We start from the raw sequence: 230,141 nt of genomic DNA on the forward strand, positions 1-230,141 counted from the left end.
TGCATGAGGGGCAGCGGCTCTCTGTCCTGCGCCGAAGTCGCGGGGAGGCGGAATGTGCATACTGGGAATCGTGACTTCGCAGCTGACGCCTCCCTCCGGTATCGACCTGTCCTTCCGTGACGCGGACGTGCGGGTGCAGGATGACCTGTTCGCGCACGTCAACGGCAAATGGCTGGAGAACTACGAGATACCGGCCGACCGGGCGGTGGACGGTGCCTTCCGCACGCTCTACGACCAGGCCGAGCTCGATGTGCAGAAGATCATCCAGGACGCCTCGGCCTCCGGGGCCGAACCCGGCAGCGAAGAGCGCAAGATCGGCGATCTCTACAACAGCTTCATGGCCGCCGACGCCATCGAGGCCGCCGGGCTGACCCCGATCGCCGAGGAACTGGCGGCCGTGGCCGCGGTGTCCGATCGCGCCGACTTCGCCGCGCTGCTGGGCCGCCTGCAGCGCACCGGTGTCGGGGGCGCGCTGGCCTTCTATGTCGACACCGACGACAAGAACTCCACCCGGTACCTGGTGCACGCCACCCAGTCCGGCATCGGCCTGCCCGACGAGTCCTACTACCACAAGGACGAGTACGCGGAGATCCGCGAGAAGTACGTCGCCCACATCCGCCGCATGTTCGAGTTGGCGGGCCTCGATTACGACGCCCGGCGCGTCTACGACCTGGAGGCCAAGCTGGCCGCGGGCCACTGGGACGTGGTGCGCCGCCGCGACGCCGAATTGAGCTACAACTTGCTGACTTTCGAGGAGCTGACCGCCGAGAACCCGGAATTCGACTGGACCGCCTGGACTTCCGCGCTGGCCGCGGGCCTGGACCGCTCGGGTCCGGAGCTGTTCGCGGAACTGGTGGTGCGCCAGCCCGATTACGTGCGCGCCTTCGCCCAGGCGTGGGCGTCCGAGTCGCTCGACGACTGGAAGGCGTGGACGGCCTGGCGGGTCGTGAAGGCCCGTGCGCCGTACCTGACCGCGGATCTGGTCGAGGCGAACTTCGACTTCTACGGCCGCACCCTGACCGGCGCGCAGGAGAACCGCGAGCGCTGGAAGCGCGGTGTGTCCCTGGTGCAGGATCTGCTGGGCGAGGCCGTCGGCAAGCTCTATGTGGCCGAGCATTTCCCGCCGGCCGCCAAGGCCCGCATGGTCGAGCTGGTGGAGAACCTACAGGAGGCCTACCGCCGCAATATCTCCGAGCTGGAGTGGATGGGTCCCGACACCCGGCAGGCCGCGCTGGCCAAGCTGGAGAAGTTCACCCCGAAGATCGGCTACCCGGACAAGTGGCGCGACTACTCCGCCGTCACCATCGACCCGGCCGACGTGGTGGGCAACTACCGCAACGGCTATGCCGCCGAACATGATCGCGACCTGAACAAGCTGGGCGGCCCGGTGGATCGCGGCGAGTGGTTCATGACCCCGCAGACCGTGAACGCCTACTACAACCCGGGCATGAACGAGATCGTCTTCCCCGCGGCCATCCTGCAGCCCCCGTTCTTCGACATGAACGCCGACGACGCCGCCAACTACGGCGGTATCGGCGCGGTCATCGGGCACGAGATCGGCCATGGCTTCGATGATCAGGGCTCCAAGTACGATGGCGACGGCAATATGGTCGACTGGTGGACCGAGTCGGACCGCACCGAATTCGGTAAGCGCACCAAGGCTTTGATCGCGCAGTACAACGCCTTCTCCCCCAAGGACCTCTCCGACGACCACAAGGTCAACGGCGAGTTCACCATCGGCGAGAATATCGGCGACCTGGGCGGTCTGTCGATCGCGCTGGAGGCGTACAAGATCGCCATGGCGGGCAAGGACTCCCCCGTCCTCGACGAGCTCACCGGCCTGCAGCGCGTGTTCTTCGGCTGGGCCCAGGTGTGGCGCACCAAGGCTCGCTCCGAGGAGGCCATCCGCCGCCTCGCCGTCGACCCGCACTCGCCGCCGGAGTTCCGCTGCAACGGCGTGGTCCGCAACCTGGACAGCTTCCACGAGGCGTTCCACGTGAAACCCGGCGACGAGCTCTACCTGGATCCCGCTGAGCGCGTGAAGATCTGGTAATTCGGCTAGTTGGGGTTACCGGCGTGGGTCAGGGTCTCCCAGAGGCTGAACATCAGAACGCCCTCGGGGCGGATCTGATCGGTCAGCTGCTGGGTTTCCGGTAGATCCTGACCCATCCGGTTGTGCAGGGCGTTGAGCGCGACCTCGGTGATCGGTCCGAGCTTCTTGTCGAACTTGCCGCCGCAGATGTCTGCCGGGAGTGGTTCGCCCAGTTGATATCTGGCATGGAATTCGAACGCCGCTCGAAGCCGGTCTCCGACCTGGGGATACAGATCCTCATGCTGGATGCGGCTGGTTTCGGCGATGTGCGCGATGGCCGAGAGCCCGTAGCCGGTGTGCTCGAAATCCCGGCAGGTCTCTTGTGCGAGGCCATCGACGAACACGGACTGGTTCTGCCAGTACTTGATGATCGCTTCGGGAGTCCGCAGATTGCTGCGCGCTGAGATCTTCGGCATCGGCCCGTCCGACGACAGGTAGACGTAGGCCGGAACCCGATCGAGGTACATGCCCACGGCCTTGTCGTAGGTGGGCCGGTCCTCGGTGTACACGGCGATGCCGAGGGTGGCCTCGAGCATGGTGAGTTCCCAGTTGCCATTGGACTGGGAGCCATTGATCACCTTGGGCAGGTACACGTTTCGCAGCATGTCGCCGAAGCGTCCGGCGCCCGGCCAGTTGTAGGTGTAGCGGACGATCTCGGCCGCGCGGGTCCAGATGGACGCCGCCCATCCGCTCTGCAGCGGTGCGTTGGAGTTGGTGTGGTCGGTGATCGTGCCCGACCAGGCGTCCATGATCTCGATCGCCTTGTCGGCGTACCGGCCGTCACCGGTGAGGTACCAGGCCAGCGCGTCGGTGTAGGCCGAGACGGCATCCTTGCGCTCGTCGGTACAGCCGTTGTCGGGCTTGGAGTACGAGCCGCAGTCCACCACGGCACGGGGCACGGGCACATGATCCAGTGCCGCATAGGGACTGGCGACCAGCTGGTCGAAAGCGCCCTTCCACGGCTGGTTTCCGGCCGCGACCTGCTGTTTGGCGAAGTCGAGCTGTTCCCGCGAGACCAGCACGCCGGGGTGCGCGAACAGCAGGGGTGCGGCATGGATCGGAGCCGCCGCCGGGGTGCATCCCGGCAGCAGGCTCACGACCGCGGCGGACGCCAGTGCCGCCAGGCCGTGTCTAGCGAAGGCGCTCTTCGGTTTCCGCATCGAAGAAAAACAGTTCATCCTGCTTGGGAGTCAAGTACAAACGGTCGCCGAGCGCGACTCGGAACCGCCGGTCCACGCGCGCGACGACCCGGCCGGAGCGGCTGGACCAGTCATCGGCGACACCGTGCGAATAGAGGAACGACTCCGATCCGAGCTCCTCGAGCAGCTCCACCTCGACCGCGAGCGCATTGCTCGAATCGGTGGTGACCTCCCAGGATTCGGGCCGGATGCCGATGATCACGGTCTTGCCCTGGACACCGTTGGGCAGCGGAATCCGCAGCTCGTTCAGCACGGCCGCGCCCTCGCGCACCGGCGCGGTCAGCAGGTTCATACCGGGCGAGCCGATGAACCCGGCCACGAAGGTATTGACCGGATTGTCGTAAAGCTCACGGGGAGCGGCGATCTGCTGCAGCTTGCCGTCCTTCATCACCGCCACCCGGTGCCCCATGGTCATGGCCTCGACCTGATCGTGGGTCACGTACACGGTGGTGGTGCCGAGCCGCTTCTGCAGCGCCGCGATCTGCGATCGCGTCGAAACCCGCAGCTTGGCATCGAGATTGGACAGCGGCTCGTCCATGCAGAACACCTGCGGACGGCGCACGATGGCGCGGCCCATGGCGACGCGCTGGCGCTGGCCGCCCGAGAGCCGCGCGGGCTTGCGGTCGAGCAGGTCCTCCAGCTCCAGCATGGCCGCCGCCTCCTTGACCCGGACCAGGGTGTCGGCCTTGCTCATTCCCGCATTGCGCAGCGCGAAGCCCATGTTCTCGGCCACGGTCATGTTCGGGTACAGCGCATAGCTCTGGAACACCATGGCGACGTCGCGCGAGCGCGGCGGCAGGCCGGTCACATCGAGCCCGCCGATGCGAATGTGCCCGCCGGTCACCGCCTCGAGACCCGCCAGCATGCGCAGACTGGTGGACTTGCCACAGCCCGAAGGCCCGACCAGCACCAGGAATTCGCCGTCGGCGATATCCACGTTCAGGTCGTCGACCGCGGGGCCGGGCGCACCCGGATAGGTGAGGGACACTCCCTCGAACTGCACAGTCGCCATGCCGGCGGGTCTCCTTGTCCAATTCTCACGCTGCCGGGGACCTACGTGGCTACGCAGGCTTCCGCCTCCGGCCCCTGACGGCAGCGTGAGGGGCTAGTTGCTTACTTGGGCAGCTTCGGCGTGATCTGCCGGTCGATGATGGTCTGCAGCTGGTTGGCGATATCGCCGAAAGCCCCTGCCACATCGCGGTTCTGCAGGCCGATCTGCTCGAGACCGGTGCCGATGATCTGGTCGCCGCCGGGCACGAAGACACGCGCGTAGTTCTGCGGCTTGGTCAGCGGCAGCTGGTCGATCGCGGTCTGGAAGTTCGGGTTCGCCTTCAGGAAGCCCATCATGCTCGGATCCTGCTGCGCCGACTTGCGCACCGGCACGTAGCCGGTCGCCTGCGAGAAGTACGAGGTGTTCTCCGTATTGGTGATGAACTCGATGAACTTGAGCGCGTTCGCCTTGCGGGCGTCGCTGATGCGCGACGGAATCGCCAGGCCCGCACCACCGGTGGTGGAGCCCGCCAGCCCGTTCGGGTGCGGCAGGAATCCGGTGCCGAACTGGGTCTTGCCCGCGGCATTGGTGTTGATGCTCTTCAGGTCACCGGTGGAGCCGATGGCCGAGCCGATGATGCCATTGCCGAAGTCGACGGCGTAGGTGGGCCGGATGCTGGCGTACTTCTTCACATTGATGGAGTCGCGCAGGTAGTTTCCGGCCTTGACGGTAGCCGGATCGTTGAACTTCAGCTTCCACTCGTCGGAGTACGCGCCGCCGAAGGTCCAGATCGGACCCTGGAAGGTCCAGGCCAGGTAGTTCTTGGCGTCACCCCAGCCGTGCGCCCACTTGCCGTCGCCCATCACGCTCTGGATCTTGGGACCCCACTCGTCGAACTCGTCCCAGCTGTTCGGGGTGCGGTCGGGCAGTCCGGCCTTGGCCCAGACGTCCTTGTTGTAGTAGAAGATCTGCGTCGAGCGTGAGTACGGCAGCGCCCAGGTCTTGCCGTTGAACTTGTAGTCGCCGATGAAGGTGTCCACATAGTCGGACACGTTCACATTGGCCGAGGAGAAGTGGCTGTCCAGCGGCTCGATGGTGCCGTTCAGCGCGTAGTTGAACCACCACACGTCGGACAGGATCACCACGTCGGGCAGGTCGCCGCCGGATAGCGCGGCATTGAACTTGGTCGCGACCTCTTCGTAGTTCTTGCCCGCGTCCACGAGATTGACCTTGAGGTCCGGGTACTTCGCCTGGAACCGGTTGATCAGCTCGATTTCATTGTCCTTGGAGGTACCGGGGTGGTTCGACCAGAAGGTGATGGTCTTCGAGTCACCGCCCTGGGTGCCTCCGCCACCGGAACCGGCGCACGCGGTCAGCGCCGCCGCACCGGCGGCCGCGCCCGCGAGACCGAGAAACCCGCGTCGCGACAAGGCGGGAAAACGTGAATCCGACACAGGAATCTCCTTCTGGGACTTAGCCCTTGACCGCACCGGAGGTGAGGCCCTTGATCATTTGACGCTGGAGTGCGAGGAAGACGATGAGGATGGGAAGCATGGTCAGGATGACCCCGGCCATGACCGGTCCCCAGTTGGTGACGCTGGGGTTCTCGGTGTTCTGCAGGAGGGTCAGGCCGACCGGCAGCGTGGCCACGCGCGCGTCGTCGGCCATCAGGAACGGCCAGAGGTATTCGTTCCACTCGTTCACCAGCGTCACCACCGCGAACGCCACCATGGTCGGCCCGGACATGGGCAGCACCACCCGCGTCAGCAGCCGCCACCAGCCCGCGCCGTCCATGCGCGCGGCCTCGATGACCTCACTCGGCAGCGACAGGAAGTGGTTGCGCATGAGGAAGGTTCCGAAGGCGACGCCGCAGAGCGGAATGATGATGCCCTGGAAGGTGTTCCGCCAGCCCAGCTGCGCGATCAGCGCGTAGTTGGAGATGATGGTGATCTGGTTGGGCACCATGAGCGCCGCGATGATCACCAGGAACAAGATGTTCTTGCCCGGAAAACGCAGGAACACCAGGCCGTAGGCGCTGAGCACGCCCAGCACGAACTTCACCGTCGAGACGACGCCCGTGATGATGATCGAGTTCCGCAGGAACTGCCAGAACGGCAGCGTGGTGGTGGCATCGTGATAATTCGACACCAGCCACTTCTCGGGCCAGTAGGTGACCGGCTGGGTGTAGACCTCCGAGTGCGCCATGAACGAGCGCGTGAGGATGTAGTACAGCGGGACGCCGACGATGATCAGCACGCACACCATGGCGGCGTAACCGAACACCTTCGCCCAGAGCTCCCGATTGGTGTTGAGCGCGTTCACTTCTCGTCTCCCCGATCCATCATGCGCACCTGCACCACGGTCACGATCAGCAGCACCAGGAACATGATGGTGGCCACGGCCGCCCCGTATCCGGCGCGCTGGTTGACCCAGGATTCGCGATAGACCTGATAGATCATGGTGGTGGTGCCGGTGCCGATCGGCCCGCCGCGGGTCATCACGTTGATGAGGTCGAAGACCTGCAGCGAATTGAGCAGCACCGTGATCGACAGGAAGTAGGTGGTCGGCCGCAGCTGCGGCAGCAGCACCCGGGTGAAGGTGGTCCAGCGGCTCGCGCCGTCGATTTCGGCCGCCTCCATGAGATCGGTCCGAATCCCTTGCAGCGCCGCCAGATAGATGACGAAGCTGTAGCCCAGGTTCTTCCAGATGTAGGTGACTGTGATCATGAACAGCGCCCAGTGCGGATCCTGCGCGAAGTCGGGCGAGTGAATTCCCAGTCGCTGCAGGATATCCGGGATCAACCCGAAGCCCGGGTCGAAGATGAACTGGAAGCCCACGCCGATGGCCGCACCGGAGATGACGTACGGCGCGAAGATCGCCGACCGGACCACATTGCGGCCGAACAGCTTCCGGTCCAGCAGCATGGCCAGCGCCAGTCCGAGGATCATGCTGCCCAGCACGGCGGCGACCGTGAAGATCACCGTGTTCTGGACGATCTGCCACGAGTCGTCGCGGCCGAACCACTCCGTGTAGTTGCTGAAGCCGACCCAGTTCAGGGTGGTCGCGGAGATATTCCAGTCGGTGAAGGACAACCGGATGTTGTCGATCAGCGGCCGATAGACGAAGACGCCCAGCAGAACCAGGTTGGGCGCGACCAGAATGACGAACAGCGCGTAGTCCTGCCAGGGTCTGCTTCGCCACCCGCGCCCGGGGGGCGTCGGGAGTACTCGTTCGGGCCATGATCGCACCCGCGCAGCCTTACGGCCTTTGGCTAATGACTGGTTAATTCCGGATGGTAACTCGCTTAACTGTCGACTGGCAGGCGCCACCGACTGTTCACCGGTCACACCCTCGGGCGGCGCGGACATGCGCGAATCGTACGGTCACTCAATCGATTGCGTGATCAAAATCAAATGAACGAGGGACCAACTCTCGTAGCTCTCGGGGCCGAGCCCCGGAAACTCCCTGCGCTTCGGGGCGTGCACCGACCCCTTTACGACGAATGCCCCGCCGGTCAGGGCGGGGCATTCGAGGTCGAGAAGACCGGTCAGTTCCAGTCGCCCCAGCCGTCGCTGGTGCTGAAGGTTCCGATCGAGTTCTTGACGATGACCGGGTCACCCTTCTTCACGTTCTCCTGGAACCACTTGGCGTCCTCGGTGGAGACGTTCAGGCAACCGTGCGAGGTGTCGGAAACACCCTGCTGCGCAACGCTCCACGGGGCGGCGTGCACGAAGATGCCGCTGTTGGACATGCGGGTGGCGTACTCGACCTCGAGCTTGTAGCCCTGCGGATCGGTCACGGGCACACCGTAGGTGGACGAGTCCATGATCATCTTGCGGTTCTTCTCGCTGACGATGTAGGTCCCGTTCGGGGTCTCGTGCCCCTTCTTGCCCATCGAGGTCGGCATGGTCTTGACGACCTCGCCGTTGCGGGTGACGGTGATCTGGTGGGTGGCGTCGTCGGCGGTGGCGATGAACTCGTCGCCGATCTCGTAGGCGACGCTGGTGTCGCCGGCCTTCACGGTGATCTTGGAACCGGCCGGCCAGAAGTCCTCCGGCCGCCAGCGGACCTGCTTGTCGCCCATCCAGTAGAAGTGGCCGTTCACCTTGTTGGTGGAGGTGATGCGGATGGACTTCTCGGCGGTGGCGTGATCGCTCACCGGGTCCTTGAAGTTGATGATGACCGGCATGGCCACGCCGACCACGTCCCCGTCACCGGGGCTGATGTTCGGGGCCGTGAAGTTGGCCGGCGGGATCGGCGCCTTGGCGTTCGGGTCGGTCGGCAGCGAGCCCGGCTCGGGCTGCGGCATGACGGCGGAGGGCACGCCCGGAATGTCCGGGCCACCCGGCCATAGCGGAGTCGCTGACGCAGGTGCCGCCACCACTGCTCCGGTCGCCGCGATGGCGGCGAGGGCGATCAGTCCCGTTCTCCGATAGCGGGTATGGCGCACAGCTCGGTCCTCTCAGATCTTCGTTCATCACGCAGATTGCGGGCGCACTTCACCCGCGTAGGTCCCAACCCCGCGTTCATTACTACAGTGATCCGCCGAGCAAGCCAATTGGCTTCTGCCAGTTATGCATACCGACTTTCAGGTGTGTGCCACGTCACAGGACCGCGGGATGGTTGCCCGAGTGGCGCGTATGCGCCGATGGCATCGGCGATTCCTCGAAAGTGACACCGCTGCGGCCGGTTTCGGAGCAAACACTTCCCAAAACCTGACTGTGATCGAAATCACCTACGTCACTTCAGGGTTGAACATCGAACGTGATGGCCGTGCGCGGACCGACCGTAATCGTGTGCGGCACCGACAGTGGCGCGCCCCCGCGGGCGAAACGCGGCGAGAGCCGCAGCCGCACGCTGGTCAATACAGTAGCCAACACAATCCGGAGTTCATAGTCCGCCAGCGCCGAGCCGACACAGCGCCGGTGTCCGCCGCCGAACGGCGCGTACTCGAACGGGCCGAAGCGCCGTTCGAGGAACCGCTCCGGCCGGAACCGCCGCGGTTCGGGCCACACCGCCGGGTCGGTGTGCAGCAGATGCATCGATATCCCCATGGTGTCCCCGGCAACCAGCGGCACTCCGCGCAGCGTGAAATCACCGGTGAGCCTGCGCAATACGATCGGCACCGGCGGATGCAGCCGCAGCGTCTCCTGGCAGACCGCGTCCAGGTACGGCAGCTTCACCAGCACGCTCGGATCGGGATCGGTTCCGGCCGCGGACAATTCGTCCAGCAGCCGGTTCAGTACGTCCGGTTCCCGGTGCAGCCGGAACAGCGCCCACACCAGCGCGGTCGCGGTGGTCTCGTGCCCCGCCACCAGCAGCGTCCGCAATTGCTCGCGCAGATCGGCGGCGGTGATGGCGCTGCCGTCCTCGTACCGGGTGTCCAGCATGAGCCCCAGCAGATCGTCCCCGCCGCCCCCGTCGGCCCGGCGTCGCCGCACCTCCGCGTCGATCAGCCGGTCGAGCCGATCGCGCGCGGCACTGAACCGCTCCCAGCCCGACAGGCCGAAGATATTGCGCCGCAGGGCCGGAACCATGAACAGCGTGGGACCGAACGATTCCAGGAAGTCGGTGGTGACCGCGGTGTACTCGGCCCGCCGCACCGGTTCGTCGATGCCGAACACCGCCGCCAGGATGACCCGCAGCGTCAGCGCCCGCGCCGCCGCCCGGGCATCGACGCGGGTCCCGGGCCGCCAGGGGTTCCCGGTGCGCTCCCCGTCCAGTTCCGCGCGCGCCGCCTCGCGAATGGCGTTGCCGTAGGCGCTGATTCGATTGCGATGCAGGGCGGGCGCGAGCAACGCCCGCTCCAGCTTGTGCCTGCCGTCGCGGGCCAGGATGAGCGAGGCCGCGCCCACCATGGGCTCGATGGGATTGGGCAGCGGCGGTTCGAGCAGCTCGATCGGGGCCCGGAACAGTTCCCTCGCGCCCTCCGGGGTGCCGGTGAACAGCACCGAGCCCAGGGCCGGGATCCGGACCCGGAAGGGGTCACCGTCCCGGCCTCGTCGCCACGAGACGTAGCGCTCCAGTAGGTCGCTGCTCATGAGTCCCTATACGAAATGGTTCGTCACCTCGTTCGATCTCTCCGGTGCGAGTCGTGGTATGCATGGCGCGAAGTCAGATCCGTTTGTTTCGAAATATAGGACTCATCCGTGTTGCGTCAGCAGCTTTCCGCCCGGATCGCCCTTCCCGCGATCTCCGCCGCAGCCCTGCTGCTGGCCGGGTGCGGATCCACCGTGACCGGCCATCCCCTGGCCGCGCCCGGCGACAATCTCCTCCCCACCTCGGCCCCGGCCAAACCGACCGGAAAGCCCGGCTCGGGTGCGCCGACCACCTCACCGCGCGCGGACCGTGGCGGCCACACCGACTTTCACGCCGACATCGGTGACTGTGTGAAGCTGGGCGGCACCACCACCGATGCCACCATCGACAAGGCGACCTGCGGCAGCCAGGACGCCAACTACAAGGTGACCGGCAAGGTTCCGAAGAATGCCCAGTGCGGCAAGGGCTCCGACCAGGTCTACTACGAGACCCTCAACGGTGTGGAGACCGGAGCGCTGTGCCTGACCGTCGACTGGGTGGTCGGCGACTGCATGGAGATGGGCACCGATGTCGCGCACCGCATCCCCTGCACCACGCGCGGCGCGAACGACGGCGTGCAGGTCCTGTCCATCTTGCAGAACGCCACCAGCGTGGACGACTGCCCGGGCGACAGCCAGGGTTATGTCTACGACGACCGCCAGGTCGTCGTCTGCGTCAATACTCTGCAATGAACAAAGGGGCGGTGATTCGCGAATCACCGCCCCTTTCCTCATCTTTCGTATTCTCAGATGGGGTAGTAGCCCGAGCCGATGCTGCCGCGACCGTTGAGGTCGTCCATGATCGAGCTCATATTGGTGCCGACCTCGGGTCCGAAGCAGGCCAGCGCCAGGTAGGCGTTCACCATGCCGACCAGTGTGGTGCCGACGACGACCGGCGCGCCGGAATCGCCCTCCACCACGCACATCTGGCTCCAGGTCTCGACGCTGGTGTCGAAGACGTCACCCCAGGAGATGCCGCAGGTGTTGCCGGTGGTGCGGCCCTCCTTGCACACGATCATCGGGAATCCGGGCGGGCCACCGAGCCCGGTGATGGTGACGTTGCCGATGTGGTTGACCGGGATGACACGGCCCGGATCGAACTGGATGACGGCGTAGTCGAGGTCGTGGTTGGAGTAGACGAACTGACCGATCTGTCCTGCGGCCCGGTCCTTTTCGGCCCAGACCTTGGCGCCGGCGTCGCCGCAGTGTCCCGCGGTGAGCCCGACCAGGCGTCCGGCGCCGTCGTGACCGATGGTGGTCACCGTGCACTCGAACTGATCATCGATGATGATCCCCGAGCCACCGCCGATGACGGCGGGCGCGGCATCGGCGTGGGCGGCTCCGGCGCCGAACAGAGCGGTGCTCAGGGCGACGGCGAAAGCGCCGGCCGCTCCGGCGAACTTGTTGATCATGTCCCTCCAGACGTCGGAAGCCGCACGAATCTCAACTTGCGGTTACTCATCCTGTCAGTATTCGGGCCAGGTTGCCTCTTGTACTGCCACATGTTGCCGAGCCGTGTCCTGCTGGGGTTCGGGACGGATACCTAGTTGGATGGAGATATCGGAACAATGCATATGAGCTATCGAATTCCGATAAATTTGATCCTACAAATTGTTACCCGGTAGATGTTCACAACTACTGGGGATAGTCAAAAACTAGAACAAGTTCTAGATCTCTGCCAGGTTCTTTGGGCCGTAAACCAACCCTGATGTGGCTGTTCACAGCGATACGACCATTGTGATTAGGGTCTATGACCGGAACCACAATCGGTGGTGTGTTTTTCCTAACTCCGTAGTAAGGTGCGTCAAGCAAACAGTCGCCGGAGGCGGGTAACCCGGCGTCGAGAGGGGTAGTCAGTGCAGGTGACCACGAGCCCGGGGGACCAGGGGAGTCCACCGTTGGCATCACGGATGAATACGGCCGTGGATTGGGCCAAGGGGTACTGGCAGGATCATCCGAAACGGTCGCTGGAAACCGGCGGCCGGATGATGTCGATGGGCGTGTCGGCGGTTGCCGAGCTTTTCATCGCGATCTTTCGCCGTCGCTTTCCTTACGGCGAGTTCATCAGGCAGTGCGCCTTCATGGCGAATGTCGCTGCCGCCCCGACACTGCTGGTCGCCATTCCGATCGGTGTGATCGTCTCCATCCAGGTCGGCTCGGTCGCCGGACAGGTGGGCGCGACCTCCTTCATCGGTGCGGCCAACGGGCTCGGCATCATTCAGCAGGGCGCGCCGCTGGTCACGGCGCTCATGATCTCCGGCGCGGTCGGTTCGGCCATCTGCGCCGACCTCGGTTCCCGCACCATTCGCGAAGAGATCGACGCCATGAAGGTGATGGGCGTCGACCCGATGCGCCGCCTGGTGGCCCCGCGCCTGGGCGCGGCCATGCTGGTGTCGGTCCTGCTGTGCGGCTTCGTGGTCTTCGTCGGCTTCCTGACCGGCTACGTCTTCAATATCTTCGTCCAGAACGGGACCCCCGGTTCCTACATCGGAACCTTCTCCTCCTTCGCCATCACCACCGATCTGGTTGTGGCGCTGCTGAAGTCCCTCATCTATGGACTCCTCGCCGCGATCATCGCCTGCGACTCGGGTCTCAGTGCCAAGGGCGGCCCGGGTGGTGTCGCCAACGCGGTGAACACCGCGGTCGTCATGTCCGCCGTCATGCTCTTCGGCGTCAACCTGATCATCACCCAGCTCTACAATTCCTTCTTCCCACCCCAGGTGGTCTGAGCGTGTCAGCAACCTATGTACCGCCGCTGCTGCGGCCGCTTCGACGGATCAAGGGCGCGGCGGGTGCGCCGCGCGACTGGCTGGCTCGCATCGGACACCAGGTCTTCTTCTTCCTGCGTTCGATCGGCTCCATGCCGCTGGCGTTCAAGCAGTACCCCAAGGAAGTCTGGCGCCTGCTGTCCGACGTCACCTGGGGCAACGGCAATCTCGTGGTCGGTGGCGGCACCATCGGCGTGGTGCTGATCCTGTCGGCGTTCGGCGGTATGACCGTCGCCATCCAGGGCTACACCTCGCTGAACCTGTTGGGCCTGAGCCCGATCACCGGCGCCATCTCGGCCTTCGCCACCACGCGTGAGCTCGGCCCGCTGCTGGCCACCGTCGCCTTCGCGGCGCAGGCCGGCTGCCGGTTCACCGCGCAGCTGGGCGCCATGCGCATCTCCGAGGAGATCGACGCGCTGGAATCGGTTGCCATCCGGCCGCTTCCGTATCTGGTCAGCACCCGCATGATCGCGGCCATGATCGCCATCGTGCCGCTGTACTGCCTGGCGCTGCCGCTGGCCTACATCTCCTGTGCGCTGACCGCGACCCTGGTGGGCAACATCCCCTCGGGCACCTTCTCGCACTATTTCTATACGTTCCTGATCCCCCACGATGTGCTGTACTCACTGCTGAAGGCGATCCTGTTCGTCGCGATCACCACATTCATCCAGTGCTACTACGGGTTTTTCGCCTCGGGCGGCCCGGAGGGCGTGGGTGTGGCGGCCGGCCGCGCGATCAAGCTCTGCATCATCGCGGTCGTCTTCGCCGACCTGTTCATGACCTTGGCGATCTGGGGCGTCAACCCCGGCATCCGGATCTCGGGATAGGGGGCGCACACGATGATCATCGATCCGAGCGGGCGCGGACCGACGATGCGGCAGTTGCTCATCGCCGGAATCTGCGGCCTCACCGTCATCGCCGTCGTACTGGGCTTCCTGTTCGCGCGCTACCGCGGCTACTTCGTCGAAAAGGTCAATGTCACCGCGAATCTCACCACCACCGGTGACGGCCTGCCGGCCAACGCGGACGTGAAGTTCCGCGGCGTGCTGGTCGGCGCGGTCAAGGATGTGTCCGTGGCGGCCAAGGGCGAGAAGCAGGAGGTGCACATCGAGATGAAGCCCGAGTACACCTCCGGCATCCCGGCCAATGTCACCGCGCGCGTCGTGCCCTCCAACCTGTTCGCCGTCACCTCCGTCGAACTCGTCTACAACGGTGCGGATTCCGCGCATCTGAAGGAGGGCTCGCAGATCGCCGAGGACACCTCCACGGGCACCATCGCCCTGCAGGACACCCTCACCAAGGTCCGCGACATTCTCGGCAAGATCGATCCGGTGCAGTTCGGCCGGGTGCTGGGCACGCTGTCCTACGCCCTCGACGGCAGCGGGCGCATGCCCGGCTCCACCATCGAGCGCGTCGACCGGTGGCTCGATCAGGTGCGCGGCTCGGTGCCGGACGTCGGCGGGTTCCTCGACGACCTGTCCTCCTCCATGCACGCGCTCAACCAGTCCGCGCCGGAACTCATGGGCGTGCTGAAGGATTCGGTCGAGACGGCCAAGACCATCTCCGACCGCCGCGCCGAGCTGACCGCGCTGCTCGCGGGCACCTCCGACACCATCGACAAGGTGAACGGGCTCTTCGCCCGCAATCCCAATGTGGGTAAGGACGTCACCACCGGAACCAGCGCCCTGTTCGGTGCGCTGTCGGACAACCCGGACGCCATCCCGCAGTCCATCGCGAACCTCGGCGACTCGGTGCGCAAGCTGAGCGGTGCGTTCGGCTGGGGTCCGCAGCAGCAGATGAAGTGGAACGTCGGCATCACCTTCACGCCGTACAAGCCGTACACCCGTGACGACTGCCCGCGCTACGGCGAGCTGGCCGCGCCCAGCTGCGGCACCGCGCCGCTCACCTCGGATCCGGGCACGCTGCCGGAATCCATGCGGCCCAAGGCCATCGACGCGGCCAAGGACCTGCCGGTCATGACGTCGCCGCCGCCGGGCTTCCCGCTCATCCCGGGCGTGACCGTCATCGGCACGCCTGCCGACGGGCAGCCCGACGCCGCCCAGAAGCCGAGCACCGATCCGCTCGCCGGCACGCCGCTGCAGGGCATGTTCCCGAACCTGCTCGCCCCGGCTCCGGCCGCCCCGGCGAGCCAGCCGGGTCCGGTGCCCACCGGCGGGGATATCGCCTTCACCGGTGATGACGCCATCACCGCCCTGCTGGGCCGGCGTCCGAGTGCGGCCGAATACCTGCTGTTGAGCCCGATTCTGAAGGGTGCCACCGTGCAACTGACTCCGAGCGGGGCCGGCCGATGAGCATTCGCAAACCGCTGATCGGCTTCACGATCTTCGCGGTCGTGTCGATCCTGGTGACCGTGGTCATCTGGAACACGCTCGCCCGCACCGTGAAGGGCGACACCAACACCTTCAGCGCGACCTTCAGCGACGTGCTCGGTCTGCGACCGGGCGATGACGTCCGGATGGCGGGCGTGCGCGTGGGCAAGGTCGAGAAGATCGACCTGGACAAGAAGAACCAGGCGGTGGTGACCTTCATCGTGCAGCGCGACCAGACGCTGTACGGCGACACCAAGGCGCTGGTCCGCTACCAGAACCTGATCGGGCAGCGCTACATCGCGCTGGCCCCGCCGCCGAAGGACAAGCCGCACACCGGCGATCACGTGGCGTTGAAGAACAACGGTTCGATCCCGCTCGAGCGCACCGAGCCCTCCTTCGACGTCTCGGCTCTGCTCAACGGTTTCCAGCCGCTGTTCCAGGTGCTGCAGCCCGAGCAGGTCAACAACCTGTCCAACACCTTCATCCAGGCGCTGCAGGGTGACAATGTCTCGTTGAGCGCGTTCATCACCCAGGCCGCCTCGGTGGCCTCGGACTTCGAACGCCGCGACGGGATCCTCTCGGACGTGATCACCAACCTGTCCGGCGTCATGCAGGGCCTGGCCAAGCGTGGCGACGATCTGGAGACGCTGGTCACCCAGACCCGGTCCCTGATCGGCGGCCTGTATGCCCAGGGTCAGTCGCTGCAGGCCTCGACGGTCCAGATCGCCGATGCCACCACATCTCTGGTGGGCATGTTCGGTTCCATCCAGCCCAAGCTGATCACGGCGCAGAATTCCACCCAGGCCGCGCTCGCCCTGCTGCTGGCCAATGGCTCCCGGCTGGATCAGGCGGCGGTGGACCTGCCCGACATTCTGGCCAATGTCGGCAAGTTCACCCAGAACGGCGCGTACGCCAACGCCTACATGTGCAGCTTGGATGTCTCGCTCTACGGTGTCCTCTTCCCGCGCGGTCTGTTCTCGCAGATCGGCGGCAACTCCCACTCGGCGGTGTGCCGGCCATGATCGCAAACCTCAAGTCCCGCTTCCGGACCAACCGTAATTTCTGGCTCGGCGTACTCGGCGTGGCGCTGATCGTCGGACTGCTGATGGGGTCGACCCTCTACAAGACGGTCGGCATCGGACAGCAGAGCATCAAGGCGGAGTTCGTGCAGACGGCCGGCGTCAAGGTCGGCGACAAGGTGGACGTCGCCGGTGTGCCCGTCGGCACGATCTCGGGCGCCGAGCTCGAGGGTGACCACGTGCTGCTCACCTTCAACGTCAACAAGGACGTGAAGCTCGGCCCCGACGCCAAGGCGTCGATCAAGATGGCGACCCTGCTGGGCGCGCGCTATGTCGATCTCACGCCCGGCGACGGCTCCGGACTGAAGGGGAACCGGATTCCCAAGTCCAACACCGTGGTTCCCTACAACCTGGCCGACGTGGTGCAGGAGGGCACGCCCAAGTTCGAGGAGCTCGACACCAAGAAGCTCGCGGACTCGCTCAACCTGATCAATCAGCAGATGGGCGACACACCGCAGATGACGGTGCAGGCGCTGGACTCCATCGGCGCGCTGGCCAAGACCATGAACAACCGCAAGGACCAGGTCGACCAGCTGCTCAAGGACCTGGACCGGGTCACCAAGATTCTCGGTGACAACCGGAACAGCCTGCTGCTGGTGATCACCCAGGGCGAGTCCATCGCCAACCGGGTGATGGAGCGCCAGGGTCTGCTCAAGAGCCTGCTGGACAATATCGCCACGCTCAGCGGACAGCTGCAGGCGATCGGCGCGGCCAACGACAACAAGTTCGGGCCGACGCTGCAGCAGCTCAACACCATGGCCGACGGTCTGCAGAAGAACAAGGAAAACCTGGACAAGTTGCTGTCGATCATGCCGCCGTCGATCCGGCAGTTCAACAACGCCTTCGGCAACGGCAACTACGGTGAGGTCGCGCTGCCCTGGCTGTTCCCGGACAACTGGTTGTGCTTCGCGCAGGTGAACGAGGGGTGCCACCAATGACATCGACATCGCAGAAGAAGCGGCTCGTGCGCCGCATCGCCAACGCGGCCATGATCGGCGCGGCGGCCTTCGCCGTGGGCTCCTGCTCCATCGTGCCGCTGGGGGTGAAGGACGCGGCCGGGCAGACCAAGCACTTCACCGCGGACTTCCTCAATATCGCGGGCATGTTCGAGGGCAACCCGATCACGGTGCTCGGGCTCGAGGTGGGCAAGGTCGACAAGATCATTCCGAAGGGCGAGTACGTCGAGGTCCATATGACCGTGGACAAGGGCGTGGACATCCCGAAGAACGTTCAGGCCGCGCTGGTTTCGCCGTCCATCGTCACCGATCGGCACATCGAGCTCACCCCGCGCTACACCGGTGGTGACAAGCTGCCCGACGGCGCACACCTGACCACCCAGCAGACCAAGACCCCGGTCGAGCTGGACACCATGATCAAGACCATCGACAGCTTCGCCGCCGCGCTGAAACCCCAGCCGGGGCAGGACGGCGTCGGCCCGCTCTCGGGCCGGGTGCTGTACCCGATGATGAACGGCAACGGCGAGAAGATGCGCGATGTGCTCAACGCGCTCTCGGGCGCGCTGAAGACCGGCGTCGACAACAAGGACGCCATCTCCACCATCATCATCAAGCTCAACGAGCTGACCACCATGCTCGCCGACAACGACGATTCGGTGCGCGGGTTCAGCAACAAGATCACCCAGATGACCGGGCTGCTCGCCGATCAGGCGCCGGGCCTGCAGGCCACCCTGGATCAGCTGAACGCGTTCCTGGCCAACACCAGTGGTGCGTTCTCGCAGTACTCCGATCAGCTCAACGGCACGCTCACCGGACTCACCAATGTCACCAAGCAGCTGCGCGACAACGCCGCGGGCGTGACCGAGATCGTCGACGTGGCACCGCTGCTCATGCAGAACCTCGACAAGTCGGTCAACCGGCAGGGCAACTTCATCCGCCTGCACGGCCTGATCGGCACCGCGCTCTCCGGCGAGATGATCAGCCTGTTCTGCGAGCGTATCCAGATGAAGTCGGACGGCTGCCGGACCGGGAAGATGGAAGATTTCGGACCTGATTTCGGGCTCATGGCGGCGGTGTTGGGGATGACGAAATGAGTAGCTTCCTGCGAGACCTGCGCTCGGCCAAGCGAGCTCGGCGCGCGGTCATCATGCTCGCGGTATCGGCGACGGCCCTGGTCGGATCCGGTTGCGGCGTGACGGTCGAGAGCCTGCCGCTGCCCAAGCCCGGCGCGGGCGGCGAGACCTACACGGTGCACGCGATTTTCGACAATGCGCTGAACCTGCCCGATCAGGCCAAGGTCAAGATCGGCGGCTCCGACGTCGGCGTGGTCACCAAGATCACCACCCGGGACTACAAGGCCTATGTGGATCTGGCCATCCGCAAGGACATCGAGCTGCCGACCGACAGCAGCGCGGAACTGCGCCAGGCCACTCCGCTCGGCGACGTCTTCGTGGCGGTGTCCAAGCCGAAGACCGAACCCGGCGCGACGATGATCAAAGACGGCGGCCAGATCGACCCCACCAAGACCTCGGCCGGCGCCACCGTCGAAGAGCTGCTGATGTCGATCTCCTTGCTCTTCAACGGCGGTGGCATCGCCAGCCTGTCCAAGCTCACCTCCGAGATGGACTCCATCGTCGGCGGTCGAGGTGACCAGCTGGCGCACGTGCTCACCCAGATGACCAGCGTGATGGCCAGTCTCAACAAGAACAGCTCGCGCATCGACGGCACCCTGGCCGGTTTCAGCGCGCTGGCCGACACCATCGAGGCCAATCACCAGCAGCTGGGCCAGGTCGCCGACAACCTGCCCGGCATGATCGGCGCCATCGCCGAGAACAACCAGGCGCTCGGCGATCTGCTCACCAAGGTCTCGACAACCAGTGCGGCACTGGGCGATTACGCCAACACCACCTCCGATTCGCTCTCGAGCCTGCTCGACAACGTGTCGCAGCTGATGGACGCGCTGGCCCGGACCGACCAGACCCTCGGGCCCGCGCTCGACGCGCTGCACGAGATCCGGCCCAAGGCCGACGCCTCCTTCAAGGGCGACACCCTGGCCGTCGCGGGCACCCTGACCATGCTCGACATCGGCCTGCTCACCGACCCGGCCAACAGCAAGTTCCCGGATCTCAAGGACCTCAACGACTTCGGGGGCAGCCTGATCCAGGTGCTGCAGATCATCTACGGCCGGATCAACGGGGGACACCGATGAACTGGGTCAAGAGCCACAAGAATCTGGTCTCCAATGTCGCGCTGGTGGCGATCCTGCTGCTGGGCGTGTCGTACCTGGCGATCAGCGTGATGCGGGTGAACCCGCTGCGCGAAACCTACAAGGTGACGGTCCATCTGGACCGTTCCGGCGGTCTGCAGTCGGGCAATGACGTCACCCTGCGCGGTTACCGGATCGGCAAGGTCACCGACATCAAGCTGATCGACAACGGCGCGGCCATCGCGGCCACCGCCGAGATCGACAAGAAGTACTCCATCCCCTCCGACACCTTGGTGGCGGTGGGCGCGCTGTCCGGCGCGGGCGAGCAGTACATCGACTTCCGCCCGAACTCCGAGCAGGCCCCGTTCCTGCACAACGGCTCGGTGATCGAGTACGACGCGAACAAGGTCAAGACGCCGACCCCGGTGTGGTCGGTGCTCGACAACGCCAGTGCCCTGATCTCCCAGGTCGATCCGGACAAGTTCAGCGTCATCCTCACCGAGCTGGACACCGCGCTCTCCGGCGGGCCGGACCAGCTGCGCTCCATGATCGACGCCATCAGCCTGGCCACCACCGGTCTGGACAATCTGCTGCCCCAGACCACCAACCTGCTCAAGAATCTGCAGACCATCTCCGGCACCACCTCGCTGGCGCAGCCGGATCTGGGTACGCTGACCCGTAATTCGAGCGTGTTGTTCAATCAGTTCAACGACGCGAATGCCGAGCTCCAGAAGATCCTGGAGCAGGCGCCCGGCCAGATGAAGGAGCTCGGCGCGGTTCTCGACAAGACCGCCGACCCGATGACCAGCCTGGCCACCAATTTCGCGGCCATCACCAAGGCCGCGCAGCTGCGCGCCCCGGCGCTGCGGGCACTGTTCCCGTCGCTGGTGGTCGGTAGCTCCGCGATCGGTGTGCCCGCGCACGACGGCGAGTTCTACACCATCGTCGACATCTGGCCGCGGTCGTTCTGTGACTACGTCACCAAGAAGGTCCGGCCCGACGTCGCCACCGAGAGCACCTTCCCGAGATGGGCGGGTTACTGCCAGAACCCGCCGGCGGATCAGCAGATCCGCGGTTCGGGCAATGCCCCGCGACCGGACGTGCCGAACAACGGCGCGCTCCCGCCCGCGGGCTCGGATCCGAACGAGCGGACCCTGCCGCCGGTCAAGTGAGTGCCGCGCACCTGCTACGCCCTCACCGGCGCAGCTCTTATGCGCAACAGGCATACTCGCTGACGAAACCTAGACGGTGCGTCCGCAGCGCACCGGGAAAGTGATCGATACATGACGGACGACGCTGCCCAGGACAAGAAAACCGAAGACGATTCCATCGCCGAGGCCGATGCCCAGGGCAGCGCCGCCAGCGCCGCCAGCGCCGAACAGGCCGCCGAGAAGCCGGAGTTGAAGAAGGACGCCGAGCCGGCCGAGGCTCCGAAGGAAGAGACCCCGACGGAGGCTTCGAAGGAAGAGACCCCGGCCGAGGCTCCGAAGGAGGAGACCCCGGCGGAGCCCGCGAAGCCGGAAGCCCCCGAGTCCGAGGCGGATTCGGCCGCCACCGCCGACGCGAAGCCGAAGTCCGCGCTGATGTCCGCCGTGGCCATGCCGATGGTCGCGCTCATCGCGCTCGGTGTCCTGCTCGTCGGCGCGCTCGCGGGCCTGGTCTTCTTCGCCTGGCAAACCCACACCGACGGCAACAAACTCGACGACCGTGCAGCCTCCACCGAGGCGGCCTGCGGGTTCATGCGCGTCTTCGCGGCCTACGACGACAAGACCATGCCCAACTTCGCCGACCAGGTGCGGCAGCGGATCACCGACGGCGACTTCAAGAAGCAGTTCGAGCCCGCGGCCAACGAGCTGCAGGATCTGCTGATCAAGCAGCACGCGAAGGCCACGCTGAACTTCCTGCACTGCGGCTACGAGACCGGTGACAAGGACAAGGCGACCGTCCTGGTGAACGCGCTCCAGACCGCCAGCAACGATCTGCATGCGCAGCCGCTCGTGCTGCCGATCCCGGCCTTCGTCGATCTGGAGAAGAAGGACGGGAAGTGGCTGGTGTCCGACTTCCGCGCGATCTACAGCAACAATGACAACAGCGTGTTCCCCGGCGGGGGCGGCGACAGCCAGCAGGGCGTCCAGCCCTCGGGCCAGGCCACGCCTTCGGCGCAGCCCACCCAGCCCGCGCCGTCGGGCCAGACCAGCGCACCGGCGGCGCCCAAGCCGACCAACTGAGTTCCGGTCGTAAACGACAAGGGCCCGCTCCCGGGAGAGATCCGGGAAGCGGGCCCTTGGTTTTCGTGCTTCAGAAGAGCGTGAGCGCTTCGGCCGCCGGGGCTTTCAGCGACTCCGACGCGGACGCTTTCGCGGCCGCGGCGCGACGGCGGGGGGTCTGCGGCGCGGAATGCCCACCGGCGCCGACCATCTCGCTGTGCTCGGCCGGTTTGGTGATGGGGAGGGGTTCGGTCTTGGGCTCGGTGATCGGCAGCGGCTCGGTCACCGGGTCTAATGGCTCCGGCTGCTCCGGTTCGATGGCGACGCCGGAGGCGGCGACCTGGCGGGCGGCCTGCCCGGCCAGTGAGTCGGCCTGCTCGTTGAAGTAGTTGCCGACATGGCCGCGCACCCAGCGGAAGCGGACCGGCCCGGGACGCCCGGCGATGGCGCGGTCGATCTGCTGGATCAGCTCGACGTTCTTGACCGCGGCGCCGGTGGAGGTCTTCCAGCCGTTGTTGCGCCAGCCGTTGATCCACTCGGAGGCGCACTTGATGGCGTAGAGCGAATCGCTCTCGATGAGCAGGGGTTCCGCACCGGGATGCGCTCGGATGGCCTCGAGGAGCGCGCGCAACTCCGCGATCTGGTTGGTGCCCACGGGGGCCCCGCCACTGGCCGAGCCGCCCGCGTGATTGACCCAGGCCCAGCCGATCGCGCCGCCCGGATTGCGCAGGCATGATCCGTCGGTGCTCACGATGATCATGCGGCCTACCCTACGCGATCCGGCCGACAAGATCGGTGCCGTGGAATTCCTCTATCTCCCTACGCAATTGCGACTCGGTCCGCCGGACCGTGGCCTGCACCAATGCGGCGGCCAGCTTCGAGAGCAACTTGCCGGTGAGTCCGCGCGGCACCCAGTACTCGGTCTCCGAGGTCAGCACGGCGCGACCGTAGCCGAGCGGGTCGAAGCGCAGGGTGATGACACAGAAGTTGGAGCACGTCGACGCCGGCTTCCCCGTCCGGCGTCGACGCAGTGTGTACTCGATGACCGCGTTGCGGCGGTAGTCGGTGATCTCACACTCGATGGTGGGATGCCACGGGCCGACCCGCAGGGTCGCGGCGAAGACGGCTCCGGCGCCATGATCGGAATCCCCGATCGGCTCGAAGGCGGCCACACCGAAGGCCCAGTCCGGCACGAACTGATGGTTGTCCGTGTATGTGAACGCGACTTCCACCGGTGCTCCGACGTCACTCGCGTACTTGAAATGGCCCATAGGCTGCTCCCTGTCCCACGGCTGCCTTAAAAGTACTACAGCAATCCTATTTATTGAACGGTTCTCGATCGGACGGAGCTTCCAATCGGTCCGCGATGTACTCGGCGATGGGCAGGGCTGAGGTGGCCGCCGGGGACGGGGCATTGAGCACGTGCACCGAGCGCGGGGTGTGTTCGAGCAGGAAATCGTGGACCAGGGTGCCGTCGCGCAGCACGGCCTGCGCGCGGATGCCCGCCTCGCGGGGCAGCAGATCGGCTGCGGTCAGCTCCGGGCAGTAGCGGCGGCACTCGGCCAGATATCCGCGCTTGAACAGGGAATTGCGCATTTCCCGCAAGCCGGTGCGGACATTGGCCGCGGCCACCTTGTGAAAACCGCGGTAGCCCAGGATCTCCCGGGCGTCGCGCAGGTTCACGCTGCCCTTGCGGTAGCCCTCGCGCGCCAGGCCCAGCACCGCGTTCGGGCCGACGGTCAGCTCGCCGTCGATGGTCGGGCTCAGATGCACGCCCAGGAACGGCAATTCGGGATCCGGAATCGGGTAGATGAGGGTGTTCACCAGATCTTTGCGCCCGGCGGGCAGCCGGTAGTACTCGCCGCGGAACGGCACGATGCGCAAATCGAGGTCCAGGCCCGCGAGCCGCGCCATCCGGTCGGCCTGCAGTCCCGCGCACACCACGAGCCGACGGGCCTGGCGGCTACCGGACGGACCGGAAATGGTTACCGCTGAGTCTGTTTCGGTGATGGCGGTGATCTCCGTGCCGAGTTCGATCTCGCCCCCGGCCGCGCGCACCTCGTCGGCCAGCGCGCGGGTGACCCTGCCGTAGTCGATGATGCCGGTGCTCGCCACGAACAGCGCCCCGACCCCGGTGATCCGCGGCTCCCGCCGCACCAGCTCGGCGGCATCGACCAACTCCACCTCGACGCCGTTGGCGACCGACCGCTCGTAGAGCGCCATCATGCGCGCGTGCTCGGCGGCATCGGTGGCCACCAGGAGTTTTCCGCACTCCCGGAACGGAATGTCGTGTGCCGCGGCGAATTCCTTGGTGAGCCGCGCACCGCGCACGCACAGCCGCGCCTTCAGGCTCCCGGGCTCGTAGTAGATGCCCGAATGGATGACCCCGCTGTTGTGCCCGGTCTGGTGCAGGCCCAACTGTCCGGCCTTCTCCACCAGCAGCAGGCTGGCTCCGGGATGGCGCTCGAGAATACGGTGCGCGGTGGCCACTCCGACGATGCCCCCGCCGATCACGCAGTAGTCGTACACACCGCGAAGTCTCACACGGCGACGGTCTCCGTGTCCGCGGCGGGAGCCGGGACCTGGTGGCGCGCGATCTGCACGCCGTAGCGGCCGAGGCCGGTATCCGACAGGGTCAGCGTCACGTCGCCGTGGCTGTCCACATCGGTCCGCAGCTGGGTGTTCGCCGCCGGATCGATGGTGATGCCCAGCTGCTCCCCCAGCGGGGTGCGCAGCAGTACGTCGGAGAGCATGGCGAAGGCATTGGTGTCGACGGTGAGCGTCACCGAATTGTGCTGTGCCGCCGCGACCTGTGCGCCCAGATAGGTGCTGCCGAGCCGGACCTGGCCGCCCACCGGGTGCGCGGTCTCGGTGGTGGCGGCGGCGGCCCCGGTGCCGGGGACGCGGGCGGGTACCACCTGCGTCATCGCCGGTTCCAGCGGACGGTTGGTGAAAAGCGAAGCGAGATCGGCCTTCTCGGCGATCGGCGCGGCGGCCGGAACATTCGGCCGGTCGGTGCCGCCGAGCTCGATCAGGGCCGGGCGGTTGGCCGGTGTGGACGTGGCGAGCCGACCGGGTTCGTGTGCCATCTCATTGGCGATGTAGGACCCGGCCGCGACCGTCAGTCCGATGCTGGCCATGCTCGCGGTGACGATGGCGCTGAAGCGGAACGCCTGGGCCGTGCGCCGGGTCGACCGGCCGGCCTGCGTCGCGAGTTCGTGCGACATGACGTGGTGCGTCCTTTCCCTCTCCCCTGGTCCCCCTGCGTCTGAACGACGCAGCGACCCGCACCATTGAAAGCCGTACGCCCGTCCAGGTTACGGGGGTGAACGTAACCTCCGGTAAACCACACCCCCGATGAGAGCAGGATCACAAGATGGAAAGGTTGGACATCAACAGGTTTTCCCCGTCGAACGGCTGGGTAAAAACCTGGTAGCGGCGAGCGCCAACTCGACTGCCATCGAAGAGACCTCCGGCCAACGGCGTCCGGTCGGCACCAGGCACGGCGCACCCAGGCTGGCGCTCGCTCGCTCCCAAAAGAAGAGCCCTGTGGGAATTGGGGATTCTGGTCGGAGGCCGGGATAGGCGGCGGGTCAGGCGAACTGACCCGCCGCTCGGCCGCTACCGGGGGGACCGGCGAAGGCCTGCGCCAGGCCGAGCCATTCGCGGGCATCGTCCCCGCGCACTTCGAGCGCGAGATCGTCGAAGTGGCGGCGCTGCGTCACCAGCAGACAGAAATCCAAGGCGGGACCGGTGATTCGCTGCGGCGCGTCGTCCGGACCCCAGGTCCACACCTCGCCGTCGGGCGCGGTCAACTCGACCCGGAACTCCTCGGCGGGCGCGGTCTTGCCGTGCGTCATGTACGCGAAGTTGCGGGTCCGCACGCCGATGTGGGCGATATGCCGCAGGCGTGCGGTGGGTTCGCGGGTGATGCCCAGGGCGTCGGCCACATCCTGTCCGTGCGCCCAGGTCTCCATGAGGCGGGCGGTCACCATGGACGCCGGGCTCATGGGCGGCCCGAACCACGGCAGCTTGGTGCCCGCCGGGACCGTGCGCAGCGCGTCGATCAGCGCCGCGCGGTCCCGGCGCCAGTCCGCGAGCAGTTGCGGCGCAGGGGTTTTCGCACCCGTCTCGGCGGCCTCGTCCACGAAGGTGAGGATCTTGGGCAGGGCGGCCTGCACCTGCTTGTCGAACTCGACGGGATCGGTCGCGGCCACGGCGGCGACCTGATCGGTCCAGTTCAGGTGGGCGATCTGATGGGCGATGGTCCAGCCGGCGGCGGGGGTGTCACGCTGCCATTCGGACGGATCCAGGTCCGCGATCAGCGCATCGAGAGCGGCGCATTCGGCGGTGAAGTCGGCGAGCAATGCCTCGAGATCGGCCACGGGGCCAGCATCGCAGCCACGCCGGAAAAATGCAAGCACGCGTGCTTGATTTTTCGTCGATGCGTGCAGGTCCGGCGAAAAGAGCTGCCTACCAGCCGAAAAGGATCAGATGCACGGCCCCGACCACCAGACCCAATGCCGCGCCGTGCAGATACAGCAGCCACGCGTCCTGCTCGACCGAGGCGTAGAACATCTCCATGAACTCGCCCGGCGTGAGCTGCTGCAGCTTGCGGGCGGCGAATTCGTCGATCTTCTTGGCCTGGGCCGCCGCGAATTCCGGATCGTCGGCCAGGCTCGGGGCCAGCCCGACCGCGGCACTGGTCGCGCCGATCTTGAGATTGTCGAACTGCCGCTTGCCGAACACGGTGCGCACCACCGAATGGGTGGGCCCCAGCTGGCGGTGGATCTCCTGGGAGATCAGCCGTTCCAGCAGCTGCCGGGTCTTGTCGCCGTTCGGGCCGTCCAGCAGTTCGCGGGCCAGGTTCGGCAGCGTCAACACCTGGTAGGCCAGGATGTTCGCCAGATCGGAGGCCGCCTCGGGCTGCCGCTTGGCCAGCAGCGCCTGCTTCCACAGGTACTTGTACCGCGGCTGCGGATCACCCGGTTCGAACACCACCTTGACGGCGATGACATTGACGATCACGCCGATCGCGGCCGCCGCGGACAGAATGACGAACCAGCCGGGCAGCCAGCCCAGCACCGGAATGCGGTGGTGCACCTGCATATACAGCGCCAGCAGCAGACCGAACGGCGCGCCCAGCAGGCCGATGCGCACCATGAACTTCAGTTCCGGCGCGGCGATGGTGGTGGTCAGGTCCTTGAGTATCTCCGGGTTGTCCCGCAGATACCGGATGACGAAGTCCTTGATGTCGATGAGCTGGTCGACATTGTCCCCGAGTTGCTCGAAGGCCCGCCGCGCCAGCGTCGGCAGCTCGCGCTCGATCCGCTGATAGAGCACATTGCGCACCGCCTTGGGCACCGCGCCCCACAGATCCGGGTTCTCCTGGTTCATGATCTCGTCGACCATGGCCGGCACCTGTTTGCGCCCCACCTCGGCGATGTAGTCGGCGATCCCCTCGAGATCGAGCTCGTGGATGAAGTCGCGCGGACTTCCGATCCGCATGAGCGCCTTGTCTACGCAGATACTGGCCATCTTCTCCGACCGAGCCGGAATGAATCCCTGGAATCCGAGCCGCTTCCCATCCCCGGAGAAGGTCGGCAGCACCTGCACCCGCCGCGGGAAGTAGGGATACAGGTACTCCAACCCCGGCACCCGGAACCCCTTGAAATACACCGGCCAGAACAACATCAGCACGCCGGTCCAGTTCGTCAGCCACCCGGCTATCGCGCTGAAGATCGGAAAGCTGATCAAATCGACGACGACCTTCGACTGGCCGGTCATCTGTTCCCAGTCGAGGAACAGCCCCGAGGCCAGTGTCGTCATAGCAGCGTCCCCCTGAGCTGATGGTGAGAAAACGGACTCCCAACACTCTCATCGGTCCGGGGTGCTGTCAAAAGGTCGTGGCCTGGAAGAACCTGTCGTGTCGTGGGCCAACCAATGAGCGAACCGACGGAACCCGGCTACCCGCGTACCAACGAAGAAGCCGATGCATTCCTTGGTGGTCTGACCTTCGACGACACCGCCGCTGTGCCGCCGTCGCCGCCGAACAACCCGGCCGCATGATCCCTCTCTCGGTGCACGGCGAGCCTGCCACCTCGGGTCGGCACACGCCGAACGGTGTGCTCTACCAGTACTGCACCGCCCCGGAATCACTTGTGATTCCGGGGCGCGGGTTCATGAGGTTCTCTTACGGCTTCAGGACGATACGGATGGGGTTGCCTTCCTTGGCTTCCAGGGCGTGGACGGCTTTGGCGGCGTCGGCCAGGGGGACGACGGCGCTGACCGAGCGGGAGAAGTCGACTCGTTGCAGTCCTTGGAGTTTGACCAGCTTGGCCACGTCTTCGGGGGCGGAGCCGTAGTGGCCGCGCACCTGCTGCTGGAAGAAGCTGAACATGGTGCCGCCGGTGATGGTGATCGGCTTGTCGGTGAGCCCGACCAGCACCAAGCGGCCCTGCGGGGCGAGGCAGAGCACGGCCTGCTCCCGCACCGGAGCCACGCCGGCGAAATCGAAGGCGGCGTTGAGCCCGCCCCCGGTGGCCTGGAAAACCTTGGCGCGCAGGTCGGGATCGGCCGGATCGAGAGCCAGGTCCGCGCCGAACTCCAGCGCCCGTTCCCGGGCGGCGGGCAGCGGGTCCACGGCGATGATCGGGGCCGCGCCGACCATCCGCAGCAACTGCACGCCGTGCGCGCCCAGCCCGCCGACGCCCCAAACGCCCACGGCCTCACCGGCTTTCACCTCGGCGGTGGCGGTGATGGCCGCCCATGGCGTGGACACCGCATCGGGAATGAAGCACGCCTGCTCGAACGGCAGCTCGTCCGGCAGCGGCACCAGCGTGTCCACGCGGGCGAGGGTGTACTCGGCCCATCCGCCGTCATAGTCGACACCCCGCGTGAAGACGGCCGCGCCGCGGCTCTCCCCCGCCTGCAACACGACTCGATCCCCCACCTTCGCGCCGGTGACACCCGGCCCGAGCGTGTGCACGGTCCCGGCGACCTCGTGCCCGAGCGTCACCACGTCCCCGGGCAGCAGCATCGGCGTGAGCGTTCCGTCGATGAGGTGCACATCCGACAGGCACACCCCCGCGGCCTCCACCTTGACCAGCACATGATCCGGGCCCGGTTCGGGAATCGGCACCTCGTTCAACTCCAGCCGCCGCGAGCGCGGCGACTCCGAACGCGGTCCCAGATGTAGTCGTGCGGCCAGCATCGTGCTCATATGCTCCTCGTTCCGGTTCGGGTCCTCCCCGGCCGCCATGGTAGGCGGCGACCCGTCAGCCCGGGCGTGGTCGAGGGTTCAGGGCCTGCTGTCGGCCGGGAGGTGGGCGGCCAGGAAATCGGTGACGATGGCGGTGACCTCGGGGGCCCGCTCGAGCATGGGAACATGGCCGCAGCCGTCGAGGTATTCGGCGCGGTCGGGGCGCAGCCGCGCATTGACGGTGCGCCCGGCCGCCGCGGACAGGACGCGATTCTGGTTGCCCCAGATCACGCACACCGGCGGCAGGTCGGCGCGGTCGGGCCAATCATCCAGGGCGGCAAAGGAAGACAGGTCTCGCACCAGGTAGATGAGCGCCCGCGCCGGAAACCCCGACGACGACAGCGGTGCGACGTACGGGCATTCGCGATAGGCGCGACGGGTGGTGAACCAGGATCGCGCGGTCCGGCGGGCCACCCAGCGCGGGGTGTGCCAGTCGCTGAGCACCCGGGCGGTGCCGTCCGGCAGCCGGCGGGCGAGCCGGGCCCCTTGCCGCCAATTCCCGTGCATGGCGGTGGATTCCGTCAGCGGGTTGATGGCGATGACGGCCCGGAACAGTTCGGGGTAGCGGCGAGCCAGCGTGAGGCTGACGGCCGAGCCGACGCAGTTGCCGATCAAACCGGCGTCGGTGAGCCCGTGCTGCAGGAGGAAGGCGCAGATCAGTTCGGTGTAGCGCTCGAGGGTATAGCCGTCGAGAGGCTTGTCGGATTCCCCGTATCCGGGCAGATCGACGGCGTAGCAACGGTAATCACGGGACAGCGCCGCCATCTGCGCGGTCCAGATGAGATGAGAGGACCCCGCGCTGTGCAGCATGACCACGGGCGGGCCGGTCTCCCCCTGCCGCGTGTAGGCGATGCGCGTCCCGTCGAAGATGAACTGCTCCATGACACTCCAACACCTTCGTTGCCAGTGTTGGATTCATGGTCCCGCAATCCGGTTCGGTACAAGCCGATTTCGCGATTCAGTGCTAGCCGATTTCGCGATTCGGTGCGAGTCGATTTCACGATTCAGTGCGAGCCGATTTCGGTGAGCCCGCGGTCGAGGAAGCGGATCATCCAGTCGAAGCTGTCCTCGAAGTCGCCGCTCCACTGGAAGCCGTCGGAGGCCTGCAGGGTGGCGAAGCCGTGGAAGGTGCAGCGCAGTGTGCGCAGGGCGTGCACCATCTCGCCCTCGTCGATGCCGTAGCCGCGCAGTACCGCGGCCATGGAGTCCAGGACGCGGGAACCCGATTGCAGCAGTGGATCATCGGGCCCGGTGAACTTCGCACCCACGGTGGCGCTGTAGCGGCCCGGATGCCGGACCACGTAGTCGCGGAAGGAATTCGCGAAGGCGGCGAGCGCGGCGCTGCCGGAGAGCCCGTGCATGGCGTCGCGCACCTGCTTGTCGAGTTCGGCCATGGCGAGCGCCGCGATCGCGTGCTGCAGGTCGGCCAGGCTCTCGATGTGCTTGTACAGCGAGGGTGTTCGCACTCCCAAGCGCTGTGCGAGCGTGCCCAGGGCCAGATTGCCGAATCCGACGTCGTCGGCGAGGGCGGCCCCCGCGGCGACGACGTCGGTTCGATTCAGGCCCACCCTAGGCATGGTTTTCCTTCAGGAATGGCAGCACCAGCGCGGCCACCTCCTCGGCCTTCTCGAACTGCGGGTAGTGGCCGGTGCCCTCGACCAGACCCAGGCTGCCCAGTCCGGCGGGCAGGGCGGCGACGATGCGCTGACCCTCGGCCTCGGGGCTCGGGAAGTCGGGGTCGGCGCCGCCCATGATGACGAGCGTCGGCTGAGTGACGTTGGGGACCTGGGCTTCCGCGTCCGCGGGGGTCGACTTGCCGGTCTTCATGAATTCGGCCATCCGGCCGGGCTCGCTCAGCTTGGCCTTGACCTCGGCGAGGTACTCGTCGCGGTCGGCGGGCTGCGAGGGCATGGCCACCGTCAGGTACTTCAGCCACTGGCCGAGGCTCTTGAACATCATCGTGGACATCAGCGGAATCATGCCGCCGCGGTGCCGGGCGTTGAACAGCAGGGCCCCGAGGTCGGCCTTCTGGGTGAGGGTGAACGGGTTGATCTCCACGACCGCCCGCACCAGATCCGGGCGCTGAGCCGCGGCGATGGTGACCGACCCGCCGGAGAGCGAGTGTCCGATCAGAATGGCCGGCTCCCCGCCCAGCTTCTCGATGACCGCGATCAGGTCGTTGGCCACGTCGGTGCGGCTGATGGCTTCCTTCCCGGTCACCGAGGCCCAGCCCATGCTCGACTCGCCGTGCCCGCGCATATCGGTGTTGACCACCCGGTATCCGGCGGCCACCAGCAGCGGCACCAGGTGCTTGTTGACGTTCCGGTCGATACCCATGCCGTGCGACAGCACGACCAGCGGGCCCTCGCCCGTCTCGTCGTAAGCGATCCGGCCACCGTCGATATCCACGTACTGCGTCATGGTCTTTCACTCTCTGAGAGGAGCTAACTGCGATAGCCATAAAGCTAATCGCTTTAGCCAATCGCGTCAACACTTTTCCGAAAACAGAATCTGACCTGGACTGATCCATGTTCGCCCCCGGCGAACACAGGCGCGGAACAATCGGTATACCCCTTGGGTTGAGTAGGTAACGCTCAACCTTGGAAGGGGTCGAAGACGTGACTACACCAACGAACCTGCCGGTCCTGTTCCTGACCGATCCGATCGTGCTCCCCGGCATGGTCGTGCCGATCGAGCTGGACGAGTCGTCGCAGGCCGCCATCGATGCCGCCCGCGCGGGCAAGGTCAACCAGGTGCTGGTCGCGCCTCGGCTGGACGAGGGATACGCCACCTACGGCGTCGTGGCCACCATCGAACAGGTCGGCCGGATGCGCGGCGGCGCGCCTGCGGCGGTGCTGAAGGCCGAGAGCAGGGCCAAGATCGGCCACGGCGTGACCGGGCCGGGCGCGGCGCTGTGGGTCGAGGCCGAGCCGGTCGAGATCCCGGCCGCCGACGGCCGCACCAAAGAGCTTGCGGCCGAATACAAGAAGCTGGTCGTGTCGGTTCTGCAGCGCCGCGAGGCGTGGCAGGTCATCGACGCGGTCAACCAGATGAACGATCCGTCCACCCTGGCCGACGCGGCCGGCTGGGCGTCGTACCTGACCAATGATCAGAAGCGCGAAATCCTGGACACCCCGGACACTTTCGCGCGGCTGACCAAGCTGATCGAGTGGACCACCCAGCACATCGCCGAGACCGAGGTCAGCGAGAAGATCAGCGAGGACGTGCGCGAGGGGCTGGAGAAGCAGCAGCGCGAGTTCCTGCTGCGCCAGCAGCTCAACGCGATTCGCAAGGAGCTGGGCGAGGACGAACCGGACGGCGCGGAGGACTACCGCACCCGCGTCGAGAACGCCGACCTGCCCGCGGACGTGAAGGAAGCGGCCCTGCGCGAGGTCGGTCGCCTGGAGCGTTCCAGCGATCAGAGCCCCGAGACGGGCTGGATCCGCACCTGGCTGGACACCGTCCTGGAACTGCCGTGGACGGTGAAAACCACCGACTCCACCGATGTCTCGGCCGCCCGCGCCCAGCTGGACGCAGATCACCACGGCCTGGACGAGGTCAAGGACCGCATGGTCGAGTACCTGGCCGTGCGCTCCCGCCGGGCCGCCCGCGGCCTGGAGGTGGTCGGCGGACGCGGCTCCGGCGCGGTGCTGGTGCTGGTCGGTCCGCCCGGCGTCGGCAAGACCTCGCTGGGTGAATCGGTCGCACGGGCATTGGGCCGCAAGTTCGTGCGCGTCGCCCTGGGCGGCGTGCGCGACGAGGCCGAGATCCGCGGTCACCGGCGCACCTACGTGGGCGCGCTGCCCGGCCGCATCGTGCGCGCCATGAAGGAGGCGGGCTCGATGAACCCCGTCGTCCTGCTGGACGAGATCGACAAGGTCGGCAGCGACTTCCGCGGCGATCCCGCGGCGGCCCTGCTGGAGGTGCTGGATCCGGCGCAGAACCACACGTTCCGCGACCACTACCTGGACCTGGATCTGGACCTGTCCGACGTGCTGTTCATCGCGACCGCGAACGTCCTCGAGACGATCCCCGGCCCGCTGCTGGACCGCATGGAGCTGATCAGCGTGGACGGCTACACCGAGGCCGACAAGGTGGCCATCGCCCGCGACTTCCTGATCCCGCGGCAGTTGGAGCGCAATGCCCTGACCGCCGAGGAGGTCTCGATCACGGACGAGGCGCTGCGCGAGGTCGCCGCCAACTACACCCGGGAAGCCGGTGTGCGGCAGATGGAGCGGCTGATCGCCAAGGCGCTGCGCAAGGCCGCGACCAAGCTGTCGGAGTCGGCGGACATCTCCGACACCGAAAGCGTCATCGTCAAGGGCGAATTCGTGCCGGAGGGACTGGGTTACGACAAGGACCTGGGCTACGACGGCGAATCCGCCTCGGCCACCGGGAAACTGGTGATCGGGCTGGGTGACCTGAAGGACTACCTGGGCCGTCCGCGCTTCACCCCCGACGGGGTGGAACGCACCGCGGTCCCCGGTGTGGCGACGGGTCTGGCCGTGACCGGCGCGGGCGGCGACGTCCTCTACATCGAGGCCAATGCCGCCGAGGGCGACCGCTCGCTGACCCTGACCGGCCAGCTGGGCGACGTCATGAAGGAGTCCGCGCAGATCGCCCTGACCTACGTCCGCTCCCACCTGGAGGAGATCGGCATCGAGCCGAAGGTGCTGGATCGCAATATCCACATCCACTTCCCGGCGGGCGCGGTCCCGAAGGACGGGCCGTCCGCGGGCGTCACCATGGTCACAGCCCTGGTGTCGCTGGCCCTGGGTCGCCAGGTCCGCGCGGACGTCGGCATGACCGGTGAGGTCACGCTGAACGGACGGGTGCTGCCGATCGGCGGCGTGAAGCAGAAGCTGCTCGCCGCCCAGCGCGCCGGCCTGAAGACCGTGTTCATCCCGGCCCGCAACGAGCCGGATCTGGACGAGGTCCCGGCCGAGGTGCTGGCCGCCCTGGATGTCCGTCCCGTCGCCGACGTGGCGGAGATCCTGGCCTACGCCATCGAGCCGGTGGCGGAACCGGCCTACGACGGGCGGCAGCTGAGCGCCACCGCGTAAACCCGCTCGAGCAGGAGCCGTGCGTGTTCTGTGAACACGCACGGCTCCTGTCGTTTCGGCAGGCCAGGAACCAGACCGGGTCGTACCCTCGTTAGGGATTCATCGGGGTTCCGACGGAGGGCGAAAACGATGCAACCGAATCAGCCGAGTCAGCAGCCGCAGCAGCTCGATCAGGTCGCGGGCGAGCGCCTCTCGCACGCGAATCGCATCTTCACCTCGGATCTCTCGGTCAACGAGTTCGCGCTCTTGCACGGTGCGGGCTTCGAACCCATCGATCTGGTGATGGGCGTCTCCGTTTATCACGTCGGTTTCCAGTTCACCGGAATCCGGCAGCAGCAAGAACTTCCGGTCCTCACCGAGGCCACCTATCGGGCGCGCTGGAATGCCATGTCCCGCATGCAGGCCGAGGCCGACGCGCTGAAGGCCGATGGTGTGGTGGGTGTCCGCCTGGAGTGGCGGCAGCACGGCGAATCCCTCGAGCACCTCGAGTTCATAGCGGTCGGCACCGCCGTCCGCTACGCGAAATCCCCTGGCAGCTACCGCCGTCCGAACGGTCAGGCGTTCACCAGCCACCTCTCGGGCCAGGACATGGTGACGCTCATGCGCACCGGTTACGCACCCGTCGCGTTCGTCATGGGCAACTGTGTGTTCCATGTCGCCGTGCAGGGCTTCCGCCAGATGCTCAGCCAGATGGGCCGCAATATGGAGATGCCCCAGTGGACCCAGGGCAACTATCAGGCCCGCGAGCTGGCCATGTCCCGGATGCAGGCCGAGGCCGAGCGGGACGGCGCGACCGGTGTGACCGGCGTGAGCTTCGATATCTCCAACTACGCCTGGGGCTATCACACGGTCGAGTTCTACGCTTCCGGCACCGCCATCCGCCGCATCAACGAGGGCGACCCGATCACCCCGCAGTTCACCCTCGGAATGAACTCGTGACCGATTTCGACACCGAGGCCGCCGCCCGCGCCATCAACGCTGCGCTCGGCGGTCCCGGCGGCCTGGGCCTGGTCTTCACTGTCTTCTCCGGCGTCCCCGGAGTTACCCGGACTCCGGCCCGCAAGTCGATGTTCCGTTCGGAGCCCGAGCGGGTCCAGATCGGCTCCTGGCGCTACGAGGTCACCCGGGACCAGCGCATCAAGGCCGGGCACATCGTGGGCGGAATCGTCCTGGCCGAGGAGCTGCTTCCGGCGGCGGGCATCGCTCCGCACCTGGCCCGCGCGCTGGCCGAGATCGCCTCCTCCTACGGTGCGCCCGCGCTGCCGCAGCTCTCGGCCGCGCTGGAGGTGCTGGCCGAAGCGGGCTGAATCGGCAACCGGCGAGCGAACATCGTTGTTTCACATGAAACGAAAGCGACACGGTCCGTGGGGATCTCATAGGGTGCTGTGGTGATCACCGTTGCCACCTGGAATGTTCTGCACCGAGTCCACGCCGACAACTGGGACAGCGATATCGCCGCCGGGTGGCCGGAGGAAGCCGAGCGCATCGCGGCCGTGACCGCCGCGGTCGCGGCCCGTTCCGAGACGGTCGTCGCGCTCATGGAGGTCAGCGGCGATCAGCTGGCGAGCCTGCGGAAGGCGCTGCCCGCCAGGGAGTTTCATGTGCTCGACTACCCCCGGGTGCCCACTCCTCGCCGACGGCCCAACGTGCTGGACCAGCGCAGCGAGCATCTGGTGATCCTGGTGGACGGCACCGCGCGGCAGGTGGCCGTCGAGCCTTTCGATTTCGCCCTCGATCCGGGTAAGGGCGCGCTGGCGATCGAGCTCGACGGGCTGCGGATCGTCGCCACCCATGTCAGCGGCGACCGGCGCCGCGGCGGCCAGCTGGCCCGATTGCGCGAACTCACCCCGACCGGACCGGCCGTGCTGCTCGGCGATTTCAATATCGGCCGGGATGAGCTGATCGCGGCGCTGGGGCCGGAGTACGCGGTCGCCGAGTTCGCGCCGGATGCCCTCCCGACCCGGCCCCGGGATTCCGGGTCGAAGTCACAGTTCATCGATCACATTGCCACGCGCGGGATCCCGGTGCGCGAGCTGACCGTCGAGGATGTGGCCGGAGCGTCCGACCACAACCTCGTCCGGGCGATCGTCGGTTAGAACTCCCCCGCCACGCCGAGAACGGTGCGGCCGGAATGGGTTCCGTCCAGGATGGAGTGCAGGACGGCCTCCGCCTCGGTGATCGGGGCGTAGTTCTCCAGCAGCGAGAGATGCCGGGGCTTCAGGTCCTTGGCCAGGCGGGCCCACAGATCGCGCCGCTGCGCGATCGGGAAGTGCGCGGAGTCGATGCCGAGCAGTGAGACTCCGCGCAGGATGAAGGGCATGACCGTGGTGGGCAGGTCGGAACCGCCGGTGAGACCCGAAACCGCGACCGCGCCACCGTATTTGACGGTGCTGAGCACGTGGGCCAGGGACGTGCCGCCGACGCTGTCCACCGCGGCGGCCCACTGGGCCTTGCCGAGCGCGCGCAGCTTCTCGCCCTCACCGGGCAGGCGGCCGATCACCGAGTTCGCGCCGAGGGTCGAAAGCAGCTCGCCCGCACCGAGTTTGCCGGTCGAGGCGATCACCTCGAAGCCGAGTCCGGCGAGAATGTCGACCGCCACGCTGCCCACGCCGCCCGTCGCGCCGGTCACCAGCACCGGGCCCGCCTCCGGGGTGAGACCCCGGTCGAGCAGCGCCTGCACGCTCATCGCGGCCGTGTAACCGGCGGTGCCGATGGCCGCGGCCTCGCGCGGGGTCAGACCCTCGAGCTTGACCACCCATCCGGCGGGGACGCGCGCGTATTCGGCGAAGCCGCCGTGATGGGAGACGCCGATCTCGTACCCGTGCGCGACGACCAGGTCGCCGGGCGCGAATTCCGGATCGGTGGAAGCGAATACCTCGCCGGTGAGGTCGATGCCGGGGATGAGCGGGTACTGGCGCACCACCCCGCCACCCGGTGTGATGGCCAGCCCGTCCTTGTAGTTCGCGCTCGTGTAGTGCACCTTGATCGTCACCTCGCCGGGCATGAGGAAATCGTCGCTGACTTCCTCCCGGATCAGGGCGATCCCGTCCTTGGTTTCGTGTGCCACCATCGCCTGGAACTCCATGCCCCGAGCATAGGACTCCACGCGCTGGTCAAGTCGGTGAAAGCGGCCGAGCTCAGGCGAATTTCGGGGCGCGCTTGCCGGTGAAGGCGGCAATGCCCTCCTGGCCGTCGGCGGATTCGGCGCAGTGGGTGATGAAGCCGGCCTCGGTGTTCAGCTGCTCCTCGAGCGTGTGCTGGCCCGAGACCAGCAGCAGCTTCTTCACATTCGCGTTGGAGCCCTTGGGTCCGGTCGCGAATTCCTGGGCGAAGGCCTCGACCGCCTCGGTCAGCTGGGCATCGGGCACCACCCGGTGCAGCAGGCCCCAGTCCAGCGCCTCGGGCGCGGTCAGGGTGCGGTTGGTGAGCATCAGGTCCTGGGCCTTGCGCAGGCCGATGAGCCGCGGCAGGTAGTAGGACGCGCCGCCATCCGGGCTGAGGCCGATCTTGGTGTAGGCCATGGTGAATTTGGCCGATTCGGCCGCCACCACCAGGTCGCCGGCCACCGCGAGGCTGAATCCGGCGCCCGCCGCGGTGCCGTTGACGCCCACGATCAGCAGTGCGTCCATCCGGGCCAGCGCCGACACCGCGTGATGCAGGGTCTCGGCCAGCTTCTCGATGAACCGGCCGGCATTGTCGGCCTCGGCCATGGCCCGGACGTCGCCGCCCGCCGAGAAGAACCGCCCGGCACCGGTCAGCACCACGACCTTGACGGCCGGATCCTCCGAGCAGTACTCGGCCGCGCGCACCAGCTCGTCCGCGAGCGCCTGATCGATGCCATTGGCGGCGTTGGGCCGGTTCAGGGTGATGCGGGCGATCGGGCCCTGGTGCTCGAACAGGATGTTCTCGTAGTCGCGCCCACCCGTCGCCCCGCCGCCGCCCCTGCGGGAATCGCTGCGCGATGCTGAATCCATCTGAAAGCCTTCCGTCGGTGAAACCTGATCACAGCATGGCGTACTCGACGCGGACCCCCAGCAACCGGATAGGTCGATCCAGCTCGAATTGATGGAGGACCTCCAGCGCGATCTGCACGATCTCGTCCACATCGGCCGTGGGCGCGGGCAGTTTCCGTTGCTTGCTCCGGGTGAAGAAGGTCTTGGTCCGCACCGTCACGCTGACCCGCCCGATGCCCCGGCCCTCGGCCACGGTCTCCTCCGCGACCTGCGCGGCCAGCCGGACCACCGCGGCATCGATCTCGTCGCGTTCGGTGAGGTCCCGCGGGAACGTCTCGGATCGGCTGTGGCCCACCGGCTCTCGGGGTTCGGAGATATCGGTGTCGCCCGCACCGTGGCCGAGTACCCAGAGATAGGGGCCGGTATTCGGCCCGAACTCCGCGGCCAGTGCCTTCCGGTCGGCGGCCGCCAGGTCGGCGACGGTCTCGATGCCCAAGCCGCTCAGGCGTTTCGCGATCCGCGCGCCGATTCCCCACAGTGCGCCGGTGGGCCGGTGCGCCATCAGCTCGACCCAGTTGTCGGCGGTGAGCCGGAAGATGCCGGTTCCGGTGTCCGGGTCCACCGCTTCGCCGGATTGCCCCGTCTTGCCGACCGCTTTGGCGAACCCGGTCGCCAGCTTGGCCCGAGTCTTGTTGTCTCCGATGCCGACCGCGCAGGTCAGGTCCAATTCGGCGATGGCGGCCCGGATCTCGCGCGCCAACTCCTCCGGCTCGTCGGTGTCGACCGCGAGGAACGCCTCGTCGAAGCCCAGCACCTCGACCCGTCCGGGGAAGGTGCGCAGCAGCGCCATGATCTCCTCGGACGCCTCGGCGTAGAACGCCAGATCCTGGGGCAGGAACACACCCTCGGGGCAGACCCGCGCGGCCGTGCGCAGCGGCATGCCCGCGCGCACCCCGAAGGCCCGGGCGGGATAGGACGCGCAGGACACCACCTTGCGGGGTTCGGCGGGGTCGCCGTTCCCGCCCACGATGACCGGCTGACCGCGCAGCTCCGGATGCCGCCGGAATTCGACCGCGGCCTGGAATTGGTCGAGGTCGACGTGCAGCAGCCAGCGTGTCACCCCTCCGTCATACCGCATGGTCTCCCGAAATGCCGGGATCCGCGGCAGCGCCCGAGGAAATGAACGGTCAGCGGGACCGGCGCAACCACATGAGCGGCGAGCGATAGGCGTAGCGGGCCTTCACCACTCCGGTCTCGACCCGGCCCACCACCCGGATCAGCGGCGCACCCGGGAAGCGCGGCAGCTTGACCCGATTCGCCACCGTGCCCTCACCCGGCGTCACGCCGTCCAGATCGACCCGCCAGCCGCGCGGCACGATGAGCACGATCGCCCCCGCACCGGCGGTCACCTGGATGTCGATCTCGCGACGGGAGCAGCGGGCCTGGGTGAAGTCGACCACCAGCTTTCCCGAAACACATTCGGCCATCAGCTTTTTCGGGACGACCCAGTCCTCGTCGGTGCGTTTGGTTCCGCCCGATGCCCGTAGTTCCAGCGGAGGCGTGTCGGTGCTGGGCTGAGATCGCCGCGCACCGAACATGCGCTCGACATCGTCGACACGAACGGCGGGCGTCTGCCGCTGCTCCTTGGTACGGGTCACCGAAACTCCTCCCCCTGGCATGTGAAACGATCATGTGAGTTATGCCATGGGAGCTCGAATTATGCCGCATAGCAGGGCATTTCGGGACGTCAGATCGGCCTCGGCGGGCACAACACGGTGTCGGTTCGGGCACGGCCGGGTCACGACCGTCCCGAACCATGTCAGCGTGCTATCGGCGACCCAGCGCGAGCGCTATCGACGACCCAGCGCGAGCGCTATCGACGACCCAGGAAGACCGTGGTCGCGCCGAGAATGTAAATGTCCTCGCGCGCACCGACATACGTGTCGGCGCCGGCGTCGAGCAGGGCCGTCAGGGTGGCCCGGTCCGCCTCGGAGACGCGGTCGCCGACCCGTTCGGTCAAACCGCTCAACCACGCGATGACGCTCTCGCGTACGGCCGGGGCCGGCGGCGCGGGGTGGTCGGTGAGCACGCTGAAGGAGGTCACCTGCTCGAGCCCGGCTCGGCTCAGCGCCACATTCCAGCCGTAGGGCATGGGTGTCGAACCGGTGATTTCGGCGCGCATCTGCGCGAATCCCGCGTCGCGCAGCGCCAGCAGGCGATCCTGCAGGCCGGGCGTGCCGACGCCGAGATCCCAAGGCAGACACCGCATCGCCAGCCCGCCCTCGGCCAGTGCCAGCCAGCCGCCCGGCCGCAGCAGCCCCGCCAGCCGCGCGGTGCCCGCCTGCTGGTCGGGCAGGTGATGCACCGAGCGCGAGGCCCACACCAGATCCGCCTCCGGCAGTCCCGCACCGAAATCGGCCGCCGCGGCATCGGCCAGCACGGTTTCCACCCGGACGCGGTCGTCGCCGTCGAGCGCGACCTTCACCGCCTGCCGCGCCACCTCGAGCAGCTCCGGCACCGCGTCGACGATGACCAGCCGCCCGCCGCCGTGCGCGAGCAGTTCCCGCGCGAACGCCACGCTCTGGCCGCCCGCGCCCGCCCCGATATCCAGCACGGTCGCCTCGGGCCCGACGTGGATCGCATCGATCAGCCGCGAGGCGATCTCCGCGTTGGCCGCGGCCGACATCGCGTCATCGCGCTGCAGGTCGGGGATCATGGTCGCCCAGTCGATGCCGTCGTGCGTGTGCCCGTGACCGTGCCCATGTCCGTGGGAATGCTGGTGCCCGTGCGTGTCTGCCTGTCCGTGCGAATGAGAACCCATGCTCCCGACGCTATCCGCCCGTGGGCCGGGAGCCCCACTCCTTTTGCCGGTTCGGCAAGCCGCAGGTCCGCGGCCTGCGCCACGACGGGCGCCTACGCCACGGCGGGCGCGCTCGCGTCGGCGAACTGGGTGCGGTAGAGCTCGGTGTAGCGGCCCTCGGCGGCGAGGAGTTCCGCGTGGGTGCCGCGCTCCACGATGCGGCCGTGCTCGAGCACCAGGATCTGGTCGGCATTGCGGATGGTGGACAGGCGATGGGCGATGACCAGGGCGGTGCGGCCGTCGAGCGCCTCGGCCAGGGCCTCCTGGACGGCGGCCTCGGAGGTGGAGTCCAGTGAGGCGGTGGCCTCGTCCAGGATCACCACGCGGGGCTGTTTGAGCAGCAGGCGGGCGATGGTGAGCCGCTGGCGTTCGCCGCCGGAGAGACGGTAGCCGCGCTCGCCGACCACGGTATCCAGGCCGTCGGGCAGGGATTCGAGCAGCTCGCGTAACCGGGCGCGCTCCAAGGCATCCCAGAGATCGGCTTCGGTGGCCTCCGGGCGCGCCAGCAGCAGGTTGGCGCGAATGCTGTCGTGGAACAGGTGGCCGTCCTGGGTCACCAGGCCGACGGTGTCCTGGATCGACTGACCGGTCAACTCGCGCACATCCTTGCCGCCCAGCAGCACCGCGCCGGAGTCCACGTCGTAGAGCCGCGAGACCAGTTGCGCGATGGTGGATTTCCCGGCGCCCGAGGAGCCGACCAGCGCCACCAGCTGTCCGGGTTCGGCGCGCAGCGAAACCTGGTGCAGCACTTCCTCGCCGCCGCGGGTGTCGAGCGTGGCCACATCCTCGAGCGAGGCCAGCGACACCTTGTCCGCCGATGGGTAGCCGAAGCTGACGTCGTCCAGCTCGACCGCCACCGGGCCCGCGGGGACCGGCACGGCCAGCGGCGAATCCTGGATGAGCGGCTTCAGATCCAGGATCTCGAAGACCCGCTCGAAGCTCACCAGCGCCGACATCACGTCCACCCGGGCGCTGGCCAGCGCGGTGAGCGGCGTGTACAGGCGGGTCAGCAGCAGCGAAAGCGCCACCACGGCACCGGGTTCCAGTTCACCCTTCAGGGCGAGATAGCCGCCGAGCCCGTAGACCAGGGCCAATGCCAGCGCGGACACCAGGGTGAGCGCGGTGACGAACACCGTCTGCAGCATGGCGGTGCGGACGCCGATATCGCGCACCCGCCCGGCGCGCAGGCCGAATTCCGTGGACTCCTGGCGCGGTCGGCCGAACAGCTTCACCAGCGTCGCGCCCGGCGCGGAGAACCGCTCGGTCATCTGGGTGCTCATGGCCGCGTTCAGCCCGGCGGCCTCGCGCTGGATGCCGGCGATGCGCTCACCCATGCGCCGCGCGGGCACCACGAACACCGGCAGCAGCACCAGCGCGAGCAGGGTGATCTGCCAGGACAGCCGCAGCATGACGGCGAGGGTGAGCGCGAGGGTCACCACATTGGTGACCACCCCGGACAGTGTGGTGCTGAAGGCCCGCTGCGCCCCGATGACGTCGTTGTTCAACCGGCTCACCAGTGCGCCGGTCCGGGTGCGCGTGAAGAAGGCGATGGGCATCTTCTGGACGTGATCGAACACCGCGGTGCGCAGATCGAAGATGAGCCCCTCCCCGATGCGCGCCGACAGCCAGCGGATCACGATGCCCAGCCCGGCGTCCAGCACCGCGACGGCCGCGATGATTCCCGCCAGCACGATCACCGTGCGTGGCGCGCCGTGCCCGACGATCGCGTCGACCACTCGCCCGGCCAGCACCGGGGTGGCCACGGCCAGCAGCGCCGAGGCGATGCTGAGCACCAGGAACGCCACCAGCGGCCGATGATGCGGGCGCGCGAAGGCCAGAATCCGCCGCGCTGTCGCCAACCGCAACGGCCGCTGCTCGGTGGGCGCGTTCATCTGCCGGTACAGCTGGCTCCAACCCACGGATTCGATACTCATCCCCGCTCCTCACGTCCGGGTTCCATCGAACCCCACACCACCGACACTAAGACCTCAACAAAGGTTCAGATCAACCCCATCCGCCCGGGTCGAGCGTTCGCGCTGGGCGAAAATCCGCGCGCCGGCGCGAACTGACGCGGATCGAGGGTCCGGACGAAGCGCGCCGCCGCGCCGACTCGAGTTCGGTGGACGACCCGGCGGTTGGCGTGAGCGCCCGTGGCGGCCACCGCGCATAGGGTTGAGCCGTGAGCGAGGCGTGGGAGCGAGCGTTGCGCGGGGCGATGACCGGCGAGGTCGACACTGATCCGCGCCGGCGGGCCGAGTACTCCTCGGACGCCTCGAACTATCGGGTGCTGCCGCGCGGGGTGGTGTTCCCGCGGGACGCGGCCGATGTGACGGCTGCCCTGGACGTGGCGCGGGCCGAGGGATTGGCCGTGACCGCGCGCGGGGCGGGAACCTCGGTGGCGGGCAATGCGATCGGACCGGGTCTGGTGCTCGATTTCAGTAGGCACATGAACGCCGTCCTGGAGCTCGATCCCGATCGGCGGATCGCGCGGGTGCAGCCGGGGGTGGTGCTGGCCACGCTGCAGCGGCGGGCCGGGACGCACGGGCTCCGGTTCGGACCCGATCCCTCCACGCAGAACCGCTGCACCCTGGGCGGGATGATCGGCAACAATGCCTGCGGCCCGCGTGCGGTGGCGTGGGGACGCACCTCGGATACGGTGCGGGAGTTGCGAATTCTGGATGGTCTCGGAATCGAGCGCACCCTGGGCGACGATCTGACCGTGGTCGCGGGACTCGCCGAGTTCGCTCGCGCGCACCTGGCGCTCATCCGCACCGAATTGGGGCGATTCGAACGGCAGGCATCCGGTTACGCACTGGAACATCTACTGCCGGAACGCGGTTCGTCCGTCGCCCGGGCCTTCGTCGGTACCGAGGGCACCTGCGGGCTGCTGCTGGAGGCGACCGTCGACCTGGTTCCGGTGCCCACGGCGACGGCCCTGGTGGTCCTCGGTTATCCGGATATGCCCACGGCCGCCGACGATATCGCCGCGGTCATGGCGGTACGCCCGTTGGCGGTCGAGGGTATGGATGCCCGCCTGGTCGATGTGGTGCGGACCCATCGCGGCGCGGTGCCCGCACTCCCGCGCGGGGGCGGCTGGCTGCTGGTCGAAATCGCCGGTGACACCGCCGAACAGGCCCGGGAACAGGCCGAACTATTGCGGTCGAGGGCACATGCGCTGGACTCCCGGGTGGTCCTGGACAAGGCGGAGGCGCAGTCGCTGTGGGGCATTCGAGCCGATGGTGCGGGTCTGGCCGGTCGGACCCCCGACGGCCACCCGGCCTGGCCGGGTTGGGAGGACGCGGCCGTGCCGCCGGATCGGCTGGGCGACTACCTGCGCGACTTCGAGGTGCTCACCCGCGAGCACGGCCTCGACGGACTGCTGTACGGGCATTTCGGCGACGGCTGCATCCACGTCCGCCTGGACCTGCCCATCGCCGATGCGCCACAACGCTTCCGGGCCTTCCTCGAGGACGCCGCGCGGCAGGTGGTGAAATTCGGCGGCTCCCTCTCGGGTGAGCACGGTGACGGCCGCGCCCGATCGGAACTGTTGCGGCACATGTACTCCCAGCAGGCGCTCGATGCCTTCTCCGGGTTCAAGGCCCTCTTCGATCCCGGCGACGTGCTGAATCCCGGTGTGCTCGTGCGCCCGCGTCCCCTCGACGCCGATCTGCGGCTGGCCGGGCTGCGGCCACTGCCCACGACCGGCGGTTTCGCATTCCCCGCCGACGGTGATCTGGCCACGGCCGTGCACCGCTGCGTCGGTGTGGGCAAGTGCCGAGCCGACAACCACGCCTCCGGCGGTTTCATGTGCCCGTCGTATCTGGCCACCGCCGACGAGAAGGACAGCACGCGGGGCCGGTCCCGCGTGCTGCAGGAGGTCGTGCGCGGGGCACTGGATTGGCGTTCCGACGCCGTGGCCGAGTCGCTGGATCTCTGCCTGTCCTGCAAGGCATGTCATTCGGACTGCCCCGCCGGGGTGGACATGGCGACTTATAAATCCGAGACGCTGTACCGCCGCTATCGGCGCAGGCTCCGCCCGATCGACCACTACTCCCTGGGCCGATTGCCGCAGTGGCTGGGCGCGGCCACCCGGCTGCCGGGGCCGGTGAACAAGGCGGGCGGTATCGGCCCGCTGCGCCGGTTCGGGTTGCGACTGGCCGGGATGGATCCGCGGCGCGAGGTACCGACCTTGGCGGACACCAGTTTTCGCCGCTCCTGGCGGCCGGGTTCGAGTGCCGGCGAGCCGGGGGTGATGCTGTGGATCGACACCTTCACCGATGCGTTCGATCCCGAGATCGCCCGTGCCGCGGTGAAACTGATCGAGTCGCTCGGTCATCGGGTGGATATCCCGGACCGCCGCGTCTGCTGCGGCCTCACCTGGATCAGCACCGGCCAGCTCGACGGCGCGCGAAAGCGGTTGCGCGCCACCGTCGATGCCCTCGACGCGCACGTCCGCTCGGGCGGCGTGGTGGTGGGCCTGGAGCCCTCGTGCACGGCCGCCCTGCGGGAGGATCTCCCGCGCCTGCTGACGGATGATCCCCGGGCCGCCACGGTGGCAGCTGCGATCCGCACCCTGTCCGAATTCCTCGAGACCCAACCCGGGTGGCGGCCTCCCGACCGCTCCGGATGCACCGTCCTGGTCCAGCCGCACTGCCACCAGCACGCGGCGCTCGGTTTCGAGGCGGATCGTCGAATTCTGCGCGCGACCGGTGCGACGGTGACCGAAATCACCGGATGCTGTGGACTTGCCGGAAATTTCGGAATGCAGCGGGGTCATCACGACATTTCGGTCGCAGTGGCCGAGAACGGCCTGCTCCCGGCGCTCCGGGCGAGCTCGGAGAATTCGATCTTGATTGCCGACGGATTCTCCTGTCGGACCCAGGCCGAGCAGCTGGCGGGTCGTACCTTCCGCCACCTCGCCCAGTTCCTTCTGGACTGAAGGGCACCCGCCGAAGCGGGTGCCCTTCCCTCATCCGAACATTGAATGCCGCCCGTTTGCTGAATAGGCGGGACAATCGGACTGAACATCGCGGCTTTCGATAGTCGCGTTACCAATAGAATGACGCGGTGACTTCAGCGCCGCTCGCATCGACCGCCCGCGAGCGCACCCGCACCCTCACCTCCGATCGGCCACTCGACCTGGCCGCCACCATCTCTCCGCTGCGTCGCGGCTTCGGGGATCCCTGCCACCGTGAAACCCCCGACGGCTCGCATTGGCACGCGTCGCGCATGGTCTCGGGCGAGGTCACCTACCGGCTGCGCCAATCCGACCGCACGAGCGTCGACGCCCGGGCGTGGGGTCCCGGCGCGGAGGAGTTCCTCGAGCGCCTGCCCGAGATGCTCTGCCTGGACGAGGACGTCAGCGACTTCGCGCCCGAGCACCCCATGGTCGCCGAGGCGCACCGCCGCAATCCGGGCTTGCGCATGCTGCGCACCGGTCTGGTGTGGGAGGCGCTGGTCCCGGCCGTGCTGGAACAGAAGGTGCACACCAAGACCGCCCACGACTCCTGGCGGAAACTGGTGTGGCGCTATGGCACTCCCGCGCCCGGCCCGGCTCCGCAGGGTCTGCGCGTCATGCCCGACGCCGAGACCTGGAGGCATATCCCGTCCTGGGTGTACCACCGGGCCAATGTCGGTCCGCAACGGTCGAAGACCATCGTGCTGGCATCCCGCATCGCGCCGAAGCTGGAGCAGGCGGCCGCGCTCGGCCACGCCGAGGCCGCGCATCGGTTGCGCACCGTGCCCGGCATCGGCGTGTGGACGGCCGCCGAGATCGCCCAGCGGGCCTTCGGTGACCCGGATGCGTTGTCGGTGGGCGACTTTCACCTGGCCGCGACCGTCGGCTGGACCCTGCTCGACCGCCCGATCGACGATGACGAGATGGTCGAGTATCTGGAACCGCTGCGCCCGCACCGCTATCGGGCCGTGCGGCTGCTCGGCCTGGCGGGTTTCGCACGCAAACCGAAGTTCGGTCCACGCACGCCCTACACCGACCACAGCCGCATCTGAGTCCGCCTCACCGCTGGGTGGCGGCCGTGTCCGCCTCGCGTTGCGCCCGGGCCAGGGCCTCGGCCACCGGAATCCGGCCCAGATACATCTCATCGAAGATCGGCGTGATCGCCTGCAGCGCGGCCGGAAATCCGCTGCCGCCGCCCGCCGCGATCGTGGCGCCGCGCAACACGTCGAAGAACGGCGACACATCCACTCCCTGTCGCGCCCAGTAGTCGCGATAGACCTGCTGTTCGGACACCACCGCCGGAATGGTCGCCCCGTCCAGGCCGAGATAGCGGTTGCCCGCCGCGCCGCCGAGCCAGGCCAGGACACGCCGGACCGCCTCCGGATGCGCGGTGGCGGCGTTGCCCGCGACGCCGATCGCGTTGTCGGTGCTGACCCGTCCGGCCGGTCCCGCCGGAATCATGGCTATCCCCCAAGGGAATTCGGCATTCTTCGCGATGGTGGACAGATCGAAGGTGCCCGACTGGAACAGTGCCATGCGCCCTTGCAGGAAGGCGTTCTTCGCGAAGTCGCCGCTGGTATTGGTGTCGGCGGCACCTGGCGAGAGCCCGTCCGCGACCAGACCCACGGTGTAGCCGAAGGCGTCGCGTCCCGGCGCGGAGTCGAAGGCGAACCGGCCGTCGCGCTGCAACTGCCCGCCCGCCGAGCCCAGATACGGCAGTGTGATCGACTGAAAGTCGTTGGCGGCGTTGTACGGCCACGCCGAGGCGGGAGCCAGCCGCCGCAGCAGCGGCCGGAAGGTGTCGCGCCCCGCGTCGGGACTCCAGCGGGCCGTGGCGAGCTCGCCCGGATCGACCCCGGCCTTCGCCAGCAGGTCCCGATTGAAGTACACCGCGGTGCCGCCGTCCACGAATTGCGGTACCGCCCACAGCCGTCCCGCGCGCGTGTACTGCGCGACCACCGCCGGATCCCAGGCCCGGGTCGCGTCGGACCCCAGCGCCGCCCCGATATCCAGCAGATGCCCGCTGTCGGCATAGTCCTCGTACAGGTTCGTCCAGAACAGGTCGTCGGCGATCCCGCCCGCCACATCCAGGCGCAGCTTCTGGGCATAGGAAGCCCACGGCACCACGGTGATCCGCACCTCGAGGTCCGGGTTCGCCCGCTGGAACTCGTCGAGCGAGGCCCGATACGCCGACACGAAACTCTGATCCCAGATCCGCAGCCGCACCACCGTGCGCCCACCGGCCTCGGTATCGCGCCCCAGCCACAGCGCCGCCGCCGCCAGCAGCACGGCGACCACGACGATGCCCAGCAAGGCCCGGGTTGAATCTCTCATCTGCGGCCCACTCATTTCAGCCCCGTCACCGCGATCGACCGCAGCACCTGCCGCTGGAACACCACGAACACCACCACCAGCGGCGCGATGGCCAGCGTCGTCGCCGCCATGATCAGCGTCCACTGAGAGTTGTACTGCGTCTGCATATTCGCGGTGGCCACGGTCAGCACCTGCCACTTCGGCCCCGACGCCGCCACCAGCGGCCACATGAAATTGTTCCACTGCGAGACAACCGTGATCACCGTGAGCGTGGCGAGAATCGGCCTGCTCATCGGCGCCACCACACTCACCAGAATGTCGAGAGTGTTCGCCCCGTCCACCCGAGCCGCGTCGATGATCTCGCCGGGGATGGCCCGGAAGTATTGGCGCAACAGGAATATCGCGTACGGCGACCCGAACAGGAACGGCAGCACCAACGCCCAGAAGGTATTGAGCCAGCCCAGTTTCGCGAACATCAGATACAACGGCACCAGCGTCACCGCGCTCGGCACCATCATGGTCCCCAAGTAGGTCCAGAACAGGACGTCCCGACCGGGAAATTCGATGCGCGCGAACGCATATCCGGCCATGACCGAGAACAGCAGCTGCCCGCAGGTGAGACACACCGTCATCAACGCGGTGACCGCCACCGCCCGCCCGAGCCCCTGGTCCAGCACGGTGCGGAAGTTGTCGAGAGTCGCGGGATGCGGCGTGGCCAAAGCTGATTCATTGGCGAACTGCCGGGGCTTCTTGACTGCGGTCAGCGCGCTCAACACCAGAGGCGCAACCGTCAGCAGCGCCCCCACCACCAGCACCGCGTACGCCACCCCGGCCCGGACCACTCCCCGCCGCTCAGTACTCATAGCTGGTCCGATCCCGGAAGTACCGATGCTGCACCACCGTGATCACGAACATCACCGCGAACACCACCACCGCCATAACCGCCGCCCGCCCCGGCCGCGCCGCCTCGAACGCCTCCGAATACAGCCGCATGGCAACCACATCCGTGTGATGGTCGGGCCCGCCCTTGGTCAGCGCGAACACCGCGTCGAAGGTCTGAAACACACTCAGCACCCCGGTAACCAGCACGAAGAACATGGTCGGCCGCAGCAACGGCAGGATCAGCCACCGAATCCGCCGCCACCCGACGGCCCCGTCCAGCGCCCCCGCATCCAGAATCTCCCCCGGTATGGCCCGAATTCCAGCAACGAAGAACAAAGCCACATACCCGACATTCATCCACACGATCACCGAAGCCACCGCCGGCAACGCCAACGTCGCCGAACTCAGCCACTCGACGCGCCGTCCCAACAGGGCGTTCAACGCCCCACCCGTCGGCGCGAAGATCCATTGCCACACCACCCCCACCGCCACCGGCGCGCACATCCACGGGAGCGCGTACACAACCCGCAAGACGGTTCCGCCCCGCCCGCGTCGGGCCAGCATCGCCGCGACCGCGAAGCCGAGCGCGGTCTGCACCGGCACGACAATGGCCGTGAGCACCAGCGTCACCAGAATCGAATGCCCGAATCGCCGGTCCGTCAGCACCGACCGCCAATTGCTCCATCCGACGAATTCGATCGGTCCCAGCAGATTCCAGCTGTGCACGCTCAGCCACAGCACCACCGCGATCGGCAGCAGCAGAAAGCAGCCCACCCCGACCAGGCTGGGCAACAATAATGCGTACCCGGCGGCGACCTGCCTGCGCGCCGCCGGCGTGCGGTGCCGGGCCCTCCGATCCATGATCAGCGACGCTACCGGCGCGGGTCGTGGCGCCCGCTTTCCCACGCCCGATCTGCCCGATATTGTGCTGTGCGCGACGCGATTTCGGGCCTGCCCTCCATCCGATGCGCGGGCCTGGCGCATGATAGTTTCAGCCGCGCTCGTTCATAGCCGTACCGGCGAGGCTGGCCACGACAGGGCAGGGGCAGGCGTCGATGAGAATCAAGCCGAGAGAACAGATCCTCGGAGTCTGGCGGTCGCTGCTGACCGCGTGCTATCGGAATGAAACCTGGGATTGGGAAGGCCGCAACGGCTCCAACTCCATCAGCGACGCCGAACAACTGCTGTGCCTGCTGTATCCGGCCACCGAGATCGACGGCTTCGGGCTGGAACGGCCGGACGAGATCGCCGACGACATCCGCGAGGTGCTCTCGCCGTTGGGCGACAACGGCCTGAAGATCGGCGAACGCGTGGTGTGGCTGCTCGAGCAGTACATCGAGCGCCACACCGAGGGTGAATGGGGCACCAGCACCGAACTGCCGATCTTCGCGGCGGGCAGCTACCTGACCTCCGCCAATGGGATCGAGCCGACGCTCGCGCAGCGCGCCCTGGATGTCGTCGACTCCTTTTCCATGTCGCTGACCCTGTGCCTGGCCGCGTTGAAGTTCCTGCGCGGCCTCAGCGGCCCGGTCGCCGAACTGGCCGTGCGCCGCCGTACCCGGCTGGCGCTGGACCTGGGACCGCGCATCGACGCGCTGGACGCGCGCATCAATGTCCGGCTGACCGCCGCCATGGTCGGCCTCATCCGGAGTTTCGTGGTGAACACGGTCTCGCCGAGTTCCGACGCCGGGAAAGCCATGCTGTCCATGCTCAATCAGACCGGCGGGTCGACCGAGGCGGTCGTGCACGCGGTGCAGGAGCGGCTGGATCGGGTCCGCATCCGACTACGCAACGACGCCACGCTGAGCCAGGTGGAGGGTGTCGACCTCGACAGCGAGGACATGCTGTTCGAATGCGGTTGGAGCTGGGCCGTCGTGCGCAAGGCCGCCGCCATCGACTTCGTGGACATGGCCATCGCCCATCAGCCCGGCTACGCGGTCGCCCGGCCCTATCTGCACTTCACGGTGGTGGCGCTGGACGGCATCAACGACCTCACCTCGGTACGCACCCGCGAACTGGATCTGCTCAACGCCGAGCAGCGCCGCCTGGCCGAGGCGCTGCAGCTGCGCTGGGATCTGGCCCAGCGCTACTGGGCGGCGGTGGCGCGCTTCGGTTCCGGGCGCTGGCCGCTCGAGGACATTCCGTGGCGCACCTCCGACGGCGAGGAGTCGGACTACTTCAGCCTCATCGTGTCCGCGGTGCTCATGCAGGACCTGCTCAACCGCGAGGCCAACGATGACGACCTCGACCGCGCCGCAACGATTTTCGACGAACTGGCCCGGCGCGGACGCATCATCCGCCGCTTCACCGAGGGCGATCCGGCCCGAACCATGCACACCCCGGGTGTGAGCCTGCGACTGCTGGGCAGCGAGGAACTCGACGGCCCGCTGCTGCTGTGGACGGTCTCCGATTACGCCACCGTGCTTTTGAAGCGGACGCTGCAGGCCGCGCGACTCTCGGGCACCATCGATACCCGCGATCAGCTCATGCGGCTGGCCGAAGCGACCATGGACCATCTGGATCTGCGCGCCTTCCGCGAGGGTCCCGCCACCGGCCTGTGGGACGACCCGTCGCGCATCTTCGGCGGGGCCGAATCCCATCTGCCCTCCTGGTATCTCACCGAGCGGGTGGTCGAGTGCATGGTGACCGCCGCGCGCATATATCGGGAGCCGCCGCTGCGTTCGCCCACCTCGGTGACCCGCGCCATGGAACTGCTGATGGAGGCCGAGCACCTGCTCAATCGGGAGATGCTGGAGCTCAGCGAGTCCGACTCCTCCGCGGGCCGCACCGCGCTGGCCCTGGCCGAGCAGCGGCTGGAACGGGCCCGCCGACTCATCGACGATCGTCCCGGCACCGCCGTCAGTCTCGCCTCGCAGGCCCTACTGGAACTGGACGAGCTCGCCTACGCCCGGTCCGACGCCACCAGGAGTGTGTGATCCGTGCTCGTGTTCTCGGCTTCCGACAAGGGCGGCACCGGCCGCTCGGTCACCAGCTGCAACGTGGCCTACTGGCTGAGCATGAAGGGCCAGAAGGTCGCCTACCTGGACTTCGATTTCGGATCTCCCACCGCCGGTGGCACTTTCGAGATCAGTCGCATCGACAACGGCGTGCGCGACAACACCGGCCTGCACGCGTACCTGCTCGACGAGAACGGAACGCCCGCCCGGCTCAGCGTGCGCTCGGAAACCGATCGCACGGAGCTGAGCCGTTCCCGGCATCCGTCGGGTCGCCTCGTGCTGTTTCCCGGTGACCTCGGCGGGTCCGAGTTCACCAAGCTCGATCCCCAGATGATCGAACGCTGCACGAACCTGTTCGTCACCTGCGAGCAGGAATTCGATGTCACCTTCGTGGATTTGAGCGCGGGTCGCTCCATCGCGCTGGCGCTGGCCCTGGCCGCCACCAAACAGGTGCAGTTGTCCCGGGCGGTATGCCGCTGGTTGATCTTCCACCGTTGGACCCGCCAGCACATCGCGGCGGCGCGCGGGCTCGTGCACGACGACCACGGGGTGCTGGACACCGGTGAGGCATGGGGACACGACCGCATCGAGCTGCTGAACACGCTGCGCTTCGTCCGCACGGCGGTACCCGAGGTGAACGTCACCGCCGGACTGCGCCCGGCCCAGGCCGCGTGGCTGCAGGAACAGCACAACACCCTGACCCGCGCGGCGAACCGGCACGGCATGGGCGAGAGCGGGATACTCGGAAAGATCCCGGTCGAACCGATGCTGCAATGCCGGGAACAGGTGATCCTGGATGTGGACGTGGCCGCACACGTGGCCAATGCCGAGACCGTGGCGGCGTTTCGTGAGCTCGCCGAGAAACTCACCAACAATGCCGTCTGGGAACAGGTGGAGGTGCGCCGATGAGCTCCGCGACCGACTACAGCGAGGCCGGCGAACGCAATCGCGTGGCCGGTCAACCGCTGTCGCATCTGTCCATCGAAGTCGGGCACTTCTACATGGACGAGCTGGTCAACGGCGTCGACCGCATCCACGCACAGCTGTCGAAGGTGGCGCCCATCGTCGAGGCCCAGATCGCCGCGGCGGAAAGGGAATTCGGCCCGGGTGCGCGGGTGAGCACCTGTTTCCTGGTCGATGACTACTTCTGGAGCAGAACCGGTTCCCGCTCCCGGGAGGCGCGGCGCACGGCCGACCCGGGCGAGGTGCTCCCGAAGCTGCTCGCGGCGGCCGAGACCTGCGGCGTCCCCATCGACTACCTCGCCCGCGAGGCCGGATGTGCCGAGGTCCCGTCCTTCCTGGACGGGCAGCCGATCGGTGAGCCGATCCGCCTGGCGGAGATGATGGCCGCCCGCATCGTTCCCGAACCCGAGCCCCAGGGCACCGGCCGTCGGCCGCCGAGCGTGGAGTCCGGCTGGCTCTGCAATGGCCGGCGATCCTCGGAATACGATGCGGGACAGGCCATGCGGATCGCCCGCTACCGTCCGCCCGAGGAGTTCGGCGCGCGCAATCACTCGATCTTCCTGGATGTGCAGCTGTGGAGCCGTCAGGTCGAGGAGGTCGCCGGCGAGCAGGTGGAGCGGATGCTCTGGTCCTGTCCGTTCCTCGCCGCGATCTGGCAGTTGTTGCGGCTGGGCCTGATTCGCAACGAGGGCGCGATGGTGGCGGCGCCGGAGCCGTGGACGGACCCGTGGCCCAGCGACTGGACGCGGCTGCCCGCGGTGGTGCGGCTGAATCCCGATGCCAAACCCTTCGCGGCCTATCGGGCACTGTCCGTACTGCCGTACAGCTACCTGGGCATCGAGCATGCCGTGCGCGTCATCCTCGACCACCTGCAGATCGACGAGAACGTTCAGGCCAAACTGGTGGAACGCGGTGCGAGCGAGCGGAATCCGGTGCTGGTTCCGCAACTGCCGACCCGTCGGTTGAACCACATCTTTCTCGGTGACGTCTGAGGTGGCGGCGAGCATGAGCGATCCGCTGGTGCTGTTGGGGGAGGTTCGCACGGCACTGTTGCCGAATTCGGGGGGATTGGCGGCGCGGGAGGCGTCCGCGCTGCTGTCGTTGCTACCCGGACAGGGTGTGCGGGTCCGGGAACGACCACTGGCGCTGGCTATTTCGCCGAGTTCCGCGGTCGGCGTGGACTGCCGCCTGGCGTCCACCAAGGAGACCCGGGCCATCGGGACGGTGGCCGTGCACGCCATTCTGGTGGGCGGCCGGGTGGCGCAGAGTTCCGCGTGCGCGACGGTGGTGCGGGCGGCGGACAAGAATCGGCGGCCGTGGTCGCACTATCTGACCCAGGTGGGCACGCTCGAGGTGTGGCACCGCATTACCGAGGACATACCGGCGGCCCTCGATCTGACCGAGAGCTTCCTCGGGAGCTCCAGCGCCACCACGCTGGACCTGGGCTCGATCAGCGATCGGCTGCTCACCCGGGTGCGCACCGATCGGCGCTTGGATCAGGATCCCCCGGTGCGCTCGAGCGCGACCCGGCTGCGCTGGGCCGCACGGGTCGCGCCACCGCTGGGCGGAAATGTGCGCCAACGCCCCAAGCTGTCGCTCCGGCTGGATGACGAGACCACTCGGTCGGTTCAGATCATCGTGCCGACCGCTCGCGACCTGGGCTCGGTGCAGCGCTTCTGCGAGGACCTGGCGGTGCACGACTGGCTGCTCACCGTCCTCGGCAGTGCGCTGTCGGAGACCGATCGCGGTCTGTCCGACCGCGATTCGACCGCACAGCTGGCCCCGCTGCTCGAACAGCTGGTGCACCTGTGGATGCCGGGCGCGCACACGTCGCCCAAGCTGGGTGAGCTGTGGGACGGGCTGGAGGAGAAACCGGGCTTCACCCGGCAGTGGACCGCGCAGGTGGGCCAGTTGCGCGACCGCCTGGCGGTGGCGACCCTGGAGGCGCTGCGCAGCTCCAAGATCAGCACCATCCAATGGTGAACCGCCCCGGCCCGATTCACAGCCGGAACCAGCGGCGCACCAGCAGCGCGAAGAACACCGACATGGTGACCGAGCCCAGATAGCTCTCGACCACGAAGATGGCGCGCCCGCCCACGCGCAGGTTCAGAGTGTCGCCGACGCCCAGCGGATTCAGGTAGTTCATCAGCACCTGGAAGACGGTGACCGCCGGTGGCTGCTCGGCTCGCAGCAGCACGGCCCCCGTGAACACCAGCAACTGGACCACCACGAACCACAGCATGCGGAAGGGCCGATATCCGTAGCCGCAGATCAGATCCGGGAACAGCCCGCCGATCCGCTTCCAGCTCACCGGCTGCGCCAGCCGGCGCGCGCGGGCCAGCGCCAGGCCGCAGCGGTCCTCGGCATCGGTGTCCTCGTCGATGCGGTAGAGACTGCCCGCGCGCCGGTACGCCAGTGCGGCGTGCGCGGGCAGCCCGGCCTGCACCAGGGGTGGGCCCAGGCGCTCATAAGCCTCGGCCAGCAGCCGATTCTGGGTGCGGCTCAGGCGCAACGGCCCCCGGAACTCCACCTCGGCCGCGATCAGCGCGGCCAGCAGCCGGTTGACGGGCATGGCCTGCGGCGCCGCGATGGCGGTGTGCTCGAGCACCGGCGCGTAGATGTGGGTGAAGACGAGACTGTCACCGGCCCTGCGGATTCCGGGTGGATCGTAGGTGGCCACCACCGCCTCGGTGTGGCGGGTGAACAGGTCCAGCAGGGGCTGCTCGGTGGCGCGCCGGCGCAGGCCGTGCGGCTGTTCGAGGAACTCGCTGACGCTCTCGGCGTAGGTGTCGGCGTGCCGTTCGATGCGCATGCTCATATCCGCCACGAACGGCGAAGAGGGCGCGCTTTTCTCGAGCATGATCAATGATAAATCTTGTGTACCAGGACATCTCGTGGCTCATCGGGCCCGAAGTAGGTCCCTTCGTGGTCCACCCAGACGAACCCGACCTCCTTGTAGAGGTGATAGGCACTGCGATTGCCGGGCTTCACGGTGACGAAGACCTGCTCGGCGCGGGCCCGGCGGCACTGGGCGAGTGCGGCTTCCAGCAGTGCCCGGCCGTAGCCGCGTCCGCGACAGCCGGCGGCCACAGCAAACCCCAGGAACCACGCCGTGCCGTCGCCGCCGATGGCGGTGAGCACGTAGCCGCAGACTTCACCACCGTCTTCAGCAACCGTCCAGTTTGCTCCGTGTAGCTCGAACAGTTGGCGCAGCACGAAATACGGATACGCGAGATGTTCGAACTCGGCCACCTCGAGGCATCGGATCGCGTCCAGGTCCGAGAGCGACGCGGTCCGACACGCTGGGACAGGCGACTTATCGAAGGCCAACAACGGTGTTCCCCTCCACCCCGTGCACGCTGCGCGCTCCAAATGCGTGCGGTGAATTCCAGGGTAGGCGTCACGCCGGATCTTGGGTGCGGTTCGACCCGCCCGCCGTCTGTGGAGCGGGCGGGCCGAACCGCGCTGCAGCACCGCGATGGGGGGACTGCGCCACGGGTACCCGGAGGTTTAGGTATGTGGCGATCGAAAGCGCTGTGCGGCAGCGTTTATCGCGAGCGGGGGCCTTCCCCGGTCCACTCCCGGTCGCGAAGTTGTTTTCTTGTGGAGGTCCAGTGCCAGCCAGAGCAACCGGTAGAGGAACCGGTCGTAACTGGTCGGTTTGGTTTGGCTGTTCATGGCAGGGCGCGCTCGTCGAGCACGCACCGCCCCTCTTCGACGAGGGTGGCCCGGGCTCGGCGGCGGACCTTGCAGGTGGCCACCGTGCAATCGAGGTGCAATTGCATTGCCGCGTGGGCTTGTTCGGCGGACATCACGCCCGGATCACGCCGGCAGCGCGACAGGCCGGCGATGTGCATATTGAGGGACGTCAGTTGCATGCTCAGACCACTCCAGTTCCCACTCGTTCCTGAAGTGCCCGGAGGTTCAGGAAAGGAAAGGGGCCTAGCTACACCACTCCGGGCACACATCTAGCACACCACGAGCAGACGCCAAGCGGGCGAATTTCGACAAGGAGAACGCAAAATTGCGCGAATTCCCAGCAGCGAATCCACTTGGGGGAGGACGATTCTCCATAGTGGACGAGGCGCTCGCCCGCCGGGCAGTCGAATCCACGCCGCCAACCCCGATCCAGGCCCGCGACCGCGAATGGAGCGTGTTGTGTCCGAAGGTCCCGCGTCATCCACCCTGCCCCGGCGCCAGCTCGGTCGCTACCTGCGCGACTGGCGCATCCAGGCGGGATTGACCATCGCCGAAGCCGCCAAGCTGATGGAGTGGGGCGCGAGTACCTTACAGCGACTCGAGAAGGGTAACGCGGATCGCATCCGCACCATCGACATCCAGGAGCTGTGCCGCATCTACGGGATCCCCGCCGAGATCGCCGAGGGGCTCAAGGGTCTGGCCCAGCAGGCCGCCGTCAAGAGCTGGTGGCACTCCTACGGCGACCTGATTCCGGAGAACTTCGACGTCTACGTCGGTCTGGAGGCATCCGCGCAGCAGTTGTCCTGCTACCAATCGGAATTGGTGCCGGGACTGCTCCAGACCGCCGAGTACGCAAGGGCCCTGAACCGGCTCGGCTATCCGGAAGAGACTGTGGCGGAGGTGGATCGGCGCGTTCAGCTGCGCCTGCAGCGCCAGGCCATGATCACCCGCCGCACCCGGCCGGCCGAAGTCGCCATGGTGTTGCACGAATCGGTATTGCGCCGCCTGGTGGGAGGTGCAAGGGTGATGGCGGCGCAGGTGCGGCACTTGGCGGAACTGAGTACGCGGCCCAATGTCGCCTTGCGTATCCTGCCCTTCGCAGCCGGTGTCCCACTGGGACTTTCGACCGGCCCGTTCGTGATCCTGGAGTTCGGATCCGACAGCAAGGGGCAGCCGGTGGAGCCCCCGGTGGTCTACGTGGAGGGGTTCACCGGCGATCTGTATCTCGAGAGACAGGGCGACGTGCAGCGCTATCGCCGGGCGCAAGACGTCCTGCAGCACTGCGCCTTGGATGTTCAGGACAGCAGAAACCTGCTTAGACAGGTGGCGAAGGAGTATTCGGCATGAGTGTGGATCTTTCCGGGGCCCGCTGGTTCAAGAGCAGCCGCAGCGGGGCCGGTAAGGAATGCGTCGAGGTGGCGTTCCTGCCCGCGGGCCGGGTCGGCGTGCGGGACAGCAAGAATCCGCAGGGTCCGGCGCTGGTGTTCGGCGCGGCGGAGTGGCGGTCGTTCACGGCCGACGTCGAAAGCGGTGTATTCGACCTGTGATTCGCTGATCGAGGGTTCACGGACCGATCCCGTGAACCCTCGCGTCATAGGATTGCGACGACGCCCAGCGCCACGGCGGCGACGAGTACGCCGATCGCCAACGCGGGCATCAGTGCGCCGGTAAGTACGTATACGCCCATCGCCGATACCGCGAAGAGCATCCCTACGATCAGCCGTTCGACCCAGTCATCGGGACCCATTTTCCGGTACCGGGGACGAGCATTTCTCAGTCCACGGTCCACGAATAGTTGGATACCCATGCTTTGCCGTGGCAAACGTCCTTTTGTTGTCGAACGGCCGCCGTTTCGTGATCAGATACCAACTCTGTACGTCCCGAGCCCCCGCGCTGGCAGCGCGGGGGCTCGGGGCAAGCTATTTTGCGGGTTGGTTACCGCCGGAAGAGCTTGTTCCCCAGCCAGACGATCGGGTCGTACTTCCTGTCCACGACCCGTTCCTTCAGCGGGATCAACGCGTTATCAGTGATCTTGATGTGTTCCGGGCAAACTTCCGTGCAACATTTGGTGATATTGCAGAACCCGAGGCCCGCCTCCTCTTGTGCCAGGTCACGCCGGTCGGCGACATCGAGCGGATGCATTTCGAGTTCGGCAATACGCATCAGGTATCGCGGACCCGAGAATGCGTGCTTGTTGTCCTCGTGATCGCGCACCACGTGGCAGGTGTTCTGGCACAGGAAGCATTCGATGCACTTGCGGAATTCCTGCGACCGTTCCACGTCGGCCTGCTGCATCCGGTAGTCACCCGGTTTCAGATCGACCGGCGGGGTGAACGACGGGACTTCCCTGGCCTTCTGATAGTTGAAGGACACATCGGTGACCAGGTCGCGAATCACGGGGAAGGTGCGCATGGGCGTCACCGTCACCACTTCGTCCTGCGTGAACGTCGACATGCGCGTCATGCACAGCAGCCGCGGCCGCCCGTTCACCTCCGCCGAGCACGAACCGCACTTGCCCGCCTTGCAGTTCCAGCGCACCGCCAGATCCGGCGCCTGGGTGGCCTGCAGGCGGTGGATGATGTCGAGCACCACCTCGCCCTCGTTCACCTCCACGGTGAAGTCGTGCAGGCCGCCGCCCTCGGTGTCGCCGCGCCACACCTTGAACTTCGCCTCGTAACCCATGGCCTATTCCGCCTTTCCTGCCTCGTTGGGCGGCTCTGTGCCCCGCAGCGCTGCGAGATCCGCGGAGGTGTAGTACTTTTCGAGCTCCGCCAGGTCGAAGAGCCGGAGCAGGTCTTCCCGCATGGGCACCTGGGCCTCGGGGGTGACGGTCACCGACGGCACCGAGAATCCGACGTCGTCCGGATCGACGGTGCAGACCAGCAGCTTGTTGCGCCACACCGGATCCATGCCCGGGTGGTCGTCGCGGGTGTGGCCGCCGCGGCTCTCGGTGCGCAAAAGCGCGCCCTGCGCGACACATTCGCTGATGAGCAGCATGTTGCGCATGTCCAGCGCCAGATGCCAGCCCGGGTTGAACTGCCGGTGGCCCTCCACGGTGACGTGGTCGTAGCGGTCACGCAGTTCGGCCAGCTTCTCGATGGCCTGCTTCAGTTCGTGTTCCTTGCGGATGATGCCGACCAGATCGTTCATCACCTGCTGCAGCTCCATGTGCAGGGTGTACGGGTTCTCCCCGATCCCCTCCTGCGGCGGATCGAACGGCGTGACAGCCGCTTTCGCGGCCGCGGCCAGATCGGTGTCGGAGACCTTGGGCCGTCCCGGCAGCTGCTCCACGTACGAGGCCGCGCCGAGCCCGGCGCGCCGCCCGAACACCAGCAGGTCCGACAGCGAGTTGCCGCCCAGGCGATTCGACCCGTGCAGGCCGCCCGCGCACTCACCGGCCGCGAACAGTCCCGGCACCGTGGCCGCCTGGGTATCGGGATCGACCTCGATGCCGCCCATCACGTAGTGGCAGGTCGGCCCGACCTCCATGGGCTCCTTCGTAATGTCCACGTCCGCCAGCTCTTTGAACTGGTGGTGCATGGACGGCAGCCGCTTGACGATCTGATCGGCGGGCAGCCGCGAGGCGATGTCGAGGTACACGCCGCCGTGCGGGGTGCCGCGCCCCGCCTTCACCTCTTCGTTGATGGCGCGCGCCACCTCGTCACGAGGCAGCAGATCCGGTGTGCGCCGCGCGGAGTCGTTGTCCTTCAACCACTGGTCCGCCTCTTCGATGCTCTCGGCATACTGCCCCTTGAACACCGGCGGGATGTAGTCGAACATGAACCGCTTGCCGTCGGAGTTCTTGAGCACCCCGCCGTCACCGCGCACGCCCTCGGTGACCAGGATGCCCTTCACCGAGGGCGGCCAGACCATGCCGGTCGGATGGAACTGCAGGAACTCCATATTGATCAGCGACGCCCCGGCGCGCAGCGCCAGCGCGTGCCCGTCACCGGTGTACTCCCAGGAGTTCGAGGTCACCTTGTAGGACTTGCCGACACCGCCGGTGGCGATGACGACCGCGGGGGTCTCGAAGAGGATGAAGCGCCCGGACTCGCGCCAGTACCCGAAGGCTCCGGCGATCTTGTCGCCGTCCTTGAGCAGTTCGGTGATGGTGCACTCGGCGAAGATCTTGATCCGCGCCTCGTAGTCGCCGGTCTGCGCGAAGTCCTCCTGCTGCAGCGACACGATCTTCTGCTGCATGGTGCGGATGATCTCGAGCCCGGTGCGGTCGCCGACGTGCGCCAGCCGCGGATAGGTGTGGCCGCCGAAGTTGCGCTGGCTGATCCGGCCGTCCTTGGTCCGATCGAACAGCGCCCCATAGGTTTCCAGCTCCCACACCCGGTCGGGGGCCTCCTGGGCGTGCAGTTCGGCCATGCGCCAGTTGTTGAGGAACTTGCCCCCGCGCATGGTGTCCTTGAAATGGGTCTGCCAGTTGTCCTTCTCGTTGGCATTGCCCATGGCGGCCGCGCAGCCGCCCTCGGCCATGACGGTGTGCGCCTTGCCGAACAGGGACTTGCAGACCACCGCCACCGACAGGCCGTGTTCACGGGCCTCGATGACCGCACGCAGACCGGCGCCACCGGCACCGATCACGACCACGTCGTACTTGTGCCGCTCGACTTCAGGCATGGAACCGAATACTCCTGGGAGACTTGGGAATTGGGATTAGCCGATGAACCGCAGGTCGGTGACCTTGCCGGCCGCGACCAGTGCGACATAGAGGTCGGTGAGCATCAGCGTGCCGAGCGTCGTCCAGGCCAGCTGCATGTGGCGGGTGTTCAGCTTCGACACCACCGTCCAGAAGCGGTAGCGCACCGGGTGCTGTGAGAAGTGCTTGAGCCGGCCGCCCGCGATATGGCGGCAGGAGTGGCAGGAGAGGGTATACGCCCACAGCAGCAACGCGTTCGCGGTGATGATCACGGTGCCCAGGCCGATGCCGAAGCCGCCGGACGAGTGGAAGGAGATGACCGCGTCATAGGTGTTGATCAGCGAGATGATGACCGCGATGTAGAAGAAGTACCGGTGCGCGTTCTGGATGATCAGCGGAAGCCTGGTCTCCCCAGAGTATTTCGCGTGCGGCTCGGCCACCGCGCAGGCCGGCGGCGACATCCACACCGACCGGTAGTACGCCTTGCGGTAGTAATAGCAGGTGAGCCGGAACAACAGCAGGAACGGCAGCACCAGGAAGCCCAGCGGAATCCAGTGCGGCAGATCGGGAATCGGCGTCCCGAAATGGGTGGATCCCTCGACGCAGCCCTTGCTCAGGCAGGGCGAGTAGAACGGCGTCAGATACTCGTACTTGGCGACCCAATAGTAGTTGTGCTGAAAGGATCTGACGGTCGCGTAGATGATGAAGGTCGCGAAGCCCAGCACCGTCACCAGCGGTGGCAGCCACCACTGATCGGTGCGGAGCGTGCGTGCCGCGATGGCGGCGCGACCTCTACTGAAAACTCCGGTTGTACCTGATTCAGGAGCCTTGACTGGTGCGGCGCTCACTGGTGGCTGCCTCGCTCATCTATCCCGTGGCACGTCATCGTTACCTCCGGCATCGAATGTGATGGTGAGCACCCTACGACAGCGGCGCTATCACTCGAGCTCGCAACCGCCATTTCGTGACCCAGTGATTTGCGCCACATTTCCTGGTTGGGCCGGTGATTCGTTTGCTTGGTGAATTAACGGCAATCTCTCGAACTCGGCGGCGTTTCAGAAAGATTCGGATTTCGCATATCCTCTCCGCCTGGCCGGTCACTTTTTCCGGTTACACACCGTCACACGTCAGCAACAACTCTGTGGTGGCCTGTCCCCTGGGCTGGACAAACTCCGCGGGGGAGCCGGTGATGAGGGTTCGAAGGGAGCCGCAGATGAGACGAGCGGCAATCGTCATGCCGATGCGCACGCCGCTGGGACTGCCGGGCGGCGCACTCGCCGCGGTGCCGCCGGATCGATTGATAGCCACGGTGTTATCGGCCGTGCTCGGGCGGGCGGGTCTGGATCCGCTGCGGGTCGAGCAGCTCGTCACCGCCGTCCCCGACGGCCGGGCCGTCCGGGACGCGCTGACCGCGGCGGGGATGTCCCCGGAGCTGGGCGATTTCGCGCTCGGCGACGGACCCGGCAGCGGACTGCGCACGCTGATCACCGCGTCGATGATGGTGCGCACCGGCGTGGCCGATGTGGTACTCGCCGTCGGAGCCGAATATTCGTGCACCTCGGTCGAATTCGCGGGGCAACCGGCCAGCGCACCGCCGCGCGGCACCCGGCCGGACCGGCGCGACGACGCCGATCCCACCACCGACGAGCAGATCGCCATCTGGGCCGCCGAACCCGCACGCGGACAAGCGGATTCGCTGCGGGCCGAACAACTCGCCGTCGAGTACGGCCTGACCCGCGCGCTGGCCGACGACTTCGCGGCCGCGAGCCACCGCCGCGCGGCCCGCGCCCGCCGTCAGGGTGTCTTCGGCGCGGAGATCGCGCCCGTGGTGGTGTGCGCCGACCCCGCCGATCCGAATTCCGCGGTCACCCAACTGGTCGACCGCGACGAGGGCCTGCGCGACGATGTCTCCGCCCGCGCCTTCGCCGCCCTCGCCCCGTTCCTGCCGGGCGGCATCACCACCGCGGCGAACAGCAGCGGCCGTGGCCTGGCCGCCTCCGCCTGCCTGGTGGTGGCCGAGGATCGGCTGGTCGATCTGGATCTGGAACCCCTGGGCTACCTGGTCGATTGGGCCTCCGCCGCCGCCCCGGCCGCCGTACCGGTCCCGCACGGCACACCCGCGGTGGCGAAGGCGCTGTGGCGCAGCGGCTTCCAGCTCACTGACCTGGACCTGCTGGAGATCGAGGAGACCTCCGCGGTCGACGTGCTCGCCCTGACCCGCGCCCTCGGCCTCGCCGACTACGACCCGGATCTGGTGAACGTCCACGGCGGCGCGATCGCCCTCGGCGATCCGGGCGGGGCCGCGGGCCTGCGCACGGTCACCGCCATGCTCCACGAATTGTCGCGTCGCGACGGCGGTCTCGGCCTGGCCGTGACGCCGGAAGGCCCCGGCGGCGCACTGGCCGCCGTGTTCGAATCCCCCAATCTGGAACCGATCGCGCGATCCCCGCTCGGCGCCCGCTTCCGCGGGGCCGGTCCGCGGCGGCCGATCCGCGGTCGGCACCGCCACTGAGCGCCGGAAAGGTCAGAACAACGGCCAGAGCTTGACCACGGCCGTGCCCTTCGCGAGTGCCGCCGCGAGTTCCTCGCGATTGATGCCGCCGTCCTCGTTCAGGCCGATGCCCGCGATCCTCCCGTGGGTCGGATTGTGCGTGACGATGATCCGATACGGCTCCGCCGCGTCGTCCAGATCCGTGATCACCTCCCAATCGGCCTGGATTTCCCTGCCCCGCAGGGTGATCCGCACCGGTTCACCGGGGCGGAGGTTGCGCCGCCACTTGGCCGCGCTGCCGATGAGCAGCGTGCCGTCGTGTTCGACATAGGCGACCGGGTTTTCGTACACCCGTCCGCTCTTGCGCCCGATCACCGTGATGACGAGCAGTTTCCCGCTGACCACCCGGTGCAGTGGCGAGCGCAGCACCCATCGCATGACGGCGTCCAACCGCTGCTGCTTGCGGGTGGCGGCCGGATTCGGAGTTGTCGTAGCTGGCTGGGACATCGGTGAGACCTCCGGTTCACCTATTTACTGAGTGACAACTCAGAAAATACGACGAGATGCGGCATACTGCAAGGACCCGAGTTCAGAGCACAGCTGGAGGCGAGAGTGGCGACCCGTTCCCGAGGCCGGCCCAGCACGGGCGTGCGCGAGGCCGTCATCGCCAGTGCCCAGCAGGTGCTCGCCGAATCCGGCATCGCCCGGCTGTCCACCAAGGAGATCGCGACCCGCGCGGGTGTCGCCGAATCGAGCATCTTCTACCACTTCGGCGACCGAATGAGCCTGCTGCAGGCCGTGATCCAACACCAGCTGCGCCCGTTCAAGGAGATGCTGGCCGATGAGCCCGCGCGGGATCTGCGCGGGGAACTCGCATCGCTGCTCGCGACGCTCGAGGACTTCTTCCTGTCCGCGCTGCCGATCATGGCGGCGGTGCAATCGGATGCCGAGTTGCGCGCGGTCTACCGGGAACGCAGCCGCGACCTCGACCTCGGTCCGCATCGCGCGGTCGACGGTGTGGTCGCCCATCTGTCGGCCCGGGGCGTCGAGGTCGCGGACCTCCGCACACCGGCCCTGCTGCTGGTCGGCGCGGCGCATCAGCGCGCGCTACAGCGGCAGCTGAGTCCACCCGACGCGCTCGTCGATTTGCCGAGCCCCGACGCCATTGTCGAGGTGGTTCTGCCGCTGTTCGAAACGAAGAATTAGCTACTTGGTGCGGGGGCGGGAGTGGAAGCCCAGGCCCTCGTCCTGCGCGCCCATCCAAGCCGCCTCATCGTGCTTGGCGTCGGGGACGTAGATGATCTCCTGCTTGGCGCCCGGCGATTCCGGGGGCGGGGCCTGCTCGAACTCATCGGCGTCGATGGCGAGCCTTTCCAGATCGTTCTCCAGGCGGCGGACCGTGCCCGCGTCCCCGTAGTGGGAGCGCAATGCGCTGACGCACTGCCGGAGCTGGCCGACCGCATAGCGGAGTTCAGCAATTTCGCTGTGTGTCATCGAAACCCTCCTCGAGCCGTGTGACAGACCACACATCGTGATCTACAACACAGTACGTGATCATGTGGGATCCGTCTCGTTCGCCGCGAATAATACCTGGTCAGGAGCCTGTCATCGGGTCACGAATCGGGGCGGATAGCGTTTCAAATCGACGAATCAACCGATCGCAGTTGATCTTCGAGCTATCCCGCGATGGCGTATTCGGGTCCGCAGTCCGGCCCTCGATCCGGGTCTGTCGCCACGGTCTCGACGGCCTCGGCGCGGGCCGCCGCGATGGCGCGGGCGACCAGGCCCACCACCGCCGCCGCGACCTCCTCGGCCCGCTCCAGGATCACGCTGTGCCCGGCCCCGTCCAGCCGCACCAGTTCGGCGTCGCCGACCTGCGAGGCCAGCACCACCGAATGCGCGAACGGGATCATGATGTCGGCGGACCCGGCCAGCACCAGCACCGGAATCGTGCCCAGGTGGTGCAGGGTCGCGGATTCGTCGAAGCGCATGAGCGATTCGAGGAAGCTGGCCATGGTCAGCAGCGAGGTGTCGTTGAGCATGGCCGTCGCGACCGCCAGCATGCGCGGGCTCACCTTGCGGGTGCCCAGGGTGGCGTCGCGCATGATGGGCTCGAAGATGCGGCGGCTCAGGTGCTTCGAGGCCTGCATGGCCCGCGGCGCCTTGCGCACCGCGACCCGCAGCGAGCTCACCGCGGGCGCGCTCAGCAGCCGCCCGAGCCCGACCCGGGTGACCCCGCTGCCGGCGCTGGAGAGCAGGCCCACGCCCACGATGCGGGTCCCGATGGTCTCCGGGTACAGCCGCGCGTAGGCCAGCACGGTCATGGCCCCCATCGAATGCCCCACCAGCACAACCGGTCCGGTTGGCACCACGGTGCGCAGCACCGCGTCCAGATCCCGCGCCAGCTGCTCGATGGTGTAGGTCGACGGATCGGCCGATCCCGAATCCCCGTGTCCGCGATGGTCGTAGAACACCATGTGGGTGTCGTCGCCCCAGGTCTGCAGCAGATGCCCGCGCATGAACGCCCACGATTCGGCGCGCAGGCAGTGTCCGTGCACGAACACGACGGTGACGGGAGCATCGGTCGCGCCGAACTCGCGCACCGCGAGTGGCACGCCGTCATCGGCGGAAACGGTGACGTGGTGGCCGTCGAAATCGGCGGCCCGGGGGTTCAGCGTGGACATGACGTCCTCCTGAAGAGAATCGCCTCTTGCCCGGTTGTCGATAGAGATAGCCCCCGCGTTAACCCCCTACACCAGGCGTTATGCACAAGTTGTCCAACTGTCGCCGCCGATCTATGCAGCGCTGTCGGGCGATCCGCGAGTCGCTCGGCAACTTGCTGGCCCTCGTCTGGAGATCCCCGCCGATTCTGCCGACGACAGGGCCGTCTACATGTATCTATGCAATTTGATAGATAGCTGTAGATAGTTCGATCGATAGGGTCGGACAGTGACCAGGGACCGAAAGTTCCATATCGCCCACGTGACGGGGCATGTGTTCTGGTGGGTCTTCGTCGTCGCCCTCCTGTTCCCGGAGATCTCGGGCGGCACCGTATCCGGCGCGACCGTCTACCAAGGGGCCTACCAGCCGCTGCGCGACTCGGGGCACACCCTGACGATGTGGACCGACTACCGCCCGTCGGACGGATTCTGTCCCGGCACGGCGCTGGCGGCTGTCGCCTTGGCGGTGGTGGTGATCGCTGCGATCATCGAGGCCGCGGTCGTGCATCGGCAGACGCAGGGGTGGATCACGGTGGCCGTGCCGCTTTTCGCCGGACTCGCGATCTGGAACGCGGTCCCGGGCTGCGGCAGCCCGCGAACGGCGGGCCTTTTCGCCCTGCCGATCGTTCTGCTGGCTGTCGCCGCACGGGAAATCTGGGCGCGTGGCTACGCGCCGCGGCCCTCGTGATGTAAATCTGCCGCTATCTAGTTGATTCGCAAGATAGCGGCAGATTTCTATTGCGGCCCTTCGGTCAGGTGGCGGCCCCGGTCTTGGTGGAAGGGAGGAACGGGCGCAGCAGGTTCTGTTCGGTGGAGGGGCCGAACTGCCATTCGGAGATCCAGGGGCCGGTGCCCTCGCTCGGGTCGAGGGCGCCCGCCTCGAGGAAGCGGTAGCGGCCGTCGAGGACGCCGCGGGCCAGGTCGGTGCCGGCGTCGTCGGTGTTGGACCAGAGGCCGTTGACGAGGCTCTCGACGCGCAGGCGGGCCTGGCGGCAGAAGACGTCGGCCAGTTCCTCGGCGGCGACGCCGTCGGGATCGCCCGCGACGCGCAGGGATTGAGCGCGCACGCAGGCGGCGGCCATGGCGAACAGTTCCGCGCCGATGTCGACGATGCGGCCCAGGAAGCCCTGCTTGTACTCCAGCTTGGCCTGCCAGCGGGCCATGCCGTACATGAGCGCGCGGGCCTGCTTGCGTGACATCCGCTCGACGAAGCGCATATGTCTGGCGAGCGGCCCGAATTCACCGTAGGTGACGGGCGCGGTACCCGCGCCGACGGTGAGCTGCGGGAACCACTTGGCGTAGAAGCCGCTCGCGCCGACGGCGGCCTTGGCCTTGTCCTTGAGTTCGGCGTTGCGGTCCACCAGCGCGCCCGCGGCGGCCATGTGGGCATCGGCCATCTCACGGGCGATGAGCAGGCGCATGATCTCGCTGGAACCCTCGAAGATGCGGTTGATGCGCAGATCGCGCACCAATTGCTCGGCACCTACGGCTCTTTCGCCGCGCGCCGCCAGGGAGGCGGCGGTCTCGTAGCCGCGGCCGCCGCGGATCTGCACCAGCTCGTCGGCGATATCGCAGGCCTGCTCGGACGCCCACAGCTTGGCGAGGGCGGCCTCGATGCGGATGTCGTTGCGGTTCTCGTCGCACATGGTGGCGGAGAGGTCGAGTACCGATTCGAGCGCGAAAGTGGTCGCGGCGATGTAGGAGATCTTCGCGCCGACGGCCGCGTGCTCGCCGACCGGGCGGCCCCACTGCACGCGGGTGGCCGACCACTCCCGCGCGATCTTCAGCGACCACTTGGCCGCCGCGGTGCACATGGCCGGAATCGCGAGGCGGCCCGCGTTGAGGGTGGTCAGCGCGATCTTGAGGCCATCGCCCTCGCGCCCCACCAGATTTCGCTTGGGGACGCGGACATTGTGCATGCGGGTGACGCCGTTCTCGATGCCGCGCAGGCCCATGAAGCCATTGCGCCGCTCCACGGTGATGCCCGGGCTGTCGGCCTCCACGATGAAGGCGGAGATGCCGCCGCGGTGACCCTCGCTCTTGGGCACCCGCGCCATGACTACGAGCAGTTCGGCGACCACGCCATTGGTGGTCCACAGCTTCACGCCGTTGATCTCGTAGGCCTCGCCGTCCTCGGTCGGGGTGGCCGTGGAAGCCATGCGGGCCGGGTCCGAACCCACATCGGGCTCGGTGAGCAGGAAGGCGCTCACCGCGCCTCTGGCGCAGCGCGGCAGGAACTCTCGCTTCTGCTCGGGGGTGCCGGCCAGCTTGAGCGGTTCGGGCACACCGATGGACTGGTGCGCCGAGAGCAGTACGCCGAGGCTGGCGTGCGCGGAGCCGACCAGCATGAGCGACTTGTTGTAGCCGACCTGCGACAGCCCGACCCCGCCGTACTCCTCGGGGATCTTGAGGCCGAAGCAGCCGAGTTCGGCCAGGCCCTTGACGTATTCGTCGGGGATGCGGCCTTCGGCCTCGATGCGCTGGCCGTCGATGGTCTCGCAGAACGCGCGCAGCTTCTTCAGATACGCCTCGGTCTTGGCGGTGTCGGCGGCGTCCGGGTGCGGGAACGGGTGGATGAGGTCGAGCCGGAACCTTCCGAGGAACATCTCCTTGGCGAAAGAAGGCTTTGCCCAGGTGGTTTCGCGGGATTCCTCGACCAGTGCCCGGGCTTGTTCTTCGGTGGCGTCGACTTTGGCGTGAGTCGCCATGATGTCCTCCTCGACCGTGATGAGAATCACATTCGAGTGTAGGAGCTCTTGTTACCCACCGGTAGGGGCTGGCTAAGATCGAAAACGCCTGTCAGAGAACGATCTTGATCGCCAGGCAAATCTCGGGCTATTGCACGCTCCGGAGATAACGGCCGAAATGCGGGACGGTGAAACCGATGCTGCCGCGCTCGGCCGAATAGATGAGCCCCTTCTTGATCAACCCATCTCGCGCGGGTGAGAGCGAGGCGGGCTTGCGGCCGAGTTCACTCGCGACCGCGGAGGTAGCCACCGGCCCGTCATCACCGGACAAATCGGCCATGGCACGCATATATTCTCGTTCTGCGGGAGTCGCTCGTTCGTAGCGGGAACCAAAGAAACCGACCGCCAGTTCCTCTTCGGCGGCGGGCGCGGCCACCGCCACATCCTCGGCCGTGATCGGACTCTGCGCCGCGGCGTCCCAGGTCGCCTTCCCGTACGCCTGCACGAAATACGGGTACCCGTCGGCCTTGCGGTACAGCGCGTCGAGGGCCTCCTCGGTGTACTTCACGGCCTCGCGATCGGCGGGCGCGATCAGCGCCTGATCCGCCGACTCCCGATCGAGCCGGTCGATGCGGTGATAGGAGAACAGGCGCTCGGAGTAGCTCTTGGACGCGGTCAGCACCGCGGGCAGGTGCGGCAGGCCCGCCCCGACCACGATCAAAGGCGCGGCGTCCTGGCTCAATTCGTGGCAGGCCCCGCAGATGGCCGAGATGTCGGCGGCCCCGAGATCCTGCATCTCGTCGATGAACACCGCGATCCCCACCCCGATGTCCCGCACCAGCGCCGCCGCGTCCATGAGCAGCTCCACCAGGTCGATCTCGATATCGCCCGAATCGGCCCGCCCGGTCACCGCGGGCACGTCGATGCCCGGATTCCAGCGGTCCCGCATGCCCTTGTCGGCGGTGGAGCGCAGCGCGAAGGCCTTGAGAATCCCCAGGAAGTCGTCCACCTGCTCCGGATTGCGGTGTGCCACAGCGATGGAGCGCACCGCCATGTGCAGCGCCGAGGCCAGCGGCCGGCGCAGCTCCTGATCCGGGCGCGCCTCCAGCTTGCCGGTGCCCCAGCCGCGGGTGCGGGCCGCCGAGCGAAGCTGGTTGAGCAGCACGGTCTTTCCGACTCCGCGCAGTCCGGTGAGCATGACGCTGCGTTCGGGCCGTCCCCGCGAGACTCGTTCGAGCACGATGTCGAAGGCGTCGAGCTGCCGGTCCCGGCCCGCGAGTTCGGGCGGCCGCTGCCCCGCGCCGGGCGCGTAGGGATTCCTGACGGGGTCCATGCCGCCCAACCGTAGCGCCGGAATCGCGGATTATCCGGGCATCTATCGAGAGCGCTAGACGCAGCTATCGATTGGCATACCGGACCGCCCGAGTTAGCGCCCACGTTGTCCGCCGGGGTCTCTACCCTTATGCCTGATTCGTTGGGATCCAGCGCAGGAGGGTCGATGTCGGAGGAAGCCATGCCGGTACCCACCGTGGCGGAGGTGGTCGAATCCTGGAACGTGCCCGCCGAGGCGATAGTCGCGGCGCGTATTCGCAACAACATTCTGGTGGCCATCGAGCGCGGATACGACGATCCGCAGTTGGTGGCGGACCTTGCGGTCGGTCCGCTGGTGATGGCGCTGGGGCAGTTGGAGGTGGATCTCGCGGACGCTCGCCGGCGGATTGCCGAGCTCGAGCGAGTGGTGGACGCGAAGAGTTGATAACGGCCGAGTCGATCACCTATATCATCTCGTGATCTGGAGCCCTATACACCGAATTGCCCCGCCAGCGGGGCGTTTTGGAAAAGGTGCGACACACCGCTCGTGCCGGGTGGACAACCGGACGGCCTAGTCGTAATCTTCTCGTGACTTAGCGGAGTCTGTTGCTTCATCGGAGAGGCAGCCCGCGACGTTAACAAAAGCTAGATCGGAGATGCGGCTCAGTGGGTAAGCACAGCTTGCAGCGGGAATCTCGGCTTCCGAATTCCGTGAAGGGTGCCATCGTCATGGGTGCGATGGCTGCGACGACTACCGGCGCGTTCCCGGCGATCACCGCCGCCGCTGCCACCGTCGACATTCCGGGTATCGGAAACTTCGATGTGCCGGACCAATTCGCGCCTCAGGCGCAGCAGTTCAACCAGACGGTCAAGGACGCCGAGACGGCGCTCCAGAACGGCCAGCTCGGCGCCGCCCCGCAGGCCGCCGCCCCGGCCCCGGGCCCGCAGTTCCAGCTGCCCAACATCTTCAACAAGTCCTCGAGCGTCGGCGACATCGCGCTGCACGCCGCCGAGACCAAGGTCGGCGCCCAGTACTCCTGGGGCGCGACCGGCCCCTACTCCTTCGACTGCTCCGGCCTGGTGCAGTGGGCCTACAAGCAGGCCGGAGTCGAGTTGCCCCGCACCAGCTTCGAGCAGTCCAACGTCGGCGCCCCGGTCGCCTTCGAGGACCTGCAGCCCGGTGACATCGTCATCACCAACGGCGGCGGCCACGTCGGCATCTACGCCGGTGACGGCAAGCTGCTGAACGCCGTGCAGACCGGCACCCCGGTGTCCTACACCTCGCTGCACCCCAGCCAGGTCGTCACCGCCCGCCGCATCGTGAACGCCTGACGCTCACCGCGCTTCCGGTAATTCCGACGCAGTATGGTCACTAGGTGACCTCCGCTCCACTGAGCACCACGGCCCAGGCCCGAGTTGATTCTTGGACCTGGGCCGTCCGCATTTTCAAAACCCGGTCGGCGGCCGCCGCGGCCTGTCGCGCGGGGCATGTAAAGGTCAATGGCGTACCTGTGAAACCCGCGCACGGCCTCAAGCCCGGCGACGAGATCCGCGTCCGCGTCAATGGTTCGGAACGCATCGTCATCGTCGAGCAGCTCATCACCAAGCGCGTCGGCGCGGCCGTGGCCGTGCAGTGCATGATCGACAAGAGCCCGCCTCCGCCGGACCCGCAACTGGCCGCCCTCATGCCGCACCGTGACCGCGGCGCGGGCCGCCCCACCAAGCGCGAGCGCCGCGAGACCGACCGGCTCCTGGGACGCGACGGCGACTGACCGGATCGGTCAGGGCTTCGAATCACCCTGCTGCGGGGCCGGATTCCCCGGTTGATCGGTCGATGCCGCGCGTGCTCCCCACGCCGCGGCGGCGATGGTCACCAGTGCCCCGAGCATGAGCGCGGCCGGTTCGCCGGGCTTCAGGACGTGCAGCTGCGTGCCGACCGTGACGGCGGCGACCGGAACACCGATCTGCGCGGCCGCGATGGTGCCGAGCGGAATCGGCTGTCCGAGAAAGTGCATGAGCGTGTGAGCCAGCACGGCCGCCGCGCCCAGGGCGATACCGAGCAGGATCAGGTACGGGTGGTCGCCGAACTCGCGCAGGTTCAGGCGCGCGCCCAGCCACACGAAGAACAGCGGCGCGAGGAAACCGTCGCTGATGGCGAAGAGCTGCCGGGCGACCCGCCGCGGCTCGCCGATGGCCGCCACCGCCAGACCCATGGCGAAGCCGTCGAGACGTGACTGCGGGTGGCCAGCGCCCCCAGGGCGAACAGCAGCGCCAGGCTGACCCGCAGCTCGAGCGCGAACTGCCGGTCCTCGGAGATCTTGTGCAGCCGGTGCCGGATGCCGGAATCCTCCAGCCAGCGCAGGAAGAAGTACACGATGATCGCGGCCGCGGTCACCAGTACCGCGCCGATGGCCGCCCGGCCCGCATTGCGCGGATCGATCACCAGCGGCAGCGCCACCACCGCGGCGGCGTCCGCGATGGCGACCTGAGCGGTCAACTCCAGCACGGGTTTTCCGGCCAGTCCCTGAGAGTCGATGATGGGTAGCGCGATGGCCGCCGAGGACGAGGCGATGAGCACCGCGTAGAGCAGTCCGTGCCCGGTGTCGAACCACACCGCGATGCCCTGCCCGGCGAGCACCGCCAGCACCCCGACCACCACCGCCCGCAGCACGCCCTTGTCCAGCGCCGAGCGAATGGACGCGTCCCGCACCGGCACATGGGTGCCCGCCACGAACATGACCACCGCGAAACCGACGTCGGCGAGAAAGGTGAAGGTCGGGTCCGTCGGGTGCAGCAGCCCGAAGCCGGTGGTGCCGAAGACGATTCCGGCCAGCAGCTCGCCCAGGATGACCGGCAGGTGCCAGGACCGCCGCCAGGCCAGCCAGGGCCCGGCCAGGCCGAGCACGGTGATGAGGGTGAGGGTCTGAAAGGTCATGGTGTGCTCAGGGTAGGGCGGCGATCTTCACGGGGATCGCGATGTTCTCGTCGGTGTAGTAGATCGCGCACACCCGGTGGTAGCCGTCCGCGATCACCATGGGCACGTTCCTGCGGAAGTCCCCGCGCACCACCAGGATCGGAGACAACGTCTTGCCCGCCACGATCTTCTGCAGGTCCCGTCGCACATACGGATTGGAGGTCGGCAGGGCCTCCAACTGCGAGGCGCGCAGCAGATCCTTGGCCTTCTTCTGGACCACGGGCGCGTCCCGCAATTCCTGGATCACGGTCTCGACGACCGCCGGCTCGGCCAGCATCTCGAGGTAGTCCGCGGCGGCCGGATAGTCGTGCTCGTCCGGCTCCTTCTTCCACTTGACCGTGATCACGGGGTCCGCCATGGAGTCATCCTGCCCTAGGCGGCGGGCCCGACCTCCCATTCCACGCAGATGACGCGCCGGTCCACCTGCGCCGCCGCCAGTTCCCGCACCGCCCCCGGCTCCTCCGCACCCGGCACCGAGGTCAGCAGCACGGTGAAGTCGGTCGGATCGGCTGCGGTCAACTCGAGCAGATTGGCCGCCGCGGCCAGCCGCGACTCACCCGCGGCGTGCACGATCCCTCGAATGGGCGACCCGCATTCCCGGATGTCCTGCAGCGCGATCGCCAGATCCGTGCGATCCGCGCAGTCGCACCGCATCAACACGATCCGATCCTCCATCCCCGCCAGCGTCTCGGGCAACGGCCGCGGCGTCCGGGTCAGCACCACCACATCCCGCGCCCCGGCCTCCAGCAGCCACCGCACCGCCGCCTCCCCCTGCGCTCCCAGCCCGCCGGCGACCACATACGCCCCCTCCGGCCGGATCTCGACCGCCGGAAACGCCGGTGCCCCCGCTCGCCCATCCGCCCACCACTGCCGTTCGCCGGAATCGGCTCTGCGCCACTGCCGTTGCGGCGGCGCGGCCCGATGCGGTCCCAGCGCGGTCCAGTCGATCTCCCGCCCCGCCAGATACAACCGCGCCACGGTCCGCAGAAAACTCCCGGCCTCGTCATCTCGCGCCAGCACCGCCTGCGCCCCCTCCCGCAGCCCGGCCTGCTCCCGAACCGCCGACATCGACACCGCATGCGGCCCGACCTCGAGCACGATGGAAATTCCCTCCGCGGCAGCACGTTCCAGTGCTGCGGCCAGTTCAACCGCCCCCGACACATTGGCAACCCAGTAGTTGCCATCCAACCTGGCGGCACCGCCGCACCGCGACACGGGGTGTTCCGCCTGCGACGCTGAGGCAGCGCGGGATATCTCACCGGGCACTCGCGTCCGCGCCATCGAATCGCCGAGGGCGAGCGGATCCGGCGGCCGCAGGACCAGGCCGCGCCGGGTGGTCGAGTAGAGCGCCCGATCGGGCGAGCGGGGCCGGATCCGATCCAGGTCGGTGCGTAACTGTGATGCGAGACTTCGGACTTGCGGCAGATGCGCTGGTTTGGGCGTCGCGTCGGCAGGGAGCCGCTGCGCGAAGATCGCTCGGCGGTGGGCGCGCCGCACCAGGGCGTCGATGTAGCGCGGTTCGCCCGACACCGTGATAGTGGTCGGCCCGTCGATCGCCGCCACCGCCACCTCGGCGCGCATGGGTTCCACCAGTCGTATGACCTCGGCGGGCGTAGCCTCCAGCACGGCCGCCGCCGCCTGCCCGCCGACCCGGTCGAGCAGCCGCGCCCGCGCCACGACCACCCGCGCCGAGTCCTCGATGGAGAGCGCGTTGCTCACCGCGGCCGCCGCAACCTCGCCCACACCGTGCCCGGCGACGGCATCGGCACGGATTCCCCAGGATTCGAGCAGTGCGGCCAACGCCGTCTGGAACGCGAACAGCGATGCATGCCTGTAAAGGGTGTCACCCGGGCCGTCATCGCCGCGGCGGAATCCGTTGCGGGGCGTCCATACTCGGGGACCGCCCGCCTCGACCACGGCGTCGGTCGCGGTGGTCAGGGCGGTGGCGAAGACCGGGTAGCGGGCGGCGAGGGCGCGACCCATGCGGGGGTGTTCGCCGGAGCCGGGGAACAGGAACAGGATCTTGCCGGTGGCTCCGGAGCGGGCCGGGGTGAACACTTCGGGCGAGTCCGCCGGTGCGGTGGCTGCCGTGATCACCTGGGGCATGGGCGGATTGGCGGTGGGCGAGAGTTCGATGTGGCGGGCCAGGGTGCGCAGGCGGGCCGCGGCCTCGGTGGCGTCGCGGGCCAGGATGGCGGCGCGGGTGTCCTCGGGGATGAGTCGTGCGGTGGCGGCGGCGAATTCGCGGAGGGAGCGGTAGGAGCCGGCGGCGACGGCCCAGCGGAGGGCGAGGTCGTGGATGGTGGCGGGGTCGCGGCCGGTGACGGGGATCAGGATAGGGGGTTCGTCGCCGCGGTCGCGGGAGCCGCCCGGGCTGCCGCGCGCCGGATCGTCGAGGGCGATGTGCGGGTCGACGTCGCTCGCGTCCTGGAAGCCGAGGCCGGGACCGGTGATGTCGGCGTAGCGGCGGGTGCGGGTGCGGTCGGCGTCGGCGGTGCGTTGCAGGACGAGGACGGTGCAGATGCCGGACCCGATGCGGGGGCCCGGAATGCGGAGGTCTGAAATGTCCGGTAGCAGAGCGAGATCCACGCCGCCCGCGATCACGAACGGGACGGTCTCGTCGGCGAGCAGCCGCACACCCATGTCCACCGCGACCAGCGGGGCGGCCCGCTGGCTGTCCACGGTCAGGCTGGGGCCGTGCAGATCCAGCGCACGCGAGAGATGGTTGGCGGTATTGGTGCCGCCGGCGGCGCCGAAGACCACGGCCGCGCCGGAGCCGCGGGCCAGGCAGCCCAGGCCGGAATCGTCGAGGGCCTCCACGGCCACTTCGAGATTCGCGCGCTGGCGCGGGGTCAGACCGGCCGCCTCGAGTCGGTCCATGCCGAACCACTCGTGGTCGAAGTCCACACCGGTCGCCCGGCAGCCGACACCCACGATCGACACCCGGTGAAACGGGGTGGGATCGGTCGCTGCTCTCGTACTCTGCCGCACAGGGAAGCCCTCCCGTGTCCGCGCGCTGTCGGCCGTCGAGGTACTGCTGGCGATTCTGCCAAGATTTCGCCGCGGTCAGAAGAGCTTTCGCGGGAGGGTTCCGGGATCAGCGCTTCCCGGGGTTACGAGGCCGTGGCCTGGCGCGCCGGAAAGGGACGATCGAGGTCCTCCGCGGTGGCGTGCGAACTGAAGAAACGTAACGCTAGGTTCACCGCGTCCTGCTCGGTGTGCACACCCGAGATGGCCATGGTCCGCCGCAGCGCGTCGTCGTCGAGATAGATTCGAGTGATTGCCATTTCAGGCACCTCCGCCGCATCCGTGGTGTAGCTAAAGCATGACGGATCTCGAGGTCGGTGATAGCCGAAACACGATGCTGGTTGAAATGACCAGAGCCCTCGGCGGAACACGCCGAGGGCTCTGGCCGTAATCGTCTGAGATGTACCGACTTTCGCCGGAGCTATCCGATCATGCCCGCGAGCCGCTGCCCGATCAGCGCCTCGGCCTCGGCCACCATCCGTGACACCAGTTCACCGCAGGTCGGGATGTCGTCGATGAGGCCCTGCACCTGACCGGCCGACCAGATGCCGGCGTCCAGGTCGCCCTCCTCGAACACGCGGCGGCCGCGCGCACCCGCGACCAGATCGCGCACGTCCTCGAACTTGCCGCCGGCCTTCTCGATTTCGACGACCTTGCGGCTGATCTCGTTGTCCGCCACCCGCGCGGTGTTGTGCATGGTACGGAAGATGAGCTGGGTGGCCCGTTCGGAATTCGCGACGATCTGCTCCTTGACCGTCTGGTGAATCGCCGATTCCCGGGTGCACATGAACCGGGTGCCCATGTTCACGCCGTCCGCGCCCAGCGCCAGCGCCGCGACCAGGCCGCGCGCGTCGGCGATGCCGCCGGAGGCGATGACCGGGATGTCGAGGGCCTTGGTGGCGGCCGGAATCAGGATCAGGCCCGGCACGTCGTCCTCGCCCGGGTGGCCCGCGCACTCGAAGCCGTCGATGGACACGCCGTCCACGCCGATCTTCTGCGCCTTGAGCGCGTGCCGGACGCTGGTGCACTTGTGCAGCACCTTGATTCCGGCTTCCTTGTAGTACGGCAGGAAGGGCTCCGGGTTGGACCCGGCGGTCTCCACGATCTTCACGCCGGACTCGATGATGGCCTGCGCGTACTCCTGGTACGGCGGCGGGTTGATCGACGGCAGGATGGTGACGTTCACGCCGAAGGGCTTGTCGGTCAGCTCGCGGGCGCGGTCGATCTCGCGGCGCAGATCGTCGGGGGTGGGCTGGGTGAGCGCGGTGATGATGCCCAGACCGCCCGCCTCGGAGACGGCCGCGGCGAGCTCGGCACGGCCGACCCACATCATGCCGCCCTGGACGATGGGGTGCTCGACCCCGAAGGTCTCGGTGAACCTGGTCTTCAGTGCCATTGGCGCTGTCCTCTCCCTGCCTCTCGCAACTGCCCCGATACTCGCATAGTTGCATATGGGCGGACAACCCTGATGTGAGTGGTTGTTTGCATCTTTATGGTGTTGCTGCCAGCGGGTCTTCGGAAGAAGTCCAGGTGAATGGGCTGGTAAACCTGCTCTGTAACCCTTGTCACGTCAGAAAGTTAAGCGCTATTCTCACAGTCGATCAGCGTGAAAGGACACTGCATGACCTTCCAGCCGCTTGCCGAGCCGATCCGGTCGGTGCGAAATCACTGGGTGAACCAGATCGCCACGCACTCCGCCATGCGGCCGGATCATGTCGCCTTCAAGTTCAAGGGCGTGGACACCACCTGGAAGCAGCTGCACGAGCGGTCGGAGCGCTTCGCCGACGCGCTGTCCCGTCGAGGGGTCGGGTTCGGCGATCGTGTGCTCATCCTGGCGCTGAACTACACCGAGTACATCGAGGCGGTCATGGGCATCAATGCCCTGGGCGCCATCGCGGTGCCGGTGAACTTCCGGCTCACCCCGCCCGAGGTCGCCTACATCGTGGCCGACTCCGGCGCGAAAGCCATTGTCACGGATTCGATCTTGCAGCCGCTGGCCGTGGGCGTGGCGGCGCGGGCCGCCGGTCTCGACTGCGTGGTCGTGATCAACGGGCAGAGCGGCGAGGGCGTCATCGGCTACGAGGACTTCCTGGCCGAGCCGGGCGAACCCCATGCGCCGCTGGATATTCCGGAGGAAACCCCCTGCCTGATCATGTACACCTCGGGCACCACCGGCAGCCCCAAGGGTGCGGTGCTGACCCACGCGAACATGAACGCGCAGGCGCTGACCTGTATCCGGGCCATGGAGATCACCCCCGACTCGATCGGCTTCTGCACCTCCCCGCTGTTCCACATCGCCGGATTGGGTTCGCTCACGCCGTATTTCATGCTCGGCGGCAAGACCGTGCTGCACCCGCTGGGCGCGTTCGACGCCACCGAGTTCCTCGACGAGGTCGAGAAGGAGCAGGCCACCGCTGCCTTCTGCGTGCCGGTGCAGTGGCAGCTCATCTGCGAGGAGCCGACGGTCAAGCAGCGCAAGCTCGCGCTGCAGGCGCTGTGCTGGGGCGCGGCCCCGGCCTCGGACACCGTGCTGCGGGCCATGGCCGACTGCTTCCCGAACGCCTTCAACGTGGCCGTGTTCGGGCAGACCGAGATGTCGCCCATCACCTGCGTGCTCGAGGGCAAGGACGCGCTGCGCAAGATCGGCTCGGTGGGTCATCCCATCCCCACCATCCAGGCCCGGGTGGTCGACGACGAGATGAACGATGTCGCCCCCGGCGAGGTCGGTGAGATCGTCTACCGCGGACCGACTCTCATGCAGGGCTACTGGAACAAGCCCGAGGCCACCGCGGAAGCCTTCCACGGCGGCTGGTTCCACTCCGGCGACCTGGTCCGCGTGGACGACGAGGGCTTCGTCTATGTGGTGGACCGCAAGAAGGACATGATCATCTCCGGCGGCGAGAACATCTACTGCGCCGAGGTCGAGAACGTGCTCTTCGCCCACCCCAAGATCCACGAGGCGTCGGTGGTCGGTCGCCCGCACGAGAAGTGGGGCGAGGTGCCGGTCGCGATCGTCGCCCTGGCCGAAGGCGTCGACGACCTGACCCTCGAGGAGCTCGGGCCCTTCCTGAACGACACCCTGGCCCGCTACAAGCACCCCAAGCACCTGGTGATCGTCCCCGAACTCCCCCGCAACGCCAGCGGCAAGGTCGTGAAGAACGAACTGCGCAAGCAGTATTCGGCTTAGATCATGTCCCGCTTGGTCAGCCACCGCATGATCGGCCAGCCGCAGAACACCGGCAGCCAGCAGGTCAGCACGCGATAGAGCAGGACCGAGGGGACGGCGATCTCCGGCGAGACGCCGAAGGCGGCCAGACCACCGATGAGAGCGGCCTCGACCGCGCCTACACCGCCGGGTGTCGGGGCGGCCGAGGCCAGCGTGCCACCGACCATGGTGACGATGGTGACCGTCACGAAAGTCGTACTGCCGCCGAAGGCTTCGATGCTCGCCCACAGCGCGAGCGCCATGCCCAGGGTGGTGGTGGCGCAGCCGGCGATGATCATGGCCAGCCGCCAGGGGCGACGGCCCAGATCCTTGAGTTGGCCCACCACCTCGGCCAGCTGCGGGCGCACCTCGTTGAGCAGCCACTTGCGGATCTTGGGAATGAACATGGTCGCGCCCAGCAGGCCCAGCAGCGCACCGGCGACGAAATACAGCACGGTCGCGCTGGGCACGAAGTGCGACAGGTTGGTCGAAACACCCGCCAGCGCACCGAAGATCAGCAGCAGCACCACGTGGGTGACCACCTGCACGGTCTGCTGCAGGGCGACGGCCGCGGTGGCGCGCACCGCGCCCAGCCCGCCCTTCTGCAGGAACCGCACGCTCAACGCCAGACCGCCCACCCCGGCCGGGGTCGTGGTGGCGGCAAAGGTGTTGGCGATCTGCATGAGCAGCAGATTGCCGAACTTCACGGCCTCGGAGGCGCACGCCCACAACGCCATTGCCGCACCCACATAGGTCAGCGCCGACACCGTCAACCCCAGTGCCGCCCAGCCCCAGTGCAGGTTGTGCAGTTCGGTGAAGAAGGTCGGCACCTGGCTGATGTACGGGTAAGCCACGTAGACCAGGCCGATGAGCAGCACCAGCTGGATGATCAGATTGCGCGAGAATCGGGTGACCTGCGCGGCCTCGATCTTGTCCAGCCCGGTCTGCTCGGTCACCTCGGCGCGGATGGCCTTCATCCGCTCGCCCGCGTCCGGTATGGCGTCGCGGACGTGTTTGGGCATGGCGGTCTTGGTGAGCCGGGCCGAGGCGTCCAGCACCGCCTGCTTGTCCAGCACGTCGAGCGCGGTCCGCACCGCGGATTCGGCGCCGAACAGCGCGGCGGACGACAGCAGCAACTGCGCCACATCGGAATCGAAACGCACCTTGTAGGCGCCGAATTCGGATTGCACGAACCCGCCGAACAGCACGGTGTCGTCGAGGATGCGGATCTCCTCGGTGCGCAGGTCACCGTGCGAGATCTGGGCCAGATGCATGCTGTGTAGCGCTTGCCACACCCGGGTGAGCGTCTCCTCCCCGTCGGCCGCGGTGAACGGGCGACCCTGGGGGACGGTGTGCGCGTACACCATCCAGCCGCGGTCCAGCGCCGCCACCGTGAGCGGCTTGTTGCTGGCCAGCCCCAGATCCGAGATGGCGAAGCCCATCAGCGCGCGATGCTCCACCGCGCGGCGCATGGAGGCGAAGGAGGCCGGATACTCGCCGCTGCGAATCGTGAGCCAGCGCCTGAACTGCTGCAGCATGCCGCGGCTGCGCTGGTTCACGCCGTACATCTCGATGATGAGTTCGTTGTCGGGCGAACGGGATTCGCCGGGGTCGGGATCCGCCGCCTCGGTGCCGACCTTCGGCATGCCGGAGGCGTTGAGCAGGGAGCTGAGTTCGGGCTGCGGCACCGTGCTCGCCGAAATCACCAGCGGCCCACGGGCGGCCGGGCGCAGCACCTTGAACGCGGTCACCCGGAAGCCGCGCCGGGCCAGCACCCGCACCGCGGCGTCCAGCGGCACCTCGAGTCCGGGGGTGCCGACCACCAGCACGATGATCGCGCCCACCAGCCAGCCCACCACCAGGCCCAGCGCGGCCCGGGCGGGCACCACCAGCGAGACGAACAGGTGGATGGGCACGAAGGCCAGCAGCAGCGTCCACCACCAGCGCCGCGCCCGCGCCGGCAGCCACGGGCTGGCCACGGTGAGCGTCGCGGCCAGCATGGCGATCCAGCGCGGGTCGTCGAGGAACTGCGACAGGAAGGTGTTGACCTGTCCCGGTTCCGACAGATGCCAGCGCGGCGCGGAGAAGCCGGTGCCGGTGATGGAGAACAGCGCCAGCGCGATCAGGCCGGCGGAGACGAAACCCGCGAGCAGCTTCCACTGGCCGCGCAGCACCAGCCGTACCAGGATGGCGAACGGCAGCGCCAGAATCGCGATGCCGTAGACGATGTAGACCAGGTTGGACTGTTCCGGGGTCAGGAAGCCGACGATATTGGAGACCGATCGCTCCAGCTGCTCCCATTGCGGCCGGGTGATCAGCGATCCGGCGACCACGATGGCGACCGACAACGCGGACAGCACAACGCGCAGAATGTCACTGGTCCGGCGGATCCGCGGCTGCAGCAGGCTGCCGGAGACGGGAATCTCCCGCCCGTCGACTCGCATGTCCTATTCGCGCTTTCGGATCGTGGGAACGGCTGCGGTCCCATGGTCGGCTCGGTGTGAGTATGCGGCAGGTGACCGGTCCACCGACCACCCAACACGCCGGTAACCGTAACCCGTTGCGATGGCGAAGACTGTTCCGCCCGTCGGCACGCGCGATTCCGATATCGGTTTTTCCTGCTTATTACGAGGCTTAGGCGTTGACCGAACCCGCGTGCAAGGATCGGAATGTGGTGCTCGATCTTCGTGTCTGCTTTATCGGGGAGTCATTCGTCGCGGGGGTCGGTGATCAGAAATGCCTGGGCTGGGCGGGGCGGCTCGCGGCCAGAGCCATCGCGGCGGGGCAGCCGCTGACCTACTACAACCTGGGGATCCGGCGTGAGAACAGCACCGAGCTGCGCTCGCGCTGGGAAGCCGAGTGCACGCCCCGGCTGCCGGTGGGCTGCGATGCCCGGGTGGTGATCTCGACCGGGGCCAACGACACCCAGGTCGAGAACGGCGGCCCCCGAGTCGATCCGGACGATTCGGTGGACAACATGGCCGCGATCCTGCGCGGCGTGCGGGAAAAGGGCTGGCAGGCAATGGTGGTCGCGCCGCCGCCGAATGCCGACGACGAGCACAACGTCCGTCTGGTCGCGCTGGACGCCCGCTACGCCGACCTGTGCGAAGAGGCCAAGGTGCCGTACCTACGGGCGTATCAGCCGCTGCGTGAGAACCAGATCTGGATGCGCGATATCGCGGCCGGCGACGGCTACCACCCGGGCGCGGCGGGCTACGACGAGTTCGCGGCCCTGCTCGCCCCTCACTGGCTGCTCTGGCTCTCCGATCCGGGCTCGGAACTGCCTGTCGTGCGCTGAGTTTCGGCGGCGTGCACCGGCGGGACGGCCGCCGCGTGCCTGCCGGTCTCGGGGCCCAGCCAGTCCTCGACGAGGTTCTCCAGCCGTGGCCGCCGGGTCGAGGCGACCACGCCGGACCCGACCAGCACGCCCATGGCGATGGCCAGCACGGTGAGAACGGCGTTCACGATCACGTGCAGGCCGTTCGCATCGTTCTTGGTCACCAGCTCCGAGACCCCCGTCAGGCCCATGCCGCCGGGCACCAGCATCCAGAAGGCGGGCAGGAACACCACCTGTGTCGGCGGGGCGTCCTTGCTGCGCTGCACCAGATACGCGGCCGGCACCGCGATCAGGCCGCCCAGGAACGATCCGAGCAGTCCGCCGCCGTGCAGCTGCTGGCCCAGCTGCTGCCCGCAGAAGGCGGCGTACAGCACGATGAGCAGCCAGCCCAGCGACCGTTTCGGTGCGCTGGCCCGCCAGCTGTGGCCCAGCCCGATCAGCAGCACGCCCAGTACCGGTGTCCACCAGCCCAATCCGCCGGAGGGCGGCGGCTGCACCGGCGGCAGCGTGCCCAGCAGCTGCAGACCGATGAGAATGCCGAAGGCCAGCAGCAGCAGCTTGTTGAAGCCGAAGATGGTGCGGCTCGCACCCGCCACCATGTTCCCGGTCGCCAGCTCGATGGACCCGTTCGTGAGCGCCGCGCCCGGCAGCAGGCTCGACACCGAGGGAATCAGCAGCTGCGACGGATTGCCGCCGCCGAGCGCGTAGGGAAAACCGAAGGACAGCAACGTGACCACCGCCCCGGCGACCACCGGCAGTCCGGTCGAGAGCAGCCGGAACCGGTCGGCGGCCATGATCAGCAGCTGCACCACCAGGCCCAGCACGATGTAGCCGAGCAGGCTGTTCGAGGTGGGGTTGAGCATCAGGCCCAGGCCGACCGTCAGCACCACATTGCCGAGCAGCAATCGCCACACCGGGGTGGGCTGCGGCGAGGCGAGGATCCGGGCGAGGTCGGCGGTGGCCCGGGCGGGTGGCGGCACGGCCTTCTTGATCTCGTCGATGAGCTGGTAGAGCGCCGCGATCTGATCCAGGCGCAGCGAGTCGGAGTCGGCCTCGAGCAGGTCCACCGCCGAACCGCGCGAATCCTGAACGCGCACGAACACTCCCGTGGGCAGCACGAAGAAGTGCACCTCGTCGACGTCGTAGCGGTGGGCCAGATCGTCGAGGATGTCCTGCACCCGGCCGGTGGTCTCACCCGAGCGGATGAGGGCGACGCCGAGATGGCGCAGCAGGTCCAGCAGGTCCTGGGAGATCGGTGGTTCCTCCGGCTGGGGCGCCTGGTCGGCCGGTCCCGCGGTTTCGGCGGCGACCCGTTTCAGCAGGCGGTCCATGGATCCGGCGGCCCTGCGGGTGGCCCCGTAGAGCGTGCGCGACATCAGACCCCGGTCACGTTGGACGCGCCGGTGCTGGGGGTAGTGCGCCCGACCCTCGCTCGTACCGATCCTCCTACTCGATTGCCCTCCGTCTCCGGTCTACCGAGATGGCAACTTTGTAGCAATCTGAATCTAGCGTGAGATCGAAGACAAAACCGGTCGGGCGATGAGTTTGGCGCGGCGGTTCCGTCCCTATGCTCGAACCCGCTCGGTCATGCTGAAACGGGACGATCCGAAAAGTGGAGGATGCCATGGGCAAAATCGTTGTCGCCGAATTCGTTTCGACCGACGGCTACATTCAGGACCCGGCCTGGACCGCCCCGTACTGGAACGACGCCATCGCCGCGTACAAGAGCGCCGAGCTGGACGAGGCCGACGCGCTGCTGCTGGGCCGCACCACCTACCAGGGCTTCGCCGCCGCCTGGCCCAACCATCCGGAGGAGGGCGCGTACAAGGACAAGATGAACTCCATGCCCAAGCACGTGATGACCTCGCGGGACGGCCTGGAGTGGAACGCGACGCGCATCGAGGGCGATCCGGCCGAGTCCATCGGCAAACTGCGCACCGAGCGGAACCTGCTGCTGTTCGGCAGCGCGAGCGTCGTCGAATTCCTGCGCGCCAACGGACTCGTGGACGAATACCACCTGGTCGTCTACCCGGTGCTGCTGGGCAGCGGCCTGAGCCTGTGGAAGCCCGTCGAGGCCGAGGCCACCATGGAACTGACACAGTCCCGGTCCCTGGACAACGGCGTGGTGCTGGCCACCTACAAGGTGACCTCACCGTCCGTCGTGCGCCCCAGCTTCGGCTGAGAACCGTCGATAGCATCCGGTCGGATCCGGTCTTCCAGGCCAGGGGGTATGCCTACCGGTTGCCCTGTTCCTAACCTGGTGGCATGGATATCGACACGCGACTGCTGCGTTACTTCCTGGCAGTCGCGGATGCGGAGAACCTGCCGCGGGCGGCGGCGCGACTGCACGTCGCGCAGCCCGCGCTGGCGACCCAGATCAAACAGCTCGAACAGCAGCTGGGTGTGGAGCTGTTCATCCGCTCCCGCGCGGGCTGGACCCTGACCGCCTCGGGAAAGGTTCTGGCCGAACAGATCCCGGCACTGCTCGCGTCCTGGGACCGGATTCTGCGCGACACCAAGAGCGATGCCAGCCGCGCCTCCCGGGTGCTGCGGCTGGGCTGTGTGAACAGTGCCGCCGACGAGCACATCCCGGAGATCATCCGGGTCTTCCATCGCCTGCACCCGGACTGGCAGGTCGATATCCATCAGGGCGGCTGGACCGATCCGACCGCCGGGCTGGACGAGGGCGATGTTGATGTGGCCTTGCTGCGCCTGCCCTTTCCCGGCCAGGAGGAATACCACCTGCGGGAGTTGTTCGCCGAGCCGCGCTGGATCGCGTTGCCGCAGGACCATCCGCTGGCCGACCGCGACGACATCGCGTTCCGGGAGCTGTGGGACGAGCCCTATGTCGCCTCGCCCGCGGAAACCGGCTGGTGGCGCGACTATTGGATGGGCCTGGACGCGCGGCCCGCGGACACCGCCATCATCGGGGCCATCGCCCGCAATACCGAGGAGTGGCTGCGCGCCATCGCCAATGACTTCGGGGTGAGCTTCACTCCCGCTTCCACCGCGCGCACCGAGTATCCGGGCGTGGTGTTCCGGCCGGTCCACGGCATCGGACCCACCCGGGTGGCGGTGGTGTGGCCCGACGCCTCCGAGGCGGATCCGGTGGTGCGGTACTTCATCCGCTGCTGCTCCGACATCATGGGCCAGCACGGCGCGGACGGCCGCCGCACCTCGTGAGACATGATGGGGGCATGAGCGGTCAGGCGCGGAGGAGGCAGCGGAGCGTAACCACGGAGCGCTCCGCTCATGCCCAAAAGGTTCCAGCATGAGCGACCAGCATGAGCACTGGCAGCGCACCTATCGGGCGAATCCGGGAATGTACGGCGAACAGCCGTCGGACCCGGCGGTGTACGCGGCGCGGCTCTTCCGGGACCGCGGGGCCCTGGATGTGCTCGAGCTGGGCGCGGGCCACGGCCGCGACGCGATCCATCTGGCCCGCCAGGGTTTCCGGGTCACGGCCTCGGACTTCAGCGCCGAGGCGCTGGCGCAGTTGCGGGAGCGGGCCGAGGCCGAAGGACTGGGTGATCAGGTCAGGACCCTGGAACACGATGTCCGCCAGCCGATTCCGCTGCCCTACCGCAGCGTGGACGCCGTCTACGCGCACATGCTGCTGTGCATGAACCTGAGCACCCAGGAGATCCGCGACCTGGTGGGCGAGATCCACCGGGTGCTCAAGCCGGGCGGCGTGCTCGTCTACACCGTGCGCAATACCGAGGACGCCCACTTCGGCACCGGCACCGCGCTCGGTGACGACATCTACGAGCACGGCGGCTTCGCGGTGCACTTCTTTTCCCCGGAACTGGTCGACATCCTGGCCACCGGATGGGAACTGCGCGAACGGCAATCGTTCGAGGAGGGTGAACTGCCCCGGCGGCTGTGGCGGGTCACTCAGGAACTGCCGCGCCACTGAGGGCCGCCGCGATCTCCTCGCGGATCGGGCGCGGCGCGGTGGGGAGCAGAGCCGGTAGATCGCCGCCGGCGGCATGCAGGAAGCCCGCCTTCAGATTGGCGAACAGCGACACGCTGTGGCCGATCCGGTACGGCTCCAGATCACTGCCGAGCAGCCCGATCCGCAGGTCGGTGAGCGAGACATCGCGGTATTCCACCGGCCTGCCGAGGTATTCGCTCAGCAGCTCGGCGATCTCCGCGCCGTCGACCGAGGCCACACCCTCGAGCTCGTAGGTGCGACCGGCGTGCGCGCTGACGGCTCCCGCACGCAGATCGCGTTCGATCTCGGCGGCAACCCGGACCGCGACATCGGCCAGATCTCGGCGCGACACCCCGGAGATACGGCCGGTGCCGAACGGGGCGGCGAAAATGCCTGTGGCGGCGGCGGATTCGACGGCGCCCGCGGCCAGACCCGTCGTCAGCTCGCTGTAGAACCCGTTGCGCAGCACCGTGACCGCGAAAGGCGATGCGGCCAGCTGCCTTTCGGTCCACAGATGCGGTACGGCGATGGAGGTGTGGTGGGCCGAGGCCGACAGGCTGGTGTAGATCACGTGTCGCACCCCGGCGGCCGTGGCGGCCGCGATCAGCGCGCCGTGGCGCGCGATCACCACATCGTCCTCGGCGTATCCGGCGGAGACGAACACCAGCAGGTCCACACCGCGCAGCCCGGACTCGAGGGTGGCGGGATCATCGAAGTCGAGGCGTCGCACCGTGTCGCCGTCTCCGGAACTGCTGCCCGCGACCACCTCCAGATCCGGCTGGGCGCGCAGTCCGGCCAGCACCGATCCACCCAGAGCACCCGAAACGCCGGTTACCAGAATCATTTGCGCTACTCCCTGTGTTGAGAACGTCGTGGATTTCGACACGACCGAGCATCCGGCCCTCGCGACGACCCGGGAAGAAGGCACTTTGTTGTCAGTCACGAACACCGCTGTTACCGAACAGGCAGCGGGCACTATTCCCGACGGGCCGTGTGGCGATGACAACTGCGGCATCCGCGACACGGTGGAGCGTCTCGGCGACCGATGGACCATCCTGGTCCTGGTCGAACTGACCAAAGGCGTGCGCCGATTCGGGGAACTGCAGCGTGCGCTACCCGGCATTTCCCAGCGCATGCTGACGCTCACGACCAAAAGGCTGTGGCGTGACGGGTTTCTGGAGCGCACCGCATACCCCACCATCCCGCCGCAGGTGGAGTACCGGCTCACTGAGGCCGGTGCGAGCCTCGCGCAGGTCGCCTTCTACCTGGCCGACTGGTCGCGCGCGCACATGGACGGCGTGGCCGCCGCCCGGGCCCGCTGGGACAGCGAGCACGGCGGCCTGGACTGACCCGCCGCGGACCTATCGGCCTTGTTCGAGCACTGCCATGGCGGCATTGTGCCCGCCGATGCCGCTGACCCCGCCGCCGCGCACCGCGCCCGCGCCGCACAGCAGCACATTGCGGTGCCCGGTCGCCACTCCCCAGCGTGCGGCCGGGCTGTCGTCGTCGGTGGTGCGGTAGGGAAAGGCCAAGTCCGCGTGGAAGATATGGCCGCCGGGCAGGCCGATCTCACGTTCCAGTTCGACCGGGGTCCGAGCTTCCACGCACGGATTGCCCTCACCGTCCAGTGCCAGGCAATCCTGAATGGGCTCGGCCAGCACCGAATCCAACTGCGCCAGTGTGGCATCCACCAGCAGGTCCTTCGCGCCCCGCGGATCGTCGGCGAAAAGCCGTGCGGGAGTGTGCACACCGAACAGGGTGAGGGTGTGGAAGCCGCGCTCGATCAGCTCGGGTGCGAGGATCGTCGGATCGGTCAGGGTGTGGCAGTAGATCTCCGAAGGGGGCGCGGAGGGCAATCGGCCCGCCTCCGCCTCCCGATAGGCCCGCTCCAGCTGCCCCGCCGATTCGGAGATGTGGAAGGTTCCGGCGAAGGCGGTGCGCGGATCCACCTGCGGGTCACGCAGTTTCGGCAATCGGCGCAGCAGCATATTGATCTTCAGCTGTGCGCCCTCGGGTTTGTCGGCCTGCTCGCCGAGCAGGCGCGCCAGCACGTACGGGGCGGCGTTGACCAGCACGTGGCCCGCCGCCACGGCGCCCTCGCGGTCACCGGTGACGAAATGGACCTCGGCGGTGTCGCCGTCGGTGTCGATGCCGGTGACCGCGCAGCCGGTGCGGATCTCGGCCCCGGCCGCCCGCGCCGCCGTCGCGAGCGCGTCGGTCAGTGCGCCCATGCCGCCGACCGGGACGTTCCAGTCGCCGGTGCCGCCGCCGATCACGTGATAGAGGAAGCATCGGTTCTGCCGCAGCGACGGATCGTGGGCGTGAGTGAAGGTGCCGATGATCGCGTCGGTGAGTACCACGCCGCGCACGGTGTCGTCGGCGAAGCGGGCATCCACCGATTCACCGAGGGGCCGTTCGAAAATCGCCTCCCAGGCCGCGGAATCGTCCACGGTGCGCTGCAATTCGGCGCGGGTGGGCAGCGGCTGGGTGAGCGTCGGGAAGACGCGCTCGGCCAGCCGTCCGGTCATGCCGTAGAAGTCCTGCCAGGCCGCGTAATCCCGCTCCGAGCCGGTGACCTGCGCGAAACTCGCGCGGGTGGCGGCCTCGGAACCGTTGTCCACCAACAGGCCCGTGTCGCCGATCGGCGTGTAGGAGGAGATGCGCCGCTTGCGGGTCTCGAAGCTCAGATCCAGATCCCGCACGATCCGCTCCGGCAACAGGCTCACCAGATACGAATAGCGTGACAGCCGCGCGTCGAACCCGGTGAACACCCGCTCCGACACCGCCGCCCCGCCGGTGTGGTCCAGCCGTTCCAACACCAGCACCGATCGCCCGGCCCGGGCGAGGTAGGCGGCGGCCACCAACCCGTTGTGTCCGCCACCCACCACGATCACGTCGTACCGGTCCCGCACTGTGTCCAATTTGCCTCCGCTTCGCTCCGGCGGGTTCGCGGCGCTGGAGGTCTCGATTCTTCCCTCCTTCGCTCCCCCGCTCCCCCGCTCCAAGGCGGAGGTCTATCAAGCCGCAGTCCAGAATCGAGACGCGCCGCGAACCCCTGGGCGATTGCATCCCAGCTGTAGGACCGGTGGCAAGAGGAGTCAGCGGATGCTCATGTCTAGCGCGGCCAAGTGGCTGAACAGAACCGACGCGCCGATCGGGTTGCCGCCACCGGGGTAGACGGTGCCGCTGACCGCGGCCATGGTGTTGCCCGCGGCGTAGAGGCCGGGGATGGGAGCACCCGAGGTGTCGAGCACGCGGGCGGCGGTGTCGGTGCGCAGGCCGCCCTTGGTGCCCAGGTCGGAGATGCCGAAGGCGGCGGCGTGGAAGGGGCCCTTCACGATCGGGGTGAGCGGCGGTTCGCCGTTGCTGAAGGCGCGGTCGTAGGCTTCGTCGCCGCGGCCGAAGTCCGGGTCCGCGCCGTCGGCGGCGAACTCGTTGAAGCGGGTGACGGTGGCGACCAGAGCCGCTGCGGGAACACCGATTTCGGCGGCCAAGTCCTCGAGGGTGTGGGCGGTCTTCCACAGGCCCGCCTCGACATAGCGCTGCGCCTCGACCATCGGCACGTTGCTGGCCTTGATGGGCGGCACCGGGCCCTCGGTGTCGTCGTAGATCATCCAGAACGGGAGGGTCGCCGAGCCGTCCTCGAGGTGCGCGATGATGTCGCGCCCGAGCCGGTCGTAGGGCGCGGACTCGTTGACGAAGCGCTCCCCGTTCTGGTTGACGAAGATGCCGCCGGTGAACCACAGCGCGAAGGCCGCGCGCCCGTCCGGATGCACCAGGCCCGGCGACCACCACGCCTGATCCATCAGATCGGTGTCCGCCCCGGCCGCGATGCCCGCCTCGTGCGCCTTGCCCTGATTTCCCCACGGCCCCATCGTGTCCCGGGCTACTCCCGGCACACCGTAACGCTGCCGCAGCTCGTCGTTGCCCTCGAAACCGCCCGCGGCCAGCAGCACGCCCTTGCGCGCCCGGATGGCCACCCGCTGCCCGTCGCGTTCCACGATCGCGCCGGTCACCGCGCCGCCCTCGGTGACGAGTTCCACCAGCGGGGTGTTCAGGTACAGGGAAGCGTTGGGGTACTTGGACAGTCCCAGCAGGAACCGGCCGACCAGGGCGCGCCCGCCGATCAGATAGTCCGGCTGCGGATCGCCGTGCCGATCGGTGCCCAGCGGGCCGCGCACCGAAGCGCTCAGTTCGCCGAGCTCGGCGGCCTTCAACGGGGCGGGGATGATGTGCCGCTTGCCGTCGGTGCGCGCCTTGGGAGCCTTCCCGAAATAGTCGGGCCACGGGAACATCTGGAACGCGAAAGCCTCGTCCGCTTCCAGGTATTCGATGACCTTCGCGCCATTGCGGACGTAGGTCTCCTGCAGCTCGGCCGGGGTGCGGTCGCCGACCACGGACCGGAAGTAGGCGAGCGCGTCCTCGATCGTGTCGTCCACGCCCTCGCGGCGCAGGACCGGATTGCACGGAAACCACACGCCGCCGCCACCCGAATAGGACGTGGTGCCGCCGAACTTGTCGGTGGCCTCCACCACCGCGACGGTCAGTCCCTCGCGGGCCGCCGTGTAGGCCCCGGCCAGGCCGCCGCCCGACCCTGCCACCAGGACATCGACTTCTTCGTTCCAGTCCGTCACCGTTACTCCCTGCTCAACGCGGTCTCCTCGCGACGGTAAGCCCCGGACGAGGTCCGCGCAGCAAATGTCCCGATGGCCGGATACCCGGATCAGTCGGTCCAGGGCGTGAGCACGATCTTGCCGCGCACCCGGCCGGATTCGCTGAGCTTGTGCGCCTCGGCGATATCGGCCAGCGACATCACGCGCGAGATCTCACCGCGCAGCCGCCCGGTGACGACCAACTCGGCGATCTCGCTCAGATCCGTCCCGGACGGTTGGAAATAGTGGCGGTGATAGCGGGGGTCGGACAGTGGTTCCTCGCCCTGGGCGTCGACCACCCGGCCCTGCGGCCCGAGCACCCGCAGCGAGCGTTCGGAGTAGTCGTCGCCGACCAGGTCGAACGCGAGATCGATATCGCCGGTCGCGGTGGTGAAATCCGTTGTCGTGTAATCGATCAGCTCGTCCGCGCCGAGGCCGCGCAGGAACTCGTGATTGGCGCCGCGGGCGGTGCCGATCACGTACGCGCCCCGTGCCTTCGCGATCTGCACGGCCAGATGTCCCACCCCGCCCGCGGCCGCGTGCACCAGAACCCTTTGGCCCGCATGGATATCGGTGAGAGCCTGCCATGCGGTGAGCGCCGCCGTGGGCAGGGCGGCGGCCTGCGCGTGGCCGAATTGCTCCGGTTTCCGGGTGAGGAATTCCACTGGCGCGACGACGTATTCGGCATACGCGCCGGAACGGCTCACCACATTGCCGAAAACCTCGTCGCCGGGCCGGAATTCGGTGACCTCCGCACCGGTCTCGACGACGGTGCCCGACAGGTCGAAGCCCAGCGTGAACGGCGGCGGTCCCAGCTTGGTGACCACCCCCGACCGCAGTTTCCAGTCGGCGGCATTGATCGACGTGGCGGCCACCCGGATCAGAACCTCGCCGGGCCCCGGCCGCGGAATGTCGGCCTCCACCGTCTCCAGAACATCGGGTCCGCCGAGGGTGCGCTGCGTGATCGTCTTCATGCCCTCGATCCTGCGCTCGGTAGTATCCGAGGGGAAGAAGGCACTATTCCGATCCCGAGGTACCTCATGGATACCGTCTCCGACTGGGAGCCATCCGGAAATCTGGTCGAAAGCTACCTGCGGCGCTGCCCCGCGCGCGACATCCTCGCGGTGCTCGCGGACAAGTGGGTGCTGCTGGTGCTGGGCACGCTGCGCCAGGAGGGCGGCCCGATCCGGTTCAACGAATTGCGCCGCCGCCTCGACGGAATCACGCAGAAGGTGCTCACCCGCACGCTGCGTGATCTGGAACGCGACGGGTTGGTCCGGCGGACGGTGTATCCGACCGTGCCGCCCCGGGTCGAGTACACGCTGACCGAGCTGGGGACGGACCTGGGCCAGATCACCCACGCCATGGGGCAGTGGGCGCTGCGGCACGCGGATGAGATCACCGCCTCGCGAACCGAATTCGACGAGCGGGCGGCACGCGAGCCCGAGCCGGTCAGACTCTGACGGCCAGCACGGTGGCCTGCGGGGTGCGCTCGTCCGGGCGGGCCTCGCGGGACAGCTTGGCGGTGGCGCGGAAACCGTTGGCGGCCAGCACTTCCGCGAAGGTGTCGGGTGCCCAGCGGAAGGACGGTGCGACCTTGTGCGCGTATTCGGTGACGCCCGTGGGCTCGTCGGCGGCCTGGAAGCCGAAGATGACGTGGCCGCCCGGACGCAGCACGCGCGCGAATTCGGTCAGCACCGCCGGAACCCTTTGCGGCGGAGTGTGAATGAGCGAATACCAGGAGACCAGACCGGTCAGGGCGGCGTCCTCGAGGGGTAGCTGTTCCATCGATCCGATCTCGAACGAGATCTCCGGGTAGGTCGCCCGGGCCAGCCGGATCATCTCGGGCGAGAGATCGATCCCGGACACCCGCAGTCCGGCCGCCGTCAGATAGGCCGCCACCCGGCCCTGACCGCAGCCCACCTCCAGCACGGGTCCGGTTCCGTTCTCCCGCACCGCTTCCGCGAAGGCGTCCAGCATCATCCGGTCGAACAGCATGTCGTCCATCAGTCCCTCGACCATCCGGGCGTACAGCTCGGCGTACTCGTCGTAACCGGCCCGGGTGATCCGAACGTCTTCGCTTTCGATCATGATTCGACTCTAGGCCGTGCCCGAGCCGCCGATGGATCCCGTGGACGGCGTGCGCACGGGCTGATCCAAACCGTTCAGCAGCACACCGAGCCGAGCCTCCGGCGGCATGAGTGTTCGCAGCGGCCACACCGCCAGCCGCGCCATCCGGCGCAGGTCGCGGGGCAGAGCCGGAAGCTGAAGGTCGAAGTGCCACAGCGGATATCGGTGATCGGGATGCTGCCAGCCATCGCGCAGCATGAGCTCGAGCACCCGCGGCTCCAATGCGCGGGCGGCGGCCCCGGCCAACTCCAGGCGCAGCAGCTCCTTGTCGCGGTCCACCCGGGCGCGATGCGGCTCCCCCGCGTCGAGGGTGAGTTGCCCGGCCTCACCGAGGTCGGCGATCAGCCCGGCCAAATCCTCGAAGAACTGCGCCCATTCGCGATCGCGGGCACGGTGCGCGGCCCGCTGCTGCTCGATGATGAGGCGGCGATCCCGATCGCCGGGCGGCACCAGATACAGCTCCACGGTGTCGGCCTCGGCGACCACGCCCAGAGTCAACCGGGCATCCGGCCAGACGGGTCCGTGCGCCTGCCACAGCACCCCGTGCCGGGGCATCCCGAACTCGGCGCGGAAGCCGTCCACCGCGCGGGCGTGCGCGGCGGTGCGCTGCTCGCGCACCTCGGCGGGCAGGCCCTCGTCGTAGAGGAACGATTCGATGCTGTCGCTGAGGGTGACGCAGACGGCTTCCAGCCGATCGCCGTCGAAACAGAAGCGGACCCGCGGATCGTCCACGCGTAGGTCGGTGTCGGCCCACACGGTGCGCTCCCCGGTATCGGTGTCGTGCACCGGTTTCCAGCCCGCGGCGGCGGCGAAGCCCGCGAGATCGGCGCGGGTCCAGGTCCAGTCGAAACTCCGGGCCGCGCGGGCGATCTCGATCCCGGCGGGCACATCCACCCGCAGTGGCCCGGCATCGAACTGATAGGTGGCGTGATTGCGCAGGAATTCGGCGCGCTGGGTGCGGGAGGTGGGGTGCGGCGGCACGCCCAGCGGCGTCACCTCCAGATCCGGACCGCCCTCCACCCAGGCGTCGGCGACCAGCTCGGTGATCGTGCCCGCGCCGACCGTGCGCAGGGCGTCGACGGTGCGCTGGGCCAGGTCGCTCATGGCCAGCGGGCCCGCGCGCCGGGACAGGGTGCGGGTCCAGTTCGCCTCGCGCGGCGGCGTCCAGCCCTGATCGATCAGCCGCTGCTCGATCTCCGGGGTGTATCGCCATGTCGGATCGATGAATTCGCTGCGGGCCAGTTCACCGGCGAGCTGTTCGGGACCGGCCTCGAACTGCACGAAGCGGCCGCCGGGCACCGTGAGCACCAGCCGTCCGTCCACCGGCAGGGTCTCCAGGAAACCGGCCAGATGCTCGGCGAAGCGCCCCCAGCCGCCCGCGGCGCTGCGGCGGCGGGCGATCTCGTGGCGGCGATCCATCCAGTAGCGCTGCGCGGTCGGGTCGACCAGCAGCAGATCCACGGTGTCGACGCCGATGGTCAAGCCCGCGAACACATTCGCGAAGCGCCACGCCACGCCCTCGGCCGGGCCGGCGTCGGCGCTCTCGGGCTCGCCCCATCGCTCGGTGAAGGCGGCGGTGGCCTGTGCCAGGGCCGCCTCGAGCAGTTCCCGGCTGCCGAAATCGGCGGGCGGCGGGCAGTCCGAGATGGTGACCCGCACATGGTCGAGGCCGCGTTCGCTGCCCCAGAACATGGCCGAATCCCACCAGACGTTCAGCCCGGTGCGGGAGAAGACGGGCCCGTCGCGCAGGGTTCCCACCGGTTGCGGACTACTCCATCCGACCAGTCGGGAGAATTCCGAGACATTGCCGGATCCCCAACGCCACCCGAACCTGGCTGCCGCTCTGACGATCTCGACCGCACCCGCGGTATCGATCCGCACTTCGAAACCCACCCCGCGACACTAACCCGGGGTGCGGCAATGCAGGAGTGCGTTCCGGTCTCGAGTACTCTGTAGGCGGCCGGTGCTTCCCGAACGGGGCGGACAATCCTCGGGAGGCCCGGCCATGATCATGATGCGACGCGAATATGTCAGTGTTGCAGCGGGAATCGTGAACTTCCCGCATCGCCCGCCGGAATGATCGGCAACACCAGCGCCGACGGATGATCCGCGTCGTGATAGATCGTCTGGGTCGCCACCTGCGTATTCGCATTCGAGCCGAACGGATCGCCGGTATTCGGGTTCGGGGCGAACTGCGGGAAATCGCTGCTCGAGACCTCCACGCGGATCTTGTATCCCGCCTTGACGAGATAGCTGGTCGGCCAGATATCGATCGAGTACTTGTACGGCTGACCCGGCACGATCGGCGACGGATGCTCGAGCGAGTCACGGAAGGCGGCGCGAATGATCCCGTTGTTCAGGTTCACCGTCGACCCGTCCGGGGCCACCGCCACCAGCTTCGCGGTGAAATCGGTGTCGGTCGCCGTCGAGGCCGCCCACAGCGTCATCCGAATCGGGCCCGTCAGTTCGGTATCCGAGGACATGGGCGTGGTCGTGTAGGTCAGCACATCCGAACGCTGCTCCACCACGAACTGATCCACCGGCCCCTGCGGACCCGTCGGCGCGCCGCAACAGGAGTGCCCGCCCGCGCTCGGCACGGGATTGAGCGGGTCGTAGTCGTAGCGGTCCGGCTGCTGCGGGTCCTTGGACGCCGCGGTGCTGAGCAGACCGACCCGGCCCTGGATTCCGTTGCCGCCATTGCCCGACAGGTAATAGGTGGTCCACTGTGTGTTCGGCAGCGGCCACGCCGATGCCGACTTCCACTTGTTCGCGCCCATCAGGAAGTAGTCCACCACCGGCTTGCCGGAAACCTTGTTGTCCTGGCCCTTCAGGAAATGGTCGTACCAGGCCAGCATGAGGTCGTTGATCGGACTGTCGCCCGCCTCGCCGGTGGCGGCCAGCATCGGGGTCTCGATATTGGCGCCGGGGCGACCCCAGCCGACGTGGTCCCACGGCCCCAGCACCAGGCGCTGGTTGGTCTTGGCCTCGGGCGTGCCGCCATTCGCGACCATGCCCGCGAAGTTCTCCGTCCCGCCCGCGAGGAAGGCGTCGTACCAGCCTTCGAAATCCAGTACGGGGACCTTGACGTTCGCGTACCGGTCGCGGATGCTCCACTGCTTCCAATAGTCGTCGCGAGTGGAATGGTTGATCCAGTCGTAGAACCACGGCGCGACCGTCTGATCGCCGGGATGCATCGGTGGAAACTGCTGGTAGGGGCGGAAACCCAGCCAGCGTGAGTAGTTCGCGCCGTCCGCGGCCAGCTGTTTGGCCGTGCCGGTGTCCCCGCGATTGAGGGCCGAGCTCGCGCCGATGGTCTCCATGGCCCACGGCTCCACGAACGCCAGCCGGTACGCGCCGCCCTCGTAGGTCCACCCGTCGTAATAGTCCGAGGCCGTATTCGCCGGAACGATGGTGGTCAGATGCGGGGGCGCGCCGACGGCGGCGAGCCATTGCGTGGCACCGACATACGACGAGCCGTACATGCCGACCTTGCCGTTCGAACCCGGCAGCCCCGCGGCCCACTCCACCGAGTCGTACCCGTCGTTCATGTCGTTGGTGAATTCGCTGAACGTGCCGCCCGACTGCCCCTGCCCTCGAATGTCCTGCACCACAACCAGATAGCAGTGTGAGGCGAACCAATCCGGTGTCTGATACCGGAAGGGCTGGATCTGCGCCGCGGACTTCCCGTACTGCGTGCGCATGAGGATCACCGGGACCTGGTCGGAGGTCTTCGGCTTGTACACATCGGCCTTCAGCACCGCGCCGTCCCGCATGGTCGCGGGCACGTTCTCCTGCTTGTCCACCGCGCACGACCCGCGCCCCTCGGCGGGCGGCCAGCTCGCCGCGACCTGCTGCGTCCCACTGTTTCCGCTGCTCCCACAGCCCGCCGCGACCAGCGCGGCCGTCGCGGCCACCACCCCGGCCCGAACGATGCGACCGCGTCCTCTCCCACTACGGCTCATCGATCGACCGTAACCCCGCCGCGCGGCCCGACGATCGCGAATCAGGCAAAGAGACCGACTCCGGCGTGCATGGCGTGGGTTTCTGGTGCCTGACCTGGGCTGTCACGTCAATTCGCACGATTGTCGCTAATTTTCAGCAACAAAATCGGCGAACTGGACGATAGGTACATCGAGCGAGCGTGACGACGGGAACTGCCCCCGTCGTCGCGCCCGCTTTTCGCCCGGTTCGGGGACCGGATCCGAATGACGACGCGGCCGATGGCCGCGGGAGCGAGAGGATCGGCATCGATGGGATTGATTCGTAGTGCGATGGCCCTGGTCGTGGCCTTGATAGCGCCGCTGGTCATCGCGGTATCCGGCGGTGGCGCAACGGCATCGGCGGCCTTCGATCCGGCCGCGTTCGACTTCTGGGTCGATTCCGCCATGGGGCCCATCAAGACCCGCGTCCTGCGCGCGGCCGACGGCAATACCGACCGGGTCGTCTACGCCCTCGACGGCATGCGCGCCCGTGAAGACCTCAACGGCTGGGAAATCGAAACCACTGTGGCCGAGGCCATGGCGGCGGCCAACATCAACGTGGTCATGCCCGTCGGCGGCCAGTCCAGCTTCTACGCCGACTGGAACGCGCCCAGCTCCTTCTTCGGCATCCCGCCCGGCACCGGATCCGCCAACACCGGCTCCGGCGTGACCGACGCCCTCTCCGGCGGCCCCGGCAAGAGCTACCGCTACACCTGGGAATCCTTCCTCACCAACGATCTTCGCTGGGCGCTGCGAGACCGCCTGGGCTTCAACCCGAATCGCAACGGCGTCTTCGGCCTCTCCATGGGCGGCTCCGCGGCCCTCACCCTCGCCGCCTACCACCCCGACCAATTCAGCTTCGCCGGAGCGTTTTCCGGCTACCTCAACATCTCGGCCCCCGGCATGCGTGAGGCCATCCGGCTGGCCATGGTCGACGCCGGCGGCTACAACGTCGACTCCATGGCTCCCCCGTGGGGCCCCCAATGGCTCCGCATGGACCCCTTTGTCTTCGCCCCCCGCCTGATCGCCAACAACACCCGCCTCTACATCTCGGCGGCCTCCGGCCTCCCCACCGCCCAGGACGGCCCCAACATGGGCACCGCCAACGGCATGGCCCTGGAAGCCCTCGCGCTGGCCAACACCCGAGCCTTCCAGGTCCGCATGGCCACCCTCGGCGCCACCAACGTCGACTACTCCTTCCCCGCCTACGGCATCCACGCCTGGAACAACTGGCAGGACGAGGCCTACCGCATGCTCCCCGCCCTCTCCGCCAACATCGGCTGACGAGACCCCGGACACCCACCGAAATCCTTTACTACGCCCTTCGGTGGGTGTTCGATTCTCCTATGGCGACCGAAAACGGCGGCTACCAAGACAAACGAATCACCGCCGACGCGACCGGCATCACCGTCCGCGCCTACTACTTCCCGACCGCCAGCGCGAAACGCATCCCCTACGAGTCCATCCGCTCGGTCCACCGCTACCCCATGGGCGGCTGGTCCGGCCGCGGCCGAGGCTGGGGCACCAGTGACCCGCGCTACTGGTTCTCCCTCGACGTCTCCCGCCCCCGCAAGTCCGTAGGCTTCGTCCTCGACCTGGGCCGCCGAGTCCACCCGGTCCTCACCCCCGACGACCCGGACGCCTTCGAATCCACCCTCCGCACCCACAACCTCGACATCCAACACCACGAATCCGCCCGCGACATCGCCCGCGGCCTCGGCTGACCAACGGCCCGGTCTACATCCCGGCCTTCACCGAAACGCTGTCTGCTATCAGGTTTTCAGTGCCGGGGACGTATACCGAGAACACCTCTTGCTCGCCGAGGCTGGTGACCTCTGTAATCCGATCCCAGAAGACGTCGTTGTTGCAGAGTATCGCGAGCTCGGGGGCATCGAGTATGTAGGCTGCGCGGGCCAAGCGCGCGCGACCAAGGGAGCGCTTCCACATCGCGGACCCGCAGTATTGGCTTCCCATCGCAGCTTGGAACTCACGATGGGTCATTTGCCGAGCCTCCAATATTGTTCTGACTGCGTTCCAGATCTCCTTGGGCACCGTATCGACGTTGGGATTCGGTTCGAGCTTGTCGAGCTGGGTAAGCATTGCTTCCCCAGCTACGCCCCGTGCCCCATGAGCGCCTACGTCGTACAAGAAGGTGATTTGGTTGTCGGTGCCATCGATGGTCAGGTGAAAGCAGTCGCGGTACCCAGGCTTTCGGACTCGCCTGATACGCCCGTGCACCTCCAACCTGAGCAAGAGATTCGCGACGTCGTTGATGAGCTGCCAGCTGGTAGACGCGTAGTAGATGCGGGCCTGGCGTCCTTTCCCGTCCCAGCGAATGGATCCATCCGTGGCCCACAAGTGTCTGAGGAAGATCGCCACCTGGCTGGTCGGGAATGCGAAAACAGGCTCAGGAACGAATTTCTCGTGGCTACGGAGCCCGAACAAGCCCAGCTCATCGAGCCATGCGGCGATCGGGTTTCGCCTTCCGTGCGTGAGTCGGTACGGCGCGGGCAAACGCAGTGTGGTGACTCGGGCAGCTGCGTACTCGTCGCGGATCGCTGTGATGCCGAAGTGGGTTGCGGCCGCTGTCACTGCGGAAAGGTTCTCTTCGTCGATGCTGGCGTAGCGAATCGGCTGTCGCTTCACGAAGGAACCATCACCGATCATGTGTGCCAGCATGACCGCCTCGGCGTCGGGCATCTCCTTGGGGTGCAGGGTATGTGGAACCCATCGCGGTATGGCAACGCGATCGTCGGGCGCGAGTGCTTCCAGGTCCTTCCAGCCATCGATGGTCAGCAGCCGGGCTGCAGTCGACAGTTCGACGGATCGGCCCGAAGCGAGGCGGACACGCATGACTTCGCCGGGGCCGGAGGTCACGCTGGAGACGGGCCGTGGGACGAACCTCATCCGCTCGTCGAGCGACCATACGAGCGGCCGTTCTCCGTTGCGGTGCAGCGACTTCACCGATATAGCCGCGCCGTTGTCGGCGCGGAAGACACGAGCCGATTGGGCTAGACCGCCCAGTTTGCTATTGAAGTTGTTGGTGCACTTACCGATTGACTCATCGCGAGCATGGTTGGTGGGCACCAAACAACAGTAGGTCGAATAGGTGTTCGATGCTAGCGAATTCGACTATCCCCGTGCCATATCGACAAATCGACTCAAATGCAGCTGGTGTGCAACGGTAATCGTCGCGGTCGGTCCGTTTCGATGCTTGCCCAGAATCAAATCCGCCTCACCGCCGCGGGGGTCATCTCGTTCGAAGGCATCGGGCCTATGTAACAAAATGACCATATCGGCATCTTGCTCCAAACTTCCGCTTTCACGCAAATCGGACACCATAGGACGCTTATCCGTTCGCTGCTCAGGACCACGGTTGAGCTGCGAAATCGCGATTACCGGAACCTCGAGTTCCTTCGCCATCAGCTTCAAACTTCGCGAGAATTCCGAGACTTCTTGCTGACGGGATTCGACCTTTTTTCCGGAACTCATCAGCTGGAGGTAGTCGACGACGATGAGGCGGAGGTCGTGGCGCTGCTTGAGGCGGCGGGCCTTGGCTCGGATCTCCATCATCGTGAGGTTGGGTGAATCGTCCACGAAGAGCGGGGCTTCGGAGATTTCGCTCATGCGGCGGGCGAGTTTGGTCCAGTCGTCGTCGCTCATGCGACCCGAACGCATATCGCCCAGTTTGATTTTCGCTTCCGCGGATAGGAGGCGCATGACGATTTCGGTGCGGCTCATTTCCAGGGAGAAGATGACGCTCGCCATGCCGTGCTTGATGGAGCAGCTGCGCATGAAATCCATTCCCAGGGTGGACTTGCCGACACCCGGGCGCGCCGCGACGATGACCATCTGGCCCGGGTGGAGGCCGTTGGTGATTTCGTCGAGTTCGGTGAAACCGGTTGGTACGCCTAGGGAGATGCCGCCTCGGCTGGCGATGGAGTCGAGTTCGTCCATCGTGGGCTGGAGGATGTCGGTCAGGGGGGCGAAGTCTTCGGAGGAGCGGCGTTCGGTGACGTCGTAGAGCTCCGCCTGGGCGCGGTCCACGACCTCGGCGACATCTTGGCCGTCCGCGCCCGCGTAGCCGTACTGGACGATTCGGGTGCCTGCTTCGACCAGGCGGCGCAGGATCGCCTTCTCCGCAACGATTTCGGCGTAGTAGCCGGCGTTGGCGGCGGTGGGGACCGTTTGGGTCAGGGTGACCAGGTAGGGCGCGCCGCCGATGCGCTTCAACTCGCCCCTGCGGTCGAGGGTGGCGGCGACGGTCACGGGGTCGGCGGGTTCGCCGCGGCCGTAGAGGTCGAGGATGGCCTCGTAGACGGCGTCGTGGGCGGGGCGGTAGAAGTCGCCGGGGCGGATGACCTCGACTACGTCGGCGATGGCGTCCTTGGACAGGAGCATGCCGCCGAGGACGGATTGTTCGGCGGCCATGTCGTGCGGGGGCTGGCGGCCGAAATCCTCGCCGGGGGCGTCGGGATAGTCGGAGGGTCCGTGATCGTCGTGGCCGCGATCGTCGACGACTGCCATCGGCTCGACCGTCCTCTCTCCTCGCGCCCGGAACGAGTTCATGACCGTTGTACGCCTGCGCACCGACATGTTCGGGCCGCCACGCGGAGTCGCCGCGCCGAGTTGTGCGGGCGCGGTGGCAAACCGGTGATGGGTGCGCTGGAATACCCCGAGTCGTGCCGTCCCGGGCTGTGGTCACGACACTGAATGCGAACCTAGGCGACCGGGCGGTGACCCGCCAAACCGAGCTGTGCACATACCTGTGGACAACGTGGGTATTGTTCACCAACCGTTGTGCACCCCCTGTGGAGAACTTGGGGACAACGGTCGGCGGGGCTCATCAATCCCCTGGTAGTGGCGGAATTCTCATTGTGCGTAACTGTGGATCAATTCGGTGCGGCGTGTCGCTGGACGGTAACGTCCGGGCGTGTTGGGTAAACGGACGGTCACGCGCTTATGACCTGACTCACAACGAGAACGGTTGGTTTGCTGAGCAATCCACAGCCCGGGCGAACATCGCGGGTCACGCAGGCCGACCCTTCGCGATGACACCCGCACACAACAAACAGCCACTACCTGGCAAACAAAAGAAATCGGAGGCCACCCCCACCGGGAGCGGCCTCCGACAAGCCGAATTACTCGGCGGCGTTGACCTGCAGGTCGACCTTGGCGACCACATCCGGGTGCAGGTGCACCACGACACCGTGCTTACCGGTGCTCTTGATGTGGGCCTTGGGCAGCTCGATGCTGCGCTTGTCCACAACCGGGCCACCGGCGGCCTTGATGGCCGAGGCGACATCGGCGGCGGTGACCGAACCGAAGAGCTTGCCGGTGCCCGCGGTCTTGACCGCGAGGGACACGCCGGACAGACCCTCGAGGGCCTGCTTCAGCTCGTTGGCGTGGTCCAGGTCGCGCACACGGCGGGCGTCCTGCGCCCGGCGAATGCCCTCGACCTGCTTCTGCGCGCCCCGGGTGGCCACGATGGCCAGGCCGCGCGGCAGCAGGAAGTTACGGCCGTAGCCGTCCTTGACCTCCACGGTGTCGCCGGGCGCACCGAGGTTGTCGACATCAGCGGTGAGGATGAGCTTCATCTCTGTGCCTTCCCTTCTCAGCGAGCGGTGGACACGTAAGGCAGCAGGGCCACCTCACGCGAGTTCTTCACGGCGACAGCGATATCGCGCTGGTGCTGGACGCAGTTGCCGGTCACCCGGCGAGCGCGGATCTTGCCACGGTCGGACACGTACTTGCGCAGCAGCGCGGTGTCCTTGTAGTCGATCTTGGAACCGGCGGTGTTGTTCTTCTTGCCGGCCTTGTCTTCCTTGCAGAAGGTGCAAGCCTTCTTCTTCAGCACCTTTTCGCGTGCCGGTGCTTTGGCCATGGTCTTTCAACTCCAAAATTCTGGGAACGCAACCCATCCGAGGCGGTTCCTGGGGAAAGCCGTTGTCTAGAACGGCGGTTCGTCGTCCATCGGCCCGCCCCCGAAGGAGCCGGCCGCGGGGGCACTGCCCCACGGGTCGTCGCCGGCGCTCTGGCCGCCACGACCCCCACCACTGTTGCCACCACCGGAGAAGCCGCCGCCGCCTTGCTGGCCGCCGCCGCCCTGTCCGCCACCGCCGAAGCCGCCGCCACCACCGCCACGGGTGGTCTTGTTGACCTTCGCGGTCGCGTACCGCAGCGAGGGACCCACCTCGTCGACCTCGAGTTCGACGACCGTGCGCTTCTCACCCTCACGGGTTTCGTAGGAGCGCTGCTTGAGTCGTCCGCTCACGATCACTCGCGAGCCACGGGTCAGGCTCTCGGCGACATTCTCCGCAGCTTCACGCCAGATGTTGCAGCGCAGGAAAAGCGCTTCGCCGTCTTTCCATTCATTGGTATTACGGTCGAACACGCGGGGAGTGGACGCGACGGTGAAGTTCGCGACCGCCGCTCCCGCGGGCGTGAATCGAAGCTCGGGGTCAGCCGTCAGATTGCCGATGACGGTGATGACCGTGTCGCCTTGGGCCATGGTTCCTCCTGCTGTTTCCGGTGCAGTCCGCAATGCGCTCGCCCGTGCGAGCCCGAGATCGGGCTCAGTGCACGGTTTGCCAGTCAGCCTAGAGACAGGGACCGACGATTTACGAGCGACGTTGCGGGAGGACTGGACTTACTTCTTGTCGGTACGCAGCACCTTGGTGCGCAGCACCGACTCGTTCAGGCCCAGCTGGCGATCGAGTTCGCTCACGGTCGCGGGCTCGGCGGTCAGGGTGACGACCGCGTAGATGCCCTCGGCCTGCTTGTTGATCTCGTAGGCGAGACGACGGCGGCCCCAGATGTCGACGTTGTCGACCTTGCCGCCCTCGGCACCGATGACACCGAGCATGGTGTTCAGATTCGGGCCGACGGTGCGCTCGTCCTGGCTCGGATCGAGAATGACCATCACTTCATAATGACGCACGGACCTCATCACCTCCTGTGGACTGTGAACGGCCCACGGACTGTCCGTGGGCAGGAGGGTTCGTTGCGTCAGCAACCCGACAAGGCTACATGAGCCATCGCGGCGGTCCCGCCACGGGGTATGAGCGCTCCGGCCCGCGTGTACACGCGGGCCGGAGCGCGGGGGATATAGCGGCATGGGCCTTGCGAAATCGGGCCAGTCTGGAGTTGAACGAGCGGACACGCGGGAGGCGCGCCTAGGGTGGGGCGCATGTCGAACCGACCCGTCGTCAGCGAAATGGATTCGCGCCGCCGCGGTTCGGGTCGTTCGATGATCGCGCTCTATTCGACGCTGGTGTGCGGCATCACCCTGCTGATCGCCTATATGAACAAGGCGCGGTGTGCGGGTGGAGCGGTCGACGAGTCCGGCCGCAGCCTGATCTTCGATTCGATCAAGGACTCGAATGTCTGTTATTCCGACATTCAGTACCTGTGGTTGGGTCGCGGCATCGACGAACACCTCTTTCCCTATATAACGGGCGGCATCACGCCGGACGGTCAGCTGACCGGCGGGGCCGTCGAGTACCCGGTGCTGAGCGGTCTGTTCATGTGGATCGGAGGTCTGGGTTCACACACCGACGCGGACTTCCTGCTGCACTCGGCGCTGCTCATGGCCCCATTCGCGCTGCTCACCGCCTACCTGCTGGCCCGGATGGCCGGACCGTCGGCGCTGCTGTGGGCGGCCGGGCCGCCGCTGGTGCTCTACGCCTTCCACAATTGGGAACTGCCGGTGGTCGCCACGGCGGTCGCCGCGTTCTATGTGGTGACGGTGCTGACCAAATATTCGCTGCGGGACCGGGCGATCGCGGCGGCGGTCTTCCTGGCGATCGGCTTCTGTTTCAAGCTGTATCCCGGACTCTTCGTGCTGCCCCTGCTGATCTATGTGCTGCTCGGTGAATCCCCCTTGCGGGAAAGGCGATTCGATGTGCGCGGCGCGCTCATGGTCGCCGCCACGGCGATCGGCACGGTGGTCGCGATCAATCTGCCGTTCGCGCTGGCCGGATATGACGGCTGGCGCGCGTCGATCACCTTCCAGCAGTTGCGCCAGGCCGATATCACCACGAATTCCATCTGGTACTGGGGTCTGCGCCCGCTGTACGCGAACACCCGCGGCGGTGAGGCGGCGTTCCAGGACATGGTGTCGGTGGCCTCGCCGGTGCTGGTGGTGGTGTCCTTCGCGCTGGCCTGCTGGCTGGGGTGGCGGCGCTATCAGCTGGCCGGTGTCTATCCGTGGATCGGCGTCAGCGGCGCGATGCTGTGTGGATTCCTGGAATTCCACAAGGTGCATTCGCCGCAGTACACCCTATGGCTGATCCCGTTCCTGGTGCTGCTGGAAGTGCCGTGGGGTCTGATCGTCACCTACCTGATGGCCGACGCCTGTATCGGCATCGGCGTCTTCCGCTACTTCTATGCCCTGGGCGCGGGCAACAACGCCGCGTTCGAGCAGAACATCGTGCAGATCGGTGTGTGGGGCCGGGCGGCGCTGCTGGTGGTGTTCTTCTTCCTGTTCGTCGCCGCCCGGCCGCGGTCACTGGGCCGGCTCGGTGTTGCGGGCGCGGAAGGCCTTGCTCTTGGCCCGGTTTCCGCAGACCGCCATGTCGCACCACCGGCGCGAACCGCCGCGTGAGGTGTCGAGGTAGAGGCGGGTGCAGGCGTCTCGCCCGCACTCCTTGAGCCGGTCCCGATCGGGGGAGCCGAGCAGTTCGATCGCCGAGCGGGCGATGGCGGCCAGCGCGGAATCGATTGTGCCGCCGCGCCGTACCGCACCGTCGGCGGTGAGGGTGAGTTCGGGCAGGGTGTCGCGGGCGTGACTCTCGAGCAGTGCCCGGTCGGCCGCGTCGAGGGGTTCTCCCCGCAGCACGGTCTGCATGGTCCGCCACGCCGCTTCTCGTAGCGCGGTCGCGCGGTCGAGCGCATCGGCGCAGTCCGGTGCGGTGTCGAGGATTTCGGCCGCGACCACCCATTCGCCGAGTTCGTCCGCGGTGGTGAGCCGTTCGATCCGGTTGGTCCGTCGTTCGCCCACCGTGCCGATGAAGTTCAGCGCCAGGTTGCCGCTGACGAACAGATGCGGGTCGGTGAAGGTCGACATGTTCTTCATAGTAACCACCTTGACAGGTTACCGATAGGAGTGTCACTGTAATAACCACTTAAACCGGTTAGCGGCTCGGAGGAAATCATGGACAACCGGCTTCTCGAGGTAGCGGGCCCGCCGGCCCTGATGTTCATGTGGAGCAGCGCCTTCATCGCCGGCATCATCGGCGTCGGAGCGGCCCCCACGATGCTGGTGCTGTTCGCCCGCTTCGCGATCGCGGGCGCCCTGCTGATCGTCTTCGCCCTGGCGACGCGAGCGGTGTGGCCGCGCGGCCGCGTACTGGCCCACACGGTGGTCGCGGGCCTGCTCATGCAGATGGTGCAGTTCGGTGCCTTCTACTCCGCGATGCATCAGCACGTCAGCGCCGCCATCATCTCGCTGGTGCAGGGCCTGAGCCCGGTCGTGATCGCCGTATTCGCCAGCGGCGTGGGCGAATCGGTGAGCCGGCGGCAGTGGCTGGGCTTCGGGGTGGGCGGGCTCGGCGTCGGCCTGGCCGTGGTCGACCAGTCCCACTTCACCCTGTCCGGGCTGCTGCTGTGCCTCGGCGGCCTGCTCGGCCTGAGCCTGGGCACCGTCTACCAGAAGCGCTTCACCCCCGCGGTCGATCCGCGCACCAGCACCGCCCTGCACGTGGCCGTCAGCGCCCCGTTCGCGGGTGTGATGGCCCTGGCCGCAGGCGATTTCCACATCGCCGATCCGGGTCGCTTCGCCGGTTCCCTGGTCTGGATGGTGCTGGTGAATTCGATGGGCGCGTTCCTGCTGCTCAACACCATGCTGCAGCGCTGGGGCACCACCCGGGTGAGCCGCTACTTCTTCGCCATTCCGGCGATCACCGCGGTGATGGCCTGGCTGGTCATCGATCAGCCGTTGCGCCCGTTGACGATCGCGGGCCTGGGCGTGGGCGTAATCGGCATGATCCTGGCCTCCCGCCGCGGCGCGGCACCGGAATCGGAGACGAGCGCGGCGCCGGAACCGAAGCCCGCACGGGAACCGATCGCGGAACCCATCGACGTCGCGGTCCGGCGGTACGCCCTGCGCGCGTGAGCGGATGAGCGAGTGCGCGGCCGGGGTGTGCTGGATGCGAATTCCAGGACACCCCGGCCGTTTCGGACCGCCGTCCCCGCTCCGCCACGGCAGACTGTGCGCATGCTGCACCTGCGGATTCTCTCCCCCACCGCGATGACCGACGCTGTGCTCGAGGTCCTCGAAACCGATGACGCGGTCACCGGACTGGTCGCCATTCGCGGTGCCGTTCTGCGCCCGCGCGGCGACCTCATCACCGCGCAGATAGCCCGCGAGGCCGCCAACGACCTGGTCTGCAAGCTGCGCGAGATGCGGGTGCACCAGGAGGGCAGCATCGAGATCGAGCAGGTGGGAACCTGGCTGTCGCGCAGCGGATTCGAGGCCGAGGTGCGCACCCCGGGCAGCAGCACCGACGCGGTGGTGTGGGCCGAGGTGGCCCAGCGGGCCTATGACGACACCGAGCTGAACTGGACCTTCCTCAGCTTCCTCACGCTGGCCACCGTCATCGCCAGCATCGCCATCATCACCGATTCGCAGATCCTGACCGTCGGCGCGATGGTGCTCGGTCCCGAATTCGGCCCCATCGCCGCGCTCGGGGTCGCGCTGGTGCGGCGACGTTTCATGCTGCTGCGACTGGCCGTGCGCACCTTGGTGATCGGGTTCGCGACGGCCATCGGGTTCGCCATCGTGCTGGCGTTGATCGCCCGCGCGCTGGGGTGGATCACCGTGGCGCAGGTGACCGGTCCCCGCCCGGCCACCCATTTCATCTATACGCCCGACAAGTGGTCGTTCGTCGTTGCCGTGATCGCGGGCGCGGCCGGGGTGCTGTCGATCACCTCGGCGAAATCGGTCGGCCTGGCAGGTGTTTTCATCTCGGTGACGACGGTGCCCGCGGCGGGCAATATCGCCCTGGGCGTGGCCATCGCCGACGGCGCGACGGTGTGGGGCAGTACGGCGCAGCTGCTGGTGAACCTGACCGGCATGGCGTTCGCGGGCTGGCTCACGCTGGCGGTCCAGCAGACGCTCTGGACCCGGGTGTCGGTGCGGCGGGCGAAGCACATCGTCATCCCCCGCCGCATGCTCTGATCAGCCGACGCTGGTGGACTTCTCCAGGTCCACGTCCTCGTCGCTCTCCTCGTCCGCCTCGCGGCGATTGCGAATCACGCTGGTAACGAACGCCGCTCCGATGAACGCCACGCCGACCAGTCCGCTGATCACCTCGTTCACGTGCACGCCGATGGTGATGAACAGGATGACCGCCAGCGCGCCGATGGCCCAGAACGCGCCGTGCTCGAGGTACACGTACTCCGCCAGCGTGCCCTTGCGTACCAGGTAGACCGTGATGGACCGGACGAACATGGCGCCGATCAGGCCCAGGCCCAAGGCGATCAGGATCGGGTCGGAGGTGATGGCGAACGCGCCGATCACGCCGTCGAAGGAGAACGAGGCGTCGAGCACCTCCAGATACAGGAACAGGAACAAGGCGGCCTTGCCGGTGGCCTTCACGATTCCCGACGGTCCGGCCGCGGCCTGTTCCTCCGCGTGCTCCTCGGCATGGAACATCGATCCGAGGCCGTCGACCAGGATGTAGGTCATCACGCCGAGGATGCCGGCCAGCAGCACGGTGCCGCGATCATCGTCGGCGGCGATGAATTCGGCCGCGATGACGATGCCGGCGAGGGTCAGCACCACCGCGAGCATGTCCAGCTTGCCGAGCTTGGCCAGCGGCCGCTCGATCCAGCCCAGCCAGGTGACCTCGTGCTCCTCGAGAATGAAGTTGAAGAACAGCAGCAGCAGGAACGCGCCACCGAAGGCGGCGATCTGCGGATGCGCGTCGGTGAGCAGCTTCTCGTAGGACGGGCTGCCGTCGGCGAAGGTGAGCGCGCCGTCGGCGGGCGGGTTCATGGCCAGGTCGAAGGCACGAACCGGGTTGAGCCCGGCCGTGATCCACACGATGGCCAGCGGAAACACCAGGCGCATGCCGAAAACGGCGATGACGACGCCGACGGTGAGGAAGATGCGCTGCCAGAACTCGCTCATCCGCTGCAGGATGCTGGCATTGATGACCGCGTTGTCGAAGGACAGCGACACCTCGAGGACGCCCAGGATGGCGCACAGCGCCAGCGCGGTCGGGCCGCCGTAGACCAGCGCCGCTAACAGCGCCAATACGGTGACGACAATGGAGAGGCCGAATATTCGCACCGCTTGGGGCCTTTCGTTGTGGCGGGTCGGGGGACGGAACAGGGTGGACATGCGAAGAGGGCTCGTGCGACCGAGCCCTCTTCGTGTCGCTAGGTGTTCGTATTAGACATTGACGCCGAAGTCACGGGCGATGCCCGCCAGGCCGGAGGCGTAACCCTGGCCGATTGCCCGGAACTTCCACTCCCCATTGTTGCGGTAGAGCTCGCCGAAAACCATGGCGGTTTCGGTGGAGGCGTCCTCGGACAGGTCGTAGCGGGCGAGCTCGGCGCCATTGGCGCGGTCCACGACCCGGATGTAGGCGTTGCGCACCTGGCCGAAGCTCTGGCCGCGGGCGTCGGCGTCGTAGATCGAGACCGGGAAGAAGATGGATTCGATGGTCGGCGGGGTGTTGGCGAGATCGATGTTGATGGTCTCGTCGTCGCCCTCGCCCTCACCGGTGAGGTTGTCGCCGGTGTGCACGATGGTGCCCTCCGGGGACTGCAGGTTGTTGAAGAACACGAAGTGCTTGTCGGACAGGGCCTTCTTCTCGGCGCTGGTCGCGATGGCGCTGGCATCGAGGTCGAAATCGGTGCCCGTGGTGGTCCGGACGTCCCAGCCCAGGCCGACGGCCACCTGGGTCAGGTTCGGAGCCTGCTTGGTCAGTGAAACGTTACCGCCCTTGGACAAACTGACACCCATGGTGGGGATCCTTCCGTTGTAAAGCGTTCGAAGCGTTTCTTGCTCAACGGCGTTGTCCGCTCTGCCGGTTCCCGCCGCCTAGAGAGTAATGGTTTTCTAAAGTCTTGTGTAGATAAGTCTCAACCCTACCGGCTGGAAGCAACTGTCATACGATAGGTTTCCATGAACGCTCGCCCTTGTCGCCCCTTTGTCACGGGTCTCCTACCATCGGGGGCGTGGCAGCAGGCCGTCGACGCGGATGGTTCCGGACACCCCGGAACAACGAATGGGTGCAACAGGTCCGGCAGGTCGTGACGACCGCCTTCCTGGACATGGATCAGCGCCAGAGCATCGCCGAGGCCGCCGTCGCCGCGTCCGCGGCGCTGTTCCCGGAGCGCGGCATGACCGCGCGCTGGGAACCCGTGCGGGCCCGCTGCTACGGCGCCTCCGGGGCCTACCTGGCCCTCACCGATCGCCTGGACCAGCTCGAACGCGACGAGCGCGGGAGCGTCGAGGTCACCCAGCCCGAAATCGACGGCGTCCTGCGGGGTCTGACCGATGCCGCGCGCGGGGTGGACGAGTTCTACCGCGGCAATCAGGCCCACCTCGAACACGCGGTCGCGGTGTACGGCTCGGTGCCGCAACTGGTCTCGCAGGTGCGCGCGCAGGCCGAGCAGTCGCGCCAGGCCGCGGCCGCCTCGCCCTATGCCGCCTACCCCTCGATCCGGCAATGCGCGGCCGCCGTGGATGAGGGACTGCTCACACTCGAGGCGGCGGTCGCCTCCGGGTCCGGCGGCGCCACCCGCGACGCCGCGACCCGGCTCGAGACCCTGGTGCGGGAACTGTCCACCGCCCTGGAAACCGCTCCCGGAAAACAACATTCGGCCGCTACCGCCGTCGCCTCGGCGGCCACCCGGCTCGATGCCGCCCGCAACCGCCTGGAACGCATCGCCCCGGCCATGTCCGCGCTGCTGCGCGAATTCGCGGCTGCGTCCTCGAACGATTTGGCCAACAATGAGCGACAGGCCCGGGCGGCCATCGACGCCGCAGCCGCGGATCTCGCGCACGCCCGGGAAGCCTTGACCAGCAACGACCCGGAGGCCGCGCTCGAGAAGACCACCACCGCCCGCGCCCACCTCGCCACCGCCGAGGAACGCGCCGAGGCCGTCACCGATCGGCTCGCCCTGCTGCGGCAGGTGCGCGAGCAGCCCGCCGAGCGCGCCAAGGCCGTGCGCTTCAAACTGCGCGACGCCCAGATGCTGGCCGTCAACAAGGGCGTGGTCCCGCAATGGGGTTCGGTGCTCGACGCCCAGGCCGAACGCCTGGACCGGGCCGGCGCGGGCCTGACCGGACGCCACCCGGACTACTGGGCCTACGTGTCCGAACTCGACGCCATCTCCGCGTTCGTCACCGGGGTGGTCGAGCGCATGCGAAATACCGAGAGATAGTTCGACAGTAGGAGGACGGCCGCACCGATGACCGTGATGATCACCGGCGATCCGGCGCTCGCCCCGGTCTCCCTGCGCAAACGCTTTCCGCTGCGGCACTTCCGGCAGGTGCCGGGTCCCGAGCTGCGGCGGCTGTTGCACCGGCTGCCCGAACCCTTCGGCGGTTCGCGCGATCGAGACCTGCTGGCCATGGCGCTGGGTGCGACCCTGTATGTGCCCGCCACCCGGCCCGACCTCACCAAGACCATCGTGCGGCGCGCCGAGCGCGGCGTGTGCTCGATGGTCATCGACCTCGAGGACGCGGTCGCCGACCACGCCGTCGAATTCGGAAAACGGCAGGCCGCACGGACTCTGGACGAACTGGCCGCCGGGGACGAGGCGTATCCGCTGCTGTTCGTGCGGGTACGCGACGCGCACAGCATCACCGAACTCCTCGACCGGCTCGGGCCGGGCGTGGTGGCGCTCACCGGGTTCGTGCTGCCGAAGTTCGACAGCGCCTGCGCGGCGGACTATCTGGAGGCGCTGGAACGGGCCTCGAAAGCCCTGGGCCGCCGGGTGTTCGGGATGCCGGTGCTGGAGTCCCCCGCGCTGGTCCACCGCGAGACCCGCGATCGCGAGCTGAGCCGCATCGGCGCGCTGCTGGCGCGACACCGCGACCGCATTCTCGCCGTGCGTATCGGCGCCACGGATATGTGCTCCACCTTCGGGATTCGCCGCGACCGCGACCTCACCATCTACGACGTGCGGGTGGTCGCCGACGTCATCGCCGACATCGTCAACTACCTGGGCCGCGCCGACGGCACCGGCTTCACCATCACCGGGCCGGTCTGGGAGTACTTCGCCGACCACGCCCGGATGTTCCGCCCGATGCTGCGCACCTCCCCCTTCGCCGAGCTGGACGCCGTACCGTTCCGGCAGTCGCTGGTCAGCCGCGACATGGACGGACTGCTGCGCGAGATCACCCTCGACCGGGCCAACGGCATCCAGGGCAAGACCGTCATCCACCCCTCGCACGTGGCCGTCGTGCACGCCCTCTCGATCGTCACCCACGAGGAATACGCCGACGCCCTCGACATCCTGCGCACCGCCGCGGGCGGCGTCGCCGCCTCCGAGTACCGCAACAAGATGAACGAGATGCGCCCGCACCGCCCCTGGGCCCGCCAGATCATGCTGCGCGCCAAGGTCTTCGGCGTGGCCAATCAAGGAGTCACCTTCGTGGACCTGCTCAAGGCCGTGGTCGAGTCATGACCGCCGACCCCGCCCTACCCGAGCCCGTTCTCGAACTACCCTGGGCCACCCGCGAACTCGGCCTCACCCTGTGCCACACCGTTTCCGCCGTCCTCGAGCGGGATTGGCGCGTCGAGAACCTGGTCGAGCCCGGCCTGCGCCGCAACCCCCGCCGAGCCCACCTGCTGGTCTCGACCGTCCTCGGCAAACACCTGCCGACCGACCCGCACCGCGTCCTCGACGCCGGAAACCGCCTCGGCGACCTGGTGCGCCGAGCCCTCGGCCCGGCCGACGCCGTGGTCCTCGGATTCGCCGAAACCGCAACCGGTCTGGGGCACACGGTCGCGGCTCGCATCGGTGCGCACTGCTACCTGCACTCCACCCGCCGCGACGTGCCGGGAGCGCGAACCCTCGCCGGATTCGAGGAGGGCCACTCGCACGCCACCTCGCACCTGCTGCAGCCCATGCCCGCCGAGGTGTTCCGCAACCGGCTGCCGATGGTCCTCGTCGACGACGAGATCTCCACGGGCGCGACCGCTTTGGACGCCATCCGGGCCCTGCACGCGCACACCCCGCGCGCCCACTACATCCTCGCGTCCCTGGTGGACATGCGCACCGATGCCGACCGTCGCGCCTTCGAATCCGCGGCCGCTGATCTCGGCGCGCGCATCGACACCGTCTGCCTGGCCACTGGCGCCACCCGGCTGCCGACGGACCTGATCGATGTCGTCGCCGCGCTGCCCGAGCCCGTGCTCAACCCCGTCGCCACCAGCCGCGGCAGCTGCGCCCGCGTCGAACTGCCCTGGCCGCACGATGTTCCCGAGGGCGGCCGGCACGGCTTCCTGAGTTCGGACGCGGCATCTTTCGACACGGCGCTCGAGGCGGCGGTGGCAGCCCTGATCGGTAACCTCGCCGCGCCGCGTCCGGTCATCGTCATCGCGCATGAGGAATTCATGTACCTGCCGCTGCGCATCGCGGCGGCGCTGGCCGACAACGGCATTCGCACCCGCTACCAGACCACGACACGCTCGCCCGCCTATGTCCTGGACGAGCCCGGCTACCCGCTACGGCGTGGCTTCTGCTTCACCGCACCCGAACTCGGTGAGGATGCGCCGCGATTCCTCTACAACGCGCGCTGGCTCGAGCTCGCGGCCGAGTTCGAGCCGCTCTTGCTCGTGGTGACCGATCGCCCCGCGGACACCGAGAGACTCACGGCTTCCGGAGGTCTCATCGATGTTCTCACCGCGTCGGGAGCGGACGTGTTGCTGGCCGTCCTGCCCGCGGTGGATCCGCGGGCGCTCGAGGCCGATCGCAGCGGACCGCCGGAACCGTTGCGCGGGCCGGAGTTCGGGTCCTATGCGCCCGATGAGGTGGCGTGGCTGTTGACCGACCTGTCGGGTGTGGCGCTGGAAGCCGAAGTGGCGGATCGGGAACGGCGGATCCAGGTCGGGGAAGCGCACTACGCGGAGTCGCTGCCGGTGGAATATCAGCCGGATGCCGCCTATCGCCGGTTGTTCGACGAGGTGCTGGCCGAGAGTGCCGAGCGGCTCGCCCTGGCGGTGGGGACCGTGGCGGAATTGGTTGCCACCGAGCGGGGGAGCGAGGTCGTGCTGGTTTCGCTGGCGCGGGCGGGGACGCCGGTCGGGGTGCTCATGCGGCGATGGCTGGGGGAGCGGGGCGTCGAGGTGCCGCATTATGCGGTGTCGATCGTGCGCGATCGCGGGATCGACACGGAGGCGCTGGATTATCTTGCGCAACAGCATGATCCGCGCCGGATCGTCTTCGTCGACGGATGGACCGGCAAGGGGGCGATCACCCGGGAGCTCGCTGCCGCGCTGGACGCCTATCGAGCGGCGGGCGGGGCGCGGTTCGATCCGGAGCTCGCCGTACTGGCGGATCCGGGGAGTTGCGTGCGCACCTTCGGTACCAGAGACGATTTCCTCATCGCGTCCGCGTGCCTGAATTCCACGGTGTCGGGGCTGGTTTCGCGGACCGTGCTCAATCGGGAGTTGATCGGGCCGGGACAGTTCCACGGAGCCAAGTTCTATGCGGAGCTGGCCGATCAGGATGTCAGCAACCGGCTGCTGGACACCGTGTCCGGCTGCTTCGGCCGGGTCCGGCCGCTCGTGGACGCGCGGGTGCGCGAGGTGCTGGCCTCGGACCGGACGCCGACCTGGGCGGGCTGGGAGTCGGTGGAACGGGTGCGGGCCGAGTACGGGATCTCGAGCGTGAACTTCGTCAAACCCGGTGTGGGGGAGACGACCCGGGTGCTGTTGCGGCGAATGCCGTGGCGGGTGCTGGTCCGCGATCCGGAGGCGCGGGAACACGCCCACATCCGGTTGCTGGCCGCGGCGCGCGGGGTGCCGGTCGAGGTGGTTCCGGATTTGGCGTATGCCTGTATGGGCTTGATCAAAGATGTGAAGGGGTAGCTGGGTGCGCGCGGTGATGGTGGCGACGGATCTGGATCGGACCGTGATCTATTCGCGGGCGGCGTTCGGGCAGACGGACCCGGCGACGGTGTGTGTGGAACACCATGAGGGCCAACCGCTCTCGTACATGACGGTGACCGCGGCCCAGCGGATGAGCGAGCTGGCCGCGGCGGCGGCGCTGGTGCCGGTCACCACCCGCACCATCGAACAATTCCAGCGGGTGCGGCTGCCCGGCGGGCCATGGCCTTACGCGGTCACCAGCAACGGCGGCACCATCCTGCGCAACGGCCTGCCCGACCGGCGCTGGCGTTCGGCGCTCGACGCCGAGGTGCGCGCCGAGTGCGCCACCCTGGTCGAGGTGCGCGCGGAATTGCGTGCGCGCGTGGACGAATCGTTCGCCGTGCGCCTGCGCGAGGCCGACGACCTGTTCTGCTACCTGGTCGTCGACCCCGATCGCGTACCCGAGGGCTTCCTGGCGGAATGGGAATCCTGGTGCCGTCCGAGAGGCTGGTCGGTTTCGCAGCAGGGCCGCAAGATCTACACCATGCCCACACCGGTGTGTAAGAGCCGCGCGGTCACGGAGGTGCGCCGCCGCCTGCTGGAGGCCGGTGAACTGCGCCCGGACTCGGTGCTGGCGGCCGCGGGCGACGGCGCGCTGGACGCCGAGCTGCTGCGCACCGCCGACGTCGCCATCCGGCCCCGGCACGGTGAACTGGAGCAGCGTAACTGGACCCATCCGGGCGTGGCCGTCACCGCGGCCACGGGCATCCACGCCGCGGACGAGATCCTCGACTACTTCCTGCGCGTGCGGTCCTAGCTCGCCGACGGCGACTCAGCGCCAGGCGGCCAGCAGCCGGTTGGCCTCCTTGGTCAGGGCGGCCTGCAGGAACGGGCCGAAACTGACCCGGGCCACGCCGAGTTCGGCGAAGTAGGCGGGCGTGCCCTGGTCGGGAAGGCCGATGGCATTGACCGGCAACGGCAGCTCGGAGGTCAGCGTGCGCTGCACCTCGGGTTCGTGGCGGCCCACCGGGTACAGCACGTCCGCGCCCGCCTCGGCGGCCAGCCGCATCCGGGTGAGCGCGCTGTCCAGGCGTTCGGCCGGGGTACCGGTGTCCTGACGCAGGAACACGTCGGTGCGCGCGTTCACCACGACGTGCACCCCGCTCGCGTCCGCGGCCGCCCGCAGCTCCGCCACCAGATCGGCGTGCTCCTGCGGGGTGCGCAGCCGCCCGCCCTCGCTGTGTACGGAATCCTCGATATTGAAGCCGACGGCTCCGGCCTCGAGCAGCCCCTCGATGATTCGCGACGGCTTCTCGGCATAACCGGATTCCAAGTCGACCGACACCGGAATGTCCACGGCCGCCGTGATTTCCCGGACCCGCCCGAGCACATCGGCGAAGGTCATGCCCTCTTTGTCCTGCTTGCCCAGGGAATCGGCCAGCGGATGGCTGCCGATCGTGAGGGCCCGGAAACCGGCCTCCCGCACCAGTTTCGCGGACCATGCGTCCCACACCGTCGGCAGGATCACCGGATTGCCGGGCTGGTGCAGTTCGAGGAAGGTGGTTGCTTTCTCAGCGAGACTGGTCATGATCTCGATTCTCGTTGAGCGCACGCACTTTGGCGACTGCCCGCTCCGCATCGGGCCCGCTGGCGGTCACCTCCAGTAATTGGCCCGCCCGCACGCCGAGGGTCAGCACCCTGGTCAGACTGTTGCCCGGTACCGGACCGACGCCGGTGGTGGCATTGCGCAACCGCACGGTGGCGTCGAAAGCGCGCAGCGCCGAGACCAATTCGGCGGCCGGGCGGGCGTGCAGTCCGTGCTCGCTGGTCACTTCGAAGGTGTCGGTGGCCAAGGAATCATCCACAGCTTGCACAGCTGTGGATGAATGTGGATCATTGCGCGCCGCGATCTCCGAGGATTCGCCGAGCTGGGTACGTTTGGCGGCCAGCGCCTGCTCCGCCTCCCGCGCGGTGGTCGCCAGATCGGCGCCGCCGCCCGCCGCGGCCAGCGCCGACAGCAGTCCCTCCACCAGCGGTGCGGCGGAAAGCTCGACCTCGACGGGAGATTCGAGCAGATCCAGGGCGGTCTCGGCGGAGAGCACCGCGCTGCCCAGATCCATCAGCACCAGCACCCCGTCCCCCGCGTCGGCCTCCGCGATGGCCTCGGCCACCGCGACGGCATCGGTGCCGAACCCGTCGTCGTGCGATCCCGCGGCGATCCGGATGGGCACACCCTGATCCGGTAGCAGTCCGGCGGCCAGGGCGACCGCCGCCTCCGCCAGCGCCCGGCTGTGCGACACCACGACCAGGCCGATCATCGCAGTGCCCGGGAGGCGGCCAGCACCAGCAGCGCCGCGCTGGTGGCACCCGGATCCTGGTGTCCCGCACTGCGTTCCCCGAGATAGGAGGCCCGGCCCTTGCGAGCCACCAGCGGAGTGGTGGCATCGCGCCCGGCGTCGGCGGCGGCCACCGCGGCCTCGAGGGCCTGCCGCGCCGACGCGCCCCCGGCGACCTGCTCGTCGAGCGTGTCGGCCGCGGGCACCAGCGTGTCCACCATGGTCTTGTCACCGGGTTCGGCCTTGCCCCGGGCGATCACGCCCTCGAGCCCGGACCGGAAGGCCCGCGCGAAATCGGCCAGGTCGGCACCGTCGCCGACGGCCCCGGCGAACCGGAGGAAGAACGTGCCGTACAACGGTCCGCTCGCGCCGCCGATCGTGCGGATCAAGACCATGGCCGTCTGCTTGGCGATCTCACCCGCCGTCGCGGGCTTCGAATCGTCCAGCGCCGCAACGGCCGCCGTCATGCCGCGCTGCATATTGGTGCCGTGGTCGGCGTCCCCGATCGCGGCGTCGAGCGCGGTCAGCTCGGTGGCGTGCGCGTCCACCAGCGCCGCGAACTCCCGCACCCACGCGGCCGTGTCCACCGCCGACATCAGATGCCCCACCGCAGCGCCGGGGTCCGCACGGGCGCGTCCCACAGCGCGGTCAGTTCCTCGTCGAGCCTGGTCAAAGTCACCGAGCAGCCCGCCATTTCGAGCGAGGTGATGTACGGCCCGACCAGCGAGCGCTCGATCCCGATCCGATGCCCGGCCAGGATGCGCGCCACCTCGTCGAACATCAGGTACAGCTCGATGAGCGGCGTGCCGCCCATGCCGTTGACGAAGCACAGCACCCGATCACCCGGTGCGAAGGGCAGATCCGCGAGAATCGGCTCCAACAGCATTTCCGCCACGTCGCGGGCCGGGGCCAGCGGCACCCGCTGCCGTCCGGGCTCGCCGTGGATGCCGACGCCGATCTCCATCTCGTGCTCGCCCAGCTCGAAGGTCGGATGCCCGACCGCCGGGACCGTGCACGAGGTGAGCGCCATGCCCATGCTGCGCGAATTCGCGTTCACCGCCTCGGCGACGCGCGCCACCTCCGCCAGCGGACGGCCCTGCTCCGCTGCCGCGCCCGCCATCTTCTCCAGGATCACCGTCGCGCCCACCCCGCGCCGACCGGCGGTGTAGAGGCTGTCCTGCACCGCCACATCGTCGTTCACCACCACCGCGCGCACTTCGGTGCCGGATTCGGCGGCGGCCAGCTCGGCGGCCATGTCGAAGTTCATGACATCGCCGGTGTAGTTCTTCACGATGTGCAGCACGCCCGCCCCGGCGTCCACGGCCGCGGTGGCGGCCTGGATCTGATCGGGCACCGGCGAGGTGAATATCTCGCCCGGACAGGCCGCGTCGAGCATGCCCAGCCCGACGAACCCGCCGTGCAGGGGTTCATGGCCGGAACCGCCGCCGGAGACCAGGCCGACCTTGCCGGAGACCGGCGCGTCGGCGCGGACCACGATGCGCTGCTTCACGTCGACCCGCAGTTCCGGATGCGCCGCGGCCATGCCCGCCAGGGCGGCGTCCACCACATCGGCCGGATCGTTGACGAGCTTCTTCATCGATAACTCCCTACTCGACCGGATCCGCGGGATCCTCCAGGGTGCGGGCCAACTCGATGTCGGTCACCAATTGCACCATCAGATCCCGTAATTCGCAGTCGGGTAGGTGTTCTGCGGCGAATTCGAAAGGCTCGGACACGTCCAGCCCGCCCCGGGTCGCGGCCAGGATCACCCACGGGATCCCCACCTCCGCCACCCCGAGCCGCTCCCGGATCAGATCGGTGGTGTCGTCCACCAGCCCGTTGCGCACCTCCACCGCCGCGGTCATCTGCTCGTCCAGCTCGGCCCGGCGCGCTTCCAGCAGACCGGGATCGGCGCTGAGCTCCTGCGCCGGGGTCGTGCGCACCGAACCGTCCTCGTAGACCTGGAAGCCCTCGTTCACGCAGATGGTGCCCAACCGCACCTCGGCTTCGGCCAGGTCGGGCAGGGTGCGCAGGCAATCCAGCACCGCGTCCAGCGCCGCCACCAGGCGGTCGCGAATATCGCGGCGGCGCACCAGTTCCCGGTCCGCGTCCTCCCGCTCGGAGAGCACCTGCTCGACCGCGCGGCCGATCTGGAAGGCCATGGCCGTGGAGGCCGGGGCCCAGCCGCCGTGCGGGACGTACTCGCCCTCCTTGGGAGTGATGGTGTCCAGGAACGCGTTCACGGCATCGAGCAGGTCCCGCAGCTGGTCCCGGGACACGGCCGGATGCCGGAAGGCGCGCAGATACTGTTCGTGCGCTTCCACGGGATCGACCGCACCGTCGCTCACTCCGCCGATCCTGCCACGCCCGCGCGGGTCGGCGGCTGACCACGGCCACGCCCCGTGTCGCCGGGTTCTCGTAGAGTGGCAGTGACAGTGCTCGAACAACCGAACGACAGTGCCGGCAACCCGAAGGGTCGATCTTGTCCGCAGTTTTGGTGAAGGGCCAGAACGGCCCCTTGAGTGTCCCCGATCCGGTGATCAGCGTGCGGGTTTCCGCACCCGCGGACCTGTCCGCGCTGCTGGTCGCCGCCGACGGCAAGGTGCGCTCCGACGCCGATTTCGTGTTCTTCAACCAGCCCTCCGGCCCCGGCGTGACGCTGCGGCCCGGCGCGCCCGGGCAGCCCGCGGTGCTGGCCGTGGCCCTGAACGCCATTCCCGCTGAGATCGAACAGCTTCGGGCCGTCATCACCCTCGACGACGCCGCCACCGACTTCGGCCGGCTACCCGCGCCGGTGGCCCAGGTCAGCGACACCGCCGGAAACGTGTTGTACGAGTACCGGATCGACGACCTCAGCACCGAATCCATCGTCATCGCACTGGAGTTGTACCGCCGCCAGGGCGACTGGAAGGTACGCGCCGTCGGGCAGGGCTACGCCGGTGGTTTCGCCGCCCTGGTCACCGACCACGGCGTGCAGGTCAACGAGACCCCGCAGCCCGCGCCCGCCCAATTCTCGCCCGCCCCCGCCGGATACCCGGAGCCCGCGCCCGGGTACACGCCCACCGAGCAGTATCCGCCGACCGGTGGCTACCCGCCGCCGCCCGCCTACCAGCAGCCCGCTCCGTATCCGCAGCCGGGATACGGGCCCCCGCCGGTCGAGCAGGCACGCGACCTGCCGAATCACGCCGTCAGCCTGGTCAAGGGACAGCGCATCAACCTGCGCAAGGAGGGCGGGGCCGCCCTGGGGCACGTGAAGATGGGCCTGGGCTGGGATCCGGTCAAGCGCGGCGGCATCTTCGGCAACAAGGCCGTGGACGTGGACCTCGACGCCTCGGTCGTCATGTTCTCCGGCCGCAATCCCGTCGATGTCGTCTACTACGGCAGCCTCAACTCCAAGGACGGGTCCATCCGGCACCAGGGCGACAACCTGACCGGTGAGGGCGACGGCGACGACGAGGAGATCATGGTCGACCTGTCCCGGATCTCCGACCAGGTCAGCACTCTGATCTTCATCGTGACCTCCTACAAGGGCCACACCTTCGAACAGATCGTCAACGCCTACTGCCGTCTGGTCGACAGCGCCACCAATGCCGAGCTGGCACGCCTCACCCTCGCGGGCGGCATCCCCTTCACCGGCATGGTCATGGCCAAGGTGTATCGCCCCGCGCCGGGCGCGGACTGGAAGCTGGAGGCCATCGGCGAGGGCCTCCAGGCCAAGCATCCGGGCGAGGCGATGCCGCAGCTGGCGCGGTACCTCTAGGGCATCGGGTAGGTCACGGCGGCCGGATAGCGCGGCCGCAGGACCGCCGGCAGCCAGGGCTGCTGCGGATCCGGGGCGTGGTCGAGGATGCCGCCCCCCGGATCGTCGATCCCGTCGCGGCGCACCGGATCCTCGGCGGGCCGATAGATCTGCCGGATCACCAAGGCGCACAGGCCGAGAACCGCCAGGTCGCGCAGCAGCACCGTGCCCGTGAACCACTGCTCGGGCAGGCCCTTGTGATCGGTGCCCAGGTAATAGAACATGCGCGGCACCCACACCAGGGCGTCGATCGTCATCCACGCCAACAGGATTCGACGCTGTGGCAGGGCCAGCACCGCCAGCGGCACCAGCCACAGCGAATACTGCGGGCTCCATACCTTGTTGGTGAGCAGGAACGCGGCCACCACCAGGAACACCAACTGCGCCAGCCGCGGCCGCCGCGCCGCGCTCAGCCCGATCCAGGCGATACCCGCGCACGCGCCGAGGAACAGCAGCAGCGACACCGTGTTCAGGATCGAGGGCGTCTGCTGCGGGGTCAGCAGCCCGTCGAAACCGGTCCAGCCGGTGAACGAGGTGATCACGTTGTAGATCGAATCCGGGTCCGCGTGCCGTTCGGTATTGAGCCGGAAGAACTCCCACCAGCCCTTCGGATACAGCGCCGCGATCGGGGCGTTCACCGCCAGCCAGGTGACGGCCGCCGCCGCGATGGCGCCGCCGGCCGCGCGCAGCGGCCGGATGCCGCCCCACACCGACTCGTCCTCGTCCAGCCGCTCGGCACGCAGGCACAGGATCAGGATCGGCCCGAGCAGCAGCAGCGGATACAGCTTCGCCGCCCCGCCCAGACCCAGCAGCACGCCCGCGAGCACCGGCTTGCGCCGCGCCCAGGCCAGCAGCCCGCCCGCCGCGAAAGCCGTTGCCAGCGCGTCGAAATTGGTGAACGCGTGCACCAGCACCAGCGGTGAGAGCGCCATCAGCGCGGCATCCCAGATCCGGCGTCCGGCCACCAGCGCGGTCGCCCAGATGGTCGCCAGCCAGGCCAGCGACAGACCCAGCGCCACCACATTGAAGTAGATGACCACCTCGAGCGCCGAATGCCCGGGCAGCGCGGACATCTTCCACGCCTTGGCGATTCCCATGGAGGCGTACTGGTACAGCCCCGACAGCACCGGGTATTCCATGTACCGGACCTGCGGCTTGCCGTCGCCGCCGAACTCGACCCACTCCTTCTTGTACGGGAAGGCGCCCTCGTTGAGATGCTCGGCCCCGTACAGCGGCACCGTGTCCGAATAACACATGGCGATGTACTGGCGGCCGTTGTTCCAGTCCAGCCCCAAGGTGCCGTCGGCGTCGGGCCGCTGCTGAATACAGCCCGCCTTGCCGAACCAGCTGAACGCCAGGAACAGCACCGCGAACGCCATCATGACGCGCATCGGGGTCCAGAAGCGCACGCGGCCGATCACCGCGTGGTCGCCCACCGGCCCGCCGATCAGATCGCACAGCTGCGCGGTCAGCGTGTCGGTGCGACTGGGCTCGTCCCGGTCGTCCACCGAGCGCAGATCCGCCGCCAGCGGTTGCGGCGATTCGTAGACCACCGTCGTCTCACGCTGTGCTTGAGCATTTTCCACCGCTGCCTCCCCCGGCTTCAGCGCGCCACCGGCCGGCACGCCAGAGGCGGCCGGCCGGTGCACCAGTTCCTGCTCGATCACGGCAGCAGGCTACCGATTCGCCCGCGGACTGTTCCCATTGCCGTTCCCATTACCGCCTCCACTGTTGGGCGTGGTCGTCGGTGTCGACCCGTCGGCCGGCGCCACCGGCTGCCCGGGCATCGGACCGCCGCCGTCGTCGCTGGGGGTCTGTTGTTGCTGTTGCGGCTGCGACTGCCGCTGGTTGTTCGGATTCGGCGCCAGGCCGGGGATATTGAAGCCCGGCAGACCCGGAATCGGCGTCCACGGGGTCATGGTGACCACCGGCAGCTGCGGCGCCTCCGTCGTCGACGGCGCCGTGTAGGGGGCACTCCACGACGGCACACCGGCCTGGCCGCCGATGGCGGCCGGCTTCGGGAAGTCCTCGTTGGGCGTGCCCTTGAGGGCGCCGTCCATGGTGGCCTTCCAGATATCGGCCGGCAGACCCGAGCCATAGATCATGCCGCCGCTGGCGCTTCGCAGCTTTTCGCCATTGTCGGTACCGACCCAGACCGCGGTGGACAGCGACGGGGTGTAGCCGACCATCCAGGCGTCACGATTCTCATCGCTGCCGTCGAGCTGGTTGGTGCCGGTCTTGGTGGCCGAGAGTCGGCCGCCGGCGAGCTGGTGGTTGCGCGACCAGGCCGCGATGGGCTTCATCGCGTCGGTCACGTTGTCCGCCACCGCCGCCGAGACGCGGCGCTCACCGGCGACGTCACCGCGGTCGAGCAGCACGGTGCCGTCGGAGGCGACGACCTTCTGCACGAAATGCGGTGCGTGGTAGATGCCCGACGCGGCCAGCGTCGCGTACGCGGACGCCATGTCCAGCGGGCGAACCTGGTACTGGCCCAGCACGATGCCGTTGTTCGGGCCGCCGCCGTCCGGGTCGATGAGTGTCTTGCCGACGCCCGGAATGGTGTCCGGAATACCGAGCTTGTGCGCCATATCGGCGATCCGCTTCGGACCGTTGTTCATGTCCAGCTCCATGCGGTAGAAGCTGGTGTTCAGCGATCGCTTGAGCGCCTCGGCGATGGTGCACATGCCGCACTGCTCGTTCGCGACGTTGGTGATCTTGATGCCGTTCACGGTGACCGGCGTGGAGTCGTACAAGGTCGACAGCGGCTTGCCCAGCTCGAGGTTCTCGGCCAGACCGAACACCTTGAACGAGGAGCCCGGCGGCAGACCCTGATTCGCGTAGTCGAGGCCCTGGCCGTCGGAGCCGCCGTAGTAGGCGCGCACCGCACCGGTCTTGGGATCCACCGACACCGCGGCCGTGCGCAGCTTGTCGGGCTCGCCGTCCATCACCTTGTTGACAGCGTCGACCACCGACTGCTGGGCCTTGGGATCGATGGTCGTGGTGATCTGCAGACCCTCGGTGTTCAGGTCGTGCTCGGTGATGCCCGCGGCCTCGAGCTCCTTGAGCACCGCGGTCTTGATCAGGCCCTCCGGGCCGGCGTCCAGCGTCTTGTCGTGTGAGGCTTGCGCGGCCGGAATCACGTCGGGGTACTGCATGGTCTTGCGGTCGGCCGCCGGCAGGTTGCCACCGTCGACCATGCCGTCCAGCACGTAGTTCCAACGGGTCTTGGCGCCTTCCGGGTTCTTCTCCGGATCCAGGTTCGAGGGCTGCTGAATGGTCGCGGCCAGCACCGCGCCCTCGGCCACCGTCAGCTCGCCGACCGGTTTGTTGAAGTACGCCTTGGACGCCGCGTCGATGCCGTAGGCGCCGCGACCGAAGTAGATGGTGTTCAGGTAGGCGGCCAGGATCTGGTCCTTGGACCACTGCTTGGCCATCTTGGCCGAGATCACCAGCTCGCGCAGCTTACGGGTCAGCGAGTGCTCGTTGCCGACCATCGCGTTCTTCACGTACTGCTGGGTGATCGTCGAACCACCACCGGCGCTCGAATTGCCGGTCAGCTGGCCGACGAACGCGCGGCCGAAGCCCTGGATGGAGAAGCCGGGGTTGGTGTAGAACGAGCGGTCTTCCGCGGCGATCACGGCGTTGCGCACGTGCGGCGGAATCTGATCGATCGTCACATCGCTCCGGTTGCCTTCCGGCGGAATGACTTTCGCCAGCACCGAGGAACCGTCGTTCATGAAGATGGTGGCCACCTGATTGTTCTTCAGGTCACCGGGCTGCGGCACGTTCACCGTCGAGTACGCGTACAGGAAGACCGAACTCATGCCGCCGAAGACCAGCGCGATGAGCAGGTAGGTGACGCGCCGGGCGATCCGCCAGGCCGAGCTCTTCTTCTTGGGCGCGCCCTTGCCGCCACCGCCGCCGGAGCCGTTGCCGCCGGGACGTCGCGGCGGCGGACCCGCCGGGGTGCCGCCCTGCGGCCGCCGGGCCGCGGGCTGCGCGCCCGACGGCGGCCGGGTGCGGTCGTCGGCGGGCCGGGGTCTGGTGCCGGTGCCGGCGCCCTCGCGCACCGCGCGATCGGAGATCCGCTGGGTGCGGTCGGAGGTGGCCGCCCGTGAGATGTGATTCGGAACCGCCTGTCGCGCGCCGGTATTCACCCGTGCGTCCTGATTGGCGGGATTGGGAAGCTTGCGCGTCGCGTCCGGATTTCCGGGGCGCTGCGGCGGCGGGCCCTGGCGTCTAGGGGGCTCACCACCCTGCGGTCCCGGGCCGCGCTGCGGCTGGCCGTTCGGCCCGCGCGGCGGAACGCCGCCGGAGCCTCCGGTACCGCGCTGCTGGGCCCCCGGTGCGGGACGACCCGCGGGCTGGCGTGCGCCGGGCGGCGGGCCTGCCGGTCGAGGCGGCGGGTAGCCGCCGGGGCCGGGTTGCGAACCGCCACGGGGGCGGCCGCCGTGCGGTCCGTCGTCATAGGGCGATGTCACAGCCTGGATCTCCAATAACTCTCGATACGGTCCTGTTGGGCTCGATGCGGTCACGCGTGCATCGTCGCGGGCATGTTCGTACCCGCTGAATCAGCAGTCGACGTGGCCTCTCACTCGGCGGCCGTGCGGCGGGCGCCGGTGCGGCGGCGACCCGACGGTGCGGGCGCCAGGCCCAGCACATAGGACTGCACCAGATGATTCCAACTGCAGGTCCGGCACACCTCGACCACATGCACCGAGAACTCCTCGCGAGACTCGGCCAACCGGACCAATTCCTCCGGCGTGCGGGCGGAACCCGACGCGGGCCCGAGCCCGTCGCCGTAGACCCACGATACGAGAGTCAACTGCTCTTTCCTGCAGATAGGGCATGTGACCTCGCTCCCCCGCCCGTGGAACTTCGCCGCACGCAACAGGTACGGATTCGCATCGCACACTTCCGCGACGTCCACCCGCCCCGCGTAGACGTCGGCCAGCAGCGACTTACGCCGAAGCGCATAGTCCACTACCTGCCGCTGTATTCGCACGCGACCCAGAGTACTTGCGGCCCCCGACTGCCCGCACTCCCCGAGGCGACTCTCACGGAATCTCCACAAGAGATTGGGGGTCCGGGGGGCCGGGCCCCGGACCCCCTTGTCCCGCCTGGCGCGCGGGCCGTGTGGTCACAACGCGCGGGAAACTATATCGGCGCGATATAGTTTGGAACTGCATCCATCGGTTAGGTTCTGAACACACAACAGTCAGGAGGTGAAGCCCGTGCTGGAACTGGCGATCCTCGGGCTGCTCCTCGAATCACCGATGCACGGCTACGAGTTGCGCAAGCGACTCACCGGGCTGCTCGGCCCCTTTCGGGCCTTCTCCTACGGGTCGCTCTATCCGACCCTGCGGCGCATGCAGTCCGACGGCCTCATCGCGGAGGAGAGTCCGCAGGGATTGGCCACCCGCCGTGCGCGGCGGGTCTACAACCTGACTGAAACCGGGCGGGAGCGGTTCGCCGAACTGCTCGCCGACACCGGGCCACAGAACTACACCGACGACGGCTTCGGCGTTCATCTGGCCTTCTTCAGCCGCACCCCCGCGGAAGCGCGGATGCGAATCCTGGAGGGGCGGCGGAGGCAGGTCGAGGAGCGCCGAGAAGGACTGCGGGAAGCGATAAAACGCGCCAGCGGGCAACTGGACCGCTATACCCGTCAGCTCCATCAACTCGGTCTCGAATCAAGCGAGCGCGAAGTGCGCTGGCTCAACGAGTTGATTGCCGCAGAGCAATCGACGAAGGCGGCACCACAGAAAGAGGGAAATATCGGCCATGAGTGACATCAATCAGGCTGGCGGAGCCACCGAAGTTCGCGTGGCCATCGTGGGTGTGGGCAACTGCGCATCCTCCCTGGTTCAGGGCGTGCACTTCTACCGGGACGCCCCGGCGGATTCCACCGTTCCGGGCCTCATGCACGTCAAGTTCGGCCCGTACCACGTGCGGGATGTGAAGTTCGTCGCCGCGTTCGACGTGGACGCCAAGAAGGTCGGCTTCGATCTGTCCGACGCGATCTTCGCGAGCGAGAACAACACCATCAAGATTTCCGATGTGCCGCCGAGCGGAATCTCCGTGCAGCGCGGCCCGACCCTCGACGGCATCGGCAAGTACTACGCCCAGACCATCGAGCTGTCGGACGCCGAGCCGGTCGACGTGGTGCAGGCGCTGAAGGACGCGAAGGTCGACGTCCTGGTGTCCTACCTTCCGGTCGGTTCTGAAGAGGCCGACAAGTTCTACGCGCAGTGCGCCATCGACGCGGGCGTGGCCTTCGTCAACGCGCTGCCGGTGTTCATCGCCTCCGACCCGGTCTGGGCCCAGAAGTTCGTCGACGCGGGCCTGCCCATCGTCGGCGACGACATCAAGTCCCAGGTCGGCGCGACCATCACCCACCGCGTGATGGCCAAGCTGTTCGAGGACCGCGGCGTCGTGCTGGACCGCACCTACCAGCTCAATGTCGGCGGCAACATGGACTTCAAGAACATGCTCGAGCGCGAGCGGCTGGAGTCGAAGAAGGTCTCCAAGACCCAGGCCGTGACCTCCAACCTCGAGGGTCCGCTGGCGGGCAAGGTGCACGACCGCAACGTGCACATCGGCCCGTCGGACTACGTCGAGTGGCTCGACGACCGCAAGTGGGCCTACGTCCGGCTCGAGGGTCGCGCCTTCGGCGACGTGCCGCTGAACCTGGAGTACAAGCTCGAGGTGTGGGACTCGCCGAACTCGGCCGGCATCATCATCGACGCGGTGCGCGCGGCGAAGATCGCCAAGGACCGCGGCATCGGCGGACCGGTCATCCCGGCCTCGGCCTACCTGATGAAGTCCCCGCCGAAGCAGCTGGCCGATGATGTGGCTCGCGCCCAGCTGGAAGCGTTCATTATCGGGGCCGAGTAACAACTCTCGTGACTCTCAGGGGCAAGCCCCTGAAACCCCGAGCAGGGGGCGGTGTGGGCGGCTCTCGCGGCCGCCGGTCCCGCCCCCGCAAAACGCACAGGGCGGCATCGCGATCCAATCGCGATGCCGCCCTTGTTCTTTCGACCTCAGTCGAGGGAGACGTACACCTCGACCGAGGTGGGGCCGGTGTAGCGCTCGATCTCCGCGGTGTGGGAGCGGGTGATGGTGCCCGCGTTCTCGGCCTTGGCGACCTTGGCCCACGCGGTGCGCAGCAGGTCGTAAGGCTTGTCCGACACAACGAATTTCGCGTAGCGGCCGGACGGGATGCGGGTGACCACATCGCCCGTGTCCAGGGTGCTCAGGCCCGAAAGTTCGTATCCCAGAACCGCTACCGCGTGATCGTTCTGGCCGATGTAGGCGGCGACGCGCTCGGCCTTCTTCTCGCGGGCCAGGTAGCGGTCCCAGGTGAAGTTGACCAGGTCCAGGTCGCGGGCGGTGACCTCGCGGCCCGCCAGGGGGATGGTCAGGCCGCCGACGAGGAACTCATCGAGGGTGACGATTTCGAAGTCCACAGCCCCTACCCCTCCGTGCTCGGATCGAGCGCGACGAAAACCTCCACCGTCCGGTTGTCCGGATAGTGCTCGAAATCCCCGGTGTAGGCGCGCACCAGGGTGCCCGCCGCCTCGAGGTCCCAGACCGTGCGCCAGATCGACACGATGATGTCGCCGAGATTGTCGCCACTGCGAATGAAGCGGGCGAATTTACCGGCCGGGATACGGGCGAGTACATCCCCTGGCAATAGGTCGTCCAGGTTCTTGCATTCGTAGCCGACGATATGCGTCAGATACGAACCGATCTCGGGTGCGTGATCCACATACGCGGTCGCGGGCGGACCGGGCAGATCGCGTGCCATATTGCGTTTCCAGGCCTCCTCGACCTTCGCGCGGCGCGGTCCTTCGACCGCGAGTGCCGGGCTGCGTAGCACCGTTCCGGCTACCAGCGTTTCGTGGCGTTCAACGACATTGAAATCCACCGGCGTCGCCCCTATGTCTCGTGCTGTCTCCGACCCCACCCTGCTCCCAACCCGCATCCTGCCACCGACCCCCGGAGTCATTGAAGCCGGTAGCGGTCTCCACCATATCCGTGGCCGTGCACCGATGGGCACAGTAGGCACGAAACATGATCAACAGCGCATCACAGTTCCGACTCGGCCCGCCTTTTTATCCGGGCACAGGGATGCTGAGGCCCGGGAAGATTTCTACCTCTTTGGGAGTGGGGGCCGGGGGGATGATGAGGACCGGCTCTTGTTGGGGGGCCTGCGTGCCGGGGTTGAGGATGTCGTAATTGCCGTTGCCCGGCGGCATTCCGGCGATTTGTTCGGGGTTGGGGAATTGCTCGACGGGGGTGCCGTCGAGGGCGGCGTCCATGGTTTGTTTCCAGAGGTCGGCGGGGAGACCGGAGCCGTAGACCAGGGCGCCGCGGGAGGTTCGGATGGGTTGGGACTGTTCGGTTCCCACCCAGACCGCGGTGGACAGGGACGGGGTGAAGCCCACCATCCAGGCGTCCTTGTTCTGGCCCGAGTCACCGAGCTGAGTGGTGCCGGTCTTGGCGGCCGACGGGCGGCCGCCGGCCAGGTTGTGGCCGTTGGAGTAGGCGGCGATGGGGAGCATGGCCTGGGCGACGGTGTCGGCGACCGCGGTCTGGACGCGCTGTTCGCTCTTGCGGGGGTCCTTGCCGCGGTCGAGCAGGACGCGGCCGTCGCCGGTGATCACCTTCTGCACGAAGTAGGGGGCGTGATAGGCGCCGGAGGCGGCCAGCGTGGCGTAGGCCGAGGCCATGTCGATGGGGCGCACCGAGTACGCGCCCAGCACGATGGCGGGCAGCGGCGGGCCGCCGTCCTCGGTCAGGGTCTTGCCGGGCACGCCGGGAATCTGATCGGGGATGCCGGCCTGATGTGCCGCGTCGGCAATGGCTTTCGGTCCCTCGAACAGGGTCTGGGAGAGCCGGTAGAAGCTGGTGTTGAGCGAGCGCTTGAACGCCTCGCTCAACGGACAGGTGCCGCAGGACTCGCCGCCGACGTTCTGGATCTTCTGCCCGTTGACGGTGAGCGGTTCGCTGTCGAGCTTGTAGGACAGCGGGATGCCCTGCTCCAGCGCGGCCAGCACGGCGAAAGTCTTGAAGGCGGAACCGGTTTGCAGCGGGGCCTGCGCGAAGTCGAAGCCGATGCCGTCGGGGCCGCCGTAGTAGGCGCGCACCGCGCCCGAGCGCGGGTCGATCGACACCACGGCGGTGCGCAACTCACCCGGCTGCCCGCCCAGCACGTTGCCGACCGCGTTCAGCGCGCCCTGCTGCGCCTTGGCGTCGATGGTCGTGATGATCTGCAGCGCACCGGTATTCAGCTCGTGCTCGCTGACCCCGGAGCTGCGCAGTTCGCGCAGCACCTGGGCGCGGATCAGCCCCTCGGGTCCGCGCGGGGTGGCGTCGGCCACCTCGGTGGCCGGGACGATGTCGGGGAACACGGTGGCGGCGCGCTCGTTTCGGTTCAGCACGCCCATCGACACCATGCCGTCGAGCACGTAGGTCCAGCGGGCCTTCAGCTGTTCGAGGTGGTTCTCCGGGTCCAGCAGCGACGGGGTGCGGATCACCGAGGCCAGCACCGCGCCCTCGGCCAGGGTCAATTCGGGTGCGGCCTTGCCGAAGTAGGCCTTGGCGGCCGCCGAGATCCCATAGGCGCCGCGCCCGTAGTAGATGGTGTTGAGGTAGGCGGCGAGGATGTCGTCCTTGGACCATTCGCGGGCCATCTTGGCGGAGATGATGAGCTCGCGCATCTTCCGGCTCAGCGTGCGCTCCGAACTCAGGAAGGCGTTCTTCACGTACTGCTGGGTAATGGTGGAGCCGCCGCCCGCGTCGTCGCGGCCGAGCAGGTTGTCGCGGGCCGCGCGCAGGAACGCCGAGGTGGAGTAGCCGGGGTTGGTGTAGAAGTTGCGGTCCTCGGCCGAGAGCACGGCCAGCCGCACCGGTTCGGGCACGTCGCTCAGCGGCACCGGCACCCGATTGCCTTCCGGCGGAACCACCTTCGCGATGACGGTATTGCCGTCGGAGGCGAGGATGGTGGCGATCTGGTTGGTCTGCACCGAATTCGGGTCGGGGATCTCGGCGCTCCAGTAGGCGATGCCCATGAGCGTGGTCGGCATGACCACCAGCACCAGGAACAACGCCAGGATCAGGCGCCGGAACCGCTGACCGCGAGTCCGGCGCGGACGTAAGGAGGGCTCGGGCTGTTGCGGGGCCTTCGGCGGCTTGACGCGCCGCCGCGGCCGGCTGTGCGAAGCGTGCCCCTGCCTGCGCGCCGCATGCGCGGCCAGCTCGTTCCACCCTGGCGCACTGCCGGACGGCACCTGTTCTCCACGGCGCCGCTTGCGGGACGAGCTCACGAGCATCTCCTTCCGGAGCGTCGAAAAAGCTTGTGTCAGGTGACGCCGTGGACCCCGTCCACGGCGCGACCAATGCTAATCGACGGTACGGGAGGTCCCTAGTGGACACAGTCGGCGTCGCCGTCCTCAGGCCCGCGCACGGCCGGAGCGAAGGCGGAGGTACGCCTAGCTCTTGACACCGCCCGCGGTGAGGCCGGAGATGATGCGGCGCTGGAACAACAGCACCATGATGACAAGCGGGATGGTGACGATGGTGCCCGCGGCCATGATCGCGCCGTAGGGCGGCACCTTCGAGCCGTTGTTGCCGCCGAAGTGGGCCACCGCCACCGTCACCGGCGCGGTCGCGTCGGAGGAGAGCAGGTTGGCCAGCAGGAACTCGTTGACCGCCGCGATGAACGCCAGGATGGCGGTGGTGAACACGGCCGGCGCGGCCAGCGGCAGCATGATCAGCCGGAACGCCTGGAAGCGCGACGCGCCGTCGATGCGGGCGGCTTCCTCCAGCTCCCAGGGCAGTTCACTGAAGAACGAGGACAGGATGTAGACCGTCATCGGCAGCACGAAGGAGATGTTCGGGATGATCATCGCCTGGTAGTGGCCGTACCAGCCGAGGTCGGTGAACAGCTGGAACAGGGGGGTCGCCAGCACCACGACGGGGAACATGGAGGCCGACAGGATCAAGCCCGCCACCAGGTACTTGCCGCGGAAGGTCAAGCGCGCCAGGGCATACGCGGCCATGACACCCAGCGCCAGGGCGATGGCGGTGGTGGCCGAGCCGATGAGGACGCTGTTGCCCAGCGCGCGACCGAAATTGGTGCCCCGGCTGGTGTCGAAGGCGGTGCGGAAGTTCTCCAGGGACAGATGCGTCGGCCACGGCGTGGTGTCGAAGACGTACGCCGGGTCGCGCAGCGCGGTGACGACCATCCAGTAGAACGGGGCCAGGCCCCAGATCAGCACGACCAGCGCGCCCAGGTAGACCCGGCCCGAGGTGAGCCGCTTGCCCCACGAGACCGGTTGCCGCACCGGCTTCTTGGCCGTTACATCGACGATGGTGCTCATCAGTGCGCCTCCCGCTGTTCTTCCTGGGTGCGAACGGCGTTGGCGCCCAACCCCTTCACCAGCACGAACGCGACCGCGAAGATGAGCAGGAAGGTGATGACCGACAAGGCCGACGCGCTGTTCGCGCCCGACCGCGACTGGTCCACCACCAGCATCGAAATGGTGCGGGTGGCCCCGAGGTTCTGGGTCATGATGGCGGGCAGATCGTAGAGGCGCAGCGCGTCCATGGTGCGGAACAGCACCGCCACCAGCAGCGCCGGCTTCAGCAGCGGCATGGTGATGTACCGGAATCGCTGCCAGGCCGACGCGCCGTCCACCCGTGCCGCCTCGTACACGTCCGCCGGAATCACCTGCAGCCCGGCCAGAATCAGCAGCGCCATGAACGGCGTGGTCTTCCAGACATCGGCGATGACGACCGCGAAGCGGGCGGGCCAGGTGTCGACGGTCCACACGATGTGCGTGCCGAAGACCCGGTTGACCACGCCGTCGACGTGGAACATGAACTCCCACAACCGCGCCGTGACGGCGGTCGGGATGGCCCACGGGATGAGCACGGCCGCGCGCAGCAGGGCGCGGCCCTTGAAGGTCTTGCCCATGATCATGGCCATGCCCAGGCCGATGGTGGCCTCGAGGGTGACCGTGACCACCGCGAAGAACACGGTGACGCCGACGGCGGCCCAGAATTCGGAGCCGCCGTTGCCGGCGGGGCAGGACACCGTCTCGCCCAGCGAGTTGGTGCACTGCTGCAGCAGCCAGTGCGTGTAGTTGCTGAATCCGGCGCTGCCGCCCTCCACGAACATGCCCGTGGACTTGTCGATCCCGGCGTCCTTCTGGAAGGACATGATCACGGCGCGGACCACCGGGTAGCCGACGACCACGGCCAGCGCGACCAGCACCGGCGTGACGAACAGCCACGCCCGGGTCGTCAGGCCCAGCACCGGCTGCTTGCGCTTGCGCGGTGCTTCCGCCGGGCGTTGGGGCGTGCTGTTCGGTTGTGACACTTCGGATTCCACGGTCGCTCCCGGAGGACGTGACACCTTTACTCTTCTCCTACGGGACTGCGCCCGCGATCGTGCGCGGGGTGCTCGGTGTTTACCGTCCGAGAGACTCGGATGGCCGAGTACACCTTACGATCCGGCGGTCTCGATGCCCTTCTGCATACCGGAAATGGCGTCGTCGACGGACTTGGTGCCCTGCAGCGCCGCGAAGGCGTTCTCCTGGATGGCCTTCGAGACCGCGGAGTAGAACGGGGTCACCGGCCGCGGCACGGCCGAGGCGATGGAGTCCTTGAGCGCGGGCAGGTACGGCATCTTGGCGATCAGGGCCGGATCGTCGTACACCGAGGCGCGCACCGACGGCAGTCCGCCCTGGGCCACGATGTGCTGGGCATCCTCGCTGATCAGGTAGCGCAGGAAGTCCAGCGCGGTGGCCTTGTTCTTGGAGAAGGCGCTGATGGCGGCGTTGTAGCCACCCAGGGTGGAGGCGCCGATGCCGTCCTTGCCGGGCAGCGGGGCGACCCCGAACTTGTCCTTCACCGCGGAGGAGTCCGCGCCGGCGTCACCGAAGGAGGACGGCCAGTTGCGCATGAACATGAGCTTGCCGCTGGTGAAGGCGTTCTGGGACTCCGGCTCCTTGAAGGAGAGGGCTTCCTTGGGCATGTCGTCGTTCTTGTAGGCGTCGACGAGGGTCTGCAGACCCTGCTTGGCCTGCGGGGTGTTGACGGTCGGGGTCTTGCCGTCGGGGCCGACGAAGCTGCCGCCGAAGGCGTTGATGACCTCGGCCGCGTTCACGGTCAGACCCTCGTAGGGCGCCAACTGGCCCGCGTAGCAGCCGATTCCGGCTTCCTTGGCCTTCGGGCACATGGACAGCATCTCGGCCCAGGTCTTGGGCGGCTCGGGCACCAGGTCCTTGCGGTAGTACAGCAGGCCGCCGTTGGTGTTGCGCGGGGCCGCGTACAGCGTGCCGTTGTAGGTGGCCGAGGCGACCGGCGGCGAGAGCAGGGTGGAGGTGTCGATCGCGAAGGAGTCCTTCAGCGGCTGGATCCAGCCCTTGGCGGCGAACTCCGCGGTCCACGGCACGTCCAGGGCGACCACGTCGTAGTCCGACGCCTTGGCCTGCAGGTGCTGCTTGAGGTCGTCGTACTGCTGGGAGGCGTCGCTGGACTGCTCCTTGAACGTCACCTTCTCGTCGGGGTGGGCGACGTTCCAGCGGTCGATGAGCTGCTTGACGGCACCGGTCTCGGTGGTGTCCTTGCCCTCGACGTAGGTGATCGGGCCACGCCCGGTGAGGTTCTCGGAGATCGCGTTGGATCCGCCGCTGCTGCTCGAGCAGCCGGTGGCGAGCGTCGCCGTCAGCAAGGCCGCCGATGTCACGGCCAAAACGGCACGCGGCACCAACGTCGATCGTAGGGACGACACCTTCTTCAAAGCCATCGCGAATACTCCAGGGTCGAGACGTGAGCGGCGGCACACCCAGCCGGTTGCACACAGGAAGATACATGGTGGATGTTCCTCGCGCGGGGACTACCTGCTCCCTCGCGCGTGACCACGGCATCGTCGGTGCAGGCCAGGCGTACCTCCGCCTTCGCTCCGGCCATGCGCAAAAGACTTCGGACGGCTGCGCCGACAGCGCCCACTATGCTGTGTCCCGATGTCTTCTCAGGACAAGATGCTCACACGGATCGGCGGACTGCTGCGGCAGGCCGAATCGACCGACAACGAGCACGAGGCGGAAGCGTTCCTGGCGGCCGCGCAGCGGCTCGCGACCGGCTCCTCGGTGGATCTGGCAGTGGCACGGGCACATATCGCGAATCGCGAACGACGGCCCACGCCCGCTCAACGCGTGATTCCCATCGGCGAGGCCGGAAAACGCGGTCTGCGAACCTATGTGCAGTTGTTCGTGGCCATCGCCGCGGCCAATGACGTGCGCTGTGACGTGGCCCGCTCGTCGACGACGGTGTACGCCTATGGATTCGACACCGATATCGACACCTGCGAGGCGCTCTACACGAGCCTGCTGATCCAGATGGTCCGTGCCTCCGACCAGTACATCAAGTCGGGGTCCTACAAGTCGGCCACCACCGAGAAGCTCGTGGTCGAGCGCCGCTACGGCCGCACGGTCCAGCGGCCCGTGCAGGTGCCGGTCGCCGCGGTGACCGCGCGCCTGAACTTCCAGATGGCCTTCGCCTCGCGCATCGGCCGCCGCCTCGCCGAGGTCAAATCGGATGTGGAGGCCGCGGCCGTCAAGGCCGATGCCGCCGAATCCGCGCCCACCGGAACGGCGCTCGCGCTGCGGAACAAGGAACTCGAGCTCACCGATTTCTACAGTCGCACCTCCGAGGCGCGCGGCACCTGGCGTGGCCCGCAGGCCTCGGCCGGATACTCGGCGGCCGCGCGGCGGGCCGGTGACCGGGCGGGCAAGGCCGCGCGGTTGGGTTCGTCGCCGGAGCTGGGCGGCGCGCGCGGCCAGTTGCCCCGCGGCGCGGGCGAATAGCGAACGCGCGCATGGCGGTACGGGATGCGCAGCGGTCCCGGGTGTACGACGCCGAGGGGCTGGTGCGCGGCATGTTCGACCGCGCCGACGAGTTCGGGACGCGAACGGTCGAACTGCACGGTTCGCGGATCACCCTGCCGATCGAGCGGCGGTTCGCGTCGGTGGACTCGGTGCAGACCTACGTGGAGCGGGTGCTGGCACTGAATTGGGTTCGGGCGCAATGGGATCGGTCCGCGGTCGCGGTCACGGTGCGGGCGCGGGCCGGAGCGAAGGCCGCGCACTACGAATCCGAGGGCGCGGTGCTGGCCGTCCCGCTGCACGCGGGTGGAACGGCCTGGGCGCTACGCGAATTGGTGATCCTGCACGAACTGGCCCATCACCTCGAGCCGAAACCGGATGACGCGGCCCCGCACGGACCCGAATTCTGTGGTCGCTATATCGAATTGGTGGACGGCGTCATCGGTCCGGAAGCGGCCCTGGTGTTGCGCACCACAATGTATTCCTGCGGAATCCGTATTGCCTGATCGTCGTTCCGGTGTCATGATCGGATACATGATCTCCCTCTCCAGAAAGGCGCTGCGCGCCTCGGCGCGGTGAACCGCGCATTCTCCCCGCGACACTCCTCGGATCGCGGGATTCCCCTGGTAGAACGTCTCGAAACCGCGCTTCGGCTGCGCGATGACCGGGTCCGAACGGGCCTCGGTACCGAACCGGCCGACCGGGATGCCGCGCAGGGCGCGGTCAGTGAGATATACCGATTACTCGGCGAAGCGCCACCCGAATTCGTCTGGGTGGATTCGCCTGTCGCGGCCGCGACACTGTTGCGGAACGATCCGGATGAATCGGTCCGCGGATTCGGCAAACTCCCCCCGTCGGTGATTCCATTCCGGCGCTGGCCATTTCCGCAACGGCTCACCGCGCTGAAATTCGAACTGCGACATCGATTGGGCAAGAGCATCGATCCGCGCCGGCACGCCTGGGAGCCCGCGGCCGGGTTCACCAAGCGGGAATGGCCCGCCTCGACGCTGCCGGAATTGGTGGCCAGGGGCGTCCCGCCCGTGTGGATCCTCGAGCTCATGGTGCGTGAGCCCCTGCGGGAGACGTTGCGGGACACCATGTATCAACCCCTGCGTGCGGCCCTGCTGGGACCGGAGGACCGGTCCGTGGAGCGCGCCGGATACGAGCAGTACGACACCTGGTCGGCCACGTTCTACGACATCTGCCGGAGCGTGGGGTTGGCCGAATACCGCGCCGACGACGCGCACCACCTCGATCAGTGGCTGATCCTGGCCCGCGGCACCGGATGGTGGTGGCCGGGTGCGCGGCGTTGCGTCATGGCCGAACGGCCGACCGCCCTGCACGTCGAAGCGCGCCCGCGCGTCCTGTACGGGCAGCTGCGATTGCATCGAGCCGAGGGACCGGCGGTCGAATTCGCCGACGGGGCCGAGGTTTTCGTCCGGCACGGCACCGTCGTGCGCGAAGGATCGAAGGTCAGGGCAGCAGCGTCCTGACCCTGGCGAGCCGCTGCCGCCACCACTGGACCCGCTCGGGGTCGGGGTGGCGGTAGCGCTCGAGCAGGTCGGGATCCGGGGTCGGCGCGATGCGGGGAACCTCGAGGTAGCCCTCGACCGGGCGCAGCGGTTCGGTCACCGCGTCACCGGTGAGCAGCGACAATGTGTCCAGGCCGCAGGCGAAATCGAGGTGGGGCAGCGCACCGGCCAGGGCGACCTGGGCGGCCAGGCCGACGCTGGTCTCCAGGGCCGAGGACACCAGGCAGGGCAGTCCCGCCGCCTCGGCCACCTCGAGCGCGCGCCGGACCCCGCCCAGCGGAGTGCATTTCAGCACCGCCACATCGGCCGCCCCGGCCACCGCCACCCGCAGCGGATCCTCCGCGCGCCGAATGGATTCGTCCGCGGCGATCCGGACCCGCACCCGCTTGCGCACGGCGGTCAATTCCTCGATCGTGCGGCAAGGCTGCTCGACATACTCCAAACCGCCTGCGGCCCGGTCGATCCGCTCGATCCGGTCCACGGCGGTGTCCACATCCCACAGTCCGTTGGCGTCGACACGGACCGCGCCCCCGGGTCCGAGCGCGTCGCGGACGGCTGCCACTCGGTCCAGGTCCTCGCGCAGCGAGTCCGGATGATCGGCCACCTTCACCTTGGCGGTGCGGCACCCGGACGCGGCCACGATCTCGCGCGCCCGCTCCGGTCCGACGGCGGGCACGATGCAGTTGACCGGCACCCGATCCCGCAGCGGCTCCGGCCATCCCGTGGTCACCTGCTCGACCGCGGTGGCCAGCCAGGCCGCCGCCTCGCGATCGTCGTACTCGGGAAACGCGCAGAACTCGCCCCAGCCGAGCGGACCGGGAATCAGCATTCCCTCGCGAACGGTGATGCCCCGGAACCGGGTCCGCATGGGAATCGCGTAGACCACCGCCGACTCGAAATCCACCGCATCTGCGCTGTCGCTCACGTCCGCACCCTAACGGGCGCCCGGTGTCTATCCGGTGGCGGCGGGGCCGTGCGCCCGTCACAATGCGCAATGAGGCCGATCCCCGGCTTCACCGACCTGCGCCTTGGGGGAGACCGCAATCATGAACCCGCCCAACGAGCCCCGTCGCCCCGCCGGCGACGGCGGACCCGCCTCCGACTCCGGCCTGCCCCCGATGCCACCGCGCCCGGCGGGCGGGCAGCGGAATCCGCCGGGTCCACCGCAGCGTCCGCAGCCGCCCCTGCCCGGGGGACCGGCCGGTCCGCCCTCGGCGGAGGACCTGGCCGGGTCCGCGGGCCCCACCCTCCCCGGCGGCGGTCGGTCGAACCCACCGCCGCCACCGCCGAGTGGCGGTAATCCCGGTGGACAGCGGAGCGGATTCGAAGCGGCGGGGCCGACCGTGCCCAAGGGCGGTCGGCAGGCACCGCCCCGTCCGGCGCCGCCGCAGCCGCCCAGCGGGCCACCCGGCGCACCGCACGCTCCCGGAAACCCCGGCGGCCCCACTCGTTCCGGCGGGCCGTCGCGGCCGCAGCCGCTCGCGGGCCCCCCGGGTTCCCGGCTGCCCGCGCCCTCGGGGCCGGGGCATCTCCCCTACGGCGGTGGGCTCGGACAGCTGGACGGCGGCCCGTCGGGTCAGGGCGGCCCGCCGCCCTCGGCGGGCGCGGCGCCTCAGCTCGGCAGGACGAATCACCCGGCGGGTGAGGAGGTTTCGCCCGAGGCGTGGCCGCCCGGCGGCACCCTGTTCGCAGCGGGCCCGGCCGGGCCGGGACAGGCGTTCGGTGAGAACGACCGGACCATGCCCGCCAAGCTGCCCCCGGCGGAGGCGGCCGCCGCGGCCCTGCCGAAGGCCGCCGCGGAGCGGAAACCGGTGCGCCGCAAGGATGTCCTGATCTCCGCCCTGCTGTACCTGGTCGGCGCGGCCGTGGCGTTCGGCTTCGCCTACGACCTGTTCGCCAAGCTGTTCGACCTGGTCCACAACCGCTGCGCCCTGCAGAAGAAGGACTTCACGGTCCAGTGCGCGGTGATCCGCCCGCCCGCTTCCGCATTGTGGGGCTTGCTGATCGGTGGCGGCGGCATGTTCCTGGTCCTGGTCGGCGCGATGGTGCTGGCCGCGGTGGCCGCGATGACCGGCCGCCGCGCCTGGATCTGGACCGCCGCCGCGCTCCCGATCATCGCCGTCGCGGGCGGGGCCGGACACATTCTGGTGGCCACCGCGATCAACTGATCACCGGTCGCGTCGATCCGTGACGCGGCATCCTGGAACGGTGGCCGATCGATGGCGGCCGCCCCTGGCGGTCGCGGATTTCATTGCCACCGTGGTGATCTACGTCGGAGCCTGCGCTACGGCCTGGACGGTGGCGGGTTTCGTGCCGGAATACCGCCGCCTCTTCCCGCCCGCCGCCGATCTCCGCTACCTCCCGCTGGCCTACGCCGTGGCGTGGCTGGGCATCGGCATGACCCTGGTGCTGGTTCCGGTGTGGACGATCCACGCCGTACGCCTCCGTCAGCGCGCGTGGCCCACCGCGATGGTGGCGTTCCCGCTGCTGGCGGAGGCGTGGATCCTCGGCCTGCTGACCGCGATCGTCGCGGTGCCCCGATAGGTCACCGCGACGGCGGCCTCAGAGGCGTTCGTAGAGGGTGGCGTTGGCGAGGCCGCCCGCCTCGCACATGAGGTGCAGGCCGAAGCGGGCCTCGCGGTCGTGCATGGCGTGCACCAGCGTGGTGGCGATCCGGGTGCCGGAGGCCCCGAGCGGGTGGCCGAGGGCGATCGCGCCGCCGTTCACGTTGACCTTGGACAGGTCCGCGCCGGTTTCCTGGGCCCAGGCCAGCACCACCGAGGCGAAGGCCTCGTTGACCTCGAACAGGTCGATGTCGGAGAGATCGAGTCCGGAGCGCTGCAGGATCTTTCGGGTCGCGGGGATGATGGCGGTGAGCATGAACAGCGGGTCGTCACCCGCGACCGCGAAGCTGTGCACGCGGGCCAGGGGGCGCAGTCCGAGCTGGGCGGCGCGTTCACCGGTCATGATCAGCGTCGCGGCGCTGCCGTCGTTGATCTGGCTCGAGTTCGCGGCCGTGACGCTCCAGTTGATCTGCGGGAAGCGGGCGGCCATCGCCTCGTCGTAGAAGGCGGGGCGCAGTGCGGCCAGGGTCTCCAGGGTGCCGCCCTCCCGGATGCCCTCGTCGTGGGCGAGCCCGGCGAAGGCGGCGAGCTGGGCCTCGAACGAGCCGTTCCGCGTTGCGGCGGCGGCCTTTTCGTGGCTGGACAGGGCGAACTCGTCGAGCTGGGTGCGGCTCAGGCCCCACTTGGCGGCGATGAGCTCGGCGCTGATGCCCTGCGGTACCAGGCCCTCGGGGTAGCGCTGTGCGAAGCCGACGCCCGCGATGTCCTCGGCTCCGATGAGGTTGGCTCCCATGGGAACCCGGCTCATGGACTCCACGCCGGCGGCCACCGCGATGTCGTAGGCCCCCGAGATGACGCCCTGCGCGGCGAAGTGGATGGCCTGCTGGCTGCTGCCGCACTGCCGGTCGACGGTGGTGGCCGGAACCGATTCGAGGTATCCGGCGGCCAGGGCCGCGCGGCGGGTCAGGTTGGAGCCCTGTTCCCCGACCTGGGTCACCACGCCGCCGATCACGTCGTCGATCAGGGCCGGATCGATCTCGCTGCGGCGCACCACCTCGCGCAGGCTGTGGGCAAGCAGGTCGGCGGGATGTGTGCCGTGCAAAGCGCCGTTGGCCTTGCCCTTGCCGATCGGGGTGCGGACCGCTTCGACGATGACTGCGTCTCTCATGACGTTCCTTCCAGCAGCTAGCTTCATTGCTCTGAAGTCAGAGTAGGAGCTGGCAATAGTTGGGGCAAGTCAGCATGGGTATGATGTACGCCATGTCGGCCATCATGGAAGGAAAACTGAGCGACCTGCTCTCGTGGAAACCCGAGAACTGCTCGATCGCCAAGGCGATGGAGATCGTCGGCACGCGCTCGGCGATTCTCATACTGCGCGAGGCCTATTACGGCATGACGCGCTTCGACGGGTTCGCGACCCGGGTCGGGATCACCGACGCGGCGGCGTCGAGCGCGCTGCGCAAGCTGGTCGACGCGGGGCTGCTGGAGAAGCGGCCCTACCGGGAAGAGGGCAAGCGCACGCGCAACGAATACGTGCTCACCCAAATGGGTTTGGACTTGCTCCCCGCGGTCGTCGCGTTGTGGCAGTGGGGAGACAAGTACCTGCAAGAAGTACCACCGCTGGAACGTCTCGAGGACACGACCGGCGAGCCGGTGCGCGTCGAACTCCGCAGCGCCTCGGGAAACCAAGTGCCACTGGAGAATCTGCGGGTCCGGGTGAACGACGAATGGCGGCGCAAGCGAACGCGTCGCGCGCATACGGCCGAATAAGGGGGTCCGGGGGCATTGCCCCCGAACCCCCTTGTCACCGACCGGAGGTCAGTGCAGGCGACGCCCGTCCTCCGGGTGGAAGAAGTAGGTGTGGTCCGCGTCCGCGACCAGCGCGAGGCGGGTGCCCTTGGCGGGCGGGTTGCGCCAATCCGCCCGCGCCACAATGGTTTCCCCGTCACCGAGGGTGCGGCCGTAGATGTAGGCGTCGGAGCCGAGCTCCTCGACCACGTCGACCTCCATGGCGATGCCCGCGCCGTCGCCGACCGGTTCCAGGTGCTCGGGCCGGATGCCGACCACCACGCGCTCACCGGTGGCCGCGGCCACCGAACGCGGCAACGGCAGCGGGCAGCCGCCCAGGATGACCGAGCCGTTGCCGACCGGCAGGGTGAACAGATTCATGGCGGGCGAGCCCATGAAGCCCGCGACGAACAGGTTGGCCGGGTCCCGGTACAGGTCGCGCGGTGAGGCGCACTGCTGCAGCAGCCCGTCCTTGAGCACGGCCACCCGGTCGCCCATGGTCATGGCCTCGACCTGGTCGTGGGTGACGTAGACGGTGGTGGTGCCGAGCCGGCGCTGCAGCTGGGCGATCTGGGTGCGGGTCTGCACGCGCAGCTTGGCGTCCAGGTTGGACAGCGGTTCGTCCATGAGGAAGACGTGCGGCTGGCGCACGATGGCCCGGCCCATGGCCACCCGCTGGCGCTGACCGCCGGACAGCGCCTTGGGCTTGCGGTCCAGATACGGTTCGAGGTCGAGCAGCTTGGCCGCCTCCAGCACGCGCTGCTGACGCTCCTCCTTGGAGACCTTGGCCATCTTCAGCGCGAAGCCCATGTTCTCCGCGACGCTCATGTGCGGGTACAGCGCGTAGTTCTGGAACACCATGGCGATATCGCGTTCCTTGGGCTCGGCGTGCGTGACGTCCTTGTCCCCGATCAGGATTCGGCCGTCGCTCACCTCCTCGAGTCCCGCGAGCATGCGCAGCGAGGTGGATTTGCCACAGCCCGAGGGCCCGACGAGAACCAGGAATTCGCCATCGGCGATCTCCAGGTTCAAGGCGTCGACGGCGGGGGTGGACGAGCCCGGGTAGAGCCGGGTGGCCTGGTCGAAAGTCACCGTTGCCACGGTTTAACACTTCCCTTCACCGGCAGGAACGTGCCGGACGATCCGTAGTACAGGGTCGGCCAAGAGCGTAGCCGAGGGCAGAATGGGCCACAGTGATCGCCGAGACCAGGAGCATCCAATGAGCCGAGCGGTTCGTATCGGAGTTCAGTTGCAGCCCCAGCACGCCCCCAATTACGGCCTGATCCGGGACGCGGTGCGGCGGTGCGAGGACGCCGGGGTGGACGTCGTCTTCAACTGGGACCATTTCTATCCGCTCTACGGGGACCCCGAGGGCGCGCACTTCGAGTGCTGGACCATGCTGGGCGCGATCGCCGAGCAGACCGAGCGGGTCGAGATCGGCGCGCTGGTCACCGGCGGCGGGTACCGGAATCCGGATCTGCTGGCCGATATGGCCCGGACCGTCGACCACATCAGCAACGGGCGGCTGATCCTCGGCATCGGGGCGGGCTGGTTCCAGAAGGACTACGACCAGTACGGGTACGAATTCGGTACGGCCGGAAGCCGTCTCGCGGGGCTGAAGGAGGCCATGGCCCGCATCACCGACCGGCTGGCCAAGCTGAATCCGCAGCCGGTGCGCGACATCCCGATCCTGATCGGCGGCGGTGGCGAGCGCAAGACGCTGCGGCTGGTGGCCCAGTACGCCGATATCTGGCACAGCTTCTCCGACATCGAGGTGCTGCAGCGCAAGATCGGGATTCTCGGGGAGCACTGCGCGGAGGTCGGCACCGACGCCTCGGCCATCGCGAAGTCGGTGGCCTGGCCGGGCATCGATCAGGTCGACGGCTATGCGGACGCGGGCGTGACGCTGTTCACCGTGAGTTCGGGCGGACCGGACTACGACATGGGCCGGATCCTCGAGGCGGTGGCCTGGCGGGATCGCCACAACGAATCGGCCTGAGGGTAACTCTGGGATAGCAAATCTGTCCTACTAGGGTGATTTGCCATGGTTTCCTTGCGCCCGGGCGCGCCCCGACGCCGTCGGCCGACCCGTCTCTCGGCAATCGCGGGGGTATTGCTGGTCGGCCTGCTCGGAACAGTGACGCTGGGCGCGGGCGGCGCGGCGGCCGACGGCGGCGACAAATGTTCGCCGCCCGGCATCGCCTCCGCCAGCGTCGCGCCGACCAATCTGGCGACCGGAAAGCCGGGCGAATCGGCGGACCGGTACACGACCGCCACCACCGAACCGCTGGACAAGGTCGACATCAGCAAGCTGGGTCTGCTCACCCCGGGCAAGCTGACGGTGGGCACGATCTCCGACGCGCCGCCGAGTATCTGCCTGAACAGCCGGGGCGCTTACACCGGTATGGACAACGAACTGCTGAAGGCCATCGGCGCGAAACTCGGCCTGCAGGTGGAGTTCATCGGCACCGAGTTCGCGCCGCTGCTGGCCCAGGTCGCCAATGGCCGGTTCGATGTCGGCTCCTCCAACATCACCACCACCGACGACCGCCGCAAGCAGGTCGACTTCACCAACGGCTACGACTTCGGTTACGTCTCGCTGGTGGTGTCGAACGGCAGTGCCATCAAAGGCTTTTCGGACCTGCACCGCGGCAATCGGATCGGCGTCGTGCAGGGCACGGTGCAGGACGACTACGTTGTCAACGAACTGCACCTGGACCCGGTGAAATTCCCGGACTACGCCACCGCCTACGCGAACCTGAAGTCCGGTCAGCTCGACGCCTGGGTCGCCCCGTCCGCACAGGCGGAGGGTGCGATTCAGCCCGGTGACGCGACCTCGATCGTGCAGAACACCTTCAGCCTCAACAACTTCGTCGGCTACGCGGTACGCAAGGGCAATCAGCCGCTCACCGATGCCCTCAATGCCGGACTGGACGCGGTGATCGCCGACGGCACCTACCTGAAGCTGTACGAAGACTGGGTGCCGCGCCAGCCGCCGCCGGGCTGGAAGCCGGGCTCGAAGGCGGTCGCCGCGCCGGACTGGCCGGACTTCGCGGCCATCGCCGCCGAGCACGCGAACGGCAAGCCCGACAACAGCGGGGTGGCGCCGAAATCCACGCTGCGGCAGTTGAAGGACACGTTCTTCGACTGGTCGTTGTACCGCAAGGCTTTCCCGGACCTGATCAAGACCGGCCTGCCCAATACCCTGATCCTGGCCTTCGTTTCGGGTCTGCTGGGCACCGTGCTGGGCATGCTGCTCGCGGTCGCGGGCATCTCCCGCACTCGCTGGTTGCGCTGGCCCGCACGGATTTACACCGATATCTTCCGCGGCCTGCCCGCCGTGGTGATCATCCTGATCATCGGTCTGGGCGTGGGTCCGGTGGTCAAGAACATCACCGGCAACAACCCGTATTGGCTGGGCGCGGTGGCGCTGGCGCTGCTGGCCTCGGCCTATATCGGTGAGATTTTCCGCTCCGGCATCCAGTCGGTGGAGGCCGGGCAGCTGGAGGCGGCCCGCGCCATCGGTTTCGGCTACCGCCAGGCCATGACGCTGGTGGTGATTCCGCAGGGTGTGCGCCGGGTGCTGCCCGCGCTGATGAACCAGTTCATCGCGCTCATCAAGGATTCCTCGCTCATCTACTTCCTGGGCCTGCTGGCCACCCAGCGCGAGTTGTTCGCGGTGGGCCGGGATCTCAATGCGCAGACCGGGAATCTGTCGCCGCTGGTCGCGGCGGGGCTGGTGTATCTGCTGCTGACGGTGCCGCTCACGCACCTGGTCAACTACATCGACAAGCGCATGCGCGAGGGCCGTCCGCAAACCGCCGCCGAACCGGTCGAAACGGCCGCCATCACCGAAGGGCGTGGAGCATGAGTGCCTCCCTGACCGGCACCGGTCTGCGATTGACGCTGGGCCACAACGAGATCCTGCGCGGCGTGGACGTGCACGTGGACGCGGGCAAGACCACCACGGTCATCGGCCCGTCCGGCTCGGGCAAGTCCACGCTGCTGCGGGTGCTCAACCGGCTGCACGAACCCGACTCCGGCGATATCCTGCTCGACGGCAAATCGGTGTTGACCGAGAACCCGGATCGGCTGCGCCAGCGGATCGGCATGGTGTTCCAGCACTTCAACCTGTTCCCGCACCGGACGGTCGCCGACAATATCGCGCTCGGTCCGCGCAAGCTGCACGGTCTGTCCAAAGAGCAAGCGCGCACGCTGGCGGTGCAGCAACTGGAGGCGGTCGGGCTGGCCGGGAAAGCCGATGTGCGCCCGGCGAATCTGTCCGGCGGGCAGCAGCAGCGCGTGGCGATCGCTCGCGCGCTGGCCATGAAGCCGGACATCATGTTCTTCGACGAGGCCACGTCCGCTCTGGACCCCGAGCTGGTCAAGGGTGTCCTGGCGCTCATGTCGGAGCTCGCGCAGGGCGGCATGTCGATGATCGTGGTCACCCACGAAATGAGCTTCGCCCGTTCGGTTTCCGACCGGGTGGTGTTCATGGACCACGGTCAGGTCGTCGAAACCGGCACGCCGGAACAGATTTTCGAGAACGCCGAAACCCCCCGCCTGCGGCAGTTCCTGTCACAGGTGCTTTGAACAACTCTCGTAACTCGGGCCTCCGCCTCCCCACGGCCGGGCGAGCTCCTGAAACCCCGAGGAGGCGGTGTCAGCTGCTGCCGCGTCCGGATCCGCTGGCGCTGCCGCTGAAGGGCATGTTGGCGTAGCCCGCGAAATCGCCCTGGGCTCCGCTGTAGACATTGAGGTCGACGGACCCGCCGATGCCGGGAATCGCGCCGGAGCTGGTGGTCTGCCAGAAGGTCCAGGCGGGCCAGCCGCCCGGCACCTCCGGCTGGTCGTTGCCCCGATAGTCGGCGATCCACAGCGGGTAGGAGGTGAACTGGTCGGTGTCGGCCATCGCCGTCTGCCAGAACCGGGGATAGGTGTAGATGATCGGCCGCCGGCCGGTCATGGCCTGCACGGTATTGAGGTACCGGTGGGTCCAGTCGATGAGCGCGTCGGGCGGCAGGCCGCCGGAATCCTCGATGTCCAGTACCGGCGGCAGGTCCAGCAGTCCGTTCTGGCCGAGCACCAGGGCCGAATAGAACGCGCCCTGTAGCTCGGGGGATTCGTTGGGGCGCGCGAAATGGTAAGTGCCGCGGGCGACCCCGGCCATCCGCATGGACAGGCTGTCCTGCACGAAGAAGGGGTTCACGTAGTTGAGCCCCTCGGTGGCCTTGAGCATGGCGAACTGGTACCCGGCCGCCCGCACGCCGAACCAGTTGATGCCCCCGCCGCCGGGATGCTGCCAGGAGGCCACATCCGGGCCCTCGATATCGGCGGCGGCTACCCCGGCTGGGGTAGCTATCAGGATGCCGGCAGCTGCGATTGTGACCATTTTCATCAGGCTTCGTCCGGTCATGCCAAAAAACGCTAGGCCGGACGGTCGCTATAGCCGTGAAGGCGCGACTGTGATATTCGCCAAACGTTAGCTATCCGAGCCAGTCGAGGACCGAAGCGGCGGTCCAGGACTGCTGCATGCTGCCCAGCGGCAAGCCGGTGAAGGGCTCGTAGTACTCGGCGAAGCTGCCGTCACTGGCCTGTCGCAGACCCTCCGCACGCAGCATGAACGAGCGTTCCGCCCAGCCGCGGCGGGCGAAGACCCACGAGAACAGCCAACTGATCACCGGCCACACCGGGCCACGCCAGTACTCGCGCGGGCGAAAGTCCTTGGACACCGGGGACGTCGAGGGCGGCAGCGCGTAGCGCAGATCGGGATGCCCGCACCAGCGTGGGCCCTCGAACAAGCGCAGCAACCGCCGTTCGGCATCGCGCGGCAAGCCTCCCGAGATCAGGGGCGCGAAGCAGGCGAGGGTCTCGGTCTCGATCCACTTGTCCGCGCGCACATCGAAATCACGGGCCACTCCGCTGCGGGCGTCGGTGGTGGCGACCACGCCCGCACGGAAGTAGTCGGCCCACTCGTAGAGCTCGCGCACATCCGCGTGCGGCTGCTTGTAGTCCTCGCCGATATTGGCCAGCACATCGCAGGCCAGGGCGAAGATGGCGGTGACGAATACGTCCTCGACGGCGAAGCTCATGGTCGAGGCCAGCTGGTAGTCGTCGTAGCCGCAGCGCCGCATCTGCTCGACCAACCACAGGTAGCGGTCGTATTCGCGGTCCGAGGGCCGCTGGGTGGGGTCGCCCACCACCTGCGTGTCGGCGCGCTCGTAGGGCGGCAGGTCCGGCCCCGGAATCACGTTCTCGTAGGCGCGATCCCAGCGTGGCGAATTGTCCATGCCCGATTCCCAGCCGTGGTACAGCGTGATCCGGCCGTGCTGCTTGGGGTCTCGGGCATAGGCCAGCCAGCGGTGCCAGCGCATCAGGTCGGGCCAGCGCCGATTCAGGAAGTCCTCGGCCACCGCGCGGGTGCTGCGGCCGTGCCGGCGCGAGTGGTCCAGAATCCGTTGCACGGCAATGGCATGCACGGGCGGCTGGGTGATGCCCGAGGTGTCGGGCCCGTCGGGCGCGTCGGCGGCGAGTCTGCGGCACTCCCAGCGCGCCGGGCCCGGGAAATAGCCGTCCACGCCATTGGCGAAGACGATGTGCGGAATCATCCCGTTGCGCCACTGCGCCGACAGCAGGGTGTCGAGTTCCAGGGCGGCGCGTTCGACGCTGAGCGGGGCCAGGCCCACGGCCACGAAGGCCGCGTCCCAACTCCACATGTGCGGATAGAGTCTCGGCGCGGCGCTGGTCATGGTGCCCAGGTCATTGCCGCGCAGCAGGTAGGCGGCCCGAGCCGCGAGCTGGGTGGGCGTGAAACCAGGGTGGGACATCGCCCTATTCTGCGCTGGAACCTGTAGGTATGCGCGGCGGGTCGGATCGTATGCGGAGTGACGGTCGGATCGAACTGGGTCGTCAGATTGCACCTGTTCGCCTTCTCGAATCAGCTGGATATCCGGAAATGCATGAAGTATTCGTGTCACAGACCGTCTCGTGCTCGGTGATCTGAGCAAGTTGACGGCTCGTTGCGCTCGAATCATCGCCGAGTCCAGCCGACTGGTTACCGACACGCCGTTCCGGTATCGATCTTCGCTTATCACACGGTTGCCGCTGTGATAACGTCGCCGAGTGCGGACGGCGTATCGGTGTCGGGCTTACCCGACCGATGAGCAGGCGGTGAACCTGGCTCGTACGTTCGGCTGTGTTCGGAAGGTCTGGAACGAGATACTCGAATGGCGCACCAAGCGTTACCGCGTCGACGCCGTGCGAACGAACTACGCTGAGGCGGATCGCCACTTGACCGAGCTCAAGAGACGCCCGGAACTGGCGTTCTTGAACGAGGTTTCGGCGGTTCCCCTGCAGCAGACACTTCGTCATCAGTACAAGGCATTGACGAGCTTTTTCGCTCGTCGTTCCCGCTATCCCCGGTTCAAATCACGCAACTCCCGCCAGGCCGCGACCTATACGCGGGCGGCGTTTCGCTGGCGCGGCGGAACCCTCTGGCTGGCAAAACAATCGGAACCCTTGCGGTTCGTTTGGTCCTGGCCCGACATCGACCCGGCGACCTTGTCGCCATCGCTGGTGACCGTGAGCCGTGACGCGGATGGCTGTTGGTACGTCACGCTGCAACTGGACACCGATGCTCCAGGCGAGTTGCCCGCCACCGGCGCGGCCGTTGGTCTCGACGTTGGCATCAACTCGTTCGCGACCACCAGCGATGGTGACAAGATCCCGAATCCGCGACTCATGGAACGTAAGCAACGCAACCTGGCTCGCTACCAGCGGCGTATGGCCCGCACGGAAAAGGGTTCCCGCAACCGAGAAAAGGCTCGGCGCCGGGTTGCCCGTGCGCATGCGCGAGTCCGCCGAGCGCGCGCAAACTTCCTGCACGTCACCAGCACTGAACTGATCCGTCGCTACGATGTCGTAGTTGTCGAGGACCTGAACGTGTCCGGCATGATGCGCAATCACAGGGTGGCGCGTGCGATCGGCGACTGCGGGTGGTCGACGTTTCGGGCAATGCTCGGCTACAAGGCCGAAAAATGGGGCAGGCGTTTTGTCGTCGTCGACAGATATTTTCCCAGTTCCAAGACATGCTCGAACTGCGGACATCTACTTGCGCAACTGTCGTTGAAGACCAGGTCCTGGACCTGCCCGTCCTGCCGCACCCGTCATGACCGGGATGTGAACGCGGCGAAGAACATTCTGGCCGAAGGACTTTCGGCGACGGCCTGTGGAGCTGATGTAAGACCGGGAGGACTGCCCTCCGGCGATCGGCCGCGAAGCAGGAAGCCTGACTCGCGAGGGTTGGAATCTGGGTCCGTACGGGCCGAGGGGAAGTCAAGGTGATCTCATGACGAACTACTCGTTGAGAACCGAGAGCGACCAGCCGACCGCGCTGATCACCGGGGCCAGCCGCGGGCTCGGCGCGGCCATCGCCCGGGAACTGGCGCCCGCGCACCGGCTGCTGCTGGGCGCGCGCACGGCGGAGGCCCTGGGGCCGATCCTGGGTGAGCTGCCGGGCAGTGCCGGATGGCCGGTCGATCTCACCGACTATGCCGCGGTGGCGAACGCGGTGGAAGGCATCGAACGACTGGATGTACTGGTTCACAATGCCGGAACAGCCGACCTGGGAACGATAGCCGAATCATCGGTGGCGCAGTGGCGGAATACGTTGGAAGCCAACCTGATCGCGGTCATGGAGTTGACCAGGCTGTTGTTGCCCGCGCTGCGCGCCGCCAATGGCCATGTGGTGCTGATCAATTCGGGCGCCGGACTGCGGGCCAATCCGGGCTGGGGTGCGTACGCGGCCAGCAAGTTCGGACTGCGCGCTTTCGCGGACGCGCTGCGCCTCGAGGAGCCGGCACTGCGGGTGACCTCTGTACATCCGGGGCGCATCGACACCGACATGCAGCGCGAGATCGTCGCCGGGGAGGGTCGCGAGTACGAGCCGCGCGAATTCCTCACGGCCGGAACGGTGGCGCGTGCCGTGCGCAATGCCGTGGAGACGCCGCGCGACGCGCACCCCACCGAAATCGTGTTGCGTCCGATCGCACGCTGAGACCCGCCGTACGCTGAGAGGAGCCTTAATTTATTCGCCGAATTTCGATCATTTCGCACAGATTTCGTGTTCAGTTCACGGCCCGTGGATATAACTGATGTGCCCGCGAGGGAGGCATGGCAAAAAGGACACATACCGTCGGAGTGAACAACACGTATGGATAGACGACAGTTGCTCGCACTGCTCGCCGCGGGCGCTGCGACAGCCCTGACGGGCTGCTCCTCGGGGACGGACGCCTCCCGGTACAAGGTCACCCCGCGGATCAGCGGGCCGATGAAGACGCCTACAACCTCCGTGGCCGCCGCGTCCGCGCAGACGCTGCCCAAACCGCCGGGCGGTCCCAAGTCCGCGATTCCCGCCGGGACCATTACCGCCCTGCCCGGCACCGGCAACAACTTGGCGCTCACCATCGACGACGGGGCCAGCACCGAAGTGGTCGGCGCGTACATCAAATTCGCGCAGGACACCGGTGCGCGGTTCACGTTCTTCGTGACCGCGAGTTACGACTCCTGGACCACCCATCGCGCCACCCTGCGGCCGCTGGTGGAGTCGGGCCAGATCCAGCTGGGCAATCACACCTGGGATCATCCGGACCTCACCAAGTTGTCCGCGACCGAGCTGTCCTCCCAGCTCACCAAGGCAAAGACATTCCTGCGCAACAACTTCGGCGTCGACGGGACGCCATATTTCCGTCCCCCTTACGGCCGGCACAATGCTACGGTCGACAAGGTGGCAGCGGATCTCGGATACACCGTCCCGGTCATGTGGTACGGCTCGCTGTCGGATTCGGGCGTCATCACCGAGGACTACCTGATCGAGTGCGCGCGAAAATATTTCAACGCGCAGGCCCTGGTCATCGGGCATGCCAACCATCCCGCCGTCACCCACTGCTACGGGCAGATGGTCGACATCATCCGTGAACGCAACCTGTCGATGGTGACGCTCAACGACGTGCTGACATCGCCGACGTAGCCGGGACTCGTTGGGGGAGTGGAAGTCCCGGCGTCATCGAGGCCGGGGATGAGGAACGAGGTTCGACATGGACAGGCGACGACTGCTGACAATGCTGGCCGCGGGCACGGCTGCCACCTTGCTGGGCACCGGTGAATCCCGCGCCGACTTCCCCTTCGACACCGGATCCTCCGGGATCGTCCCGCAGATTCCCGGTATACCGCAGGTGCTGCCACCGGACTACGGGCCGAAGACGCCGATCGGACCCGGCACGATATCCGCCCTGCCCGGCGACGGAAACCATATGGCGCTCACCATCGATGACGGCGCGAGCTCCGAAACCATCCGCGGCTTCATCGATTTCGCGCGCAACACCGGAGCTCGGCTCACCTTCTTCGTCACCGCCTACTACCCCGGATGGCTCGATCACCGGGATGTGCTGCGCCCCTTGGTCGATTCCGGTCAGATCCAGCTGGGCAACCACACCTGGGACCATCCGGACCTGACCCGGCTCTCCGGCGGCGCGATCGCCGATCAGCTGAACCGGTGCAAGGACTTCCTCTGGAACCAGTACGGGACCGACGGCACCCCGTACTACCGCCCGCCCTACGGTCACCACAATGACAGCGTGGACGCCGTCGCGGCCGACTGCGGCTACACCGTTCCGACCATGTGGTACGGCAGTTTGAACGACACCAACAAGGTGATCAGCGAGGACATGCTGCTCGATGCCGCCCGGCAGTGGTTCCGCGCCCAGGCCATCGTGATCGGCCACGCCAACCGCCCGACCGTCACCCATCTCTACGACCAGCTCACCGACATCATCCGCGAACGCAACCTGCAACTGGTCACCCTCAACGATGTGCTGATCCGTCCCTAGGACGCGTCGTCTGCGCGAATCATCCGGTGAAGACGGCGGATTCGCGCAGGCGATGCAGGCGCAGGGCCAGCTGGATCTCGAGCGCGCGATCGGGATGCTGCCAGCCCTCGCCGAGCAGTCCGGTGATGCGCTCGAGCCGCTGGGTCACCGTGTTCACGTGCACGTGCAGCTGTTTGGCGCTGGTGCTGAGGCTGCATCCGCTGGCGAAATAGGCGTCCAGGGTGTGGACCAGTTCGGTGCGGCGGCGCAGGTCGTAGTCGACGACGGGCCCGAGGGTCTGGTCCAGGAACGCGGGCGCGTCGGCGTCGCCGCTGATCAGCAGGCCGACGAAGCCCAGATCCGCGGCGCTGGCGCAGGATCCGGTCCGGCCCAGGGCGTGCAGCACGCGGACGCAGCGCAGGGCCTCGCGGTGGGCGGTCTCGGCCTCGGCCGGAAGCGTCACCGGTCCCGCACCCGCGATGGTCGCGCGGGATCCCAAGGCCGCCGCCAGTTCTCGTCCGATCTGGTCGGCGGCGGCGCCCGGATCCGCGCCGGGCAGCAGCAATGCGGTGTGCTCGCCCCGGGTTGCCGCCAGGCCGTGATGGGATATCCCGTAACCCGTTGTCCAGGCGGCCATTCTGCGATGCCCGCCGTGGTCGACGACCACCAGGACATGCGGCCGGCCGAGGTCGATGCCGAGCAGCGCCGCGCGATTCTCCAGTGTCTCCCGGTCGGTGACCCGCCCGGCGAGCAGATCGTCGAGGAGTTCGCCGCGGACGCGGCCCTCGGCCTCGGCGATGCTGCGGCGGAACAGTAACAGCAGCGCGGTGACCAGCGCCGCGCGCTCGAGAATGCGCTGATCGGAGTCCGACAGCGGTTCCGGATGCTGCAGCACCAGGGTGCACAGCGGTTCGCTGCCCGCGCCGCCGGGGGCGGCCCAGAGCTGTTTCAGCTGCGCGGTGCGCCCGAGTTGGGCCGCCGCGGTGGTGATCTCACTCAGCAGTCGGTCGTCGTCGAGCTGATCGTGCGGCTGACCGCCCGGCGCGTCCACCAGGCCGATGCGGCGGCCGTCGGCGTCGAGCACCAGCAGCGTGCCGCCCAGGATATCGGCGGCGACCGCGGCCACATCGTCGACCCCGCCGCCGCGCACCACCACGTCGGTCATGCGGTCGTGGGCGCGCGCCGCGCGGTCCACGGTGTTGTAGTGGGCGTGCATGGCCGCGTTGGCGGCGCTCAATTCGGCCAGCGCCGTGCGGGTTTCGGTGAGCAGCCGGGCCGAGTCCAGGGCGATGGTCGCGTGCGCGGCCAATGAGGACAGCAGCGCGATCTCCTCCGGCGCGTACGGGCGGGCGTCACGGTGCGAGGCGAACAGCACCCCGATCACCTTCTCGCCCAGCTTCATCGGCACCCCGAGGATGGCCACGATGCCCTCGTCGCGGACCGCGCTGTTGATCTCGCGGGTGTGGTGGAAACGCTGGTCGGCGAAGTAGTCCGGGGTGCAGTACGGCATACCGGTCTGCTGGACCAGCCCGCCCAGTCCCGCACCCATCGGCAGTCGGCAGGCCCGGAAGGCCGGTGCTCCGGAACCGTCGGTGACCCGCATGTAGGTATCGCCGCGCTCGGGATCGGGCAGGGTCATGTAGGCGATATCCGAGCGGAGCAGCCGGCGCGCGCGATGCACGATGGCCCGCAACACCGCGTCCACATCCCGCAGTCCCGCGAGGTCGCTGGCGGTGTCGAACAGCGCGGCCAGTTCGGCCTCGCGGCGGGCCCGGCGCTCGAGCAGCGCGCGGACCCGCAGGGCCGACAGTTTCGCGGCCTCCAGCCCGGCCAGCTCGGCCGCGGGGGCCCCGGCGGCGCGCGCCTCCAGCACGGGAGCTTCGAATTCGACGGCCGGAGCTTCCCGCTCGAGCAATTCCAGGAAGATCTCGCAGGTCATGGCGTGCCATTCTGGCCGAACTCCGGCCCGGGCGGGCGGGAATGCCATGGGGGATTCCCACATAGTGGCGACCGGTCATATCCCTGTGGGCCACATGAGGTGTCGGTCGACACATTCGCGCCCCGAAGTGTGGGTGGCACCCACCTGGTCGCGAGCGTGGCCGCTGAACAGACTTTCCGGCATTTCCGCTCGAGAGGGAGCCCGATGCCGAAAGCACACAGACGTGGAGCGTTCCGCCGCCTGGCCGCGCACACCGCCATCGCGACGGCCGCGATCGTGGTGGCGGGATCCATGGCCGCCGGGCAGCACGCGGTCCGAACCGCGGGCTGTGCGGCTCCGCTGGTGGCCGGGGCACAGCTGCAGGTCGCGGACTGCCTCGACGACCTGACCACCGCGGGCACGGTCGCCTCGGGGCACACCGTGCCCGCCGACTGGGCGGGACTGCACCCGGCCGGGGCTCGGAACCCCAGCGGCGTGCCCGGGATGCAGATCGACGGCTACTTCCCCGACAACTCCACGACCAACACCAACAATGGCTGGAATCACGACAGCCAGTTCGTGATTCGGCTGCCCGAGCACTGGAACGGCGGGCTGGTGGTGAGCGGGTCGCCGGGGAACCGGCGGCAATACGCCAACGACTTCACCATCTCGGATTGGGTGCTGGCGCAGGGCTACGCCTTCGCCGCCACCGACAAGGGCAATACCGGCGCGGAGTTCTACCGTGACGACGTCGCGCCCGGAGATGCCATGGCCGAGTGGAACAACCGGGTCACCCAGCTGACCGTCGCGGCGCAGGCCACCGTCGCGCAGCGCTACGGGCGACTCGCCGCGCACACCTACATGGCCGGGGTCTCCAATGGCGGCTACCTGGTGCGGTGGCAATTGGAGAACGCGCCCTGGCTCTACGACGGCGGCGTGGATTGGGAGGGCACGCTGTGGAGCGATGCCGCGAACCCGCTGACCTTCCTGCCGCCCGCCATCGCGAATTACGGTGACTCGGCGTCGAATCCGGTCGCCCGTGCCGCCGTGGTCGCCGCGGGCTTCCCGGCCGAGTCGCAGCCGCTGTGGGAATACCACGACAAGACCTATTGGGATCTCACGCAACGGGTCTACCGCCAGGAGTTCGATCCCTCGTATTCGTCCGTGGTGGCCGGAACTCCGTTCTGCGCGAGCGGAACTCCGCAGTGCGACGCCGACTACGATTACGCCTCGCGTCCGGCCGCGGTCCACGACGCGGTCGCTCGCATCGCGCTGACCGGCCGAATTCAGAAGCCGCTCATCACTGTTCACGGCACCCTCGACACCCTGCTGCCGATCGGGCGTGACTCCGACCTCTATGCCGCCATGATCCGGGACCAGGGTCGTGCCGACCTGCACCGGTACTACCGGGTCGAGGGCGGCAACCACGTGGACGGCCTGTACGACACCCACCCGGATCTGCTGCGGCCCATGCTGCCCTGCTTCCGCAGCGCCTTCTCCGCACTCGAATCCTGGACGGCCGCAGGGCAATTGCCGCCGCCGGACGCGACCCTGGCTCGGCCCGCCGCCGGCGACCCGGCCAATACCTGCCCACTGGGCAACTGAGAGAAAGAAGAATGATGAGGAAGTCCATCGCGGCGTCGCTGCTGTTCGCTGCCGCCGCCGGAATCGCCGCCGGTCCCGCCGGGGCGGCCCACGCCGAGGCCGAGACCGGCGTCGTCAATTACACCGCGACCAGCTCCGCGACCGACAGCGTGATCCGCACGGACGCGGGTTCCCTGGTCGTCGAGAACGGCACCTTCGAGATCGAGGCCGCCGACGGCACCGTCGTCGCGGGCATGCCGCTGTCGTTCCGGGTGGACGACTTCGAGTTCCCGATCGCCGCGGATATTTCCGGCGGAGCGCACACGGCCACCCTGACCCCGCAGTTCGACGAGGCGCACGCGGTGTACAAGCCGGTGTCGCTGCCGTACGAGGACCAGGCGCCCTGGAAGACCCAATACGATCGCGAGCAGGTCGCCTGGGCCCGCCTGCGTGACACCATCGGCATGGGCGCGACCATCGGCACGGTGGTCGGCGGCCTGGGCGGCGCGGCGCTCGGCTGCGTCATCGGCGGCGTCGTCTTCGCCGCGGCGACGGCCCCGCTGGCCACGATGTTCGGCGTCGGCCCGCTCGCCGGCTGCCTCATCGGCGCTTCCACCGTCGGGTTCCTGGGCACCATCGCGGGCCAGCTCTTCGTGACCGCTCCGGTCGCCATCGCCGCCGCGATCCAGTACTTCACCACCATCAACGCGCCGTTCACACCGGCGAAGTAACACCCTCCCCCGCCCGGCGGGCAGGCCGGGCGGGTTCGAGGTTCATTCCCCAATGTTGAGGAAACCCGCATGAAATTGCGAAACGCTGTATCCGCCTTGGCGATTGCCTCCGGACTCGCCGCGATCACCGCGTCCGTGGTGACCGCCGCCGTCCCCACCCCGACTCCGGGCTCGCTGCAGGGCTACAACATCAGCGCCACCTACGTCGCCGGTGTGTCGTCCGGCGGATACATGGCCAATCAACTCCATGTCGCGTACTCGGGCACGTTCAAGGGCGCGGGAATCTTCACCGCGGGCCCGTACGACTGTGCGCAGGACAATGTTTCGACCGCGCTGGAGTCCTGCATGAATACCCATATGGCGCGCAAGACACCCGCTCAGCTGGAACAGGAGACCAAGGATCGGGCCAATGCCGGTACGGTCGACCCCGTCTCCGGTCTGTCGGGTTCGAAGGTCTACCTGTATCACGGCACCAGCGACACCACCGTGGCCGCGGCCGTCAACGACGACTTGGCCACGTACTACCGGGATTTGGGCGCGAACGTGGTGTACAACAACTCCACTGCCGCCGGGCACTCGTGGGTGAGCCCGCTCGGGCCGGTCAGCTGCTCGACCACGGCATCGCCCTTCATCAACAACTGCGACAACGATCCCGAACACGACATGCTCGCCCAGCTCCTGGGGAATGTGAAGCCCGCCGGCGCTTCCGCCCTCACCGGCAAGCTGATCCAGTTCGACCAGGGCCAATACACCGGCGGCAGTGCGGGTTCCATCAGTATGGACGACAAGGGCTTCGCCTACGTCCCGTCCTCCTGCGCCTCCGGCACCTCGTGCACGCTGCTGGTCGCCCTGCACGGCTGCAAACAGGGCTACAGCTTCAGCGATTCGAACGGCACCATCGGCGACACCTTCATGAAGGACGCCAACCTCAACGAATACGCGGACACCAACGACATCATCGTCCTGTATCCCCAGGCGATCACCACCACCGGCAGTAATCCACAGGGCTGCTGGGACTGGTGGGGATACACCAACAACGCCTACGCCGAACACAACGGCCCGCAGATGAAGGCCATCATGTCGATGGTGACCGCGCTGACCACCAGCACGCCGCCGACCTCGACCACGACGTCGCCGACCACGACTACGACACCGCCCACGTCGACCACGGCACCGCCGACGTCGACGACCCCCGCACCGATCTGCATCACCGACAGCAATTACAACCAGACCGTGGCAGGCCGAGCACACCAGAATCTCGGCGAGACCTACGCCAACGGCTCCGACCAGGACCTGGGCCTGTGGAACACCTACAACATGAGCTCGCTGAAGCAGACCTCTCCCGGTTACTGGGAAAAGTGCTGAGCAGCAGATGAATTCGGCCCGGTGCGCGATGCGCACCGGGCCGATTCCGGTCGGTTGCCGCTAGGCGACGATGTTCACCAGGCGGCCGGGGACCACGATGATCTTGCGGGGGGCCTTGCCGCCCAGCAGTTCCGCGATCTTCTCGTCGGCGAGGGCGGCGGCCTCGACCGCGGGCTGGTCGGCGTCGGCGGGCACGCTGATGCGGGCGCGGACCTTGCCGTTGACCTGAATGGGGTACTCGACCGAATCCGCCACCAGCAGAGCCGGATCCGCGACCGGGAAGGGGCCGTGGGCCAGGGCGGTGGTGTGGCCCAGGCGTTCCCACAGTTCCTCGGCCACGTGCGGGGACATCGGGGCCAGCATGAGGACCAGCGGTTCGACCAGCGACCGCGGCGCGCCGTCGCCGAAGTTCTTGGTCAGGTAGTTGGTCAGCTCGATCAGCTTCGCGCCCGCGGTGTTGTCGCGCAGGTTGGCGTAGTCGTCGTCGACACCGGCGATGGTCTTGTGCAGCACGCGCAGGGCCTCGGGTGACGGCTCGACGTCGGTGACCTTCAGCGCGCCGGTTTCCTCGTCCACGACCAGTCGCCACACGCGCTGCAGGAAGCGGTGCGCGCCGACGACATCCTTGGTGGCCCAGGGGCGGGAGGTGTCCAGCGGGCCCATCGACATCTCGTAGAACCGGAAGGTGTCGGCGCCGTACAGGTCGCACATCTCGTCGGGGGAGATGGCGTTCTTCAGCGACTTGCCGATCTTGCCGTACTCCTGGAAGACCTCCTCTTCCACGCCGGAGGCATTGGTCCAGAAGAACTTTCCGTCCCGCTCCACGATCTCCGCGGCGGGCACGTACGCGCCCCGCGAGTCGGTGTAGGCGAAGGCCTGGATGTAGCCCTGGTTGAACAGGCGGCGGTAGGGCTCGGAGCCGGACACGTCACCCAGGTCGAAGAGCACCTTCTGCCAGAAGCGCGCGTACAGCAGGTGCAGCACCGCGTGCTCCACACCGCCGACGTACAGGTCCACGCCGCCCGGATCCTTCGGGCCGTGCTCGGCCGTGCGCGGGCCCAGCCAGTACTTCTCGTTCTCGGGCGCGCAGAAGACCTCGTCGTTGGTGGGGTCCGCGTAGCGCAGCTGGTACCAGGAGCTGCCCGCCCAGTTGGGCATGACATTGGTGTCGCGGCGGTACTTGCGTGGCCCGTCGCCCAGATCCAGTTCGACGTTGACCCAGTCGGTGGCCTTGGCCAGCGGCGGGGACGGCTCGGAGTCGGCGTCATCGGGGTCGAAGGTGACCGGGGCGAAGTCGTCGATCTCCGGGAGCCGCACCGGCAGCATGGATTCCGGCAGCGCGTGGGCCGCGCCGTCCTCGTCGTAGACGATGGGGAACGGCTCGCCCCAGTAGCGCTGGCGCGCGAACAGCCAGTCGCGCAGCTTGTACTGGACGGTGCCCTTGCCGTGGCCGTTGGCCTCCAGCTCGGAGATCACCTTGGCCTTGGCGGACTCGATGTCCATGCCGTCGATGTAGCCGGAGTTCACCATGACGCCGTCACCGGTGTACGCCGCCTCCGAGACATCGCCGCCCGCGACGACTTCCACGATGGGCAGGCCGAACGCGGTGGCGAAGTCCCAGTCGCGCGGGTCGTGTCCGGGGACGGCCATGATCGCGCCGGTGCCGTAGCCGCTCAGCACGTAGTCGGCGATGAAGATCGGCACGCGCGCGCCGTTGACCGGGTTGGTGGCGTAGGTGCCCAGGAAGACGCCGGTCTTCTCCTTGTTCTCCTGACGCTCCAGATCCGACTTGGCGGCAATCGACTTGCGGTACGCCGCAACGGCTTCCGCGGGAGTGTCCGCGCCGCCGAAGCTCCAGCGGGCGTCGGTGCCCGACGGCCAGGACGCACCGGTCAGGGTGTCGACCAGCTCGTGCTCGGGGGCCAGCACCACGTAGGTCGCGCCGAACAGGGTGTCGGGCCGGGTGGTGAACACCTCGATGATGTCGCTGCCCGCCTCGAACTTGACCTGCGCGCCCCGCGAGCGGCCGATCCAGTTGCGCTGCATGGCCTTCACGTTCTCCGGCCAATCCAGCTCGTCCAGGTCGTCGACCAGGCGATCGGAGTAGGCGGTGATGCGCATCATCCACTGCCACAGGCGCTTCCGGAACACCGGGAAGTTGCCGCGCTCGGAGCGGCCGTCCGCGGTGACCTCCTCGTTGGACAGCACGGTGCCCAGGCCCGGGCACCAGTTGACCATCGAATCCGTCTGGTAGACCAGGCGATAGGAGTCGACGACGGAATTCCGCTCGGACGGCGACAGCTCGTTCCAGGCGCGTCCCCGCACGGCTTCGCGCTTGCCGTCGGCGAATTCGGTGATCAGCTCGGCGATCGGGCGGGCCTTGCCCTGGCCCGCGTCGAACCAGGCGTTGTAGATGCGCAGGAAGATCCACTGCGTCCACTTGTAGTACTCGGGATCGGTGGTCGCGAAGGTGCGCCGCCGGTCATGGCCCAGGCCCAGCCGGTCCAGCTGCCGCTGCATATTCGCCATGTTCGCGACCGTGGTGTCGCGCGGGTGCGCGCCGGTCTGCACCGCGTACTGCTCGGCGGGCAGGCCGAAGGCGTCATAACCCAGCGCGTGCAGCACATTCCGGCCGTGCATGCGGTGATACCGCGCGAAGACGTCGGTGGCGATGTAGCCCAGCGGGTGCCCGACGTGCAGGCCCGCGCCCGACGGGTACGGGAACATGTCCTGGATGAACAGCTTGTCGGCCGGGGTGTCACCCTTCAGCGGGCCGACCGGGTTCGGCGCGTAGAAGCTGCCCCGCTCCTGCCAGTTGCCCTGCCACTTCTGTTCGATGCGCCCCGCGAGGTCGGCGTTGTAGCGGTGTGCGGGAACGTCGCCGCCCCCACCCGCGGTCGCGGTGGGTGTCTCGGATGTACGGGAGTCCTGCACGGTCCTGCCTTCTTTGTCCAGCCAATCCCCGATAAGGTCGCTCACCAGGGTAAAACGTCGCCACCCCGGTCCCCAAAAAGGGTGTGACCCGCGTTGCGGAGTAGCCTTCACCGGGTGTTCTTCGTGGCGCTGATCCTCTTTGTCTTCGCGGCTGTGGCCGTGGTCACGGGCGTGCTCGGGCTCACCGGCACCCTGCCCGGCAACCGGTACTTCGGGGTGCATTCGGAGGCGGCGGTGAAAACCGAGGAAGCCTTCAAGCTGGCCAACAAGGTGGCCGCGCCGACCTCCATCGTGGCGGGACTGCTGCTCGCGGCCAGTGGTGCGGTGGCGGTCGTGGCGGGCGGAATTCCCGCGCTGATCGTCGCCGTGGTGGCCGTGGTCATCGCGCTGTTCACCCTGGGCGCGGGTGCGGCGGCCGCCGAGAAGGCGCTCGCCACGGCCTTTCCCGAGGAGAAGGTCGGCGGTTGCGGGAGCGCCTGCGGCTCCTGCTCGCTGCGTGACGCCTGCGAGCCCGCGTAGTCAGTTCGTGACGGACCGGCGCATCCAGATGTGCGGGATGCCCGCGTCCATGCCGATCTCGCCGTACGCCTCATATCCGAGCTTCTCGTAGAAGCCGCGGGCCCGCGTTTGCGAATGCAGTTCGACCGCGCCCAATCCGCGCTCGCGCACCCGTTCCTCGATGGCCCGGACGAGAGCCACGCCCAGTCCGGTGCCCCGTGTCTCCTCCAGTACCGCGAGCCGCCCGAGCACACCCACTCCGCCCTGGACGATCAGCCGCCCGGCCCCGACGGGCTTGCCGTCCAGCCGGGCGAGGAAATGATCGGCTACCTCGTCGAGTTCATCGATCTCGATCTCCGCGGGCACGCCCTGCTCATCCACGAACACCTTCATGCGCACGGCATAGGCATCGGCTAGTTCCTGCTCGGTGCTGACGGTGACGACCTCGATCATGGGAACAGCATGCCCGAGCGTCCGAGCTCACTTGCCGAGAGTTCGCCACAACGGTCGACGCTTCGCATGTGGTTCGGGTAGACCCAGCTCCCGGGCGAAGGCGGCGGCATCGTCGGCGGTGGTCGTCTTCGGCCGCGTCCGAGCCCACTCGACATAGCGGGCGGTGAAATCGGCTCCGGCGGCATGCACGAGACGAGGAAAGCGCCGCCGCACCTCCTCGGCGCGTTTGTGCAGCAGCCCGTGAGCGGTGGCGGCGAGGTCGGCCGCGTCGAATCCGGGCGGCGGCTCGTCCCCGGCCACCAGCGCACGCACCACCTCCGCCTGCCGCTGCGCCAGCGTGCGGGCGGCCGGATCGGCGGGGCCGCGGATACCGGAATCCATGTCACGCATGCCGGGATCGATGCCGCTCATGCCGGAACCGAATCGGAGCGCACGGTGATCGGCGGCCGTCCGGCGGCCGTGGCAATCGCATTGAGCTCGGTGAGCAGTTCGGTTGCGGGCGGATAGTTTCCGTCTCGTTCGAGCATGAGCGGCACCGTGCGACCCGGCGCGAATTCGGCCACCAGGTCCAGCACCTCGGCCGGGACGGGGTGCGTATGGGTGTCGATGTAACGGCCGCCGGATTCGTGCCCGCCCGCGATATGGCAGTAGGCCAGGCGTTCGGCGGGCAGGCGCAGCAGTTCGGCCAGCGGATCCCGAGCGGCGTTGCGCGCGTTGGCATAGACGTTGGCGATATCGAGCAGCAGATACACCCCGGTACGCTCGACCAGCTCCTGGAGGAACTCGGCCTCGGTGTACTCGGCGTCCGGCCACTCGAACAGCGCGGCGATGTTCTCCACCGCGAGCGGCACGTCGAGCTGGCTCATGGTGCGGAAGATATTGCGCTCCAACACGTCCAGTGCCTCACCGGTGCAGGGGAGCGGCAGCAGATGCCCTGCCTCGAGGCCGCCCGCGCGCACGAACGCGATGTGCTCGCTCACCAGCGGTGAGCCCAATGCCCGCGCGCAGTCCGCGAGGTGGGCGACCCGCCGATCGTCCACCGGTTCCGCGCTCCCGAGAGACAGCGAGATGCCGTGTGGCACAGCGGGAATGTCTCGGTCGAGGAGGGCCACGAGCTCCTCGGGCACGGTGACACCCGGTCCGCGACGGACCGCATCGCCGCCGGAGGCGATACCGCCGAGCCCACGCGGGGCCCGGCCGCGCCGACCGCCGGATCGCCCGGAGTCGTTCGCCGCCAAGCTTTCCGCGATCACCTCGCAGAATCCGATGCCGTCCAGGTCCGCGATCATGCCGCAGATCTCGCGCCGCCAGCCGATGCCCAGCGCGCCCGATGACAGTGGGCTTCCGGTCATCCGCCGCACCCTCCTCCACAGCTACTGCCGCAGCTGCTCCCGCAACTGCTGGAGCTCCCGCAGCTGCTACCGCTGCCACTGTCGCTGGTGCCGCAGCTCGACCCGGAACCGCAACTGCTGCCACTGCTTCCAGCACCCGCGGCGGCTATGTCGGCCGCCCCGGCGAGCGCGGGATCGAGCGCCCACAGCACCATGGCTCCGTACAGCGCGACGGCGAGGGCGGCGCTGTCGGGACCGTACGCGGAATAGGCGGGTGCGTTGGCCGGGCGCAGGTGCCGGTTGCTCGCCGTGGCGCCGTCGAGGGCGTCGCGCCCGCGCTGGGTCAGGCGCGGTGCTCGCCCCACCAGCAAGGTGAGGACGGCCAGCATGATCATGGCGACGATCAGGAACCCGACGGGATGACGGTTCGAGGCGAACAACCGCGCGAAGCCCAGCACGAGCAGCCCGATCAAGGGAATCCGGGCCGACCACAGCGATTTTCGCTGCCGCTCGCCGAACAGGTAGCCGCGCGTGACGAGGCTCTCGCGCAGCCCGCGCACGGCGGTGCCGGTCGCCAGGACCATTTCGGGGACACGTCGCCGTTCGGTGCCGAGCAGATGCGTGTACAGCGTGCCGGAGATGGGATCCAGCTGGTTCTGCTCGGCGGTGCTGGGCGTCCGCACCGGCTTGCCGGTGGAGTCGATGAGCTGGTGCCCGCGCAATTGCGCGAGCCCCGCCAGCACCGGTCTGCGGTCGTCGACCAGCATGGCGGTCTCGCTGGGCCGCAACGGTCCCGCGGGCGGCCAGGCCGGATCGATCGCGCGAAAGATGCTCGCCCGCCGGGCGTATCCGAACGCCACCGCCAGCACACCGGCGATCACATAGAAGGTCAGGAAGGCCGGGCCCGAAATCCCCCAGGTGTCGGGCGCGGGCGCGGCCGCTGCGGTCCACTGGACCATGGCGATTCCCCTCGGGAGTCGTCGTTACTGTCGATCACCACCAGTATCGCGGCGCTTCGGGTTCGGCGTTATCCGATGCGGGGCGTTCAGCCGCCGCATCCGCCTCCCCCGCAGCCACCGCCTCCGCAGCCGCCACCCCCGCCACCTCCACCGCACCCGCCGGAGCCGCCCGAACTGCACGAGCTCCCGGCACTGCCGTGAATCCAGCTACCGGTCGTCGCGTCGACGGCCCCGGCGAGCTGCGGAGCGAAACTCCACAGCGCCCCGGCGCCGAAGAGCGCGACCGCGAGCGCGGCGGCGTCGGGTCCGTAGGCGGAATACGCGGGGGAGTTGGCCGGGCGCAGGTGCCGGTTCTGCGAGCGGGCGCGGGCCAGGGCCATCCGGCCGCGGTGGGTCAGGCGCGGCGGCCGGCCCACCAGCCAGACCAGCACGGCCAGCGCGACCAGCGAATCCTCCAGGAACGCGACCGAGTGATGGCCGATCATGCCCGCGATCACCCGGACCAGGCCCAGCAGTATCAGCGCCGCCAGCGGAATCAATCCCGCCCACAGGGCATTTCGCCGTCTCTCGCCGAACAGGTAGCCGCGTTCGGCGAGGTCGCGGCGCAAGTGCTCGGTCGCCGTGCCGGTCGCCGCCTCCAGCTCGGACATGCGTCGGGTCAGCGGGTATTTGCGCAGGTAGGCATGAAGGTTCTCGGAGAAGGGATCCAGGCTCGCCGGATCGGTCGGCTCGGGCCGGGTGACGGGCTTACCGGTGGCGCCGACCAGCCGGTGGCCGCGCAATTGCGCCAGCGCGGCCAGGATCGGTCGACGGTCGTCCGCCAGCATGGCGGCTTCACTGGGCCGCAGCTGCTCGGCGGGCTGCCGGCCAATGGGCCAGCGCTGCACGGCCGTCCGCCATGCGAATCCGAACAGCACCGCCAGCCCGGCGGCGATGAGATAGAACCGGAGGAAGTCCGGGCCCGATATCCCCCAGGTATCGGTCGCGGTCGAGGCCGCGGCGGTCCGCAGGACCATGACGATTCCCCCCTCGGAATGCGTCGTGATTATCGATCCCCACCAGTATCCCGCCCGTCCGGGTGCTGTGTTATCCCCAGGAATTCGGGTGTTTAGCCTGTTTCGGTGCGATTCCTCAGCAAGTTCTATATAGACGGGTTCATCCTGTCGATCCTTGCGATGGTCCTGCTGGCCAGTATCTTCCCGGCCAGGGATGAGGCCGCCGAGGTTGTGAGCTGGTTGACGAAGGTCGCCATCGCGTTTCTGTTCCTGCTCTACGGGGCGCGGCTGGCTCCGAAGGAGGCGATCGCGGGCCTGAAGCACTGGCGACTACACCTGACGGTGCTCGCCTGTACCTTCGTGCTCTTCCCCGTGATCGGCCTGGCCGCGCGCGTGCTGGTGCCGCACGTGCTCACCAGCGATCTCTACACCGGTGTGCTGTTCCTGTGCCTGGTGCCGTCGACGGTGCAGTCCTCGATCGCCTTCACCTCCATCGCCAAGGGCAATGTGGCGGGCGCGATCGTGAGCGCCACCGTGTCGAACCTGTTGGGCGTCTTCCTGACTCCCGCGCTGGTCATCCTGCTGATGAACACCACCGGTCAGGCGAGGGTCGATCCTTCGGCGGTGGTGGACATCGTGCTGCAGCTGCTGGTGCCGTTCTTCCTCGGCCAGCTCATCCGCCCCAAGGTGAAGGGCTTCCTGTCCCGCTACGCCGAGCCGACCAAGCTGGTGGATCGCGGGTCCATCCTGCTGGTGGTCTACAGCGCCTTCAGCGCGGGCATGGTCGAGGGCATCTGGCATGCCATGTCGCCGTGGCGGATTCTGCTGCTGGCGCTGGTGTGCTGCGCGATCCTGGGCATCGTGCTGGTGTCGACCGGATTCATCGGCGAGGCGGCGAAATTCGATCGCGCCGACCGGATCACGGTGGTGTTCTGCGGTTCCAAGAAGAGCCTGGCCACCGGACTGCCCATGGCGACGGTGCTCTTCGCCGGTCACCCGGTGGGCTTGATCGTGCTGCCGCTCATGATGTTCCACCAGATTCAGCTGATCACGTGCGCCGCCCTCGCACAGCGCTGGGCTCGTAGCGCGCCGTGAGCTCGAGCAAGCGGCTGTCCTCGTGACGCAGCGAGCGCCCGCCCGCCGAGGGCCGGGTGGCCAGCGCGTGCAGCACGGCCCGGTCGGCGGCCGGGTCGCCGACGGCGATGCGGGCGCTGCCGTCCGGATAGCGCTTGACCACGATTCCGGCGCGGGCCAGCGCGGGCGCGATGTCGCGGCCGGGCAGGTACAGGAAGTTGGCGCTGCTGCGCGGTACCCGGATGCCGCCGCGCCGCAGTTCGGCCCGCAGCAGTTCGCGTTCGGTGGTGATGCGCAGAATCCGTTCGCCCAGTTCGGCTTCCGCGGCGTAGGAGGCGCGCACCGCGGCCACCGCGGTGGCGGGCACCCCGAACGGCAGCTGCAGCCGGTGCACCCGGCGTACCAGCTCCGGCGCGCCGAACGCGTAGCCGATGCGCAGCCCGGCCAGCCCGTACGCCTTGGAGAAGGTGCGCAGCACCAGCACATTGGGATGGCGGCCGATGAGTTCGAGAGGGTCGAGAGTGTCGGTGGCGCCGAGGAATTCGACGTACGCCTCGTCGAGCACGACCGGAACCTTGACCGGAACCGAATACAGGAACGCCTTCAATTCGCTGGCGGGTACCACGGTTCCGGTCGGATTGTGCGGTCGGCAGAGGGCGATCAGCCCGGTGCGCTCGTCCACGGCACGCGCCATGCCCCACAGATCCTGGCGGCCGTGGGTATCCAGCGGCACCGCCACCGGCCGCAGCCCGATCATGTTCGCCATGATCGGATAGCCGTCGAAAGTCGGTGCGGCGTAAACGAATCCGGATCCGGCCCGGGGGAGGGTCTGCATGATCTGCATGGCCACCCCGGTCGCCCCGGCGCCCACCACCACCTGATCGGGGCGCACGCCCACGTGGTCGGCGATCACCTTGGGCAGCTGCCGGGGCAGGAACTCCGGATATCGGTTGGCCCGCTCGAGGCAGCCCTCGAGTGCTTCGACCACGGAAGGCAATGGTGGAAACGGGTTTTCGCTCAGGCTCAGATCGTGGCGGATCGTCGGCGCACCGGCGGCCACCTCACTGCCGCGAAACCCCGAAGGCCAGTGCACCGGTTGTGTCATCGCGCCGCCCCCCAGCGCACGGCCGCCGCCCCCGCGAAGTCTCCGGCGTGTGCGAACGCCGCCATCAGCACCACCGACCCATTGCGCAGCCGCCCCGCCCGGTTCTCGGTGTCGAGGGTGACCGGAATGCCCGCCGCGAACAGGTTCCCGCAGCTGTCGAAGGTGTCGGGATGCCGCTCCGGCGGCAGCTCCATGGCCTCGTTCCAGTTGCGCAGGAACAGCCGGTTGGGCTGGTTGGTGACGAAGGTGTCGATATCGCGGGACTTGATCCCGATGCGCTTGCACACCGCCTGCGCCACCTCCGGCACCAGCCGATTGCCGCGCGTCATCACCTTGGCCACCTTGGATTCGGTGAAGGTCACGCAGCCCTGGCCCTCGCCGGGTTCCCAGTACTTGCGTTCGCCGTTGGTGCTGAATTCCATGTCCCCGGCGAATTCCGGATAGGTCCGGCACTCGATGTCGAGGATCGGGGCGGAGTTGTTCTTCACCAGCAGGCCGACCCCGCACCCGTCGCCGGGGACCGGGGCCTGCGCGAGCCCGCGAATATCGGGCTGGGTGAACACCGGGCCCGCGCAGTTCTGGGCGCAGGCGATGAGCGCGGTGCGCGCGTCGGTCGTCTGCAGGATCATGCGGGCCATCCACATCATGTGGATGAATGCCGCACAGCCGCCATTGTGGATGTCGAAGACCCAGCGCGGCTTCATATCCAGCCGCCGCGCCACCTCCGGCCCCGCGCCCAGCACCGGATTGTCGGGCAGCTGGGTGTGGGTGAGCAGCACGTCGATATCGGAGATCTCCTGCGCGCCATGGCGATCGATGAGCGGTGCGGTGGCGCGCTCGATCATGTCCACGGCCGTCTCGTCGCGGGCCACGTGATGGCGACCCTTGGGGGCGCGGAACATCACGTTCTTGGCCATCCGGTCCGAGCGCGAGAACTGGGTGAAATATTCGGTGCCGACCGGCTCACCGGGTAGATACCCGGCGACGTCGACCAGGCTGACAGGCGGCGTCCTCAGGGACGGATCTGTGAAGTCCATGGTGCACAGCTCACTTCTGTTCCGATGGATTCAGCATCCAGTCGGGCTTGATGGGTAGGCCGTGCGAGGCGCGGTATTCCGCGATGGCCTTCAGATTGTCGAGCTCCAGCTGGTGCCCGGCGGAGAACATCTCCCAGAAATCCCCGACCCACACCTTGCGCTTGTCCGGCGCGGTGTCCTTGTAGGGGTTCTTGTCGTAGAACGGGTGGTGGCAATTCGTCCACAGCACCACCGATCCCGGCTTGTCGAACACCACCTGGGCGTCGACCACCCGCATCAGATAGATCATCCACAGGTGGTCGCTCTGATCCCAGGCGCAGTGGTAGTCCACGGTCATGGCGTCCGGATTCGCGACGGTACGGGTGTAGATCTTGGTGTTGTCGCCCAGCCGGTCGTAGGACACCCACAGCCCGGGCTCCTCGGTCTCGGTGAAGCCGCGCAGGCTGTAGGTCCATTCCTCCAGGCACCGGGTGTCGGCGAGGTACTCGTACAGATCCCGTGGCGGGGCATCGATATAGCCCTGGACCGGGCAGTAGTCGCCGAAGACCTGGTCGTGTGGATACACCGACCGGAGCATGTCCAGGATGATGGGCGTGGTGGCGTCGCGATCGGAGTTCTCGATGCGCAGGACGCCGGGCACGACCTCCGGAATATCGCTGAGTGCGGGCAGGGCGCTGGTGGTCACGGATTACCTCCCAGGGGACGTCAGGAACGGTGTGAACGGCGGAATCTCGTCGGGGTCGCAGTCGACGCTGACGAACGAGGGGCCCTCGCGACCGGCGCAGTGCCGCAGGGCCGCGGCGAGCTCGGTCAGGGACTCCGGTGCATGGGTGCACAGATCCGGGAACATCGCGGCCATGCCCGCGCCCGGATACGCGGGACGAAATCTATTGAAGCTGTATCGATCCCCGTAGTACAGCTGTTCGCGGGTTATGCACATGGCGTGTGCGTTGTTGTTGAACACCACGAAGGTGATCGGCAGCCGGTGCTCGATGGCGGTGTGAATTTCCATGCCGTGCATGAAGAAAGCGCCGTCGCCCGCGATCACGTAGGTGCGCCGCGGGGTGCCGTCGGGGCGGCGGTGGCGGGCGAAGGCGGAACCGATCCCGGCCCCGAACGCATAGCCCATCCCGCCCATGCCCAGCGCCACGGTGAAGCGCCCGTCGCGGGGCAGCCGCAGGTGATGCACCACGGCCGCACCGGTATTGCCCGCGTCGGCGAAGACGTCCGAGCCCTCGGGCAGCGCGTCGTTGATGGTCTCGACCACCTCCCCATAGCGCAGCCCCGGACCGTCGGAGGGCGGCACCGGCAGCGGGGTCAGCGTCGGCTCCGGCGCGGTTCGCGGCCGCATCGGAACGCTCGAGGCCACGGGATCGACCGCGCCGGAATCCAATTCGCCGATCATCTCGGCGAGGGTCTTGGCCAGGTCGTTGCTGTGCGCGTGCCGGGCGGGCAGGAACGGCGGCAGCGCGCCGACGGCGGCCAGCGGCACGTTCGCGAGCGCGTCCTCCAGCCCGGCCCGCGCCGTGACCGGCATGCGGGTGCCGATCAGCAGGCCGAGCGCCGCGCCTCGCAGCGCGTCGAGCAGTTCCGGATTGCCCATGCTGCCCGAGACGCCGCAGAAGCCCGGATCCGCGTGGTGGTAAACGTCTTTGGCGTCGGGCGCGACCCCGACGGCGGCGTCCAGCGCGGCGGCGAAGCTCGCCAGCTCGCCGCGCGCCTCGTCGCGGGCCACCTGGTCCCCGGCGATGATCACGATCTTCCCGGTGGCGCGGGCGCCGCGCACGATGTCCAGTACCCGCCACAGGTTCTCGATATCGCGGCGATAGGCGCGCGAGGGCGGCACGAAGTCGGGCGCCACCAGGTCGGCCTGCTGAATGTCCTTGGGCAGCAACAGCACCGCGGGCCCGCCGCGCCGGGCCGCGGCGACCGCGTGGGTGAGCTGCGCGGGCAGGTCGGCGGGGGCCTCGACGCGCGCACAATAGTGCGAGATCGGCGTGAACAGCGCGACCGCGTCGAAGGCGCCGGCCTGCCCACTCGAATCCTGAAAGGCGCCCTTGCCCTCCAGGACCGTCGGAGGCTGCCCGACCAGCGCCAGCACGGGGACCCGGGAGGCGAAGGACTCGGCCAGCCCGGCGACGAGATTGACCGCGCCGCCACCGGAGGTCGCGCACACGACCCCGAGCCCGGAGGTGGATCGCGCGTACCCGTCGGCCATGGTCGCGGCGGCGAACTCATGCTTGGCCACGACCGCCGTGACCAGTCGCCGATGATCGAAGGCCGCGTCGTACAGATCTTCGATATTCGCCCCGTCGACGCCGAAGATGTGCCCGACACCCAGCGCAGAAACCGCCCTGACCAGGTGGTCCGCGACCCGTGTACCGCTATGCATGGGCGCTTCCTTTCGGTGGCCACCACCGGTGCCCGAGTACCCTCATCCGGGAGTGGCCACCACCGGTGCCCGAGTACCCTCATCCGGGATACGAAATCCGAGTAGCTACCGGTTCAATCTTCGCCTTTCACGGCAAGCCTTGCCATGTATGTATACGTCTACGTATAGTTGGGGCATGCCGAACAAGACGATTTACGTATCCGATGACGACCTGAAGCTGTTTCAGCGCGCGCAGGAACTGGTTGGGGGCAATCTGTCGGGCGCGATCGTGACGGCACTGCGGCGCTTCATCGAGCTCGAAGAGGGGCGGCAACAGGGTTACGACGAGGTGACCCTCAAGGTGGGCAAGGACGGGGTCCGGCAGGTCCGGTTCTCCGGTCAGCTGCTGACCCACTGGCACCAGATGGCCAACGAGCGCATCGAGGACATCCGGGTGTACCGCACCCGCAAAGGCGCGTATGCGGTGCACAGCCACTTCTCCAACTGGTCGGAGTTCCCGACCGACACCAACGTCCTCAAGGACTGGCGGCAGTGGCGTCGTTTTCTCGGTCTGGGCGAACAGGATTGGGGTGACTTCACCCTGGAGGTCTTCGACACGATCGACGACCTGAAGGGGAAGATCCCCGATCAACTCTACGCCCGGGTCGTGGACGCCACCCAGCACCCGCAGGTCGAGGATCTCGATATCTAGTCGAAAAACCCTGTAGCACAAGTGAATAGCTGAACCTGAATACTTTGGCCGCATGCCTCGGCGGTCACGGCCTGGATGACTTATGCATTCATGCCTATCTATTGATGAACGAGAGGGGACTCATGAACCACAGTGCGGCACCGGCCATCGCGGTCACGGGCCTGTGCAAATCCTTCGGTGAGCACATCGTGCTCGACCGCATCGACTTCTCCGTCCCGGAGGGCAGCGTGTTCTCGCTGCTCGGCCCGAACGGCGCCGGCAAGACCACCACGGTCGAGATCCTGTCCACCCTGAAACGCGCCGACGGCGGCGAAATCTCGGTCGGCGGTTACGATCCCGGCGCTCAACCCGACGGCGTGCGCTCGGTCATCGGCGTCACCGGCCAGTTCTCGGCCGTCGACGAACTGCTGACCGGCCGCGAGAACCTGCTGCTCATGGGCGACCTGCACCATCTGCCGCGCGCCGAAAGCCGCAGGCTCGCAGCGGAACTGCTGGCCACCTTCGATCTCGAGGAGGCCGCCGACAAGGTCGCCTCCAGCTACTCCGGCGGCATGACGCGCCGCCTCGACCTGGCCATGACGCTGGTCGGCGATCCGCGCATCATCTTCCTCGACGAGCCCACCGTCGGCCTGGACCCGCGCAGCCGCCGGGGCATGTGGGACGTCATCCGGGGGCTCACCGCGCGCGGTGTCACCATCTTCCTCACCACCCAGTACCTCGAGGAGGCCGACCAGCTGGCCGACCGCATCGCGGTGCTGCACCAGGGCCGACTGGTCGCCGAGGGCACCGCCGATCAGCTCAAGCGGCTGGTGCCCGGCGGCTACATCCGCCTGGACTTCACCGATCGGGCCGAATTCGAATCCGCCACCCGCCTTTTCGGCGACGCCTCGCAGGTGAACGGGGATCTCACGCTGGCCATCCCGAGCGACGGCGCGGTGCGCTCGGTGCGCGAGGTGATCGACCGGCTCGACGCCGCACGGGTGGAACCCGCGGGCCTGTCGGTGCACACCCCGGACCTCGACGACGTCTTCCTGGCCCTGACCGGCGGCCACGTTTCGGAGAAGGAGACCTCCAAATGACGACCCTGACAACCTCGTTCGCCGACTCGAAGACCATGCTGCGCCGTAACCTGGTGCACGCCAAGCGCTATCCGAGCATGACCTTCGCGCTGATCATCATGCCGGTGTTCCTGCTGCTGCTGTTCAACTTCGTGTTCGGCGGCGCGCTGAAATCCTCCACCGGCGGTCGCTACATCGACTACCTGACGCCCGGGATGATGCTCATCATCCCGGCCTACATGGTCGCGGGCGTCGCCGTCGGCATGGCCACCGATATGACCAAGGGCATCATCAATCGCTTTCGCACCATGCACTTCTCGCATGCCTCGGTGCTGACCGGGCAGGTGGTGGGCACCCTCATCCAGGGCATGCTGGGCGTCATCGCCATGACGCTGATGGCACTGGCCATCGGCTTCCGGCCGCACGCCAACGCGGTGGAGTGGCTGGCGGCCTTCGGGCTCATCGCCCTGACCGTCTTCGCCCTGAACTGGCTCGGCGTCGCCTTCGGCCTGATCGCCCAGACCCCGGAGAGCGCGTCGAACATGCCCACCCCGATCCTGTTCCTGCCCTTCCTGGGCAGCGGCTTGGTGCCCACCGACACCATGCCCGCCGGGGTCAAGCAGTTCGCCGAATACCAGCCCTTCACGCCCATCACCGAGACCCTGCGCGGGCTGCTCATGGGCGGGCCGATCGGGCACAACGGCATCCTGGCCGTCGGCTGGTGCGTGGTGATCGGTGTGGCCGGATACTTCTGGTCCACAACGACTTTCCGCCGCAAGACCAAGTAGCTCAGATACCCGCCGCCAAGAGGACCTTGCCGGACATGTTGCGGATCTCCACCGTCTTCAACTGTTCCGGCGAGGCCGAGGTGGTTCCGTCCGGGGTCAGCGTCTGACCGGGCTTGACCGTCCACTCGGCGAGCTTGTCCTGTATCCCGTCAGCGCGGGTCACCCACATCGACAGCGTCCACATGTACGTCGCGTCGTCCTTGTCCTGGGCGGGCGGGTACTGGCACCACATGTCGACCCGGGTCTGGCCGTTGATGGTGATCACCTTGTAGGTCGCTTGGATCGGGGTGTCGCTCTGCGGTTTCAGCGGACCCTGCGCCACCACCTGCTGCACCACCGCCGCTCCGGGGTCGCGGGCCACGGTCGCGGTCACCGGGACCGCGATCATCACCGCCGCGGCCGCCGCCGCCACCGGTCCGCCGATCGTCCACCCTCGCCCCCGGCGCCTCCGCTTGGCGGCCTGCACCGCCAGCGTCGGCAGCAACCGCTCGGGCGGTGGCGGCACGGTCTCGGGCGGATCCTCCTGCGCCGCAATCGAGAGCGCGGTATCCGGATCCACCAGGGCCAGCAGGCCGGGCAGCCCGGCCAGTTTCGTCACCGCCGTGCGGCACGCGTCGCATCCGGTCAGATGCTCCTCGTACTCGCGCCGGTCGTCCCGGGCGAGAGCGCCGAGCACGTACGCGCCATCCCACGTGGTGTAGCCATCGCAGAGCTCATGGCCCTCGGTCATCTCGTCACCCCCATTTCCTGCAACACCAATCGCAATGCCCGCATGCCGTAGTGCATCCGGGACTTGACCGTGCCCTCCGGTATCTCCAGCTCCTCCGAGATCTGATGTGTGGACAGACCCCGGTAGTAGGCACGGACGATCACATCGCGGTGATCGATGCTCAGCCGCGCCAGCGCGTCCGCCACCAGCCACCCGTCCAGGGCCCTATCGGTTTTATCCGGTTCGGGTACCTCCGGCGGATGATCGGTGCGGAACTCGCGCCGGCTGCGCGCGCTGCGATGCTCGTCCACGGCCAGATTACGGGCCACCGTGAAGAGCCAGGCGCGGGCCGAGCTCGTCGACTGATCCAGCACATTGGGCCGCTGCCAGGCACGGAGCAGGGTTTCCTGCACGATGTCCTCGGCCCGGCCCGGATCCCCGACCAACCCGTAGGTGTAGCGCCACAGTGCCGCCGCGTGCTCTTCGTACAGCGCGCGGAGCAAAGCGGCCTGATCCTCCGGCATCGCGCTAACCCGCCTCTCCGCGTCTTTTGCCGACGGTTGAGAGCCACTCCATTCGATCACCGGACCGGCGGTCCGGAGCCGGTCGAGTTCTGGGCGTACCCGGTGAGTTACCCATAGGTCACCAGATCAGTTGTCGCGTACCGGACGGCGTGTATGCCATACCGAATCCACGATCCTAGTTGCGTTCCAGTTCGATCGGATGGGTCGCCAATAGGGACAGGGGGAGGGGCTGGCGGCGCAGGACCTGGGCCCAGAGGTCGCCGCGACCGGCCAGCGGATCGGAGGGCAGCGCCGACAGCACGATCCAATCGCCGCGGTCCAGTTCGCCTTCCAGCTGCCCGAAGGTCCATCCGGCATAGCCCGCGAAGACGCGGACGCCCTCCACGATGCCGTCGATCTGGTCGGGATCGGAGTCCAGGTCGATGAGGGCGACCCGGCCGTCGACCCGGCGCACCCCCGGCAGACCGGCGATGGACGCACCCACCTTGATGGTGGCCAGGCACAGCGCCGCATCGCGTTTCACCGGGCCGCCGATGTAGAGGGCGCGGGGGCCGGCGGCCAGTTCGGACCAGTTCGGCAGCACGTCGTGCAGGGCGGTGTCGCTGGGTTTGTTGAGGACCACGCCCCAGGTGCCGCCGTCATTGTGTTCGAGGATGTAGACCACGGACCGCCGGAAAGACGGCTCCACCAGATCGGTTGCGGACACCAGCAAGGTGCCCGGGCGAACTACCTGGTCCTCGTGCCGGAATTCGCGTCGAGAACGGTCACCGTGTTCCTCTGCGCGTGCCACCCCGCCATCATCGCACTGAGACAGGGTAATTGCGTTGCATAATTTGCTGGTTACCCATTTGTGCCGTAGCGGGTGTGCGCGGAGCCCGAAAAACTTGTCCCGCATACCTTGCGGTTGGTAGCTAGGGTGACCGTATGGAACGTCCCGAGGTGATCCTCGAGAACAGTGCTGCCGTCTACGACTTCTATCGCGATGACCAGCAGAACCTGCTGAAGGCGCGGGCGGCCTACTGGCTGTTGGGACGTCGCTACCGTCCCCGGGTGAGCTACGCGCCCGGCGCCCGGGAAAAGCTGCGCGAGTTCATCTCCCAGAAGCGGCCACTGCTCATCGCGGTGAACCACCTCTCGCAGCTGGATCCGTACACCGTCGCCGCCGCGGCCTGGCGCAGTGGGCTGCGCCCGGTCATCGGCCGCACCCGGGTGCTGGCCAAGGACGAACTGTTCATCGAACCGAAGCTGCGCTCCCGCATCGACATGATGGGCGGCATCCCGGTCTTCCGCGGCAAGGACCACGGGCTGCGGGCGGTGAACGCGGCCGGACAGCGCATGATCGACATCTGCGCCGAGCGCATGGCGCGCGGGGACGGGGTGGCGGTGTTCCCGGAGGGCACCTGCAACGATGTGGACCCGGCCCAGGTGCAGCAGGTCGGAACGGGCATCGGGCACATCGCCTTCCGAGCCAAGAAGCTCGGCGCGGATCCGGTGCTGGTGAGCCTGGGGCTGAGCTACGGCCCGCGACCCGATCCCCGGGTGGAACCCACCAAGGAGGAGGCGTACTCGGCCAGCTTCTACTTCGGGGTGCCGGTCCCGGAACTGCCCACCAAGCCCGCGGAGATCACGCGGGTGGTGCGCGACGAACTGCAGTCCGCACTCGACGGCGCGGTGAAGGCGTACTGACCGGGCTCTCAACCCTGAGGTAGGTTCAGGCGCTCTCTGGACCACTGCGGCACCAGGGCCAGGTACTCGGGCCGGGATTCGACGAAGTGGTGCACCATCGGACACATCGGCAGGATGCCGTACCCCTCGTCGCGGGTCTGGTCCAGCGCGCCCTGCACGAGCTTGCGGCCGTAGCCCAGGCCCTCGAATTGTGGATAGATCTCGGTGTGCACGAAGGCGCGCTCGTTGGCGGTGTCCTGGTAGGCCGCGACACCGGCGAGGTAATCGTCGATGTACAACTCGAACCGATCCAATGCGGCGTTCTTGCGGACCTCGATCGACTGACTCGACATGGATGCGACGTTAGTGCGCTCGCCACGGCATTTTGTCCGTTTGGGTGAAGGGTGGCTCCGGGCGTGTCGCTTCCCACATCAATGATCAGAATGTATGGATGACCAACCCACCGCCGCGCCGGGTATTGCTGGCTCCGGACAAATTCAAGGGCTCCCTCACCGCCGCGCAGGTCGCGGCCGCGCTGGCAGCGGGCATCACCGGGGCCGCACCCGGAACCACCTGCCGGACGACACCCATCGCCGACGGCGGGGACGGCACCGTCGACGCGTTCGTGGCGGCGGGCTGGGAGCGGGTGGAGGTCGAGAGCTACGGGCCGACGCTCGCGCCGGTGCGGACGTCCTACGCGGTGCGCGGGTCGACGGCCGTGGTGGAGTTGGCGGCGGTCAGCGGACTCGTGAATCTGCCCGGCGGACAACTGGATCCGCTGCACGCCAGCACCTACGGGGTGGGTGACGTGATCGGCGACGCGCTCGACCGGGGCGCCCGCGACATCGTGCTCGGGCTCGGCGGCAGCGCCTCCACCGATGGCGGCGCGGGCATGCTGCAGGCCCTGGGGCTGCGCATCCTCGACTCGGACGGCAACGAATTGCCTTGCGGTGGAGCGGCACTCGCGCGCGCTGTGCACGTCGATCGCAGCGATCTGCACCCGGGGCTGGTCGACGCCAAGCTGACGCTGGCCAGCGATGTGGACAATCCCCTGCTGGGTGCGAACGGGGCGGCCGCCGTCTATGGACCGCAGAAGGGCGCGGACCCCGGCCAGGTGGCCACTCTCGATGCGGCACTGAAGAACTGGGCCGCGGTCCTCGGACCCGAATGGGCCGACAAGCCGGGGGCGGGCGCCGCGGGCGGCACCGGATTCGGGGCGCTGGCGGCGTTGGGCGCGAGCATGCGTTCGGGTATCGATCTCGTGCTCGACCTGATCGATTTTCGCGCCCAGCTGGCCGAGGGCGATCTGGTGATCACCGGTGAGGGATCACTGGACGCGCAGAGCCTGTCCGGCAAGGCCCCGATCGGCGTGCTGGACGCCGCGCGCACGGCCGGGGTACCGGTGATCGCGGTGGCGGGCCGCCTGCTGCTCACCCCCGAGCAGATCCGCGCGGCCGGATTCGCCGGTGCCTACTCGCTTTCCGATCTGGAACCCGACCCGGCCCGCAGCATGGCTAACGCGGCCGAGCTGCTGGAGCAGGTCGGCGCTCGGATCGCGGGTTCCTAGCTCGCGGAAGTCAGTGGGCGGCCCAGCACGCGATCGCGATTGCGGTCGCCCCATTCCGAGAGGGGTTCGAGCGCCGCGCTGAGCGACCAGCCCAGCTCGGTGAGCGAATACTCCACGCGCGGTGGGATTTCCGCGTAGATCTCGCGGTGCACCACGCCGCTGGCCTCCAGCTGGCGCAGGTTCTCCGCGAGCACCTTCTCGCTGACCCCGGTCAGCAGGCGGCGGATCTGGCCGAAGCGCTGTGGGCCCTCGGCGAGCACCCACATCAGGTGCATCTTCCATTTGCCGCCGACCACGTCGATGGCCACGGACATGCCGCACACGGTGTTATCCGCGTCACCCTCGGTACTCATCACGCCCTCCTGACCAGATTTCGAACCTTCAGGTAAGCAACCCCACGCGAAGGTGCGGTCTTCCCGAGGCTACCGATCGCGACCAGCATCGATCTCAGCGCGCCGCATTCGAACCGTTGAAATCGAAGGGATACACCATGTCTGATCCGCGACGATCCGTCACCGTCATCGGGCTCGGCCCGATGGGGCGCGCGATGGTCAAGGCATTCCTGAAGGCCGGGGTCGAGGTGACGGTCTGGAACCGCAGCCCCGGCAAGGCCGACGATCTGGTCGAACTCGGCGCCGCGCGGGCGGCCACCGTCGCCGAGGCGCTCGACGCCAACGAGGTGGCGGTGCTCAGCCTCACCCATTACGCCGCCATGTACGACGTACTGGGCTCGGCCGCGAATCACCTGCGCGGCAAGGTGATCGCCAATCTCTCCTCGGATTCGCCGGAGAAGGCTCGGCAGGGCGCGGCCTGGGTGCGCGAACACGGCGCCGAATTCCTTTCCGGCGGAGTCATGTCGGCGGGCGACAATATCGAGCATCCGGCGTCGTACATCTTCTACAGCGGCCCGCGGGCGCTCTTCGACGCGCACGCCGAGCTGCTGCGCCCGCTGAGCCCGCAGGAGTATCTGGGCACGGATGACGGTCTGGCGCAGGTCTTCTACCAGGGCCTGCTCACCATCTTCCACCCCTGGCTGCTGGCCTTCGACCAGGCCACGGCCATGATCGCCCGCTCCGGCCACGACATCGCGCAGTTCGTGCCCTTTGCGGTGCGCTCCAACGCCGCCTTCCCGTACTTCATGGAGGAGATCTCGCGGCGGAACCAGGACGGCGGCCGGGCCGACGAGGCGAGCCTGAAGATGATGGACGCGGGCGCGCAGCACATCATCGACGCCAGCGAGGAGGTCGGCGTGAACGCCGTCCTCTCGCACACGGCACAGGCGTTCTGGCGCAAGGCCATTGCCGCCACCGCCGCTGCGGGCACAGCGGTCTCGACCTACGAACTCATGGGCGCGGTGCCCGAGAACGCCTGAGCCGCAGGGGATCAGGCGGTCTCGGAACCGATGCGGGGAAACGGCGCGGTGGAGAAGATGATCTCCACCGGCACCTCGAAATACTGTGCGAGCCGCAGGGCGAGATGCAGGCTCGGACTGTATTCGCCGCGCTCCAGATAGCCGACCGTCTGGTAATGCACGCCCAGCGCTTCGGCCAGCTCTCGGCGCGAGATGCCGCGCTCGGCGCGCAGCATCGCGATCCGGTTGTAGATGACATCGCCGTCACTAGGCACGTGACATGGCCCTCTCGCGGCGCGCCGCCACCGCCGCACCGGATTCGCGGCGGGCCATGCGGCGCAACACCATCGGGGCCAGCAGGAAGCCCAGTACCGCCCAAGCGCCCAGCACCGCCACGGTTTCCAGGTGCCGCCAGGAGTGGCTCAGTTCCACCGCCGCGGCGCTGTCGGGAAGGAGGGCCGAGCGCATGCCCAGGCCCAGCCAGTAGATGGGGAACACGTGCGCTATCGCCTGCAGCCAGCCGGGCAGGCCGCTGATCGGATAGAAGATTCCGGATATCGCCACGAGACCCATGATGGGTAACGTCACGAAGCCGACGCTGCGCGGGCTGTCGAACACCGAGCCCAATACCGCGCCCAGCGGCAGACAGGCCAGCAATCCGAGGATCAGCATGCCGATCAGGGTGGTCCAGGCGCCGACGCTGTCCAGGTGCAGGCCGCCGATGGCGGTCAGCCCGAAGACGAGGATCAGTGCCACCTGTATCAGCGTGATTCCCGAGACCGCGACGACCTTGCCGATCAGATACCCCAGCATGCCGTTGGGAGTGGCCTTGGCCCGCAGCAGGGTTCCGTCCTCGCGGTCCATGGCCAAGCCTTGGGCGACGCCTGCCATGCCGGTGATCGCCACGATCATGCCGAGCAGGCTGGGCAGAGCCAGTGAGCCGAGTCCCACTCCCGTGCCCTGGAAGGTGCCGTGCCGCATGAAGAACGCCGCGACCATGGTGGCCACCGGCCAGAAGAACTGTGCGAAGAGGTCCATTCCGTTGGTGAGGGTCTGGATCAGTTCGATGCGGCCCCGACGGAAACCGGCCTTCACCGCGACCGTCGTCGGATTCACGAGTGCCGTCGGTTTCATCGGACAACCTCCTCGAGACTGCGCAATTCGTCGTCGCCCTGGCCGGATTCGAACCGCTGCACCAGGGTCATATAGGTGTCCTCCAGTGACGCGCGGCGCACCTCGAGCTCCTCCACCGACTCGCCGAACTGTCTGAACAGCTCATGGACGAACTTCGTGGACTCGGTGGTGGTGTGCACGAAGCGCTGCCCCTCGCGGGTCCACTTCACCTCGGCCTCACCGGCGATGCGGCGCGAGAGCTGATCGGCGGAACCGTCGGCGATGATGCGCCCGCCGGCCAGGATGAGAATGCGGTCGGCCAGCTTCTCGGCCTCGTCCAGATCGTGGGTGGTGAGCAGGATGGTGGTGTGCTGGTCGTCGGCCAAACGGTGGACCAGGTCGTGGAATTCGCGGCGGGCATGCGGGTCGAAGCCTGCGGTCGGCTCGTCCAGGAACAGCAGCTCCGGGCGCCCGACAATGCCGATGGCCACGTCCAGGCGGCGGCGCTGCCCGCCCGAGAGCGTCATCGCCTTCGCGTCGGCATGCTCGGTGAGGCCGACGGCGGCGATGAGTTCGTCTGTGTTCCAAGGCCGTTGGATGGTCTCGGTGGCGTAGGGCGGGTAGAACATGCCCAGGTAGTCCAGTAGTTCGCGCACCCGCCACTTGCCGTGGTCGCGCCAGGATTGCAGCACCACGCCGAGCCGGGCCCGCCACGCCTCGTCCCCGTGCGCGGGATCCGCGCCGAGCACCTCGACCCGTCCGGCCGAGCGCATGCGGAAGCCCTCGAGGATTTCGATGGTGGTGGTCTTGCCCGCGCCGTTCGGACCGAGCAGCGCCAGCACCTCACCGCGATGGGCCTGGAAAGTGACGTCCCGCAGGACATCGCGGGTGCCGTAGCGCATGCGCAGGTTTTCGACGTCGAGTACGACGTCTTCGCCGACCGTCATGGTTCCCCTCCGTAGTAGAAGACGGATCGCATGTAGCATATCTACTACATTTTGACGGGCTCAAGCTATTTATCCGGGCATGAAAAAGGGCCCGGCTCACAGTGAGCCGGGCCCGTTGAACAGCGATTTCAGCGCGTGCAGAGGAATTCGACCGCCGCCGCGTAGCCCTGGATCCCCAGGCCCGCGATCACCGCGGTGGCGATCGGCGAGACATAGGAGTGGTGCCGGAACTCTTCGCGGGCATGCACATTGCTGATGTGCACCTCTACGATCGGCACCTCCGGGATGACCAGCGCGTCGCGCAGCGCCACCGAGGTGTGGGTGAGCCCGCCCGGGTTGATGACGATCCCCGATTCCATCCCGCGCGCGGAATGGATCCGGTCGATCAGCGCCCCTTCGTGATTGGACTGGAACGCCACGACTTCCCGGTCGAACCGCGCCGCGGTCTTGCGGCACAGCTCCACCACGTCGTCGAGGGTGTCCGCCCCGTACACCTCGGGCTGGCGGGTGCCGAGCATGTTCAGGTTCGGGCCGTTGAGCACCAGGATCGGGGCGGTTGCGGGCATGGGCCCACTCTACGGCTACAGACCCTGCGGTCCCCCTCGGCTACAGCCCTTGCGGTCCTTCCGAGCGCAGGTCGTCGACTTTGCGCATGGCCGAGCGCAATTCCTCGAGCCATTCCTCGGCGTGCTTGCCGGCCAGCTTGACCGTCCAGGCCAGGGCGTCGGAGCGGGAGCGGGCCACGCCGGAGTCGACGAGGGTGTCGAGCACCTTGCGCTCGGGCTGGCGCAGCCGGGTCATGACCGGAACGGCCAGGTGGGTGAACATGATTCGCTCGCCGTTGACCGTGACGCCCCAGGCGACATTGCGGCCGTAGCGGGCCTGGGCCTCCTGGGCGATCTGCATGCGGGCGGGGCGGGTGGTCTCCCGGAAGCGGGCGATGACGCCCTCGCGGGTGGCCTGCGGTACGCCGGCCGGGGTCTCGCCCTCCGAGGGTGCGTCGGCGGGTTCGGCTGCGGGGAGGGGGAGTTCGCCGACCACGACGATCTCGTCGCGATCGATCTCGAGGGTTGCGGGACCGGTGAACCAGTCAGCTGGCAATCGTCCAGCGAACCAGTCGGGGGCGTCCGAGACGTCGGGCAGGTCGGCCTGCTGCCAGCCTCCGGTCCGTCCGAATCCGTGTCCACGATGTCCGTGTCTCATATTGGTCACTCTCACTTACCTCATGGAGTTGTAATACTGATTACAACGTTACGTCGTTTCCGGCCGAGTGGATTCCGCTCTGGGAGAACGAGGTTCGCCGGGTTCGGTCCGAATGGCCCGGAAGGCTGTCACCAGTGAGAACCGAATGGTCTGGAGAGTCTCGAATACGCCAGGGGCCGTAACCGACCGGTGATCATGTAAGTGGTCACTGCTGACCGATTTCGGCACTATGGTGGTGCTCAGAACAAGCACGCCTGGTGGAAAGGTGGAACCGCGGGCAGTCGGAGCGCGGTACCGTGGACCTGTTGCTGATGTGGCCAGAGTGAAGAGTGGGCGATATGGATGTGTGGGGATCCCGCCGCTTCCGGGTACGGGGTGCAATCGCACTCGCGGGTGTGGCGGCCGTCGCGATCGCGATGGGGTCATGTGGTTTTCGGGAGCGATCGACGGGTGCGGAGGCGGTGGTCGAGAAGTTCGCCACGCTGATCGACAAGAAGGACTACGACGGGGCGTCGCGACTGACTTCCTATCCGGCGGGGGCTTCGGCAACGCTGAAGCAAGTTTTCGAGGGCCTCGATCCCGGCAAGCCTGACTACCGCATGACCCAGTACATCGGACTGGACGGTACGACCGGACTCTTCTCCATGACCGGCGAATGGAACTTCGGCGACAAGAAGGACTGGAAGTACGACCTGCAGGGCACCGTCCGCAAACTCAGTGTGGGCTGGCGCATCTCGTGGGACCCGGCCCTGGTCATGCCGCAGATGGACGCCAAGCGCAGCGCCAAGCTGGTGCGCACCTTCGCCCAGCCCTCACCCAAGGTGAACGACATCGTCGGCCAGCCGCTGATGACCGAGCAGACCATCAATGTGGTCAAGCTGGACCCGGCCAAGATCACCGACCCGGTCGCCTCCACCAACGCGCTGGCCGCCGCCATCGCACCGGTCGCGCCGCTCATCGACGGTCCGGCGCTGATGCAACAACTTTCGGCCTCGCAGGGCAAGCCCGTCATCGCGGTCAACCTGCGTGACGGCGACTTCAATATCCTCGAGCCGCGCATGGCCCCCATCCCGGGTGTGGTGCTGGAGAAGCAGCCCAAGCTCGTCACCGCCGACCGCCGCATCTGGTCGCCGTTGACGGACGCCTTCACCAAGGTCTGGCTGGACAATCGCGACGCCCACTCCGGCTGGGGCGTGCAATTGTTCGAGCCCGACGGCACCTTCGTCACCCAGCTGGCCGGTGAGCAGGGCCCGCCCGGACCGGACATCCCGGCCACCATGGATCAGCGCCTGCAGCGCGCCGCCGAGGACGCGGTGGTGAGCACCGGTTCGCCCACCTCAGTCGTGGCCATCCAGCCCTCCAGCGGCGCGGTCGTCGCGGCCGCGGAGAACAACCAGGCCAGCGAGCGCGGCAATGTCGCCTTCACCGGGCAGTATCCGGTCGGCGGCATGATCGAGCTGTTCAAGAATGTCGCCGCGGTCACCAAAAACAAGGCGCCGCAGGATGTCTCGGTCGGCGACGCCGCGGACGCGGCCAGCCTGCTCGGCATCGGCATCGACTTCAAGGTGCCCGGTCTGGACGAGACCACCGGCCGGTTGCCCACCGGCAAGAACGCCGCCGAGAACGTGGGTCGCGGCAATGCCGCCGACTCGCTGCTGGCCAGCCCCTGGGGCATGGCCATCGCGGCGGCCGCCATCGCCAACGGACAGGTGCCCAAGCCGATGATCACCATCGGGCAGCCGGCCACCACCGAGGCCGACCTGGCCGCGCTGCCCGGCGGCGCCACCGACCGGCTGCGCGCCATGCTGCACGACGGGGTCGGCGCGCCGGAAATGGCCGCCCTCAACCGGTATCGCGACGTCCAGGCTTTCGGCGCCACCACCGGTAACAACGGGTGGCTCATCGCCACCATGGGTGACCTGGCCTTCGCCATCCACATCGACGATCCGGACAGCGGCGACCTGACCGCGCGGGTGGCGGCCCGGCTGCTCCAGTCGCTGGCTTCCCCGGACTAGCGGGTCCGCACGGCCTGCGCGACCACGCGCCAGCCGACCAGGAACAGGCCGAGGAAGCTCGCGGCCACCAGGAAGAAGCTGAAGACGACACCCTGACCGGACACCGCGCGCAGCAGCATGCCGCCGATCAGGGTGCTCAGCCAGATGATGACGGCGGTCGGCCACAGGGTGCGGCCGTCGAAACGCTTCGCCGCGCTGGCCCCCTCCCGGCCCGAGGCCACCGCGACGGCGATCACCCAGCCCAGCACGAGTCCGGTGCCGAACGGCCAGAACGTCCGCAGCAGGCCCGCCCCCAGCACGGCCTCGTCATGACTGCGTCGCCCGAGGAGGCAGAAGACCACGACGAGCACGACATCCACGACGAACGGCACCAGTTTCCTCACGGGCCACAGAATATCGAGCTGTCTCGGCGCGTCTATGCAGGGACACTGCATCCCAACCGGTCGAGGACGCTCCGGCTCGTTCTTCGACTGCCACGGTGACAACTGATTTCGTGACGTTCGGGGTAACTCCCCGGGTACGTCCACAATGGTTTCGGCTCTCCACGCAGGCACGGGTGCGAAACCGGTGACGGCTCTCAGTCGTCCGCTGCAGGTCCGGGGAGGCGGGGGGGTCGACGGTCGGTGACCAGCGAATTGCCGCGCTGCTCGAACTCTTTCTCGTACTCCGCGTCATCGGCCTGCGGTTTGCGGAACAGGAAGAGGAAGACGATCCAGCCCACGATGGCCACCAGGATGAAGCTGATCAGGCGGTAGAGGAAGGCCGCGGCCACCGCCTGGGCGGCGGGCAGTCCGGCCGCCGCGGTCAGCGAGTAGATGAGGGTGGCGTCCACGTAGACGATGCCGCCCGGGGCCAAAGGGATGGTGCCGACGGCTTTTCCGGCCGCGAAGGTCAGCATGAGCGCGGACCAGCGCGGGTCGGCGCCCACCGCGTAGCAGGCGAAGCCGAGGCAGGCGACATCGGCGAGCCGGTGCACCACCGCCCACACCACGACCCACGCGCCATCGCGTTTGCCCAGGTCCACCGATTCCAGCTGGGACAGGATCTCGGCGACCTTGTCCATCCCGGTGTCGGCGGGCCGATGCCGGATACGGTTGATCCACTGCAGGATTCGGCGCAGCAGCGCCTCGACCCCGCCGGGGTGCCGGGACACGTAGTTGACCGCGCCGATCAGCGCGGCGATGGTGCCCAGCGTCAGGATCACCTTCATCGGGCCGACCCGATCCCCGGCCAGCACCGTGCCGAACAGGCCCAGCAGCGCCAGCCCGCCCGCCGCCACCACGCCCGACATCACCAGCTGCCAGGACGCCACGATCGGGCTCGCGCCCCAGCGCCGGGTCTGGCGGTAGGTGAAGGCGGCCGAGAACACCTGGCCCGCGGGCAGGGTCAGCGACATGCCGGTCGCGCCGTACACCACCGCCACCGATTTGCGCTGGCTCACCTCGACGCCGCCGGCGTGCAGCAGCTGTTTCTGGATGCGGCCGAATCCGCTCATGGAAACCGCCGCCATCACGATGCAGGCCGTGACCCAGCCCCAATGGATTTCGGTGAGGTTCTTCCAGGAGTCGTGCAGGCGCGGATAAAGATAAGTGCCCTCGGAAATCAGCAGTGCCACCAAGGCGGCGCCGAGAACCCATTTGGCCCACCAGAACCTGCCCCGGTTCGAGTTATTCGCGGGCGGCGAAGGATCGCCGGCCGGCTCCCCATGGGCCGTCACGTCGTCAGCCTAACGAACTCGCCGCCGCCTCGTCTGCATCAGTCGGGTCGGTGCTTTCCAAGGGCCAGGCCAGGCGGGTTTTCCGGCGGCGTCCCCGCAGTTGTACCTCTTCGCCGGTCTGCCAATGCCGCTGCTCGTTCTCGTCGGCGAAAAACAGTGCGCTCGACGAGGTCAGGACCCGTTCGGGGCGGTCCTTGGCGAGTTCGGTGAGACGGGAGGCCTCGTTCACCGGATCGCCGATCACGGTGTATTCGAAACGATTCGCGCCACCGATATTCCCGGCCACGGCCAGTCCGGCGGAGACGCCGATGCCGATATCCAGTCCGGCCACCTCGCGCAGGGCTTCGCGCAGCTCACGGGCGGCGGCCAGGGCCGCGGTCGGCGCGTCCGGACGGTCCAGCGGCGCACCGAAGATGGCCAGCGCGGCATCGCCCATGAATTTGTTGATGAGCCCGTGGTGCCGGTCGATGACATCCACCACGACGCGGAAGAACTCGTTGAGCAGGCTGACCACTTCGGTCGGCGGGCGTTCCGCGGCGGTCGCGGTGGAACCGACCATATCCACGAACAACACGGCCACGAATCGGGTTTCACCACCGAGTTCGGTGCCGTACTCCAACGCGCGCCGCGCGACATCCTCACCGACGTGCTGGCCGAATAATTCCTGCAGTTCCCGCCGTTTCGCGGCCTCGCCCATCATTCGGTTGAAGCCAACCTGCAGCAGCCCGATTTCCGAGCCGTCGAAAACCTCCACCTGCACATCCCGCGCGCCTTCCTGCACGCGGTCGATGGCCTGGCTGAGCTGGCGGATGGGATCGGAAATGGAGGAGCCGGTGAGCATGGAAAGCGCCAGCGCCTGCATGATCACCACGCCGCACAACAGGAGAATCGAGACGGCCAGCGACTGCGCGGAGAACTGGACGCGAGAAGAAATCTGGGTGACGCAGAGCAGCACGATGGCAATGGTCGGCGCGAAGGTGCCCATGCCCCAGGTCATGGCCATCCGGGTGCCGACGCCCGGCGTCAGCGTGTGATCGAAGGCCCCCGTGGTCAGCGCTTCGGCCGCGACCGGCCGCAGAATCCGCTCCCCGAGCATGTAGGTGAACCCGAAAACGATGGTGGCGGCCATACATTCGGTGACGATCACCGCCGCCGCGAGCTCCGGCGTCCGCACGATGATCAATGACGCCAGCACGCCACCGCCGACCAGCCACAACACCAGATGCACGATGGCCTGCCGCAGCGGCGCGTGCAGCGCGGACATCTGCTCCTGCCGCGACGGCGGCCCACCCCGCATCTGCCACCGCATGACCGGCCGCAGCATGAACGCCGACGCGGCCACACTCAACAACCCCGCCACCAACACCACGACCGTCGGAATCAAGAACCCGGTCTGCCGGGTCGCACTGGTCTCCCCTTCCGGAACCGGCAACCCGTACTGAATGAAAGCCCACACCAGGACAGCGCCGAACGCGTTGGCCGCGAGCATAGAAGCTAGATACAGCGGCCAGCGTGTTTTCATGGTCTGTTTGACCGCTTCCAAGGGCGCTGACACGATCACCAATCTAGCGGTCCCGTCCCGCCTCGGCTTCACCGTGCAAGCGATGGATCACCAGCGGCGCGGCACGGAGAAGCCTGGGCTCGGGCTCGAAATCGAAGGTCAGTGGGGGATCGGGAAGTTGGCGCGGAAGACGCCGTGGGGATCGCGGGTCCGCTTCAGGGTTCGCAGCCGGTCGAGGGTTCCGGTGTCGAAGACGTCGGCGAGGCTGTCGCCGGGGGACAGGACGGTGTAGGGCTTGCGGCCGGTGACCCGGGCGCCCAGGTCGGAGACGATGCGCTTCTGGGTGGCGTGCGCGGCGGCGACGGTGTCGGGGTCGGAGCCGACGGCCTGCAGAGCCAGGGAGTAGGACTCGGCGAAGGCCGGGACCGCGCCCCGGGTGGGCTCGGCGAGCGCGCCTCCCAGGTGGCGGAGCTGGATGCCGAACAGGGGATCGATCGATGTGTCCAGCAGGATCTCGGCGGCGGTGTCGTCCAGCGCGGTCAGCAGTTCGGTGCGGACCAGGCCCGGTGCGGGGTCGGTGGGTTCGGGGACGATGGCGCCGACCTCGGCCGGGGACAACTCCCGGCGGGTGTCCCCGAGCTTGCCGTCGATCGTGTCCAGGCGCCGCAGCAGTTCCCGCCCGCGCGCTGGATCGCCCAGGTAGGCGGCCGCGATCGTGATCATCGGGGGCAGCTGCGGGAGCCGCAGCCGATTGAGCCAGACGGTGAGCTCGGGCGGCGCCTGGCCGGTGATGTCGAGGAAGGCGTCGCGGACCGCCTCGGTGTGCGCGGCCGGCCAGGCGATCGTGCCTCCGAAAAGGGCCGCGGCCGGGTGCAGGTCGAACTCCATCGCGGTCACCAGCGCGAAATCGCCACCGCCGCCGCACAGTCCCCAGAACAGTTCCGGGTCGGATTCCGCGGTGACCCGGGCGCCGCGGCCGTCGGCGTCGACGATGTCGAAGGCGCGGACGCTGTCGGCCGCCCAGCCGTACGCGCGGCCGAACCACGACAATCCGCCGCCGAGGGTATAGCCGACGACGCTGACCACCGGGGAGCTGCCGGCCAGCCCGGTCAGACCGTGCGGCGCGGCCGCCGCCTGCACCTCGCCCCAGGTGGCGCCCGCGCCGACGCGGGCGCGTCGCCGCACCGGATCCACCTCGACCCGATCGAGGAGGCGCGTGCGCACCAGGATGGCCCCGGCGGTATCGCCGGAAGCGCCGTGCCCGTTGGGCTGAGCCGTCACCGACAGACCCGCGTCGCGCGCGTAGCGGACCACGGCGGCCATGTCATCGGCGTTCTCGACGTGGACGACCGCCGCGACCGGCTGGTCGACGCTCAGATTCCACGGCGTCCGCGCGGCCTCGAACTCCGCGTCGCCGGGCAGCAGTACTCGTCCGCGCACGGCGGAGCGCAAAGTGTTGTGTGACATGAGGATTCCCTTCTCTACAGCGTGGTCGGGCAGGTTGCGGGGGAGATCGGCGTCGGCATCGGGAAGGCCGCCTCGAGATGGGCGGCGGCCCGCAGCGCGCGCAGCTCGGCGAACGGTGCGGTGATCAGCTGGACCCCGATGGGCAGGCCCTCTGCCGAGAGGCCCGCGGGAACGGTGACCGCGGGCAGGGCCAGGTAGTTGGCGGCGATCGTGAGCCGGTGCGCCGCGTACATGGTCGCGACCTGGGCGGTGCCGCCCAGGTCGTAGCCGACCGGCCAGGGCAGTTCGGTCGAGACCGGGCCGAGCACGATCGGGTGCTCCGCGAGGAAGCGGGACCAGGCCGTGCGGCGGGTGAGGCGCTCGCCCAGCGCGGTCAGGTAGCCCGCCAGATCCAGCGGCGGGAACAGGTCGATCACCGCGTCCACGAAGACGTTCAGGCCGGTGCTGCCGAATCGCCGCATGGCTTCGCGGCGATGGACCACCACCTCGGTGGAGACCAGCCGGCCGTAGTCGGCCGCCACCTCGCCCACTTGCGGCGGATCCAGTTCGGCCACCGGATGTCCCGCGTGGGCGAGGGCGTCGGCGCAGCCGACCAGCGCGGCCCGCACCTGCGGATCGATCTCGTCGCCGAGCATGACGGCGACGGCCGGGAGATCGGTATCGGACGTGTCGCGCACCGGAATCCAGCCGGGGTCGCGCGGGTCGGCACTGTCGCTGAGGACCTCGAAGGCGGTCGTCAGATCGCGCACGGTGCGCGCCAATGGCCCCGGCGCCGCGAACAATTGGTTGGTCGGCCCGGGTGCGGCCCCGGGCAGGCTCGAGGCCACCGCCACCCGGCCGGGCGTGGTGCGCAGGGAGGCGATTCCGCAGAACGCGGCGGGGACGCGCAGCGAACCGCCGAAGTCGGTGCCCAGGCCCAGCGGTGTCATGCCCGCCGCGACCGCGGCGGCGTCGCCCCCGCTGGAACCGCCGGGGCTGCGCGTCGGATACCACGGATTCACCGTCGGGCCCGCCGCGTCGTTGTCGGTGTGCCAGCGAGTGGCGAAGTCCGGCATGTTCGTTCGCCCGATGACGATCGCCCCGGCCCGCCGCAGTGCGGCCACCGCGGGCGCGTCCGCCGTCGCGACGGCCTGGCCGAAGGCCGCCACGCCCCAGGTGGTCGGGCTGCCCGCGACATCGAGGTTGTTCTTGACGGTGACCGGAACCCCGTGCAGCGGCCCGGTCGGCGTCCGGCGGTCGGCCGAGGCCGCCTCGGCCCGGGCGGTCTCGGTGAATACCGTGGTGAGCGCGCCGATTCCGGAATCGACCTGCTCGATCCGCTCGAGATGCGCCTCGACGACCTGGGTCGCGCTGACCTCGCCCGCCGCGATCATCGCCGCCAGCGAGACCGCGTCCCGCGTCCACAGCGCACCGTCCACGCCGGTGGTCACGCTGCCCCCTGCTCGGCGAATTCCGCTGCGGTGCGCGCTGTTCGGCTGTCACCGACGCATTTGCCGAGCGTGATGAAGAAGACGACCAGCCCCGCGGTCAGCAGGATGTGGCCCAGGCCCGCCACCAGCGCGATGGCCTCGTTGCTGTCCTTGCCCAGCACGGTGAGGGTGCCGTGCAGCGTCATGACCGCGACGGTGAGGGCCAGGCCGCCGTTGTACAGCCAGAAGAACCAGCCGTACAGCCTGTTCTGGGCGCTGAGCGTGAACAGCTTCTCCAGAGCCAGCACGATGAGCAGGAACAGCATGCCCAGCGCCAGCACGTGGGTGTGCACGACACCGAGTTCCGACTGCCCGGTGAAATGGTGGATCTTGGTGATCTCGCGGTAGTAGAACCCGGAGATCAGTCCGATGATCATGTAGATGTGAGCGGCGGTGACCAGCGTCTTCATCGCGCGCTCACCCGGGGGAAGGGACATGACACTCCTGGATCGGTGGGATGCGTGTCCCGAGGATCCAGCGCGGTGCGTACCGTTCGCTGACGGTCGTTGTCAGCGCGCGGTACGCAGCAGGTCGAGCACCTCTTCGTCGGTGAGCCGCGCGCCCGCAAGGAATTCCGAGCTCGACCGCACCGGTCCGAGCGCGGCTTCCGCTCGGTCGAGCGCCCGTCGCCGGAACGGTCCGATCCGGCTCACCCCGGCCCTGCGGTTGATCCGGTCGGTCGCGCCGAGAACACGGGCCGCCCGACCCGGCGCGCCTAGCGCGAGATCGACCAGGGCGTAACCGATGCCGACCTCGGCCAGCAGCGCCGCCGAGGTCTGGGCGGCCAGCTCGCGGGCCACGGCCAGTTCGGGCAGCGCGTCGTCCGGCCGGTCCGCCGCGACCAGGGTGGCCGCGTACACGGTGCTCACGAAGACCAGGTTCACGAAGCGGACGGTGTCGTGGCATCGGGCGGGTGGGGGTCCGGCGGGCAGCGGCTGTTCCGACATCCGCCGGAACAGCTCCAGCGCGCGGTCGTTGTCGCCGCGCAGGTGGGCCAGGTGCGCCTGCGTCGCCGCCAGGAAGCGGCCGGGCGAGGGGATCAGGTGCGGGGTGAACAGGGCCTCGGCCCGCTCGAGATGGGTTGCCGCGCTGTCGGTATCGCCGCCGACCAGGTACATCTCCGCCGCGAAGAGGTGCACCCCCATGCGCTCACCGGCGCCCAGGTCGGGGTTGAGCAGGCCCAGCGCGCTCGTGATCAGCGGGCGGGCGCTGTCGAGGCCGAGCATTCGGGTCCGATAGCTGGCCAGGGAGATCAGGGCGCGGCTGTGCGAGCGGGCGTCACCATACCTGCCCAGGCAGGTCACGGCCGCCTCGAGAGTGGGCAGGGCGCGGGCCGGATGGTCACCGCCCAGTTCATCGAAACCCTTGGCGATCAGTGCGTTTCCGCGTAGCCACGGATCGTCGGAGGTGATGCACTCGGTCAGCAGGCCGTCGTCGTCGCCGAGCAGGTCACGCAGCGCCAGGATGAGCACGAACATCGGGTGCGGAGGCCGTTTCTCGGTGAGGGCCGAGCGCGTCAGCCGCTCGAATTCCCCGGTGCTGTCCTGGATCTGACCCCACCAGATATTGGTGAAGTACGCGGGCAGCTCTTCGGCGTACCGGCAGGCCAGATAGGCTCCGGTGCACTCCGGCGGCGGCGCGTCGCCGACCAGGGCGAGGACCTCGCGGCGGCGTGCGGAGATGTCGCCGCGCAAGCCGCGCAGCAGCCAATACCAGACCAGATTCCCGTACAGGCGAACCGCGCGTTCGCCGTCGCCCGTGTCCAGCGCCCACCGCAGCGCGGCGTCGCAATTGCCGTGTTCGGTGATCAGCCGCGCGAGCCAATCGGGTTGTGCCGCTGTGCGCAATCCCTGGGCCGCGGCGTCGATGAAGTCGAGGAAGCAGTCGGCATGGAGGCGAGCGACCTCGTCCGCCTCGCCGGCCGCGGTCAATTCCGCGGCGGCATAGGCGCGGATGGTTTCGGCCATGCGATAGCGCTGCCCATCGAAGTCCACCAACGACTTCGCCACCAGGGAGTCGACCATGTCGATGGCGTCCGGACCGCACACCCGGGTCGCGGCGTCCAGGCTCGCGCCTCCCGCGAAGATCGAAAACCGCCGGGCCGCAGCCGCTTCCGCTTCGGTGAGCAGCTCCCAACTCCATGCGACGGCCGCCTGCAACGTCCGATGACGCGGTTCCGCGTGCCGAGTGTTGTTGGTGAGCAGCCGAAAACGATCGGCGAGCCGTGCGCTGAGCTCCGGTAGCGGCAGGCTCCGCAGGCGCGCGGCGGCCAGCTCGATGGCCAGCGGCATGCCGTCGAGGCTGCGCACGATGGTGCGGACCTCCGCCGAATTGCTCTCGGACAGCGTGAAATCCGGCAGCGCCGCGGTCGCGCGGTCGATGAACAGCCGCACCGCCGGCGAGGCAGTGGCCGCCGGGAAATCGGCTTCGGCCCGGGGCAGGTCCAGAGTCCGGACCGGATACAGTCGCTCGCCGTCCACGCCGATGGGCTCCCGGCTGGTGGTGAGCACCCGCAGCAGGGGCAGGCGCTGCAGCAGATCGTCGATCAGGCGCGCGACCGCCTCCACGACATGCTCGCAATTGTCGAGTACCAACAGCATTCGGCGGCCGGACAGCGTCCGCTCCAGCACTCCGGCCCACCCCGAGCACAGCTCGTCGGGTCCCTCGAACCGCGTGAGCACGTTCGCTATCGCGACTCCGACCGCGGTCACAGCCGGCCGGTCGGCCCGTTCCCGTTCCAGCGCGGCCAGTTCGACGAAGGCGTAACCATCGGCCCAGTCCGCGGCGTGCGCCCCGACCGTCTCGACGGCCAGCCGGGTCTTCCCGACGCCCCCGGTACCCGACAGCGTCACCAATCGGGCCTCGCGCAAGGCCCGCCGCACGCCTTCCACATCCGGTCCGCGTCCGACGAAGCTGGTGTGCCGCCGGGGCAGCGGTGGCGCGGACGCCCGGGGGACGGCCGGTTCCTCGATCGCGGATACAGCGGATACAGCGGGTGCGTCCGCGTGCAATTCGGCCAGCGCCGAACGCAACACCTCGGCCGGTGCGGTGCCGAGCTCCTCCCGCAACAGGGCCTCGACGCGCTGGTACTCCCGCATCGCCTCGGACGGTCGTCCCGCCGCCGCCAGCGCCCGCACCAGTCGCGCGGCCAGCGTCTCGCGGAACGGGTGGGCCGCGACTTCCGCGTGGAGCTCACGCAGCACCTCGCCACCCCGGCCCAGCGCCAGCAGGGCGTCGGCCCGCAATTCGATCCCTTCGAGCCGTTGCTCGGTCAATCGCAGTGCCGCCGCGCGCAATACCTCCGAGTCCCCCGCATCGACCAACGGCTCCCCGCGCCACAGGGCGAGCGCGGCATCGAAACACCTGGCGGCGCGCTCGGTCTCCCCCTCCGCGAGCAAGGCCCGCCCCGCCTCGATCTCACCCGCGAACCGATGCGCGTCGACGTCCTCGGGAGGCACGTCGAGCACGTACCCGCCCCCGTCGTTGCGCACCATCGGCACCGCGGTGCGCAATCGACTCGCCAAGGTCTGCAAGGCATTCCCGGTCCCCGCCGGAGGGTCCTCGCCCCACACCCCGTCCACCAGCCGCGCCGCCGGCACCACCCGCCCGGCTTCGAGCGCCAGCAATCCGAGCAGTGCCCGCACCCGCGGACCCCCGACCGCCGCCCGCGTCCCGTCCGCGGCCTCCACCATCACCGGACCCAACAGACCTACCAGCACGAATCATCCATCCCGTGATCGATCCTGCGTGGACCCGAACCGCTCGTCAAGCCGGGCGAACCCGCGATCGATGTCGTGGGTGCATGCCTGCGGACGTTCGGGCCGTTAGGCTCGCCTGCGTGAGCGAGGTGCAGGCAGCGTCCAGCAGATCCGGCAAGTCTGGCGGCGTGCGCCGTCAGGACGGCGAGGCCGTGCACCCGATCGTGCGGCAGGCCGCCGAGTGGTGCTGGCGGATGCTGATCATCTTCGCGGCGGTGCTCGCGCTCGCCTACCTGGCCCGGAAGCTGTCGGCGGTCACGATTCCGATCTCGATCGCGCTGCTGGGCGCCGCGCTGATGGCGCCGCTGGTGAATTGGATGCAGCGGTTCGGAGTGCCCCGCGCGATCGGCGTGTTCGTGGCGCTGGTCGGGTCGCTCGGGCTGCTCGCGGGGATCATGACCTTCGTCATCGAGAAGCTGGTCTCCGGTGTGCCGGAGTTGTCGGGCGAGTTCACGACCTCCGTGCATCAGGTACAGGACTGGCTGATCAACGGACCGCTGCACCTGAGCAACGATCAGATCCGCAATGCGGGCGACACCATCGTCAAGAGCATCGAATCGAACAAGGAAGCGTTGACGAACGGGGCGCTCACCACCGCCACGGTCATCACCGAATTCTTCACCGGCGCGTTCCTGACCCTGTTCATCCTCATCTTCTTCCTCTACGGCGGCGACCAGATCTGGGAGTTCGTCACCCGGCTCGTCCCGACCGCACACCGTGACCGGGTGCGGGTCGCGGGGCGGCTGGGCTTCGGCACGCTGACCGGATTCGTGCGGGCCACGGTCATGGTGGCGGCCGTGGACGCCATCGGCATCGGCGCGGGCCTGGCCATTCTCAGTGTGCCGCTGGCGCTTCCGCTGGCCTCGCTGGTCTTCATCGGCGCGTTCATCCCGATCGTGGGTTCGTTCATCGCCGGATCGGTGGCGGTGTTCATCGCGCTCATGACCAAGGGGCTCGTGACCGCGCTCATCGTGCTGGGCATCACCATCGCGGTCATGCAGCTGGAAGGCCATGTGCTGCAACCGTTGCTGATGGGCCGGGCGGTGCGCATCCACCCGCTCGCCGTGGTGCTGGCCATCGCCTCGGGCGTGGTGCTGGCCGGTCTGGCCGGTGGTCTGCTCGCGGTGCCGTTCGTGGCGGTGCTCAATACCGCCATGCGTTCGCTGCTGGCCGACTCGCCCGAAGAGGCCTACCAGGATCTGCATTCCGGCGATCCGCGCGATGCCATGTTCCACGCCGAACCCGACAACCCCGATGACGACGCGGACTGAACCCGATCCCGACTGGGCCGCCTCCGCCCCGCTGTGGCGAGCGGTCCAGGCGTTCCGGCTGGTCACGCTGCTGTACGCGGTGGGGCAGCAGGTCGCCTCGGTGTCCTACTACACCGATCAGCGGCTGAGCTGGGCGCTGATCGCCATCATGGCGGTGTGGTCGGGGATCTCGGCGGTGCTGTTGTCGCAGTGGCGGATTCGCTACGAACCGCGGGTGCGCACCGCCGTCGTGATCGGTGACCACCTGGTGGTGATCGCCCTCATCTTCGCCACCCGCCTGGTCTCCTCCTACGATTGGTACCACCACCATCAGACGCTGCCCACCACGCTGTGGGCGGCCAATGCCGTTGTCTCCGCGGCGATTCTGTGGGGACCGCTGGGCGGCGTCTGCTCGGGCCTGCTGGTTTCCGCCGCCGTCATCACCGCCCGCGCCCAATGGGACTTCGACGTCTGGCGCGACGCCACCCTGCCGGTCCTGATCTCGACCGGCCTGGCCCTGGGCCTGGCCTCCAACACCGCCCGCCGGGCGCACGCGCAACTGCAACGCGCGGTGCGGCTCACCGCGGCCGCCCAGGAGCGCGAACGGCTGGCGCGGGAAGTGCACGACGGGGTCCTGCAGGTGCTCAGCTACATCAAGCGGCGCGGCACCGAGATCGGCGGGCCGACAACGGAATTGGCGCAGCGCGCGGGCGAACAGGAGGTGGCGCTGCGGGTGCTCATCTCCGAACAGGGCGCCCGCGCCGACGCCGGCGGCCCCGAGGAGGACCTGCGCCCGCTGCTCACCGCCCAGGCCACGCCGTCCGTGTTCGTCTCGACGCCCGGCGATCCGGTGCCACTGGGCCACTGGGAGGCCCGGGAGATCGCCGCCGCCGTGGCCGCCGCCCTCGCCAATGTGGTCCAGCACGCCGGGCCTGGAGCGAAAGCCTATGTGCTGCTGGAGGACACCGGCGACGAACTCATCGTGAGCGTCCGCGACGACGGCCCCGGCATCGCGCCCGGCCGCCTCGCCCAGGCCGAAGACCAAGGGCGCATGGGTGTTTCACGCTCTATCGTGGGCCGCATCGCGGCCCTCGGCGGCACCGCGCACCTGCTGTTCGAGGCCGTGCCGGAGGACGGCGAGGAGGGGGCGGGCGCGGAATGGGAGTTCCGGGTGCCGCTGGCGGGGCGACAATGAGAGGCCGCTGGCGGACGACGAGGAGATCGGGAGGCGGATATGTCTGAATCGGAGCGGCGGATCACGGTGATGGTGGTCGACGACCACCCGATCTGGCGCGAAGGCGTGGCCCGCGACCTCGCCGAGGCCGGCTTCGACGTGGTCGCCACCGCCGACGGGGTGCGCTCGGCCGGGGCCCGCGCGAGCGCGGTCCAGCCCCGGGTCGTGCTGATGGACATGCAGCTGCCCGACGGCAACGGCGCGGACGCCACCGCCGAGGTCCTGCGCGTCTCACCCCGCACCCGGGTGCTGGTGCTCTCGGCCTCCGCCGAACGCGACGACGTCCTCGACGCCATCAAGGCCGGGGCCACCGGCTACCTGGTCAAGAGCGCCTCGGCCACCGAACTCCTGGATGCGGTGCACGCCACCGCGGCCGGTCAGGCGGTTTTCACCCCCGGCCTGGCCGGGTTGGTTCTGGGGGAGTTCCGCCGCATCGCCAACACCCCCGAGGACCGCGACGAACCCCACCGTCCCGCCCTCACCGACCGCGAGACCGAGGTGCTGCGCATGGTGGCGAAGGGCTTGTCCGCCAAGCAGATCGCCACGCGGCTGAGCCTGAGCCACCGCACGGTGGAGAACCACGTCCAGTCCACCCTGCGCAAACTCCAGCTCGGCAATCGCGTCGAACTGACCCGCTACGCCATCGAGCAGGGGCTGGAATAGCCGTCGACCGGGCCGCGAGTGGGGGAGCGGATCAGGGATTGCCCTGATGCGGTGGCGGCCCCGCGCTGGCTAGCCTCGAAGCATGGGAGGTCCTGAAGCGGTTTCCGCGATCGCTACCGGCAACGCCGTGATCGGCGACCGGGATCTGCGAGTATCCGATGTCGAACGCGAACATGTCGGACGGCTGCTGCAGCGCGCGGTCGGGCTGGGCATGCTGTCGCTGGGGGAATTCACCGAGCGCATGGACACCGCGCTCGCGGCCAAGACCCGTGGCGAACTCAATACCGTGCTGGTCGATCTGCCGGGCGTCCGCCTGGTGGGCCAGCCCGTCCAGGCCGCGCCGCCGCCGTACGCGCAGCCGCAGCCCCGATACGTGACCGCGCACCGCATGCCGATGGCACCGGCCATGCCGGGCAATGTGATTCGCGCCCGCTTGTCCAGCGTGGAACGCAAGGGCGCCTGGCAGGTGCCGCCGTCGATGATGATCAACAGCCTGTGCGGCAGTGTGCGCCTGGACTTCACCCAGGCCGTCATGTCCACCCAGGTGGTGGAGATCCACGTCGACGACATCTGCGGCTCGCTGGAGCTGATCGTGCCGCCCGAGGCCACCGTCGATATGAACAGCCTCGACCTGGTGGCGTCCAGCGCCGAGACCAAGGTCCGCAACGGCCCGCCCATCGGACCGCTGCACATCATCGTGCACGGCCGGCTGCGGTTCAGCTCGGTGAAGGCGAAGCATCCCTTCGGGACCAACTGGAAGCGCTTCCTCAACGGCGCGTAACCGACCCGGCGGCAATCGGATCCGGAATGTAAGGTCGCCACCATGGTGGAAGGCGTCCAGATTCCGGAGGCAGTGCATCGATCCGGCGAGGGCGAACCGCTGCTGCTCCTGCACGGTGTTCTGCTCACCTGGCAGTCCTGGGGTTCGGTCCTGGACGAGCTGGCCGGCCACAGCATCCTGGCCCCCACCCTGCCCGGTCACTGGGGCGGACCCGAGGCCGCCCGGCCGGCCACCGTCGCCGCCCTGGTCGACCACTGCGAACGCCTGCTCGACGAATCCGGTTGGGATACCGCGCATATCGCGGGCAATTCGCTCGGCGGCTGGATCGCCCTGGAACTCGCCGCCCGCGGCCGTGCCCGCTCCTGCACCGCCATCGCCCCCGCGGGCCTGTGGCGGGCCCCGGCCGCCGCGGACTCCCTGCTGCGCAAGTTCCGCGCCTTCGGCCCGCTCATCGGCCTGGGCCCCGGCCAGCAGCCGAGCCTGCCGACGCTGCGCAGCCTGCTCCTGCCCCTGCTCGCGAACCGGCCCGCCGACGTCCCGAATTACCTGGCCAAGGCCATGACCGGCGCCATCACCGAGTGCGCCATCGTCGACGACCTGGCCGAAGATCCGGATCTCTCAACGGGTTTCACCCGCCTGGCCGAGCTGGCCGTGCCCACCACCATCCTGTTGCCGCTGAACGACCGCGTCCTCCCGCCCCACGTCTACATGCCGCTGACCCCGACCGCGACCGTCGACGTGCGCCCGCTCGCGGCCCTCGGCCATGTCCCCATGCTCGAGGCCCCCGACCTGATCACCGCTGAGATCCGCGCCACCGTCGCCCGCGCGGCCGCCCCGGTTCACCCCGCCTGACCGGCGAGTTCCGGCCCGGCCCGCCCCCTCGCGTAGTAATCGTGCGCAGCGCGGGTGTTTCTACTCATGTGACCAAACGTCCAGGTCGAAAGTATGGCGGACATGAATCTCGCCATCGATCCTCGCCTGATCGCGCGGCTGTCGACTGAATTCACCTCGCTCAGCGAGCACCTGAACGTCCTCGGCCGCGACCTCGAAACCTTCCGCCGCCAGCTCGCCGCGGAAAACCCGCAGTCCACGTCGCAGCCGATCCCCGCGCCTGCGCCCACCGCCGCATACCCGATGTCGGGCGCTCCCTCGCTCACTCCCGCCCCGGCCGCTTCGACCCCTACCGGTGCGAACACAGCCACTACCGGCCCGGCCGATGAATCAGCGCGTCCTTTCGCTGCACTACTGGCGCGAAACCAGTCTCCGGCTGCGGATCCCGGCCATCGCCGTCCGGGGGTGACGGGCAGTGCCGCCGGCGGAACAGGCGGTGAAGCCGGGGGCGGCGCGGTTGCGTGGAGTCCGTTCCCGCTCGCGAATAGTGGTGGAAGCAGCCAGAATTCGCCGAGTGCACCGGGTGTCGGCCAGGGTAGGGCGTCCGCACCGGGCGTCGGAGCCTCCGCCGGACAGCCCGTTCCGGATTCCGCCCCGATCTGGGCGGCAGCGCCGACCTCCGTGACAGGCGCGGGACCGGCTGCGGGACAGGGCGTTCCGGCAGCCGTGGGCAGCACGCCGCGCGTCGGGGGGATGGCGTGGCCACCGCCCGCCTATCAGCCGATGCCGCCGCTGGCACAGCAGCGTCGCACTGCGTACGCGCGGCCGATTCGGGCGCCGTGGTGGCAGCGCGAAGGGGTGATCAGCCGGGCGCTCGCGGTGGCGGGTGTCGCGGTCACGCTCATCGGCGTGGTCATGCTGCTGGTGCTGGCGGCACAGGCCGGGTTCTTCGGTCCTGTGCCGAGAGTCGCTGTCGGCGCGCTGTTCTCGGGTGCGCTCGTCGCGGCGGGGACCCGGGTGTACGGCAAGGCGGGCGGTCGGGTCGGGGGAATCGCGTTGGCGGCCACCGGTATCGCAGGGGGATACCTGGATGTCATCGCGATGACCACGCTCTACGGCTGGCTGAATCCGATAGCCGGATATGGTGTCGCACTGGGGATCGCGGCGGGTGGGGTGGCGCTGGCGGTGCGGTGGCGGGCGCAGGTGCTGGCCGTGCTGGTCGTCGCGGGCGCGGCGGTGCTGGCCCCGTTCGTGACCAGCGGGATCACGGTGGAGCTGCTGGGGTTCCTCATCGTTCTCGAGATCGCCGCTCTCGCGGTGCATCTGGTGCGGGACTGGCCTTGGTTGCATGTGGTGCGCACGATTCCGGCGGTGCTCGCCACCCTGATCGCGGTGATCGGTACGGCACTGGATTCGGGCCCGGTCTCGGACCGGCACGAGACGCTGGCCGCCGCGATCATGGTCGCGGTCGCGGGCCTGGCGGGCGCGATTCTCAGCGGGCGGCGACGTGCCGGGGACGTGACGGCGAGCCTGAGCTTCGCGGCCTCGGCCCTGCCCTTGCTGGCCGCACCGATCATGTTCGACCGCGCCGGTTCGGTGGTCGTCTCCGGCGTCTTCGGGGTGGTCCTGCTGGTGCTCGCCGCGATGCCGATGCTGCCGAAACTCGGTGCCGCCGCACGGATTCCGGGACACCTGGTGGTGACGTCCGCGCTGGTCGGCGCGTTCGCGCTGCTCGAAGCCTGCCTCGGGGTAACGGATGTGCAGACCCTGCCGCTGGCGCTGTTCGTGGTCGCCATGGGATTCCTGGCGGTGGCGGGCCAGCGGTCGTCGCGGGTGGCGGCGGGAATCGGTGCGGCCTACGGCGGCCTGGGTGCGCTGACCTTCGTCGTCCGAACCAATCCCGGCGTGCTGACCTACCAACCGGAAGCCGAGGATCACCTGGGCATGTCGACCGCGCTGGTCGCCGTCACCGCGCTGGGCGTGCTGGGCGTCGCCGCGTGGTGCGCGCGCCGAATCGGATTGCTGGAGAGCGAATCCGACGCCACCACGCTGTCGGTGTTCGCCGGGATCGCCGGGTTGTACGCGGTGACGGCGCTGACGGTCTCGCTGGGTGTCGCCACCGGTGATCACAATGGATTCCGCGCCGGGCACGCCATCGCGACCGTCATCTGGATGGTCACGGCCACGGCCGCCCTCCTCTTCGGTCTGCGCCGGCTCGCCCGGACTCCGCAGCGGGCGAAGGTCGCACTGGCCGCGGGACTGCTGGTGACGGCCGCCGCTCTCGCCAAACTCTTCCTGTTCGACCTGGCGACCCTGGACGGCCTGCTCCGCGCCGGTGCGTTCCTGGTGGTCGGGGTGCTGTTGCTGGTGGTGGGCACCCGCTACGCGCGGGCCTTCGCCGACATGGGCGCGCGCACGCCGACCGCGTAGCGGACCGAAAGACGAACGCCCGGCCGAGGATTCGGCCGGGCGTTCGTGGTGTCCGGATCAGTCGCGGTTCTGGCGGCGGAGCAGTTCGTTCACGCTGACCTGCCGTCCCTCGCCGCCTCGATGCTTGGCGTCCTCTTCGGGGTTGGGCTTGCGACGGTTCGAGCGCAGGTCCGACATCCACTGCTCGATATTGCTGCGGCCACCGCCGGAAGCCTCGTCCTCCGTCGCGTGATGCGTCGGATGTGCCTCCGTGGCTGCGGAATCCGCGGACTCCCCCGCCTGCGGCGAGAACGGTTCCACAGGCTGCGGCGGCACCGGCTCGGCGGGTTGCGGCGGGAACGAGTCGGCCTCCGGCCGGAACGGCTCGGGTTCGGGCTGCGGCTGGTAGAGCTGGGCCCGAGTGGCCGGATGCGGCGGGAGCTTCGGCGTCGCCGCGGGCGGCAGCACCCGGCCGGAACCGACCACGGGCGGCTGCGGATCCGCCGGTGCGGCAGGCGGTTCGGGCTGCGAGACCGACGGCACCGCGCCGGGCTGCGCCGTCGGGCGCGGGGCCGGAGGCGTGAGGTTCCCGTCGTCGCCGCGCGCCGCTTCCTTACTGGGCGAGGCGAAGTCGCCGATCGGGTGCGGGGCCACCGGACCCCGGGCCGATGGACCGGAACCGAGTTCGGTGGTCGGCGCATCCGGCGAGGCCGCGCTGACCACCCGGCGGGGCGGAAGCGCGCTGCCGGATTCCGCCGGAGTCGTCTGACTCGCCGGGCCGGGAACCCCGGCGGGAGAATCCGATTCGGGATTCGCGACGAGTCCGGACAGCGGGCCGGGCGTGCCGAAGCCGCCGGGATTGGCGACGAAGGCCGGTGCCGTGCTGGTCGACGGCGTCACGCCGTGGCCGGGACGCGCGGTGGCGGAAGGGAATCCGGGCGCGGGCCGATCCGCCTCCGGCGCCGGAGCGGCGGTCGGCGGGGTCGGCTCGGGCGTGTCGATGCGCTGGGTCGGCGCCTCGCTGTCGATGTCGACGGTGCGGCGCGGACGCGGCTTGCGCGGCCGCGACGGCACCGAACCATCGGCCAGCAGCGGGATCTGCATGGTGACCGGGTCGGTGACCGGGGTCGTCTTGACCAGGTCGATCACCTCGCCACCGCCGGGCCGCTCATCGTCGAGGATGGGCTCGCCCAGGCCGATCTTCTGCTGGATCTTCTTCATCCACTTGGGCGCCCACCAGCAGTCGTCGCCGAGCAGCTTCATGGTCGCCGGGACCAGCAGCATGCGCAGCACGGTCGCGTCGATGAACAGCGCCGCCACCATGCCGTAGGCGATGTACTGCATCATCACCAGATCGGAGAACGCGAACGCACCCGTGACCACCAGCAGGATGAGCGCGGCGGCCGTGATGAGGCGACCGGTCTGCGCCGTACCCGCACGCACCGCCTCGGTCGTGCTCGCGCCCTGGGCGCGCGCTTCGACCATGCGGGACAACAGGAATACCTCGTAGTCCACGGACAGGCCGTAGATGACGGACACGATCAGCACCAGGACCGGTGACATGATCGGTTGTGGCGTGAAGTTCAGGATGCCCGCGCCGTGGCCGTCGATGAAGATCCAGGTCAGGATGCCGAGCGTGGAGCCGAGGCCGAGCGCGCTCATGAGCGCGGCCTTGATCGGGAGCACCAGCGAGCCGAAGGTGAGGAACATCAGCAGGCCGGTCACGAAGACCACCAAGACGATCATCAACGGCATCTTCGAGACCAGCTCGTCGATGCTGTCCTGCATCATGACCGGGGTGCCGGTCACCATCACCTCGGCACCGTCCGGGACATCGATCGACCGCAGGTAGGAGATGGTGTCCTTGATGTCCGCGCCCTTTTGCACGGGCCGGTCGGTGGACCACACATTGGAGCCGTTGGGCGGCGTCTGCGGCAGCGAGAAGGTGGTCTTCGGCTGGAGTCCGGGGGCCTGGTTGGCCTCGTTGAGGATCGAGCCGATGTCCTTCGGATTGTCGGTGATGATCACCAACTGCACCGGGTCGGCCTTGCGCAGCGGGAAGATCTCGTCGAAGTGCTGCTGCGCGAGGCGGGTCGGATTGTCCGGCGGCAGATAGGTTTCGCTGATGCCACCGAAGGCCAGGTTCTTCACCGGGATGATGAGCAACAGCAGGCCGATGACGATCGGAATGGCCACCTTGAGCGGGTGCTTCATCACCCAGGCGGTGAGCCGTCCCCAGAAGCCGTGCTCGATCTCGTCGGCGGTCTTGTTCTTGCGGAACCACTTGAGCCCCAGCGCATCCACACGCGGGCCCAGGATGCTGAGCATGGCGGGCAGGATGGTGAGCGCGGAGAGCGCGGCCAGCCCGACCGCCGCGATGGTGCCGTAGGCAACCGATTTCAGGAAGCCCTGCGGGAACAGCAGCATGCCGGCCGCCGCGCCGATGATCATGGTGGCGGAGAAGGTGACCGTGCGGCCGGCGGTCATGATGCTGCGCCGCACCGCGGACTTGGTGTCGTAACCCTCGGCCATCTCCTCGCGGAAGCGGCTGACTATGAACAGGCCGTAGTCGATGGCCAGGCCGAGGCCGATCATCGTAACGACGCCGCCCACAAAGGAATTCACCTCGGTGAACTTGGTGAGGCCCATGATCACGCCGTTGGCGGCGATGATGGTCAGGCCGCCGATGATGAGCGGCAGCGCGGCGGCCACCACGCCGCCGAAGATGAAGAACAGCAGGACCGCGACCACCGGCAGCGCGATGATCTCCATGCGCCGCTGGTCGCTGGCCATGGTGTCGTTCAGCGTGCCCGCGACCGGCTGCAGGCCGGCGACCTCGACCTTGACGCCCGGAATGCTGAACGCGTCGGCGTTCTTGACTGTCCGGTAGTTGCGCACCATGTCGGTGTCGTTGTCGCCCTTGATGGCGATGCTGGCGAAGGCGTGCTTGCGATCCGAGCTGGCCGCCTGCGCGAGTTGCGAACTCGGCACCTGGAGTTTCCAGGGCGAGGCATTGATCGCGCTGATCTCCGGATACTTCGAGGGCAGGCTGTTGAGGTTGTCGATGATCTTCTGATTCCACGCCGGATCATCGACGGTGTCGCCTTCGGGAGCGGTGTACAGCACCACCACATCGGCGCCGTGATCGCGCCCGTAGACCTGGTCCTTGAGCATCGCGGCCTGGGACGACTGCGAATTCGGGTCGAACCATCCGCTGGAGCTGAGATGGTCCTCCAAGCCGAGTCCGAAGCCTCCGAGCGAGAGCATTGCGGCCACAACCACACCCAGAACGGCATAGCGCAGCTTGTAGACCAGGTCGCCCCAGCGGGTGAACACTAAGCGACTCCTTGAGCGGGGCGGGAGGTGAGCAGGGCCGACAGCGGCCGGAACGGCTGCAGCCACGCTCCCTCGTCGGGCAGCGAGTCGAGGCTGACCCGGGGCAGCGGTTCACGGAACACGCCCGGGATGTCCTCGAGGTCGATGAACTCGAGAATATCCGACGTGACGGCCCAACTCGCGTGCTCGCGGAAACCCAGCACCTGAACAGGCACACCGGAGGCGGCGATCTCCTCGAGGGGCGCGCGGAACGCCTGCCCGTCGGCGGAGGCCACCATGATTCCGGCCAAACCGGCACCGCGCCGGCGTAGTTCGATGTGGGCGAGCATGTCGCTGTCGACATCGGAGTCTTCGTCGATCTTGGGTTTCGCGAAGACGGCGTAGCCGACATTGCGCAGCGCCTCGACCCAGGGTCGCACGACATCCGCGGTGCCCGGGGCGATATTGGTGAACACGGTGGCCTCGGGTTCGACCCGGGTCGTGCTGCCCACTGACAGTTCGGCGGTGCGGGCCAGCAGCCAACGGCCCAGCGCGTCGAAGCGCGGGCGGTAGGCGGCGGTCGGTCGACCACCGAGAATGGCGCCGAGACCCATATCGAGGTTCGGCGCATCCCAGACCAATAGGACGCGACGCACGTCGGTGGTATTGCCGCCCAAGGCCACCGTGGGATTGCCGCCGAGCCCTGCGGTGCCCGATAGTTCGGTCGAGCCGGTGCCGTGCATTACTCCGGCAACTTCGGCGACCTCCGGGGCCATCTCACTGACGCTCATGATTCGATCTTCCCCCAGATGAACTCGGTGATGGCGCTACCCGCGCGGAGTCCTTTGTTTTCGAACTTGGTAATCGGACGTTCGAAACCGATCGGTGCCTTGTTTTTATACGCTTCAGGGTCCCCGCCGGTCGGCTCGTTCATGCCGATGAGCTGGGGTTCCTTATTTCCGTACGTGCCAATCCACTCCGCGTAATCCGCATGATCGGTCGCGACATGCAACACGCCGCCCGGAATCAGCCGAGTCGCGATGAGTGCGAAGGTTTCCGGCTGCAGCAGCCGTCGCTTGTGATGTCGCGCCTTGGGCCAGGGATCCGGAAAGAACACGCGAACTCCCGTCAGCGATTCGGGAGCAATCATATTTTCCAGGACATCCACGGCATCGCCGCGCAGCAGTCGGATGTTCTGGATGCCCTCGCGCTCCACCCGCTGCACCAGCTGCGCCAGACCGGGCTTGTAGACCTCGATGCCGATGAGATTGAACTCCGGCTCGGCCTGCGCCATGGCCGCGGTGGCCGTGCCGGTGCCGCAGCCGATCTCGATGATCAGCGGCGCCTTGCGCCCGAACCAGGCGTCGGCGTCCAGCTTTTCGTCGGAGACGTCCTTGCCGATGACCGGCCACATCTCGTCCCACGAGCCCTGGCGCGCGGGCGAGATCGCGCCGCGGCGCGCGCGGAAGCTCGTGACCCGGGGATACAGGCGGTGGCCGCCCTGTCGATCCGGCTGGCCGCCGGTGGTTTCCGAGTGATCGGCGTCACCGGCGGGGTCGGCGGACCGCGGCCCGGGTACCGTCTCGGCAGGGTGGTTCGCGGCGTCGTTCACGGCGTCCATTGTCCAGTATTGGATGATTAGCGCAGCAATCGACCGGGGGGTGCCGCGGCGCTGGTCTCTCAGGCTGCCAGGCCCGACACCTCGCCGGACGCGGGCGCGGCGGGTGGGCGTAAGTGCAGGCCGAGCGTGACTCGCATTGCGGTAGTTGCCATTTCCACCATGCCGCGCCAGTGCGCGGGGGACAACGCGACCGACCAGACGGTCTTGGTTGTGGGTTCGGTAAGAGTTTTCCCGGCCAGCCGATCGGCCAGCCAATCCAGACTCATCGGGGTCGCCAGGGGCAGCAGCGAGAAATGCTCACTCAGGCGATCTCGGACATACCAGACGGCCGCGCCGCCCTCCCGATACCGCGCCACCTGACCGTCGATGCCCGCCGCGTCGATGACCTGGTCATGCACGGGCTGCACCACCAGCACCGGGCAGGCCGGCGTTCGATTGCCCAGGCGCAGATCGTCGAACATGTCCTCGAGGTCGGGCAGGATCTCCGCCAGCGGACGGTTCAGGTAGTCGTCCATGTGCCGGCCCACCAGCAGCGGCAGCACCGCGATCGGTCCCAGGCTGCGCGCGCGATCCAGCAGTCGGCGGCCCCGCGGGGTGAAATCGCGGCGCACCACCTCGTCCATCGCCGGGTACACCTGCCGCAGCGCGGCCATCACGATGGCCGGGAAGCCCGCGAACAGACTGCCGTTCAGATTCAGGAACACGTGCCGGGGATCGCCCACCGGCGCGCCCAGCACGGCGCCGACGATATTCAGCTCCGGCGCGTACTCGGGGGCCATCTCCACCAGCCACGAACTGGCCATGCCGCCACCGGAATAGCCCCAGACGGCGACCCGGGTGTCCGCGCGCAGGCCCAGCGGCGCGAAACGCAGTGCGGCCCGGACGCCGTCGAGGGCGCGATAGCCGGGCTCGCGCGCGACACCGAAATTGCCCTGCGGGCCTTCGTGATCGGCGATGCTGACGGCCCAGCCGCGCCGCAGCGCGTTCGCCACGAGCATCCACTCCAGCTGGGTGATCGAGCCCGGCGACAAGGCCCCGCGGCGCAGCGCGTAGGAGGGGGCGCAGCGGTCGGTGACGGCGTCCATGGCCGTCTGGAACGCCAGCAGCGGGCGCTCCGGATCCGGCGTCGCGCCCTCGGGGAGCAGCACCGTGGTCACCGCGACCTCGGGAGCGCCGTGCAGATCCTGACTGCGGTAGAGCACTTGCCAGGCCGTGACGTGCTGCGGCACCAGGCCGAACAGCGCGATCTCGACCGTGCGGATGCGCAGAATGGTGCCCGCCGCATGCCGGGCGAAGCCGCGCGGCGGGCGGAAGAACGGGTCGTGGCTCGGCGGCAGTGGCCGCCCGCTCGGCTGCGGGGGCTCTCCGGGAACGGGTCGCGGTGTCGGGCCCGTCCATGGTCCCTCGGCTGCTCCGATGACGTCGGCGTTGACGGTCATCGCGTCCTCCCCTCGTTCGATCGGCCGTGGACCGTGAGGGGCCGCGCAGCCGAGCATCGGCGCTGATGCCGACCGAATCGCCAGAGTAGGGCAATCGCAGGTGTCTGTGAAGAGCCGTAGCAGCGAATTGTGCTGGCGCACAGGAAGACCCGGATCGGTATGTTTCTCACCGCCTGACCTGCGCGTTTGTGATGCGAAACCGCCACGCGCCCAGCGCCTTCCGGCTAGGCTGCCCGCGTGCCGGTCGGGCGATCTCCGCGCATCCAGGTGACGGGCCGGGCCCGCGCGGGCAAAACCACCCTGCGACATGCGCTGTCGCTTCTCACCGCCGAAGAAACCCGACCGGTCGACCAGCCCGGGCAACCCTCACCCGCCCTCGACGCCGACCTTCTCCTCTATATCCTCCCCGGCACCGCCAACCGTGCCGACCGCCGCCTCCTCACGACCCTCCCGCCCGACCGCACCCTTGTGGTCCTCAACAAGGCCGATTCCATAGGGACCCGTTGGTCCGATGCGGCGTCCCGCGCCGCCCAACTCGAATCCGACCTCGGATTCACCACCTTCCCGGTGGTCGCCTCCCTGGCCGCCCACACCCGCTCCGCCACCCTCACCGAGTCCGACCTCCACACCCTTCATCGCCACCGCACCCGCCCCGACCCACCCCTGACCCTCTCCCCGGACCTGTTCACCACCCCCGACCTCGCTCCCGACCCCGAGGCCCGCCAAGCCCTCCTGGACCGCTGGGATCTCCACGGCGTCTCCTGCGCCCTCGCCGCCCTGCGTGCCGACCCCGGCCTCACTCCCCGCGTCCTCCGCCAAATCCTCCACTGCGCCAGCGGAATAGACCCTCTCCACTACGAACTCCACCGCCGCTACGAAACCGTCGCCGCCGCTCTCACCGATTGATCGACTTCCGGCCAAGCCGAACACACCGCTGAATACGAATCAGCGATGTTGATCCCCGAACCCCGCCCCGACCCGCCGCCGCGAGCACCGCGCGCGGCGGACGAGCTCGCGCTGGATCTGCCGCCGGTGACGAGGGTCGGCGACTCGACCGGCAATCGGCCGGGACCGGAATCTGTCGAGGCCACAGGCGATTCGAATGACTCGGCGCCGGAATCGCCGCCGCGGCTGTCGCCCGATTCCGGTGACGATCCGCCCGCGCAACGGCCGGAGAAACTGCCGGAGGCCGTGGAAGCCGTTGTCATGCGCTGGAATCCGCACGGGTTGGCACTGCTGCGGGCGGTGGCACATCCGGGGACCGACGGCGCGGCGGCGATCGGGATCCTCGGCGAGGACGAAACGCATGCGGCGGCGCTGCGGGTCGAGGTGGCCAAGTTCCATCCACGGATCGATTTCATCGTCCCGGTCGATGAACGGGAGCATGCGCGGCCTGTCGCGGTGGCGCTGGTCGTGCTCGACGCCGGGGCGTTGATCGGGGAGGAGATGGTGGCGCGGGTGCGGGGGTTGTGGACGGATGGGGCGCGGGTGGTGTTCGCGCTGGATGGGGTTCATGCGCATCGGGATTGGCGGGACGTCCTGAAATTGGACGCGGAAATGCTCGAGCAGGCGGGTGGTGGGGGTGTCGAGATCGTGCCGGTGTCGGCGCGGATGGCGGCGGTGGCGCGGGCGCAAGGGGATCCGGCGTTGCTGGATCGGGCGGGGGTGGGGTTGTTGCATGCGCGGTTGGTGGATGCGGTCGGAGCGGGGGCCGTGCGGGATCAGGTGGGGATCGTGCGGGAGCGGGTGGTGGGGGAGACGCGGCGGCGGATCGAGGCGCAGCTGGGGAAGCTGCGGGCCGGGCGGGATGTGGCGGTGCTGCGGGAGGAGCGGGCGCGGCTGCTGGCGGTGAACGACGGCGGGCGGGGCAGTGCCATGGCGGTGGTGCGCAATCGGGTCCAGCTGGCGCGAGTTGATCTATTACACGAGGTAGGAGGCAGGATTCGGGCGTCGCACACCGAGTTGCGGGGCGAAATCGAAGGGCTGGCGCGGGGTGCGCACGCCGAATTCGTGCGCCATGTGAGCGATTGTGTGGAAAAGCTCACACAGGAGATGGACCGCACGATTCGCTCCCGGGTCGGTGAATTGTGCCGTCAAGTCGAAGAATCCGTTGCGGAGGAATGGCATATATCTTTTCCGGCGGCCCCGGAACAGGTCTCGCGGGCGGTCGCGGCGCCCGGGCCGCGGTTGCGAGGTGTGGAGGACCACCTGGTGGTCGCGCTGGGGGCCTCGGCGGGCTTCGGCCTGGGCCGGCTGGCGATGACTCCGCTGGCCCTGTTGCGGACCTTCGACTACGCGATCATGCCGGTCGGCCTGCTGCTCGGCGCCGCCGTCGCGAGCTGGTTCGTGCGCGCCCGCCGGCACCTCGCCGACGCGGCTCACCTGCGGCAATGGGTCGCCGACACGCTGGTCGACGCCCGCGCGGAGCTGGAACAGCGGGTGGCCACGGCCCTGGTCGACGTCGAGGAACGGCTCACCGACGAGGTGCTCGGCAGTGCCACCGCGCACATGGTGGAAACCGATCTGCGGGTCGGCGAATTGGAGGCGCAATTGCGTCAGGCCGCCCAGCGGCGCCCCGCTCTACTGCTGGCATGCGAACGTGACCTGGCCGCACTCGAATTCGCATAACGGCTGGTCGGAGGTTTCGACCCGATACCGACTGGACAACCCGATTCCGTACACCCCGATATATGGCGTTAACCTCTATGGCAGGAACTAGGGCATCCGTTCCGTTCTTGTACGTTCGTCTACTTGACGCGGACCAGCGGCAAGACGGCGTGGGGGCCCTGCCGCAATTGGTGGCACTCGGTGTCGCGAGCCGTGGTCCTCGGCTCGAGGTCATCGGGGCCCGCCTATCTCAGGAGAGTTTTCATGACCTCAGCGACCATTCCTGGTCTTCACGATGGCACCGCGCCCACCGAGCACAAGGAACTGCTTGCCTGGGTACAGGAGGTCGCGGAACTCACCCAGCCCGACCGCGTGGTCTGGTCCGATGGTTCCGACGAGGAAGCGGTCCGTCTCTCCGAGCAGCTGGTCGCCGCGGGCACCTTCAAGAAGCTGAACGAGAAGAAGAAGCCCAACTCCTACCTGGCGCTCTCCGACCCTTCCGACGTCGCCCGCGTCGAATCGCGCACCTACATCTGCTCCAAGAACGAGGCCGACGCCGGCCCGACCAACAACTGGGTCGACCCGGCCGAGATGCGCGCCACCATGACCGAGCTGTACCGCGGCTGCATGAAGGGCCGCACCATGTACGTGGTGCCCTTCTGCATGGGCCCGCTCGGCGCCGAGGACCCCAAGCTGGGCGTCGAGATCACCGACTCCGAGTACGTCGTGGTCTCCATGCGCGTGATGACCCGCGCCGGCAGCGCCGCCCTGGAGAAGCTGGGCACCGACAAGCCGTTCGTGAAGGCCCTGCACTCCGTGGGCGCCCCGCTCGTCGAGGGCCAGGCCGACGTGCCGTGGCCGTGCAACGACACCAAGTACATCACCCACTTCCCCGAGGACCGCGAAATCTGGTCCTACGGTTCGGGTTACGGCGGCAACGCGCTGCTGGGCAAGAAGTGCTACTCGCTGCGCATCGCCTCCGCGATGGCGCACGACGAGGGCTGGCTGGCCGAGCACATGCTGATCCTCAAGCTGATCTCGCCGGAGAACAAGAACTACTACATCGCCGCCGCGTTCCCGTCGGCCTGTGGCAAGACCAACCTCGCCATGATCCAGCCGACCATCCCGGGCTGGCGCGCCGAGACGCTCGGTGACGACATCGCGTGGATGCGCTTCGGCGAGGACGGCCGACTATATGCGGTCAACCCGGAGTTCGGCTTCTTCGGTGTCGCCCCCGGCACCAACCACAGCTCGAACCCGAACGCCATGGCCACCATGGAGGCCGGCAACACCGTCTACACCAACGTCGCCCTGACCGACGACAACGATGTGTGGTGGGAGGGCCTGGAGGGCACTCCGGACCACCTCATCGACTGGAAGGGCAACGACTGGTTCGAGCGTGAGTCGGAAACCCTGGCCGCGCACCCGAACTCGCGCTACTGCACCCCGATGTCGCAGTGCCCGACCCTGGCCCCCGAGTGGGACGACCCGCAGGGCGTGCCGATCTCGGCCATCCTGTTCGGCGGTCGCCGCAAGACCACCATCCCGCTGGTGACCGAGTCCTTCGACTGGCAGCACGGCGTGTTCATGGGCGCCACCGTCGGCTCCGAGCAGACCGCCGCCGCCGAGGGCAAGGTCGGCACCGTGCGCCGCGACCCGATGGCCATGCTGCCGTTCATGGGCTACCACGTGGGTGACTACCTCAACCACTGGATCACCCTGGGCAAGAACGCCGACGCGCAGGCGCTGCCGAAGATCTTCTACGTCAACTGGTTCCGCCGCGGCGCCGACGGCCGCTTCCTGTGGCCGGGCTTCGGCGAGAACTCCCGCGTGCTGGAGTGGGTCGTGGGCCGCATCGAGGGCACGAAGTCGGCCGAGGCCACCCCGATCGGCAATGTCCCGCACGCCGCCGACCTCGATCTCGAGGGCCTGGACGTGGTGACCGCCGACGTCGACGAGGCGCTCGCGGTCAATGTCGAGGAGTGGAGGAAGGAGATCCCCTCCATCGAGGAGTGGTTCGAGTTCATCGGCGACAAGCTGCCCTCCGGCCTGCGCGACGAATTCGAGGCCCTGAAGGAGCGGCTGGCCTGAAAGACCTGACCTTCCAATAGGACAAGAACGGCTCGCCCGCACATTCCGTGCGGGCGAGCCGTTTTCGTTCGGAGGGTTACGAACCCATCGGCATCAGAAGGGATTTGGTCTCGCAGTAGGCGTCCAGGCCCTCGGGGCCGTTTTCGCGGCCGATGCCGGAGGTCTTGTAGCCGCCGAAGGGGGCACAGGCGTCGAAGGCGTACCAGTTGATGGCATACGTCCCCGTGCGGACCTTGGCGGCCACGGACGCGCCGTGTTCGATATCCGTGGTCCACACCGACCCCGCGAGGCCGTAATCGCTGTCGTTCGCGATCGCGATGGCCTCCTCCTCGGTGTCATAGGGCAGGACCGAGAGGACGGGACCGAAGATCTCCTCGCGGGCGATGGTCATCGAGTTGTTCACGTCGGCGAAAACCGTTGGGCGGACATACCATCCGGGCAGATCGTCCGGGCGATCGCCGCCGCGGATCAGCCGCGCGCCCTCGTCCTTGCCCTTGGCGATGTAGCCCTCGACACGTTCGCGCTGCTTCTCCGAGATGAGCGGGCCGAGCTGGGCGGCCGGGTCGTCGGGCAGGCCGACGGGGAACAGGTCCACGGAAGCGTTGAGGGCTTCGAGGATCTCGTCGTAGCGGCCGCGCGGGGCGAGGATGCGGGTCTGGGCCACGCACGCCTGGCCGCTGTTCATCAGACCGGAGAACGCGAGCTTGGGCATGTCCTCGATGTTCATGTCCGGCAACAGGATTGCCGCCGACTTACCGCCGAGCTCCAGGGAGCAGCGCTTGAGCTGGCTGCCCGCGATGGCGGCGATCTTGCGGCCCACGGCGGTGCTGCCGGTGAAGGTGACCTTGTCCACGCCCGGGTGCGAGATCAGGTATTCCGACGCGTCGGCCTCGGCGGGCAGCACCGACAGCACGCCCTCGGGCAGACCGGCCTCGGCGAAGATGTCGGCGAGGACATTGGCGGCCAGCGGGGTCAGCGGCGCGGGCTTGAGGACCACGCTGCATCCGGCCAGCAGGGCGGGCGCGAGCTTGTTCACCGCCAGGAAGACCGGAACGTTCCAGGCGATCACGGCGGCGACCACGCCGACCGGTTCGCGGGAGACGCGCGTGGTGCCGAACAGACCGGTACGAGTCTCGGTCCAGGGGAAGGACTTTCCCAGGCCGGCGTAGAAGTCGAGGGTGGCGCGCGCCGGAACGTAGTTGAGGGTGCTCGCGGCCATGGTCGGCGCGCCCATCTCGGCGGACAGCGCGGCCGTCAGATCACCCGCCTTCTGGTCGAGCAGCGCGACGACGCGGCTCAGCAGCGCGGCGCGTTCCTCCGGCGGGGTGGCGGGCCAGGGTCCGCTGTCGAAGGCCCGGCGGGCGGCCGCGACCGCCGCGTCGACGTCGGCGCGGGTGACGACCGGCACGCTGCCGACGGTTTCCAGGGTTGCGGGCGAGACGACGGGCAGGGTGTCGGGGCCGGCCGGTGCGGTCCAGTGGCCACCGATGAACAGACTCTGGTACTCCATGAGAACACGTTACAGTTTTGCCCCTTCCGCTGTCCGGGGCATGGTGGGCAAACGTCCCGCTGACCGGGATCTTCTTTGGAATTCGACCTCTCGGTTTCTAAGTCGCTTTGTTACCCGTGGGGTAAAACGTGGTTTGAAAACCAGAGTTGCCAGGCGGTGGCCTATGCTCAGCCGAGCACGCCTTTCTCCACCAATCCGGTCGGTTGCTATCTAGTAGCTTTGCGAAAGGTAGATCCCTCGCATGACTGATGTGCGCATCGATGATTTCCTGCTCGGCGAGGTGGATGTCGACTCGCCCGTGATCAGCACTCCCATGCAGCGGGCCGCCAGTCAGTTGCAGCGGGCACTGCCGTCGGGGTGGAAGGTGGAGGTGGCCGAGGCCACCTATCCGACCGTGCGCAAGGGGCAGCCGGTACTGCGGCTGATCTTGCCCGAGGGCTGATCCGCGGTGGATCCGCAGGGCCGCAGGCGATTCCGCATACCTGTGGCAAATCGTCAGCGCCTCGGAAAAACGAATTCCAACCTGTCGGTTCGCTTTTCACCGAACGCACTATTGCATTCGACGGCCGTAGCGAGCATGCTTTATAGCTATCGTGGATAGCTCGCTCGAAATGTGAACCGTTACCGCACAGGGGAGTCCGAGTCATGGCGGTGCAAGTGGTCGGTAGATCGATGATGACCAGTGATCTCACGCCCCACCAGGCGAAAAGCGTCGGCGCAGGCGGCTGGGTGGTGTCGTTCCTGCCGGGCCGGACCCTCACCATCGAGCAGGCCACCGCCGCATTGCAGGCGGCCGAGGCGGTTGCCGCGGTGAATGCTCTTGCCGGACAGGTCGGTCTGACCGCGATGGAGACCGTCGGGTTGGCTACCCAGGAGTCACCGTGGGGCGAACCCGAGCCGTGCACCGCGCTACAACGCGTCTTCCGCCGCGGGTTCGCCGAGCGCTGACCGCGTCCGCTTGGTGGCCACCACCACCAGATTGCTGACCAGCAACTCGCGCAATACCGGCACGTGCACCATCCACCAGGCCCAGCGCGGGTGATAGCGCGGGAACACCGCGAGGATCTCGATATCGTCGGGAGTCTCACGCGCCCAACGCATCCCCTCCGACGCCCGCACCGCGAACAGTGACCGGCCGAAGCGATTCTTCGGCTCCCGGCCGTGCTTGCGCCGATACCGCCGGGCCGCGTACTCGCCGCCCAGGTAGTGCCACGGCCCGGTCTCGTGGCCGCCGAACGGCCCCAGCCACACGGTGTAGGAGAAGACCATCAGCCCACCGGGCTTGGTGACGCGCAGCATCTCCTCGGCCATGACCCACGGATGCGGGACGTGCTCGGCCACATTCGAGGAGATGCAGACCTCCACGGCGTCATCGCGGAACGGCAGCGCCATGCCCGACCCGCGCACCGCGCCCGCGACCCGCAAGCCGGCCGCGTGCATCTCCGAGGGATCCGGCTCGACCGGGAGATAGCGCGCCCCGGCCCGTCCGAACTCGTCCGCGAAGTAGCCGGGCCCGCCGCCCACGTCCAGCACGACGGCGCCGCGCAGCGACTCCCCGGTCAGATCTCGATAGAAATCGCCGACCAGGTCCGCGGTATCGGAGGCCACGCCGCCGTAGAAGACAGCCGGGTCGGTCTGCTCGAATCGGAAACTGCCCAGCAGCCGTAGCGACCGACGCAGCGTCGCCCGACGAGTGAATCTGGGGCGCCGCGTCCTGGTCTGCTGAGCTCGAAGCACGGCGGCAAGTCTCGCATAGTGCGGGAGGGTCGCCACCAGGCCCTGTGGGACGGGGCGACTGGTCTCGTGAGGCGAGGGTAACTCGTGGGGCGCTCCCAGAATCGGGTTGGATCCTGACCGCCGGCACGGACGCGAATCTGTGAACGGCTCTCAGCCGTCCGCTGAAGTTCCGGGGAGGCGGTACGGTGGAGCCCATTGTCTGTCCGAAGCCCGTGACCCCTGGAGATCCGCCCGTGCGTGAAGTGCTGCTGCTGTGCTGGCGCGACACCGGGCATCCACAGGGTGGGGGCAGCGAGCGCTATCTCGAACAGGTCGGCGCGCAGCTGGCCGCGCGGGGCGTGAAGGTCACGTTGCGGACCGCCGGATATCCGGGGGCGGCCCGGCGGGAGTCGGTGGACGGCATCGAGATCAGTCGCGGCGGGGGCCGGTTCACGGTGTACCCGCGGGCGTTGGCGGCCATCGCGCTCGGGCGGTTCGGGATCGGCCCGCTCAAGGGGCTGCGGCCAGACGCGGTCATCGACACCCAGAACGGCATCCCCTTCTTCGCGCGCGCGGCGACGGCCGCGCCGACCGTGGTGCTGGTGCATCACGGTCATCGCGAGCAGTGGCCGGTGGCCGGAAAACTCGTCGGGCGGATCGGCTGGTGGATCGAGTCGCGGCTGTCGCCGCGGGTGCACCGGCGCGAGCAGTACCTCACGGTCTCGCTGCCCTCGGCCGAGGAGCTGACCGCGCTCGGGGTGGGTGCGTCCCGGATCGCGGTGGTGCGCAATGGCGCCGAGCCGATTCCGGCGCGGGTGCCCGCCGGCGACGACACCACCCGCACCGCGCATCCGAGCATCGTGGTGCTGTCGCGGCTGGTGCCGCACAAGCAGATCGAGGACGCCATGGCCGTGGTGGCCGGGCTGCGCGGCCGCGTGCCGGGCCTGCGCCTGGATGTGATCGGCGGCGGCTGGTGGGCCGACAACCTGCGGACTCACGCGCGGGAGCTGGGCATCGCCGACGCGGTCACCTTCCACGGCCATGTCGACGAGGACGAGAAACACCGGCTGCTGTCGCGCGCCTGGGTGCATGTGCTGCCCTCGCGCAAGGAGGGCTGGGGCCTGGCGGTCATCGAGGCGGCCCAGCACGGGGTGCCGACGGTCGGCTACCGCAGTTCGCGCGGTCTCACCGACTCCATTGTGGACGGCGTCACCGGGCTGCTGGTCGATGACGCCGCACAGCTCACCGAGGCCGTCGGCGATCTGCTCGATAATCGCGAGGCGCGCACGGTGCTCGGGGAGAAGGCGCGTGCCCGGGCGCGCGAATTCTCCTGGGAGCAAACCGGAAACGGCGTCTACGAGGTGCTGTCGGCGGTGACGCGCGGCGAGCGGGTCAGCGGACTGATCGCTCCCGCGCGAGTCTGATTCTTCCGCGAAAGCGGACGCGAGGGTCTACTACCGCTCATAGCATCGACGCATGTGGATCATCGTCGTCATTGCGCTCGTCAGCATTGTCGTGATCGGGGTGGGCTTCGCGCTCGGGTTCCCGAAGGACTGACCGCCGTCTCGAAGTCAGTGCCGCGGTGAGGAATCCACCGATCAACAGGGCCGCCCACGTCAGGTGCGCGGCCTCGGACACGTGGCGGCTGTCGGGCGAGGCGTCGTTCGGGGCGATATCGCCCGGCACCCGGTACAGCCGCAGATTCGCGTCGCTGTAGACGGGAATCAACTGGGACAGCGTATTTTTCGACTCCCCGAGCGGACCGGGCGTTCCGCCCTCGACCAGGACCCAGCCCACGCCGAGATCGGCCAGCTTGCGCGCGGACTCGCCGCGCGACAGCATCTTCTCCACCCGCCGCGCCCGCGCGCTCTCGCCCGCGACCACGCCGCCGCGCACCGGAAGCTCCCCTGTCTGCAACACATCTCGGCGCAGCATGCGCGGGGCCGGGTCGAGTACCGGCGCGCTGCCCGTATATCCGAACTTCCGGAACATCCCGCCCGGCAGCACCGCGACATCACCGGGTGCGTCGACCAGGGCGGCCACCCGCTGCCACCCCGCCGGATAGTGCACCGGCCGCATCGCCCCGCCGACGCCCCACGCCAGATCGGGCAGGGCGATGAGGGCCAGCACGATGAAAACCGCCGCGGCTACGCCCGTTCGCGGACGGGCGGGCCGTATCGCCCCGGATCCGTCCAGCACGTTCGCGGAAATCCAGCGCCCGGCCGCCCGGCACCCCGCCGCCGCGCACAGTGCGTACGCGGGCACGGCCAGCGCCACATACTTCTGGGTGTCGCGCAGCAGCCCGGCCCCCGGAACCCGCGTCACCAGGAACTCGCCGACCGACAATCCCCATCCGGTCGCACCGAGCGCGGGCAACACGACCGCCGCGACCGCGAGCCAGATCAGCCGCCGCTCGACGGTCCCGGCACGGAAGACCGCGCGCAGCCCCGTCGCCACCATCGCGAGCAGCAGCAGCGTTCCCACCAGCGCGAAGAACGCGGTGCGCGAATCCGGTACCGCGGTGCTGTTCCATATGCCGCCCAGCCCGGCGAGGCTGCCCAGGGTGCCGAGCCAAGGCTCGGCACGGGCCGCGAAGGCGGCGATACCGGCCGGATCCGATGGTGCGGCACCGGAACTGGACAGCGCGGTCGCCGTCAGCCACGGCGCGGCGGACAGGATCCAGAGCGCCAGCGTCGCGGGCAGATTCCGCTTGCCCACCAGCAGCACGGCCATACCGCCCGCCAGCAGCGATCCGGTCGGGGTCAGGCCCGCGGCGGCCATCGCTCCGGTCAGGGCGGCCCAGGTGCCGAGGGTGCCGGTCGGCGGCGCGACGCGTAATCGGGCGGCCAGCACCGCGATCCACGGCAGCGCGGCATAGCCGGTGAGCAGGCTCCAGTGCCCTTGCAGCAGCCGTTCGGCCACATACGGATTCCAGACGGCCACCGTCGCGGCCACCAATTGCGGACCCGGCGAAACCCGCAACAGCTCCCGCGCCAGCACGGCCGCGCCCCACCCCGCCAGCCAAACTGCCAGCAGCAGAATCGTTTTGACGATGATCCCGCCGTCCACCACCGGCGACAGCGTCGCGATCAGCCCGTCCTGCGGCACCGCGCGCGGCGCGGCATCCCCGAGCCCGAGCGCGGAATCGGTGAGATACGAGCGCGGCGTACTGACCGCATCCCGCAACAGCAGATAGCCCGACCCCAGCAGGGGTCCCAGCACGACGAGCGCCAGCACCAGGCTGTACCCCGCCGGTATCAGCCCGCGCCACCGCCGCACTCGGTTCTCCGCGTTCACATCCGGCACCCTACGTTCCGTCCGCCCCGAGTTCCGGGACCGGCGAGGGGGCGTCGGTGCCCTCGCGAGTGGCCCGCCACGCCACACCGGTGATCACCAACGTTGTCGCCGCCGCGGTCACGGTGGCGACCGTGATCAAGGACAACACCGTATGCGCGCGAGTCAGCATGACCGTCACTCCGATGCCCAGGCCGATCCAGGTGATCGCCGCGGGTGCGGTTCGATCGGTCGCGATCGCCGACAGCAACACCGCCTGCAACACCGCCAGGAGCGCGCCCTCGAGCGCGAACAGCCAGAGCAGTCCCTCGATCGGCGTGTAGTCCGGCCCGGCGAACATGGGCGCGAGCGGCGCCGCCACCGCCGCCCCGGCGACCGTGACCGCTCCGATGCCGGCGAGGACCGCCAGCGCGGACCGCATCGCTCGCGCGGAATGCTGTGGCTGCGCCATTCTCGGATACAGCACCACCCCGACCGCCTGCGGCAGCCAGAACGCGATCTTGGCCGCGATCGCGCCGAGGGCATAGCGCCCGGCATCGTTCTCGTCCAGCACAATCCGCGAAACCAGCAGATCCGCCGTCGACAGCGCGGTCAGCGCCGCCTGCACCTGCACCGCCCGGAACACCGCCGCCACCCCGAGTGCGGTGGCCTCCGTGCGAAATGCGGTGCCCGCTGCTTCGAAGACCGGGCCGACAGACGCCGGACGAGGCGAAATGCCCTCGGCAGCAGCAGCTCCGGTGCGATCCGACGCGAAGTCCGATCGACCCGATGTGGAGTCGCCGCGGCCGATGACCCCGAATCCGGTTCGGGGGGCGACCGCGGCGTCGGCGGTCCGGCGGGCGATAAGGGCCGCCACCGCCGCTCCCGCGGCTCCCGCCCAGAGCGCGGGCGCTGAGCCGAAGCCGCCCGCGAGCAGCGTCACCGCGGGCGTCACGCGGATGACGGCCGCGCCGCCCAGCACCGTCGCGAGTTCGCGGAACCGGCTGCGTCCCTGCAGAATTCCCTGCTCGCCGGCCAGGAGCACGAGGGTCGGGGCCGTGCAGAGCGCACCGGCCGAGGCCGCGATACTCACGTGCAGCACGAGGCTGACCAGCGGCGTCAACATCAGGGCCGCCGCGGCGACGAGTCCGGCGCAGCGCAGTGTCAGCGCCCGAGCGGCGGCAATCGGCGCATCCCGCACCACTTCCCGCGCCACCACGTTCTGCAACGCCAGCGCGGGCACCGCACACAGCATCTGCACTGCCAGCAGACTCGCGAACGTGCTGTACCCGCCCGTGCCGAGCCACCGGCTCGCCAGCAATTGCAGCAGGTACCCGGCCACATTCGCGGTCATCGCCCCCGCCGTCACCAAGGTCAGGTCCTTGACCACGGGCAGACGGCGTACAGCAGACACGCCCGCAATGCTGCCATCCGCCCACCCCCGCCCACCCGCGCACCCCTCGTCGCCAGCGGATCGCGGCGAAACTACGCCGCGCCCCATGGCAGGAGTTGAAGCGCCCCGTCATCGCACGCCTCCGTGCCGTTCGCCGGTACCGGGAACGGCATGCTGGTCAGTCGCATCGATTCGACTCGTCGGGACGCCGCTCTGTGCCGCAGGATCCCATGGCGTCGTGGTGCCGTGTCGCGTGGCCGGTTCCGATGCCGCCGGGAGTGCGCGTGTGGCGCTCCGGTCCGTGACCGAAGGCGTCCGGAAACGGGAGCGGCCCAGCATCTTCGAAAGATGCTGGGCCGCAGGGTGACCGTGAGCCGTGGTGGCTACTTGCTCATATCGATCTGCTGGGTCGGCGGGTCGAAGTTGCCGGGGCCGCCGGCCGGGGCAGGGGCGGGGCGGCGGACCGGGGTGGGGCCGTTGCCGTTCTTGCCGAGGACACCGAGCAGGATGCCGACGATCAGGAAGATCGCGGCCAGCACGCCGAGGATGATCGGCAGGATGCGGCCGTACAGGGACAGCTTGTCCATATTGTCCTTGGCCACGGAGATCTGGGACTCGATGGTGTTCTCGTCGAAGACCAGGGTCGACTTCAGGGCGGTCACCTCGGGCTTGTCGCCGCTGCGGGCGTAGTAGAGGTGAATCTGCTCCTGGCCCTTGATGACCGTGCCGGTCTCCGGCTCGACCCACAGGTCGCGGGTGTTGGTGTAGAAGCGCGCCATGGTGACATCGCCGTCGCCCTCCACGCCCCACTTGGAGGCGGCCAGGGTCAGCTTGTTGGTCGGCGAGTTGGCGACGGTGGAGAGATCGGTGGCCGGAATGCTCTGCTGGAAGTGGTAGACCTTCAGGTTGTTGATCTCGGTCTCGTCGACGTAGTTGATGTCGAAGGTCTTGCGCGCGTTCAGGTCGAAGTACGGGTACGTCTTCTTGTCGGTCCCGATCGGGAAGCGGTACTGGAGACCGGTGTGCTGCACCGGGTCCATCACGGCCTCACCCTTCTTGTCGACCGTCACGGCGATGGAGCCGTTGGGGCCGCCGTCCACCGAATCCACCGGCTGGCCGGTCTTGCGGTCGATGGTGACGCGGTCGATGGTCGCGGTGAGCAGGCCGGTGTCGCCCTGCTTGTCGGTTCGGCGCAGGGTCTGACCGGCCTGGATGGTCATTTCCGAAGCGTTGGACGGGTTTTCGACGGTGAGGAAGCGCTGCGAGACGAGCGGAACGTTCTGATCCACCTTCGCCGAGCCGGTCGGCGAGGTCAGCGACTTCGCGTCCAGGACCTCACTGGGGGCACCGGTCTGCGGGTTGGTCGCGACGGTGGTGATCTCCAGGTCGAGCGGGGTCTTGGCGAGACGGCTGATCGTGTAGGTGGGAATCATGATGGCGGCGACGAGCAGCATCGCACCGAGCCCCACGAGTACGCAGGCCACCGTCCTTCTGGTACCGGCACTGAGTGCCATGCAGGTTCTCCTCGTCGTCGAACACGTGTTTCTTCCAGTACTGCGGTCGCCGCACAGCACTCGTGAGCCCAGACACTAACAGTCCGAGCGGTCGCAGAGTGCGGCCGAGTCAGGAAAACGCCCCGAAAATCCCCCAAGTCAAAAGGCGAATGCTCACATAAATGGTGACAAGGCAGACTGGGGCGCGATGACCACCACCGCCCTGAATTCTGAGGTGACCCCAGCTCCGGACGACAGACCGGTCCGTCTGGGTCGATTCGTGCCGGCGCTCGAGGGCATGCGCGCCCTCGCCGCGCTGGGCGTGGTGCTCACCCATGTGGCCTTTCAAACTGGCGCGACCGGTCAACCGTTATTGGGCCGGGTGTGGGAACGATTCGACATGGCGGTCGCGGTGTTCTTCGCGCTGTCCGGATTCCTGCTGTGGCGGCCGCACGCCGCCGCGGCCCGCGGACAGGGCACCGCGCCGAGCGCCGGACGCTATCTGCTGCATCGCGCGGCGCGCATTCTGCCCGCCTATTGGGTGGTGGTGGCCGCCGTGCTGATCCTGCTGCCCGGCGCCGCGCACACCGCCGGGCTGCGGGTGTGGCTGTCCAATCTCGGTCTGCTGCAGGTGTTCGTGCCCTTCACCCTGACCGACGGGCTCACCCAGATGTGGAGCCTCTCGGTGGAAGTGGCCTTCTACCTTGTGCTTCCACTGCTGGCGTTCACCCTGGTCCGGTTGCGCGGGCGGCGGGCGCGATACCGGGTTCCGGTGGTGCTCGGCCTCGGGCTGCTCTGCCTGGGCTGGAACTTCCTGCCCGTGCCCACGCCGGACGGCATCCACGCCGACAACTGGCTGCCCGGCTACCTGCCGTGGTTCGCGGCGGGCATGCTGCTGGCCGAACTCGCCGACCTGCCCGCCCCGCGCTGGCGGCGCATCGCCGGAAACCTCTGGCTCATGTGGCCGATGGCGCTGGTGGCCATGCTGCTCGCCGCCACGAATCTGGCCGGCCCGCCGGGGTTGAAGCACGGTGAGCCGTGGCAGTACGTCATGAAGATGACGCTCGGCGCGATCCTCGGCTTCGGGCTGCTGGCCCCGCTCGTGCTGCGCCCGGAGCGGCCGCACCGCCTGCTGGCGGGACCGGTGGCCGCGACGCTCGGGCGCTGGTCCTACGGCATCTTCATCTGGCACCTGGCCGTGCTGTCGATCATCTTCCCGGTGTTCGGCATCGTGCCGTTCCGGGGCCATTTCGTCATCGTCTACCTGCTGACGGTCGCCTTCACGCTGCCCTTGGCGGCCGCCAGCTACGCGCTGGTCGAGGAGCCCGTACGGCAGTGGACCCGCCGCCGCTTCGGGTGAGCGGCAACGTGATTCAGCGTCGGGGCGGGAGCGCCGCGATGCCGACCGCGATCACGCCGACCAGCGCGGGGAACTGCACCCACAGCGATCCGCCGACGTAACCCTCGAACGAACGCCACGGGCCGGTGGACAGCGCCGCCGCGCAGATCGCGGTACCGCCGCCGGCGAGGGCGACCAGCACGCGCGGCCACCGGCGCGGACTGAGGTGGTCGACCACCAACCCGATCGCCGTCACGACGAGCGCGATCGGTCCCGCGATGAGCCCCGCGCCCGCGGCCAGCCCGATCCCGGCGACCGTGCGGCTTCGCCAGCTCCGCGGGGCCGGGCCGTCATCCCGGACCGGCGACCGTGCGCCCCGGAAGGCCAGCGCCGCAAGGGGAATCAGCAGCAACAGGCCGCCGAAGATGGCCAGGCGATACCAGCGGTCGGTCGGGAACGCGACGGTGACCGGTCCCTTGGCGCCGGCTGGCAGCAGCCACGCCTGCTGCCAGCCGTTGATGACGACGGGCTTCAGTGCGGTGCCGTCGGCCGTCTGCGCCTGCCAGCCGACATTGGTGCTCAACGGCAGGACCAGCACCTGGGTGCCGGTCCTGCCGTTCGGATCGGCGACCGGCGGCAGGGCGGGGGTGCGGTCGAGCCGGAGCTCGTCGACGGTGAACAGCTCGGTCGGCGCCACTGCGACATCCACACGCCCGGAAGGGAATTCGAATCCCGAGTCCGGGCTCGCGGAGGCGTCGGAATCGGGTCCGGCGGCGTCCGGCGCGCACACCGTGGCGGGCAGCGGTGCGCCGGAGAGCAATTCGGCGGCGGTTCCGGTCACCGTGGTGTGCAGGGTGCGTCCCGCGGCCACGATGGTCGGACTGTGCGCGCAGTCGATGGTGAGGGGCCGGTTCGGGTCGGCGGGCGCGGGATAGTCGGGTCCCAGCACGTTCACCTCGGCCAGGCCCGGCGGTTGTTCCTGTGCGAAACCCAGTGCGGTGCGGTCGAGTACGCCGTCCCAGGTCTGGATGCTGACCTCGATGCGGTCGGTGACGCGGGGATGCAGGTCGATCCGGCTGGTCGTGCCGGAATCGGGGTTCACCTCGCGCACCTGCGGGCCGTCACCGAGATTCACCGAGATCGAGGTGGGGTGGGCGGGCAGATCACCCGCCGAGGGCGTCACCTGCAGCCCGGTCACCAGGGTCGGGGCGGGCAGTTCGATGGTGAGCGTGGGTTTCGCGCCCGCCGGATTGCGCACGCTGGTCTCCGGTGCGGTCCAGCTGGTGCGCGGGTCCCCGTCGGTGGCGGCCAGGGCCGAGCCGCGTGGATCGGCCACATCGGCCTGGCCGCGCGCGATCGGGCGGTCCGGATCGGTGAGCAGGGCCTCGAGCGCGGGGCCGGGACGGGTGCGCACGATCAGGTCCGGGGTCACCGTGAGCGGCTGCGGGACCTGCAGGGTGCGTTCGAACAGGCCGGGTTCCTCGGCGGCCAGGGCGAGTCCCTTGCTGCAGCGGACCCGGTCGGGCGAGTCGAAACAGGCACTGCGCCCGGGGAATTCCTGGCCCAGGTCCCAGCCCCGCACCTGCGCGCCGGCGGGTGCGGGCGGGAGCACGGTGCGGTGGCGGATGTCGAGGGTGACCGGGTTGTCGCGGTCGGCGTAGTCGTCGACGCTCAGTTCGCTGATGCCGAACTGCCCGCCGGCGCTGCCGTCCTCGGTGTGAATGGCGGTGATCTTGATCCAGTCGGTGCGGCCCGGCGGCAGCGAGATCGACACCGGCGTACCGGGTTCGGTGATGCGCGCGGCCACCGTGCCCTTGGCGGTCTCCACCTCCACCCACTTCACCGGGCTGCCGATGGCGGCCGCGCTGGTGGTCAGGCGCAGCACGGCGGAGCTGATCGGCTTGTCGAGATCGAGCCGAAGCCATTGGCCGACAGCGTGTTCGGCCCCGTTGGAGATCCAGGCGGTGGCCGGGTCGCCGTCCACCACGGCCGCGGTGGAGCTGCCGGGCGCGGCCCCGCCGAGCTGGGTGGCGTCACCGGCGGCGCTGGAGGCGGTGATGGTCGCGCCGGACCATTCGCCCTCCACCAGCTGCGCTCCGTGGACCGGATAGTCGGGGACCAGATTGTGGGTGCGCCGCGCGTCGCCGGGCGCGCGCAGGGCGGAGTTGTGGTTGTCGACGCGGCCGAAGTCGGATTCGCGGTCCATGGGCGTGTCGGTGATGGTGACGTCGTTCGAGGGCAATCCCGCCGCGGCGGCGTCCGATGCCAGCAGGGTCGGCCCGGCCGGGGTTGCGGGATCGCGGCGCAACCGTTCCACGACCTCGGGTCCGCCCTGCACGACCGGGAGGCTGTCGAGCGGCACCGTGAAAGCGCCCGGGAAGGAGTTCGGCGCACCGACTCCGCTGCGCACCTCGGTCGGCGTGCCGACCGGGTTCGACGCGACGCGATAGATCTCGATGGCCGGGTAGTCGGGTCGCAGGTCGCCGTCCGCCACCAGGCCCTCCACCCGGCCCGTCTCGACGGGATCACCGAATTCGGCGACCTTCGTCAGACCCGGTGAGCCCTCGATCGCGCGGTGCGCGAGCATCGGCCGCGTGGAGCGCGAGGTCTCCGGGTCGAGATCGTTGCGCAGCACCAGGACTCCGATGCCCTGCCCGGCCAGGGTGGCCGCCAGGCCCGCCGAGGGCCGCCCGTCCGCGATGAGCCGCTGCACCGAATCCATGGCCCGGATCGCGCCGGGCGGGTTGAGCGGCACCGAATCTCGCACCGCCCACGGGGTGGTGGCCAGCGCCTGCAACGGCTCGTCGCGGGTCAGGCCCCACACCTGGGAGCCGAACGGCGCGCCCGGCACCACCAGTGCGCGGGTGTCGGAGGCGTTGTGCGCCAGCCACTCCGCGGTCTGCTCCCAGTAGTGCGGCACCCGGTCGTAGCTGCCGCGCGGCGCGAGCTTCCCGGTCCAGGCCAGTGAGGTGGACAGCGCCAGCGCGGTCAGGATGAGCGCGCCCACCGCCACCATTTTGTCACGCTCGGGATGCGCGAAGGCCCTGCGCCACACCGGCATCGGCACCGAGGCGGGCAGCGGCACCCGGCTCAGCAGATGCGCCAGACCCAGGACCAGCGGGAGCCGGATGAGCGGCTCCAGCTTGTGCACATTGCGCAGCGGCGCGCCGCCGGAGTCCAGGAACAGCCGTACCTGCTCGGCGAACGGGCCGCCGAGCTCACCCGCGTAACCCGCGCAGATGCCCACCAATCCGACGATCAGGATCAAGGCGAGGCGTCCCCGGTGCGGCATCGACCGCATGGCCAGCCCGGCCATCCCGGCCGCCGCCAGCAGTCCGGTGGCCAGCACCGCGGCGGGCTGGGTCACCAGCACCGCGCCCGCGATGCGTTCCGGGGACACGAACGGCGTCCAGCTGTCGGTGCCGCGCAGCACCTCGCCGAGCGAGGCCCACTGCGTGGTCACGCCCGAGGATTCGATGTAGTCCAGGAACGGCGGACTCACCTTGCCCAGCAACAGCAGTGGCACGACCCACCAGAAAGTGCCCAGCACCAGCAGCGGAATCCAGGCGCGGGTGAACCGCCACCACGCGCGATTCGGCTGGTACGAGATCCACCAGAGCGCCGCGGGCAGGAACGCCGCGGCCGTGGCCACCGCGTTCACCGAACCCATGAGCGCGAGCGCCAGCGCGCTGCCCGCGGGTGTCGCCATGCCGCGCCGGGCGGGCCGGTCGGGATCGTCCGGGGATCGCCGCTGCACGGCCACGCCGAGCGCGGCGGGGGCGAGCAGCACCCAGGGCGCGAGCATCATCGGCAGCGTCTCGGAGGAGATCGAGCCGAGCGTCGTGAGCACCCGCGGCGAGAGGGCGAACGCCACCGCGGCGATCACACGCGAGCCGCGACTGCCCAGGCCCAGCGTCTCGCAGAGCCGGATGATGCCCCAGAACCCCGCGAGCAACAGCAGGGCCCACCAGATGCGCTGGGTCACCCAGCCCGGCAACCCGAGAATGTGCCCGAGCGAGAAGAACGCGCCGTGCGGGAAGAAATAGCCGTAGGCCTGGTTCTGCACCTGCCCCATCGGGGCCTGGCTGCTCCACAGATGTGAAGCGCGGGAAAGGAAGCCGAGCGGATTCTGCGCCAGATCGTATTTCGTATCGGCGACGGTCTGCCCGGGCGCCTGCAGAAAGGTCAGCAGGAAGGCGATGAGGACGCTGCCGAGCAGCCAGCGGCGGCCCAGCGGCGCAGTATTCGGCGACCGGTCCTCGCCCGGACCGGTCACATCGGACTGTGAGTCTTCGGGTTGGCCTGGTTCGGAGGTCGTCCGGTCAGCGCGAGCCGTACTCAACGTTGTTCAATAGCGACGAACCGGCGTCGCCGCTGCGGTCGATATCGGGCCGCTTGTCCTGCGAGGCCGCCATCGTGATGACCAGGACCGCCGCCAGCCCGACCAGGGCTCCGCCGACAGCACTCGCTGCACCAGGAACGGCAAACTTCATCGCGGTACTCCCAACATCGGACGCATGCGTAACGGGAGCCAACGGCCCCGCCTCCCCGGCACTCTAGCGGACGGCCGGGTGCCGTCGTCCATCTCGTACCCGTTCTTGCGTTGGAAGCCGAAACTATTTCGGGCGTCCCCGGCGAGTTACCCCGGACGTCGCGAAATCAGTTGGCGCCTCGGCATACGGAAAACGCGGCGCTATTCCGGAATCGGGCAGTGCAGTCCGCCCAAGAAGGTGCGGAGTTTGGCGGTGGTTTCGTGGAGTTCGGACTCGGGGTCGGAGGCGGCGACTATGCCGCCGCCGGCGAAGGCGCGCAGGGTGCGGCCGTCGGCGGAGAGTTCGGCGCAGCGGATGGCCACGTACCAGTTGCCGTCGCCGGTGGCGTCGCACCAGCCGACCGCGCCGGCGTAGAACCCGCGGTCGCCTTCGAGGTCGGCGATGGCGTCGAGGGCCAGGTCGGTGGGGGTGCCGCAGACGGCCGGGGTGGGGTGGAGGAGGACCGCCAGGTCGAGGGCGGTGGTGGCGGGGTCGCGGAGTTCGGCGCGGATGGGGGTGGCGAGGTGCCAGACCTGGGGGGTGGAGAGGAGCTCGGGGCCCTCGGGGATGACGAGTTCGGTGCAGATCGGGGCGAGTCGCTCCCGGATCCAGTCGATGACGTAGGCGTGCTCTTCACGGTTCTTGGTGCTGGCCAGCAAATCTCGGGCTTGGGCCGCGTCGGCGTCCGGATCGGCGAGCCGGGGCAGGGTGCCCGCGAGCGGGTGCAGGGTGACGGTGCGGCCGCGCCGGGCGACCAGGACCTCGGGGGTCGCGCCGAGCAGGGTCTCGCCGGGACGCCCGGCGGGGGTCAGGTCGACGGCGTAGACGGCGGCGCGCGGATGCCGGGTCACCAGGTGCGCCGCGATGACCTCGGCCTCCAAGGGCGTCTCGGCCTCGGCGAGCAGCGAACGGGCCGCGACCACTTTGCGCAGCGGTTGCGCCGGATCGCCGAGCTGCCCGACGAGTTTCGCGACGCGCG

General features: G+C 68.2%; 206 protein-coding genes and 2 pseudogenes (1 of these 208 running past the window's edge). 87 read left to right on the plus strand and 121 right to left on the minus strand.

The features are described from left to right. Window positions 1-52 precede the first annotated feature (52 nt). Window positions 53-2,053, plus strand: coding sequence for a M13 family metallopeptidase (locus GPX89_RS21975; protein WP_157389486.1), 2,001 nt, complete (start codon window positions 53-55; stop codon window positions 2,051-2,053). A gap of 5 nt (window positions 2,054-2,058) precedes the next feature. On the opposite strand, the gene GPX89_RS21980 is transcribed toward GPX89_RS21975, so the two are convergent. The 7 genes from GPX89_RS21980 to GPX89_RS22010 all read right to left on the minus strand — a co-directional run bounded on the left by GPX89_RS21980 (window position 2,059) and on the right by GPX89_RS22010 (window position 10,323). Continuing rightward, window positions 2,059-3,252, minus strand: coding sequence for an alginate lyase family protein (locus GPX89_RS21980; RefSeq protein ID WP_157389487.1), 1,194 nt, complete (start codon window positions 3,250-3,252; stop codon window positions 2,059-2,061). Then, window positions 3,224-4,303, minus strand: coding sequence for an ABC transporter ATP-binding protein (locus GPX89_RS21985; protein WP_157389488.1), 1,080 nt, complete (start codon window positions 4,301-4,303; stop codon window positions 3,224-3,226). Before GPX89_RS21985 ends, GPX89_RS21980 begins: the two co-directional genes overlap by 29 nt. 101 nt (window positions 4,304-4,404) lie before the next feature. After that, window positions 4,405-5,736, minus strand: coding sequence for an ABC transporter substrate-binding protein (locus GPX89_RS21990; RefSeq protein WP_328602158.1), 1,332 nt, complete (start codon window positions 5,734-5,736; stop codon window positions 4,405-4,407). Window positions 5,737-5,755: 19 nt separating this feature from the next. Then, window positions 5,756-6,547, minus strand: coding sequence for a carbohydrate ABC transporter permease (locus GPX89_RS21995; protein ID WP_157389880.1), 792 nt, complete (start codon window positions 6,545-6,547; stop codon window positions 5,756-5,758). Window positions 6,548-6,600: 53 nt separating this feature from the next. Next, window positions 6,601-7,530, minus strand: a complete 930-nt coding sequence (locus GPX89_RS22000; protein ID WP_328602159.1) for a carbohydrate ABC transporter permease — start codon at window positions 7,528-7,530, stop codon at window positions 6,601-6,603. Window positions 7,531-7,829: 299 nt separating this feature from the next. Then, window positions 7,830-8,732: a L,D-transpeptidase gene (locus tag GPX89_RS22005; RefSeq protein WP_328602160.1), complete on the minus strand. Its 903-nt coding sequence runs from the start codon at window positions 8,730-8,732 to the stop codon at window positions 7,830-7,832. Between the two features lie 295 nt (window positions 8,733-9,027). Beyond that, complete coding sequence (locus GPX89_RS22010) at window positions 9,028-10,323, minus strand: cytochrome P450 (protein WP_157389490.1); 1,296 nt, start codon at window positions 10,321-10,323, stop codon at window positions 9,028-9,030. Between the two features lie 108 nt (window positions 10,324-10,431). Between GPX89_RS22010 and lppU the strand changes: the two genes are divergently transcribed. Next, window positions 10,432-11,052, plus strand: coding sequence for an LppU family putative lipoprotein (gene lppU / locus GPX89_RS22015; protein WP_328602161.1), 621 nt, complete (start codon window positions 10,432-10,434; stop codon window positions 11,050-11,052). Between the two features lie 53 nt (window positions 11,053-11,105). Here lppU and GPX89_RS22020 read toward each other — a convergent pair whose 3' ends face one another. Further along, complete coding sequence (locus GPX89_RS22020; RefSeq protein WP_157389491.1) at window positions 11,106-11,771, minus strand: chymotrypsin family serine protease; 666 nt, start codon at window positions 11,769-11,771, stop codon at window positions 11,106-11,108. A 498-nt stretch (window positions 11,772-12,269) separates the two neighbouring features. Here GPX89_RS22020 and GPX89_RS22025 point away from each other — a divergent pair, with 498 nt between their 5' ends. From GPX89_RS22025 to GPX89_RS22065, 9 genes are all read left to right on the plus strand, one after another. Beyond that, on the plus strand, window positions 12,270-13,088 hold the full coding sequence (locus tag GPX89_RS22025) for an MlaE family ABC transporter permease (protein ID WP_157389883.1): 819 nt from the start codon (window positions 12,270-12,272) through the stop codon (window positions 13,086-13,088). 2 nt (window positions 13,089-13,090) lie between these two features. Continuing rightward, the gene (locus GPX89_RS22030) at window positions 13,091-13,954 is read left to right on the plus strand and encodes an ABC transporter permease (protein ID WP_328602162.1); all 864 of its coding nucleotides are present in this window, start codon (window positions 13,091-13,093) and stop codon (window positions 13,952-13,954) included. Window positions 13,955-13,966: 12 nt separating this feature from the next. Then, window positions 13,967-15,439, plus strand: coding sequence for an MlaD family protein (locus tag GPX89_RS22035; RefSeq protein ID WP_157389492.1), 1,473 nt, complete (start codon window positions 13,967-13,969; stop codon window positions 15,437-15,439). Further along, window positions 15,436-16,479, plus strand: coding sequence for an MCE family protein (locus GPX89_RS22040; RefSeq protein ID WP_157389493.1), 1,044 nt, complete (start codon window positions 15,436-15,438; stop codon window positions 16,477-16,479). Before GPX89_RS22035 ends, GPX89_RS22040 begins: the two co-directional genes overlap by 4 nt. Beyond that, window positions 16,476-17,474 (plus strand): MCE family protein, encoded by a 999-nt coding sequence (locus tag GPX89_RS22045; RefSeq protein ID WP_157389494.1) that lies wholly within the window; start codon window positions 16,476-16,478, stop codon window positions 17,472-17,474. Before GPX89_RS22040 ends, GPX89_RS22045 begins: the two co-directional genes overlap by 4 nt. Further along, complete coding sequence (locus GPX89_RS22050; protein WP_157389495.1) at window positions 17,471-18,586, plus strand: MCE family protein; 1,116 nt, start codon at window positions 17,471-17,473, stop codon at window positions 18,584-18,586. The genes GPX89_RS22045 and GPX89_RS22050 overlap by 4 nt, the downstream gene beginning before the upstream one ends. Further along, a complete protein-coding gene (locus GPX89_RS22055) occupies window positions 18,583-19,701 on the plus strand; it encodes an MCE family protein (RefSeq protein WP_235947743.1) in 1,119 nt (372 codons plus the stop codon). The genes GPX89_RS22050 and GPX89_RS22055 overlap by 4 nt, the downstream gene beginning before the upstream one ends. Then, window positions 19,698-20,870, plus strand: a complete 1,173-nt coding sequence (locus GPX89_RS22060; RefSeq protein ID WP_157389496.1) for an MlaD family protein — start codon at window positions 19,698-19,700, stop codon at window positions 20,868-20,870. The genes GPX89_RS22055 and GPX89_RS22060 overlap by 4 nt, the downstream gene beginning before the upstream one ends. 111 nt (window positions 20,871-20,981) lie before the next feature. Continuing rightward, complete coding sequence (locus tag GPX89_RS22065; RefSeq protein ID WP_157389497.1) at window positions 20,982-21,926, plus strand: hypothetical protein; 945 nt, start codon at window positions 20,982-20,984, stop codon at window positions 21,924-21,926. Window positions 21,927-21,996: 70 nt separating this feature from the next. Here the strand turns inward: GPX89_RS22065 and GPX89_RS22070 are convergent, their stop codons facing one another. From GPX89_RS22070 to GPX89_RS22095, 6 genes are all read right to left on the minus strand, one after another. Continuing rightward, window positions 21,997-22,665, minus strand: coding sequence for a ribonuclease H family protein (locus GPX89_RS22070; protein ID WP_157389498.1), 669 nt, complete (start codon window positions 22,663-22,665; stop codon window positions 21,997-21,999). 10 nt (window positions 22,666-22,675) lie between these two features. Next, window positions 22,676-23,176, minus strand: a complete 501-nt coding sequence (locus GPX89_RS22075) for an SRPBCC family protein (RefSeq protein ID WP_157389499.1) — start codon at window positions 23,174-23,176, stop codon at window positions 22,676-22,678. A 46-nt stretch (window positions 23,177-23,222) separates the two neighbouring features. Further along, a complete protein-coding gene (gene lhgO, locus GPX89_RS22080; RefSeq protein WP_328602163.1) occupies window positions 23,223-24,449 on the minus strand; it encodes an L-2-hydroxyglutarate oxidase in 1,227 nt (408 codons plus the stop codon). Then, a complete protein-coding gene (locus tag GPX89_RS22085) occupies window positions 24,446-25,132 on the minus strand; it encodes a hypothetical protein (protein WP_157389500.1) in 687 nt (228 codons plus the stop codon). Before GPX89_RS22085 ends, lhgO begins: the two co-directional genes overlap by 4 nt. A gap of 366 nt (window positions 25,133-25,498) precedes the next feature. Then, window positions 25,499-26,290 carry a TIGR03084 family metal-binding protein gene (locus tag GPX89_RS22090; protein ID WP_328602164.1) on the minus strand — a complete coding sequence of 264 codons (792 nt, stop codon included), beginning with the start codon at window positions 26,288-26,290 and terminating at the stop codon, window positions 25,499-25,501. 88 nt (window positions 26,291-26,378) lie between these two features. Beyond that, window positions 26,379-27,734 (minus strand): hypothetical protein, encoded by a 1,356-nt coding sequence (locus tag GPX89_RS22095; RefSeq protein WP_157389501.1) that lies wholly within the window; start codon window positions 27,732-27,734, stop codon window positions 26,379-26,381. A 114-nt stretch (window positions 27,735-27,848) separates the two neighbouring features. Between GPX89_RS22095 and GPX89_RS45515 the strand changes: the two genes are divergently transcribed. Next, the gene (locus tag GPX89_RS45515; protein ID WP_268893340.1) at window positions 27,849-27,974 is read left to right on the plus strand and encodes a hypothetical protein; all 126 of its coding nucleotides are present in this window, start codon (window positions 27,849-27,851) and stop codon (window positions 27,972-27,974) included. A gap of 124 nt (window positions 27,975-28,098) precedes the next feature. Here GPX89_RS45515 and GPX89_RS22100 read toward each other — a convergent pair whose 3' ends face one another. From GPX89_RS22100 to GPX89_RS22115, 4 genes are all read right to left on the minus strand, one after another. Continuing rightward, a complete protein-coding gene (locus GPX89_RS22100; RefSeq protein WP_157389502.1) occupies window positions 28,099-29,127 on the minus strand; it encodes a zinc-binding dehydrogenase in 1,029 nt (342 codons plus the stop codon). A 78-nt stretch (window positions 29,128-29,205) separates the two neighbouring features. Further along, window positions 29,206-30,048 carry an alpha/beta fold hydrolase gene (locus tag GPX89_RS22105; protein WP_157389503.1) on the minus strand — a complete coding sequence of 281 codons (843 nt, stop codon included), beginning with the start codon at window positions 30,046-30,048 and terminating at the stop codon, window positions 29,206-29,208. Between the two features lie 122 nt (window positions 30,049-30,170). Further along, on the minus strand, window positions 30,171-30,734 hold the full coding sequence (locus GPX89_RS22110; RefSeq protein ID WP_198347536.1) for a TetR/AcrR family transcriptional regulator: 564 nt from the start codon (window positions 30,732-30,734) through the stop codon (window positions 30,171-30,173). Between the two features lies 1 nt (window position 30,735). Then, window positions 30,736-31,587 (minus strand): alpha/beta fold hydrolase, encoded by an 852-nt coding sequence (locus GPX89_RS22115; protein ID WP_157389505.1) that lies wholly within the window; start codon window positions 31,585-31,587, stop codon window positions 30,736-30,738. A gap of 257 nt (window positions 31,588-31,844) precedes the next feature. On the opposite strand from GPX89_RS22115, the gene lon reads away from it, so the two are divergent. From lon to GPX89_RS22135, 4 genes are all read left to right on the plus strand, one after another. Further along, the gene (gene lon / locus GPX89_RS22120; RefSeq protein WP_157389887.1) at window positions 31,845-34,229 is read left to right on the plus strand and encodes an endopeptidase La; all 2,385 of its coding nucleotides are present in this window, start codon (window positions 31,845-31,847) and stop codon (window positions 34,227-34,229) included. A 129-nt stretch (window positions 34,230-34,358) separates the two neighbouring features. After that, a complete protein-coding gene (locus GPX89_RS22125; RefSeq protein ID WP_157389506.1) occupies window positions 34,359-35,168 on the plus strand; it encodes a heavy metal-binding domain-containing protein in 810 nt (269 codons plus the stop codon). Next, window positions 35,165-35,536, plus strand: a complete 372-nt coding sequence (locus GPX89_RS22130; RefSeq protein WP_328602166.1) for a DUF5073 family protein — start codon at window positions 35,165-35,167, stop codon at window positions 35,534-35,536. Before GPX89_RS22125 ends, GPX89_RS22130 begins: the two co-directional genes overlap by 4 nt. A gap of 81 nt (window positions 35,537-35,617) precedes the next feature. Beyond that, window positions 35,618-36,325, plus strand: a complete 708-nt coding sequence (locus GPX89_RS22135) for an endonuclease/exonuclease/phosphatase family protein (protein WP_328602167.1) — start codon at window positions 35,618-35,620, stop codon at window positions 36,323-36,325. On the opposite strand, the gene GPX89_RS22140 is transcribed toward GPX89_RS22135, so the two are convergent. The 6 genes from GPX89_RS22140 to GPX89_RS22165 form a co-directional block, all read right to left on the minus strand. Beyond that, on the minus strand, window positions 36,322-37,314 hold the full coding sequence (locus GPX89_RS22140) for an oxidoreductase (RefSeq protein WP_157389507.1): 993 nt from the start codon (window positions 37,312-37,314) through the stop codon (window positions 36,322-36,324). The genes GPX89_RS22135 and GPX89_RS22140 overlap by 4 nt on opposite strands. Before the next feature lie 52 nt (window positions 37,315-37,366). Further along, a complete protein-coding gene (locus GPX89_RS22145) occupies window positions 37,367-38,203 on the minus strand; it encodes an enoyl-CoA hydratase/isomerase family protein (protein ID WP_157389508.1) in 837 nt (278 codons plus the stop codon). A gap of 28 nt (window positions 38,204-38,231) precedes the next feature. Continuing rightward, the gene (locus tag GPX89_RS22150) at window positions 38,232-39,302 is read right to left on the minus strand and encodes a DNA polymerase IV (RefSeq protein WP_328602168.1); all 1,071 of its coding nucleotides are present in this window, start codon (window positions 39,300-39,302) and stop codon (window positions 38,232-38,234) included. Between the two features lie 67 nt (window positions 39,303-39,369). After that, window positions 39,370-39,840 carry a hypothetical protein gene (locus tag GPX89_RS22155; protein ID WP_157389510.1) on the minus strand — a complete coding sequence of 157 codons (471 nt, stop codon included), beginning with the start codon at window positions 39,838-39,840 and terminating at the stop codon, window positions 39,370-39,372. A gap of 215 nt (window positions 39,841-40,055) precedes the next feature. Continuing rightward, window positions 40,056-41,003, minus strand: coding sequence for a class I SAM-dependent methyltransferase (locus GPX89_RS45520; protein WP_157389511.1), 948 nt, complete (start codon window positions 41,001-41,003; stop codon window positions 40,056-40,058). A gap of 92 nt (window positions 41,004-41,095) precedes the next feature. Next, complete coding sequence (locus GPX89_RS22165; RefSeq protein ID WP_157389512.1) at window positions 41,096-42,976, minus strand: ABC transporter ATP-binding protein; 1,881 nt, start codon at window positions 42,974-42,976, stop codon at window positions 41,096-41,098. Between the two features lie 281 nt (window positions 42,977-43,257). Between GPX89_RS22165 and GPX89_RS22170 the strand changes: the two genes are divergently transcribed. Then, window positions 43,258-45,981, plus strand: a complete 2,724-nt coding sequence (locus GPX89_RS22170; protein WP_157389890.1) for an FAD-binding and (Fe-S)-binding domain-containing protein — start codon at window positions 43,258-43,260, stop codon at window positions 45,979-45,981. A 128-nt stretch (window positions 45,982-46,109) separates the two neighbouring features. After that, entirely contained in the window at window positions 46,110-47,051 is a 942-nt protein-coding gene (locus GPX89_RS22175; RefSeq protein ID WP_328602169.1) for a DNA-3-methyladenine glycosylase family protein, read from the plus strand. Window positions 47,052-47,058: 7 nt separating this feature from the next. Here GPX89_RS22175 and GPX89_RS22180 read toward each other — a convergent pair whose 3' ends face one another. From GPX89_RS22180 to GPX89_RS22190, 3 genes are read right to left on the minus strand one after another with little or no spacing between them, the layout of a single operon-like run. Beyond that, the gene (locus GPX89_RS22180; protein WP_157389513.1) at window positions 47,059-48,333 is read right to left on the minus strand and encodes an ABC transporter substrate-binding protein; all 1,275 of its coding nucleotides are present in this window, start codon (window positions 48,331-48,333) and stop codon (window positions 47,059-47,061) included. An 11-nt stretch (window positions 48,334-48,344) separates the two neighbouring features. Beyond that, window positions 48,345-49,175: a carbohydrate ABC transporter permease gene (locus GPX89_RS22185; protein WP_157389514.1), complete on the minus strand. Its 831-nt coding sequence runs from the start codon at window positions 49,173-49,175 to the stop codon at window positions 48,345-48,347. Continuing rightward, the gene (locus GPX89_RS22190; protein ID WP_157389515.1) at window positions 49,165-50,055 is read right to left on the minus strand and encodes a carbohydrate ABC transporter permease; all 891 of its coding nucleotides are present in this window, start codon (window positions 50,053-50,055) and stop codon (window positions 49,165-49,167) included. Before GPX89_RS22190 ends, GPX89_RS22185 begins: the two co-directional genes overlap by 11 nt. A gap of 194 nt (window positions 50,056-50,249) precedes the next feature. Here GPX89_RS22190 and GPX89_RS22195 point away from each other — a divergent pair, with 194 nt between their 5' ends. Genes GPX89_RS22195 through GPX89_RS22210 form a run of 4 tightly spaced genes read left to right on the plus strand, consistent with a single transcriptional unit; the run spans window position 50,250 to window position 55,097 of the window. Beyond that, complete coding sequence (locus GPX89_RS22195; RefSeq protein ID WP_157389516.1) at window positions 50,250-52,130, plus strand: SCO2524 family protein; 1,881 nt, start codon at window positions 50,250-50,252, stop codon at window positions 52,128-52,130. Between the two features lie 3 nt (window positions 52,131-52,133). Further along, the gene (locus tag GPX89_RS22200) at window positions 52,134-53,060 is read left to right on the plus strand and encodes an SCO2523 family variant P-loop protein (protein WP_328602170.1); all 927 of its coding nucleotides are present in this window, start codon (window positions 52,134-52,136) and stop codon (window positions 53,058-53,060) included. After that, entirely contained in the window at window positions 53,057-54,106 is a 1,050-nt protein-coding gene (locus tag GPX89_RS22205; protein ID WP_157389517.1) for an SCO2522 family protein, read from the plus strand. The genes GPX89_RS22200 and GPX89_RS22205 overlap by 4 nt, the downstream gene beginning before the upstream one ends. Before the next feature lie 13 nt (window positions 54,107-54,119). Beyond that, window positions 54,120-55,097, plus strand: a complete 978-nt coding sequence (locus GPX89_RS22210) for an SCO2521 family protein (protein WP_157389518.1) — start codon at window positions 54,120-54,122, stop codon at window positions 55,095-55,097. Window positions 55,098-55,113: 16 nt separating this feature from the next. On the opposite strand, the gene GPX89_RS22215 is transcribed toward GPX89_RS22210, so the two are convergent. From GPX89_RS22215 to GPX89_RS22225, 3 genes are all read right to left on the minus strand, one after another. Beyond that, entirely contained in the window at window positions 55,114-55,974 is an 861-nt protein-coding gene (locus GPX89_RS22215; protein ID WP_157389519.1) for a hypothetical protein, read from the minus strand. 2 nt (window positions 55,975-55,976) lie between these two features. Then, a complete protein-coding gene (locus GPX89_RS22220) occupies window positions 55,977-56,366 on the minus strand; it encodes a GNAT family N-acetyltransferase (protein ID WP_157389520.1) in 390 nt (129 codons plus the stop codon). 422 nt (window positions 56,367-56,788) lie between these two features. Beyond that, the gene (locus tag GPX89_RS22225; RefSeq protein ID WP_120736507.1) at window positions 56,789-56,992 is read right to left on the minus strand and encodes a hypothetical protein; all 204 of its coding nucleotides are present in this window, start codon (window positions 56,990-56,992) and stop codon (window positions 56,789-56,791) included. A 280-nt stretch (window positions 56,993-57,272) separates the two neighbouring features. Here GPX89_RS22225 and GPX89_RS22230 point away from each other — a divergent pair, with 280 nt between their 5' ends. Together GPX89_RS22230 and GPX89_RS22235 are read left to right on the plus strand one after the other, a co-directional pair. Continuing rightward, window positions 57,273-58,160: a helix-turn-helix domain-containing protein gene (locus GPX89_RS22230; protein ID WP_407939456.1), complete on the plus strand. Its 888-nt coding sequence runs from the start codon at window positions 57,273-57,275 to the stop codon at window positions 58,158-58,160. Continuing rightward, window positions 58,157-58,360: a DUF397 domain-containing protein gene (locus tag GPX89_RS22235; RefSeq protein WP_157389522.1), complete on the plus strand. Its 204-nt coding sequence runs from the start codon at window positions 58,157-58,159 to the stop codon at window positions 58,358-58,360. The genes GPX89_RS22230 and GPX89_RS22235 overlap by 4 nt, the downstream gene beginning before the upstream one ends. Before the next feature lie 44 nt (window positions 58,361-58,404). Here the strand turns inward: GPX89_RS22235 and GPX89_RS43895 are convergent, their stop codons facing one another. The 4 genes from GPX89_RS43895 to GPX89_RS22250 form a co-directional block, all read right to left on the minus strand. After that, on the minus strand, window positions 58,405-58,560 hold the full coding sequence (locus tag GPX89_RS43895) for a hypothetical protein (RefSeq protein WP_198347537.1): 156 nt from the start codon (window positions 58,558-58,560) through the stop codon (window positions 58,405-58,407). Between the two features lie 188 nt (window positions 58,561-58,748). After that, window positions 58,749-59,495, minus strand: coding sequence for a succinate dehydrogenase/fumarate reductase iron-sulfur subunit (locus GPX89_RS22240; protein WP_157389523.1), 747 nt, complete (start codon window positions 59,493-59,495; stop codon window positions 58,749-58,751). A gap of 3 nt (window positions 59,496-59,498) precedes the next feature. Beyond that, complete coding sequence (locus GPX89_RS22245; RefSeq protein ID WP_157389524.1) at window positions 59,499-61,442, minus strand: fumarate reductase/succinate dehydrogenase flavoprotein subunit; 1,944 nt, start codon at window positions 61,440-61,442, stop codon at window positions 59,499-59,501. 36 nt (window positions 61,443-61,478) lie between these two features. Further along, window positions 61,479-62,309, minus strand: a complete 831-nt coding sequence (locus GPX89_RS22250) for a hypothetical protein (protein ID WP_328602171.1) — start codon at window positions 62,307-62,309, stop codon at window positions 61,479-61,481. A gap of 365 nt (window positions 62,310-62,674) precedes the next feature. Between GPX89_RS22250 and GPX89_RS22255 the strand changes: the two genes are divergently transcribed. Then, window positions 62,675-63,973, plus strand: coding sequence for a thiolase family protein (locus GPX89_RS22255; RefSeq protein ID WP_198347538.1), 1,299 nt, complete (start codon window positions 62,675-62,677; stop codon window positions 63,971-63,973). Between the two features lie 12 nt (window positions 63,974-63,985). Here GPX89_RS22255 and GPX89_RS22260 read toward each other — a convergent pair whose 3' ends face one another. After that, window positions 63,986-64,459, minus strand: a complete 474-nt coding sequence (locus GPX89_RS22260) for a nitroreductase/quinone reductase family protein (protein WP_157389526.1) — start codon at window positions 64,457-64,459, stop codon at window positions 63,986-63,988. Between the two features lie 105 nt (window positions 64,460-64,564). On the opposite strand from GPX89_RS22260, the gene GPX89_RS43900 reads away from it, so the two are divergent. Further along, window positions 64,565-65,158 carry a TetR/AcrR family transcriptional regulator gene (locus GPX89_RS43900; RefSeq protein ID WP_198347539.1) on the plus strand — a complete coding sequence of 198 codons (594 nt, stop codon included), beginning with the start codon at window positions 64,565-64,567 and terminating at the stop codon, window positions 65,156-65,158. On the opposite strand, the gene GPX89_RS22270 is transcribed toward GPX89_RS43900, so the two are convergent. Further along, window positions 65,159-65,446 carry a hypothetical protein gene (locus tag GPX89_RS22270; protein WP_157389527.1) on the minus strand — a complete coding sequence of 96 codons (288 nt, stop codon included), beginning with the start codon at window positions 65,444-65,446 and terminating at the stop codon, window positions 65,159-65,161. A gap of 182 nt (window positions 65,447-65,628) precedes the next feature. Further along, window positions 65,629-66,636, minus strand: a complete 1,008-nt coding sequence (locus GPX89_RS22275) for an alpha/beta fold hydrolase (RefSeq protein ID WP_157389528.1) — start codon at window positions 66,634-66,636, stop codon at window positions 65,629-65,631. A gap of 265 nt (window positions 66,637-66,901) precedes the next feature. On the opposite strand from GPX89_RS22275, the gene GPX89_RS22280 reads away from it, so the two are divergent. Beyond that, complete coding sequence (locus GPX89_RS22280) at window positions 66,902-67,360, plus strand: hypothetical protein (RefSeq protein WP_157389529.1); 459 nt, start codon at window positions 66,902-66,904, stop codon at window positions 67,358-67,360. Between the two features lie 64 nt (window positions 67,361-67,424). Here GPX89_RS22280 and GPX89_RS22285 read toward each other — a convergent pair whose 3' ends face one another. After that, entirely contained in the window at window positions 67,425-69,380 is a 1,956-nt protein-coding gene (locus GPX89_RS22285; protein ID WP_157389530.1) for an acyl-CoA dehydrogenase family protein, read from the minus strand. Window positions 69,381-69,507: 127 nt separating this feature from the next. Next, window positions 69,508-70,692, minus strand: coding sequence for an AAA family ATPase (locus GPX89_RS22290; RefSeq protein WP_157389531.1), 1,185 nt, complete (start codon window positions 70,690-70,692; stop codon window positions 69,508-69,510). Window positions 70,693-70,857: 165 nt separating this feature from the next. On the opposite strand from GPX89_RS22290, the gene GPX89_RS22295 reads away from it, so the two are divergent. The 3 genes from GPX89_RS22295 to GPX89_RS22305 all read left to right on the plus strand — a co-directional run bounded on the left by GPX89_RS22295 (window position 70,858) and on the right by GPX89_RS22305 (window position 72,442). Further along, window positions 70,858-71,115, plus strand: coding sequence for a hypothetical protein (locus tag GPX89_RS22295; protein ID WP_157389532.1), 258 nt, complete (start codon window positions 70,858-70,860; stop codon window positions 71,113-71,115). A 284-nt stretch (window positions 71,116-71,399) separates the two neighbouring features. After that, window positions 71,400-72,002 (plus strand): C40 family peptidase, encoded by a 603-nt coding sequence (locus tag GPX89_RS22300; RefSeq protein ID WP_157389533.1) that lies wholly within the window; start codon window positions 71,400-71,402, stop codon window positions 72,000-72,002. Between the two features lie 59 nt (window positions 72,003-72,061). After that, entirely contained in the window at window positions 72,062-72,442 is a 381-nt protein-coding gene (locus tag GPX89_RS22305; protein WP_157389892.1) for an RNA-binding S4 domain-containing protein, read from the plus strand. Window positions 72,443-72,451: 9 nt separating this feature from the next. Here GPX89_RS22305 and GPX89_RS22310 read toward each other — a convergent pair. The 5 genes and pseudogenes from GPX89_RS22310 to GPX89_RS22330 all read right to left on the minus strand — a co-directional run bounded on the left by GPX89_RS22310 (window position 72,452) and on the right by GPX89_RS22330 (window position 78,067). Beyond that, window positions 72,452-73,605 (minus strand): annotated as a pseudogene (locus tag GPX89_RS22310) (cation:proton antiporter). A gap of 7 nt (window positions 73,606-73,612) precedes the next feature. Continuing rightward, window positions 73,613-73,990, minus strand: coding sequence for a hypothetical protein (locus GPX89_RS22315; protein WP_328602238.1), 378 nt, complete (start codon window positions 73,988-73,990; stop codon window positions 73,613-73,615). Window positions 73,991-74,016: 26 nt separating this feature from the next. Beyond that, on the minus strand, window positions 74,017-76,587 hold the full coding sequence (locus GPX89_RS22320) for an acyltransferase domain-containing protein (protein ID WP_157389535.1): 2,571 nt from the start codon (window positions 76,585-76,587) through the stop codon (window positions 74,017-74,019). 170 nt (window positions 76,588-76,757) lie between these two features. Beyond that, the gene (locus GPX89_RS22325) at window positions 76,758-76,931 is read right to left on the minus strand and encodes a type II toxin-antitoxin system VapB family antitoxin (RefSeq protein ID WP_157389536.1); all 174 of its coding nucleotides are present in this window, start codon (window positions 76,929-76,931) and stop codon (window positions 76,758-76,760) included. Between the two features lie 161 nt (window positions 76,932-77,092). After that, entirely contained in the window at window positions 77,093-78,067 is a 975-nt protein-coding gene (locus GPX89_RS22330; protein WP_198347540.1) for an NAD(P)H-dependent flavin oxidoreductase, read from the minus strand. A gap of 225 nt (window positions 78,068-78,292) precedes the next feature. On the opposite strand from GPX89_RS22330, the gene fadD5 reads away from it, so the two are divergent. After that, entirely contained in the window at window positions 78,293-79,858 is a 1,566-nt protein-coding gene (fadD5, locus tag GPX89_RS22335) for a fatty-acid--CoA ligase FadD5 (protein ID WP_157389537.1), read from the plus strand. Here fadD5 and GPX89_RS22340 read toward each other — a convergent pair. Then, window positions 79,855-82,320 carry a lysylphosphatidylglycerol synthase transmembrane domain-containing protein gene (locus GPX89_RS22340; protein WP_157389538.1) on the minus strand — a complete coding sequence of 822 codons (2,466 nt, stop codon included), beginning with the start codon at window positions 82,318-82,320 and terminating at the stop codon, window positions 79,855-79,857. The genes fadD5 and GPX89_RS22340 overlap by 4 nt on opposite strands. Before the next feature lie 230 nt (window positions 82,321-82,550). On the opposite strand from GPX89_RS22340, the gene GPX89_RS22345 reads away from it, so the two are divergent. Beyond that, on the plus strand, window positions 82,551-83,174 hold the full coding sequence (locus tag GPX89_RS22345) for a GDSL-type esterase/lipase family protein (protein WP_328602172.1): 624 nt from the start codon (window positions 82,551-82,553) through the stop codon (window positions 83,172-83,174). Here the strand turns inward: GPX89_RS22345 and GPX89_RS22350 are convergent. Beyond that, the gene (locus GPX89_RS22350) at window positions 83,120-84,589 is read right to left on the minus strand and encodes a threonine/serine exporter family protein (protein WP_157389540.1); all 1,470 of its coding nucleotides are present in this window, start codon (window positions 84,587-84,589) and stop codon (window positions 83,120-83,122) included. The two genes, GPX89_RS22345 and GPX89_RS22350, sit on opposite strands and share 55 nt — an antisense overlap. Before the next feature lie 248 nt (window positions 84,590-84,837). Here GPX89_RS22350 and GPX89_RS22355 point away from each other — a divergent pair, with 248 nt between their 5' ends. The 3 genes from GPX89_RS22355 (at window position 84,838) to GPX89_RS22365 (ending at window position 87,129) form a co-directional block, all read left to right on the plus strand. Next, on the plus strand, window positions 84,838-85,395 hold the full coding sequence (locus tag GPX89_RS22355) for a dihydrofolate reductase family protein (RefSeq protein WP_157389541.1): 558 nt from the start codon (window positions 84,838-84,840) through the stop codon (window positions 85,393-85,395). 83 nt (window positions 85,396-85,478) lie between these two features. Beyond that, window positions 85,479-86,396 (plus strand): LysR family transcriptional regulator, encoded by a 918-nt coding sequence (locus GPX89_RS22360; protein WP_157389542.1) that lies wholly within the window; start codon window positions 85,479-85,481, stop codon window positions 86,394-86,396. 88 nt (window positions 86,397-86,484) lie between these two features. After that, window positions 86,485-87,129, plus strand: a complete 645-nt coding sequence (locus GPX89_RS22365) for a class I SAM-dependent methyltransferase (protein WP_157389543.1) — start codon at window positions 86,485-86,487, stop codon at window positions 87,127-87,129. On the opposite strand, the gene GPX89_RS22370 is transcribed toward GPX89_RS22365, so the two are convergent. After that, window positions 87,104-87,991 (minus strand): NmrA family NAD(P)-binding protein, encoded by an 888-nt coding sequence (locus GPX89_RS22370; protein WP_157389544.1) that lies wholly within the window; start codon window positions 87,989-87,991, stop codon window positions 87,104-87,106. The genes GPX89_RS22365 and GPX89_RS22370 overlap by 26 nt on opposite strands. Before the next feature lie 28 nt (window positions 87,992-88,019). Between GPX89_RS22370 and GPX89_RS22375 the strand changes: the two genes are divergently transcribed. Continuing rightward, window positions 88,020-88,496, plus strand: coding sequence for a winged helix-turn-helix transcriptional regulator (locus tag GPX89_RS22375; protein WP_198347541.1), 477 nt, complete (start codon window positions 88,020-88,022; stop codon window positions 88,494-88,496). A gap of 12 nt (window positions 88,497-88,508) precedes the next feature. Here GPX89_RS22375 and GPX89_RS22380 read toward each other — a convergent pair whose 3' ends face one another. The 3 genes from GPX89_RS22380 to GPX89_RS22390 form a co-directional block, all read right to left on the minus strand. Continuing rightward, window positions 88,509-90,059: a phytoene desaturase family protein gene (locus GPX89_RS22380; protein WP_328602239.1), complete on the minus strand. Its 1,551-nt coding sequence runs from the start codon at window positions 90,057-90,059 to the stop codon at window positions 88,509-88,511. Between the two features lie 186 nt (window positions 90,060-90,245). Further along, window positions 90,246-91,781 carry an FAD-binding protein gene (locus tag GPX89_RS22385; RefSeq protein ID WP_328602173.1) on the minus strand — a complete coding sequence of 512 codons (1,536 nt, stop codon included), beginning with the start codon at window positions 91,779-91,781 and terminating at the stop codon, window positions 90,246-90,248. A gap of 89 nt (window positions 91,782-91,870) precedes the next feature. After that, on the minus strand, window positions 91,871-92,773 hold the full coding sequence (locus GPX89_RS22390; RefSeq protein ID WP_157389546.1) for an NADP-dependent oxidoreductase: 903 nt from the start codon (window positions 92,771-92,773) through the stop codon (window positions 91,871-91,873). 66 nt (window positions 92,774-92,839) lie between these two features. Here GPX89_RS22390 and GPX89_RS22395 point away from each other — a divergent pair, with 66 nt between their 5' ends. Then, window positions 92,840-93,262, plus strand: a complete 423-nt coding sequence (locus GPX89_RS22395; RefSeq protein ID WP_157389547.1) for a winged helix-turn-helix transcriptional regulator — start codon at window positions 92,840-92,842, stop codon at window positions 93,260-93,262. On the opposite strand, the gene GPX89_RS22400 is transcribed toward GPX89_RS22395, so the two are convergent. The 3 genes from GPX89_RS22400 to GPX89_RS22410 form a co-directional block, all read right to left on the minus strand. Further along, complete coding sequence (locus tag GPX89_RS22400; RefSeq protein ID WP_157389548.1) at window positions 93,252-93,890, minus strand: class I SAM-dependent methyltransferase; 639 nt, start codon at window positions 93,888-93,890, stop codon at window positions 93,252-93,254. The genes GPX89_RS22395 and GPX89_RS22400 overlap by 11 nt on opposite strands. 9 nt (window positions 93,891-93,899) lie before the next feature. Beyond that, window positions 93,900-95,822 carry a DUF6301 family protein gene (locus tag GPX89_RS45945; RefSeq protein ID WP_157389549.1) on the minus strand — a complete coding sequence of 641 codons (1,923 nt, stop codon included), beginning with the start codon at window positions 95,820-95,822 and terminating at the stop codon, window positions 93,900-93,902. Between the two features lie 137 nt (window positions 95,823-95,959). Next, entirely contained in the window at window positions 95,960-97,846 is a 1,887-nt protein-coding gene (locus tag GPX89_RS22410) for a CocE/NonD family hydrolase (RefSeq protein ID WP_407939480.1), read from the minus strand. 333 nt (window positions 97,847-98,179) lie between these two features. Here GPX89_RS22410 and GPX89_RS22415 point away from each other — a divergent pair, with 333 nt between their 5' ends. Next, window positions 98,180-99,193 carry an alpha/beta hydrolase gene (locus tag GPX89_RS22415; RefSeq protein ID WP_235947748.1) on the plus strand — a complete coding sequence of 338 codons (1,014 nt, stop codon included), beginning with the start codon at window positions 98,180-98,182 and terminating at the stop codon, window positions 99,191-99,193. Between the two features lie 62 nt (window positions 99,194-99,255). Further along, window positions 99,256-99,633: a hypothetical protein gene (locus GPX89_RS22420; RefSeq protein WP_157389551.1), complete on the plus strand. Its 378-nt coding sequence runs from the start codon at window positions 99,256-99,258 to the stop codon at window positions 99,631-99,633. Window positions 99,634-99,646: 13 nt separating this feature from the next. Here the strand turns inward: GPX89_RS22420 and GPX89_RS22425 are convergent, their stop codons facing one another. From GPX89_RS22425 to rpsF, 6 genes are all read right to left on the minus strand, one after another. Beyond that, entirely contained in the window at window positions 99,647-100,996 is a 1,350-nt protein-coding gene (locus GPX89_RS22425) for an LAGLIDADG family homing endonuclease (RefSeq protein WP_328602174.1), read from the minus strand. A 45-nt stretch (window positions 100,997-101,041) separates the two neighbouring features. After that, the gene (gene dnaB, locus GPX89_RS22430; RefSeq protein ID WP_157389553.1) at window positions 101,042-102,436 is read right to left on the minus strand and encodes a replicative DNA helicase; all 1,395 of its coding nucleotides are present in this window, start codon (window positions 102,434-102,436) and stop codon (window positions 101,042-101,044) included. Between the two features lie 614 nt (window positions 102,437-103,050). Then, window positions 103,051-103,506 carry a 50S ribosomal protein L9 gene (gene rplI / locus GPX89_RS22435; protein ID WP_033088208.1) on the minus strand — a complete coding sequence of 152 codons (456 nt, stop codon included), beginning with the start codon at window positions 103,504-103,506 and terminating at the stop codon, window positions 103,051-103,053. 17 nt (window positions 103,507-103,523) lie between these two features. Beyond that, a complete protein-coding gene (gene rpsR / locus GPX89_RS22440; RefSeq protein WP_033088209.1) occupies window positions 103,524-103,793 on the minus strand; it encodes a 30S ribosomal protein S18 in 270 nt (89 codons plus the stop codon). Between the two features lie 66 nt (window positions 103,794-103,859). Beyond that, the gene (locus GPX89_RS22445) at window positions 103,860-104,420 is read right to left on the minus strand and encodes a single-stranded DNA-binding protein (protein ID WP_033088210.1); all 561 of its coding nucleotides are present in this window, start codon (window positions 104,418-104,420) and stop codon (window positions 103,860-103,862) included. Window positions 104,421-104,558: 138 nt separating this feature from the next. Beyond that, window positions 104,559-104,849, minus strand: a complete 291-nt coding sequence (rpsF, locus tag GPX89_RS22450) for a 30S ribosomal protein S6 (protein ID WP_120739209.1) — start codon at window positions 104,847-104,849, stop codon at window positions 104,559-104,561. A gap of 249 nt (window positions 104,850-105,098) precedes the next feature. On the opposite strand from rpsF, the gene GPX89_RS22455 reads away from it, so the two are divergent. Continuing rightward, the gene (locus GPX89_RS22455; RefSeq protein WP_407939460.1) at window positions 105,099-106,514 is read left to right on the plus strand and encodes a glycosyltransferase family 87 protein; all 1,416 of its coding nucleotides are present in this window, start codon (window positions 105,099-105,101) and stop codon (window positions 106,512-106,514) included. On the opposite strand, the gene GPX89_RS22460 is transcribed toward GPX89_RS22455, so the two are convergent. Beyond that, entirely contained in the window at window positions 106,416-106,985 is a 570-nt protein-coding gene (locus GPX89_RS22460; protein WP_198347542.1) for a CGNR zinc finger domain-containing protein, read from the minus strand. The genes GPX89_RS22455 and GPX89_RS22460 overlap by 99 nt on opposite strands. A 78-nt stretch (window positions 106,986-107,063) precedes the next feature. Between GPX89_RS22460 and GPX89_RS22465 the strand changes: the two genes are divergently transcribed. Together GPX89_RS22465 and GPX89_RS22470 are read left to right on the plus strand one after the other, a co-directional pair. Further along, the gene (locus GPX89_RS22465) at window positions 107,064-108,023 is read left to right on the plus strand and encodes a DMT family transporter (protein WP_157389555.1); all 960 of its coding nucleotides are present in this window, start codon (window positions 107,064-107,066) and stop codon (window positions 108,021-108,023) included. Between the two features lie 102 nt (window positions 108,024-108,125). Then, window positions 108,126-109,088 carry a DUF389 domain-containing protein gene (locus GPX89_RS22470; protein ID WP_157389556.1) on the plus strand — a complete coding sequence of 321 codons (963 nt, stop codon included), beginning with the start codon at window positions 108,126-108,128 and terminating at the stop codon, window positions 109,086-109,088. Here the strand turns inward: GPX89_RS22470 and GPX89_RS22475 are convergent, their stop codons facing one another. After that, a complete protein-coding gene (locus GPX89_RS22475) occupies window positions 109,089-110,255 on the minus strand; it encodes a DUF475 domain-containing protein (RefSeq protein ID WP_157389557.1) in 1,167 nt (388 codons plus the stop codon). Window positions 110,256-110,306: 51 nt separating this feature from the next. Then, window positions 110,307-110,882 carry a TerD family protein gene (locus GPX89_RS22480; protein ID WP_157389558.1) on the minus strand — a complete coding sequence of 192 codons (576 nt, stop codon included), beginning with the start codon at window positions 110,880-110,882 and terminating at the stop codon, window positions 110,307-110,309. 215 nt (window positions 110,883-111,097) lie between these two features. Here GPX89_RS22480 and GPX89_RS22485 point away from each other — a divergent pair, with 215 nt between their 5' ends. The 4 genes from GPX89_RS22485 to GPX89_RS22500 are packed head-to-tail and all read left to right on the plus strand — an operon-like array spanning window position 111,098 to window position 116,782. After that, on the plus strand, window positions 111,098-112,309 hold the full coding sequence (locus GPX89_RS22485) for a hypothetical protein (protein WP_328602176.1): 1,212 nt from the start codon (window positions 111,098-111,100) through the stop codon (window positions 112,307-112,309). Between the two features lie 36 nt (window positions 112,310-112,345). Further along, entirely contained in the window at window positions 112,346-113,557 is a 1,212-nt protein-coding gene (locus tag GPX89_RS22490; protein ID WP_157389900.1) for an HpcH/HpaI aldolase/citrate lyase family protein, read from the plus strand. Further along, the gene (locus tag GPX89_RS22495) at window positions 113,554-115,965 is read left to right on the plus strand and encodes a phosphoribosyltransferase (RefSeq protein ID WP_157389559.1); all 2,412 of its coding nucleotides are present in this window, start codon (window positions 113,554-113,556) and stop codon (window positions 115,963-115,965) included. Before GPX89_RS22490 ends, GPX89_RS22495 begins: the two co-directional genes overlap by 4 nt. Before the next feature lie 4 nt (window positions 115,966-115,969). Next, on the plus strand, window positions 115,970-116,782 hold the full coding sequence (locus GPX89_RS22500; protein ID WP_328602177.1) for an HAD family hydrolase: 813 nt from the start codon (window positions 115,970-115,972) through the stop codon (window positions 116,780-116,782). 15 nt (window positions 116,783-116,797) lie between these two features. On the opposite strand, the gene GPX89_RS22505 is transcribed toward GPX89_RS22500, so the two are convergent. Genes GPX89_RS22505 through GPX89_RS44740 form a run of 5 tightly spaced genes read right to left on the minus strand, consistent with a single transcriptional unit; the run spans window position 116,798 to window position 120,649 of the window. Then, window positions 116,798-117,556 carry an isocitrate lyase/PEP mutase family protein gene (locus tag GPX89_RS22505; RefSeq protein WP_328602240.1) on the minus strand — a complete coding sequence of 253 codons (759 nt, stop codon included), beginning with the start codon at window positions 117,554-117,556 and terminating at the stop codon, window positions 116,798-116,800. Beyond that, on the minus strand, window positions 117,537-118,283 hold the full coding sequence (gene dhaM / locus GPX89_RS22510) for a dihydroxyacetone kinase phosphoryl donor subunit DhaM (RefSeq protein ID WP_157389561.1): 747 nt from the start codon (window positions 118,281-118,283) through the stop codon (window positions 117,537-117,539). The genes GPX89_RS22505 and dhaM overlap by 20 nt, the downstream gene beginning before the upstream one ends. Continuing rightward, complete coding sequence (dhaL, locus tag GPX89_RS22515) at window positions 118,280-118,897, minus strand: dihydroxyacetone kinase subunit DhaL (protein ID WP_157389902.1); 618 nt, start codon at window positions 118,895-118,897, stop codon at window positions 118,280-118,282. The genes dhaM and dhaL overlap by 4 nt, the downstream gene beginning before the upstream one ends. Continuing rightward, complete coding sequence (gene dhaK, locus GPX89_RS22520; RefSeq protein WP_157389562.1) at window positions 118,897-119,898, minus strand: dihydroxyacetone kinase subunit DhaK; 1,002 nt, start codon at window positions 119,896-119,898, stop codon at window positions 118,897-118,899. Before dhaK ends, dhaL begins: the two co-directional genes overlap by 1 nt. A gap of 10 nt (window positions 119,899-119,908) precedes the next feature. Then, window positions 119,909-120,649 carry a hypothetical protein gene (locus tag GPX89_RS44740; protein ID WP_235947750.1) on the minus strand — a complete coding sequence of 247 codons (741 nt, stop codon included), beginning with the start codon at window positions 120,647-120,649 and terminating at the stop codon, window positions 119,909-119,911. Window positions 120,650-120,783: 134 nt separating this feature from the next. Here GPX89_RS44740 and GPX89_RS22530 point away from each other — a divergent pair, with 134 nt between their 5' ends. Next, window positions 120,784-122,061: a TerD family protein gene (locus tag GPX89_RS22530; RefSeq protein WP_157389563.1), complete on the plus strand. Its 1,278-nt coding sequence runs from the start codon at window positions 120,784-120,786 to the stop codon at window positions 122,059-122,061. Here the strand turns inward: GPX89_RS22530 and GPX89_RS22535 are convergent. The 3 genes from GPX89_RS22535 to GPX89_RS22545 all read right to left on the minus strand — a co-directional run bounded on the left by GPX89_RS22535 (window position 122,058) and on the right by GPX89_RS22545 (window position 127,105). Further along, complete coding sequence (locus GPX89_RS22535; protein ID WP_407939481.1) at window positions 122,058-123,686, minus strand: glycosyltransferase family 87 protein; 1,629 nt, start codon at window positions 123,684-123,686, stop codon at window positions 122,058-122,060. The two genes, GPX89_RS22530 and GPX89_RS22535, sit on opposite strands and share 4 nt — an antisense overlap. A gap of 90 nt (window positions 123,687-123,776) precedes the next feature. After that, window positions 123,777-126,185 carry a transglycosylase domain-containing protein gene (locus GPX89_RS22540; RefSeq protein WP_407939482.1) on the minus strand — a complete coding sequence of 803 codons (2,409 nt, stop codon included), beginning with the start codon at window positions 126,183-126,185 and terminating at the stop codon, window positions 123,777-123,779. Window positions 126,186-126,691: 506 nt separating this feature from the next. Beyond that, a complete protein-coding gene (locus GPX89_RS22545) occupies window positions 126,692-127,105 on the minus strand; it encodes a DUF5318 domain-containing protein (RefSeq protein ID WP_328602179.1) in 414 nt (137 codons plus the stop codon). A 229-nt stretch (window positions 127,106-127,334) separates the two neighbouring features. Here GPX89_RS22545 and GPX89_RS22550 point away from each other — a divergent pair, with 229 nt between their 5' ends. Both GPX89_RS22550 and GPX89_RS22555 read left to right on the plus strand, forming a co-directional pair. Continuing rightward, window positions 127,335-127,892, plus strand: a complete 558-nt coding sequence (locus GPX89_RS22550; RefSeq protein WP_328602180.1) for a PadR family transcriptional regulator — start codon at window positions 127,335-127,337, stop codon at window positions 127,890-127,892. Continuing rightward, the gene (locus tag GPX89_RS22555) at window positions 127,885-128,997 is read left to right on the plus strand and encodes an inositol-3-phosphate synthase (RefSeq protein WP_157389564.1); all 1,113 of its coding nucleotides are present in this window, start codon (window positions 127,885-127,887) and stop codon (window positions 128,995-128,997) included. Before GPX89_RS22550 ends, GPX89_RS22555 begins: the two co-directional genes overlap by 8 nt. Window positions 128,998-129,143: 146 nt before the next feature. On the opposite strand, the gene GPX89_RS22560 is transcribed toward GPX89_RS22555, so the two are convergent. The 6 genes from GPX89_RS22560 to GPX89_RS22585 form a co-directional block, all read right to left on the minus strand. Continuing rightward, window positions 129,144-129,569 (minus strand): GyrI-like domain-containing protein, encoded by a 426-nt coding sequence (locus tag GPX89_RS22560; protein WP_328602181.1) that lies wholly within the window; start codon window positions 129,567-129,569, stop codon window positions 129,144-129,146. A 5-nt stretch (window positions 129,570-129,574) separates the two neighbouring features. Further along, complete coding sequence (locus GPX89_RS22565) at window positions 129,575-130,030, minus strand: GyrI-like domain-containing protein (RefSeq protein WP_328602182.1); 456 nt, start codon at window positions 130,028-130,030, stop codon at window positions 129,575-129,577. Window positions 130,031-130,217: 187 nt separating this feature from the next. After that, a complete protein-coding gene (locus GPX89_RS22570) occupies window positions 130,218-132,437 on the minus strand; it encodes a transglycosylase domain-containing protein (RefSeq protein ID WP_157389566.1) in 2,220 nt (739 codons plus the stop codon). Window positions 132,438-132,596: 159 nt separating this feature from the next. Next, the gene (locus GPX89_RS22575) at window positions 132,597-133,487 is read right to left on the minus strand and encodes a carbohydrate ABC transporter permease (protein WP_157389567.1); all 891 of its coding nucleotides are present in this window, start codon (window positions 133,485-133,487) and stop codon (window positions 132,597-132,599) included. Beyond that, window positions 133,487-134,425 carry a carbohydrate ABC transporter permease gene (locus tag GPX89_RS22580; RefSeq protein ID WP_328602242.1) on the minus strand — a complete coding sequence of 313 codons (939 nt, stop codon included), beginning with the start codon at window positions 134,423-134,425 and terminating at the stop codon, window positions 133,487-133,489. Before GPX89_RS22580 ends, GPX89_RS22575 begins: the two co-directional genes overlap by 1 nt. A gap of 189 nt (window positions 134,426-134,614) precedes the next feature. After that, a complete protein-coding gene (locus GPX89_RS22585) occupies window positions 134,615-135,919 on the minus strand; it encodes an ABC transporter substrate-binding protein (RefSeq protein WP_157389568.1) in 1,305 nt (434 codons plus the stop codon). Window positions 135,920-136,136: 217 nt separating this feature from the next. Between GPX89_RS22585 and GPX89_RS22590 the strand changes: the two genes are divergently transcribed. From GPX89_RS22590 to GPX89_RS22600, 3 genes are all read left to right on the plus strand, one after another. Beyond that, window positions 136,137-136,979 carry a DUF2786 domain-containing protein gene (locus tag GPX89_RS22590; protein ID WP_235947752.1) on the plus strand — a complete coding sequence of 281 codons (843 nt, stop codon included), beginning with the start codon at window positions 136,137-136,139 and terminating at the stop codon, window positions 136,977-136,979. Between the two features lie 11 nt (window positions 136,980-136,990). Continuing rightward, window positions 136,991-137,503 (plus strand): TIGR04338 family metallohydrolase, encoded by a 513-nt coding sequence (locus GPX89_RS22595; RefSeq protein WP_157389569.1) that lies wholly within the window; start codon window positions 136,991-136,993, stop codon window positions 137,501-137,503. Window positions 137,504-137,572: 69 nt separating this feature from the next. Then, the gene (locus GPX89_RS22600; protein ID WP_157389570.1) at window positions 137,573-138,490 is read left to right on the plus strand and encodes a DUF6745 domain-containing protein; all 918 of its coding nucleotides are present in this window, start codon (window positions 137,573-137,575) and stop codon (window positions 138,488-138,490) included. Here the strand turns inward: GPX89_RS22600 and GPX89_RS22605 are convergent. Then, entirely contained in the window at window positions 138,471-139,454 is a 984-nt protein-coding gene (locus GPX89_RS22605; RefSeq protein ID WP_328602183.1) for an o-succinylbenzoate synthase, read from the minus strand. The two genes, GPX89_RS22600 and GPX89_RS22605, sit on opposite strands and share 20 nt — an antisense overlap. Window positions 139,455-139,575: 121 nt before the next feature. Here GPX89_RS22605 and GPX89_RS22610 point away from each other — a divergent pair, with 121 nt between their 5' ends. After that, window positions 139,576-140,697 carry a hypothetical protein gene (locus GPX89_RS22610; RefSeq protein ID WP_157389571.1) on the plus strand — a complete coding sequence of 374 codons (1,122 nt, stop codon included), beginning with the start codon at window positions 139,576-139,578 and terminating at the stop codon, window positions 140,695-140,697. Window positions 140,698-140,737: 40 nt separating this feature from the next. Further along, entirely contained in the window at window positions 140,738-141,073 is a 336-nt protein-coding gene (locus GPX89_RS22615; RefSeq protein ID WP_157389572.1) for a hypothetical protein, read from the plus strand. 18 nt (window positions 141,074-141,091) lie between these two features. On the opposite strand, the gene GPX89_RS22620 is transcribed toward GPX89_RS22615, so the two are convergent. After that, a complete protein-coding gene (locus GPX89_RS22620) occupies window positions 141,092-142,261 on the minus strand; it encodes a thiolase family protein (protein WP_157389573.1) in 1,170 nt (389 codons plus the stop codon). A gap of 92 nt (window positions 142,262-142,353) precedes the next feature. On the opposite strand from GPX89_RS22620, the gene GPX89_RS22625 reads away from it, so the two are divergent. Further along, complete coding sequence (locus GPX89_RS22625; protein ID WP_157389574.1) at window positions 142,354-142,863, plus strand: winged helix-turn-helix transcriptional regulator; 510 nt, start codon at window positions 142,354-142,356, stop codon at window positions 142,861-142,863. A 48-nt stretch (window positions 142,864-142,911) separates the two neighbouring features. Here the strand turns inward: GPX89_RS22625 and GPX89_RS22630 are convergent, their stop codons facing one another. Beyond that, window positions 142,912-143,982 carry an ABC transporter ATP-binding protein gene (locus GPX89_RS22630; RefSeq protein ID WP_328602184.1) on the minus strand — a complete coding sequence of 357 codons (1,071 nt, stop codon included), beginning with the start codon at window positions 143,980-143,982 and terminating at the stop codon, window positions 142,912-142,914. Window positions 143,983-144,100: 118 nt separating this feature from the next. Here GPX89_RS22630 and GPX89_RS22635 point away from each other — a divergent pair, with 118 nt between their 5' ends. From GPX89_RS22635 to GPX89_RS22645, 3 genes are read left to right on the plus strand one after another with little or no spacing between them, the layout of a single operon-like run. Further along, window positions 144,101-144,880: an LLM class F420-dependent oxidoreductase gene (locus tag GPX89_RS22635; protein ID WP_157389575.1), complete on the plus strand. Its 780-nt coding sequence runs from the start codon at window positions 144,101-144,103 to the stop codon at window positions 144,878-144,880. Window positions 144,881-144,925: 45 nt separating this feature from the next. Beyond that, window positions 144,926-146,752 (plus strand): ABC transporter substrate-binding protein/permease, encoded by a 1,827-nt coding sequence (locus GPX89_RS22640; protein WP_157389576.1) that lies wholly within the window; start codon window positions 144,926-144,928, stop codon window positions 146,750-146,752. After that, window positions 146,749-147,474 carry an amino acid ABC transporter ATP-binding protein gene (locus GPX89_RS22645; RefSeq protein WP_157389577.1) on the plus strand — a complete coding sequence of 242 codons (726 nt, stop codon included), beginning with the start codon at window positions 146,749-146,751 and terminating at the stop codon, window positions 147,472-147,474. The genes GPX89_RS22640 and GPX89_RS22645 overlap by 4 nt, the downstream gene beginning before the upstream one ends. Before the next feature lie 70 nt (window positions 147,475-147,544). Here the strand turns inward: GPX89_RS22645 and GPX89_RS22650 are convergent, their stop codons facing one another. Further along, window positions 147,545-148,273 carry a glycoside hydrolase family 25 protein gene (locus GPX89_RS22650; protein ID WP_235947755.1) on the minus strand — a complete coding sequence of 243 codons (729 nt, stop codon included), beginning with the start codon at window positions 148,271-148,273 and terminating at the stop codon, window positions 147,545-147,547. A gap of 94 nt (window positions 148,274-148,367) precedes the next feature. Then, entirely contained in the window at window positions 148,368-149,708 is a 1,341-nt protein-coding gene (gene ggh, locus GPX89_RS22655) for a glucosylglycerate hydrolase (protein ID WP_157389579.1), read from the minus strand. A 295-nt stretch (window positions 149,709-150,003) separates the two neighbouring features. On the opposite strand from ggh, the gene GPX89_RS22660 reads away from it, so the two are divergent. From GPX89_RS22660 to GPX89_RS22675, 4 genes are all read left to right on the plus strand, one after another. Next, window positions 150,004-151,224, plus strand: coding sequence for an RNA-guided endonuclease InsQ/TnpB family protein (locus GPX89_RS22660; protein ID WP_198347543.1), 1,221 nt, complete (start codon window positions 150,004-150,006; stop codon window positions 151,222-151,224). Window positions 151,225-151,228: 4 nt separating this feature from the next. Continuing rightward, window positions 151,229-151,936 (plus strand): SDR family oxidoreductase, encoded by a 708-nt coding sequence (locus GPX89_RS22665; protein ID WP_157389580.1) that lies wholly within the window; start codon window positions 151,229-151,231, stop codon window positions 151,934-151,936. A gap of 156 nt (window positions 151,937-152,092) precedes the next feature. Continuing rightward, window positions 152,093-152,908 carry a polysaccharide deacetylase family protein gene (locus GPX89_RS22670; protein WP_157389581.1) on the plus strand — a complete coding sequence of 272 codons (816 nt, stop codon included), beginning with the start codon at window positions 152,093-152,095 and terminating at the stop codon, window positions 152,906-152,908. A gap of 67 nt (window positions 152,909-152,975) precedes the next feature. Further along, entirely contained in the window at window positions 152,976-153,767 is a 792-nt protein-coding gene (locus GPX89_RS22675) for a polysaccharide deacetylase family protein (RefSeq protein ID WP_157389582.1), read from the plus strand. A gap of 19 nt (window positions 153,768-153,786) precedes the next feature. Here the strand turns inward: GPX89_RS22675 and GPX89_RS22680 are convergent, their stop codons facing one another. After that, entirely contained in the window at window positions 153,787-155,733 is a 1,947-nt protein-coding gene (locus tag GPX89_RS22680) for a helix-turn-helix domain-containing protein (protein WP_198347544.1), read from the minus strand. Window positions 155,734-155,889: 156 nt separating this feature from the next. On the opposite strand from GPX89_RS22680, the gene GPX89_RS22685 reads away from it, so the two are divergent. The 3 genes from GPX89_RS22685 to GPX89_RS22695 all read left to right on the plus strand — a co-directional run bounded on the left by GPX89_RS22685 (window position 155,890) and on the right by GPX89_RS22695 (window position 159,344). Further along, complete coding sequence (locus GPX89_RS22685) at window positions 155,890-157,269, plus strand: tannase/feruloyl esterase family alpha/beta hydrolase (RefSeq protein WP_157389583.1); 1,380 nt, start codon at window positions 155,890-155,892, stop codon at window positions 157,267-157,269. A 14-nt stretch (window positions 157,270-157,283) separates the two neighbouring features. Beyond that, complete coding sequence (locus GPX89_RS22690) at window positions 157,284-157,979, plus strand: hypothetical protein (RefSeq protein WP_157389584.1); 696 nt, start codon at window positions 157,284-157,286, stop codon at window positions 157,977-157,979. Window positions 157,980-158,048: 69 nt separating this feature from the next. Next, window positions 158,049-159,344: an extracellular catalytic domain type 2 short-chain-length polyhydroxyalkanoate depolymerase gene (locus GPX89_RS22695; RefSeq protein ID WP_157389585.1), complete on the plus strand. Its 1,296-nt coding sequence runs from the start codon at window positions 158,049-158,051 to the stop codon at window positions 159,342-159,344. Between the two features lie 60 nt (window positions 159,345-159,404). On the opposite strand, the gene leuS is transcribed toward GPX89_RS22695, so the two are convergent. Then, window positions 159,405-162,278, minus strand: coding sequence for a leucine--tRNA ligase (leuS, locus tag GPX89_RS22700; RefSeq protein WP_328602243.1), 2,874 nt, complete (start codon window positions 162,276-162,278; stop codon window positions 159,405-159,407). Between the two features lie 114 nt (window positions 162,279-162,392). Here leuS and GPX89_RS22705 point away from each other — a divergent pair, with 114 nt between their 5' ends. Continuing rightward, a complete protein-coding gene (locus GPX89_RS22705) occupies window positions 162,393-162,797 on the plus strand; it encodes an SdpI family protein (RefSeq protein WP_328602185.1) in 405 nt (134 codons plus the stop codon). Here the strand turns inward: GPX89_RS22705 and GPX89_RS22710 are convergent, their stop codons facing one another. From GPX89_RS22710 to GPX89_RS22730, 5 genes are all read right to left on the minus strand, one after another. Then, window positions 162,798-163,229, minus strand: coding sequence for a GNAT family N-acetyltransferase (locus GPX89_RS22710; RefSeq protein ID WP_157389587.1), 432 nt, complete (start codon window positions 163,227-163,229; stop codon window positions 162,798-162,800). A gap of 27 nt (window positions 163,230-163,256) precedes the next feature. Further along, complete coding sequence (locus GPX89_RS22715) at window positions 163,257-163,640, minus strand: hypothetical protein (RefSeq protein ID WP_157389588.1); 384 nt, start codon at window positions 163,638-163,640, stop codon at window positions 163,257-163,259. Further along, a complete protein-coding gene (locus GPX89_RS22720) occupies window positions 163,637-164,581 on the minus strand; it encodes a DUF692 domain-containing protein (RefSeq protein WP_157389589.1) in 945 nt (314 codons plus the stop codon). The genes GPX89_RS22715 and GPX89_RS22720 overlap by 4 nt, the downstream gene beginning before the upstream one ends. After that, complete coding sequence (locus GPX89_RS22725) at window positions 164,578-165,519, minus strand: TIGR04222 domain-containing membrane protein (RefSeq protein ID WP_157389590.1); 942 nt, start codon at window positions 165,517-165,519, stop codon at window positions 164,578-164,580. Before GPX89_RS22725 ends, GPX89_RS22720 begins: the two co-directional genes overlap by 4 nt. A gap of 86 nt (window positions 165,520-165,605) precedes the next feature. Continuing rightward, window positions 165,606-166,535: a TIGR04222 domain-containing membrane protein gene (locus tag GPX89_RS22730; RefSeq protein ID WP_157389591.1), complete on the minus strand. Its 930-nt coding sequence runs from the start codon at window positions 166,533-166,535 to the stop codon at window positions 165,606-165,608. Between the two features lie 105 nt (window positions 166,536-166,640). On the opposite strand from GPX89_RS22730, the gene GPX89_RS22735 reads away from it, so the two are divergent. Beyond that, window positions 166,641-167,609: a bile acid:sodium symporter family protein gene (locus GPX89_RS22735; protein WP_328602186.1), complete on the plus strand. Its 969-nt coding sequence runs from the start codon at window positions 166,641-166,643 to the stop codon at window positions 167,607-167,609. On the opposite strand, the gene GPX89_RS22740 is transcribed toward GPX89_RS22735, so the two are convergent. Genes GPX89_RS22740 through GPX89_RS22755 form a run of 4 tightly spaced genes read right to left on the minus strand, consistent with a single transcriptional unit; the run spans window position 167,563 to window position 172,122 of the window. Further along, window positions 167,563-168,693, minus strand: coding sequence for an aminotransferase class I/II-fold pyridoxal phosphate-dependent enzyme (locus GPX89_RS22740; RefSeq protein WP_157389592.1), 1,131 nt, complete (start codon window positions 168,691-168,693; stop codon window positions 167,563-167,565). The genes GPX89_RS22735 and GPX89_RS22740 overlap by 47 nt on opposite strands. Further along, entirely contained in the window at window positions 168,690-169,730 is a 1,041-nt protein-coding gene (locus GPX89_RS22745) for a 3-oxoacyl-ACP synthase III family protein (RefSeq protein ID WP_157389593.1), read from the minus strand. Before GPX89_RS22745 ends, GPX89_RS22740 begins: the two co-directional genes overlap by 4 nt. A gap of 10 nt (window positions 169,731-169,740) precedes the next feature. Next, entirely contained in the window at window positions 169,741-170,415 is a 675-nt protein-coding gene (locus tag GPX89_RS22750) for an SRPBCC family protein (RefSeq protein ID WP_328602187.1), read from the minus strand. Window positions 170,416-170,418: 3 nt separating this feature from the next. Further along, entirely contained in the window at window positions 170,419-172,122 is a 1,704-nt protein-coding gene (locus GPX89_RS22755; protein ID WP_157389594.1) for a thiamine pyrophosphate-binding protein, read from the minus strand. Window positions 172,123-172,297: 175 nt separating this feature from the next. Here GPX89_RS22755 and GPX89_RS22760 point away from each other — a divergent pair, with 175 nt between their 5' ends. The 3 genes from GPX89_RS22760 to GPX89_RS22770 all read left to right on the plus strand — a co-directional run bounded on the left by GPX89_RS22760 (window position 172,298) and on the right by GPX89_RS22770 (window position 174,659). Continuing rightward, window positions 172,298-172,813 carry an EXLDI protein gene (locus tag GPX89_RS22760; protein ID WP_157389595.1) on the plus strand — a complete coding sequence of 172 codons (516 nt, stop codon included), beginning with the start codon at window positions 172,298-172,300 and terminating at the stop codon, window positions 172,811-172,813. Window positions 172,814-172,935: 122 nt separating this feature from the next. Then, window positions 172,936-173,892: an ATP-binding cassette domain-containing protein gene (locus GPX89_RS22765; protein WP_157389596.1), complete on the plus strand. Its 957-nt coding sequence runs from the start codon at window positions 172,936-172,938 to the stop codon at window positions 173,890-173,892. Beyond that, window positions 173,889-174,659, plus strand: a complete 771-nt coding sequence (locus GPX89_RS22770; RefSeq protein WP_157389597.1) for an ABC transporter permease — start codon at window positions 173,889-173,891, stop codon at window positions 174,657-174,659. The genes GPX89_RS22765 and GPX89_RS22770 overlap by 4 nt, the downstream gene beginning before the upstream one ends. 1 nt (window position 174,660) lies before the next feature. Here GPX89_RS22770 and GPX89_RS22775 read toward each other — a convergent pair whose 3' ends face one another. From GPX89_RS22775 to GPX89_RS22785, 3 genes are all read right to left on the minus strand, one after another. Then, window positions 174,661-175,389, minus strand: a complete 729-nt coding sequence (locus tag GPX89_RS22775; protein ID WP_157389598.1) for a zf-HC2 domain-containing protein — start codon at window positions 175,387-175,389, stop codon at window positions 174,661-174,663. Next, window positions 175,386-175,892 carry a sigma-70 family RNA polymerase sigma factor gene (locus GPX89_RS22780; protein ID WP_157389599.1) on the minus strand — a complete coding sequence of 169 codons (507 nt, stop codon included), beginning with the start codon at window positions 175,890-175,892 and terminating at the stop codon, window positions 175,386-175,388. Before GPX89_RS22780 ends, GPX89_RS22775 begins: the two co-directional genes overlap by 4 nt. 175 nt (window positions 175,893-176,067) lie before the next feature. After that, window positions 176,068-176,682: a YqgE/AlgH family protein gene (locus GPX89_RS22785; RefSeq protein WP_328602188.1), complete on the minus strand. Its 615-nt coding sequence runs from the start codon at window positions 176,680-176,682 to the stop codon at window positions 176,068-176,070. Between the two features lie 134 nt (window positions 176,683-176,816). On the opposite strand from GPX89_RS22785, the gene GPX89_RS22790 reads away from it, so the two are divergent. Continuing rightward, on the plus strand, window positions 176,817-177,578 hold the full coding sequence (locus tag GPX89_RS22790) for a lysophospholipid acyltransferase family protein (RefSeq protein WP_157389601.1): 762 nt from the start codon (window positions 176,817-176,819) through the stop codon (window positions 177,576-177,578). 8 nt (window positions 177,579-177,586) lie between these two features. On the opposite strand, the gene GPX89_RS22795 is transcribed toward GPX89_RS22790, so the two are convergent. Further along, the gene (locus GPX89_RS22795) at window positions 177,587-177,910 is read right to left on the minus strand and encodes a GNAT family N-acetyltransferase (protein WP_157389602.1); all 324 of its coding nucleotides are present in this window, start codon (window positions 177,908-177,910) and stop codon (window positions 177,587-177,589) included. Window positions 177,911-178,008: 98 nt separating this feature from the next. Between GPX89_RS22795 and GPX89_RS22800 the strand changes: the two genes are divergently transcribed. Next, entirely contained in the window at window positions 178,009-179,124 is a 1,116-nt protein-coding gene (locus GPX89_RS22800) for a glycerate kinase (protein ID WP_157389603.1), read from the plus strand. Here GPX89_RS22800 and GPX89_RS22805 read toward each other — a convergent pair. Further along, on the minus strand, window positions 179,121-179,477 hold the full coding sequence (locus GPX89_RS22805; RefSeq protein ID WP_157389604.1) for a winged helix-turn-helix transcriptional regulator: 357 nt from the start codon (window positions 179,475-179,477) through the stop codon (window positions 179,121-179,123). The genes GPX89_RS22800 and GPX89_RS22805 overlap by 4 nt on opposite strands. Window positions 179,478-179,614: 137 nt before the next feature. Here GPX89_RS22805 and GPX89_RS22810 point away from each other — a divergent pair, with 137 nt between their 5' ends. Then, entirely contained in the window at window positions 179,615-180,496 is an 882-nt protein-coding gene (locus GPX89_RS22810; protein ID WP_157389605.1) for an NAD(P)-dependent oxidoreductase, read from the plus strand. An 11-nt stretch (window positions 180,497-180,507) separates the two neighbouring features. Here the strand turns inward: GPX89_RS22810 and GPX89_RS22815 are convergent, their stop codons facing one another. The 5 genes from GPX89_RS22815 to GPX89_RS22835 all read right to left on the minus strand — a co-directional run bounded on the left by GPX89_RS22815 (window position 180,508) and on the right by GPX89_RS22835 (window position 183,738). Further along, a complete protein-coding gene (locus GPX89_RS22815) occupies window positions 180,508-180,750 on the minus strand; it encodes a helix-turn-helix transcriptional regulator (RefSeq protein ID WP_328602189.1) in 243 nt (80 codons plus the stop codon). Next, window positions 180,743-181,609 carry an ABC transporter permease gene (locus GPX89_RS22820; protein ID WP_157389606.1) on the minus strand — a complete coding sequence of 289 codons (867 nt, stop codon included), beginning with the start codon at window positions 181,607-181,609 and terminating at the stop codon, window positions 180,743-180,745. The genes GPX89_RS22815 and GPX89_RS22820 overlap by 8 nt, the downstream gene beginning before the upstream one ends. Then, window positions 181,606-182,535: an ABC transporter ATP-binding protein gene (locus tag GPX89_RS22825; RefSeq protein ID WP_157389607.1), complete on the minus strand. Its 930-nt coding sequence runs from the start codon at window positions 182,533-182,535 to the stop codon at window positions 181,606-181,608. Before GPX89_RS22825 ends, GPX89_RS22820 begins: the two co-directional genes overlap by 4 nt. A 128-nt stretch (window positions 182,536-182,663) precedes the next feature. Further along, complete coding sequence (gene aroQ, locus GPX89_RS22830) at window positions 182,664-183,101, minus strand: type II 3-dehydroquinate dehydratase (RefSeq protein ID WP_157389608.1); 438 nt, start codon at window positions 183,099-183,101, stop codon at window positions 182,664-182,666. 40 nt (window positions 183,102-183,141) lie between these two features. Then, window positions 183,142-183,738 carry a hypothetical protein gene (locus GPX89_RS22835; protein WP_157389917.1) on the minus strand — a complete coding sequence of 199 codons (597 nt, stop codon included), beginning with the start codon at window positions 183,736-183,738 and terminating at the stop codon, window positions 183,142-183,144. Window positions 183,739-184,199: 461 nt separating this feature from the next. Between GPX89_RS22835 and GPX89_RS22840 the strand changes: the two genes are divergently transcribed. Further along, complete coding sequence (locus GPX89_RS22840) at window positions 184,200-185,753, plus strand: NTF2-like N-terminal transpeptidase domain-containing protein (RefSeq protein WP_328602190.1); 1,554 nt, start codon at window positions 184,200-184,202, stop codon at window positions 185,751-185,753. Here GPX89_RS22840 and GPX89_RS22845 read toward each other — a convergent pair. The 7 genes from GPX89_RS22845 to GPX89_RS22875 form a co-directional block, all read right to left on the minus strand. Beyond that, window positions 185,750-186,136, minus strand: a complete 387-nt coding sequence (locus tag GPX89_RS22845; RefSeq protein ID WP_328602191.1) for a DUF3054 domain-containing protein — start codon at window positions 186,134-186,136, stop codon at window positions 185,750-185,752. The genes GPX89_RS22840 and GPX89_RS22845 overlap by 4 nt on opposite strands. Window positions 186,137-186,330: 194 nt before the next feature. Then, a complete protein-coding gene (locus GPX89_RS22850; protein WP_328602192.1) occupies window positions 186,331-187,470 on the minus strand; it encodes a lysylphosphatidylglycerol synthase transmembrane domain-containing protein in 1,140 nt (379 codons plus the stop codon). 4 nt (window positions 187,471-187,474) lie between these two features. Beyond that, the gene (locus GPX89_RS22855) at window positions 187,475-188,992 is read right to left on the minus strand and encodes an adenylate/guanylate cyclase domain-containing protein (RefSeq protein WP_157389920.1); all 1,518 of its coding nucleotides are present in this window, start codon (window positions 188,990-188,992) and stop codon (window positions 187,475-187,477) included. Between the two features lie 138 nt (window positions 188,993-189,130). Then, a complete protein-coding gene (locus tag GPX89_RS22860; RefSeq protein ID WP_157389610.1) occupies window positions 189,131-190,438 on the minus strand; it encodes an FAD-binding oxidoreductase in 1,308 nt (435 codons plus the stop codon). A gap of 14 nt (window positions 190,439-190,452) precedes the next feature. Then, window positions 190,453-191,868 (minus strand): amidase, encoded by a 1,416-nt coding sequence (locus tag GPX89_RS22865; RefSeq protein WP_157389611.1) that lies wholly within the window; start codon window positions 191,866-191,868, stop codon window positions 190,453-190,455. Further along, window positions 191,865-192,344 carry a DUF2871 domain-containing protein gene (locus GPX89_RS22870; protein WP_235947758.1) on the minus strand — a complete coding sequence of 160 codons (480 nt, stop codon included), beginning with the start codon at window positions 192,342-192,344 and terminating at the stop codon, window positions 191,865-191,867. The genes GPX89_RS22865 and GPX89_RS22870 overlap by 4 nt, the downstream gene beginning before the upstream one ends. A 72-nt stretch (window positions 192,345-192,416) precedes the next feature. Beyond that, the gene (locus GPX89_RS22875) at window positions 192,417-195,626 is read right to left on the minus strand and encodes an ATP-binding protein (protein WP_157389612.1); all 3,210 of its coding nucleotides are present in this window, start codon (window positions 195,624-195,626) and stop codon (window positions 192,417-192,419) included. A 119-nt stretch (window positions 195,627-195,745) separates the two neighbouring features. Here GPX89_RS22875 and GPX89_RS22880 point away from each other — a divergent pair, with 119 nt between their 5' ends. The 6 genes from GPX89_RS22880 to GPX89_RS22905 all read left to right on the plus strand — a co-directional run bounded on the left by GPX89_RS22880 (window position 195,746) and on the right by GPX89_RS22905 (window position 202,854). Next, on the plus strand, window positions 195,746-196,936 hold the full coding sequence (locus GPX89_RS22880) for an AI-2E family transporter (protein ID WP_407939467.1): 1,191 nt from the start codon (window positions 195,746-195,748) through the stop codon (window positions 196,934-196,936). Further along, complete coding sequence (gene macS / locus GPX89_RS22885) at window positions 196,920-198,110, plus strand: MacS family sensor histidine kinase (protein WP_235947761.1); 1,191 nt, start codon at window positions 196,920-196,922, stop codon at window positions 198,108-198,110. The genes GPX89_RS22880 and macS overlap by 17 nt, the downstream gene beginning before the upstream one ends. 39 nt (window positions 198,111-198,149) lie before the next feature. Further along, window positions 198,150-198,812, plus strand: coding sequence for a response regulator (locus GPX89_RS22890; protein WP_157389615.1), 663 nt, complete (start codon window positions 198,150-198,152; stop codon window positions 198,810-198,812). An 82-nt stretch (window positions 198,813-198,894) separates the two neighbouring features. Then, window positions 198,895-199,593 carry a DUF1707 SHOCT-like domain-containing protein gene (locus GPX89_RS22895; protein WP_157389616.1) on the plus strand — a complete coding sequence of 233 codons (699 nt, stop codon included), beginning with the start codon at window positions 198,895-198,897 and terminating at the stop codon, window positions 199,591-199,593. Window positions 199,594-199,635: 42 nt separating this feature from the next. Then, window positions 199,636-200,445 (plus strand): alpha/beta fold hydrolase, encoded by an 810-nt coding sequence (locus tag GPX89_RS22900; RefSeq protein ID WP_157389617.1) that lies wholly within the window; start codon window positions 199,636-199,638, stop codon window positions 200,443-200,445. A 732-nt stretch (window positions 200,446-201,177) separates the two neighbouring features. Continuing rightward, window positions 201,178-202,854 (plus strand): DUF2339 domain-containing protein, encoded by a 1,677-nt coding sequence (locus tag GPX89_RS22905; RefSeq protein WP_157389618.1) that lies wholly within the window; start codon window positions 201,178-201,180, stop codon window positions 202,852-202,854. Window positions 202,855-202,911: 57 nt separating this feature from the next. Here GPX89_RS22905 and GPX89_RS22910 read toward each other — a convergent pair whose 3' ends face one another. From GPX89_RS22910 to GPX89_RS22925, 4 genes are all read right to left on the minus strand, one after another. Then, window positions 202,912-206,169 carry an MMPL family transporter gene (locus tag GPX89_RS22910; protein ID WP_328602193.1) on the minus strand — a complete coding sequence of 1,086 codons (3,258 nt, stop codon included), beginning with the start codon at window positions 206,167-206,169 and terminating at the stop codon, window positions 202,912-202,914. Continuing rightward, window positions 206,169-206,939 carry an NYN domain-containing protein gene (locus tag GPX89_RS22915; RefSeq protein WP_157389619.1) on the minus strand — a complete coding sequence of 257 codons (771 nt, stop codon included), beginning with the start codon at window positions 206,937-206,939 and terminating at the stop codon, window positions 206,169-206,171. The genes GPX89_RS22910 and GPX89_RS22915 overlap by 1 nt, the downstream gene beginning before the upstream one ends. Continuing rightward, a complete protein-coding gene (gene trmB, locus GPX89_RS22920) occupies window positions 206,936-207,760 on the minus strand; it encodes a tRNA (guanosine(46)-N7)-methyltransferase TrmB (RefSeq protein ID WP_407939468.1) in 825 nt (274 codons plus the stop codon). The genes GPX89_RS22915 and trmB overlap by 4 nt, the downstream gene beginning before the upstream one ends. A gap of 68 nt (window positions 207,761-207,828) precedes the next feature. Continuing rightward, complete coding sequence (locus GPX89_RS22925; RefSeq protein ID WP_157389621.1) at window positions 207,829-209,208, minus strand: lipase family protein; 1,380 nt, start codon at window positions 209,206-209,208, stop codon at window positions 207,829-207,831. 237 nt (window positions 209,209-209,445) lie between these two features. Here GPX89_RS22925 and GPX89_RS22930 point away from each other — a divergent pair, with 237 nt between their 5' ends. From GPX89_RS22930 to GPX89_RS22940, 3 genes are all read left to right on the plus strand, one after another. Continuing rightward, a complete protein-coding gene (locus tag GPX89_RS22930) occupies window positions 209,446-210,114 on the plus strand; it encodes a hypothetical protein (protein WP_157389622.1) in 669 nt (222 codons plus the stop codon). 45 nt (window positions 210,115-210,159) lie between these two features. Then, entirely contained in the window at window positions 210,160-211,836 is a 1,677-nt protein-coding gene (locus tag GPX89_RS22935) for a hypothetical protein (protein WP_157389623.1), read from the plus strand. A 243-nt stretch (window positions 211,837-212,079) separates the two neighbouring features. Continuing rightward, window positions 212,080-213,906 carry a phosphoenolpyruvate carboxykinase (GTP) gene (locus GPX89_RS22940; protein ID WP_157389624.1) on the plus strand — a complete coding sequence of 609 codons (1,827 nt, stop codon included), beginning with the start codon at window positions 212,080-212,082 and terminating at the stop codon, window positions 213,904-213,906. A gap of 76 nt (window positions 213,907-213,982) precedes the next feature. Here GPX89_RS22940 and GPX89_RS22945 read toward each other — a convergent pair whose 3' ends face one another. Continuing rightward, a complete protein-coding gene (locus tag GPX89_RS22945; RefSeq protein ID WP_157389625.1) occupies window positions 213,983-215,416 on the minus strand; it encodes an aldehyde dehydrogenase in 1,434 nt (477 codons plus the stop codon). A 241-nt stretch (window positions 215,417-215,657) separates the two neighbouring features. Between GPX89_RS22945 and GPX89_RS22950 the strand changes: the two genes are divergently transcribed. Together GPX89_RS22950 and GPX89_RS22955 are read left to right on the plus strand one after the other, a co-directional pair. Further along, window positions 215,658-215,858, plus strand: a complete 201-nt coding sequence (locus tag GPX89_RS22950) for a hypothetical protein (RefSeq protein ID WP_157389626.1) — start codon at window positions 215,658-215,660, stop codon at window positions 215,856-215,858. Between the two features lie 203 nt (window positions 215,859-216,061). Beyond that, window positions 216,062-216,364: a hypothetical protein gene (locus tag GPX89_RS22955; protein WP_157389627.1), complete on the plus strand. Its 303-nt coding sequence runs from the start codon at window positions 216,062-216,064 to the stop codon at window positions 216,362-216,364. On the opposite strand, the gene GPX89_RS22960 is transcribed toward GPX89_RS22955, so the two are convergent. Further along, complete coding sequence (locus GPX89_RS22960) at window positions 216,326-217,153, minus strand: class I SAM-dependent methyltransferase (protein ID WP_328602194.1); 828 nt, start codon at window positions 217,151-217,153, stop codon at window positions 216,326-216,328. The genes GPX89_RS22955 and GPX89_RS22960 overlap by 39 nt on opposite strands. A 233-nt stretch (window positions 217,154-217,386) precedes the next feature. Here GPX89_RS22960 and GPX89_RS22965 point away from each other — a divergent pair, with 233 nt between their 5' ends. After that, window positions 217,387-218,556: a glycosyltransferase family 4 protein gene (locus GPX89_RS22965; protein WP_328602195.1), complete on the plus strand. Its 1,170-nt coding sequence runs from the start codon at window positions 217,387-217,389 to the stop codon at window positions 218,554-218,556. A 37-nt stretch (window positions 218,557-218,593) separates the two neighbouring features. On the opposite strand, the gene GPX89_RS22970 is transcribed toward GPX89_RS22965, so the two are convergent. The 3 genes from GPX89_RS22970 to GPX89_RS22980 all read right to left on the minus strand — a co-directional run bounded on the left by GPX89_RS22970 (window position 218,594) and on the right by GPX89_RS22980 (window position 223,312). After that, complete coding sequence (locus GPX89_RS22970; RefSeq protein WP_328602196.1) at window positions 218,594-220,429, minus strand: hypothetical protein; 1,836 nt, start codon at window positions 220,427-220,429, stop codon at window positions 218,594-218,596. 10 nt (window positions 220,430-220,439) lie between these two features. Further along, window positions 220,440-221,819 (minus strand): polysaccharide biosynthesis protein, encoded by a 1,380-nt coding sequence (locus GPX89_RS22975; RefSeq protein ID WP_407939470.1) that lies wholly within the window; start codon window positions 221,817-221,819, stop codon window positions 220,440-220,442. Between the two features lie 362 nt (window positions 221,820-222,181). Beyond that, entirely contained in the window at window positions 222,182-223,312 is a 1,131-nt protein-coding gene (locus GPX89_RS22980; protein WP_157389628.1) for a DUF3068 domain-containing protein, read from the minus strand. A gap of 187 nt (window positions 223,313-223,499) precedes the next feature. On the opposite strand from GPX89_RS22980, the gene GPX89_RS22985 reads away from it, so the two are divergent. Then, window positions 223,500-224,651, plus strand: a complete 1,152-nt coding sequence (locus GPX89_RS22985; RefSeq protein ID WP_157389629.1) for an acyltransferase family protein — start codon at window positions 223,500-223,502, stop codon at window positions 224,649-224,651. Here GPX89_RS22985 and GPX89_RS22990 read toward each other — a convergent pair. From GPX89_RS22990 to GPX89_RS23000, 3 genes and pseudogenes are all read right to left on the minus strand, one after another. Next, window positions 224,597-228,906: pseudogene (locus GPX89_RS22990) on the minus strand (alpha-(1->3)-arabinofuranosyltransferase). The gene GPX89_RS22985 and the pseudogene GPX89_RS22990 overlap by 55 nt on opposite strands. A gap of 46 nt (window positions 228,907-228,952) precedes the next feature. Continuing rightward, a complete protein-coding gene (locus tag GPX89_RS22995) occupies window positions 228,953-229,123 on the minus strand; it encodes a DUF2613 domain-containing protein (protein WP_157389630.1) in 171 nt (56 codons plus the stop codon). Window positions 229,124-229,323: 200 nt separating this feature from the next. Further along, window positions 229,324-230,141 carry the 3' portion of an isochorismate synthase gene (locus GPX89_RS23000; RefSeq protein WP_157389631.1) on the minus strand. The gene runs 274 nt beyond the window's last position, so the window shows 818 of its 1,092 coding nt (coding positions 275-1,092); its start codon lies beyond the right edge, outside the window; its stop codon occupies window positions 229,324-229,326.

Source organism: Nocardia terrae (assembly GCF_009760405.1).
In the GTDB taxonomy this organism is placed as follows: domain Bacteria; phylum Actinomycetota; class Actinomycetes; order Mycobacteriales; family Mycobacteriaceae; genus Nocardia; species Nocardia terrae.

Excerpts from the sequence above, each read along its gene's own strand:
- GPX89_RS45520 (WP_157389511.1), bottom strand. The coding sequence starts at position 41,003 with ATGGGTTCTCATTCGCACGGACAGGCAGACACGCACGGGCACCAGCAT.
- GPX89_RS22040 (WP_157389493.1), top strand. The coding sequence starts at position 15,436 with ATGAGCATTCGCAAACCGCTGATCGGCTTCACGATCTTCGCGGTCGTG.
- GPX89_RS22095 (WP_157389501.1), bottom strand. The coding sequence starts at position 27,734 with ATGACGACACTGGCCTCGGGGCTGTTCCTCGACTGGGAACAGATGACC.
- GPX89_RS22395 (WP_157389547.1), top strand. The coding sequence starts at position 92,840 with ATGGATACCGTCTCCGACTGGGAGCCATCCGGAAATCTGGTCGAAAGC.
- GPX89_RS22475 (WP_157389557.1), bottom strand. The coding sequence starts at position 110,255 with ATGTCCACCCTGTTCCGTCCCCCGACCCGCCACAACGAAAGGCCCCAA.
- GPX89_RS22610 (WP_157389571.1), top strand. The coding sequence starts at position 139,576 with ATGAACCCGCCCAACGAGCCCCGTCGCCCCGCCGGCGACGGCGGACCC.
- GPX89_RS22055 (WP_235947743.1), top strand. The coding sequence starts at position 18,583 with ATGAGTAGCTTCCTGCGAGACCTGCGCTCGGCCAAGCGAGCTCGGCGC.
- GPX89_RS22170 (WP_157389890.1), top strand. The coding sequence starts at position 43,258 with ATGACCGGCGAGGTCGACACTGATCCGCGCCGGCGGGCCGAGTACTCC.
- GPX89_RS43895 (WP_198347537.1), bottom strand. The coding sequence starts at position 58,560 with ATGGGTCCCGATGACTGGGTCGAACGGCTGATCGTAGGGATGCTCTTC.
- GPX89_RS22995 (WP_157389630.1), bottom strand. The coding sequence starts at position 229,123 with ATGAAGTTTGCCGTTCCTGGTGCAGCGAGTGCTGTCGGCGGAGCCCTG.
- GPX89_RS22010 (WP_157389490.1), bottom strand. The coding sequence starts at position 10,323 with ATGAGCAGCGACCTACTGGAGCGCTACGTCTCGTGGCGACGAGGCCGG.
- GPX89_RS21985 (WP_157389488.1), bottom strand. The coding sequence starts at position 4,303 with ATGGCGACTGTGCAGTTCGAGGGAGTGTCCCTCACCTATCCGGGTGCG.
- GPX89_RS22690 (WP_157389584.1), top strand. The coding sequence starts at position 157,284 with ATGAGGAAGTCCATCGCGGCGTCGCTGCTGTTCGCTGCCGCCGCCGGA.
- GPX89_RS22860 (WP_157389610.1), bottom strand. The coding sequence starts at position 190,438 with ATGTCACACAACACTTTGCGCTCCGCCGTGCGCGGACGAGTACTGCTG.
- GPX89_RS22980 (WP_157389628.1), bottom strand. The coding sequence starts at position 223,312 with ATGGCACTCAGTGCCGGTACCAGAAGGACGGTGGCCTGCGTACTCGTG.
- GPX89_RS22490 (WP_157389900.1), top strand. The coding sequence starts at position 112,346 with ATGATCACCGGCGATCCGGCGCTCGCCCCGGTCTCCCTGCGCAAACGC.
- GPX89_RS22390 (WP_157389546.1), bottom strand. The coding sequence starts at position 92,773 with ATGAAGACGATCACGCAGCGCACCCTCGGCGGACCCGATGTTCTGGAG.
- GPX89_RS22235 (WP_157389522.1), top strand. The coding sequence starts at position 58,157 with ATGAGTGTGGATCTTTCCGGGGCCCGCTGGTTCAAGAGCAGCCGCAGC.
- GPX89_RS22255 (WP_198347538.1), top strand. The coding sequence starts at position 62,675 with ATGAGACGAGCGGCAATCGTCATGCCGATGCGCACGCCGCTGGGACTG.
- GPX89_RS22685 (WP_157389583.1), top strand. The coding sequence starts at position 155,890 with ATGCCGAAAGCACACAGACGTGGAGCGTTCCGCCGCCTGGCCGCGCAC.
- GPX89_RS22260 (WP_157389526.1), bottom strand. The coding sequence starts at position 64,459 with ATGTCCCAGCCAGCTACGACAACTCCGAATCCGGCCGCCACCCGCAAG.
- GPX89_RS22020 (WP_157389491.1), bottom strand. The coding sequence starts at position 11,771 with ATGATCAACAAGTTCGCCGGAGCGGCCGGCGCTTTCGCCGTCGCCCTG.
- GPX89_RS22145 (WP_157389508.1), bottom strand. The coding sequence starts at position 38,203 with ATGGATTCAGCATCGCGCAGCGATTCCCGCAGGGGCGGCGGCGGGGCG.
- GPX89_RS22210 (WP_157389518.1), top strand. The coding sequence starts at position 54,120 with ATGAGCGATCCGCTGGTGCTGTTGGGGGAGGTTCGCACGGCACTGTTG.
- GPX89_RS22045 (WP_157389494.1), top strand. The coding sequence starts at position 16,476 with ATGATCGCAAACCTCAAGTCCCGCTTCCGGACCAACCGTAATTTCTGG.
- GPX89_RS22740 (WP_157389592.1), bottom strand. The coding sequence starts at position 168,693 with ATGACACAACCGGTGCACTGGCCTTCGGGGTTTCGCGGCAGTGAGGTG.
- ggh (WP_157389579.1), bottom strand. The coding sequence starts at position 149,708 with ATGTCCCACCCTGGTTTCACGCCCACCCAGCTCGCGGCTCGGGCCGCC.
- GPX89_RS22620 (WP_157389573.1), bottom strand. The coding sequence starts at position 142,261 with ATGAGAGACGCAGTCATCGTCGAAGCGGTCCGCACCCCGATCGGCAAG.
- GPX89_RS22805 (WP_157389604.1), bottom strand. The coding sequence starts at position 179,477 with ATGAGTACCGAGGGTGACGCGGATAACACCGTGTGCGGCATGTCCGTG.
- GPX89_RS22985 (WP_157389629.1), top strand. The coding sequence starts at position 223,500 with ATGACCACCACCGCCCTGAATTCTGAGGTGACCCCAGCTCCGGACGAC.
- GPX89_RS22180 (WP_157389513.1), bottom strand. The coding sequence starts at position 48,333 with ATGAGAGATTCAACCCGGGCCTTGCTGGGCATCGTCGTGGTCGCCGTG.
- GPX89_RS22105 (WP_157389503.1), bottom strand. The coding sequence starts at position 30,048 with ATGGAGCAGTTCATCTTCGACGGGACGCGCATCGCCTACACGCGGCAG.
- GPX89_RS22495 (WP_157389559.1), top strand. The coding sequence starts at position 113,554 with ATGACCGCCGACCCCGCCCTACCCGAGCCCGTTCTCGAACTACCCTGG.
- GPX89_RS22340 (WP_157389538.1), bottom strand. The coding sequence starts at position 82,320 with ATGCGAGTCGACGGGCGGGAGATTCCCGTCTCCGGCAGCCTGCTGCAG.
- GPX89_RS22695 (WP_157389585.1), top strand. The coding sequence starts at position 158,049 with ATGAAATTGCGAAACGCTGTATCCGCCTTGGCGATTGCCTCCGGACTC.
- GPX89_RS22760 (WP_157389595.1), top strand. The coding sequence starts at position 172,298 with ATGCCGAACAAGACGATTTACGTATCCGATGACGACCTGAAGCTGTTT.
- GPX89_RS22470 (WP_157389556.1), top strand. The coding sequence starts at position 108,126 with ATGCTGCACCTGCGGATTCTCTCCCCCACCGCGATGACCGACGCTGTG.
- GPX89_RS22100 (WP_157389502.1), bottom strand. The coding sequence starts at position 29,127 with ATGAGCACGATGCTGGCCGCACGACTACATCTGGGACCGCGTTCGGAG.
- GPX89_RS22670 (WP_157389581.1), top strand. The coding sequence starts at position 152,093 with ATGGATAGACGACAGTTGCTCGCACTGCTCGCCGCGGGCGCTGCGACA.
- GPX89_RS22575 (WP_157389567.1), bottom strand. The coding sequence starts at position 133,487 with ATGAGCACCATCGTCGATGTAACGGCCAAGAAGCCGGTGCGGCAACCG.
- GPX89_RS22245 (WP_157389524.1), bottom strand. The coding sequence starts at position 61,442 with ATGCCTGAAGTCGAGCGGCACAAGTACGACGTGGTCGTGATCGGTGCC.
- GPX89_RS22330 (WP_198347540.1), bottom strand. The coding sequence starts at position 78,067 with ATGGCACTGAAGACCAGGTTCACCGAGACCTTCGGGGTCGAGCACCCC.
- GPX89_RS22295 (WP_157389532.1), top strand. The coding sequence starts at position 70,858 with ATGTCGGAGGAAGCCATGCCGGTACCCACCGTGGCGGAGGTGGTCGAA.
- lon (WP_157389887.1), top strand. The coding sequence starts at position 31,845 with ATGGTCGTGCCGATCGAGCTGGACGAGTCGTCGCAGGCCGCCATCGAT.
- GPX89_RS22480 (WP_157389558.1), bottom strand. The coding sequence starts at position 110,882 with ATGGGTGTCAGTTTGTCCAAGGGCGGTAACGTTTCACTGACCAAGCAG.
- GPX89_RS22640 (WP_157389576.1), top strand. The coding sequence starts at position 144,926 with ATGGTTTCCTTGCGCCCGGGCGCGCCCCGACGCCGTCGGCCGACCCGT.
- rpsR (WP_033088209.1), bottom strand. The coding sequence starts at position 103,793 with ATGGCCAAAGCACCGGCACGCGAAAAGGTGCTGAAGAAGAAGGCTTGC.
- GPX89_RS22570 (WP_157389566.1), bottom strand. The coding sequence starts at position 132,437 with ATGCTCGTGAGCTCGTCCCGCAAGCGGCGCCGTGGAGAACAGGTGCCG.
- fadD5 (WP_157389537.1), top strand. The coding sequence starts at position 78,293 with ATGACCTTCCAGCCGCTTGCCGAGCCGATCCGGTCGGTGCGAAATCAC.
- GPX89_RS22795 (WP_157389602.1), bottom strand. The coding sequence starts at position 177,910 with ATGTCGAGTCAGTCGATCGAGGTCCGCAAGAACGCCGCATTGGATCGG.
- GPX89_RS22025 (WP_157389883.1), top strand. The coding sequence starts at position 12,270 with ATGAATACGGCCGTGGATTGGGCCAAGGGGTACTGGCAGGATCATCCG.
- GPX89_RS22555 (WP_157389564.1), top strand. The coding sequence starts at position 127,885 with ATGAGTGACATCAATCAGGCTGGCGGAGCCACCGAAGTTCGCGTGGCC.
- GPX89_RS22165 (WP_157389512.1), bottom strand. The coding sequence starts at position 42,976 with ATGAGTATCGAATCCGTGGGTTGGAGCCAGCTGTACCGGCAGATGAAC.
- GPX89_RS22270 (WP_157389527.1), bottom strand. The coding sequence starts at position 65,446 with ATGACACACAGCGAAATTGCTGAACTCCGCTATGCGGTCGGCCAGCTC.
- GPX89_RS22285 (WP_157389530.1), bottom strand. The coding sequence starts at position 69,380 with ATGGCGACTCACGCCAAAGTCGACGCCACCGAAGAACAAGCCCGGGCA.
- GPX89_RS22215 (WP_157389519.1), bottom strand. The coding sequence starts at position 55,974 with ATGCTCGAGAAAAGCGCGCCCTCTTCGCCGTTCGTGGCGGATATGAGC.
- GPX89_RS22770 (WP_157389597.1), top strand. The coding sequence starts at position 173,889 with ATGACGACCCTGACAACCTCGTTCGCCGACTCGAAGACCATGCTGCGC.
- GPX89_RS22075 (WP_157389499.1), bottom strand. The coding sequence starts at position 23,176 with ATGGGCCATTTCAAGTACGCGAGTGACGTCGGAGCACCGGTGGAAGTC.
- GPX89_RS22710 (WP_157389587.1), bottom strand. The coding sequence starts at position 163,229 with ATGATCGAGGTCGTCACCGTCAGCACCGAGCAGGAACTAGCCGATGCC.
- GPX89_RS22825 (WP_157389607.1), bottom strand. The coding sequence starts at position 182,535 with ATGACGGTCGGCGAAGACGTCGTACTCGACGTCGAAAACCTGCGCATG.
- GPX89_RS22810 (WP_157389605.1), top strand. The coding sequence starts at position 179,615 with ATGTCTGATCCGCGACGATCCGTCACCGTCATCGGGCTCGGCCCGATG.
- GPX89_RS22455 (WP_407939460.1), top strand. The coding sequence starts at position 105,099 with ATGTCGAACCGACCCGTCGTCAGCGAAATGGATTCGCGCCGCCGCGGT.
- GPX89_RS22370 (WP_157389544.1), bottom strand. The coding sequence starts at position 87,991 with ATGATTCTGGTAACCGGCGTTTCGGGTGCTCTGGGTGGATCGGTGCTG.
- GPX89_RS22800 (WP_157389603.1), top strand. The coding sequence starts at position 178,009 with ATGACCAACCCACCGCCGCGCCGGGTATTGCTGGCTCCGGACAAATTC.
- GPX89_RS22420 (WP_157389551.1), top strand. The coding sequence starts at position 99,256 with ATGGCGACCGAAAACGGCGGCTACCAAGACAAACGAATCACCGCCGAC.
- dhaL (WP_157389902.1), bottom strand. The coding sequence starts at position 118,897 with ATGTCGGCGGTGGACACGGCCGCGTGGGTGCGGGAGTTCGCGGCGCTG.
- GPX89_RS22895 (WP_157389616.1), top strand. The coding sequence starts at position 198,895 with ATGGGAGGTCCTGAAGCGGTTTCCGCGATCGCTACCGGCAACGCCGTG.
- GPX89_RS22050 (WP_157389495.1), top strand. The coding sequence starts at position 17,471 with ATGACATCGACATCGCAGAAGAAGCGGCTCGTGCGCCGCATCGCCAAC.
- dnaB (WP_157389553.1), bottom strand. The coding sequence starts at position 102,436 with ATGGCAGTCGTCGACGATCGCGGCCACGACGATCACGGACCCTCCGAC.
- GPX89_RS22755 (WP_157389594.1), bottom strand. The coding sequence starts at position 172,122 with ATGCATAGCGGTACACGGGTCGCGGACCACCTGGTCAGGGCGGTTTCT.
- GPX89_RS22240 (WP_157389523.1), bottom strand. The coding sequence starts at position 59,495 with ATGGGTTACGAGGCGAAGTTCAAGGTGTGGCGCGGCGACACCGAGGGC.
- GPX89_RS22415 (WP_235947748.1), top strand. The coding sequence starts at position 98,180 with ATGGGATTGATTCGTAGTGCGATGGCCCTGGTCGTGGCCTTGATAGCG.
- macS (WP_235947761.1), top strand. The coding sequence starts at position 196,920 with ATGACGACGCGGACTGAACCCGATCCCGACTGGGCCGCCTCCGCCCCG.
- GPX89_RS22445 (WP_033088210.1), bottom strand. The coding sequence starts at position 104,420 with ATGGCCCAAGGCGACACGGTCATCACCGTCATCGGCAATCTGACGGCT.
- GPX89_RS22715 (WP_157389588.1), bottom strand. The coding sequence starts at position 163,640 with ATGAGCGGCATCGATCCCGGCATGCGTGACATGGATTCCGGTATCCGC.
- GPX89_RS22070 (WP_157389498.1), bottom strand. The coding sequence starts at position 22,665 with ATGATCATCGTGAGCACCGACGGATCATGCCTGCGCAATCCGGGCGGC.
- GPX89_RS22730 (WP_157389591.1), bottom strand. The coding sequence starts at position 166,535 with ATGGTCCTGCGGACCGCCGCGGCCTCGACCGCGACCGATACCTGGGGG.
- GPX89_RS22745 (WP_157389593.1), bottom strand. The coding sequence starts at position 169,730 with ATGGACTTCACAGATCCGTCCCTGAGGACGCCGCCTGTCAGCCTGGTC.
- GPX89_RS22905 (WP_157389618.1), top strand. The coding sequence starts at position 201,178 with ATGGCGTGGCCACCGCCCGCCTATCAGCCGATGCCGCCGCTGGCACAG.
- GPX89_RS22680 (WP_198347544.1), bottom strand. The coding sequence starts at position 155,733 with ATGGCATTCCCGCCCGCCCGGGCCGGAGTTCGGCCAGAATGGCACGCC.
- GPX89_RS22595 (WP_157389569.1), top strand. The coding sequence starts at position 136,991 with ATGGCGGTACGGGATGCGCAGCGGTCCCGGGTGTACGACGCCGAGGGG.
- GPX89_RS22585 (WP_157389568.1), bottom strand. The coding sequence starts at position 135,919 with ATGGCTTTGAAGAAGGTGTCGTCCCTACGATCGACGTTGGTGCCGCGT.
- GPX89_RS22085 (WP_157389500.1), bottom strand. The coding sequence starts at position 25,132 with ATGTCGCACGAACTCGCGACGCAGGCCGGCCGGTCGACCCGGCGCACG.
- GPX89_RS22035 (WP_157389492.1), top strand. The coding sequence starts at position 13,967 with ATGATCATCGATCCGAGCGGGCGCGGACCGACGATGCGGCAGTTGCTC.
- GPX89_RS22115 (WP_157389505.1), bottom strand. The coding sequence starts at position 31,587 with ATGACGCAGTACGTGGATATCGACGGTGGCCGGATCGCTTACGACGAG.
- GPX89_RS22590 (WP_235947752.1), top strand. The coding sequence starts at position 136,137 with ATGTCTTCTCAGGACAAGATGCTCACACGGATCGGCGGACTGCTGCGG.
- GPX89_RS22665 (WP_157389580.1), top strand. The coding sequence starts at position 151,229 with ATGACGAACTACTCGTTGAGAACCGAGAGCGACCAGCCGACCGCGCTG.
- GPX89_RS22625 (WP_157389574.1), top strand. The coding sequence starts at position 142,354 with ATGTCGGCCATCATGGAAGGAAAACTGAGCGACCTGCTCTCGTGGAAA.
- GPX89_RS22205 (WP_157389517.1), top strand. The coding sequence starts at position 53,057 with ATGAGCTCCGCGACCGACTACAGCGAGGCCGGCGAACGCAATCGCGTG.
- rplI (WP_033088208.1), bottom strand. The coding sequence starts at position 103,506 with ATGAAGCTCATCCTCACCGCTGATGTCGACAACCTCGGTGCGCCCGGC.
- GPX89_RS22350 (WP_157389540.1), bottom strand. The coding sequence starts at position 84,589 with ATGTCGCGCACGCTCTACGGGGCCACCCGCAGGGCCGCCGGATCCATG.
- GPX89_RS22720 (WP_157389589.1), bottom strand. The coding sequence starts at position 164,581 with ATGACCGGAAGCCCACTGTCATCGGGCGCGCTGGGCATCGGCTGGCGG.
- GPX89_RS22925 (WP_157389621.1), bottom strand. The coding sequence starts at position 209,208 with ATGACCGTCAACGCCGACGTCATCGGAGCAGCCGAGGGACCATGGACG.
- GPX89_RS22940 (WP_157389624.1), top strand. The coding sequence starts at position 212,080 with ATGACCTCAGCGACCATTCCTGGTCTTCACGATGGCACCGCGCCCACC.
- GPX89_RS22465 (WP_157389555.1), top strand. The coding sequence starts at position 107,064 with ATGGACAACCGGCTTCTCGAGGTAGCGGGCCCGCCGGCCCTGATGTTC.
- GPX89_RS22820 (WP_157389606.1), bottom strand. The coding sequence starts at position 181,609 with ATGAAACCGACGGCACTCGTGAATCCGACGACGGTCGCGGTGAAGGCC.
- GPX89_RS22065 (WP_157389497.1), top strand. The coding sequence starts at position 20,982 with ATGACGGACGACGCTGCCCAGGACAAGAAAACCGAAGACGATTCCATC.
- GPX89_RS22400 (WP_157389548.1), bottom strand. The coding sequence starts at position 93,890 with ATGATCGAAAGCGAAGACGTTCGGATCACCCGGGCCGGTTACGACGAG.
- GPX89_RS22945 (WP_157389625.1), bottom strand. The coding sequence starts at position 215,416 with ATGGAGTACCAGAGTCTGTTCATCGGTGGCCACTGGACCGCACCGGCC.
- GPX89_RS22355 (WP_157389541.1), top strand. The coding sequence starts at position 84,838 with ATGGGCAAAATCGTTGTCGCCGAATTCGTTTCGACCGACGGCTACATT.
- GPX89_RS22645 (WP_157389577.1), top strand. The coding sequence starts at position 146,749 with ATGAGTGCCTCCCTGACCGGCACCGGTCTGCGATTGACGCTGGGCCAC.
- GPX89_RS22360 (WP_157389542.1), top strand. The coding sequence starts at position 85,479 with ATGGATATCGACACGCGACTGCTGCGTTACTTCCTGGCAGTCGCGGAT.
- GPX89_RS45515 (WP_268893340.1), top strand. The coding sequence starts at position 27,849 with ATGAGCGAACCGACGGAACCCGGCTACCCGCGTACCAACGAAGAAGCC.
- dhaM (WP_157389561.1), bottom strand. The coding sequence starts at position 118,283 with ATGATCGGCCTGGTCGTGGTGTCGCACAGCCGGGCGCTGGCGGAGGCG.
- GPX89_RS22950 (WP_157389626.1), top strand. The coding sequence starts at position 215,658 with ATGACTGATGTGCGCATCGATGATTTCCTGCTCGGCGAGGTGGATGTC.
- GPX89_RS22365 (WP_157389543.1), top strand. The coding sequence starts at position 86,485 with ATGAGCGACCAGCATGAGCACTGGCAGCGCACCTATCGGGCGAATCCG.
- GPX89_RS22225 (WP_120736507.1), bottom strand. The coding sequence starts at position 56,992 with ATGCAACTGACGTCCCTCAATATGCACATCGCCGGCCTGTCGCGCTGC.
- GPX89_RS22725 (WP_157389590.1), bottom strand. The coding sequence starts at position 165,519 with ATGGTCCAGTGGACCGCAGCGGCCGCGCCCGCGCCCGACACCTGGGGG.
- GPX89_RS22855 (WP_157389920.1), bottom strand. The coding sequence starts at position 188,992 with ATGAAAACACGCTGGCCGCTGTATCTAGCTTCTATGCTCGCGGCCAAC.
- GPX89_RS22675 (WP_157389582.1), top strand. The coding sequence starts at position 152,976 with ATGGACAGGCGACGACTGCTGACAATGCTGGCCGCGGGCACGGCTGCC.
- GPX89_RS21980 (WP_157389487.1), bottom strand. The coding sequence starts at position 3,252 with ATGCGGAAACCGAAGAGCGCCTTCGCTAGACACGGCCTGGCGGCACTG.
- GPX89_RS22195 (WP_157389516.1), top strand. The coding sequence starts at position 50,250 with ATGAGAATCAAGCCGAGAGAACAGATCCTCGGAGTCTGGCGGTCGCTG.
- GPX89_RS22900 (WP_157389617.1), top strand. The coding sequence starts at position 199,636 with ATGGTGGAAGGCGTCCAGATTCCGGAGGCAGTGCATCGATCCGGCGAG.
- GPX89_RS22290 (WP_157389531.1), bottom strand. The coding sequence starts at position 70,692 with ATGGACCCCGTCAGGAATCCCTACGCGCCCGGCGCGGGGCAGCGGCCG.
- GPX89_RS22125 (WP_157389506.1), top strand. The coding sequence starts at position 34,359 with ATGCAACCGAATCAGCCGAGTCAGCAGCCGCAGCAGCTCGATCAGGTC.
- GPX89_RS22935 (WP_157389623.1), top strand. The coding sequence starts at position 210,160 with ATGTTGATCCCCGAACCCCGCCCCGACCCGCCGCCGCGAGCACCGCGC.
- GPX89_RS22780 (WP_157389599.1), bottom strand. The coding sequence starts at position 175,892 with ATGCCGGAGGATCAGGCCGCTTTGCTCCGCGCGCTGTACGAAGAGCAC.
- GPX89_RS22460 (WP_198347542.1), bottom strand. The coding sequence starts at position 106,985 with ATGAAGAACATGTCGACCTTCACCGACCCGCATCTGTTCGTCAGCGGC.
- GPX89_RS22790 (WP_157389601.1), top strand. The coding sequence starts at position 176,817 with ATGGAACGTCCCGAGGTGATCCTCGAGAACAGTGCTGCCGTCTACGAC.
- GPX89_RS21975 (WP_157389486.1), top strand. The coding sequence starts at position 53 with ATGTGCATACTGGGAATCGTGACTTCGCAGCTGACGCCTCCCTCCGGT.
- GPX89_RS22300 (WP_157389533.1), top strand. The coding sequence starts at position 71,400 with ATGGGTGCGATGGCTGCGACGACTACCGGCGCGTTCCCGGCGATCACC.
- GPX89_RS22835 (WP_157389917.1), bottom strand. The coding sequence starts at position 183,738 with ATGAGACACGGACATCGTGGACACGGATTCGGACGGACCGGAGGCTGG.
- GPX89_RS22140 (WP_157389507.1), bottom strand. The coding sequence starts at position 37,314 with ATGGAGTTCCAGGCGATGGTGGCACACGAAACCAAGGACGGGATCGCC.
- GPX89_RS21995 (WP_157389880.1), bottom strand. The coding sequence starts at position 6,547 with ATGGTGTGCGTGCTGATCATCGTCGGCGTCCCGCTGTACTACATCCTC.
- GPX89_RS22650 (WP_235947755.1), bottom strand. The coding sequence starts at position 148,273 with ATGGTCACAATCGCAGCTGCCGGCATCCTGATAGCTACCCCAGCCGGG.
- aroQ (WP_157389608.1), bottom strand. The coding sequence starts at position 183,101 with ATGCCCGCAACCGCCCCGATCCTGGTGCTCAACGGCCCGAACCTGAAC.
- GPX89_RS22890 (WP_157389615.1), top strand. The coding sequence starts at position 198,150 with ATGTCTGAATCGGAGCGGCGGATCACGGTGATGGTGGTCGACGACCAC.
- GPX89_RS22275 (WP_157389528.1), bottom strand. The coding sequence starts at position 66,636 with ATGTCCACGCTGAACCCCCGGGCCGCCGATTTCGACGGCCACCACGTC.
- GPX89_RS22185 (WP_157389514.1), bottom strand. The coding sequence starts at position 49,175 with ATGAGTACTGAGCGGCGGGGAGTGGTCCGGGCCGGGGTGGCGTACGCG.
- GPX89_RS22635 (WP_157389575.1), top strand. The coding sequence starts at position 144,101 with ATGAGCCGAGCGGTTCGTATCGGAGTTCAGTTGCAGCCCCAGCACGCC.
- GPX89_RS22190 (WP_157389515.1), bottom strand. The coding sequence starts at position 50,055 with ATGGATCGGAGGGCCCGGCACCGCACGCCGGCGGCGCGCAGGCAGGTC.
- GPX89_RS22765 (WP_157389596.1), top strand. The coding sequence starts at position 172,936 with ATGAACCACAGTGCGGCACCGGCCATCGCGGTCACGGGCCTGTGCAAA.
- GPX89_RS22955 (WP_157389627.1), top strand. The coding sequence starts at position 216,062 with ATGGCGGTGCAAGTGGTCGGTAGATCGATGATGACCAGTGATCTCACG.
- GPX89_RS22325 (WP_157389536.1), bottom strand. The coding sequence starts at position 76,931 with ATGGCAATCACTCGAATCTATCTCGACGACGACGCGCTGCGGCGGACC.
- GPX89_RS22775 (WP_157389598.1), bottom strand. The coding sequence starts at position 175,389 with ATGACCGAGGGCCATGAGCTCTGCGATGGCTACACCACGTGGGATGGC.
- GPX89_RS22060 (WP_157389496.1), top strand. The coding sequence starts at position 19,698 with ATGAACTGGGTCAAGAGCCACAAGAATCTGGTCTCCAATGTCGCGCTG.
- dhaK (WP_157389562.1), bottom strand. The coding sequence starts at position 119,898 with ATGAAGAAGCTCGTCAACGATCCGGCCGATGTGGTGGACGCCGCCCTG.
- GPX89_RS22870 (WP_235947758.1), bottom strand. The coding sequence starts at position 192,344 with ATGTCCCTTCCCCCGGGTGAGCGCGCGATGAAGACGCTGGTCACCGCC.
- GPX89_RS22915 (WP_157389619.1), bottom strand. The coding sequence starts at position 206,939 with ATGAGCGTCAGTGAGATGGCCCCGGAGGTCGCCGAAGTTGCCGGAGTA.